This is a genomic window from Rhizobium sp. BG4 (assembly GCF_016864575.1).
Taxonomy (GTDB): Bacteria; Pseudomonadota; Alphaproteobacteria; order Rhizobiales; family Rhizobiaceae; genus Rhizobium.
On the sequence record NZ_CP044126.1, the window covers coordinates 460,347 to 688,448 of the forward strand.

Annotated in this window: 213 protein-coding genes, 10 pseudogenes and 1 riboswitch (1 of these 224 cut by a window edge); of the genes and pseudogenes, 133 read left to right on the forward strand and 90 right to left on the reverse strand. The window is 62.7% G+C overall.

Features of this window, described 5'->3' with window-relative positions; all coding sequences use genetic code 11:
- The 3 genes in view from F2982_RS22240 to F2982_RS22250 are tightly spaced (at most 56 nt apart) and all read left to right on the forward strand, a layout consistent with a single transcriptional unit that may run on beyond the window.
- Window positions 1-770: the 3' portion of an ABC transporter permease gene (locus F2982_RS22240; protein WP_112717692.1), read on the forward strand. 58 nt of this gene lie to the left of the window's left edge; the window shows 770 of its 828 coding nt (coding positions 59-828); its start codon lies off the left edge, out of view; its stop codon occupies window positions 768-770.
- On the forward strand, window positions 763-2,394 hold the full coding sequence (locus tag F2982_RS22245) for an ABC transporter ATP-binding protein (RefSeq protein WP_203430928.1): 1,632 nt from the start codon (window positions 763-765) through the stop codon (window positions 2,392-2,394). Before F2982_RS22240 ends, F2982_RS22245 begins: the two co-directional genes overlap by 8 nt.
- Window positions 2,395-2,450: 56 nt before the next feature.
- Window positions 2,451-4,454, forward strand: a complete 2,004-nt coding sequence (locus F2982_RS22250; protein WP_203430929.1) for a CocE/NonD family hydrolase — start codon at window positions 2,451-2,453, stop codon at window positions 4,452-4,454.
- Between the two features lie 3 nt (window positions 4,455-4,457).
- On the opposite strand, the gene F2982_RS22255 is transcribed toward F2982_RS22250, so the two are convergent.
- The 4 genes from F2982_RS22255 to F2982_RS22270 form a co-directional block, all read right to left on the reverse strand.
- Window positions 4,458-5,369, reverse strand: a complete 912-nt coding sequence (locus F2982_RS22255; protein WP_203430930.1) for an alpha/beta hydrolase — start codon at window positions 5,367-5,369, stop codon at window positions 4,458-4,460.
- Between the two features lie 106 nt (window positions 5,370-5,475).
- Window positions 5,476-6,669 carry an acyltransferase gene (locus tag F2982_RS22260; protein ID WP_203430931.1) on the reverse strand — a complete coding sequence of 398 codons (1,194 nt, stop codon included), beginning with the start codon at window positions 6,667-6,669 and terminating at the stop codon, window positions 5,476-5,478.
- Window positions 6,670-6,764: 95 nt separating this feature from the next.
- Window positions 6,765-7,163, reverse strand: coding sequence for a type II toxin-antitoxin system VapC family toxin (locus F2982_RS22265; protein WP_112717684.1), 399 nt, complete (start codon window positions 7,161-7,163; stop codon window positions 6,765-6,767).
- Window positions 7,163-7,417 carry a type II toxin-antitoxin system VapB family antitoxin gene (locus F2982_RS22270; protein WP_112717682.1) on the reverse strand — a complete coding sequence of 85 codons (255 nt, stop codon included), beginning with the start codon at window positions 7,415-7,417 and terminating at the stop codon, window positions 7,163-7,165. Before F2982_RS22270 ends, F2982_RS22265 begins: the two co-directional genes overlap by 1 nt.
- 163 nt (window positions 7,418-7,580) lie before the next feature.
- Here F2982_RS22270 and F2982_RS22275 point away from each other — a divergent pair, with 163 nt between their 5' ends.
- The 16 genes from F2982_RS22275 (at window position 7,581) to F2982_RS22350 (ending at window position 27,612) form a co-directional block, all read left to right on the forward strand.
- Complete coding sequence (locus tag F2982_RS22275; protein WP_203431152.1) at window positions 7,581-8,603, forward strand: LacI family DNA-binding transcriptional regulator; 1,023 nt, start codon at window positions 7,581-7,583, stop codon at window positions 8,601-8,603.
- A gap of 40 nt (window positions 8,604-8,643) precedes the next feature.
- Window positions 8,644-9,882 (forward strand): sugar ABC transporter substrate-binding protein, encoded by a 1,239-nt coding sequence (locus F2982_RS22280; protein ID WP_112717678.1) that lies wholly within the window; start codon window positions 8,644-8,646, stop codon window positions 9,880-9,882.
- Between the two features lie 83 nt (window positions 9,883-9,965).
- Window positions 9,966-10,880: a sugar ABC transporter permease gene (locus tag F2982_RS22285; RefSeq protein WP_203430932.1), complete on the forward strand. Its 915-nt coding sequence runs from the start codon at window positions 9,966-9,968 to the stop codon at window positions 10,878-10,880.
- Window positions 10,880-11,743 (forward strand): carbohydrate ABC transporter permease, encoded by an 864-nt coding sequence (locus tag F2982_RS22290; RefSeq protein ID WP_203430933.1) that lies wholly within the window; start codon window positions 10,880-10,882, stop codon window positions 11,741-11,743. The genes F2982_RS22285 and F2982_RS22290 overlap by 1 nt, the downstream gene beginning before the upstream one ends.
- 27 nt (window positions 11,744-11,770) lie before the next feature.
- Window positions 11,771-13,699, forward strand: a complete 1,929-nt coding sequence (locus F2982_RS22295; RefSeq protein ID WP_203430934.1) for a glycoside hydrolase family 127 protein — start codon at window positions 11,771-11,773, stop codon at window positions 13,697-13,699.
- A gap of 1 nt (window position 13,700) precedes the next feature.
- On the forward strand, window positions 13,701-14,774 hold the full coding sequence (ugpC, locus tag F2982_RS22300) for a sn-glycerol-3-phosphate ABC transporter ATP-binding protein UgpC (protein WP_203430935.1): 1,074 nt from the start codon (window positions 13,701-13,703) through the stop codon (window positions 14,772-14,774).
- A 106-nt stretch (window positions 14,775-14,880) separates the two neighbouring features.
- On the forward strand, window positions 14,881-15,468 hold the full coding sequence (locus F2982_RS22305; RefSeq protein ID WP_112717670.1) for an ANTAR domain-containing response regulator: 588 nt from the start codon (window positions 14,881-14,883) through the stop codon (window positions 15,466-15,468).
- A gap of 40 nt (window positions 15,469-15,508) precedes the next feature.
- Window positions 15,509-16,792: a CmpA/NrtA family ABC transporter substrate-binding protein gene (locus tag F2982_RS22310; RefSeq protein WP_203430936.1), complete on the forward strand. Its 1,284-nt coding sequence runs from the start codon at window positions 15,509-15,511 to the stop codon at window positions 16,790-16,792.
- 362 nt (window positions 16,793-17,154) lie between these two features.
- The gene (locus F2982_RS22315) at window positions 17,155-18,453 is read left to right on the forward strand and encodes a CmpA/NrtA family ABC transporter substrate-binding protein (RefSeq protein WP_203430937.1); all 1,299 of its coding nucleotides are present in this window, start codon (window positions 17,155-17,157) and stop codon (window positions 18,451-18,453) included.
- Between the two features lie 60 nt (window positions 18,454-18,513).
- Window positions 18,514-19,407, forward strand: a complete 894-nt coding sequence (ntrB, locus tag F2982_RS22320; RefSeq protein ID WP_203430938.1) for a nitrate ABC transporter permease — start codon at window positions 18,514-18,516, stop codon at window positions 19,405-19,407.
- An 11-nt stretch (window positions 19,408-19,418) separates the two neighbouring features.
- The gene (locus F2982_RS22325; protein ID WP_203430939.1) at window positions 19,419-20,216 is read left to right on the forward strand and encodes an ABC transporter ATP-binding protein; all 798 of its coding nucleotides are present in this window, start codon (window positions 19,419-19,421) and stop codon (window positions 20,214-20,216) included.
- A 4-nt stretch (window positions 20,217-20,220) separates the two neighbouring features.
- Entirely contained in the window at window positions 20,221-22,671 is a 2,451-nt protein-coding gene (gene nirB, locus F2982_RS22330; RefSeq protein WP_203430940.1) for a nitrite reductase large subunit NirB, read from the forward strand.
- A gap of 4 nt (window positions 22,672-22,675) precedes the next feature.
- On the forward strand, window positions 22,676-23,011 hold the full coding sequence (gene nirD, locus F2982_RS22335; RefSeq protein WP_112717658.1) for a nitrite reductase small subunit NirD: 336 nt from the start codon (window positions 22,676-22,678) through the stop codon (window positions 23,009-23,011).
- A 205-nt stretch (window positions 23,012-23,216) separates the two neighbouring features.
- Complete coding sequence (locus tag F2982_RS22340) at window positions 23,217-25,883, forward strand: nitrate reductase (protein ID WP_203430941.1); 2,667 nt, start codon at window positions 23,217-23,219, stop codon at window positions 25,881-25,883.
- 121 nt (window positions 25,884-26,004) lie between these two features.
- On the forward strand, window positions 26,005-27,036 hold the full coding sequence (locus F2982_RS22345) for a CorA family divalent cation transporter (protein WP_112717652.1): 1,032 nt from the start codon (window positions 26,005-26,007) through the stop codon (window positions 27,034-27,036).
- A 69-nt stretch (window positions 27,037-27,105) separates the two neighbouring features.
- Complete coding sequence (locus F2982_RS22350; protein ID WP_203430942.1) at window positions 27,106-27,612, forward strand: hypothetical protein; 507 nt, start codon at window positions 27,106-27,108, stop codon at window positions 27,610-27,612.
- A gap of 4 nt (window positions 27,613-27,616) precedes the next feature.
- Here F2982_RS22350 and F2982_RS22355 read toward each other — a convergent pair whose 3' ends face one another.
- Window positions 27,617-27,940, reverse strand: a complete 324-nt coding sequence (locus tag F2982_RS22355) for a DUF6074 family protein (RefSeq protein WP_246777638.1) — start codon at window positions 27,938-27,940, stop codon at window positions 27,617-27,619.
- Between the two features lie 160 nt (window positions 27,941-28,100).
- Between F2982_RS22355 and F2982_RS22360 the strand changes: the two genes are divergently transcribed.
- From F2982_RS22360 to F2982_RS22385, 6 genes are all read left to right on the forward strand, one after another.
- Entirely contained in the window at window positions 28,101-28,598 is a 498-nt protein-coding gene (locus tag F2982_RS22360; RefSeq protein ID WP_112717883.1) for an Lrp/AsnC family transcriptional regulator, read from the forward strand.
- 119 nt (window positions 28,599-28,717) lie between these two features.
- Complete coding sequence (locus F2982_RS22365) at window positions 28,718-30,214, forward strand: NAD-dependent succinate-semialdehyde dehydrogenase (protein WP_203430943.1); 1,497 nt, start codon at window positions 28,718-28,720, stop codon at window positions 30,212-30,214.
- A gap of 36 nt (window positions 30,215-30,250) precedes the next feature.
- On the forward strand, window positions 30,251-31,630 hold the full coding sequence (locus tag F2982_RS22370) for an aspartate aminotransferase family protein (protein ID WP_199625270.1): 1,380 nt from the start codon (window positions 30,251-30,253) through the stop codon (window positions 31,628-31,630).
- A gap of 92 nt (window positions 31,631-31,722) precedes the next feature.
- Window positions 31,723-31,920 (forward strand): hypothetical protein, encoded by a 198-nt coding sequence (locus F2982_RS22375; protein WP_112717644.1) that lies wholly within the window; start codon window positions 31,723-31,725, stop codon window positions 31,918-31,920.
- A 40-nt stretch (window positions 31,921-31,960) separates the two neighbouring features.
- Window positions 31,961-32,599: an alpha/beta fold hydrolase gene (locus tag F2982_RS22380; protein WP_203430944.1), complete on the forward strand. Its 639-nt coding sequence runs from the start codon at window positions 31,961-31,963 to the stop codon at window positions 32,597-32,599.
- 837 nt (window positions 32,600-33,436) lie between these two features.
- Window positions 33,437-33,610, forward strand: coding sequence for a hypothetical protein (locus tag F2982_RS22385; RefSeq protein ID WP_203430945.1), 174 nt, complete (start codon window positions 33,437-33,439; stop codon window positions 33,608-33,610).
- A 92-nt stretch (window positions 33,611-33,702) separates the two neighbouring features.
- Here the strand turns inward: F2982_RS22385 and F2982_RS22390 are convergent, their stop codons facing one another.
- Window positions 33,703-35,757: a pyridoxamine 5'-phosphate oxidase family protein gene (locus F2982_RS22390; protein WP_203430946.1), complete on the reverse strand. Its 2,055-nt coding sequence runs from the start codon at window positions 35,755-35,757 to the stop codon at window positions 33,703-33,705.
- Window positions 35,758-35,808: 51 nt separating this feature from the next.
- The gene (locus F2982_RS22395; protein ID WP_112717636.1) at window positions 35,809-36,420 is read right to left on the reverse strand and encodes a glutathione S-transferase; all 612 of its coding nucleotides are present in this window, start codon (window positions 36,418-36,420) and stop codon (window positions 35,809-35,811) included.
- Window positions 36,421-36,548: 128 nt separating this feature from the next.
- Here F2982_RS22395 and F2982_RS22400 point away from each other — a divergent pair, with 128 nt between their 5' ends.
- From F2982_RS22400 to F2982_RS22440, 9 genes are all read left to right on the forward strand, one after another.
- Entirely contained in the window at window positions 36,549-37,442 is an 894-nt protein-coding gene (locus tag F2982_RS22400; protein ID WP_203430947.1) for a LysR family transcriptional regulator, read from the forward strand.
- A gap of 77 nt (window positions 37,443-37,519) precedes the next feature.
- On the forward strand, window positions 37,520-38,752 hold the full coding sequence (gene pepT / locus F2982_RS22405) for a peptidase T (RefSeq protein WP_203430948.1): 1,233 nt from the start codon (window positions 37,520-37,522) through the stop codon (window positions 38,750-38,752).
- A gap of 198 nt (window positions 38,753-38,950) precedes the next feature.
- Entirely contained in the window at window positions 38,951-40,480 is a 1,530-nt protein-coding gene (gene glpD / locus F2982_RS22410) for a glycerol-3-phosphate dehydrogenase (protein ID WP_203430949.1), read from the forward strand.
- A 42-nt stretch (window positions 40,481-40,522) separates the two neighbouring features.
- A complete protein-coding gene (locus F2982_RS22415) occupies window positions 40,523-41,602 on the forward strand; it encodes an ABC transporter ATP-binding protein (protein WP_203430950.1) in 1,080 nt (359 codons plus the stop codon).
- Between the two features lie 9 nt (window positions 41,603-41,611).
- Entirely contained in the window at window positions 41,612-42,682 is a 1,071-nt protein-coding gene (locus F2982_RS22420) for an ABC transporter ATP-binding protein (protein ID WP_203430951.1), read from the forward strand.
- Window positions 42,683-42,684: 2 nt separating this feature from the next.
- Entirely contained in the window at window positions 42,685-43,551 is an 867-nt protein-coding gene (locus F2982_RS22425; RefSeq protein WP_199625278.1) for a sugar ABC transporter permease, read from the forward strand.
- 14 nt (window positions 43,552-43,565) lie between these two features.
- Window positions 43,566-44,393 carry a carbohydrate ABC transporter permease gene (locus F2982_RS22430; RefSeq protein WP_199625279.1) on the forward strand — a complete coding sequence of 276 codons (828 nt, stop codon included), beginning with the start codon at window positions 43,566-43,568 and terminating at the stop codon, window positions 44,391-44,393.
- Between the two features lie 13 nt (window positions 44,394-44,406).
- Window positions 44,407-44,688, forward strand: a complete 282-nt coding sequence (locus tag F2982_RS22435) for a DUF2160 domain-containing protein (protein ID WP_203430952.1) — start codon at window positions 44,407-44,409, stop codon at window positions 44,686-44,688.
- 78 nt (window positions 44,689-44,766) lie between these two features.
- On the forward strand, window positions 44,767-46,491 hold the full coding sequence (locus F2982_RS22440) for an ABC transporter substrate-binding protein (protein WP_112711970.1): 1,725 nt from the start codon (window positions 44,767-44,769) through the stop codon (window positions 46,489-46,491).
- A gap of 46 nt (window positions 46,492-46,537) precedes the next feature.
- On the opposite strand, the gene F2982_RS22445 is transcribed toward F2982_RS22440, so the two are convergent.
- On the reverse strand, window positions 46,538-47,173 hold the full coding sequence (locus F2982_RS22445; protein WP_130283836.1) for a GntR family transcriptional regulator: 636 nt from the start codon (window positions 47,171-47,173) through the stop codon (window positions 46,538-46,540).
- A gap of 173 nt (window positions 47,174-47,346) precedes the next feature.
- Between F2982_RS22445 and F2982_RS22450 the strand changes: the two genes are divergently transcribed.
- The 6 genes from F2982_RS22450 (at window position 47,347) to F2982_RS22475 (ending at window position 53,852) form a co-directional block, all read left to right on the forward strand.
- Window positions 47,347-48,771: a M20 family metallopeptidase gene (locus F2982_RS22450; protein ID WP_203430953.1), complete on the forward strand. Its 1,425-nt coding sequence runs from the start codon at window positions 47,347-47,349 to the stop codon at window positions 48,769-48,771.
- Complete coding sequence (locus F2982_RS22455) at window positions 48,768-49,487, forward strand: ABC transporter permease subunit (RefSeq protein WP_203430954.1); 720 nt, start codon at window positions 48,768-48,770, stop codon at window positions 49,485-49,487. The genes F2982_RS22450 and F2982_RS22455 overlap by 4 nt, the downstream gene beginning before the upstream one ends.
- Window positions 49,487-50,227: an ABC transporter permease gene (locus F2982_RS22460; RefSeq protein ID WP_203430955.1), complete on the forward strand. Its 741-nt coding sequence runs from the start codon at window positions 49,487-49,489 to the stop codon at window positions 50,225-50,227. The genes F2982_RS22455 and F2982_RS22460 overlap by 1 nt, the downstream gene beginning before the upstream one ends.
- Window positions 50,224-50,988: an ABC transporter ATP-binding protein gene (locus tag F2982_RS22465; RefSeq protein WP_203430956.1), complete on the forward strand. Its 765-nt coding sequence runs from the start codon at window positions 50,224-50,226 to the stop codon at window positions 50,986-50,988. Before F2982_RS22460 ends, F2982_RS22465 begins: the two co-directional genes overlap by 4 nt.
- A 34-nt stretch (window positions 50,989-51,022) precedes the next feature.
- Window positions 51,023-51,880 carry a transporter substrate-binding domain-containing protein gene (locus F2982_RS22470; protein WP_203430957.1) on the forward strand — a complete coding sequence of 286 codons (858 nt, stop codon included), beginning with the start codon at window positions 51,023-51,025 and terminating at the stop codon, window positions 51,878-51,880.
- A gap of 250 nt (window positions 51,881-52,130) precedes the next feature.
- The gene (locus F2982_RS22475; protein ID WP_130283824.1) at window positions 52,131-53,852 is read left to right on the forward strand and encodes an ABC transporter ATP-binding protein; all 1,722 of its coding nucleotides are present in this window, start codon (window positions 52,131-52,133) and stop codon (window positions 53,850-53,852) included.
- Between the two features lie 18 nt (window positions 53,853-53,870).
- Here F2982_RS22475 and F2982_RS22480 read toward each other — a convergent pair whose 3' ends face one another.
- Window positions 53,871-54,785, reverse strand: a complete 915-nt coding sequence (locus F2982_RS22480) for an AraC family transcriptional regulator (RefSeq protein WP_203430958.1) — start codon at window positions 54,783-54,785, stop codon at window positions 53,871-53,873.
- Window positions 54,786-54,901: 116 nt separating this feature from the next.
- Between F2982_RS22480 and F2982_RS22485 the strand changes: the two genes are divergently transcribed.
- From F2982_RS22485 to F2982_RS22505, 5 genes are all read left to right on the forward strand, one after another.
- Window positions 54,902-55,240: a carboxymuconolactone decarboxylase family protein gene (locus F2982_RS22485; RefSeq protein WP_199625288.1), complete on the forward strand. Its 339-nt coding sequence runs from the start codon at window positions 54,902-54,904 to the stop codon at window positions 55,238-55,240.
- A gap of 57 nt (window positions 55,241-55,297) precedes the next feature.
- Window positions 55,298-56,299, forward strand: a complete 1,002-nt coding sequence (gene tehA / locus F2982_RS22490; protein WP_203430959.1) for a dicarboxylate transporter/tellurite-resistance protein TehA — start codon at window positions 55,298-55,300, stop codon at window positions 56,297-56,299.
- A gap of 125 nt (window positions 56,300-56,424) precedes the next feature.
- Complete coding sequence (locus F2982_RS22495) at window positions 56,425-57,387, forward strand: helix-turn-helix domain-containing protein (protein ID WP_112711992.1); 963 nt, start codon at window positions 56,425-56,427, stop codon at window positions 57,385-57,387.
- A 135-nt stretch (window positions 57,388-57,522) separates the two neighbouring features.
- Complete coding sequence (gene adh / locus F2982_RS22500; RefSeq protein WP_203430960.1) at window positions 57,523-59,031, forward strand: aldehyde dehydrogenase; 1,509 nt, start codon at window positions 57,523-57,525, stop codon at window positions 59,029-59,031.
- A 209-nt stretch (window positions 59,032-59,240) separates the two neighbouring features.
- Window positions 59,241-59,633 carry a DUF779 domain-containing protein gene (locus tag F2982_RS22505; protein ID WP_112711996.1) on the forward strand — a complete coding sequence of 131 codons (393 nt, stop codon included), beginning with the start codon at window positions 59,241-59,243 and terminating at the stop codon, window positions 59,631-59,633.
- On the opposite strand, the gene F2982_RS22510 is transcribed toward F2982_RS22505, so the two are convergent.
- The 7 genes and pseudogenes from F2982_RS22510 to F2982_RS22540 all read right to left on the reverse strand — a co-directional run bounded on the left by F2982_RS22510 (window position 59,626) and on the right by F2982_RS22540 (window position 67,170).
- Entirely contained in the window at window positions 59,626-60,393 is a 768-nt protein-coding gene (locus tag F2982_RS22510; protein ID WP_203430961.1) for a FadR/GntR family transcriptional regulator, read from the reverse strand. The genes F2982_RS22505 and F2982_RS22510 overlap by 8 nt on opposite strands.
- 26 nt (window positions 60,394-60,419) lie before the next feature.
- The gene (locus tag F2982_RS22515) at window positions 60,420-61,481 is read right to left on the reverse strand and encodes a four-carbon acid sugar kinase family protein (protein WP_203430962.1); all 1,062 of its coding nucleotides are present in this window, start codon (window positions 61,479-61,481) and stop codon (window positions 60,420-60,422) included.
- A complete protein-coding gene (locus tag F2982_RS22520; protein ID WP_203430963.1) occupies window positions 61,478-62,470 on the reverse strand; it encodes an oligopeptide/dipeptide ABC transporter ATP-binding protein in 993 nt (330 codons plus the stop codon). Before F2982_RS22520 ends, F2982_RS22515 begins: the two co-directional genes overlap by 4 nt.
- A pseudogene (locus tag F2982_RS22525) lies at window positions 62,470-63,473 on the reverse strand (ABC transporter ATP-binding protein). Before F2982_RS22525 ends, F2982_RS22520 begins: the two are co-directional and overlap by 1 nt.
- On the reverse strand, window positions 63,473-64,432 hold the full coding sequence (locus F2982_RS22530) for an ABC transporter permease (protein ID WP_130283804.1): 960 nt from the start codon (window positions 64,430-64,432) through the stop codon (window positions 63,473-63,475). Before F2982_RS22530 ends, F2982_RS22525 begins: the two are co-directional and overlap by 1 nt.
- Before the next feature lie 2 nt (window positions 64,433-64,434).
- Window positions 64,435-65,391 (reverse strand): ABC transporter permease, encoded by a 957-nt coding sequence (locus F2982_RS22535; RefSeq protein WP_203430964.1) that lies wholly within the window; start codon window positions 65,389-65,391, stop codon window positions 64,435-64,437.
- 138 nt (window positions 65,392-65,529) lie between these two features.
- The gene (locus tag F2982_RS22540) at window positions 65,530-67,170 is read right to left on the reverse strand and encodes an ABC transporter substrate-binding protein (RefSeq protein WP_130283800.1); all 1,641 of its coding nucleotides are present in this window, start codon (window positions 67,168-67,170) and stop codon (window positions 65,530-65,532) included.
- Window positions 67,171-67,453: 283 nt separating this feature from the next.
- Between F2982_RS22540 and F2982_RS22545 the strand changes: the two genes are divergently transcribed.
- The 6 genes from F2982_RS22545 (at window position 67,454) to F2982_RS22570 (ending at window position 74,097) form a co-directional block, all read left to right on the forward strand.
- Window positions 67,454-68,359, forward strand: a complete 906-nt coding sequence (locus F2982_RS22545; RefSeq protein WP_203430965.1) for a dihydrodipicolinate synthase family protein — start codon at window positions 67,454-67,456, stop codon at window positions 68,357-68,359.
- Between the two features lie 10 nt (window positions 68,360-68,369).
- Entirely contained in the window at window positions 68,370-69,560 is a 1,191-nt protein-coding gene (locus tag F2982_RS22550) for an exo-alpha-sialidase (protein WP_203430966.1), read from the forward strand.
- 309 nt (window positions 69,561-69,869) lie between these two features.
- Complete coding sequence (locus F2982_RS22555; RefSeq protein WP_199625298.1) at window positions 69,870-71,003, forward strand: iron-containing alcohol dehydrogenase; 1,134 nt, start codon at window positions 69,870-69,872, stop codon at window positions 71,001-71,003.
- Between the two features lie 13 nt (window positions 71,004-71,016).
- On the forward strand, window positions 71,017-72,003 hold the full coding sequence (pdxA, locus tag F2982_RS22560) for a 4-hydroxythreonine-4-phosphate dehydrogenase PdxA (RefSeq protein ID WP_203430967.1): 987 nt from the start codon (window positions 71,017-71,019) through the stop codon (window positions 72,001-72,003).
- Window positions 72,004-72,057: 54 nt separating this feature from the next.
- Window positions 72,058-73,020 (forward strand): hydroxyacid dehydrogenase, encoded by a 963-nt coding sequence (locus F2982_RS22565; protein WP_203430968.1) that lies wholly within the window; start codon window positions 72,058-72,060, stop codon window positions 73,018-73,020.
- A 24-nt stretch (window positions 73,021-73,044) separates the two neighbouring features.
- Window positions 73,045-74,097, forward strand: a complete 1,053-nt coding sequence (locus F2982_RS22570; protein ID WP_203430969.1) for an Ldh family oxidoreductase — start codon at window positions 73,045-73,047, stop codon at window positions 74,095-74,097.
- On the opposite strand, the pseudogene F2982_RS22575 reads toward F2982_RS22570, so the two are convergent.
- The 8 genes and pseudogenes from F2982_RS22575 to F2982_RS22610 all read right to left on the reverse strand — a co-directional run bounded on the left by F2982_RS22575 (window position 74,094) and on the right by F2982_RS22610 (window position 81,209).
- Window positions 74,094-75,127, reverse strand: a pseudogene (locus tag F2982_RS22575) (L-idonate 5-dehydrogenase). The gene F2982_RS22570 and the pseudogene F2982_RS22575 sit on opposite strands and share 4 nt — an antisense overlap.
- A 9-nt stretch (window positions 75,128-75,136) precedes the next feature.
- Window positions 75,137-76,543 (reverse strand): TRAP transporter large permease, encoded by a 1,407-nt coding sequence (locus tag F2982_RS22580; protein WP_112712024.1) that lies wholly within the window; start codon window positions 76,541-76,543, stop codon window positions 75,137-75,139.
- Between the two features lie 4 nt (window positions 76,544-76,547).
- Window positions 76,548-77,120, reverse strand: coding sequence for a TRAP transporter small permease (locus F2982_RS22585; protein ID WP_112712026.1), 573 nt, complete (start codon window positions 77,118-77,120; stop codon window positions 76,548-76,550).
- A gap of 63 nt (window positions 77,121-77,183) precedes the next feature.
- Window positions 77,184-78,158, reverse strand: a complete 975-nt coding sequence (locus tag F2982_RS22590) for a sialic acid TRAP transporter substrate-binding protein SiaP (RefSeq protein WP_130283782.1) — start codon at window positions 78,156-78,158, stop codon at window positions 77,184-77,186.
- A 24-nt stretch (window positions 78,159-78,182) separates the two neighbouring features.
- A pseudogene (locus F2982_RS22595) lies at window positions 78,183-78,940 on the reverse strand (FadR/GntR family transcriptional regulator).
- A 108-nt stretch (window positions 78,941-79,048) separates the two neighbouring features.
- On the reverse strand, window positions 79,049-80,122 hold the full coding sequence (locus F2982_RS22600) for an Ldh family oxidoreductase (RefSeq protein WP_203430970.1): 1,074 nt from the start codon (window positions 80,120-80,122) through the stop codon (window positions 79,049-79,051).
- A 78-nt stretch (window positions 80,123-80,200) separates the two neighbouring features.
- Complete coding sequence (locus F2982_RS22605; RefSeq protein ID WP_199625306.1) at window positions 80,201-80,521, reverse strand: hypothetical protein; 321 nt, start codon at window positions 80,519-80,521, stop codon at window positions 80,201-80,203.
- Window positions 80,522-80,681: 160 nt separating this feature from the next.
- Window positions 80,682-81,209: a hypothetical protein gene (locus F2982_RS22610; protein WP_203430971.1), complete on the reverse strand. Its 528-nt coding sequence runs from the start codon at window positions 81,207-81,209 to the stop codon at window positions 80,682-80,684.
- A 132-nt stretch (window positions 81,210-81,341) separates the two neighbouring features.
- Between F2982_RS22610 and F2982_RS22615 the strand changes: the two genes are divergently transcribed.
- The 3 genes from F2982_RS22615 (at window position 81,342) to F2982_RS22625 (ending at window position 85,695) form a co-directional block, all read left to right on the forward strand.
- The gene (locus F2982_RS22615) at window positions 81,342-81,839 is read left to right on the forward strand and encodes a cupin domain-containing protein (protein WP_203430972.1); all 498 of its coding nucleotides are present in this window, start codon (window positions 81,342-81,344) and stop codon (window positions 81,837-81,839) included.
- 134 nt (window positions 81,840-81,973) lie between these two features.
- Entirely contained in the window at window positions 81,974-82,525 is a 552-nt protein-coding gene (locus F2982_RS22620) for a PAS domain-containing protein (protein ID WP_203430973.1), read from the forward strand.
- On the forward strand, window positions 82,522-85,695 hold the full coding sequence (locus F2982_RS22625) for a PAS domain-containing protein (RefSeq protein WP_246777639.1): 3,174 nt from the start codon (window positions 82,522-82,524) through the stop codon (window positions 85,693-85,695). The genes F2982_RS22620 and F2982_RS22625 overlap by 4 nt, the downstream gene beginning before the upstream one ends.
- A gap of 21 nt (window positions 85,696-85,716) precedes the next feature.
- On the opposite strand, the gene F2982_RS22630 is transcribed toward F2982_RS22625, so the two are convergent.
- From F2982_RS22630 to F2982_RS22650, 5 genes are all read right to left on the reverse strand, one after another.
- On the reverse strand, window positions 85,717-88,743 hold the full coding sequence (locus tag F2982_RS22630) for a glycoside hydrolase family 38 C-terminal domain-containing protein (RefSeq protein WP_203430974.1): 3,027 nt from the start codon (window positions 88,741-88,743) through the stop codon (window positions 85,717-85,719).
- Between the two features lie 191 nt (window positions 88,744-88,934).
- Window positions 88,935-90,122: a LysR substrate-binding domain-containing protein gene (locus tag F2982_RS22635; RefSeq protein WP_203430975.1), complete on the reverse strand. Its 1,188-nt coding sequence runs from the start codon at window positions 90,120-90,122 to the stop codon at window positions 88,935-88,937.
- A gap of 106 nt (window positions 90,123-90,228) precedes the next feature.
- Window positions 90,229-90,501, reverse strand: a complete 273-nt coding sequence (locus tag F2982_RS22640) for a hypothetical protein (protein ID WP_203430976.1) — start codon at window positions 90,499-90,501, stop codon at window positions 90,229-90,231.
- Window positions 90,498-90,992 carry an NUDIX domain-containing protein gene (locus F2982_RS22645; protein WP_203430977.1) on the reverse strand — a complete coding sequence of 165 codons (495 nt, stop codon included), beginning with the start codon at window positions 90,990-90,992 and terminating at the stop codon, window positions 90,498-90,500. The genes F2982_RS22640 and F2982_RS22645 overlap by 4 nt, the downstream gene beginning before the upstream one ends.
- 12 nt (window positions 90,993-91,004) lie before the next feature.
- Entirely contained in the window at window positions 91,005-91,466 is a 462-nt protein-coding gene (locus tag F2982_RS22650; RefSeq protein ID WP_246777652.1) for a hypothetical protein, read from the reverse strand.
- Between the two features lie 224 nt (window positions 91,467-91,690).
- On the opposite strand from F2982_RS22650, the gene F2982_RS22655 reads away from it, so the two are divergent.
- Window positions 91,691-92,824, forward strand: coding sequence for an ROK family transcriptional regulator (locus F2982_RS22655; protein WP_203430979.1), 1,134 nt, complete (start codon window positions 91,691-91,693; stop codon window positions 92,822-92,824).
- A gap of 2 nt (window positions 92,825-92,826) precedes the next feature.
- Here the strand turns inward: F2982_RS22655 and F2982_RS22660 are convergent, their stop codons facing one another.
- A complete protein-coding gene (locus F2982_RS22660; RefSeq protein ID WP_203430980.1) occupies window positions 92,827-93,873 on the reverse strand; it encodes a Gfo/Idh/MocA family oxidoreductase in 1,047 nt (348 codons plus the stop codon).
- Between the two features lie 278 nt (window positions 93,874-94,151).
- On the opposite strand from F2982_RS22660, the gene F2982_RS22665 reads away from it, so the two are divergent.
- The 9 genes and pseudogenes from F2982_RS22665 (at window position 94,152) to thiD (ending at window position 102,977) form a co-directional block, all read left to right on the forward strand.
- The gene (locus F2982_RS22665; RefSeq protein WP_203430981.1) at window positions 94,152-95,450 is read left to right on the forward strand and encodes an extracellular solute-binding protein; all 1,299 of its coding nucleotides are present in this window, start codon (window positions 94,152-94,154) and stop codon (window positions 95,448-95,450) included.
- A gap of 69 nt (window positions 95,451-95,519) precedes the next feature.
- On the forward strand, window positions 95,520-96,449 hold the full coding sequence (locus F2982_RS22670) for a sugar ABC transporter permease (RefSeq protein WP_112712054.1): 930 nt from the start codon (window positions 95,520-95,522) through the stop codon (window positions 96,447-96,449).
- Window positions 96,446-97,291, forward strand: a complete 846-nt coding sequence (locus tag F2982_RS22675; protein WP_130283764.1) for a carbohydrate ABC transporter permease — start codon at window positions 96,446-96,448, stop codon at window positions 97,289-97,291. Before F2982_RS22670 ends, F2982_RS22675 begins: the two co-directional genes overlap by 4 nt.
- A gap of 40 nt (window positions 97,292-97,331) precedes the next feature.
- Window positions 97,332-98,570 (forward strand): ROK family transcriptional regulator, encoded by a 1,239-nt coding sequence (locus F2982_RS22680; protein WP_203430982.1) that lies wholly within the window; start codon window positions 97,332-97,334, stop codon window positions 98,568-98,570.
- A 34-nt stretch (window positions 98,571-98,604) separates the two neighbouring features.
- On the forward strand, window positions 98,605-99,459 hold the full coding sequence (locus F2982_RS22685) for a sugar phosphate isomerase/epimerase (protein WP_203430983.1): 855 nt from the start codon (window positions 98,605-98,607) through the stop codon (window positions 99,457-99,459).
- 22 nt (window positions 99,460-99,481) lie between these two features.
- Window positions 99,482-100,542 (forward strand): annotated as a pseudogene (ugpC, locus tag F2982_RS22690) (sn-glycerol-3-phosphate ABC transporter ATP-binding protein UgpC).
- 41 nt (window positions 100,543-100,583) lie between these two features.
- Window positions 100,584-100,680, forward strand: a riboswitch (TPP riboswitch).
- A 53-nt stretch (window positions 100,681-100,733) separates the two neighbouring features.
- Window positions 100,734-101,536: pseudogene (gene thiM / locus F2982_RS22695) on the forward strand (hydroxyethylthiazole kinase).
- The gene (gene thiE, locus F2982_RS22700; protein ID WP_203430984.1) at window positions 101,533-102,168 is read left to right on the forward strand and encodes a thiamine phosphate synthase; all 636 of its coding nucleotides are present in this window, start codon (window positions 101,533-101,535) and stop codon (window positions 102,166-102,168) included. Before thiM ends, thiE begins: the two are co-directional and overlap by 4 nt.
- Window positions 102,165-102,977 carry a bifunctional hydroxymethylpyrimidine kinase/phosphomethylpyrimidine kinase gene (gene thiD, locus F2982_RS22705; RefSeq protein WP_203430985.1) on the forward strand — a complete coding sequence of 271 codons (813 nt, stop codon included), beginning with the start codon at window positions 102,165-102,167 and terminating at the stop codon, window positions 102,975-102,977. The genes thiE and thiD overlap by 4 nt, the downstream gene beginning before the upstream one ends.
- A gap of 3 nt (window positions 102,978-102,980) precedes the next feature.
- Here thiD and F2982_RS22710 read toward each other — a convergent pair whose 3' ends face one another.
- The 4 genes from F2982_RS22710 to F2982_RS22725 form a co-directional block, all read right to left on the reverse strand.
- Complete coding sequence (locus F2982_RS22710; protein WP_203430986.1) at window positions 102,981-103,589, reverse strand: YdeI/OmpD-associated family protein; 609 nt, start codon at window positions 103,587-103,589, stop codon at window positions 102,981-102,983.
- Window positions 103,590-103,652: 63 nt separating this feature from the next.
- Entirely contained in the window at window positions 103,653-104,501 is an 849-nt protein-coding gene (locus F2982_RS22715) for a carbohydrate ABC transporter permease (RefSeq protein ID WP_203430987.1), read from the reverse strand.
- Entirely contained in the window at window positions 104,494-105,432 is a 939-nt protein-coding gene (locus F2982_RS22720) for a sugar ABC transporter permease (protein WP_112712072.1), read from the reverse strand. The genes F2982_RS22715 and F2982_RS22720 overlap by 8 nt, the downstream gene beginning before the upstream one ends.
- Before the next feature lie 69 nt (window positions 105,433-105,501).
- Window positions 105,502-106,809, reverse strand: coding sequence for an extracellular solute-binding protein (locus tag F2982_RS22725; RefSeq protein ID WP_130283752.1), 1,308 nt, complete (start codon window positions 106,807-106,809; stop codon window positions 105,502-105,504).
- 206 nt (window positions 106,810-107,015) lie between these two features.
- Here F2982_RS22725 and F2982_RS22730 point away from each other — a divergent pair, with 206 nt between their 5' ends.
- The 11 genes from F2982_RS22730 (at window position 107,016) to F2982_RS22780 (ending at window position 117,763) form a co-directional block, all read left to right on the forward strand.
- Window positions 107,016-108,215, forward strand: coding sequence for an ROK family transcriptional regulator (locus F2982_RS22730; protein ID WP_203430988.1), 1,200 nt, complete (start codon window positions 107,016-107,018; stop codon window positions 108,213-108,215).
- A gap of 35 nt (window positions 108,216-108,250) precedes the next feature.
- The gene (locus F2982_RS22735) at window positions 108,251-109,351 is read left to right on the forward strand and encodes a Gfo/Idh/MocA family oxidoreductase (protein WP_203430989.1); all 1,101 of its coding nucleotides are present in this window, start codon (window positions 108,251-108,253) and stop codon (window positions 109,349-109,351) included.
- Window positions 109,352-109,368: 17 nt separating this feature from the next.
- Window positions 109,369-110,010, forward strand: coding sequence for a ThuA domain-containing protein (locus F2982_RS22740; RefSeq protein WP_203430990.1), 642 nt, complete (start codon window positions 109,369-109,371; stop codon window positions 110,008-110,010).
- Between the two features lie 185 nt (window positions 110,011-110,195).
- Window positions 110,196-110,678: a GNAT family N-acetyltransferase gene (locus tag F2982_RS22745; protein ID WP_203430991.1), complete on the forward strand. Its 483-nt coding sequence runs from the start codon at window positions 110,196-110,198 to the stop codon at window positions 110,676-110,678.
- Window positions 110,679-110,702: 24 nt separating this feature from the next.
- Window positions 110,703-111,725 carry a glycoside hydrolase family 3 N-terminal domain-containing protein gene (locus F2982_RS22750; protein WP_203430992.1) on the forward strand — a complete coding sequence of 341 codons (1,023 nt, stop codon included), beginning with the start codon at window positions 110,703-110,705 and terminating at the stop codon, window positions 111,723-111,725.
- Window positions 111,726-111,764: 39 nt separating this feature from the next.
- The gene (locus tag F2982_RS22755) at window positions 111,765-113,414 is read left to right on the forward strand and encodes an ABC transporter substrate-binding protein (protein WP_203430993.1); all 1,650 of its coding nucleotides are present in this window, start codon (window positions 111,765-111,767) and stop codon (window positions 113,412-113,414) included.
- 55 nt (window positions 113,415-113,469) lie between these two features.
- A complete protein-coding gene (locus tag F2982_RS22760) occupies window positions 113,470-114,447 on the forward strand; it encodes an ABC transporter permease (protein ID WP_112712088.1) in 978 nt (325 codons plus the stop codon).
- A 1-nt stretch (window position 114,448) separates the two neighbouring features.
- Window positions 114,449-115,339: an ABC transporter permease gene (locus F2982_RS22765; protein ID WP_203430994.1), complete on the forward strand. Its 891-nt coding sequence runs from the start codon at window positions 114,449-114,451 to the stop codon at window positions 115,337-115,339.
- Window positions 115,336-116,139, forward strand: coding sequence for an ABC transporter ATP-binding protein (locus tag F2982_RS22770; RefSeq protein ID WP_203430995.1), 804 nt, complete (start codon window positions 115,336-115,338; stop codon window positions 116,137-116,139). The genes F2982_RS22765 and F2982_RS22770 overlap by 4 nt, the downstream gene beginning before the upstream one ends.
- A complete protein-coding gene (locus F2982_RS22775; RefSeq protein ID WP_203430996.1) occupies window positions 116,136-117,035 on the forward strand; it encodes an ABC transporter ATP-binding protein in 900 nt (299 codons plus the stop codon). Before F2982_RS22770 ends, F2982_RS22775 begins: the two co-directional genes overlap by 4 nt.
- Window positions 117,036-117,085: 50 nt before the next feature.
- Window positions 117,086-117,763: a hypothetical protein gene (locus F2982_RS22780; RefSeq protein ID WP_203430997.1), complete on the forward strand. Its 678-nt coding sequence runs from the start codon at window positions 117,086-117,088 to the stop codon at window positions 117,761-117,763.
- On the opposite strand, the gene F2982_RS22785 is transcribed toward F2982_RS22780, so the two are convergent.
- The 3 genes from F2982_RS22785 to F2982_RS22795 are packed head-to-tail and all read right to left on the reverse strand — an operon-like array spanning window position 117,760 to window position 120,840.
- A complete protein-coding gene (locus F2982_RS22785; protein ID WP_199625330.1) occupies window positions 117,760-118,557 on the reverse strand; it encodes an aldolase/citrate lyase family protein in 798 nt (265 codons plus the stop codon). The genes F2982_RS22780 and F2982_RS22785 overlap by 4 nt on opposite strands.
- An 18-nt stretch (window positions 118,558-118,575) precedes the next feature.
- Entirely contained in the window at window positions 118,576-119,433 is an 858-nt protein-coding gene (locus F2982_RS22790; RefSeq protein ID WP_203430998.1) for a TIM barrel protein, read from the reverse strand.
- Window positions 119,434-119,472: 39 nt separating this feature from the next.
- Window positions 119,473-120,840, reverse strand: a complete 1,368-nt coding sequence (locus tag F2982_RS22795) for an amidase (protein ID WP_203430999.1) — start codon at window positions 120,838-120,840, stop codon at window positions 119,473-119,475.
- 232 nt (window positions 120,841-121,072) lie between these two features.
- On the opposite strand from F2982_RS22795, the gene F2982_RS22800 reads away from it, so the two are divergent.
- Both F2982_RS22800 and F2982_RS22805 read left to right on the forward strand, forming a co-directional pair.
- Window positions 121,073-121,348: a hypothetical protein gene (locus F2982_RS22800; RefSeq protein WP_203431000.1), complete on the forward strand. Its 276-nt coding sequence runs from the start codon at window positions 121,073-121,075 to the stop codon at window positions 121,346-121,348.
- Between the two features lie 61 nt (window positions 121,349-121,409).
- On the forward strand, window positions 121,410-121,847 hold the full coding sequence (locus tag F2982_RS22805; protein ID WP_203431001.1) for a DUF1810 domain-containing protein: 438 nt from the start codon (window positions 121,410-121,412) through the stop codon (window positions 121,845-121,847).
- Here F2982_RS22805 and F2982_RS31645 read toward each other — a convergent pair.
- Complete coding sequence (locus tag F2982_RS31645; protein WP_112712107.1) at window positions 121,844-122,032, reverse strand: hypothetical protein; 189 nt, start codon at window positions 122,030-122,032, stop codon at window positions 121,844-121,846. The genes F2982_RS22805 and F2982_RS31645 overlap by 4 nt on opposite strands.
- Window positions 122,033-122,107: 75 nt before the next feature.
- Entirely contained in the window at window positions 122,108-122,731 is a 624-nt protein-coding gene (locus F2982_RS22815) for a TetR/AcrR family transcriptional regulator (RefSeq protein ID WP_203431003.1), read from the reverse strand.
- Window positions 122,732-122,859: 128 nt separating this feature from the next.
- Here F2982_RS22815 and F2982_RS22820 point away from each other — a divergent pair, with 128 nt between their 5' ends.
- The 3 genes from F2982_RS22820 to F2982_RS22830 all read left to right on the forward strand — a co-directional run bounded on the left by F2982_RS22820 (window position 122,860) and on the right by F2982_RS22830 (window position 123,885).
- Window positions 122,860-123,078: a hypothetical protein gene (locus F2982_RS22820; RefSeq protein ID WP_112712111.1), complete on the forward strand. Its 219-nt coding sequence runs from the start codon at window positions 122,860-122,862 to the stop codon at window positions 123,076-123,078.
- Window positions 123,079-123,216: 138 nt separating this feature from the next.
- Window positions 123,217-123,459 (forward strand): type II toxin-antitoxin system Phd/YefM family antitoxin, encoded by a 243-nt coding sequence (locus F2982_RS22825; protein ID WP_203431004.1) that lies wholly within the window; start codon window positions 123,217-123,219, stop codon window positions 123,457-123,459.
- A complete protein-coding gene (locus tag F2982_RS22830) occupies window positions 123,460-123,885 on the forward strand; it encodes a type II toxin-antitoxin system VapC family toxin (protein ID WP_112712115.1) in 426 nt (141 codons plus the stop codon).
- On the opposite strand, the gene F2982_RS22835 is transcribed toward F2982_RS22830, so the two are convergent.
- Both F2982_RS22835 and F2982_RS22840 read right to left on the reverse strand, forming a co-directional pair.
- On the reverse strand, window positions 123,882-125,717 hold the full coding sequence (locus tag F2982_RS22835) for an ABC transporter ATP-binding protein (RefSeq protein WP_203431005.1): 1,836 nt from the start codon (window positions 125,715-125,717) through the stop codon (window positions 123,882-123,884). The two genes, F2982_RS22830 and F2982_RS22835, sit on opposite strands and share 4 nt — an antisense overlap.
- A gap of 31 nt (window positions 125,718-125,748) precedes the next feature.
- Window positions 125,749-126,945, reverse strand: a complete 1,197-nt coding sequence (locus F2982_RS22840; RefSeq protein WP_203431006.1) for an aminotransferase class V-fold PLP-dependent enzyme — start codon at window positions 126,943-126,945, stop codon at window positions 125,749-125,751.
- Window positions 126,946-127,050: 105 nt separating this feature from the next.
- Between F2982_RS22840 and F2982_RS22845 the strand changes: the two genes are divergently transcribed.
- Entirely contained in the window at window positions 127,051-127,893 is an 843-nt protein-coding gene (locus F2982_RS22845; protein ID WP_130283715.1) for an IclR family transcriptional regulator, read from the forward strand.
- A 9-nt stretch (window positions 127,894-127,902) separates the two neighbouring features.
- Here the strand turns inward: F2982_RS22845 and F2982_RS22850 are convergent, their stop codons facing one another.
- The 5 genes from F2982_RS22850 to F2982_RS22870 all read right to left on the reverse strand — a co-directional run bounded on the left by F2982_RS22850 (window position 127,903) and on the right by F2982_RS22870 (window position 133,058).
- A complete protein-coding gene (locus F2982_RS22850; RefSeq protein ID WP_246777641.1) occupies window positions 127,903-128,400 on the reverse strand; it encodes a RidA family protein in 498 nt (165 codons plus the stop codon).
- Between the two features lie 35 nt (window positions 128,401-128,435).
- Complete coding sequence (locus F2982_RS22855) at window positions 128,436-129,644, reverse strand: amidohydrolase/deacetylase family metallohydrolase (protein ID WP_203431007.1); 1,209 nt, start codon at window positions 129,642-129,644, stop codon at window positions 128,436-128,438.
- Complete coding sequence (locus tag F2982_RS22860) at window positions 129,645-130,514, reverse strand: ABC transporter permease (protein ID WP_203431008.1); 870 nt, start codon at window positions 130,512-130,514, stop codon at window positions 129,645-129,647.
- Window positions 130,514-131,455, reverse strand: coding sequence for an ABC transporter permease (locus F2982_RS22865; protein ID WP_162708614.1), 942 nt, complete (start codon window positions 131,453-131,455; stop codon window positions 130,514-130,516). The genes F2982_RS22860 and F2982_RS22865 overlap by 1 nt, the downstream gene beginning before the upstream one ends.
- Window positions 131,456-131,531: 76 nt before the next feature.
- Window positions 131,532-133,058 carry an ABC transporter substrate-binding protein gene (locus tag F2982_RS22870; protein ID WP_203431009.1) on the reverse strand — a complete coding sequence of 509 codons (1,527 nt, stop codon included), beginning with the start codon at window positions 133,056-133,058 and terminating at the stop codon, window positions 131,532-131,534.
- Window positions 133,059-133,266: 208 nt separating this feature from the next.
- Here F2982_RS22870 and F2982_RS22875 point away from each other — a divergent pair, with 208 nt between their 5' ends.
- Complete coding sequence (locus F2982_RS22875) at window positions 133,267-133,758, forward strand: hypothetical protein (RefSeq protein WP_199625340.1); 492 nt, start codon at window positions 133,267-133,269, stop codon at window positions 133,756-133,758.
- A gap of 102 nt (window positions 133,759-133,860) precedes the next feature.
- On the opposite strand, the gene F2982_RS22880 is transcribed toward F2982_RS22875, so the two are convergent.
- Window positions 133,861-136,695, reverse strand: a complete 2,835-nt coding sequence (locus F2982_RS22880; protein WP_203431010.1) for an autotransporter outer membrane beta-barrel domain-containing protein — start codon at window positions 136,693-136,695, stop codon at window positions 133,861-133,863.
- Window positions 136,696-136,842: 147 nt separating this feature from the next.
- Complete coding sequence (locus tag F2982_RS22885) at window positions 136,843-137,778, reverse strand: hypothetical protein (protein WP_203431011.1); 936 nt, start codon at window positions 137,776-137,778, stop codon at window positions 136,843-136,845.
- A gap of 281 nt (window positions 137,779-138,059) precedes the next feature.
- On the opposite strand from F2982_RS22885, the gene F2982_RS22890 reads away from it, so the two are divergent.
- Window positions 138,060-139,265, forward strand: a complete 1,206-nt coding sequence (locus F2982_RS22890; RefSeq protein ID WP_203431012.1) for a winged helix-turn-helix domain-containing protein — start codon at window positions 138,060-138,062, stop codon at window positions 139,263-139,265.
- Window positions 139,180-139,710: a tetratricopeptide repeat protein gene (locus tag F2982_RS22895; protein WP_203431013.1), complete on the forward strand. Its 531-nt coding sequence runs from the start codon at window positions 139,180-139,182 to the stop codon at window positions 139,708-139,710. The genes F2982_RS22890 and F2982_RS22895 overlap by 86 nt, the downstream gene beginning before the upstream one ends.
- 209 nt (window positions 139,711-139,919) lie before the next feature.
- On the opposite strand, the gene F2982_RS22900 is transcribed toward F2982_RS22895, so the two are convergent.
- The 11 genes from F2982_RS22900 to ccoN form a co-directional block, all read right to left on the reverse strand.
- Window positions 139,920-140,609: a CBS domain-containing protein gene (locus F2982_RS22900; protein WP_130283697.1), complete on the reverse strand. Its 690-nt coding sequence runs from the start codon at window positions 140,607-140,609 to the stop codon at window positions 139,920-139,922.
- A gap of 99 nt (window positions 140,610-140,708) precedes the next feature.
- Window positions 140,709-141,428 carry a response regulator gene (locus F2982_RS22905; RefSeq protein ID WP_199625344.1) on the reverse strand — a complete coding sequence of 240 codons (720 nt, stop codon included), beginning with the start codon at window positions 141,426-141,428 and terminating at the stop codon, window positions 140,709-140,711.
- A gap of 108 nt (window positions 141,429-141,536) precedes the next feature.
- Window positions 141,537-141,692 carry a cbb3-type cytochrome oxidase assembly protein CcoS gene (gene ccoS, locus F2982_RS22910; protein WP_112712143.1) on the reverse strand — a complete coding sequence of 52 codons (156 nt, stop codon included), beginning with the start codon at window positions 141,690-141,692 and terminating at the stop codon, window positions 141,537-141,539.
- Window positions 141,689-143,977, reverse strand: a complete 2,289-nt coding sequence (locus tag F2982_RS22915; RefSeq protein ID WP_203431014.1) for a cation-translocating P-type ATPase — start codon at window positions 143,975-143,977, stop codon at window positions 141,689-141,691. The genes ccoS and F2982_RS22915 overlap by 4 nt, the downstream gene beginning before the upstream one ends.
- Window positions 143,974-144,459, reverse strand: coding sequence for a FixH family protein (locus F2982_RS22920; RefSeq protein WP_203431015.1), 486 nt, complete (start codon window positions 144,457-144,459; stop codon window positions 143,974-143,976). The genes F2982_RS22915 and F2982_RS22920 overlap by 4 nt, the downstream gene beginning before the upstream one ends.
- Complete coding sequence (gene ccoG / locus F2982_RS22925) at window positions 144,456-146,024, reverse strand: cytochrome c oxidase accessory protein CcoG (protein WP_203431016.1); 1,569 nt, start codon at window positions 146,022-146,024, stop codon at window positions 144,456-144,458. The genes F2982_RS22920 and ccoG overlap by 4 nt, the downstream gene beginning before the upstream one ends.
- 183 nt (window positions 146,025-146,207) lie before the next feature.
- Window positions 146,208-146,393, reverse strand: a complete 186-nt coding sequence (locus F2982_RS22930) for a hypothetical protein (RefSeq protein WP_203431017.1) — start codon at window positions 146,391-146,393, stop codon at window positions 146,208-146,210.
- A gap of 9 nt (window positions 146,394-146,402) precedes the next feature.
- Entirely contained in the window at window positions 146,403-147,266 is an 864-nt protein-coding gene (gene ccoP, locus F2982_RS22935; protein ID WP_203431018.1) for a cytochrome-c oxidase, cbb3-type subunit III, read from the reverse strand.
- Window position 147,267: 1 nt separating this feature from the next.
- A complete protein-coding gene (locus F2982_RS22940) occupies window positions 147,268-147,420 on the reverse strand; it encodes a cbb3-type cytochrome c oxidase subunit 3 (protein WP_203431019.1) in 153 nt (50 codons plus the stop codon).
- A gap of 9 nt (window positions 147,421-147,429) precedes the next feature.
- Entirely contained in the window at window positions 147,430-148,164 is a 735-nt protein-coding gene (gene ccoO / locus F2982_RS22945; RefSeq protein ID WP_130283685.1) for a cytochrome-c oxidase, cbb3-type subunit II, read from the reverse strand.
- Window positions 148,165-148,172: 8 nt separating this feature from the next.
- Window positions 148,173-149,795, reverse strand: coding sequence for a cytochrome-c oxidase, cbb3-type subunit I (gene ccoN, locus F2982_RS22950; RefSeq protein ID WP_203431020.1), 1,623 nt, complete (start codon window positions 149,793-149,795; stop codon window positions 148,173-148,175).
- A 240-nt stretch (window positions 149,796-150,035) separates the two neighbouring features.
- On the opposite strand from ccoN, the gene F2982_RS22955 reads away from it, so the two are divergent.
- The 7 genes from F2982_RS22955 (at window position 150,036) to F2982_RS22985 (ending at window position 156,151) form a co-directional block, all read left to right on the forward strand.
- Window positions 150,036-150,767 (forward strand): helix-turn-helix domain-containing protein, encoded by a 732-nt coding sequence (locus tag F2982_RS22955; RefSeq protein WP_203431021.1) that lies wholly within the window; start codon window positions 150,036-150,038, stop codon window positions 150,765-150,767.
- Between the two features lie 16 nt (window positions 150,768-150,783).
- Complete coding sequence (locus tag F2982_RS22960) at window positions 150,784-152,709, forward strand: PAS domain S-box protein (protein ID WP_203431022.1); 1,926 nt, start codon at window positions 150,784-150,786, stop codon at window positions 152,707-152,709.
- 104 nt (window positions 152,710-152,813) lie between these two features.
- A complete protein-coding gene (locus tag F2982_RS22965; protein WP_203431023.1) occupies window positions 152,814-153,257 on the forward strand; it encodes a pseudoazurin in 444 nt (147 codons plus the stop codon).
- 155 nt (window positions 153,258-153,412) lie between these two features.
- On the forward strand, window positions 153,413-153,850 hold the full coding sequence (gene speD / locus F2982_RS22970) for an adenosylmethionine decarboxylase (protein WP_348652526.1): 438 nt from the start codon (window positions 153,413-153,415) through the stop codon (window positions 153,848-153,850).
- Window positions 153,850-154,953, forward strand: coding sequence for a fused MFS/spermidine synthase (locus F2982_RS22975; protein WP_203431024.1), 1,104 nt, complete (start codon window positions 153,850-153,852; stop codon window positions 154,951-154,953). Before speD ends, F2982_RS22975 begins: the two co-directional genes overlap by 1 nt.
- 3 nt (window positions 154,954-154,956) lie before the next feature.
- A complete protein-coding gene (locus F2982_RS22980; RefSeq protein WP_203431025.1) occupies window positions 154,957-155,784 on the forward strand; it encodes a hypothetical protein in 828 nt (275 codons plus the stop codon).
- Window positions 155,785-155,794: 10 nt separating this feature from the next.
- Window positions 155,795-156,151: a hypothetical protein gene (locus F2982_RS22985; RefSeq protein ID WP_148194662.1), complete on the forward strand. Its 357-nt coding sequence runs from the start codon at window positions 155,795-155,797 to the stop codon at window positions 156,149-156,151.
- 354 nt (window positions 156,152-156,505) lie between these two features.
- On the opposite strand, the gene F2982_RS22990 is transcribed toward F2982_RS22985, so the two are convergent.
- Window positions 156,506-158,305 carry an IlvD/Edd family dehydratase gene (locus tag F2982_RS22990; RefSeq protein ID WP_203431026.1) on the reverse strand — a complete coding sequence of 600 codons (1,800 nt, stop codon included), beginning with the start codon at window positions 158,303-158,305 and terminating at the stop codon, window positions 156,506-156,508.
- A gap of 103 nt (window positions 158,306-158,408) precedes the next feature.
- Between F2982_RS22990 and F2982_RS22995 the strand changes: the two genes are divergently transcribed.
- Window positions 158,409-159,338: a LysR family transcriptional regulator gene (locus F2982_RS22995; protein ID WP_246777642.1), complete on the forward strand. Its 930-nt coding sequence runs from the start codon at window positions 158,409-158,411 to the stop codon at window positions 159,336-159,338.
- A gap of 26 nt (window positions 159,339-159,364) precedes the next feature.
- On the opposite strand, the gene F2982_RS23000 is transcribed toward F2982_RS22995, so the two are convergent.
- The gene (locus F2982_RS23000; RefSeq protein ID WP_203431027.1) at window positions 159,365-159,619 is read right to left on the reverse strand and encodes a BON domain-containing protein; all 255 of its coding nucleotides are present in this window, start codon (window positions 159,617-159,619) and stop codon (window positions 159,365-159,367) included.
- A gap of 142 nt (window positions 159,620-159,761) precedes the next feature.
- Here F2982_RS23000 and F2982_RS23005 point away from each other — a divergent pair, with 142 nt between their 5' ends.
- A complete protein-coding gene (locus tag F2982_RS23005; RefSeq protein WP_203431028.1) occupies window positions 159,762-160,253 on the forward strand; it encodes a cytochrome b/b6 domain-containing protein in 492 nt (163 codons plus the stop codon).
- 6 nt (window positions 160,254-160,259) lie between these two features.
- Here F2982_RS23005 and F2982_RS23010 read toward each other — a convergent pair whose 3' ends face one another.
- A complete protein-coding gene (locus F2982_RS23010) occupies window positions 160,260-160,754 on the reverse strand; it encodes a hypothetical protein (protein ID WP_112712179.1) in 495 nt (164 codons plus the stop codon).
- Window positions 160,755-160,867: 113 nt separating this feature from the next.
- On the reverse strand, window positions 160,868-161,371 hold the full coding sequence (locus F2982_RS23015) for an NUDIX hydrolase (protein WP_199625879.1): 504 nt from the start codon (window positions 161,369-161,371) through the stop codon (window positions 160,868-160,870).
- Between the two features lie 407 nt (window positions 161,372-161,778).
- On the opposite strand from F2982_RS23015, the gene F2982_RS23020 reads away from it, so the two are divergent.
- Window positions 161,779-162,018 (forward strand): hypothetical protein, encoded by a 240-nt coding sequence (locus tag F2982_RS23020; RefSeq protein WP_203431029.1) that lies wholly within the window; start codon window positions 161,779-161,781, stop codon window positions 162,016-162,018.
- Here the strand turns inward: F2982_RS23020 and hemN are convergent, their stop codons facing one another.
- Window positions 162,019-163,371 (reverse strand): oxygen-independent coproporphyrinogen III oxidase, encoded by a 1,353-nt coding sequence (hemN, locus tag F2982_RS23025; RefSeq protein WP_203431030.1) that lies wholly within the window; start codon window positions 163,369-163,371, stop codon window positions 162,019-162,021. It lies immediately after the preceding gene.
- 183 nt (window positions 163,372-163,554) lie between these two features.
- On the opposite strand from hemN, the gene F2982_RS23030 reads away from it, so the two are divergent.
- Together F2982_RS23030 and F2982_RS23035 are read left to right on the forward strand one after the other, a co-directional pair.
- A complete protein-coding gene (locus F2982_RS23030) occupies window positions 163,555-163,899 on the forward strand; it encodes a hypothetical protein (protein WP_203431031.1) in 345 nt (114 codons plus the stop codon).
- A gap of 42 nt (window positions 163,900-163,941) precedes the next feature.
- Window positions 163,942-164,502 (forward strand): threonine transporter RhtB, encoded by a 561-nt coding sequence (locus F2982_RS23035; RefSeq protein WP_203431032.1) that lies wholly within the window; start codon window positions 163,942-163,944, stop codon window positions 164,500-164,502.
- 1 nt (window position 164,503) lies between these two features.
- On the opposite strand, the gene F2982_RS23040 is transcribed toward F2982_RS23035, so the two are convergent.
- Window positions 164,504-165,520, reverse strand: coding sequence for a LacI family DNA-binding transcriptional regulator (locus F2982_RS23040; RefSeq protein WP_203431033.1), 1,017 nt, complete (start codon window positions 165,518-165,520; stop codon window positions 164,504-164,506).
- A 233-nt stretch (window positions 165,521-165,753) separates the two neighbouring features.
- Between F2982_RS23040 and F2982_RS23045 the strand changes: the two genes are divergently transcribed.
- From F2982_RS23045 to F2982_RS23060, 4 genes are all read left to right on the forward strand, one after another.
- A complete protein-coding gene (locus F2982_RS23045; protein WP_199625364.1) occupies window positions 165,754-166,737 on the forward strand; it encodes an ABC transporter substrate-binding protein in 984 nt (327 codons plus the stop codon).
- Window positions 166,738-166,818: 81 nt separating this feature from the next.
- Entirely contained in the window at window positions 166,819-168,312 is a 1,494-nt protein-coding gene (locus F2982_RS23050; RefSeq protein WP_203431034.1) for a sugar ABC transporter ATP-binding protein, read from the forward strand.
- A gap of 1 nt (window position 168,313) precedes the next feature.
- A complete protein-coding gene (locus F2982_RS23055) occupies window positions 168,314-169,315 on the forward strand; it encodes an ABC transporter permease (protein WP_203431035.1) in 1,002 nt (333 codons plus the stop codon).
- Window positions 169,316-169,325: 10 nt separating this feature from the next.
- Window positions 169,326-170,309 (forward strand): ABC transporter permease, encoded by a 984-nt coding sequence (locus F2982_RS23060; RefSeq protein ID WP_203431036.1) that lies wholly within the window; start codon window positions 169,326-169,328, stop codon window positions 170,307-170,309.
- Here F2982_RS23060 and F2982_RS23065 read toward each other — a convergent pair.
- The gene (locus tag F2982_RS23065) at window positions 170,306-171,031 is read right to left on the reverse strand and encodes an SDR family oxidoreductase (protein ID WP_246777643.1); all 726 of its coding nucleotides are present in this window, start codon (window positions 171,029-171,031) and stop codon (window positions 170,306-170,308) included. The genes F2982_RS23060 and F2982_RS23065 overlap by 4 nt on opposite strands.
- Window positions 171,032-171,267: 236 nt before the next feature.
- On the opposite strand from F2982_RS23065, the gene F2982_RS31650 reads away from it, so the two are divergent.
- The 7 genes from F2982_RS31650 (at window position 171,268) to ugpC (F2982_RS23095) (ending at window position 178,568) form a co-directional block, all read left to right on the forward strand.
- A complete protein-coding gene (locus tag F2982_RS31650) occupies window positions 171,268-171,561 on the forward strand; it encodes a LacI family DNA-binding transcriptional regulator (protein ID WP_246777644.1) in 294 nt (97 codons plus the stop codon).
- Window positions 171,522-172,325 carry a substrate-binding domain-containing protein gene (locus F2982_RS23070; protein WP_246777645.1) on the forward strand — a complete coding sequence of 268 codons (804 nt, stop codon included), beginning with the start codon at window positions 171,522-171,524 and terminating at the stop codon, window positions 172,323-172,325. The genes F2982_RS31650 and F2982_RS23070 overlap by 40 nt, the downstream gene beginning before the upstream one ends.
- Window positions 172,322-173,626, forward strand: coding sequence for an extracellular solute-binding protein (locus F2982_RS23075; protein ID WP_112712199.1), 1,305 nt, complete (start codon window positions 172,322-172,324; stop codon window positions 173,624-173,626). The genes F2982_RS23070 and F2982_RS23075 overlap by 4 nt, the downstream gene beginning before the upstream one ends.
- 93 nt (window positions 173,627-173,719) lie before the next feature.
- Window positions 173,720-174,565 carry a sugar ABC transporter permease gene (locus tag F2982_RS23080; protein WP_076845981.1) on the forward strand — a complete coding sequence of 282 codons (846 nt, stop codon included), beginning with the start codon at window positions 173,720-173,722 and terminating at the stop codon, window positions 174,563-174,565.
- Window positions 174,562-175,395: a carbohydrate ABC transporter permease gene (locus F2982_RS23085; protein ID WP_130283643.1), complete on the forward strand. Its 834-nt coding sequence runs from the start codon at window positions 174,562-174,564 to the stop codon at window positions 175,393-175,395. The genes F2982_RS23080 and F2982_RS23085 overlap by 4 nt, the downstream gene beginning before the upstream one ends.
- 13 nt (window positions 175,396-175,408) lie before the next feature.
- Window positions 175,409-177,499, forward strand: a complete 2,091-nt coding sequence (locus F2982_RS23090) for an ADP-ribosylglycohydrolase family protein (protein WP_203431038.1) — start codon at window positions 175,409-175,411, stop codon at window positions 177,497-177,499.
- A 10-nt stretch (window positions 177,500-177,509) separates the two neighbouring features.
- Window positions 177,510-178,568, forward strand: coding sequence for a sn-glycerol-3-phosphate ABC transporter ATP-binding protein UgpC (gene ugpC, locus F2982_RS23095; protein WP_203431039.1), 1,059 nt, complete (start codon window positions 177,510-177,512; stop codon window positions 178,566-178,568).
- A 5-nt stretch (window positions 178,569-178,573) separates the two neighbouring features.
- On the opposite strand, the gene F2982_RS23100 is transcribed toward ugpC (F2982_RS23095), so the two are convergent.
- The gene (locus F2982_RS23100) at window positions 178,574-179,506 is read right to left on the reverse strand and encodes a GH25 family lysozyme (protein WP_246777646.1); all 933 of its coding nucleotides are present in this window, start codon (window positions 179,504-179,506) and stop codon (window positions 178,574-178,576) included.
- Window positions 179,507-180,002: 496 nt separating this feature from the next.
- Here F2982_RS23100 and F2982_RS23105 point away from each other — a divergent pair, with 496 nt between their 5' ends.
- Window positions 180,003-180,323 carry a hypothetical protein gene (locus tag F2982_RS23105; protein WP_112712207.1) on the forward strand — a complete coding sequence of 107 codons (321 nt, stop codon included), beginning with the start codon at window positions 180,003-180,005 and terminating at the stop codon, window positions 180,321-180,323.
- A gap of 4 nt (window positions 180,324-180,327) precedes the next feature.
- On the opposite strand, the gene F2982_RS23110 is transcribed toward F2982_RS23105, so the two are convergent.
- Both F2982_RS23110 and F2982_RS23115 read right to left on the reverse strand, forming a co-directional pair.
- On the reverse strand, window positions 180,328-181,680 hold the full coding sequence (locus F2982_RS23110; protein ID WP_112712209.1) for a sigma-54 dependent transcriptional regulator: 1,353 nt from the start codon (window positions 181,678-181,680) through the stop codon (window positions 180,328-180,330).
- Window positions 181,677-183,530, reverse strand: a complete 1,854-nt coding sequence (locus F2982_RS23115) for an ATP-binding protein (protein WP_203431041.1) — start codon at window positions 183,528-183,530, stop codon at window positions 181,677-181,679. The genes F2982_RS23110 and F2982_RS23115 overlap by 4 nt, the downstream gene beginning before the upstream one ends.
- A gap of 221 nt (window positions 183,531-183,751) precedes the next feature.
- On the opposite strand from F2982_RS23115, the gene F2982_RS23120 reads away from it, so the two are divergent.
- The gene (locus F2982_RS23120; protein WP_112712213.1) at window positions 183,752-185,077 is read left to right on the forward strand and encodes a dicarboxylate/amino acid:cation symporter; all 1,326 of its coding nucleotides are present in this window, start codon (window positions 183,752-183,754) and stop codon (window positions 185,075-185,077) included.
- 70 nt (window positions 185,078-185,147) lie between these two features.
- Here F2982_RS23120 and F2982_RS23125 read toward each other — a convergent pair whose 3' ends face one another.
- The gene (locus F2982_RS23125; protein ID WP_203431042.1) at window positions 185,148-185,759 is read right to left on the reverse strand and encodes a TetR/AcrR family transcriptional regulator; all 612 of its coding nucleotides are present in this window, start codon (window positions 185,757-185,759) and stop codon (window positions 185,148-185,150) included.
- A 99-nt stretch (window positions 185,760-185,858) separates the two neighbouring features.
- Here F2982_RS23125 and F2982_RS23130 point away from each other — a divergent pair, with 99 nt between their 5' ends.
- Together F2982_RS23130 and F2982_RS23135 are read left to right on the forward strand one after the other, a co-directional pair.
- Window positions 185,859-186,689, forward strand: coding sequence for an SDR family NAD(P)-dependent oxidoreductase (locus F2982_RS23130; protein ID WP_203431043.1), 831 nt, complete (start codon window positions 185,859-185,861; stop codon window positions 186,687-186,689).
- A gap of 85 nt (window positions 186,690-186,774) precedes the next feature.
- Window positions 186,775-187,407, forward strand: coding sequence for an NAD-dependent dehydratase (locus tag F2982_RS23135; RefSeq protein WP_203431044.1), 633 nt, complete (start codon window positions 186,775-186,777; stop codon window positions 187,405-187,407).
- A 6-nt stretch (window positions 187,408-187,413) separates the two neighbouring features.
- Here F2982_RS23135 and F2982_RS23140 read toward each other — a convergent pair whose 3' ends face one another.
- From F2982_RS23140 to treZ, 3 genes are all read right to left on the reverse strand, one after another.
- Complete coding sequence (locus F2982_RS23140; protein WP_203431045.1) at window positions 187,414-188,241, reverse strand: endonuclease/exonuclease/phosphatase family protein; 828 nt, start codon at window positions 188,239-188,241, stop codon at window positions 187,414-187,416.
- Window positions 188,242-188,331: 90 nt separating this feature from the next.
- Entirely contained in the window at window positions 188,332-189,795 is a 1,464-nt protein-coding gene (locus tag F2982_RS23145; RefSeq protein WP_199625380.1) for a phosphatidylserine/phosphatidylglycerophosphate/cardiolipin synthase family protein, read from the reverse strand.
- A 77-nt stretch (window positions 189,796-189,872) separates the two neighbouring features.
- Window positions 189,873-191,648 (reverse strand): malto-oligosyltrehalose trehalohydrolase, encoded by a 1,776-nt coding sequence (gene treZ / locus F2982_RS23150; RefSeq protein ID WP_203431046.1) that lies wholly within the window; start codon window positions 191,646-191,648, stop codon window positions 189,873-189,875.
- 281 nt (window positions 191,649-191,929) lie between these two features.
- On the opposite strand from treZ, the gene F2982_RS23155 reads away from it, so the two are divergent.
- The 3 genes from F2982_RS23155 to F2982_RS23165 all read left to right on the forward strand — a co-directional run bounded on the left by F2982_RS23155 (window position 191,930) and on the right by F2982_RS23165 (window position 195,569).
- Window positions 191,930-192,190, forward strand: a complete 261-nt coding sequence (locus tag F2982_RS23155) for a DUF2934 domain-containing protein (RefSeq protein ID WP_203431047.1) — start codon at window positions 191,930-191,932, stop codon at window positions 192,188-192,190.
- 331 nt (window positions 192,191-192,521) lie between these two features.
- Complete coding sequence (locus F2982_RS23160; protein ID WP_165402756.1) at window positions 192,522-192,692, forward strand: hypothetical protein; 171 nt, start codon at window positions 192,522-192,524, stop codon at window positions 192,690-192,692.
- Between the two features lie 153 nt (window positions 192,693-192,845).
- A complete protein-coding gene (locus F2982_RS23165) occupies window positions 192,846-195,569 on the forward strand; it encodes a response regulator (RefSeq protein WP_203431048.1) in 2,724 nt (907 codons plus the stop codon).
- A 4-nt stretch (window positions 195,570-195,573) separates the two neighbouring features.
- Here the strand turns inward: F2982_RS23165 and F2982_RS23170 are convergent, their stop codons facing one another.
- Window positions 195,574-195,930: a hypothetical protein gene (locus tag F2982_RS23170; RefSeq protein ID WP_112712231.1), complete on the reverse strand. Its 357-nt coding sequence runs from the start codon at window positions 195,928-195,930 to the stop codon at window positions 195,574-195,576.
- A 168-nt stretch (window positions 195,931-196,098) separates the two neighbouring features.
- On the opposite strand from F2982_RS23170, the gene F2982_RS23175 reads away from it, so the two are divergent.
- The 5 genes from F2982_RS23175 (at window position 196,099) to F2982_RS23195 (ending at window position 200,849) form a co-directional block, all read left to right on the forward strand.
- A complete protein-coding gene (locus F2982_RS23175; RefSeq protein ID WP_203431049.1) occupies window positions 196,099-196,413 on the forward strand; it encodes a plasmid stabilization protein in 315 nt (104 codons plus the stop codon).
- Window positions 196,414-196,495: 82 nt separating this feature from the next.
- On the forward strand, window positions 196,496-197,227 hold the full coding sequence (locus F2982_RS23180; protein WP_112712235.1) for a glutathione S-transferase: 732 nt from the start codon (window positions 196,496-196,498) through the stop codon (window positions 197,225-197,227).
- A gap of 11 nt (window positions 197,228-197,238) precedes the next feature.
- The gene (locus F2982_RS23185; RefSeq protein WP_203431050.1) at window positions 197,239-198,045 is read left to right on the forward strand and encodes a Ku protein; all 807 of its coding nucleotides are present in this window, start codon (window positions 197,239-197,241) and stop codon (window positions 198,043-198,045) included.
- A gap of 129 nt (window positions 198,046-198,174) precedes the next feature.
- On the forward strand, window positions 198,175-199,365 hold the full coding sequence (gene fdhA, locus F2982_RS23190; RefSeq protein WP_130283607.1) for a formaldehyde dehydrogenase, glutathione-independent: 1,191 nt from the start codon (window positions 198,175-198,177) through the stop codon (window positions 199,363-199,365).
- Between the two features lie 257 nt (window positions 199,366-199,622).
- Window positions 199,623-200,849: an MFS transporter gene (locus tag F2982_RS23195; RefSeq protein ID WP_203431051.1), complete on the forward strand. Its 1,227-nt coding sequence runs from the start codon at window positions 199,623-199,625 to the stop codon at window positions 200,847-200,849.
- An 18-nt stretch (window positions 200,850-200,867) separates the two neighbouring features.
- Here the strand turns inward: F2982_RS23195 and ligD are convergent, their stop codons facing one another.
- The 10 genes from ligD to F2982_RS23245 form a co-directional block, all read right to left on the reverse strand.
- Complete coding sequence (gene ligD / locus F2982_RS23200; RefSeq protein WP_203431052.1) at window positions 200,868-203,378, reverse strand: DNA ligase D; 2,511 nt, start codon at window positions 203,376-203,378, stop codon at window positions 200,868-200,870.
- Between the two features lie 2 nt (window positions 203,379-203,380).
- Window positions 203,381-204,217: a Ku protein gene (locus F2982_RS23205; RefSeq protein WP_203431053.1), complete on the reverse strand. Its 837-nt coding sequence runs from the start codon at window positions 204,215-204,217 to the stop codon at window positions 203,381-203,383.
- 28 nt (window positions 204,218-204,245) lie between these two features.
- Window positions 204,246-204,476: a DUF2188 domain-containing protein gene (locus F2982_RS23210; RefSeq protein ID WP_112712249.1), complete on the reverse strand. Its 231-nt coding sequence runs from the start codon at window positions 204,474-204,476 to the stop codon at window positions 204,246-204,248.
- Between the two features lie 15 nt (window positions 204,477-204,491).
- Window positions 204,492-204,761: a hypothetical protein gene (locus F2982_RS23215; RefSeq protein WP_203431054.1), complete on the reverse strand. Its 270-nt coding sequence runs from the start codon at window positions 204,759-204,761 to the stop codon at window positions 204,492-204,494.
- Between the two features lie 264 nt (window positions 204,762-205,025).
- Window positions 205,026-206,048 carry a DNA topoisomerase IB gene (locus tag F2982_RS23220; protein WP_203431055.1) on the reverse strand — a complete coding sequence of 341 codons (1,023 nt, stop codon included), beginning with the start codon at window positions 206,046-206,048 and terminating at the stop codon, window positions 205,026-205,028.
- A gap of 18 nt (window positions 206,049-206,066) precedes the next feature.
- Window positions 206,067-208,220 carry a glycogen debranching protein GlgX gene (glgX, locus tag F2982_RS23225; protein ID WP_203431156.1) on the reverse strand — a complete coding sequence of 718 codons (2,154 nt, stop codon included), beginning with the start codon at window positions 208,218-208,220 and terminating at the stop codon, window positions 206,067-206,069.
- A gap of 271 nt (window positions 208,221-208,491) precedes the next feature.
- Entirely contained in the window at window positions 208,492-209,286 is a 795-nt protein-coding gene (locus F2982_RS23230; RefSeq protein ID WP_130283593.1) for an SDR family oxidoreductase, read from the reverse strand.
- 103 nt (window positions 209,287-209,389) lie between these two features.
- The gene (pcaF, locus tag F2982_RS23235) at window positions 209,390-210,595 is read right to left on the reverse strand and encodes a 3-oxoadipyl-CoA thiolase (protein ID WP_203431056.1); all 1,206 of its coding nucleotides are present in this window, start codon (window positions 210,593-210,595) and stop codon (window positions 209,390-209,392) included.
- A gap of 11 nt (window positions 210,596-210,606) precedes the next feature.
- Window positions 210,607-211,296: a CoA transferase subunit B gene (locus F2982_RS23240; protein ID WP_203431057.1), complete on the reverse strand. Its 690-nt coding sequence runs from the start codon at window positions 211,294-211,296 to the stop codon at window positions 210,607-210,609.
- A complete protein-coding gene (locus tag F2982_RS23245) occupies window positions 211,293-212,000 on the reverse strand; it encodes a 3-oxoacid CoA-transferase subunit A (RefSeq protein WP_203431058.1) in 708 nt (235 codons plus the stop codon). The genes F2982_RS23240 and F2982_RS23245 overlap by 4 nt, the downstream gene beginning before the upstream one ends.
- A 153-nt stretch (window positions 212,001-212,153) precedes the next feature.
- On the opposite strand from F2982_RS23245, the gene F2982_RS23250 reads away from it, so the two are divergent.
- A complete protein-coding gene (locus F2982_RS23250; RefSeq protein WP_203431059.1) occupies window positions 212,154-212,909 on the forward strand; it encodes an IclR family transcriptional regulator in 756 nt (251 codons plus the stop codon).
- On the opposite strand, the gene F2982_RS23255 is transcribed toward F2982_RS23250, so the two are convergent.
- Complete coding sequence (locus F2982_RS23255) at window positions 212,910-213,791, reverse strand: helix-turn-helix domain-containing protein (protein WP_203431060.1); 882 nt, start codon at window positions 213,789-213,791, stop codon at window positions 212,910-212,912. It lies immediately after the preceding gene.
- 108 nt (window positions 213,792-213,899) lie between these two features.
- On the opposite strand from F2982_RS23255, the gene pobA reads away from it, so the two are divergent.
- Together pobA and F2982_RS23265 are read left to right on the forward strand one after the other, a co-directional pair.
- The gene (gene pobA / locus F2982_RS23260) at window positions 213,900-215,072 is read left to right on the forward strand and encodes a 4-hydroxybenzoate 3-monooxygenase (protein ID WP_203431061.1); all 1,173 of its coding nucleotides are present in this window, start codon (window positions 213,900-213,902) and stop codon (window positions 215,070-215,072) included.
- Window positions 215,073-215,320: 248 nt separating this feature from the next.
- A pseudogene (locus tag F2982_RS23265) lies at window positions 215,321-216,843 on the forward strand (adenylate/guanylate cyclase domain-containing protein).
- Here the strand turns inward: F2982_RS23265 and F2982_RS23270 are convergent.
- Complete coding sequence (locus tag F2982_RS23270) at window positions 216,840-217,715, reverse strand: NAD(P)-dependent oxidoreductase (RefSeq protein ID WP_203431062.1); 876 nt, start codon at window positions 217,713-217,715, stop codon at window positions 216,840-216,842. The pseudogene F2982_RS23265 and the gene F2982_RS23270 overlap by 4 nt on opposite strands.
- Before the next feature lie 231 nt (window positions 217,716-217,946).
- Here F2982_RS23270 and F2982_RS23275 point away from each other — a divergent pair, with 231 nt between their 5' ends.
- Entirely contained in the window at window positions 217,947-218,393 is a 447-nt protein-coding gene (locus F2982_RS23275; protein WP_130283577.1) for a GNAT family N-acetyltransferase, read from the forward strand.
- 119 nt (window positions 218,394-218,512) lie between these two features.
- Here F2982_RS23275 and F2982_RS23280 read toward each other — a convergent pair whose 3' ends face one another.
- The 3 genes and pseudogenes from F2982_RS23280 to F2982_RS23290 form a co-directional block, all read right to left on the reverse strand.
- Window positions 218,513-218,731 (reverse strand): hypothetical protein, encoded by a 219-nt coding sequence (locus tag F2982_RS23280; protein ID WP_112712271.1) that lies wholly within the window; start codon window positions 218,729-218,731, stop codon window positions 218,513-218,515.
- 28 nt (window positions 218,732-218,759) lie between these two features.
- Window positions 218,760-220,681, reverse strand: a pseudogene (locus tag F2982_RS23285) (hypothetical protein).
- A 240-nt stretch (window positions 220,682-220,921) separates the two neighbouring features.
- The gene (locus F2982_RS23290) at window positions 220,922-221,704 is read right to left on the reverse strand and encodes an alpha/beta hydrolase (protein ID WP_203431063.1); all 783 of its coding nucleotides are present in this window, start codon (window positions 221,702-221,704) and stop codon (window positions 220,922-220,924) included.
- Between the two features lie 156 nt (window positions 221,705-221,860).
- On the opposite strand from F2982_RS23290, the gene F2982_RS23295 reads away from it, so the two are divergent.
- From F2982_RS23295 to F2982_RS32095, 5 genes and pseudogenes are all read left to right on the forward strand, one after another.
- Window positions 221,861-222,337 (forward strand): sigma factor, encoded by a 477-nt coding sequence (locus tag F2982_RS23295; protein ID WP_246777647.1) that lies wholly within the window; start codon window positions 221,861-221,863, stop codon window positions 222,335-222,337.
- Complete coding sequence (locus F2982_RS31655; protein WP_246777653.1) at window positions 222,298-222,441, forward strand: sigma factor-like helix-turn-helix DNA-binding protein; 144 nt, start codon at window positions 222,298-222,300, stop codon at window positions 222,439-222,441. The genes F2982_RS23295 and F2982_RS31655 overlap by 40 nt, the downstream gene beginning before the upstream one ends.
- A pseudogene (locus tag F2982_RS32085) lies at window positions 222,438-222,716 on the forward strand (NrsF family protein); the annotation flags it as partial. The gene F2982_RS31655 and the pseudogene F2982_RS32085, both read left to right, overlap by 4 nt.
- A gap of 104 nt (window positions 222,717-222,820) precedes the next feature.
- Window positions 222,821-222,898: pseudogene (locus tag F2982_RS32090) on the forward strand (hypothetical protein); the annotation flags it as partial.
- A 110-nt stretch (window positions 222,899-223,008) separates the two neighbouring features.
- The gene (locus F2982_RS32095) at window positions 223,009-223,083 is read left to right on the forward strand and encodes a hypothetical protein (protein WP_281438223.1); all 75 of its coding nucleotides are present in this window, start codon (window positions 223,009-223,011) and stop codon (window positions 223,081-223,083) included.
- 2 nt (window positions 223,084-223,085) lie between these two features.
- Here the strand turns inward: F2982_RS32095 and pcaQ are convergent, their stop codons facing one another.
- Window positions 223,086-224,012 (reverse strand): pca operon transcription factor PcaQ, encoded by a 927-nt coding sequence (pcaQ, locus tag F2982_RS23305; protein WP_130283567.1) that lies wholly within the window; start codon window positions 224,010-224,012, stop codon window positions 223,086-223,088.
- A gap of 93 nt (window positions 224,013-224,105) precedes the next feature.
- Here pcaQ and pcaD point away from each other — a divergent pair, with 93 nt between their 5' ends.
- The 5 genes and pseudogenes from pcaD to F2982_RS23330 all read left to right on the forward strand — a co-directional run bounded on the left by pcaD (window position 224,106) and on the right by F2982_RS23330 (window position 228,044).
- The gene (gene pcaD / locus F2982_RS23310; RefSeq protein ID WP_203431064.1) at window positions 224,106-224,915 is read left to right on the forward strand and encodes a 3-oxoadipate enol-lactonase; all 810 of its coding nucleotides are present in this window, start codon (window positions 224,106-224,108) and stop codon (window positions 224,913-224,915) included.
- Complete coding sequence (pcaC, locus tag F2982_RS23315; protein WP_112712285.1) at window positions 224,912-225,316, forward strand: 4-carboxymuconolactone decarboxylase; 405 nt, start codon at window positions 224,912-224,914, stop codon at window positions 225,314-225,316. Before pcaD ends, pcaC begins: the two co-directional genes overlap by 4 nt.
- Before the next feature lie 9 nt (window positions 225,317-225,325).
- Entirely contained in the window at window positions 225,326-226,075 is a 750-nt protein-coding gene (gene pcaH / locus F2982_RS23320; RefSeq protein ID WP_203431065.1) for a protocatechuate 3,4-dioxygenase subunit beta, read from the forward strand.
- Window positions 226,075-226,688, forward strand: a pseudogene (gene pcaG, locus F2982_RS23325) (protocatechuate 3,4-dioxygenase subunit alpha). The gene pcaH and the pseudogene pcaG overlap by 1 nt, the downstream one beginning before the upstream one ends.
- A gap of 186 nt (window positions 226,689-226,874) precedes the next feature.
- Window positions 226,875-228,044 (forward strand): acyltransferase, encoded by a 1,170-nt coding sequence (locus F2982_RS23330; protein WP_203431066.1) that lies wholly within the window; start codon window positions 226,875-226,877, stop codon window positions 228,042-228,044.
- Window positions 228,045-228,102 lie beyond the last annotated feature (58 nt).

Genomic DNA, 228,102 nt, shown 5'->3' on the forward strand with positions numbered 1-228,102 from the left:
CTTTCATCTTCGCGATCTTCGCGCCCTGGATCGCCCCCTATGGCGAGACCGAGGTCGTCGGCAATGTCTGGCAGGTCGCCGACAACCAGTATTTCTTCGGCCTCGACAATCTCGGCCGCGATATCCTTTCGCGGCTGATCTACGGCGCCCGCACCACGCTCTTCGTGGCGCTCGGCGCAACGCTGATTTCGTTCTCGCTCGGCATTATCCTAAGCTTCACGGCCGCCGTGTCGCGCGGGATCATCGATACCGTCTTCTCGCGCTTCAACGACCTGATGATGTCGATCCCGACGCTGATCTTCGCGCTCGTGGTTCTCGCCGTTCTGCCGCAGAATATCGTCATCCTGATCCTGGTCATGGCGATCCTCGATTCCACCCGCGTCTACCGCCTCGGCCGCGCTGTGGCGCTCGATGTCGCGGTCATGGAATTCGTCGAGGCCGCCAAGCTGCGTGGCGAAGGCAAGCTGTGGATCATCTTCCGCGAAATCCTGCCGAACACGCTCTCGCCGCTGCTGGCCGAATTCGGCCTGCGCTTCGCCTTCTCCATCCTCTTCCTGTCCACCCTCTCCTTCCTCGGCCTTGGCATCCAGCCCCCGGCAGCCGACTGGGGCGGCATGGTCAAGGACAACAAAGACGGCATCATCTTCGGAATCTCGGCCGCCCTCGTGCCGGGCACCGCGATTGCGGCACTCGCGGTCTGCGTCAATCTCGTCGTCGACTGGCTTTTGAAACGCACATCCAGCCTCAAGGGAGGACGCGGCGATGCCTGAGCTTCTTTCAGTTCGCAATCTGAAGATCGAGGCCACCAGCTATCCGCCCGGCGAGCCGCCGAAGCGGGTGACGATCGTCGATGGCGTCTCCTTCGACCTGCAAAAGGGCAAGGTTCTTGGCCTGATCGGCGAATCCGGCGCCGGCAAATCGACGATCGGCCTTTCGGCGCTCGCCTATGGACGTGGCGGCGCCGAGATCACAGGGGGCGAAGTTCTGCTCGACGGTAAGGACATCCTGCCGCTCGGCAAGGGCGGCATCCGCCAGATCCGCGGCGCCCGTGTCTGCTATGTCGCGCAGTCGGCGGCCGCCGCTTTCAATCCGGCCCACAAGCTTGGCGACCAGGTGATCGAAGCCTCCGTCAAGCACGGTCTGATGAGCAAGGAGGAGGCGCGCAAGCGCGCGCTTTATCTCTTCCAGGTGCTGGGTCTTCCGAGCCCCGAAACCTTCGGCGACCGCTTTCCGCATCAGGTCTCAGGCGGCCAGCTGCAGCGCGCCATGACGGCGATGGCGCTCTGCTCCAATCCATCGCTGATCGTCTTCGACGAGCCGACGACGGCGCTCGACGTGACGACTCAGATCGACGTGCTCGCGGCGATCAAGCATGCGATCGAGGAGACGCATACGGCGGCCCTCTACATCACCCACGACCTTGCCGTCGTCGCCCAGATCTCCGACGACATCATGGTTCTCCGCCACGGCAAGACGGTGGAATATGGCAGCGTGCAGCAGATCATCGAGGCGCCGGCGCAGGACTATACGCGTGCCCTGGTCAACGTCCGCCAGACGGCGCGCGATGAGGCGCCGGATCAATCCGGCGCGTTGCTGAAGGTAGAGAATATCAGCGCCGAATATTCCAACGGTTTCAAGGTGCTGCACGGGGTTTCTCTTCACGTGCCGAAAGGACAGACGCTTGCCGTCGTCGGTGAATCCGGTTCGGGGAAATCCACCCTTGCGCGGGTGATCACCGGGCTGCTTCCGCCGAACGAAGGCAAGATCATCTTCGACGGCAAGCCGCTGACGCCGAGCCTTCGCAACCGCCCGAATGACGACCTCAGGCGCATACAGCTGATCTACCAGATGGCCGATACCGCCATGAACCCGCGCCAGACGGTGCGCGATATCATCGGCCGCCCGCTGACCTTCTATTACGGCCTGCGGGGCGCGAAGAAGACGGCGCGCGTCAAGGAACTGCTCGATCAGATCGAGATGGGCAACGGCTTCATCGACCGATATCCGGCCGAGCTTTCCGGCGGCCAGAAGCAACGCGTGGCGATCGCCAGGGCACTTGCGGCAAAGCCGGAGCTCATTCTCTGCGACGAGCCGACCTCAGCACTCGACCCGTTGGTCGCCGAGGGCATCCTGAAGCTTCTGATGCGGCTTCAGGAGGAAGAGCAGCTCTCCTACATCTTCATCACCCACGATATCGCGATCGTCCGGGCGATTGCCGATAGCGTTGCGGTCATGCACCGTGGCAAGCTGGTGCGGTTCGGACCGAAATCGAAAGCGCTTTCGCCGCCCTTCGACGACTACACCGACCTGCTTCTGAAATCGGTGCCGGAGATGGAAATCGGCTGGCTGGAGCGTGTGCTGGCGACGCGTCGGATGGAAAGCGCCGGCAACTGAGATTTCGGGGCGGCGCAAGCCGCCTCGTTCCCATGAGAGTGCATGAAGGAAGAGACATGACCCCGCGCGGCTTCACGACGATCGAGAACCAATGGATCACGCTCAAGGATGGGACGCGGCTTGCCGCCCGCATCTGGATGCCGGATGGGGCGGAGAGCGATCCCGTCCCCGCGGTTTTCGAGTTCCTGCCCTATCGCAAGCGCGACGGGACCTGCCTGCGCGACGAGTCGACCTATCCGGTCTTTGCGGCGGCGGGGATAGCAGGTGTGCGTGTCGATATTCGCGGCTCCGGGGAATCCGACGGTGTCATCGACGGGGAATATACGGAGCTCGAGCTTGCCAATGCCCGCGAGCTGATCGCCTGGATTGCGGCGCAGCCCTGGTCGAACGGCTCCGTGGGGATGATGGGCATCTCCTGGGGCGGCTTCAACAGCCTGCAGGTGGCAGCACAGCGCCCGCCGGCTCTGAAGGCGGTCATCTCCATCGCCTCCACGGTCGATCGCTATAACGACGACATTCACTACAAGAACGGCTGCCATCTCTCGGCGCAGCTCTCCTGGGCCGCGACCATGCTCGGCTATCAGTCGCGATCGCCCGATCCCGCCCTTGTCGGCGAGCGCTGGAAGGAGATGTGGCTGGAGCGGCTGGAACACGAACCCTTCTTCATGGAGGAGTGGCTGAGCCACCAGCGCCGCGACGGCTTCTGGCAGCATGGCTCGATCTCCGAAGATTTCTCCAAGGTCGAGATCCCGGCGCTTGTGATCGCCGGCTGGGCCGATGGCTATCGCAACACCCCGCTGATGGCGGTCGAAGGGCTGGGGGAAAAGGCGCGGGCGCTGATCGGCCCCTGGGTGCACAAATACCCGCACTTCGCCTGGCCGAAGCCGCGCACCGACTTCCATGGCGAGGCAATTGCCTGGTGGAACAAGTGGCTGCGTAGCGAGGAGAACGGCATCGACCGGCTCCCGCAGACACGCGCCTATATTCTCGACGCCATCCGCCCTGCCCCGCGCCGCGATTTCGATCCCGGCTTCTGGGTCGCCAAGGACCTCTGGTCGAAGCCGGAGATGCAGTGCTTCTATGTCGAACAATTCGGCAAACTGACCGAGGGCATGCCGATCCCGCAGGCGCCGGAACACGCCGTCTATCTGCGCTCGCCGCTCGATACCGGCACGTCGGCGGGCGAATATTTCACGCTGAAGCCGGATGCCGAAATGGCGCTCGACCAGCGCTCCGACGATGCGGGTTCACTGACCTTCGAAACGGTCCGGCTTGCTGCCGATCACGACTATCTCGGCCGCCCGGTGCTGACGCTCGCTCTGCGCACGCAGGCAAGGACCGGCAATCTCTGCGCCCGTCTCGTCGATGTGCATCCCGATGGGACGGCAACCCGCGTCGCCTTCGGGGTGATCAATCTCACCCATCGCAACGGCAATGCGGAGCCCGAGGCGCTGACATCAGGTGAGAAGGTCTCGATCCGGCTAGAACTCGATGCCTGCGGCTATCGCTTCCGCAGGGGGCACCGGATCAGGCTGGCGATCTCGACCGCCTATTGGCCGATGATCCTGCCGCCGCCCGAAGATGCCGGCGTCGAGATCGACATCGCCTCGCTCGGCCTCGGTCTGCCGCTGCTCGGCGCGCATGAGAAGATTGCGATCCCCGAACCAGAAAATCCCGATCCGTTGCCGAAATATATCGAGCACGCGCCTGGCGTGACCAAGCGGCAGGTCCTGAAGGATCTCTCGGCCAATCGCACCGACTACCGCATCCACGAGGATACCGGGCTGTTCGAACATCCGGATACCGGCCTCTCGACCCGGCAGTTGCGCGAGGAGGCTTGGTCGATCTCACCGGGCGATCCCCTGTCGATGACCGGCACTTCGACCTGGACCTGCGACATGCGCCGCCCGGACTGGTTCGTGCGGACGGTGGCGGCGGCAAAGATCGCCTGCACTGCCAGCGACTGGATCATCAGCGCCGTGGTGACTGCCTATGAAGGTGACGCACAGGTCTTCGAGAAGGTGTTTGCTGAGATGCGCATCCCCCGCGACCTGATGTGAGCGTCAGCCCGCCGCAAACCGGCGGACGGCCTCGCAGACAGCACGAAATCCCTGCTTGGCGCCCTCGCTCATATGGCGCGCGCGCAGCCAGGCATGAACCATCTGCGGCTCCTCGCGGAACCAGACCTCGATCCCCGCCTGCGCCAGCCGCGCCGCATAGTGGCGGGCATCGTCACGCAAGGGGTCGAAGGCCGCCCCGGTGATATAGGCGGGCGGCAAGCCCCTGACATCCTTGGCGGCGAGCGCACCGGCGACGGGATCACCGGCCGGAGCCTGGAGCACTTCGCGGTAGTAGGCGACATCGGCTGTCGTCAGCCCCGGCGCATCGGCCATCTCGATATAGGAGCCCGTCGTCAGATCGCCGCCGAGCGCCGGATAGATCAGCACCTGACCTGCAATGCCCGCGATCCCCTTGTCCCGAGCCCGCAGGGCGAGCCCGGCTGCAAGATTTCCACCTGCGCTGTCGCCGATCAGGACGATGCGGTTGCCGCCTGCGGCGAGAGCTTCCATCACGGCAAAGCAATCATCGGTCTGCGCCGGCCAGCGATGCTCCGGTGCCAGCCGGTAGTCGACGGCAACGAGCTCTGCGCCTGCGAAATTGGCGATCTCGGCGCAGATCGCATGATGACTCTCCAGCGAACCGACCACGAAGCCGCCGCCGTGTAGATAGAGGAGCAGCGTCGGCGTCGTGACCTTCGCGGGGCGATAGCGCCGCGTCGGGACGTCCCCGATACGGCTATCGACGAATGTCAGACCATCGGGGAGCGGCGGGCTGAAGCGGGCGCAGAGCGCATCATATTGCGCCCGCTGCGCTTCGATCGATTGCGACACGGCGTCATCCGAATAGACGCTGCTGCAGATTTCCAGGAACTCGAGAATGCCCTTTTCTTCAGGCATCGGGCGCGTGACGGTCATGATCCAATCCGTGCGGTTCGGCGACATCATGCACGATAGGATTTGCCCCGAAGACTAGGCAAGTGCATTGACGCCATCGGCGCGCTGGAACCCGCCAGAGCGGCGATTATCCACGCCGTGCCGAGCGCTCCAAAGCCTCGCCGTCACGCGCAGGCTGCGGCTTCTCGGTCAGGCCGACCAACTGGCGCAGCGGGCTCGGCAGCTGATCGACGGCAACCGCGAAGGCAATCGAGACGACGGCGGTTGCCGCGGCGACGAGCGCAAAGCTCTGGATCGCAGGAAGATCGAGCGGCAGGACATAGTAGAGCGCTCCGACGGTCACCGTCTGGTGGACGATATAGAGCGGGAAGACCAGCCGGTTCATCGTCACCAGCCGCTCGCTCGGCTGATTGAGATGGCGCGCCGCAAAACCGATCAGGGTGAGGATCATGCTCCAAGCGAGCAGGAAGACGCTGGTCTTGAAGAGCAGGGTTTCGTTGACGTCGTAGCTGCCGATCGCCTGCTCCGGCGCAACTGTCCAGGATGCCAGGTAGAGCCAGATGGTGGTCGCAAGCGCAATCCCGCCACTGACATAGCGGCGCGCAATCAGCGTGCCGATCAGCGCCCGGTGATGGCGGGAAATCAGGAAACCGAGGCCGAACCAACTGGCCCAGACGGCAAACCACGCGCCGTCATTATAGAGCGCATTGGTCTCACGCGGATAGATCGGCGACAGCGCCAGATTGAGGCCGAGCGGCAGCAGGAAGAAGAGGTAGATGGCGCCCGTTTTGGCGACGCGCTCGAACCAGGCGAAGATCGGATTTCCCGGCCGCAGCAGATATTGGAAGATCGGATAGCAGATCACCGACATCACCAGCAGATAGGCGACGAACCACATATGCGCCCAGGTGAAATTACCGGTCGGATATTTTCCCTCGGTGAAATAGCGCGTCAGCCAGAATTCGAGGAAGGAGCCGGTATAGCCGTTCTCATACATCCGCTCGTACCAGACCTGCGGCACGACGATGACGGCCATGGCAAAGAGCAGCGGGATGAGCAGGCGCACCGTGCGCTTGTAGATGAACGTCAGCCCCTGCTCCGGCTTGAAGGTGAAGGCGATGCCCATGCCGGAGATGAAGAAGAGGAGCGCGAGACGCCAGGCACGCGGGAAATCCATGACCAGCGACAGGCCGCGGCTGGTATTCTCGCTATGCAACAGCCAGCCCATGTCAGGGAAGAAGGCAGCCGAGGAATGATAAAGGATCAGCAATCCGAAGGCGAAGACCCTCAGGCGATCGACATAGTAAAGTCTCTCTCTCATCGCAGACGACGGATCCCCACGCAGCACCATCATCCGATCTCTCTACGCCCCAGACGTTAAGGATCGCTGCCGAAACTTCGTAAACTGCTGCTTTATTAGCGGATTGCGTGGGCGGCGCGGATATCGGTCTGGGAGAAATCATTGCCCTTGTAGAGCAGCGGCTCTCCGCTGATCATCGCCAAAGCGTAGGAAAAGCAATCGCCGTAGTTGAGACCGGCTGCGTGCCGCCCCTTGCCGTAACGCCGCCAGGCGCGACGTGCCTGATCGGCATGGTCAGCATCAACCGCGACCACCTCGACGCCTGCCTTGAATATCCAGAGATCAAGCTCGCTGCCGCCTGCTTCGCCAAGCCGGGTTTCCAGCACCATAGCTGCCTCGAGCAGAGTTGCCGCCGATATGAGCCGGACCGGATCGTCGGCGATCCGCTGCTCGAAGGCGGCAGCCTCAGGCTCATTCAAGGCGATTGCGAGAATTGCCGAGGTATCGATCACCATCAGCGCGGCACGCCGGTTTCGTCATAGCCGAGAATGTCATCGGCACTGCGGTCATCATTGACGGGCATATCCCTCCACCGCCGGCGGCTCGCCGCGAGGTCTTCCAGCAGAGCGGCCTTTCGAAGATCATTGCCCGCCCGGCGCAAACGCTCTTCGAGAGCCTTGCGGGTAGCGACCGTAATCGTCTCCCCGGTCTTCTCAGCCAAGGCACGAGCCAGCCGTTCGGTCTCCGGGTCCTTGATACTCAGCGCCATGATGCCAGGTTCCTATTCGTCAATATTCTACCTAAATAGCATTTCCAGACCATGATTTCGATAGCGGAACAGCATGCGGTTCAGGAATCAGTGAGAAAACCTTTTCTCACTTGACACAACACTTGGTAAAAGGTTTTCTCACCGCAAAGCTTAGGAGGAAGAGCTGAACATCTCGGGAGGAAAACGCGGGCGGATTACCATCCATGACGTGGCTGCGGCTGCGGGCGTCAGCATATCGACGGCATCGAAGGCGTTGAACGATACGGGCCGCATGGGCGCCGAGACCCGCGAGCGGGTGAAGCGCATTGCGGCGGAGATCGGATTCCGGCCGAATGCTCTGGCGCGCGGTCTCCTGAGCAAGCGCAGTTTCACGATCGGGCTGCTGACGAACGACACTTACGGCCGCTTCACGTTGCCCGTGATGGCCGGTGTTTCGGAAGCGCTGGTGGATCACGGCGTCTCGGTCTTCCTCTGTGCCATCGAGGATGATCCGGCGCTCGGTCAGATCCATGTCGATGCGATGCTCGACAAGCAGGTGGACGGCATCATCGCAACAGGAAAGCGTCTGGACAGACGGTTACCAGTCGATCTGTCGAACCTGAACGTGCCCGTCGTCTACGCTTTCACCGAAGGTGCACCCGACAGCGTCACCTTCAGTTCCGACGATGGGCATGGTGCGCGGCTTGCGACGGAGTGGCTGCGGAAACTTGGGCGCAGGCGGATCGCCCATATTACCGGGCCGGAGGATTTCGTCTCGGTTCGCGAGCGCGCCAATGCCTATCGCGAGGTCGCTGGTGACGGCGTGCCGGTTCTCTTCGGCGTCTGGTCGGAAGGCTGGGGGCATGATGCGGTGGCGAGGCTCTGGAGTGCCGCGGGTGAGAAGCCAGACGGCATCTTCTGCGGCAACGACCAGATCGCCCGCGGTGTCATCGATGCGTTGCGCGAGCGCGGCATCAAGGTGCCGCAGGATGTGTCGGTGGTCGGCTTCGACAATTGGGAGATTGTCGCAGCACAGACCCGGCCGCCGCTGACGACGGTGGATATGGAGCTGAAGGAGCTCGGGCGGCAGGCAGGATTGACGATCCTGTCGCTTGCGGAGGGACGCCCGGTGGAGCCCGGCGTGCGGAAATTGCCGTGCCGCCTCGTCGTGCGGCAGACATGCGGGGGCGACGCCCTCGGGATTTAGAAACGGCGCGAAGGAGACGCGCCATATTGGGAGGAGTGCCATGATGAAGCGTCTGTTGGTGGCAACGAGCATTGCCACCCTTAGCCTCGTATCGACAGCCTCGGCTGCCGAGAAGATCGAAATGTGGGTCCGTTCCGGCATCGGCGACGCCTTCAAGAAGGTTGTCGAAGCCTATAATTCCAGCCACGAGAACCAGGTCGTCGCCACCGAAGTGCCATTCAGCGAACTGGTGCAGAAATATGCGACGGCGATCGCCGGTGGTCAGGCGCCCGATGCGCTGTCGATGGACCTGATCTATACGCCGGCCTTTGCTGCGGCCGGCCAGCTCGAAGACCTCTCGGACTGGGCAAAGAGCCTGCCCTACTTCAACTCGCTGTCGCCGTCGCATGTTCGCCTCGGCACTTATGACGGCAAGATCTATGGTCTGCCGCTCTCGGTCGAGACCTCGGTCTTCGCCTGGAACAAGGACCTCTACAAGAAGGCCGGGCTCGATCCCGAGAAGGCGCCCACCACTTGGGAAGAGATTTCGGCCAATGCCGAGAAGATCCGCAAGCTCGGCGACGACACCTACGGCTTCTATTTCTCCGGCGGCGGTTGCGGCGGTTGCATGATTTTCACCTTCACGCCACTCGTCTGGGGCGCGGGTGCGGATATCCTCTCCGAGGACGGCAAGACCGCGACGCTCGATACGCCGCAGATGCGCAAGGCCGTCGGCTTCTATCGCGATATGGTCAAGAAGGACCTGGTTCCGGCAGGTGCGGCCAGCGATAACGGCTCGAACTTCCTGAGCTTCACCAACGGTAAGATCGGCCAGCAGTCGCTCGGCGCCTTCGCAATCGGCACGCTGGTCACCAGCCATCCCGATATCAATTTCGGCGTGACGCTGATCCCCGGCGTCGATGGCAAGCCGTCGTCCTTTGCCGGTGGCGATAACTTCGTCATCACCAAGGGCACAAAGAAGATCGACGCGGTGAAGGAGTTCCTCGAATATATCTATTCGATGGACGGCCAGAAGGTCATGGCCAAGTATGGCAGCCTTCCGACCCGCGGCGACATTGCCGATCAGGTGCTTGCCGGGCTCGACCCGCGCATGCAGGTCGGCCTGAAGGCGATCTCGATTGCCAAGACGCCCTATACGCTGCAGTTCAACGACCTGATCAACAGCGCCAACGGCCCCTGGGCGACCTTCACCAATGCAGCGATCTTCGGTGACGACGAAGACGGAGCCTTCTCGAGCGCCCAGTCCGAGATGCAGTCGATCATAGACAGCGGCCAATAATCTCTCCCGGCCGCGGCCGGGGAGCAGTGGCAGCTCTCCGGCCGATCCATTCCATGCAGCAATGAAAGATGCGGAGCATTTCGATGACCGTTTCAGGTCCCCAGCGCCCTGCCGGCAGCCGCAAGAGGCGGCGCAGATCGCAATGGCGCGGGCTTCTCTATATCGCGCCGGCCATGGCGCTCGTCATCGTCTTCTTCGTGATGCCCGTGATCTTCACCGGCTGGATGAGCCTGCACAACTGGCCGCTGATGGGCGCCCAGCGCTGGATCGGCTTTGCCAACTATACCCGCATGTTCAACGACAGCCGCTTCATGGCGGCGCTGAACTTCACCGCCTATTACACCGTCATCGTCACCATCGCGATCTTTGCCGTTGCCTTTCCGCTTGCGATCTTCGTCGAGAAGGAACGGCGCTTCGTCAGCACCTACCGGACGATCATCTTCCTGCCCGTCGTCGTCGGGCTTGCGACCGCCTCCCTGCTCTGGGTCTGGCTTGCCAATGTCGATAGCGGCTTCTTTGGCCCGGCGCTGCGGGCGCTCGGCCTCGTCGAGCGCAGCCCGAATATCATGGCAAGCTTCGACACCGCTTTTGCGACGATCGTCGTCATGGTCGTCTGGAAGATCGCCGGCTTCACGATGATCATCCTGCTGACCGGCCTGCAGGCGATCCCATCCGAACTCACGGAAGCCGCGCGCATCGATGGCGCCGGGCGCTGGCAGCGCTTCCGGCATCTGACCTTGCCGCTGATGCGTCGCACGATCGCGCTCGCGCTCGTCGTCTCGGTCACCGGCTCGGTTCTTGCCTTCGACCAGTTTTACATCATGACCTCGGGCGGGCCGCAGAACAAAATGATCTCGGTGGTCTACTACATTTTCAACCAGTCCTTCGTGTCGTTCAATCTCGGTTACGGCGCGGCCCTGTCGATCGCGCTCTTGGCGATCCTGGTGGCGATCTCCATCGTCCAGCTTTGGCTGCTGCGTGTCGGGGAGGAGCGCTGATGACCACCTCCAGAGAACGCCGCGCCCGCAAGCGGTTCCGTTCGCAATCGGCCTATCACGTCGCCGGGATCGCTATTTCGGTGTTTTTCCTGGCGCCGTTCGTCATCGCCCTGCTCTCGTCGTTCCGGCATGGTACGGAAGCGAGCCTGCCGCCGCTGCCGCCATGGCCGACGACGGGCGTCAGCTTCGATGCCTATGCCCTGCTAGATACGTTCGGCGCCGGCATCTGGCAGCACATGATCAACTCGCTCTTCGTGTCGCTCGCCACCGTGGTGCTGACGGTCGCCGTCAGCCTGCTCGCCGGCTATGGCTTCTCGCGCTACCGCTTCCCGCTGAAGAATGTGCTTTTCGTGCTGATCATCGCCACGCTGATGATCCCGTTCCAGTCGATCCTGACGCCGCTCTTCATCATTCTCGCCAAGCTCGGCCTCAACAACTCGCTGCTTGGGCTGACGCTTGTCTATGTGACGTTGCAGCTCCCCTTCTCGGTCTTCATGATGCGCAATGCCTTCGATGCCGTGCCGAAGGAGATCGAGGAAGCCGCCCGTATCGACGGCGCGCGGGATCTTAAACTGCTGGTCAGGGTGCTTCTGCCGCTGGTCCTGCCGGGCGTGGCGACCGTTGCGATCTTTGCGTTCCTGAATGCCTGGAACGAGTTCCTTGCCGCTCTCGTGCTGCTCTCCAGCAACGAGAAATACACGCTGCCCGTCCTGATGACGGCAGTGCGCGCCGGGCGCCTCGGCGCCATCAACTGGGGTGCGGTTCAGGCCGGTGTGGTCGTCATGACGATCCCCTGCCTGATCGTCTTCCTGCTTCTGCAACGCTACTACATGCGCGGGCTGATGGCCGGCGCGGTGAAATGATGATCTTTCAACGAAATGGATGAAGCCATGAACAAGCTGAAGAGAGACCGCCAGTTCCGCCCCCTGCCCGTACCGAGCGTCGAGCTCGCCGGCCTTTTCGGCGATCGCCAGGATGCGATCTGCGATTCAACGGCCGAAACGCTGCTCGACCGCTGCGTCGAGGCCGGCATGATCCAGGCGATCGATGTCAGCCAGCCGAGCCCCGGCGTCGTCATCCCGATCGGCCCCTGGGGCGGCTCCACACAGATGTTCTGGGACAGCGACCTCGGCAAATCGATCGAGACTGTCGCCTATTCGCTCTATCGCCGCGCCAATCCGAAGCTTGAGGCGCGCGTCGACGAAATCATCGACATGTACGAGAAGCTGCAGGACAAGGACGGCTACCTGAACGCCTGGTTCCAGCGCGTGCAGCCCGGCCGCCGCTGGACGAACCTGCGCGACCACCACGAACTCTATTGCGCCGGACACTTGATCGAGGGTGCAGTCGCCTATTACCAGGCGACCGGCAAGCGCAAGCTGCTCGACATCATGTGCCGCTATGCGGATTACCTGATCACCGTTTTCGGCCATGGCCCGGGCAAGCTCGCCGGCTATTGCGGCCACGAGGAAGTAGAACTGGCGCTGGTAAAGCTGGCGCGCGTCACCGGCGAGAAGAAATATCTCGACCTCTCGAAATTCTTCGTCGACGAGCGCGGACAGGAGCCGCATTTCTTCACGGAAGAAGCGGTGCGCGACGGCCGCAGTGCGGCCGATTTCCACCAGAAGACCTATGAATATGGTCAGGCACATGTGCCGGTGCGCGATCAGAAAAAGGTCGTCGGCCATGCCGTGCGCGCCATGTATCTCTATGCCGGCATGGCCGACATCGCCACCGAGTATAATGACGATACGCTGACCTCGGCACTCGAAACGCTCTGGGACGACCTGACGACGAAGCAGATGTATGTGACGGGCGGCATCGGCCCGGCGGCGTCCAACGAAGGCTTCACCGACTATTACGACCTGCCGAACGAAAGCGCCTACGCCGAGACCTGCGCCTCCGTCGGTCTGGTCTTCTGGGCGAACCGAATGCTGGGCCGCGGCCCGAACCGGCGCTATGCCGATATCATGGAGCAGGCGCTCTATAACGGCGCAATGGCCGGCCTTTCGCTCGATGGCAAGACCTTCTTCTACGAAAACCCGCTGGAAAGCGCCGGCAAGCATCACCGCTGGATCTGGCACCATTGCCCCTGCTGCCCGCCGAATATCGCCCGCCTGCTGGCCTCCGTCGGCTCCTATATGTATGCGGTCGCCGAAGATGAGATTGCCGTTCATCTCTATGGAGAAAGCAAGGCCCGCTTCGAGCTCTCGGGCACCAAGGTCGAGCTGGCGCAGACAACCCGCTACCCCTGGGATGGAGCGATCCATTTCGACCTCAATCTCGACCACCCGGCCCGCTTCGCGCTGTTGCTGCGCATTCCGGAGTGGGCGGACGGCTCCACGCTTTCGGTCAATGGCGAGAGCATCGGCATCGAATCCATCTCAACGGACGGTTATGCGCGGATTGAGCGCGACTGGAAGAGTGGCGATGCGGTCGATCTCGTCATTCCGCTTGCAGCGCGCAAGCTCTTCGCCAACCCGCTCGTCCGCCAGGATGCCGGCCGCACCGCACTGATGCGCGGGCCGCTGGTCTATTGCGTCGAGGAGACCGACAATGGCGCCGGGCTGAACGGTATTTCGCTTTCGGCAGATCCGTCGAAGGCGAAGGTCTCTGAAATCGCGGGGCTTCGCGGCGCGGTCGCTCTCGACCTGCCCGTCAGCCGCGATGCTTCGGATTGGGGCGCCGATCTCTACCGGACCACGCCGCCCTCCGCGAAGCCGGCCACCGCCCGCTTCGTGCCCTACCCCTTCTGGGACAACCGCGAGCCGGGCGAGATGCTCGTCTGGGTCCGCGCCGGCGAGGCGCGCGGTGAATAAGATGGCGGATACAGGCGTCGTACTTGCCGGAGTTCGCAAGAGCTTCGGCAGCCTGGATGTGATCCATGGCATCGACCTGACGATATCGGAGGGATCCTTCGTGGTCTTCGTCGGCCCCTCCGGATGCGGGAAGTCGACCCTGCTGCGGATGATTGCCGGGCTGGAGGACGTCACCGATGGTGAGATCGAGATCAAGGGGCGCAACGTCACCGATCTCGATCCTTCGGACCGCGGCATCGCCATGGTCTTTCAGTCCTATGCGCTCTATCCGCATATGAGCGTGCGCGAAAACCTCGCCTTCGGGCTGAAAATGGCACGCACGCAAGCGGGTGAGATCGAGGCACGCGTCAAGGCCGCCTCGGCGATCCTGAAGATCGACCACCTTCTCGACCGCCGCCCGGGCCAGCTATCGGGCGGCCAGCGGCAGCGCGTGGCGATCGGCCGGGCCATCGTGCGCAAGCCCGAGGTCTTCCTCTTCGACGAGCCGCTATCGAACCTCGATGCCGAACTGCGCGTCTCCATGCGCATCGAGATCGCCCGTCTGCATCGCGAGCTCGGCAACACCATGATCTACGTGACGCACGACCAGACCGAGGCGATGACGCTCGCCGACCAGATCGTCGTGCTGCGCGACGGGCGCATCGAACAATCGGGCACGCCGCGCGAAATCTACGAGCGCCCGGCCAATACCTTCGTCGCGGGCTTCATCGGCTCGCCGCGGATGAACCTGCTCGACGCCGTGTGGCAGGGCGCGGGCCGGGTTTCGGCTGGCGGACAGGCGGTCCAATCAGGTCTCGCCGGGAGCGCACTGGTATCGGGCGCCAAGGTGAAATTGGGGATTCGGCCTGAGCATCTGACCGTCAGCACCACCGGCACGGACGGGCTGGAGGCAACGGTCGATTTCGCCGAATATCTCGGCGGCACGCAATATCTCTATTGCCAGCTGCCCGACGGCCAGCCGGTCACCGTCGAATATCGCTCGGCGGCGGAGATCAACACCGGAGGCCGGATTTTTCTCAGCGCTGCTCCGGCGGATATCCGATTGTTCGATGAAGGCGGCCTCGCCGTCACGTGATTAGCTTCAGTATCAACAAGAGCCTATTTCGTAGGCTTTTGTTGATACTGCCCATTTTTATAGCCATCCGCTTGCCAGCATTGCTGCACTGCGTCATAAATGCTGCATGAGCCACTTCGACCTGACGATCCTTGTCATCGATGAAAACGCGATCCGCTCCTCGATCATCGAAGAGGGATTGCGGGAGGCGGGGCATATGCGCGTCACCGTCATCCATGAGGTGCAGGGCGTGGCGCGGATCATCGAGACGCTGAAACCCGATGTCATCATCATCGACATCGAGAATCCGAACCGGGACATGATGGAACATCTCTTCCAGCTGACCCGCTCGATCAGCCGCCCGATCGCCATGTTCGTCGATCGCTCCGATACCGCCTCGATCGAGGCCGCCGTGGAAGCCGGCGTCTCCGCCTACATCGTCGACGGGCTGAAGAAGGAGCGCGTCAAGCCGATCCTCGACATGGCTGTCAGCCGCTTCAATGCCTTCAGCCGCTTGCAACGGGAACTCGCCGACGCCAAATCAGCGCTGGAGGAGCGAAAGGTGATCGAGCGGGCCAAGGGCATCATGATGCGGATGCGGGGCCTTTCGGAAGAGGAAGCCTTTGCGTTGCTTCGCCAGACGGCAATGAACGAGAAAAAGAAAATGTCCGAAATTGCGCAAAGTGTCGTGACGGCTGCGGGGCTGCTGATGTGAGCCCGGCCCGCGATGCAATAAGCGCCTGGAGGACGCTGGAGTGAATGCCTTGACCAAGATTGCCAGCGGCAGCGCCCGCATCGCCTCTCCCGCCCTGTCCAACGGCGAGGGACCGAGAGTTCTCCGCGCCGGTTTCATCCCGCTTGTCGATGCATCGGTGCTGATCGCCGCCGCCGAATTCGGCTTTGCCGCCAGGGAGGGCATCGCACTCGAACTGGTGAAGGATGTGTCCTGGGCGAATGTCCGCGACCGCCTGGCCTTCCGGCAGTTCGACATTGCCCACATGCTCTCGCCGATGCCGGTTGCCGCCATGCTCGGCCTCGGCTCCAATCCATCGCCGACCATCACGCCCTTCTCGCTCGGCCGCGGTGGCAATGCGATCACGCTTTCGACGCGGCTTTTTGAACGCATGCAGCAGGTCGCGGGTACCGGGGAAACCGCGAGCGCGATGGAGAACGCCAAGGCGCTTGCCGCCGTGCTTGCCGATATGCGGGCACGCGGCGAACCGATGCCGACGCTCGGCATGACCTATCCCTTCTCCTCGCATAATTACGAGTTCCGCTACTGGCTCGCCGCCGGCGGCATCGATCCCGATCATGACGTCAAGCTCGTCGTCGTCCCGCCGCCGCTGACATCGGATGCGCTTGCCGCCGGCGCGATCGACGGCTTTTGCGTTGGCGCGCCCTGGAACATGATTGCCTCCGAGCGCGGCGTCGGCCGCATCGTCGCCGCCAAGCAGGATATCTGGCCGTCGGCTCCAGAAAAGGTAATCGGCATGCGGCCGGATTGGGCAGAGCGCCATCCGGAGACCGTCTCGCGGCTGATCGTTGCACTCGATGCGGCCGCGCGCTGGTGCGACGACGCGGCAAACCATGACGCGCTTGCCGATGTCCTCGCCGATCTGCGCTACATCGCGGCGCCTGTCGAGATCATTCGACACGTTCTTGCTGGTGAGTTCAGCCTCGACGCCAAAGGCAACCGTCGCGTCATCGAGAACTATTTCCAGTTCCACGGCCAGTTCGCCAATTATCCGCGCCCGAGCCAGGCGCTCTGGATCTACAGCCAGATGATCCGCTGGGGCCAGGCCGAGCCCAGCCTGACGCTGGCGCGCGCCGCCGCTTCCGCCTATCGGCCGGACCTCTACCGCGCCGCACTCGGCGACGATTGCACGCCCGAGGATGCCGATGTTCGCATCGAGGGAGACCGCGATGGCGAGCGCTTCATGGACGGCCGCATCTTCGATCCGGGCGACTTCGCTGCCTACATCAACGGCTTCGAAGTGAAGAGCGCATCGATCGCCATCCGGCAGCTGGACGAGGGCTGAAGGTCTGCCGCGCTGCACAAATTGCTAGCAGCGCGGTCCGCTTCCATCCAGGCATTCGCATAAAAGATGCGCAGAATTTTAGAACGCATAAAAATTCACTTGCCATCATTTCAAGGCAGAATACCAAACGCTTTCAATCAATTGACGGCAGCGATCTGAAATTGGCACGGCCTTTGCAGGGCTAATAGCGCCCGGATCAACGGCGATCCAGGCAGATGAGCGCGCGATAGGCGCTTGCAAGAGACATCGACGTCGCAAGGTTTTTGCTGTCCGGGACCCTCCCTTCCCGCAGACGCAATCTCCGAGCGGCGTTTTTTTGTGCCCAAAATCCGGCGACCACTCGACAATAAGGGGAACTGCGCATGACCAAGATCCTCACCGGCAGCTTCAGCCGCCGCAATCTTCTGAAGACGACAGCGACGGCAGCCCTGATCGGCGCGGTCCGCTCAGCCTTCCCATCCGGCGCCTTTGCGGCGGCTGCCACGCCTGAAGTCACGGGCGCCAAGCTCGGCTTCATCGCACTGACGGATGCCGCGCCGCTGATCGTCGCCAAGGAGAAGGGCCTCTTCGAAAAGCACGGCATGCCCGATGTCGACGTCGCCAAGCAGGCATCCTGGGGCGCCACCCGTGACAATCTCGTGCTCGGAGGCGCGGCGAACGGCATCGATGGCGCCCATATCCTGTCGCCGCTGCCCTACCTGATGCAGGCCGGCAAGGTGACGCAGAACAACCAGCCGGTGGCGATGTCGATCCTGGCGCGGCTGAACTACGACAGCCAGGGCATCTCGGTCGCCAAGGAATATGCCGAGACCGGCGTGCAGCTCGATGCTTCCAAGCTGAAGGCCGCCTTCGAGAAGAAGAAGGCTGCGGGCGGCGAAGTGAAGGTGGCGATGACCTTCCCCGGCGGCACGCACGATCTCTGGGTCCGCTACTGGCTCGCCGCGGGTGGCATCGATCCCGACAAGGACGTCTCGACCATCGTCGTCCCGCCGCCGCAGATGGTGGCGAACATGAAGGTCGGCAACATGGACGTCTTCTGTGTCGGCGAGCCCTGGAACGAGCAGCTTGTCAATCAGGGCATCGGCTTCACCGCGGCGACCACCGGCGAACTCTGGAAGGACCACCCGGAAAAGGCGCTCGCCATGCGCACCGAGTGGATCGAGAAGAACCCGAACGCCGCCAAGGCCCTCTTGATGGCCGTGATGGAAGCGCAGCAATGGTGCGACAGCATGGACAACAAGGAGGAGATGGCGACGATCCTTGGCAAGCGCCAATGGTTCAACGTGCCGCCGAAGGACGTGCTCGGCCGCCTGAAGGGCGACATCAACTACGGCAATGGCCGCGTCGCCCACGGCACCGATCTCTACATGAAATTCTGGGCGGGCGGAGTTTCCTACCCGTTCAAGAGCCACGACACCTGGTTCATGGCCGAGAACATCCGCTGGGGCAAGTTCGCGCCCGACACCGACATCAAGGCGCTGGTCGACAAGGTCAACCGCGAAGATATCTGGCGCCAGGCCGCCAAGGATCTCGGCGTCGCCGCCGCCGATATTCCGGCCTCTTCCTCGCGCGGCAAGGAGACCTTCTTCGATGGCAAGGTCTTCGATCCCGAGAACCCCTCCGCCTATCTCGACAGCCTTGCCATCAAGGCCGCGTCGTAGTTCCCCGCCTCCGGCGTGTGACGGGCGCGCCGGCCTTTTCTTGCCTTAAGGAGCGATCGCATGTCAGCCCTCGCAAAGAATGAACCGATTACCCCAGCGCAGCCTGCCCCCAAGACGGCAAACGTGGTGCGCCTGACCAAGGCGCCTTCGCGCCGCGTCAATGTCCAGCAGCTTGCGACAGCCGCCGCTCGCAATGTCGTGCCGCCGCTTGTCGTGCTCGCAGTGATGCTCGGCGTCTGGCAGATTCTCTGTTCGTCGCCGACGGCCTCGCTGCCTTCGCCGCATCAGGTCTGGCAGGAAAGCTACGATCTGATCGCCTTCCCGTTCTTCAATTACGGCTCGCAGGATATCGGCCTCGGCTGGCGCGTGCTGGTTTCGCTGCAGCGGGTCGCCTATGGCTTCGGACTTGCCGCTGTCGGCGGCATCGTCATCGGCGCGATCATCGGCCAGTCGGTCTGGGCGATGCGCGGCCTCGACCCGATCTTCCAGGTGCTGCGCACCGTGCCGCCGCTCGCCTGGCTGCCGCTGTCGCTGGCCGCTTTCCAGGACAGCAACCCTTCGGCGATCTTCGTGATCTTCATCACCTCGATCTGGCCCGTCATCATCAATACCGCCGTCGGCGTGCGCAACATCCCGCAGGATTACCGCAACGTGGCGCAGGTTCTGCGGCTGAACCAGATCGAGTTCTTCTTCAAGATCATGCTGCCTTCGGCCGCCCCCTACATCTTCACCGGCCTGCGCATCGGCGTCGGTCTCTCGTGGCTGGCGATCGTCGCCGCCGAGATGCTGACCGGCGGTGTCGGTATCGGCTTCTTCATCTGGGATGCGTGGAACTCGTCGCGCCTGCCCGACATCATCGTCGCGCTCGCCTATATCGGCGTCGTCGGCTTCGCCCTCGACAAGCTCGTGGCGGCAGCCGGCCGGCTGATCACCCGCGGCGCTTCGGCAAATTGAGGAGATCAGAGATGACCGCTTATTTGAAGCTCGACCATATCGACAAGCATTTCGATCGCGGCGGCGTTCGTGCCGAAGTCCTCAAGGGCATCAACCTGACGATCGCCAAGGGCGAATTCGTCTCGATCATCGGCCATTCCGGCTGCGGCAAGTCCACGCTGCTCAACCTGATCGCCGGACTGACGCCGGTCTCCTCGGGCGCCGTCCTGCTGGAAAACCGCGAAGTGAACGCGCCGGGGCCGGAACGCGCCGTCGTCTTTCAGAACCATTCGCTGCTTCCCTGGCTCTCCGTCTACGAGAACGTCAACCTCGCCGTCTCCAAGGTCTTCGGCGGCAGCAAGACGAAGGCGGAGCGCCATGACTGGGTGATGGCCAATCTGGACCTCGTGCAGATGGCTCACGCGAAGGACAAGCGCCCCGCAGAGATTTCCGGCGGCATGAAGCAGCGCGTCGGCATCGCCCGGGCGCTTGCCATGGAACCAAAGATCCTGCTGCTCGACGAACCCTTCGGCGCGCTCGACGCGCTGACGCGTGCCCATCTACAGGATGCCGTCATGGAGATCCATGCCCGGCTCGGCAACACGATGGTGATGATCACCCACGATGTCGACGAAGCGGTGCTTCTCTCGGACCGGATCGTGATGATGACCAACGGCCCGGCGGCCAAGATCGGCGAAGTCCTCGACGTGCCGATCCCCCGCCCGCGCAACCGCATCGAGCTCGCCTCCGACCGAACCTACCTCAAATGCCGCGAGGCCGTGCTGAAGTTCCTCTACGAACGTCACCGCTTCGTCGAAGCTGCGGAGTAACACCATGACCGAGAAACTCGTCATCATCGGCAATGGCATGGCGCCGGGGCGCATGCTGGAGCATCTCTTCGAACAGGCGCCCGGCCGCTACGCCGTCACGATCTTCAACGCCGAACCGCGCGTGAATTACGACCGCATCATGCTCTCGCCGGTTCTCTCCGGCGAGAAGACCTACGAGCAGATCGTCATCCACGGCGACGGCTGGTACATCGACCACGGCATCACGCTCTACAAGGGCCACAAGATCGTCGCCATCGACCGTACTGTAAAGACCGTGACCTCGGATCATGGCGTCACCGAAAGCTATGACAAGCTCGTCATCGCCACCGGTTCCGTGCCCTTCATCATCCCGGTTCCCGGCAAGGACCTGCCGGGTGTCATCACCTATCGCGACCTCGACGACGTGCAGGCCATGCTGCTTGCCGCCCAGTCGCGTGAAAAGGCCGTGGTCATCGGCGGCGGTCTGCTCGGCCTCGAGGCGGCTGCCGGTCTTGCCCAGCGCGGCATGGACGTCACCGTTCTCCACGTCATGCCGACGCTGATGGAGCGCCAGCTCGATCCGGCTGCCGGCTACCTGCTGCAGAAGGCCGTGGAAGAACGCGGCATCAAGGTGATCTGCAAGGCCAATACCAAGGCGATCGTCGGCGACGGCAAGGTCGAGGGCATCGAGCTCGACAACGGTACGATCATTCCGGCAACGCTGGTGGTCATGGCGGTCGGCATCCGTCCGAACGTCAATCTCGCCAAGGATGCCGGCCTCGCGGTCAACCGCGGCATCGTCGTCGATGCCGGAATGCAGACCTCGGATGGCGATATCTACTCGGTCGGCGAATGCGCCGAAGTGGGCGGCATGGTCTATGGCCTGGTCGCGCCGCTCTACGAGATGGCGCGGGTCGCCGCCTCGCATCTGGCGGGCGACAGCAAGCCTGCCTTCGTCCATTCTGATACGCCGACCAAACTGAAGGTGACCGGCATCGAGCTCTTCTCGCTCGGCGACTTTGCCGATGGCGACGACCGCGAGGAAATCGTCCTGCGCGACGCGACCGCAGGGGTCTACAAGCGCCTCGTCATCAAGGAAAACCGGATCATCGGCACCGTGCTTTACGGCGAGACGGCCGACGGCGCCTGGTTCAACGACCTGAAGAAGAAGGCGACCGACATCTCGCAGATGCGCGATACGCTGATCTTCGGCCAGGCCTATCAAGGAGGGTCGCCGCTGGACCCTATGGCGGCCGTTGCAGCCTTGCCGGATGATGCGGAAATCTGCGGCTGCAACGGTGTCTGCAAGGGAAAGATCACATCGACGATCAGTGCCAAGGGACTGACCTCGCTGGATGATGTGCGCGCACACACGAAGGCGTCGGCCTCCTGCGGCTCCTGCACCGGCCTCGTCGAACAGCTGATGTCGCTGACGCTCGGCGATGCCTATAACCCAGCCGCCGTCACGCCGATGTGCACTTGCACGGAGCTCGGCCATGACGACGTGCGCCGCCTGATCAAGGCAAAGAAGCTGAAGACCATTCCTGCCGTCATGCAGGAGCTGGAATGGAAGACCTCCTGCGGCTGCGCCAAGTGCCGCCCCGCCTTGAACTACTATCTGGTCGCCGACTGGCCGGATGAATATGCCGACGACTACCAGTCGCGGTTCATCAACGAGCGTGTCCATGCCAACATCCAGAAGGACGGCACCTATTCGGTCGTGCCGCGCATGTGGGGCGGCGTGACGAATGCCAACGAGCTGCGCGCCATCGCCGATGTCATCGACAAATTCGAGATACCGATGGTCAAGGTCACCGGCGGCCAGCGCATCGATCTGCTCGGCATCGAGAAGGAAGACCTTCCGGCCGTCTGGGCCGATCTCGGCAAGGCCGGCTTCATCTCCGGCCAGGCCTATGCCAAGGGGCTGCGCACCGTGAAGACCTGCGTCGGCTCCGACTGGTGCCGCTTCGGCACGCAGGATTCGACCGGCCTCGGCATCCGCATCGAGAAATTCATGTGGGGCTCCTGGACGCCGGCAAAGCTGAAGCTGGCGGTTTCAGGGTGTCCGCGAAACTGCGCCGAGGCGACCTGCAAGGATATCGGCGTGATCTGCGTCGACAGCGGTTTCGAGATCCATTTCGCCGGTGCTGCCGGTCTCGACATCAAGGGCACCGAGGTGCTCGGCCTCGTCAAAACAGAGGACGAAGCGCTGGAGCATATCGTGGCGCTGACGCAGATGTATCGCGAGCAGGGCCGCTATCTCGAGCGCATCTACAAATGGGCCAAGCGCATCGGCCTCGACGAAATCCGCCGGCAGATCATGGAGGATACCGAGAAGCGCACCGGCTATTACGAGCGCTTCGTCTTCTCGCAGAAATTTGCCCAGGTCGATCCCTGGTCGGAGCGCGTCTCCGGCAAGGACAAGCACGAGTTCAAGCCGATGGCGACCGTCGGCTTCAGCGAAGCGGCGGAGTGAGGAGATGGACATGAACTGGATCTCGATCGGCGACATCTCCGACATTCCGCTGCGCGGCGCGCGCTGCGTGAAGACCCCGCAGGGAAAGATCGCCGTCTTCCGCACGGCCGAAAACGAGGTCTTCGCAATCGAAGACCACTGCCCGCACAAGGGCGGACCGCTCTCCCAGGGCATCGTTCACGGCAAGGCGGTCACCTGCCCGCTGCACAACTGGGTGATCTCGCTGGAAACCGGCAAGGCGCTTGGGGCCGATGACGGGGTGGTGCGGACAATCCCTGTCCGGAATGAGGATGGGGCACTGTTTATTGCGTTCGAAAGTTTGATGATGGCGGCGGAGTGATCAGACGAATGCGTTCGGAGCTACCCCCCTCTGCCTTGCCAGGCATCTCCCCCACAAGGAGGGAGATTGGCTGGGCTCACCCGCTCGCCTCAACCTTCATTGTTTGGGGAGATGCATGCCACGTGTCGATCTCCCCCTTGTGGGGGAGATGTCCGGCAGGACAGAGGGGGTAGCCACACACTCGGCGACCTGAGGGCCAACCCCCATGCCCACTGAAACCAAAACCACCTGCCCTTATTGCGGCGTCGGCTGCGGCGTCATCGCCAAGGTCGACGACACCGGATCGGTCTCCGTCAGGGGCGACCCCGATCATCCCGCCAATTTCGGCCGCCTCTGTTCCAAGGGCTCGGCGCTCGCCGAGACCATCGATCTCGACGGCCGCCTACTCCATCCTGAAGTCAACGGCGCGCGGACCAGCTGGAACACCGCGCTCGACCTCGTCGCGACGAAATTCTCCGAAGCCATCGCCGAACACGGCCCTGATGCCGTCGCCTTCTACGTCTCCGGCCAGCTGCTGACCGAAGACTATTACGTCGCCAACAAGCTGATGAAGGGCTTTATCGGCACGGCCAATATCGACACCAATTCCCGCCTCTGCATGTCGTCTTCGGTCGCCGGCCATCGCCGCGCTTTCGGATCGGATACGGTCCCCGGCACCTATGAGGATCTCGAGCTTGCCGATCTCGTCATCCTGACCGGCTCGAACCTCGCCTGGTGCCATCCCGTTCTCTACCAGCGGCTCGCCGCCGCCAAGGCGGCCCGGCCAGGGATGAAGATCGTCGTGATCGATCCGCGCCGGACGATGACATGCGATATTGCCGATCTGCATCTGGCGATCCGTCCGGATGGCGATGTGGCGCTGTTTACCGGCCTGCTCGCGCATCTGGCGACCAGCCCGGCGATCGATCAGAATTATATCGGCGCCCATACGGTGGGCTTCGCCGAGGCCTTTGCCTCCGCGGCGGCTCTCAGCTGGGATGAACTCCTGGAGCGTACCGGCCTTCCCGCCATGCAGCTGCGCGAATTCTTCCGGCTGTTCGAGACGGTGCAGAAAACCATCACCTGCTACAGCCAAGGGGTCAATCAGTCGGCATCGGGCACCGACAAGGTCAATGCCATCCTGAACTGCCATCTGGCGACCGGGCGGATCGGCCGTCCCGGCATGGGACCGTTCTCGCTGACCGGTCAGCCGAACGCCATGGGCGGGCGCGAAGTCGGCGGGTTGGCCAATATGCTGGCCGCGCATATGGCAATCGAGAATGCTGGGGATCGCGACCGCGTGCAGCGCTTCTGGTCGTCGCCCGGCATTGCCGCCAAGCCCGGCCTGAAGGCGGTCGACATGTTCAGCGCTGTCGCCGAAGGCCGCATCAAGGCGCTCTGGATCATGGCGACCAATCCCGTCGTTTCCATGCCCGACGCCGATGCCGTCGAGGCTGCGATTGCCGCCTGCCCCTTCGTCGTCGTATCCGATATCGTTGGGAACACGGAAACGACGCGTCATGCCGATGTCCTCCTCCCCTCGCTCGGATGGGGCGAGAAGGATGGCACGGTGACCAATTCCGAGCGCCGCATCTCGCGCCAACGCCCCTTCCTGCCGGCTCCCGGCGAAGCGCGTGCCGACTGGTGGCAGCTTGCCGAAGTCGCACGGCGCATGGGCCATGGGGCGGCGTTCGGTTTTGCCGATCCGGCAGCGATCTTTGCCGAGCATGCCGCCCTCTCCGCCTTCGAAAATGAGGGCAGCCGCGATTTCGATATCGGCGCCTATGCCGGCATCGACGACGCAGCCTATCGGGCGCTGCACCCTTTCCAATGGCCAGCGTCTTTGGCCGAGACTCCCACTCCCCCCGGCGGCAAACGCTTCTTCGCCGATGGCGGCTTCTTCCATCCCGACCGGCGCGCCCGCTTCATTGCCGTCAACCTTCCGGAAACGGACAGGACGAACGCGGACTATCCGCTGACGCTGAACACCGGCCGCATCCGCGACCAGTGGCACACCATGACGCGCACCGGAAAGAGCGCCCGCCTTTCCGCCCATATCGCCGAACCCTTCGCCGAAATCCATCCGCGGGACGCCATCGAGCTCGGTATCCGCGGCGCCGGTCTGGTCGAGATCGAGAGCCCTCATGGCACGGCGGTCGTCCGCGCGCTGATCAGCGAGCGCCAGGCACGCGGCAGTATCTTCGTGCCTATGCATTGGAACGGGCAGTTCTCCGCCCGTGCCCGCATCGACGCGGCCGTGGCACCCGTTGTCGATCCCGTCTCCGGCCAGCCTGCCTCGAAGAACGTCGCCGTCAGGGCACGGCCGCTCAAGGCAGAGCACTACGGCTTTGCCGTTTCCGCCGCGAGGCCCGAGAACCTTGATTGCGATTACTGGGCTCTCGCGAAGGCCGAAGGCGGATGGCGGCTGGAATTCGCATCCTGCACCGGGATTTCCGACTGGGCGAACTGGTGTCGCAAGCATCTCGGCATTCCTGCTGGTGTCGAGCCACTCGGCTATTGCGACGGGGCGACCGGCGAAACGCGGCTTGCCTTCTTTGACGGCACGCGGCTGCTCGCCGCCCTCTTCGTCGCTCCCGAACCGGTCGCCGTTGCCCGGGCCTGGGCCGTGCAGCAGCTGACCGCCTCGCACGGCGATCTGCGCAAGCGCTTTGCGATCGCGGCCGGGCGGCCGGGAGCGGATCAGCCGGATCCCGGCGCCACCGTCTGCTCGTGCTTCGGCGTCGGCGTCAACCAGATCAGCGGCGCGATCCGCAATGGCTGTCATTCGGTCGAGGCGATCGGCAAGGCGCTCAATGCCGGCACCAATTGCGGTTCCTGCCGCGCCGAAATCCGCACCATCATCGACAGCTGCCTTGCTGCGGCCGCCGAGTAGCGGGCGGGCAATCACCGATCAGAAACTGTAGTTCCGTCTGCCCTCGCGAAGTGCTAAACCATGCGCATATAGGCGTATGATTTCGCTTTCTTTTTGCATTCCACGGGAGGATGGCGAGCGGATGGAAATTGCGGCCCCGAAGATCCAGCTGAATTACGGCGCCGAGCCGGGCATTCGCTTTGCGGTGCTACTCGACGGCAAGGGCGGCTGTCGCGAGATCGGTGCCTCCGGTCTGCGCGACTGGAAGCCTGCCGATGGCATTCTCTGGGTTCACCTGGAACGCGATCACGTTGCCGCGGCCGCCTGGGTTGCCGAGCGTGGCGGCCTAGATCCGCTGGTGACGGATGCCCTGCTGGAAGACGAATCCCGCCCGCGTGTCGAGCCTGTCGACGACGGTTTGCTGATCATCCTGCGCGGCGTCTGTGCGGCACCACCCGAAGAGGCCGAAGACGCGCCCGTCGATCTCGATCTCGTGCCGCTGCATGCCTGGGTCGATGAAAACCGCGTCGTCACGCTGCGAGACAGCGGGCACTACATCACGGCGCTGCGCGACATCCGACAGGCGCTGGAGAAGGGCAAGGGGCCCAAGCGCACCGGCGAGCTTCTGGCACTCGTCAGCGACAAGCTTGTCAGAGACTTGGAGCCCGTTCTTGACCAGATGGACGAGGAGGTCGACGAGCTCGATGAATTGATCTTCCACGGCGAAGCCGCCGAAGTGCGCGAACGGCTCAAGCTGCTGCGCCGCCGCGCCGTTCAGCTGCGCCGCTACCTCGCTCCGCAGCGTGACGCGCTGAACCGTATAGAGCACGACGATGCGCCCTGGCTTGCCGAGCGCGACAAGCTCCGGATGCGCGAGGTCATCGACAAGCTGATGCGCTTCATCGAATATCTCGACGCGATCCGCGACCGCACCGGCATCCTGCATGACGACCTTTCGACCGTGATCAGCGAGCGCATCGCCCGCAACTCCAACAGGCTTGCCGCCCTTGCGGCGCTGCTCCTGCCGCCGAGCGTGGTGGCCGGCCTTTTCGGGATGAATGTCGGCGGCATTCCCGGGGTCAACGACACCTGGGCCTTCATCATCATCGTCGCCTTTGTGGCGGCGACTTCGGTCGCCACGCTTTACGTGCTGAAGCGCATCAACTGGCTTTGAGTGCCGGGCGCGGAACCGGTGGGTGATGGACAGCGTTCTGTCCCAATTCCGCTCAGGGGGATTGAGATCATGCGTCGTCAAGCACGTCTTATTGCAGTTCTTGCCGGTCTCTGTGCAGCCGCTCCGGCCGCCGCCGACGAGGCGGGGTTCCTGCAGCCGCTGAGCGGCAGCTGGACAGGCACCGGCAAGGTGCTCAGAAAGATCGGCAGCTCGCCGATCAATGTTTCCTGCAAATTCAATATAGATGCGCCGGGAGCCTCGATCTCGATGCGAGGCAATTGCCGGGGCCTTCTGGTGGTCAACCGGGCGATCTCCGCAGACCTCGCGGCGCGCGGCACGCGCTATTCCGGCAATTATACCGGCCCGTCCGGCTCGCCGTCGCAGCTCTCGGGCAGCCGCCAGGGTGATGTGATCAATCTCGCTGTGCGTTGGGCGCGGCTCGTCAACGGCGACCGCAATGCCAACATGACGATCCGCAAGCGCGGCAACAGTCAGCTGCTGATCCAGACGATCGACAAGGATCCGGCGTCGGGCAAGTCGGTGACCACAAGCGAGATCAGCCTGCGCCGGCAGTGACGGTTCAGGCCGTGCGGCGCTTCTTCTGCTGCTCGGCCCGCGTTGCCGTAAGAGCCCGTGCCTGATGGCGCTGGACGAGCGCCGTCTGCACCGTTGCCTGGAAATCGAGAACGCGATCGCGCACGGCGTCTTCCGACAGGCCACACTGGCCGAGCTCGTCGGCCAGCCGGCGGCATTCGGCCTTCCAGAATGTCACGGCTGCCTCGCCATGCAGGTTATCGAGCGTCGCGGCGCAGCGGTCGACATCGCCCGCCTTGGTCACGTCACGCACGATCAAAAGTTCGCTGTTTTTGAGAGCGGCCAGAAGCGCCGCAGGAGAGGCATCCATCGAATCATCCCGTTTTGTCAGCACAATCGTTAGACCGGCGATGGTTAACGACTGCTTGCGCACAGGAAGACAGCGATTTCGATCGCCGGATTGACGGCGGCAAAATGCGCTTCCATTGTCGCGCTTCGCTCATGAAATGATTTGCAAGCCCGGAAAGATCATGAAGTTAGACGCCATCGACCTCAGAATTCTCGATGCGATTCAGCGGGATGGCCGCATTACCAAACTTGCTTTGGCAGAAAAGGCCGGCCTTTCGCCGACGCCTTGCTGGATGCGGCTGCGCAAGCTCGAGAAGGCAGGGATCGTCACCGGCTATCACGCACGCATCGCGCTGCGCAAAATCGCCCCGGTCGCCAGCGTCATGGTCGAGGTCACGCTTGCCAACCACCGGCAGAGCGATTTCGAGCGCTTCGAGCGGGCGATCGCCGGTATCCCCGAAATCGTCGGCTGCTGGTCCGTCGGCGGCGGGGTCGATTACTTCCTGCGGATCGCCGCCCCCGATATCGATGCCTACCAGCGGCTGATCGACGGGCTGCTCGACCGCGAGCTCGGGATCGAGCGCTATTTCACTTACATCGTCACCAAGACGGTCAAGGACGAGACCGTGCTGCCAGTCGCCGCTCTGGTACAGCCGGGCGAAACCTCGAACGACGCATAGAGAGATCATGCGGCCCGGCGCTCAGCCTTAGACAATCTCTCTGTTTGAAGCGCCCTCAAAGGACAAAATCTCGCCTCCTCCCGTGAAAGACTTCGGTGTCGGTAACGAGGAGACAGGACATGACCGCGGTTTTTGCCCGCCCCGATTTTCATCAGGCGCTTTCACGCCTCAAGGACAGGCATCTGCTGCGCGACCTCGCCTATTGCGATGGCCGCTGGACGTCCGCTGCCGATAACAAGAGCTTCGAGGTCACCGACCCGGCAAGCGGCGCGACCGTCGCCTGGGTCGCAAGCCTCGGCGCCGTTGAGACCACCGCGGCCATCGATGCCGCCTCACGAGCGCTCCCCGCCTGGCGCGGACTGCTGCCGCAGGACCGCGCCCGCATTCTCAGAAAATGGTACGATCTGATGCTCGCCGCCAAGGACGATCTGGCGCTGATCATGACGCTCGAGCAGGGCAAGCCGCTCGCCGAGTCTCTCGGAGAGATCGACTATGCCGCATCCTTCATCGAATGGTATGCCGAGGAAGGCAAACGGCTGAATGCCGAGAATGTCACCAGCCATCTTCCGGGCGCCGAAATGATCGTGCGCCGCGAGGCGCTCGGCGTCACCGCGATCGTCACCCCCTGGAATTTCCCCTCTGCCATGGTCACCCGCAAGGCGGCCGCGGCACTTGCAGCAGGCTGCACCGTCGTTGCCCACCCCTCCTCCGAAACGCCGCTCTCTGCACTGGCTCTCGCCGAACTCGGTGAGCGTGCCGGCATTCCCGCCGGCGTCTTCAACGTCGTTACCGGCGATGCCGCTGTTATCGTCGGGCGCCTCTGCGAGGACGACCGGGTGCGTGCCGTCAGCTTCACCGGCTCGACCGGTATAGGGCGGCTGATTGCGGCACAATGCGCGCCGACCATGAAGCGGCTGGTGATGGAACTCGGCGGCCACGCGCCGCTGATCATCTTCGAGGACGCCGATGTCGAGCAGGCCGTGAAGATCGCCATCGATGCCAAGTTCGCGACGTCGGGGCAGGATTGCCTCGCCGCCAACCGGATTTTCGTGCATCGCTCGATCGCCCCGCGTTTCGAACAGGCTTTCGCGTCGCGCATCCGCCAGCTGAAGGTCGGCGACGGCTTCTCGGCGGATGCGGAGATCGGTCCCCTCATGCATGAGCGGGCCGTCGCCAAGGTCGAGGAACAGGTCGAGGACGCCCTGAAGCGCGGCGCCAAGCTCATCACCGGCGGCAAGCGCCACAAGGCCGGCAAACTGTTCTACGAACCGACCCTGCTTTCGAACATTCCGGCTGACGCGCTGATCATGCGCGAAGAAACCTTCGGCCCGGTCGCTGGGATCACGGTCTTCGACAGCGAAGAGGAAGTCGTCGCCAAGGCGAACGATACCGAATACGGCCTCGTCGCCTATGTCGTGACCGCCAATGGCGCGCGCCAGATGCGGCTCGGCCGGGCGCTGGAATACGGCATGGTCGCCATCAACCGGGTGAAGATCACCGGCGGCCCGATCCCCTTCGGCGGCTGGAAGCAATCCGGCATCGGCCGCGAGGGCTCGCGCCACGGCATCGAGGCCTTCACCGAGCTCAAATATCTCTGCATCGACACTGCCGCGTAAGCGGCCCTCCCAATCCAGACATCAAGGACATCAGCCATGCTCGACAGAAGCAACGAACTCAACGCCTGGGACCGCGACCACTTCTTCCACCCCTCGACGCATATGGGCATGCATGCCCGCGGCGAGACGCCGACGCGCGTCATTTCCTCGGGTGAAGGCGCCTACATCACCGATACCAACGGACGCACCAGCCTGGATGCGTTCGCCGGTCTCTACTGCGTCAATGTCGGCTACGGCCGCCAGAAGATCGCCGATGCGATCGCCAACCAGGCGAAGAACCTCGCCTATTACCACGCCTATGTCGGCCACGGGACGGAAGCCTCGATCACGCTGTCGAAGATGATCATCGACCGGGCACCTGAAGGGATGAGCCGCGTCTATTTCGGCCTATCGGGTTCGGATGCCAATGAGACCAACATCAAGCTGATCTGGTACTACAACAACATCCTCGGCCGCCCGGAGAAGAAGAAGATCATCTCGCGCTGGCGCGGCTACCACGGCTCCGGCGTCATGACCGGCTCGCTGACCGGGCTCGAGCTCTTCCACAAGGCCTTCGACCTGCCGCGCGCACCGGTTCTGCATACGGAAGCACCCTATTACTTCCGCCGCCCCGACCGCTCGATGGATGAGGAGCAGTTCTCGCAATATTGCGCCGACAAGCTGGAAGAGATGATCCTTGCCGAAGGCCCGGATACGGTTGCCGCCTTCATCGGCGAGCCTATCCTCGGCACCGGCGGCATCGTGCCGCCGCCGAAGGGCTACTGGCAGAAGATCCAGGCGGTTCTCGACAAGTATGACGTGATGCTCGTCGCCGACGAAGTCGTCACCGGCTTCGGCCGCCTCGGCACCATGTTCGGCTCCGATCACTACGGCATGAAGCCAGGTCTCATCACCATCGCCAAGGGCCTCACCTCGGCCTACGCGCCGCTTTCCGGCACCATCGTTTCCGACAAGGTCTGGCAGGTGCTGGTCCAGGGTTCCGATCAGATGGGCGCGATCGGCCACGGCTGGACCTATGCGGCGCACCCGATCTGCGCGGCGGCCGGCATCGCCAATCTCGAACTGATCGACGAGCTCGATCTCGTGAAGAATGCCGGCGAGACCGGCGCGTACTTCCGCAGCGAACTCGCCAAGGCCGTCGGCTCTCACAAGCATGTCGGCGAAGTGCGCGGCGACGGCCTGATGGCGGCGATCGAATTCGTCGAGGACAAGGACGACCGCAAATTCTTCGACGTCTCCCGCAAGGTCGGCCCGCAGATTGCCGCCGCCCTTCTCGAGCGCGGCGTCATTGGCCGCGCTATGCCGCAGGGCGACATCCTGGGCTTCGCACCGCCGCTCTGCCTGACCCGCGAGGAGGCCGATATCGTCGTCAAGGCGGCAGCCGGCGCCATCGATACGGTCTTCAAGTCTCTCTGAGCTTGGCGGAGCCCGCGACGTGCGGGCTCCCCTTCGAGAGCGCGGAACCAACTGCGCTCTCGAAAGTTGCTTATTCAGAAGGGAGCACGAAGATGCTGACACTTGAAGAAGCAATGCTGGTATCTGCAGATCGCGTCGAGCACTGCCGCGGCGAAGTGGAACTTGACGCCGTCGATCTGATCGATCGTTTCGAGGCAGCCGGCTTTTCGCGCAAGGAAGTGCTGGTGGCGCTGACCGAGATCCTCACCGAGGAATTTTCCAACCTTCCCGACCTGCCGCGTTTCCATTGAGGGACTGGCCGGACAGTTCGTCAGGCGGTAGAACGTCCTGATGGACAGCCGCTTTCTCATCACCGGCCCCGATGATGCCGGAACCACCATTCTACTCGCCCACGGCGCGGGTGCGCCGATGGATTCCAAGTCGATGAACGCTGCCGCGGCAGCACTCGCCGATGCCGGTTTCCGCGTCGTCCGTTTCGAATTCGGCTACATGGCGGCGCGCCGCACCTCGGATCAGCGCAAGCCCCCGCCGAAGGCAGAGACACTGCAGCCGGAATATCGCGATGCCGTTGCGGCGCTCGGAGCCAAGGGCAAACTGGTGATCGGCGGCAAGTCGATGGGCGGGCGGGTTGCTAGCATGGTGGCCGACGAACTTCATGTCGCCGGAAAGATCGCCGGTCTCCTCTGCCTTGGCTATCCCTTCCATCCGCCGGAAAAACCGGCGCAGCTGCGCACCGCGCATCTGGAAAACCTGCAGACCCCGGCGCTGATCGTCCAAGGCACCCGCGATCCTTTCGGCACCCGGCCGGAGGTCGAGGGTTACACGCTCTCCAAGGCGATCCGGATTCTCTGGCTGGAAGATGGCGACCACGATCTGGTGCCGCGCAAGAAGCTCTCAGGCTTCTCGGCCGCCGATCATCTGCAGACGCTGGGCCGCGAAGTCTCCGCCTGGGCGGCGAACCTGAAATGACTGCCGAAAAAGAAAAAGGCGCTCGACCCAGAGGGGAGCGCCTTTTCTTTATTGCCCGGACGGCGAAAGCTCAGCGGACCAGAGGTCAGCCGCGCAGGCCATCGATACGGGTGGTGAGCGCTAGATAGCGTCACGGTTTTGGAATTTCAAGAGGGTCTATTCGCCTTTGCGCGGATTCTTCGCAATGCATAGAGCTGTTGCCCAAAGGACACCCGCCTCCCGGTAAAGCAGGGAGGCGGGCGTACTAGGAAGCCGGTACGCAATACTTCAACCGGCTGTGTGGCCACGGCCGGAGAATGCCTTGAAATATCAAGGATTCAAGCGAATGCTGATATGGTGGTTACGGGGTAAGCTTAACGAGGCCCGGGAGATGCCTTCGCCAAGCGCCTTATGAGATTTGGCGCGATATGACATGGTCTGTTTGACTCACGCGGCGTAAGTCAAAACGGCGGCAGCAATAACGATCATTGTTACGCTTACCAGACCTATCAGACCGTAATTTGGTGCAGCGTTCATGCTGTCCCTCCTGTTTGATAGTGGGACAGATTTTCCATCAACGTGTGCCACCTGGTAAAGAACGCAAAACGAGTATCGCATTTCTTGGTATAGGCCAGGTTAATGCAAGAAAGCCCGCATGTTAGCGCGGGCCTTTATCATTGTTTCGAAGCTTTTTACTGCGCGCAATCGGGCGCCATTGTGCCGGCAGCATCGCCGCTATTGTTTTGCTGTCCGGCGCACGAGATAGACGGGGGAATGGCCCGGTTGACGCCACCCGGATTGATGGTCCGGCCACCCTTGTTGAGATCGACGGTACCGGGGTTAATGGTGCTGTTGGTGATGCCGGGATCAGTTGCGGTTCGCCCGGTCGTGCTGCCGCCGATATTGGGGCTGATCGACTGGTGCGACCCGGTCATGCCACTGCCGGATGCACCGCCCGGGGGGCTGACCGTCGTCTGGGCAAGCGCCGCGGATGCCATTGAGGCGGCGATGAGCGATGCAGTGATGCAGTGATGAGCGATTTCAACATCTTGAAAACTCCTCTGATGTCATCTGGCTAACCAGCGACCACGAGGATTGTTCGTTCACAAGGCAGTGAGCCCACCTCAGAGCTCCAGATGCAGGGCGCCGCCTTCGGCCGGAACCGCACTGCAGATCAGCGCTTCGCCCGCGTCGACGGGATAGCTCGGCTCGGTGATATAGCTGACATCTCCCTTGACGATCCGCGTTTTACAATCGCCGCAATTGCCGGCGCGGCAGCCATAGGCGGGCGTCAGCCCGCGCGCTTCGGCAAATTCCAGCAGCGATCCGTCACCCGGCTTCCAGCGGGCCTCCTTGGCCGACTGCGTGAAGATCACCAGCAACGGCTCGGTGGCCGCCGGTTTCGAGGGCACTGCTGCTGCAGCGGCCGGTTTGGCATCCCGCTTCAGCGCCGAGGGACCGAAGGCTTCCGCATGGATACGCTCTTCCGCAACGTTCAACCCACGCAAGCCATCGTGCACCGACTGCATGAAGGCGGCCGGGCCGCAGAGATAGAAATCATAATCGCCGAACGGCAGATGTGCCTTCAACAGATCCATATCGATCCGGCCTGCAGCATCATAGCTGCCCTCGTCGCCGGAGGCGGGAGTGCTCAGCACCCGGATATCATGGACGGTGCCCTGGCTGCGCTCGACCAGTTCGGCGATCTCGCGATCGAAGGCACGTTCGGCGCGCGTCCGCGACGAGCGGAACAGCCAGATAGGGCGGCGGTGGCGCGTGCGGTCGCCTTCGTGCACCACATGACGCAGCATCGACAGAAGCGGCGTGATGCCGATGCCGGCGGCCAGCAGCACGGCCGGCCGCTTGCGCTCCATCGCCTCGATCGTGAAGGCGCCGCCGGGCGCCATCGCCTCGATCTCGTCGCCCGGCTGCAGCGCGTGAAGCCGCTGCGATGCCCTGCCCTCGCGCTTGACGCTCAGCCGGTAATAACCGTCTGATGGTGCGCTTGAGATCGTATAGCTGCGGAGCAGCGCCTCATCGCCATCGGCGATCTTCACCGGCAGATGCTGACCGGCCAGATGCGGGATCAAGGCGTCGCCATCGACGGGCGCCAGATAGAGGGAACGGATCGTCTCGCTCTCGTCGACGGCCTTCTCGACGCGGAATGTCCGCCATGCCCTGGCCTTGGCCGCCGCCTTCAGACGGCGGTCGGCCTCGACCCAGCTGCCGGTCATCAGGCTGCTGGGCGAGAATCCGTTTTCGGCAAAGGTCCAGCGCAGCGGCAAGGCATCCGGCCGCAGCACGACCTTCTGCGGCTTGACGCGCCACAGCCGTTCCGCCCCCTCGAAGGCGGCGATCTCCGGCGAATCGAGAATGACCTCGACGCTGCCCGTCAGCTGCAGCACCGTGCCGGTCTCGTGATCGACGAAGATCAGACCGGCGCGCGGATTGACGATGAAATTGCCGAGCGTGCTGAAGAACAGGTTGCCGTTGAAATCAGGCACGGTAAGGCTGCCATCGGCTTCGATCCGCACGAAGCCCGGCTTGCCGCCGCGATGCGAGACGTCGACCTGCCGCCCTTCATCGTGACGATCGGCATAGGAGGCGACGAAGAATGTGTCGGCCTCTTCGATGATCGTGCGCGCTGCCGCATCCAGTCCGTCGGAGGCGATTGCCGTCGAGGAAGACGGTGCGGCCGGATCGCGGACGAACTCGAAATAACGGTTCTGGATGTAGCGCGGGCAGTTGCCGAAGCTCTGGCCGACGCCGACATCGAAGCGGTCGTCGCTGCTGCGGCTGACCGTGCCGTTCAGACGGTTGCGGCGGCGGGTGATGAGGTCGACGCCGACGAGGCCGATCGGATCGCCATCTTCCATGCCGCGCTCCGCCGGATCGCTTGCGTCGCGGTCGGCTTCGACGGTTAGCGTCAGCGGATCGGGCGAATGCATGAAACCCGGCTTTCCGGCGCGGATCGTCGCCCAGGGCCAACCATCGGGATCGACACTGCCGATCGCGATGAAGGGCAGCAGCGGATAGAACTCGCGATGCTGATCGAGCAGGAAGGTGCGCAGCACCCGGCGGCCGACAGGTTCCATCTGTTCGGCGACGCCAACGCTCCGCTGCAACTCGATTTCGCCCTCATGCCACGGCGAAGCTGGTTTTTCGACGCCATCAAGCATTGGTGCCTCCTGTGAGAAAAGCGGCCGGACAATTCCGGCCGCAGCCTGCGATCAGGCAGCAAGACCGGCTGCGGTCTTGCGGAACTCGACGAAGCCCGGCAGGGCTTCGATCCGTGCGAGCCAGTTGCGCACTTCCTGGTAGGGCGTCAGATCGACATTCCCTTCCGGTGCGTTGACGATGTAGCTGTAGAGCGCGATGTCAGCGATCGTCGGACGGTCGCCGATGATGAAGCGATGTTTTTCGAGCTCGGCATCGATCAGCGTCAGGATGCGATGCGCGCGGGCGATCACTTCTTCAGGACGGAAGTTCGCGCCGAAGACGGTGATCAGACGGGCAGCGGCCGGGCCGTAGGCAATCTCGCCTGCCGCTACGGCAAGCCACTTCTGCACCTTGGCAACCGAAGGCAGGTCATCCGGCAGCCAGTCCTTGCGGCCGAGCTTTTTGGCGACATAGACGAGGATCGCAGTGGAGTCGTTGACGATCACGCCATCGTCGTCGAGCACCGGCACCTGGCCGAACGGATTGATCTTCAGATATTCCGGCGACTTGTGCTCGCCATTGGGGATATCGACTTCGATCAGCTCCGCCTTGACCCCGAGGAGCGAGAGAAAAAGCACGGCGCGGTGCGCATGGCCGGAGAGCGGGAAGTGATAGAGTTTCATGGCGGGGTTCCTTTTGCAGCGGGTTGAAGCGGTTGGCCCTGATGACCTGCGAAGAAACCTAGTGATTTCCGATTTCCTGTAGTAGATAGTGATTTCGATAATCATCCTCTCATTTTCCGGAAGGCAAAATGGATCGTCTCGATGCGATGAGCGTGCTTCTGGCGGTGGTGGAAAACGGCAGCCTCTCCGCAGCCTCGCGCGCCCTGCATTCGCCACTGCCGACGGTCAGCCGCAAGATCTCGGAGCTTGAGGCGCATCTCGGCATACGGTTGATCAGGCGCACCAATCGCCGGATTTCGCTGACGGAAGCAGGCGAAGGCTATGTGAGCGCGGCGCGCGAGATCCTGGGCCGCGTCGAGGAAGCGGAGCGGCGCGCATCCGGCGAGTATCTCTCCCCCAAGGGCGATCTGACGATGACGGCGCCGATCGTTTTCGGGCGGCTGCATGTGCTGCCCGTGATCACCGACTTCCTGAAGGCATTCCCCGACATCAACATGCGGCTAACGATGAGCGACCGGCCGGTCAGCCTGGCAGACGAGCATATCGATGTGGCGCTGCGTATCCGCACTCTCTCGGAAAACAATCTGATCGCCACCCGGCTCGGCAGTATCCGCCGGACGATCTATGCCAGCCCCGATTACCTCCGGCGCCACGGCCGTCCGGCGCATCCGCGTGAGCTTGCCGATCACGCCTGCGTTTCCTTCGAGGGCATCTTTTCGGCGCAGTTCTGGACCCTGCGGGAAAACGATCAGGAGATTGCCGCGCCGATCCGCCCGCGGCTGTCGGTCAATACGGCAGAGGCGGCCGTCGATGCCGCGGTGGCGGGACTCGGGATTACCCGGGTCCTCTCCTACCAGGCAAAACGCGCCGTCGAAGGCGGCTTGCTGGTGCCGCTGCTGGAAGAGTTCGAGCAGCAGCCCTCGCCTGTCCATCTCGTGCATCTGTCGCAGGGCGTATTGCCGCTGAAGCTCAGGGTATTCCTGGATTTCGCCGCGCCGCGGCTGCGCGCTGTCCTCCGCTGAAAGCACAAAACGCCGTTCACCTTGGCGCCGTCACGGTCTATACCGGTCTTCCCCACAGACAATCACCGGATGACCCCATGACCAGCTCCGTTCTCGACCGCTTCCTGCGCTACGCCGTCATCGACACGCAGTCCGACCCGACATCGAAGAGCCAGCCCTCGACCGAAAAGCAGAAGAATCTCGGGCGCGTGCTGGTCGAGGAACTGCTGGAGATCGGCCTTTCGGACGCGCATCTGGATGAACATGGCTACGTCTACGCGACGATCCCGGCCAACACGGAAAAGACCGTCCCGGTCATCTGCTTCTGTTCGCATATGGACACGGCGCCCGATTTCACCGGCACCAACGTCAAACCGCAGATCCTCAGGAACTATCAGGGCGGCGACATCACGCTGACCGGCGATACGCAACAGGTGATCCGCGTCGCCGACCATCCGACGCTGAAGGATCAGATCGGCAACGATATCATCACGACCGATGGCACGACGCTGCTCGGCGCCGACGACAAGGCCGGCCTTGCCGAGATCATGACCGCGGCGAAGGTCCTGATCGACAATCCCTCGATCAGGCACGGCACGATCAAGATCCTGTTCACGCCCGACGAGGAAATCGGCCGCGGCGTCGACAAGGTCGACCTGAAGAAGCTCGGCGCCGAGTTCGCCTATACGATCGACGGCTCGACCGCTGGCGAGATCGAGGACGAGACTTTTTCGGCCGATGGCGTCGAGATCTCGATCCAGGGCGTGGCGATGCATCCGGGTTTTGCCAAGGGCAAGATGGAGAACGCCATCAAGATTGCCGGCGAGATCATCGCCAGACTGCCGAAGCATATCAGCCCCGAGACCACGTCCGGCCGCGAAGGCTTCATCCACCCGACCGGCGTCACGGGATCGATGGAGAAGGCCGAGCTCGGCTTCATTATCCGCGACTTCGTCGATGAGGGCCTGGCCGAGAAGGAAGCCCTCCTGGAAGGCATCGTCAAGGAGGTGATCGCCGCCTATCCCGGCTCCTCCTACACGTTCAAGGTCAAGCACCAGTACCGCAACATGAAGGCGGTGCTCGACCGCAACCCGGAAATCGTCGAACACGCGATCGAGGCGATCCGTCGTGCCGGAATGAACCCCGTGCGCGGCAGCATCCGCGGCGGCACCGATGGTTCGCGCCTCTCCTTCATGGGACTGCCCACCGCCAACATTTTCGACGGCGGCCATGCCTTCCACTCGCCGCTCGAATGGGTCAGCATCCAGGATATGGAGAAGGCCGTGGCAACGATCGTCGAAACCGCGAAGATCTGGGAAGAGCGGGCCTGAAGGCCCGCCAAACCGCTAACCCAATCCGAAAGCTCGATTTTCGCTCTTTGCACAGCTGAGCAAGGATATCGCCGCCGTGAATGTTGTTTGGCGGCTACAAACATTCGTTTGACATTCGGTTCATCTTCACTTCTAGTCTCTCAAGTTTCGGTTTGCCGGGGAGGGTAACCGTCACTGAGGCGCGCACGGGAGGGGAATGTGGGCCAAACACTGCACGACCTATTCGTGATCGGCGGCGGCATCAACGGCTGCGGGATTGCCCGTGATGCGGTTGGCCGCGGCTATTCGGTGGCGCTGGCGGAGATGAACGACTTCGCCTCGGGCACCTCGTCGGGCGCCACCAAGCTGATCCATGGCGGCCTGCGCTATCTCGAACATTACGAGTTCCGCCTCGTGCGTGAATCGCTGATGGAGCGCGAAGTGCTCTGGGCGATGGCGCCGCATATCATCTGGCCGATGCGTTTCGTCCTGCCCTATCACAAGGGCGGCATCCGCCCGGCCTGGCTGATCCGGCTGGGTCTGTTCCTCTACGATCACCTCGGCGGCCGCAAGCTCCTGCCGCCGACATCAGTGCTCGACATGCGCCGTGACCCAGCAGCCAAGCCCTTGAAGGCGCTGTTTACGAAAGCCTTCGAATATTCCGATGGCTGGGTCGACGATGCCCGCATGGTGGTGCTGAACGCCCGGGATGCCGCCGACAAGGGCGCGCTGATCATGCCGCGCACGAAAGTGGTGTCGGCGCGGCGTGAGAACGGGCTGTGGGTCGTCGAGACGGTGGATACGCTCTCGGGCCGCAGCGAGACGCATCAGGCCCGCATGCTGGTCAATGCCGCCGGTCCCTGGGTCGATCACGTCATCCGCGCCGCCTTCGGCCAGAACGAGGCGCGCCATGTCCGGCTCGTCCAGGGCAGCCATATCATCGTGAAGAAGAAGTTCGACGGTCCCAAGGCCTATTTCTTCCAGAACCCCGACAACCGCATCATCTTCGCCATTCCCTATGAGGAAGACTTCACCCTGATCGGCACCACCGACCGGGATTATGGTGGAGATCCGAAGGATGTCAGGATATCGGCGGAAGAGACGGATTATCTCTGCAAGGCGGCAAGCGAGTATTTCAAGGAGCCGGTCACCGCCGACGATATCGTCTGGACCTATTCGGCGGTCCGCCCGCTCTTCGACGATGGCGCCTCGAAGGCGCAGGAGGCGACGCGCGATTACGTGCTGAAGCTTGAGGGCAAAGACGGCAGCGAGGCGAATGCCGCGCCGCTGCTCAACGTCTTCGGCGGCAAGCTCACCACCTACCGGCGCCTGTCGGAACATGCACTGGAGAAGATCGGCGAGGCGATCGGTGTCAAGGGTAGCCCCTGGACGGCGAAGAGCCATCTGCCGGGCGGCGACTTTCCGGCGCAGGGCTTCGAGGCCGAGGTGGCCAGGCTGCAGGCGGCCTATCCGTTTCTGGCACCGTCGCATGCAAGGCGCCTCACCCGGCGCTACGGCACCAGGGCCACCGTCCTGCTCGGCAAGTCGGCTTCGATCGCCGATCTCGGGCGGCATTTCGGGTCGGATCTCTACGAGGCCGAAGTGCGCTATCTCATGCAGCATGAATGGGCCTTCACCGCTGAGGATGTCCTCTGGAGGCGAACGAAGGCCGGACTACACATGACGACGGAACAGATGCAGACATTGGAGGAGTACATCGCCGCCCTGCCCGCACAGCTCGCCGGGTAGGACGGCATGTGGTCCCCGTCTTGAGGAGGCACGGGAACCGGAATGCTCGAACTGCGCAATGCCGCCAAGATGGTGGGGGGTGAATATCATATTCACCCGACCGATCTGACACTCGAACGGGGGTCGCTGAACGTCCTTCTTGGACCGACGCTCTCCGGCAAGACATCGCTGATGCGGCTGATGGCCGGGCTCGACCGCCCGACCAGCGGATCGGTGCATTTCGACGGCGCCGACGTCACCGGCGTGCGGGTCCAGAAGCGCAATGTCGCGATGGTCTACCAGCAGTTCATCAATTACCCGGCATTGTCGGTCTACGAGAACATCGCCTCGCCGATGCGCATTGCCGGCCGCGATGCAAAGACCATCGACACCGAGGTGCGCAAGGCCGCCGACCTGATGAAGCTGACGCCCTATCTGGATCGCACGCCGCTCAACCTCTCCGGCGGCCAGCAGCAGCGCACGGCGCTTGCCCGCGCCCTCGTCAAGAATGCCAGCCTGGTGCTGCTCGACGAGCCGCTCGCCAATCTCGACTACAAGCTGCGCGAAGAGCTTCGTGAAGAGCTGCCGCGCATCTTCGCAGCCTCCGGGGCGATCTTCGTCTATGCGACGACCGAACCCTCGGAAGCTCTGCTTCTCGGCGGCAATACCGCGACGCTGAACGAAGGCCGGGTCACGCAATTCGGCAAGACGATCGACGTGTATCGCCGCCCCGTCGATCTCGTCACCGCCAAGACCTTCGCCGATCCGCCGCTGAATTTCATCGATGTCGTCAAGAGCGGCCCGATCCTGCGGCATGCAAGCGGAGTCGAGTTCGCCGCGCCGGCGCATCTTTCCGGCATGGCCGACGGCGCCGCGACCGTCGCTTTCCACCCGCACCATCTGGCGCTGGCCGCACAAACGCAGGCATCGCCGAAGCTGATAGCGAAGACGCAGATCTCCGAGATCACCGGCTCGGAAAGCTTCGTGCATGTGGATTTCAACGGCGTGCGCTGGGTGATGCTGGCGCATGGCATCCACGACATCGATCCGGATACCGAGATCGCTGTCTATCTCGACACCCGCCACCTCATGGCCTTCGGGCCGGACGGCCGGGCGATCGCAACCGGCAACCGCGCGGCTTAGGAGGCTCACATGGCACGCATCACGCTCGACCATATCCGCCACGCCTACGGCCCCAATCCGCAGTCCGAAAAGGACTATTCGCTGAAGGAGGTCGATCACGAATGGGCCGATGGTGGCGCCTATGCGCTGCTCGGCCCGTCCGGCTGCGGAAAGACCACGCTTCTCAACATCATATCAGGACTTCTTCAGCCGTCGCATGGCCGCATCCTGTTCGACGGAAAGGACGTCACCGATCTGTCGACACAGGCGCGCAACATCGCGCAGGTGTTCCAGTTTCCGGTGATCTACGACACGATGACCGTCTACGACAATCTGGCCTTCCCGCTGCGCAACCGCGGCGTCGCCGAGCCTGAAGTCGACCGGCGCGTCCGCGAAATCCTCGAGATGATCGATCTCGGCGGCTGGGCAAAGCGCAAGGCGCAGCGGCTGACGGCCGACCAGAAGCAGAAGATCTCGCTCGGCCGCGGCCTCGTTCGCAACGACGTCAACGCGATCCTCTTCGACGAGCCGCTGACGGTCATCGACCCGCATATGAAATGGGTGCTGCGCTCGCAGCTGAAGCGGCTGCACAAGCAGTTCGGCTTCACCATGGTCTATGTCACGCATGACCAGACGGAGGCGCTCACCTTCGCCGAAAAGGTCGTCGTCATGTATGACGGCGAGATCGTCCAGATCGGCACTCCGGCAGAACTCTTCGAGCGGCCGAGCCACACATTCGTTGGCTATTTCATCGGCTCGCCGGGCATGAACGTGATGCCTGCCAAGGTATCCGGAAACGTCGTCAATGTCGGGCAGGAAGCGATCAGCCTCGACTATGCGCCGAACACGTCAGGCGCCGCCAAGGTCGAGCTCGGCATCCGCCCTGAATTCATCCGGCTCGGGCGCGAGGGCATGCCTGTCTCGATTTCCAAGGTCGAGGATATCGGCCGCCAGAAGATCGTGCGCGCCCGCTTCGCCGATCAGCCGCTGGCGATCGTCGTCCCCGAGGATGCCGAAATTCCTGAGGACGCGCGGGTCCGTTTCGATCCCGCGGCGATCAGCATCTACGCCAATTCCTGGCGCGTCGGCAGGGAGGGCTGAACATGGAAAAGACCTGGAACAACAAGGCCTGGTTTCTGGTTCTGCCAGTGCTGGTGCTCGTCGCCTTCTCGGCCGTCATCCCGCTGATGACCGTCGTCAACTACTCGGTGCAGGATACGTTCGGCAACAACGAGTTCTTCTGGGCGGGTACCGACTGGTTCGTGCAGACCCTGGAATCGGACCGCTTCTGGGCGGCGCTGCAGCGCAACCTCGCCTTCTCGCTGATCATCCTGGCGATCGAGATCCCGCTTGGCATCTTCATCGCGCTCAACATGCCGAAGAAGGGTCTCGGCGTTCCCGTCTGCCTCGTGTTGATGTCGCTGCCGCTGCTCATTCCGTGGAACGTCGTCGGCACCATCTGGCAGGTCTTTGGCCGTGTCGATATCGGCCTGCTTGGCCATACGCTGGAGGCGATCGGCCTCGACTACAATTATGTGCGCGACCCCGTCGATGCCTGGATCACCGTCATCGTCATGGATGTCTGGCACTGGACGAGCCTCGTCGTGCTGCTCTGCTATGCCGGCCTCGTCTCGATCCCGGATGCCTATTACCAGGCCGCCAAGATCGACGGCGCCTCGCGCTGGTCCGTGTTCCGCTACATCCAGCTGCCGAAAATGAAGCGGGTGCTGCTGATCGCCGTGCTGCTGCGCTTCATGGACAGCTTCATGATCTATACCGAACCCTTTGTCGTCACAGGCGGCGGTCCCGGCAATTCGACGACCTTCCTGTCGATCGACCTCGTGAAGATGGCCGTCGGCCAGTTCGATCTCGGCCCTGCTGCGGCGATGTCGATCATCTACTTCCTGATCATCCTGCTGCTGTCGTGGATCTTCTACACGGTCATGACCAGCAGCGATGCGAACAGCTGAGAAAGGAGAGGACCATGGCTCAGACAATGAAATACAAGCCCGCCGGAAACTTCTCCTGGGTGGTTTCGACGCTCTACATCGTCTTCCTGCTGCTGCCGATCTACTGGCTCGTCAACATGAGCTTCAAGGAGAATTCGGAGATCACCGGCGCCTTTTCGCTCTGGCCGCAGAACCCGACGCTCGCGAACTACACGGTCATCTTCACCGATCCGTCCTGGTATAACGGCTATATCAACTCGATCATCTATGTCGTTATGAACACGGTGATTTCAGTTCTGGCCGCCCTGCCTGCCGCCTACGCCTTCTCGCGCTACCGGTTCCTCGGCGACAAGCACCTGTTCTTCTGGCTGCTGACCAACCGCATGGCGCCGCCGGCGGTCTTCGCGCTGCCCTTCTTCCAGCTCTATTCGGCCTTCGGGCTGATCGACACGCATATCGCCGTGGCGCTGGCGCACTGCCTGTTCAACGTGCCGCTGGCGGTCTGGATTCTCGAAGGCTTCATGTCCGGCGTGCCGAAGGAGATCGACGAAACGGCCTATATCGACGGCTATTCGTTTCCGCGCTTCTTCGTGAAGATCTTCATGCCGCTGATCGCCAGCGGCGTCGGCGTCGCCGCCTTCTTCTGCTTCATGTTCTCGTGGGTAGAGCTGCTGCTGGCCCGCACGCTGACGACGACGGCCGCCAAGCCGATCTCGGCAATCATGACGCGCACCGTTTCAGCAGCAGGCATGGATTGGGGCGTGCTGGCGGCGGCCGGTGTGCTGACCATCGTGCCCGGCGCTCTCGTCATCTATTTCGTCCGCAACTACATCGCCAAGGGCTTTGCCCTGGGCCGCGTCTGAGGAGGAGACGACCATGACCTTTTCCTGGATGGCCTGGACGCTGCCGACGGCGCTGTTCTTCCTGACGATCCTGGTGCTGCTCGTCGGCATGAGCGTCTGGGAATATTTCGTGCCCGGCGGCTCGCCGCGCACCGGCCTGCTGCGCTTCGAGACGACGCGCGGCGACCGTCTGTTCATTTCGCTGCTGGGGGCAGCGTTCATTCATCTGGCATGGCTAGGTCTTGTTGGACCCGGCCTGTGGTGGGCTCTTGGCATCTCCGTGATCTACGCCATCGGCGTGTTCCGATACGTGTGATGCCAAGGTGAGACAGATGGCCGGGGTACTGGCCGCCTGAGACGTGAAGACTGCAATCGCAAACCCTGGGAGGATATTATGCGACGGCATCTACTAGCGACGACAGCAGGCATTTTGCTGGCAATGACGGGCTCTGCCTATGCCGGCATGGACGAGGCGAAGACCTTCCTCGACAAGGAGATCGGCGATCTATCGTCGCTCCCGCGCGCCGACCAGGAAAAGGAAATGCAGTGGTTCATCGACGCTGCCAAGCCCTTCTCCGGGATGGACATCAAGGTCGTTTCCGAAACCCTGACGACCCACGAATATGAATCCAAGGTGCTGGCGCCCGCCTTCACGGCGATCACCGGCATCAAGATCACCCACGACCTGATCGGCGAGGGCGACGTCGTCGAAAAGCTTCAGACGCAGATGCAGTCGGGCGAGAACATCTACGACGCCTATGTCAACGACTCCGACCTGATCGGCACCCATTGGCGCTACCAGCAGGCCCGCTCGCTGACCGACTGGATGGCGAACGAAGGCAAGGATGTCACCAATCCCGGTCTCGACATCGACGACTTCATCGGCACCAAGTTCACGACCGCGCCGGACAAGAAGCTCTATCAGCTTCCCGACCAGCAGTTCGCGAACCTCTACTGGTTCCGCTACGACTGGTTCAACGACGAGAAGAACAAGGCCGACTTCAAGGCGAAGTACGGCTACGATCTCGGCGTCCCGGTCAACTGGTCGGCCTATGAGGACATCGCCGAATTCTTCACCGGCCGCGACATCGGCGGCAAGAAGGTCTTCGGCCATATGGACTACGGCAAGAAGGACCCGTCGCTCGGCTGGCGCTTCACAGACGCCTGGCTGTCGATGGCCGGCAATGGCGACAAGGGCCTCCCGAACGGTCTTCCGGTCGACGAGTGGGGCATCAAGGTCGACGAGAACTCCCGTCCCGTCGGCTCGTGCGTCGCTCGCGGCGGCGATACCAACGGCCCGGCCGCCGTCTACTCGATCCAGAAATATCTGGATTGGTTGAAGGCCTATGCCCCGCCGGCAGCGCAGGGCATGAACTTCTCCGAATCCGGCCCGGTTCCGGCGCAGGGCGAAGTGGCTCAGCAGATCTTCTGGTACACGGCCTTTACGGCTGATGCCGTCAAGCCCGGCCTGCCCGTCGTCAACGAGGACGGCACGCCGAAATGGCGCATGGCGCCCTCACCGCACGGCGTCTACTGGAAGGATGGCATGAAGCTCGGCTATCAGGACGTCGGTTCCTGGACGCTGATGAAGTCGACCCCCGATGACCGCGCCAAGGCCGCATGGCTCTACGCGCAGTTCGTGACGTCGAAGACCGTGGACGTGAAGAAGAGCCATGTCGGCCTGACCTTCATCCGCGAGTCGACCATTCGCGACAAGAGCTTCACGGAGCGCGCTCCCAAGCTCGGCGGTCTGATCGAGTTCTATCGCTCGCCCGCCCGCGTCCAGTGGTCGCCGACCGGCACCAACGTTCCTGACTATCCGAAGCTCGCACAGCTCTGGTGGCAGGCCGTCGGTGACGCCTCTTCCGGCGCCAAGACCGCGCAGGAAGCCATGGATTCGCTTTGCTCCGAGCAGGAAAAGGTGCTGCAGCGCCTCGAACGCGCCAAAGTTCAGGGTGACATCGGGCCGAAGCTCGCCGAGGAGCACGATCTCGAATACTGGAACAAGGATGCCGTCGCCAAGGGCAACCTCGCTCCGCAGCTGAAGATCGAAAACGAGAAGGAAAAGCCGGTCACGATCAATTACGACGAGCTCGTCAAGAGCTGGCAGTCCAACTGATCATGACCGTGCGGGCCGGGGGAGACGAGGCTCCCGGCCTGCTTCATCAACGCTGCAGGATGTGCTGGCGGACCAGCTCCTTCAGCTTCTCGACATTTCCGGCCGCGATCGCATCGATCATCTGATGATGCTCGCGGCCGGATTGTTCGACCCGGGCGCGCGTGCGCCATTGCGAGACCGGTGCTGAAGACGTTCTCTGCCGAATCTCGGTGATGAGATCGACGAGTTCGATATTGCCGCCGAGCGTCAGCAGCTGGCGATGAAAGGCCAGATTGGCTTCGTAGAGCTCCAGCATCGTTCCGTTCAGCACCATCAGGTCGAAGTGATCGGCAAGCTTCCTGAGCTTTGCGATCTCGTCGGCCGCGGCGTTCGAAACGATCGTTGCCGCGATCGCGGTTTCCAGGATGATGCGGATCTCGCTGACTTCCTGGGCGCGGCGGCCATCCGGCTCATAGACGTGGTAGCCGCGGTTCGGGACATGCTCGACAAGGCGCTTCTGCGCGAGCCGATCCAATGCACGACGCACTTCGGGGCGCGTGCACTTGTAGCGGCGCTCGAGATCGATCTGCTTCAGCCAGGTGCCGGGCAGCAGCACACCGGCCAGAATGTCCTGCAGGATGAAGTCCGTCACGTCGCGCGCGCTGGCCGATTCCGGCTCTTCTTCCATCACGACGTCAGCCATTTCCAATCCCCTTTTTCATCACCGATAACACGCCTGTTTGAAATTCTGTAGGCGTGGCAACCGTTTGAGTTCGTCCAAAATTTATTCATGCCCATGGATTGCGCGAAAATTTTTTGTAACCTAAATTGGCGCCAATTTTGGATACTATGCGAAACGAAGCCGTTTTGAAAGTCATGAAAAACACCGAAGCCGTCTGGGACATCGTCGAAGCCAAGAGCGAAGCCTTCGCCGCATTGAGCGATCGCATCTGGGATATGCCGGAGACGAATTACGAAGAGTATCGCTCCGCCGAAGAGCACGCCCGCCAGCTGGAAGCCGAGGGCTTCAGGGTCGAGCGCGGCATTGCCGGCCTGCCGACGGCTGTGATGGGTGAAGCCGGCGAAGACGGCCCGGTCATTGCCATTCTCGGCGAATTCGACGCCCTGCCCGGCCTGAGCCAGATTGCCGGCATCGCGGAAAAGCGCGAAGCCTCCGTCAACGGCAACGGCCACGGCTGCGGGCACAACATGCTCGGCGCCGGATCGATGCTGGCGGCTTCCGCCGTCAAGGATTTCCTCGCCGAGAACGGCCTGAAGGGCCGCATCCGCTATTACGGCTGCCCGGCCGAAGAAGGCGGCTCGTCGAAGGGCTTCATGGTGCGCGCCGGCGTCTTCGACGATGTCGATATCGCCATCTGCTGGCACCCGGCGGCCTTTGCCGGTGTCAACAATCCGGTCTCGCTCGCCTGCAACGAGCTGAACTTCCATTTCAGCGGCCGCGCTTCGCATGCCTCGGCTACGCCGCATCTCGGCCGCAGCGCGCTCGATGCCGTCGAGCTGATGAACGTCGGCGTCAACTACATGCGCGAGCACATGCCGTCGAGCGCGCGTATCCACTATGCCGTGACCGATACCGGCGGCTCGGCCCCGAATGTCGTGCAGGCCAAGGCAACGGTGCGCTACCTCGTGCGCGCCCGCAACCTGCCCGAACTGCTGTCGCTGGTCGCCCGCGTCAAGAAGGTTGCCGAGGGTGCTGCGCTGATGACCGAGACCACGGTGCGCAGCGAAGTGATCAGCGGCGACGCCAATCTCGTCGGCAACGTGCCGCTCGAGGACCTGATGTTTGCCAATCTCCAGCGCCTCGGCGCGCCCGTCTTCGACGATGCCGACCGCGAGACGGCCCGCAAGTTCCAGGCGACGATGAGCCCCGAGGACATCGCCTCGTCCTATGCCCGGTTCGGCCTGAAGCCGAAGAAGGACCAGCCGCTCTGCGAGGAAATCTTCCCGCTTTATGCCGGCGACAGCTCCATCGTCGGCTCCACCGATGTCGGCAGCGTCAGCTGGGTGGTTCCGACCGTCCAGATGCGCGGCGCCACCTATGCGATCGGCACGCCCGGCCATTCCTGGCAGCTCGTTGCCCAGGGCAAACTTCCGGCTGCCCACAAGGGCACGGAACACGCGGCGAAGGTCATGGCGAGCACCGCCATCGACCTGATCCGCAATCCCGATCTCATCGAGGCGGCCAAGGCGGACCTGAAGGGCCGCCTCGATGGGACGCCATTCGTCAATCCGATCCCTGACGACGTGCAGCCGCCGCTTCCCGAAAGGCAGGCGTCATGAACCAGCCGGGCATCCTCGAGCTTATCAGCTTCGGCCCCGACGGATGGGGCAAGGCGCTGCTTGCAGGCGCGTGGATGACCGTTCTGATCGCGCTCGCAGGCTATTCGACCGGCGCCGTGATCGGTTCCTTCGGCGCATGGGCGAAAATATCGGGTGGCCGCGGCCTGAAGATCGCGGCTGATACCTATACGACAGTCCTTCGCGGCATCCCGGATCTGCTCGTCATCTACCTCTTCTATTTCGGCGGCAGCGCTGCCGTCACCGCGATCGGCAAGCTGTTCGGCGCCGAGGGCTTTCTCGGCTTCCCGGGCTTTCTTGCCGGTTCGCTCGCCGTCGGCGTGACCTCCGGCGCCCAGTTCACCGAAGTCTTCCGCGGCGCCTTCAAGGCGGTCCATCCCGGTGAAATCGAAGCGGCGATCGCCTGCGGCATGGGCCGCGCCCTGCGCTTCCGGCGCATCATCGCGCCGTTGACGCTGCGCCATGCACTGCCCGGCCTCGGCAATGTCTGGCAGGTCGTCCTGAAGGAATCCGCCCTCGTCTCCATCACCGGCGTCGCCGAGTTGCTGCGCCAGACGCAGATCGCCGCCGGCTCTACCGGCCTGCCCTTCGATTTCTACGTTATCGCCGGGGCGATCTACCTCGTCATCTCCACCGGCTCCGGCCTGTTTCTGCGGCGTGCCGAAAAGCACTTTTCGCGTGGCGTGAGGAGAGGCTGATGGACTTGCAATTTCTGTTTGAGACCTTCGTCAGCCTGGTTTCAGCCATTCCGCTGACCCTTGAGCTTGCTGCCACCTCGATTGCGCTCGGCGCCGTCCTGGCGCTGGCCATCGCCCTCTGCCGCCTTTCCGGCAACAAGGCGCTCGAGTGGTTCGCCCGCAGCTATGTCTTCGTCTTCCGCGGCACGCCGCTGCTCGTCCAGATCTTCCTGCTCTATTACGGCCTCGGCCAGTTCCCGGCCGTCCGCCACAGCATCTTCTGGCCGTTCCTGCGCGAGCCCTATTGGTGTGCCGTGCTGGCGCTGACCATGAATACTGCCGCCTATGCCAGCGAAATCATCCGTGGTGGCCTGCTTTCGGTTCCCTTCGGCCAGATCGAAGCGGCCCGCGCCTGCGGCATGCCACGGCTGATGCAATTCCGCCGCATCGTGCTGCCGCTCGCGGTTCGCCAGGCCCTGCCCGGCTACAGCAACGAGATGATCTCGATGGTCAAGGCCACCTCGCTCGCCTCGATCATCACGCTGATGGAAGTCACCGGCGTCGCCGCCCGCATCATCTCGGAATCCTACCGGGCGATCGAAGTCTTCATCGTTGCCGGAGCCATCTACCTGGCGATCAACTTCCTGCTGACCCGGCTCGTCCATCTCGTCGAATACTGGCTGAGCCCGCATCTGCGCCAGCCCGTTCCCTATCATCCGGCAGTGAAAGCTGCGCCCGCACTTGAAGGAGACGCCCGATGACCGCGGCAACCGCTCTCAGCGTCAAGAACCTGCACAAGAGTTTCGGCAATGTCGAAGTGCTGAAGGGCATTTCGCTCGATGCCCACGAGGGCGACGTCGTCTCGATCCTCGGCTCGTCCGGCTCCGGCAAGTCGACCTTCCTGCGCTGCGTCAACCTGTTGGAAACGCCGAATTCCGGCGACGTGACGGTGGCCGGCGAGACGATCCGCATGCTGCCCGACGCCAAAGGCCGCAGCCGTCCGGCCGACCGCAAGCAGGTCGACCGCATCCGCTCGCAACTCGGCATGGTGTTCCAGAGCTTCAATCTCTGGTCCCACAAGACCGTGCTGGAAAACGTCATCGAGGCGCCCGTTCACGTGCAGGGGCGCAACCGCGCCGAATGCATCGAGGAAGCCGAGGCGCTGCTTGCCAAGGTCGGCATCGCCGAGAAGCGCAATTTCTATCCGGCCCACCTTTCCGGCGGCCAGCAGCAGCGCGCCGCGATTGCCCGTGCGCTCGCCATGCGCCCGAAGGTGATGCTGTTCGACGAGCCGACTTCGGCGCTCGATCCCGAGCTCGTCGGTGAAGTGCTGCGCGTCATGCGCGCGCTCGCCGAAGAAGGCCGCACGATGCTGGTCGTCACCCACGAGATGGGTTTTGCCCGCGACGTCTCGAGCCGCGTCGTCTTCCTGCATCAGGGCGTCGTCGAAGAAGACGGTCGCCCGCAGGACGTCTTTGCCAATTCGCGCTCGGAACGCTTCCGGCAGTTCATCAGCAAATAATCTCTCAGCCCAAACCAAGAAAAGGGGAGCTAAAATGACAATTCTTTCGCGGGTTCTGACCGCAGCGGCCGCAATGGCGGTTATTGCTACCGCAGGCATCGCCCATGCCGACGACAAGAAGTGGACGACGGTGACGATCGCCACCGAAGGTGCGTTCAAGCCTTACAACTTCACCAAGCCGGACGGCACGCTTGACGGCTACGAGATCGAGCTCACCAAGTATCTCTGCGCCCACATGAAGGTCGAGTGCAAGGTCGTCGTCCAGAACTTCGACGGTATGATCCCGGGTCTGAATGCCGGCAAGTTCGACGCCATCATCTCCGGCATGTCGGCGACCGCCAAGCGCGAGGAAGTGATCGCCTTCAGCGATTCCTACGGCTCCACCGGCCAGGCTTTCGCCACCTCGAAGGAAAGCGATCTGGCAGGCCTGCCTGAGAAGGGCCAGGTCTTCTCGCTCGCCAGCGACGAGGCCGGCGCCGCCGCCGAGATCGAGAAGATCAAGCCGGCGCTGCAGGGCAAGACCATCGGTGTGCAGACCGCTTCCACCGCCGCCGCCTTCGTCGACAAGTACTTGAAGGGCGTCGTCGAGGTTCGCGAGTACAAGACCACCGAAGAACATGACCTCGACCTCAAGGCCGGCCGCGTCGATCTGGTGATGGCCTCGATGGCCTATCTCACCACCGCTTCGCAGAAGCCTGGCAACGAAGACATGACGACGACGGGTCCGCGCTTCCAGGGCGGCTTCCTCGGTCGCGGCAGCTCGGTCGGTCTGCGCAAGGACGATACCGCGCTGAAGGCGCTGTTCAACGAAGCGATCGCTTCCGCCAAGGCCGACGGCACGATCAAGACGCTGTCGGAAAAGTGGTTCGGCTTCGACGTCACGCCGAAGTGAGGCACTGACGCTTTGCATTCTCAGAGCCCGGCGATGCGCAGCCTCGCCGGGCTTTCTTGTTTTCAGCACAATCTGTAGTGACAGCGCGATGCTGTCATACTATAAGTCCCTGCAGCGACTCATGAAGGAGGATCGTCACGATGCGAAATCTCGGCACAACACAACGCTGAACAGCGGTGCCGATTGGGCTCGTCTGTTCGGCCCGCTTCCCATCCTACGATCTTGACAGATACTGCCCTGGAGGGCACTCATGTTTCGTCGCTTCTTCTCCTACTATGCGCGTTACAAGCGCTTGTTTTTCCTTGATTTCGGCTGCGCCGTCATTGCCGGCCTGCTGGAACTGGGCTTTCCCCTTGCCGTCAAGCTCTTCGTCGACGAGCTGCTTCCCGGCCGTGACTGGGGGCTGATCGCCGCCGTCGCGGCTGCGCTGCTCGCGGTCTATGCCGTCAACACCGGCCTGATGGCTGTGGTCAACTATTGGGGTCATGCGCTCGGCATCTCGATCGAGTCCGACATGCGCCGCCAGGCCTTCGATCACATCCAGAAGCTGTCGTTCAGCTATTTCGACAACAACAAGACCGGCCACCTGATCACGCACGTCACCAAGGATCTCGAAGAGGTGGGCGAAGTCGCCCATCACGGTCCCGAGGACGTATTCATCGCCATCATGACCTTCATCGGCGCCTTCATCCTGATGTTCACGGTGCATTGGAAGCTGGCGCTGCTGACGACGACGATCGTGCCGTTCATGACATGGCTGGTCAGCCGCTATGGCGCGAAAATGACGGTCACCTGGCGCAACCTCTTCCGCAAGGTCGGCGACTTCAACACCCGCGTTCAGGAAAGCGTCGGCGGCATCCGCGTCGTCAAGGCCTTCGGCAACGAAGGCTATGAGAGCGAGCTTTTCGCCCTCAATAATGAAGGTTATCGCGAGACCAAGCTCAGCGCCTATCGCTATATGACGGCGAGCATTGCGCTCAGCTATCTCAGCACCCGGCTGGTGCAGCTAGTCATCATGGTTGCCGGCACGTTCTACGTCGTCAATGGCGAGCTGACCTATGGCGGCTTCGTCGGCTTCCTGCTGCTCGTCAATGTCTTCTTCCACCCGATCGACAAGATCACCTCAGTGCTCGAAATGTATCCGAAGGGGATTGCCGGCTTTAAGCGCTTCATCTCGCTGATCGACACCGAGCCGGATCTTGCCGACCGTCCGGATGCCGTCACCGTTAGGTCGCTGCACGGCGATATCGCCTACAAGGACGTCTCCTTCGGCTATTCCGATCACGGCAAGGTGCTGGACAAGCTGAACCTGACGATCTCTGCAGGCGAGACCGTCGCCTTCGTCGGCCCTTCGGGCGCCGGCAAGACGACGATCTGCTCGCTGCTGCCGCGCTTCTACGATGTCACATCGGGCGCCATCACCATCGATGGCATCGATATCCGCGACATGACGCAGGCCTCGCTGCGCAGCCAGATCGGCATCGTGCAGCAGGATGTTTTCCTGTTCGGCTCGACCATCCGCGAGAATATCGCCTATGGCCGTCTCGGCGCATCGGATGCGGACATCATGGAAGCACTCAGGCGCTCGTCGCTCGACGAGTTCGTCCGTTCGCTTCCCGCGGGTCTCGATACGCCGACCGGCGAGCGTGGCGTCAAGCTCTCGGGCGGCCAGAAGCAGCGCCTGGCAATCGCCCGTATATTCCTGAAGAACCCGCCGATCCTGATCCTCGACGAGGCGACCTCGGCGCTCGATACGGCAACGGAATATGCGATCCAGCAGGCGCTTTCGGAACTGTCGGAAGGACGCACGACGCTCGTCGTCGCCCACCGCCTGGCCACCATCCGCAACGCCGACCGGATCGTGGTGATGGGTCCCCGCGGCATCGAGGAGCAAGGCACGCATGCCGAACTTCTTGCCCGCAATGGCGCCTATTCCCGCTTGCACAACGCCCAGTTCGGCGCCGTCGCCTGACGAAAAGCCCGGCGCGCTTCAGACCATCTGCTGCCTGAAGCGCGCCGGCGGCACTCCACGCCTTGCCTTGAATGCCTTGCCGAAGGCCGCCTCCGAGTCATAGCCGACCTCGGCGGCGATATCGGCGACTGTTCGGCGGGTGCGGATCAGCAGGTCGCTGGCGAGCGTCATCCTGAGATCGGTCACGAAGCCCGCCACCGTCATCCCCGACGTTTCCTTGAACTGTCTGGCATAGGTGGCGCGTGACATGGCGCTGAGCGAGGCCAGCCGGTCGATCGTCCAATCCTCCGCCGGGTTCGCGATCACAGCCTTCAATGCCCGCGAGAAGCGGGGATTGGCGATCAGCGCCAGGAGGCCCGCGGTGCCGAGCGCGGCCGTATTCTGCGCCCTCAGCGCCATCGTCAGCAGCGCAAGACAGATCGCCGTCGCGATCGTCAGCGCCCCGGCTTCCTGATGCATCGCCTCGTCGCGGAGGACGCCGACGAGCAGCTTCAGCGTCTCCTCCGACTGCGCTCCGGCAAGCGAGGCATGAAAGACATCGGGCAAGGTATCGAGCAGCAACGACGACGACCCCGTAGCCGAATTGAAATGCCCGCAGAGCAGATCCACATCGGGCGCTCCCTCCCCGTTCTCTCGCACCGGCAGCATGCCGTCATGGGTGAGCCGCACCGGGCGCGGCCCGGCACCGCTCTCGCGGCCGACGATCAGATGCGCCTCGCCGCGCGGCAGCATGAGGAAATCCCCTGCCGTCAATTCGACCACCCGCCGGTCGGGAAGCCGCAGGCGGCAGTTGCCGGACAGGACCACATGAAACGGGATGACGCCGCGGCCGGCCGGTTCGTGGTCGATCTCGAACGCGCCTTCGAGGCGACAGCGGATGTCCAGGCTGGTGCGAAGCCCGGCAAGATCGATAAGGCGGCTGAGAATATCCATGAGACGATCGCGCTAGAAATTGAACTTATTGAGCATTCATCGGATCGCACGAAAAGTCCATATTCCATCTCAACAGACAGCGAGAGAGCTGCTGCAGATGATGGAAAGGCAAAGTCATGTTGAACTGGAAAGAATATCGTAGCCAGCTGATCGCCCGGATCGGTGAATTCGGCAAGACCGTTCCTGAGACGGTGAAGGGCTACCAGACGCTTTCGACCGCCGGGCAGAAGACGAACTACCTGGATGCGAAGCACCGCGAGCTGATCGCGCTCGCAGTCGCCGTCACAGTGCGTTGCGATGGCTGTATCGCCGTCCATACGACCGAGGCCCTGAAGCAGGGTGCGACCAAGGAAGAAATCTCCGAAGCGCTCGGTGTTGCGGTGGCTATCAATGCCGGCGCCGCCATGGTCTATTCTGCCCGCGTTCTCGACGCCGCCGAGGCGATCGCCAAGTAAGTGCATTCGACGATGCGGGAGGCGCGACGCCTTCCGCTCCCCTGATGAAGCGAGGTCATGGCAATGCAAGCTGCAGACATTCCGGCAAGGACCGGTTTTCAGATGCCGCGCGTCCCGGCATCCTTCTTCGGCATGGTGCTCGGCATTGCCGGGCTCGGCAATAGCTGGCGGGCAGCCGCCTCCGTCTGGGGACTGCCGGCCGCACCGGGCGAGATCCTCAGCCTGCTGGCAGTCGCCGTCTGGTTCGTCGTCGGCGTCCTCTATGGCTTGAAGTGGCTGAACGCCCGCGGCGAAGCGCTGGCGGAGCTGGAACATGCGGTGCAATGCTGCTTCGTCGGCCTCGCCGGTGTGGCAACCATGCTCGCAGGGCTCGCGCTGCTGCCCTATTCGCGGCCGGCCACCGAAATCCTCTTTGCCGCCGGTTTCGTCTTCACCTTCGCCTTCGCCCTGTGGCGGACCGGAGCCTTGTGGCAGGGCGGCCGCGACGTGACCACGACGACGCCGGTCCTCTACCTGCCGACGGTCGCAGGTTCCTTCGTCAGTGCTATCGTTCTCGGTGCGCTCGGCTTTCAGGAGCTCGGTCAGCTCGCCTTCGGCGCCGGTTTCTTCGCCTGGCTGGCGATCGACTCGGTCTTGCTGCATCGGCTGCTGACGGCACCCGAACTTGCAGTACAGCTGCGGCCGACGCTCGGCATCCAGCTTGCCCCTCCGGCTGTCGGCAGCGTCGCCTATCTCAGCGTCAATGGCGGAACGCCGGATATGCTGCTTCATGCGATGCTGGGTTACGCCATCCTCGAGGCTGCCATCCTGTTGCGCCTGCTGCCGTGGATCACCAAGCAGCCTTTCGCCGGCTCCTACTGGGCCTTCACCTTCGGCGCCACGGCGCTGGCGACAGCCGCCATCCGCGTCGCAAGCCACAGCAGCGATGCCGCACTCCAGGGCCTTGCGGTGGTGATCTTCATCGCCGTCACCGCCATCGTCGGCTTTATCGCGATCGGCACGCTCTGGCTCATCGCCCGCGGCAAGCTTCTGCCTGCCGCACAGCCGAAGGCCAGCTGACGCATCGAACTGTCGCAGATCTGCGACAGTTCCCACGCTGCATGGAATGGGCTGCTTAATTAAGCAGAATTGCAATGAGACGGCATTTGCCCCAGACTGCGGTCTACGTTCCGTGGGAGGAGCAGATGCACGAATTCACAGCGCATGCCGACCATGTCTATACGTGGGCGCAGCAGAACTCTGCGGCCGCCAGCTCCCCGATCGTCGCCTCCTGGCGCCGCTGCATGGACAAGCATCAGCTGACCCCTGAAGAGAAGCGCGCGCCGCTGCGCCTGACCGAGCAGGAATTCCGCCTCGCCCGCGAACAATCCGAACAGCTGATCCGCGACGCAAACGACGAGCTCGACAAGCTGTTCCTGACGGTCGGCAAGGCGGGCTGCTGCCTGCTTCTGACCTGCCGCGAGGGCGTCGCGCTTGAGCGGCGCGGAGCGAGCGCCGACGACAAGGAATTCAACGACCTCGGCCTCTGGACCGGTTCCGTGTGGACCGAGGCCAGCATCGGCACCAACGGCATCGGCACGGCGCTCGCGGACGAGCGCTCCGTCTCGATCTTTCGCGACCAGCACTTCCTGTCCTCGAATATCAAGCTCAGCTGTACCACCGCGCCGATCCGCGACCATCGCGGCCAGCTGGCTGCAGCGCTCGACATCTCGACCTGCCGCGACGACGTCAACGAGATGACCCTGTCGATCCTGGCGCAGGCCGTGCGCGACGCGGCGATGCGCATCGAGCTCAACATCTTCCGCAGCGCCTTTGCCGGTTCGCGCTTCCTGATGGTGCCCTCCGGCACCAATTCGGCAGCAGCCCTGCTTGCCGTCGACCGGCACGACCTCGTGCTCGGTGCCACCCGCGCTGCACGGCTGGCACTCAAACTCGACGACCGCCGGATCGCCGCCGGCATCCCGGCCGCCGATGCGCTACAGGAAAGCCGCCCGGCTGACGGCGAGGAAGCGTTGATGGATGCCGAGCGCGCCGCTCTCCTCAGGGCGCTGACACGCACCAACGGCAATGTCTCGCAGGCGGCTGCCAATCTCGGCATGAGCCGCGCCACGCTTCACCGCAAGATGAAGCGGTTGAACCTCCACTGATGGTTCTCGCCTGTCGCAGCGCTGCGACAGTGTGCAGTGCGGCATTGCTCCGGGCGGGTATTTCGAAGAGCAAAAGACGAGCAGATTTCCTCCACCGGTTCACTCCTGAACCAGGCATCATCAAGGGAGGATGACATGCTGCATCAGAAAATCGTCGAGTCGCCGTTCAAGCTGAAATACGGCAACTATATCGGCGGGGAGTGGCGCGAGCCGATCGGCGGCAGATATTTCGACAACATCACGCCGGTCACCGGCGGCAAGCTCTGCGAGATCCCGCGCTCCGACGAGAAGGATATCAACGCTGCCATCGATGCCGCCCACGCGGCCAAGGACAAGTGGGGCCGCACGGCACCGGGCGAACGCTCCAATATCCTGATGAAGATCGCCCAGCGCATGGAAGACAAGCTGGAGCTTCTGGCACAGGCCGAAACCTGGGACAACGGCAAACCGATCCGCGAAACCATGGCGGCCGATATTCCGCTGGCAATCGACCATTTCCGCTACTTCGCCTCCTGCATCCGCGCCCAGGAAGGCTCGATCGGCGAGATCGACAATGACACCGTCGCCTATCACTTCCACGAGCCGCTCGGCGTCGTCGGCCAGATCATTCCGTGGAACTTCCCGATCCTGATGGCTGCCTGGAAGCTTGCGCCGGCGCTTGCCGCCGGCAACTGCGTCGTGCTGAAGCCCGCCGAACAGACCCCTGCGTCTATCCTCGTCTGGGCCGAACTGGTCGGCGACCTGCTGCCGCCTGGTGTTCTCAACATCGTCAACGGTTTCGGCCTCGAAGCCGGCAAGCCGCTGGCGACAAGCCCGCGGATCGCCAAGATCGCCTTCACCGGCGAGACCTCGACTGGCCGGCTGATCATGCAATATGCCAGCCAGAACCTGATCCCCGTCACGCTGGAACTCGGCGGCAAGTCGCCCAACATCTTCTTTGCCGACGTGATGGCCGAGGATGACGACTTCCTCGACAAGGCGCTCGAAGGCTTTGCGATGTTCGCGCTGAACCAGGGCGAGGTCTGCACCTGCCCGAGCCGCGCACTCGTTCAGGAATCCATTTACGACCGCTTCATGGAGAAGGCCGTCAAGCGCGTGGAAGCCATCAAGCAGGGCAACCCGCTCGATAGCGCGACGATGATCGGTGCACAGGCATCGAGCGAGCAGCTGGAGAAGATCCTCGCCTATCTCGACATCGGCAGGCAGGAAGGCGCTCAGGTGCTGACCGGCGGCGCCCGCAACGATCTCGGCGGCGAGCTGGCGAACGGCTACTACGTCAAGCCGACGATCTTCAAGGGCCACAACAAGATGCGGGTCTTCCAGGAAGAGATCTTCGGCCCGGTCGTCTCCGTCACCACCTTCAAGGACGAGAAGGAAGCGCTCGAGATCGCCAACGACACGCTCTACGGCCTCGGCGCCGGTGTCTGGACCCGCGACGGCAACCGCGCCTACCGCTTCGGCCGTGAAATCCAGGCCGGCCGCGTCTGGACCAATTGCTACCACGCCTACCCGGCCCACGCGGCCTTCGGCGGCTACAAGCAATCCGGCATCGGCCGCGAGACCCACAAGATGATGCTCGACCACTACCAGCAGACCAAGAACATGCTGGTGAGCTACAGCCCGAAGGCGCTTGGGTTCTTTTGAGAAGGACGGGCGGGAGGCGGAAAGTCCCCTCCCCAACCCCTCCCCACAAGGGGGAGGGGCTAAGCCGTTGGGCTCTCCGCGCTTCATAGCAACCTCGCGTTCGCGAGAACGCTGATTTGCGAAGCGGGGCGGTGCCTCAAGTTAGTCCCTCCCCCTTGTGGGGAGGGGTTGGGGAGGGGTTTTCCCTCCTCATCCACGGGAGGAACAACATGGAAGACACAATCAACGGCGAACCGCGCGTGCTTGCCACCGACGCTGCAATCGACCTGATCGGCGAAATCCGCGCCGATCATCCGGATATCCTGTTTCACCAGTCCGGCGGCTGCTGCGATGGTTCATCGCCGATGTGCTATCCGGCCGATGAATTCCGCGTGGGGGAAACAGATGTCAAACTGGGCGAGATCGCCGGTGTCCCGGTCTATATCAGCGGCAGCCAGTTCGAGGTCTGGAAGCACACGCAACTGATCATCGATGTGGTGCCCGGCCGCGGCGGGATGTTCTCGCTCGACAACGGACGCGAGAAACGCTTCCTCACCCGCTCGCGCATCTTCGGAGGCGGCGAGGCCTGCGCTATTCCGGATATCGGCAGACGGGCTATTTGAACGAAAGATCGAGGACGCGGCCTTCGAACAGGCGGTCGCGCGAGCCTTCGAGGTGGGTCTGCATCAGGTTGCGCGCATCGTCGGCGCGGCCTTCGGCGACGGCCCGGTAGATCTCGTTATGCTCTTCGTAGACCTGCTCCAGTCCCTGGCGCGGACCGAGCAGCGACAGGCCGTGCAGATGCATGCCGACGGCGATATGCGGCTTCAGCGCATCGAGCGAGGCGGTGTAATAGTGATTGTTGGCGGCCTCGGCGACAGCGCGATGGAAGACGAAGTCGGCGTCGCTGCGGTGCAGCTGGTGGCTCGTTGCTTCCCGGAGATCGGAGAGCGCAGAAGCAATCTTCTGGATTGCTTGCTCGTCGCGCCGCTTGGCGGCGAAAAAGGCAGCGGCCGGCTCGATCGTCAGGCGGAATTCATAGCAGCGCTGGATATCGGCGATCGTCTTGACCGGCGAATAGGCAAGCTGCGTCGTCGGCGAGCCATGGGCGCTGACGAAGGTGCCGGCGCCCTGGCGGGCGTAGACGGTGCCCTGCTCGCGAAGCTTGGCGAGCGCATCGCGCACGATCGGCCTGGAGACGCCGAGCATCGATGCGAGTTCATGCTCGCCCGGCAGGCGCGAATCCGGCGGATAGTTGCCGGCGCGGATGCGCTCGAGGATCTGGTCGAAGACGCGGTCGACGAGTTTCACGGCCTTGCCGCGCTCGGGCTTTGCAGCCGGACCGTTACCCGCATTCAACGATGCGCCATTTGCTTCATCCACACCCATTCTCCCCGCCGGCACCATGCTCAAGCCGCCTGATTCCGTGGAACCAGTCTTAGCAGACTCTCGGTATTGCCGAAGCCCCCAGACTTGACCGCGCACCGGAAATGCCGCCCGTCGGCGGCCGTTACGTCAAACCACGGCACGCCTGCCTCGATTTCTCCCTTCGGCATCAGCGTCTTGATGCCGAGTTCGCGGAAGACCGCAAGCGCCGTGTCACCACCGCCGACCATCAGCATGTCCGGCCTGGTATCATCGATCACCGATTTTACACCGCCTGCGAAGCGGCGGGCAACCGTTGCGCCCTCACCGGCGATTTCGCCGGTGCAGCGCAGAAGCAGCGGCAACGCCAGACCCTCGCCGCATTCGACGCTGCCCATCGGCGCGTCGATGACGGCGCGCAGCGCACCTGCGGCTTCGAGGCGGTTCATCTGTGCCGCCGTGATCGGGTCGCGGGACCCGAAGGCAAAGAGTGTGCGAAGCGATGCCTGAAAGGTCAGCGGATGCCCACCGGCACGGCCGATCTTGCGGGCGAGCGCCGAGCCAAGACCACGGGCTCCGACGGCCAGCACGCTGTTCCAGTCATTGCCAAGCACGATATCATCGAGATCGAAATCGCTCTCTGCGTCGGCGACAACAACATCCATATCGCGGCCGGTAAAGAGATCGGCGACGGCGATCGGCTTTTCGACGCCGCGCCCGACGACGAACCCACGATAGGTGGTTCGATCCTGGTCGGGAATGGCGGGAGCCACGACGATCCTGGCAAGACCGAGCGCGTCTGCGAGTGCAGCACTTTCGGCCGCCACATTGCCCTTCAGCCGGGAGTCGATCTTCTTCAGAACGACCGCCGGCTGCCGCGCGCTCAAAGCGTCTGCCGCCTGGCGCACGCGGCGCGCCGCATCGTCTTCCGACAAAGCACGGGAGGCGGTGTTGATGACGACGACATCTGTCCCCGCCGCAAGCGCCTCATCTGCCGTCTCGACATCGATCGCCACCGCCACCGAAAGCCCGGCGTCCACGAAGGGCGTGCCGGTATCCAGCGCTCCCGTCAGGTCGTCGGCAATGATGGCGGCTTTCAACGTCATGCAGTCTGTCCCGTGTTGACGGCGTGGCAGGCGACCAGATGGCCGGGCTTTGCTTCCTTCCATTCCGGAATGACCTTGGAGCAGACGTCCATGGCGGCGGGGCAGCGCGTGTGGAAACGGCAGCCCGTCGGCGGATTGAGCGGGCTCGGAACGTCGCCCTGCAGGATCTGCCGCTGGCGGGTGCGCTCATGCTCCGGATCGGTTTCCGGAACGGCCGAGAGCAGCGCCTTCGTATAGGGATGCAGCGGGTTGTCGAACAGCTCTTCGCGGCTCGCGAGTTCGGCCAGACGGCCGAGATACATGACGCCGACGCGCGTGCTGATGTGGCGGACAACGGCCAGATCGTGGGCGATGAAGAGGTAGGTCAGCCCGTATTTTTCCTGCAGGTCGAGCAGCAGGTTGATGATCTGCGCCTGGATCGACACGTCGAGCGCCGAGATCGCCTCGTCGCAGACGATGAATTTCGGCTGGCAGGCGAGTGCGCGGGCGATGACGACGCGCTGGCGCTGGCCACCGGAGAGCTCATGGGGATAGCGCTGCGCAAAGCGGGTCGGCAGGCCGACATCGGTCAGCAGCGCATCGACCTTGCTCTTCAGCTCCGCCTTGGTGGCGAGCTTGTGGAACAGGATCGGCTCGCCGATCGCTTCGCCGATCGTCATGCGCGGATTGAGCGTCGAATACGGATCCTGGAAGACGATCTGCAGGTCGCGCCGGAAGGGGCGCATCTGCTTTTCATCGAGCGTCGCAATATCCTGGCCCTTGTAGACCACCCTGCCCGATGTGGCCTTGTAGAGGTTGAGGATCGTGAAGCCGGTCGTCGACTTGCCGCAGCCGGATTCGCCGACGAGCGACAGCGTCTCGCCTTCCATGATGTCGAGATTGACATTGTCGAGCGCATAGACCGTCGCCGAGCGCTCGCCGAAGGCGCCGAGCTTGACGTGGAAATGCTTGACGAGGTTTTCGACTTTCAGAAGCGGTTGGGCACCCATCACGCGGCCTCCTGCATTTTCTGGACGACGAAACATGCGGCGCGGTGATTGCCCGCACCCGCGACAGGCTCGAGCTTAGGCACGCTCTCATGACAGACGGCTTCGGCCAGCGGGCAGCGCGGTGCGAAGGGGCAGCCCTTCGGGCGGCGGCCGGGCTCTGGCGGCGTTCCGCCGATCGAGGAGAGACGGCTTGCCGGCGAATCCGAGAGCTTCGGGATCGAAGACAGCAGGCCGCGCGTATAGGGGTGGCTCGGACGGGCATAGAGCTCGTCGACCGGCGCATCCTCGACGACGGTGCCGGCGTAGAGCACGGCAACGCGATCGACGAGGCCGGCGATCAGCGCCAGATCGTGGGTGATCCAGACGACCGACATGCCGAGCTTGGCGCGCAGGTCCTTCACCAGATCGACGATCTGGGCCTGGATCGTCACGTCGAGCGCCGTGGTCGGCTCGTCGGCGATCAGGAGCTTCGGATTGCAGGCAAGGCCGATCGCGATCATCACGCGCTGGCGCATGCCGCCCGAAAGCTCGTGCGGATAGGCCATCAGGCGCTCTTCGGGACCGGGAATGCCGACGAGGCGCAACAGTTCGACAGCGCGGGTCCGCGCTTCCGCCTTGCTCATCTTGCGATGATAGATCAGCGGCTCGCAGATCTGGTCGCCGACGCGCATGACCGGGTTCAGCGAGGTCATCGGATCCTGGAAGACGAAGCCGATATCGCCGCCGCGCACCTTGCGCAGATCGCCATTCGACATCTTCTGCAGGTCGCGGCCGTCGAAATGCGCCGTCCCTTGGTGACCTTGATCTTGTTCGGCAGCAGCCGCATCAGCGACAGCATGGTCAGGCTCTTGCCGCAGCCGGATTCGCCGACGACGCCGAGCGTTTCGCCCTTGTTGACGTAGAGGTCGATGCCATCGACGACGACGGCCGGACCGCGGCGGGTGTCGATCTCGACCGTCAGGTCGCGAACATCGAGAAGGCGTTCTGATGTCTTCGTGTTCATCACTTGCTGCCCCGCGGGTTGAGCGCGTCGTTGAGACCGTCGCCGAGGAAACTGAAGGCTACCGAAGCGAGGCCGAGCACGGCCGCCGGAGCGGCGAGAAGATGCGGATAGTGCTGCCAGACGCGCAGACCATCCGAGATCATGTTGCCCCAGCTGGGGGTCGGCGGGTTGACGCCGACGCCGAGGAAGCTGAAGGCGCTTTCGAGCACCATCGCGGTACCGAGACCGGCGCTGACCGAAACGATGAGCGGGCCAAGCGCATTCGGAATGACATAGCGCTTGATGATCACCCAGTTGGAGAGACCGAGCGCCTGAGCGGCCGTGATATAGGGGCGGCTTCGGATCGACAGCACCTGGGCGCGGACGAGACGCGCATAGGGCGGCCAGGAGATCAGCGCCATCGAACCGAAGACCAGGAGGAAGTCGACCCAGATCGTCTGGCGATAGAAGGGATTGAGGGTCGCCTGATACTGGGCCTCCATCCAGTTGGTGATCGGCGACTTCAGCGAAGCGTTGATGACGACGACGAGCAGCAGGTTCGGCACCGACATGGTGACATCCGTCAGCCACATGATGACGCGGTCGAACGGGTTGCCGAAGAAGCCGGCGATGGCGCCGAGCGTCAGGCCGATCATCACCGCAATGAAAGTGACGATGACGGCAACCAGGAAGGCGGTGCGCGTGCCGAAGACGACGCGGCTGAAGACATCGCGACCGAGATCGTCGGTACCGAAGAGATGCGCCAGCGACGGCGCGGCATTGCGGGCCTGCAGATCCTGCGTCAGGTAATCATAGGGCGTGAGATACGGCCCGAAGATTGCCGCGAAGGCGAGGATCAGCACCACGATCAGGCCGAAGACGGCAAGCTTGTTCCGCTTCAGGCGGTACCAGGCATCGCGCCACAGGTTGACCGGCAGTTCGTCGGCGGTTTCGATTGTCGAGAGAGGGATGGCGGACATGGTCAGCGGCTCCTTCTTGCGTCGTTGGCACGCGGGTCAAGCATCGGGTAGAGCACATCGACGAGCAGGTTCGAGATCATCACCAGGAAGGATCCGATGAGCGTGATGGCGAGGATGACCGGATAGTCGGAATTCGTCAGCGCCTGTACCGTGAGACGGCCGAGGCCGGGCAGGCCGAAGACCAGCTCCACGAAGATCGCGCCATTGACGATGGTGATCATAATGAGGCCGAGCTGGGTGACGACGGGCGTCAGCACCGGGCGCAGGATATGCTTGATGGCAACGACCATCTCAGGCACGCCCTTGGCACGGGCCGTGCGGACGAAATCCTCCGACAGCACTTCGATGACGGCGGCACGCGTCTGGCGCACGATCAGCGCGATCGGCTGGAAGGAAAGCACGACGAGCGGCAGGATGATGCGCACATCGAAGACGCCGCCCCAGCCATAAGGCACCTTGATCATCGGCAGGAGCACGATGAGGCCGACCATCAGCAGCGGACCGGCGACATAGGCCGGGATCGCCCAGAGGAACAGGGCCGTACCGGTGATCGTGTAGTCGACGCGGGAATTCTGGTTCAGCGCTGCCAGCATGCCGAGCGGGATCGCCACGACAGCCGTCAGGATGATGGAACAGAGCGCCAGCTTGAAGGAAACCGGGGCAGCAGCCGAAACCATCGCCCAGACCGAACGGCCAGAGGTCAGCGAATTGCCGAACTGGCCATGCAGCAGGTTCCAGATGTAATAGCCGAACTGCTCGATGAAGGGTTTGTTGAGGCCCGCGCTTTCGCGGATGGCTTCGATGCGCTCCGGATTATAGGCGACGTCGCCCGGCGCACGAAGAAAGATCAGCTTGATCGGATCGCCGGCGCCGTAGAAGGCCATCGCATAGACGGCGAGCATCACGACCAGAACCGACGGAATCCAGATGGCAAATCGCGTTAGTACATAGCGAAGCAAGGCCACCTCCCACCTGTTATCAGGCGCGTTTACCGCAAACTGCGCGGAGCGCGCCTACACTTCTTGAAACTTGCGCGAAGACCTTACGGCCTTCGCGCGGTTGCTTGAGGGCTGGAGAGACCGGCTTTACCGTCTCAATCAGCCTACCGATACGTCCCAGGGAGCGACGACCTGCCAGTCGAGGTTCTTCTCCATGCCCTTGACGTCCTTGGTTGCCCAGCGGGACATGGCCTGAGAATACCACGGAATGAACGCCCAATCGTCGCGGAATGCCTTCTGGGCATCCTGAGCGAGCTTGACGCGATCCGGATCGTCGGCAGCCTTGGTTGCTGCCTCTGCCAGAGCCGCATCCACCTTGTCGTTCTTGTAACCGCCGAGCTTGTTCTGGGCGTTGGACGAGGTGGAGGCGATGCAGCCTGCGAGATAGGACACGGCATCCGGAACGCGGGTACCGACGTCGTCGCGGAAGATCTGGACCGAGTTCTGGTCCGGACCGGCATAGGAGTCCTGCTGCGGCTTCATGTCGACGGCGGTGATGCCGAGGTTCTGGCGCCACTGCTCGGCGATGAACTGGGCAGCTGCCTGAATGGCCGGAGCCGAGATGCCGACGAACATGATCTTCGGCAGGCGATCGGGACCGCCGTAGCTCGATTCAGCAAGCAGCTTCTTGGCGCCTTCGGGATCGTACGGATAGGGCTCGAAGCCGGAATTGTCGGCGCCCGGAACCGAGTTCAGGATCTGGTCTGCCTTCTTGTGCGGACCATCCGGATAGGATGCCTTGAAGAGACCGTCGCGGTCGATCGCCATAATCAGCGCCTGGCGAACCTTCGGATCATCCATCGGCGCGCGCTTGACGTTGAACCAGAAGTGCTGGCTGGTCGGGATGATCGGGCCGGCGGAGAATTCCGGGCCGAGATCCTGGATGATCGTCGAGGTGACGAGCTCGGTATGAGCGTTGTATTCGCCCGACTTGATGAGCTGCGTTGCCGTGACGTTGTCTTCGATCGAGGCGATCTCGATACGGGCGAGCTTCGGCTTGGTGCCGAAGAAGTTCTCGTTCGGCTCGAAGGTCAGCGTTCCCGCGTCGATATCGATCGCGGTCAGCTTGAACGGGCCGGAATAGACGGCGCTGTTATCCGGCTTGTACCAGTCAGCCACTTCCTCGCCATCGCTGCCCTTCGACTGCGAAGCCTTGGTGATCGGGATGATGTGGTTGGCAAGGCGCATGAAGAAGATCGGATCGGCTTCCGTCAGCGTGACGACGACGGTGCCTTCGTCAGGCGTTGCGACACCGGAAATCTCTGTGGCCGATCCGCCGGCGACATCCTTGTAGCCTTCGACCTTGCCCATGACCTGATCGGCGCGCTGGCTCTTGGTGTTGGGGCGGGAAGCGACTTCCCACGAACCCTTGACGTCAGCCGCGGTGATCTTGCTGCCGTCGGAGAAGACGGCCTTCGGGTCGATCTTGAAGGTCCAGACCTTCTTGTCCGGCGATTCCCAGCTGGTGAAGACGTAGGGGTTGAGCTTGCCTTCGGCGTCGAAATACATCGGCGAGGCCCACCAGAAGGAGTTCCAGCGGAACGTACGGCCACCGCCGCGAAGCGGCGACCAATCCTGGTCGAAGGCCGGGTTGATGGCCTTCAGCACCTGGCCTTCCTGGGCCATGACGATGCGGGCGCTCATGCCGAACAGCGTGAAGCCGACGCCGGCGGCGAGGCCGAGCTTCAGCGCATCGCGGCGCGACACCGTGGAAGCATTCTTGTCATTGCGGTCTGTCATACATTCCTCCCATGGGCAAAACAGCGCGTACTCGAAAACCCTCCCCGAGCCGGGCGCTTTACAATGCCCCAGAGATTTGCGCGATAATGTAAATCTGTCAATCCAAATTTACAGATTTCAACTTCCAAACTTTGGACAAAAATTTTTATTATTTACTTTCAATAGGATAAAATACGCATGTCATTCTGACGCAGCTTGTAAGATTGACAACAACTTATCATTTCGAGGAAAAGTCACGCACTGATATAGCCAGGAGCAGCCTTGCGCTGCAGAGGAGGATGCGTTGAGCAATCACAAGATCACGGGCGTTTTCAGCGCCGCTACGACACCCCTGAACGCCGACGGCAGCCCGGATGTCGGCCTGTTTACCGAGCACTGCAAGCGCCTGATCGAGGAAGGTTGCCATGGCGTCGCCCTGCTCGGCACGACGGGCGAAGCCAACTCCTTCTCGATGGGCGAGCGCCGCATGCTTCTCGAAGCCGCGCTGAAGGCCGGCATCTCGCCGGACAACCTGCTGCCGGGCACCGGCGTTGCCGCCATTCCTGAAACGATCGAGCTCACCAAGCATGCGCTGTCGCTCGGCGTCACCAAGGTCGTGATGCTGCCGCCCTTCTACTACAAGGGCGTATCCGACGACGGGCTGTTCAACGCCTATTCGGCGATCCTCGAAGGCGTCAATGACACCCGCCTGCAGGTGATCCTCTACCACATCCCGCAGGTTTCGGGCATTCCGCTCTCCGTGCCGCTGATCGGCCGCCTTGTCGAAGCCTTCCCTGACACCGTCGTCGGCATCAAGGAATCTGCAGGCGATTTCAACAACATGCAGGCGATCATCGCGGCATATCCGGGCTTCTCCGTACTATGCGGCGCCGATCCGCTGCTGCTGCCGCTGCTGAAGGCCGGCGGTGCAGGCTGCATCACCGCAACATCCAACCTCGTCGCCGACTCGCTGCGCACCGTTTACGACCACGTCCATGACGAAGCGCAGACGGCAAAGGTCGATGCGGCGCAGGCCCGTATCAACGGCTACCGCACGCTTTCCAATTCCTATGTGCAGATCCCGACCATCAAGGCAATGGTCGGCCTGAAGACCGGCAATGCCGCCTGGAAGCGCACGCGCCCGCCACTCGTCGCCCTCACCGACGCGGAATATGCCGCACTTGCCGAAGGTTACGCAAAGCTGCCGTAAGGAGGATGCCATGAGCTTCACCGCGCTCCCGCCGGAAGCCGTACCGGCGCTGATGACCGGCAAGATCGCCCCGAACCCGGCCCAGCCGGGCCGGGCCGACGCCTTTCTGCCCTCCCCCTGCATCCAGAACCACGCCGCCAATCTGGCCTTCCTGCCGGATGGCACGCTGACCTGCGTCTGGTTCGGCGGCACGATGGAAGGAATGGGCGACATTTCCGTTTACATGTCCCGGCTGACGCCCGGCGCGGATCAATGGTCCGAAGCGGAAAAACTCTCTGACGATCCGGCGAAATCCGAACAGAACCCGTTGATTTTCAATGCGCCGGACGGAAATGTCTGGCTGCTTTACACCTCGCAGACATCTGGCGATCAGGACGGCTCAGTTGTAAAATTCCGGATCTCCGAAGATGGCGGCAAGACGTTCGGCGCCGTCCGCCTTCTCTGCGATCTGCCGGGCACTTTTGTTCGCCAGCCTGTCATCGTTAATTCCGCAGGCACCTGGCTTCTTCCCGCCTTCCGCTGTGTCAGTTTGCCCGGTCAGCGCTGGAGCGGCGATGCCGATACTGCAGGCGTTCTGGTCTCGCGGGATCAGGGCCGGAGCTGGACGATGGTCGATGTGCCGGAGAGCCTCGGCGCCGTGCATATGAACATCATCCCGCTGAACGGAAGCAAAATGGTCGCTTTCTTCCGCAACCGTTTTTCCGAACATGTCCTGTCATCGGAATCCGGGGATAATGGCGAGAGCTGGTCGGCACCGAAGCCGGTCAACCTGCCGAACAACAACTCCTCGATCCAGGCGACAAAGCTTGGAGACGGCCGCATTGCCATGGTTTACAACCACAGCAACGCCGAGACATCGGACGCCCGCCGCGAGTCGCTCTATGACGAGATCGAAAGCGACAAGGGCGAAGCAAAGGCTGCGGAAACACCGGTTGCGACGCGCCGCAAGGCCGTCTGGGGCGTTCCGCGTGCGCCCCTGAGCCTGGCGATCTCGACGAATGGCGGCCAGAGCTTCGATTCCCACATCGATCTCGACACCGGCGACGGCTACTGCCTCAGCAACAACTCCAAGGACTCGCTCAACCGCGAATTCTCCTATCCCTCGATCACCGAGGGACCGGATGGAACGCTGCACATCGCCTACACCTACTATCGCCGGGCGATCAAATATGTTCGCCTGCCAAGTGACGTGGCGATCTGAGGCCCTGAACGACAGGATTTCGCGCCATCTGGCGCGAAATCCTTGATTGTATTTACAAGTGAATGCAGCGCGTCTCTCGCCTCGGCAGAGATCGACACATCAGGGAACAGAACGCTCTCATGACGCATAAAATAGCAGAAAATCAATGCATTACTGATGCATACTCCGATGACTGGCCGATAGCTACCACATAGGTTTTCTGCGAATTTGCTCAAAAACCATCGCCCGCCTTATTGCCAGAAACATACAGTTGATATAACAACTTTACATCAATAGCGGCTTTGGCTGCATTCATGGAGGAGCCGTGTCATGGTCAGTCTGGATTCGCCTATCACGGTTGTCAGGCCTGAAATCATCGAGTTTGGCGTCGGCACGGCTGGCAAGCTCGGCAAATGGGCCGCCGCCAAGGGCTATGCCCGTACGCTTGTCATCTCGGATGCGTTCAACGCCTCGCGCGTCGATGTGCTCGAACTTCCGGGCCATGTCTCGGTCTTCGCCGATGTCACGCCCGAGCCCGATATTCCCAATCTCGACAAGGTGCTGGAGGCCGCAAACGCCGCGCAGGCCGAGCTGATCGTCGGCTTCGGCGGCGGCAGCGCCATGGATCTTGCCAAGCTCGCCGCGGTTCTCGCCGGCTCGTCGCAGACCCTCCACGAGGTCGTCGGCCCGCACAAGGTCACCGGTCCGCGCAAGGTGGCGCTGGCGCAGGTGCCGACAACATCAGGCACCGGTAGCGAAGCCGGGACCCGCGCCCTCGTCACTGATCCGAAGACGATGGCGAAGCTCGCGGTCGAAAGCCTTTACATGTTGGCCGATATCGCGGTCATCGATCCGGCGCTAACCTTCACCGTCCCGGCCCGCACGACGGCCGCAACCGGCGTCGATGCCATGGCCCATTGCGTCGAGGCGTTCACCAACCGCAAGGCCCACCCGATGATCGATATCTACGCGATCGAGGGCGCCCGTCTTGTCGGCAAATATCTCGCCCGAGCCGTCAAGGACGGCTCGGATGCTGAGGCGCGCGCCGGTCTTTCGCTTGCATCGCTCTATGGCGGCTTCTGCCTTGGTCCGGTCAACACGGCCGGCGGCCATGCACTGGCCTATCCGCTCGGCACCCGCTGGCATGTTGCCCATGGCGCCGCCAATGCGCTGATCTTCCCGCATGTCCTGGCCTTCAACACGCCATCGGTGCCGGAAAAGACCCGCGCCGTCATGGCCGCGCTCGGCTATCAGACTTCGGATGATGTCCGCTCGGTCTTCGATGCGGCCTATGCCTTCTGCGCCGATCTCGGCATCGAGATGAAGCTCTCGGGCCTCGGCGTCCCCGCCGACGATCTCGATGCCATGGCGGACGATGCCTTTGCCATTCGCCGCCTGCTCGACAACAATCCGCGCGATCTCGCCCGCGATGATATCCGCGCCATTTATCAAGCTGCTTTTTAAGGGAATTTGACCGATGACGAAGAATGCAAAAGTGGCAGTGACGCTCGGCGATCCCGCAGGCGTCGGCCCCGAAGTGATCGTCAAGGCGCTGGCGGCCATGCCCGCTGGCGAGCGCAAGGATTTCGTCATCGTCGGCAACACGGAAGCGCTTGTTCGCGCCGACCGCGCCACCGGAAGCGGCCTGCGCTTCGGCTCCGCCGCTTCGGAAGACGGTTCGACCATCGCAGTCGATGAAGTCGAACTCGGCGCGCCCCTGCCCGAGATCGGCAAGGTCAGCCCGGTCGCCGGCGACGCCTCGGTGAAGTACATCAGCCGCGCCGTCGATCTCGCCATGTCCGGCGAAGCCGATGTCATCGTCACCGCACCGATCAACAAGGAAGCGATGAACCTCGCCGGCCATCATTTCGACGGCCACACCGGTCTGCTCGCGCATCTGACGGGTTCGAAGAGCTCCTTCATGCTGCTCGCCTCCGAGCGGCTGAACACCATCCACGTTTCCACCCACGTTTCGCTGCGCGGCGCCATCGAACGCGCCAAGACCGAGCGCGTGCTGGCGACGATCGAGGCCGGTCATAACCACTTCATGCGTCTCGGGATGAAGCCGCGCATCGCGGTCGCCGGCATCAATCCGCATTGCGGCGAAAACGGCCTGTTCGGCACCGAGGATGCCGAGTTCCTGGCGCCTGCCGTCGAGCTGGCACAGGCAAAGGGCATCGATGTCGTCGGCCCGATTTCGGCCGACACGGTATTTGCCCGCGCCTATAACGGCGCCTTCGATCTGGTCATCGCCCAGTATCACGATCAGGGCCATATCCCGATCAAGCTCGTCGCCTTCGAGACCGCCGTCAACGTTTCGCTCGGCCTGCCGATCGACCGCGTCTCGGTCGACCATGGCACGGCCTTCGATATTGCCGGAACCGGCAAGGCCAATCACGTCAACATGCTCTCGGCCATCGCTTACGCCCGGCTGATGGCGCGCTCGCCGCGCAAGGCCGCATAGCGGACCGGGCGGCGCCTGCGCGCCGCTCTGCCGGGGGGAAATGAGGAGGCAGGCATGCAGAGAACCGTACTCGTTCTCGGAGGAGAACTCGCGCCCGAAGGCCGGGATGTGCTGGAGAAGGAAGGGGTCAAGGTCGTCCAGACCAAGCCCTATATCGATCGCCAGACGGTGATCGGCCTGATGCGCGAGCACCAACCCGACGGCGCCATCATCCGCCTGCTTGCCGATGTTCTTGGCCCCGAGGAAATGCAGGCCGGCGGGCATCTGCGCCATATCGCCAAGCATGGCGTCGGCACCAACGATATCGACGTCAAGGCGGCGACCGAGCTCGGCATTCCCGTCTCGATGACGACGGGGAGCAACGGCATCTCCGTTGCCGAACACGCGCTGGCGCTGATCATGGCGCTGGTCAAGGATTTCTCCCGCCAGGACGCGCTGATCCGCTCCGGCACCTGGGACAAGGGCCAGTATCACGGCCGCGAGCTGCGCGGCCAGCGCCTCGGCCTCGTCGGCTTCGGCTTCATCGGCCAAACGCTGGGTAAGATGGCGAAAGCGCTCGGCATGGAGGTCTCCGCCTTCGATCCGCATACGCCCACCGAGGCCTTCGAGGGTTTTACCCGCGAGACCGATCTCGACAAGCTTCTGTCGACCGCTGATATCGTCAGCCTGCACTGCCCGCTGACGCCAGAAACGCGCGACCTGATCGATGCGCGCCGCATCGGCCTGATGAAGCGCGGCGCCTTCCTCGTTAATACCGCGCGCGGCGAAGTCGTCGACGAGACGGCGCTGGTCGAAGCGCTCCAGAGCGGCCATCTCGCCGGAGCCGGTCTCGACAGCTTTGCCGTCGAACCGCCGGAAAAGGACAACCCGCTCTTCTCGCTGCCGAACACCATCGTCACGCCGCATGTCGCCGGCGTTACCCTCGATGCCAAGCGCGCCATGTCGGTGATCTCGGCCGAACATGTGCTGGCGACGCTGCGCGGCGAGACGCTGCATCCGCGTTTCCTCGCCCGCTGACCTTTCAACGATCCGGAGGCTCCCATGGCCGATACGACTGAAACCCTCTATCAGGCAGACAAGCTGCGCGCTTTCGCGACATCGCTGTTTGCGGCGGCCGGCCTCGAAGACGACAAGGCCGAAGCCGTCTCCCGCTTTCTGGTCGAAGCCGATCTTCTCGGCCACACGACGCACGGCCTCGCTCTTGCCGGCTGGTATCTGCAAAGCATTGCCGATGGCGTGATGAAAGTATCCGGTGCGCCCGATGTCATCTCCGACCGCGGCCCGGCGATCGCCTGGAACGGCAGGCGCCTGCCCGGCGCATGGCTGACGTCGGAAGCCGTCAAGCTCGCCAGCGATCGCGCCGCGCAATATGGTACCGCCACCGTTGCGATCGCCGACAGCCACCATATCGGCTGCCTCGCCGCCTATCTCACGCTCGCCACAGATCGCGGCTACATGGTCAGCATCGCGAGCTCCAGCCCATCAGGCGCCCAGGTTGCTCCCTTCGGCGGCACAAGGGGCGTCTATACGCCGAACCCGGTCGCCCACGGCATCCCGACGCCTGGCGATCCGATCCTCATCGATATCAGCGCCTCGATCACCACCGTCAACATGGCGCAGCGGCTCATCCGCGAAGGCAGGCAGTACGAGCACGACTGGCTGCTCGACGAAAACGGCAACCCGAGCCGCGATCCTCGCGTCATCGAGCGCGGCGGTACGCTGCTGCCGACCGGCGGCCTCGATCACGGCCAGAAGGGTTACGGCATGGCCCTGCATGTCGAAGCCTTCACGCAGGGTCTTGCCGGCTATGGCCGCGTCGATTCTCCGAAGGGTACCAATGCCGCCGTCACCGTGCAGGTCTTCGATCCCGAAGCCTTCGGCGGCCGCGAGGCCTTCCTGCGCCAGACCGGCTGGCTCACCGAGGCCTGCCACAGCAACCCGCCCCGCCCCGGCGTCGCCCGCGTGCGCTTGCCCGGCGAAAATGGCCTCGCCCGCAAGCGCAAGGCGCTGACGGATGGCGTCGCCCTCTTCCCGGGGATCATGGCTTCGCTGAAGCCGCATGCCGAGCGGCTGGGTGTCGCGCTACCCGATTAAAACGTCAGCTGCACCTTGCAGGCGGCGGTTCGGTCGCCCGCCAGCACGAAGGCAGCATCGGCCTGCTCCAGAGGCATGCTGTGGCTGATGATCGGGCGGACGTCGATGGCGCGGCTGGAGATCAGCGCGACCGCGGTCGCGAATTCCTCGTGGAAGCGTTGCGTGCCGTGGATATGCAGCTCCTTGGCGACGATGGCGTTCAGGGCACGGGTACCTCGCCCGACACGCCGACCTGGACGATCGTGCCGCGCGGCTTGACGGTGGCGATTGCGCTGCGGATGGCCGGGGGCGCGGCCGAGCATTCGAAGACCAGGTCGAAATAGCCCTTATTTGCCTCGAATTCCGTCAGTGCCGAAGCCCCGGCGGAGACATTGATTGCCCGCGTCGCGCCCATCGCGGTCGCCCGCTGCAGCGCCGCATCGGCAAGGTCGGTGACGACGATTTCTTCGGCGCCGTGGTGCCTGACGGCAGCGACCATCAGCGAGCCGATCGGGCCTGCGCCAGTGACAAGAACGCGCTTGCCCCGGATTTCGCCTGCCCGTGACGCGGCATGCAGGCAGACGGAGAGCGGCTCGCTGCAGGCAGCTTCCGCCGCACTCGTTCCCGCCGCAACCTCGAAGCACTGCTTTTCCGACACGACGAACCATTCGCGGAACATACCCTGTTCGTGCGGCAGGCGCATGGCGCTCCCCATGAAGCGCATTTCCAGGCAGTGGATCGGCATCGCCTTCCTGCAGTATTCGCAATGGCCACAGGGCTGGCTCGGATTGACGGCAACAAGCGTGCCGGGCTTCAGCTTTACATCTGCGCCCACCTGCTCGACGACACCCGCCGCCTCATGGCCGGGGATGATTGGCTCACGGACCCTCACCGGCCCGAAGCCGCCATCCTGGTAATAGTGCAGATCGGAGCCGCAGATGCCTGCGGCCGCCATTTTCAGCAGCACTTCCCCCGGTCCGGGCGACGGAACGGCCCCACTTTCGATCCTGAGATCACCCTTGCCGTAAAGGCGCGCGAGACGTGTCTGCATCTGTTCCTCCTACCGTAGCAAACCGAGCTGCTGCGGCAGCCAGAGAGATATGGAAGGGACAAAGGTGATCAAGATCAATGCGACGAAGAGCGGCACCAGCCAGGGCAGAATGGCGATTGTCGTGCGCTCGACCGACAGTTTGGCGACCCGCGACAGCACGAAAAGCACCATGCCCAGCGGCGGATGCAGCAGCCCGATCATCAGATTGAGCGTCATGATCAGGCCGAACTGAACCGGATCGATGCCGAACTTGGCGACGATCGGCAGCAGGATCGGCACGAGAATGGTGATCGCCGCGATCGTATCAAGGAAGCAGCCGACGAACAGCATCAGCAGATTTACCAGGATCAGAAAGACCCATTTATTGTCGGTGATCGACAGGATCGCATCCGAGAGTAGCTGGGCCGCCTGGCTGACCGTCAGCAACCACGCGAAGACCGAGGCCGCCGTGACGATGAAGAGAACCGAAGCGGTCGTCTCGATCGTATCGAAGCTTGCCTTGGCTAGCGTCGAGAAGGTCATCGTCCGGTAGCGCACCAGACCGAGGAACAGCGACCAGAGAACGGCGGCGACGGCTGCCTCAGTCGGTGTGAACCAGCCCATCGTCATGCCGCCGATCAGGATGACCGGCGTCATCAGCGCCATGACGGCGGAGAAGCCGAAATACCAGTCGAGGCCGAGAAGTACCAACAGGGCAATACCGGCTGCGGCATTCATCGAAAGGCCGGCAAGCATCATCAGATATATCGACAGCGGCACCAGCAGTACGACGACGATTTCCATGCCCGCCGAAACCAGCTGCTTGACGTCGAAGGGCGCATCCGCGCCCCAGCGCTTGCGGTAGGCGAAAGCGGCGACCGTCACCATCATCAACAGTGTCATGACGATGCCGGGCAGGATGCCGGCCATGAACAGCGCGCCGATCGAGACATTGGCCATCATGCCGTAGATGACGAAGGGCAGAGACGGCGGGAAGATCGGGCCGAGCGTCGCTGACGCCGCGGTAACGCCGACGGCGGCTTCAACCGGATAGCCGTGATCCTTCATCGCCTTGATCTCGATGGTGCCGATGCCGGCGGCATCGGCGAGCGCCGTGCCGGACATGCCGGAGAAGATCACCGAGCCGATGATATTGACCTGCGCCAGACCGCCCTTCATCCAGCCGACGAGCGCGACCGCGAAAGAATAGATGCGGCCGGTGACACCTGCCGAGTTCATCAGGTTGCCGGCAAGGATGAAAAAGGGAACCGCAAGCAGCGGAAAACTCTCGACGCCGGCGATCATGCGCTGGGCGACGATGATATCGGGGGCGACGCCGTAGAGAACGATGTAGAGAACCGATGCGACGGCCATCGAGATGGCGACGGGAACGCCGATCACCATCAGCAGCAGAAACGAGCCAAGAAGCAGCAGCATTGGATCAACCCTCGACAGTCTGGAATTCTTCGGGGCGCTCGAGAACCGAGTAACCGCGGCGCATATTGGCGATGAAGACGATGACGGCGCGGATCAGCATCAGCACGAAGGCGATCAGCACGCTGTAGAAGACGATGTTGCGGGGCAGATCGATGGTGACCATCTGCTCGTCGGCGACGATGCCGACATAGCGCCACATCAGGTAGCAGCCATAGGCCAGGAAGCCGATGCGAACGATATCGACGAAGGTGGCGAGCACGCGCGCTAGGCCGGCCGGCATATAGTGATAGAAGACATCGACCTGGATGTGCCGCGACGTGCGCACGCACATGACGGCCCCGAGAAAGACGACGCCGATCAGGCAGTTGATGGCGATTTCTTCGGTCCAGGCGTAGCTGTCGTTCAGCACATAGCGGGTGAAGAACTGCAGGAAGACGCAGCCCGCCATCAGCCAGAAGATGATCAGCGTGATCCAGTCCTCGATCGCATAATCGGAGATATTGGCGGTCGGCGCATGGCCTTCGAATTCGTGACCGATCTCTTCGGCGGTCACCGGCGTATGGATTTCTTGCGTCATGGGCGGCGTTGGTCCCCTGCGGAAAGGATGAGCGCGGCGCCCGAAGGCGCCGCACCGCGGGCTTTACTGAATCGCGCGGATCGCTTCCCAATCGGCCTTTTCGTAGCCGAAGTCCTCGAACTTCACCTTCTCCATGACGGTCTTCTCGAAGTCGGCCTTGTCGATCTCGGCGACATTCAGGCCCTTTTCCTTGAATGTGGCGATAAGGCTGTTTTCCTTGCCTTCGATCGTCTTGGTGGTGCGCTCGGCAGCTTCCTGCATGACGTCACCGAAGATCTTCTTGTCCTCGTCGGAGAGGCTCGCCCACAGCGTCTTCGAGATCACCGTGTTGAGATGGTCGACGATGTGGCCGGTCAGGATGATGTTCTTCTGCACCTCGTAGAACTTCTTCGCCTCGATCGTCGTCAGCGGGTTTTCCTGCGCTTCGACCGTGCCATTCTGCAGGGCAAGATAGACTTCCGCGAAGGCGATCGGCGTCGTATTGGCGCCGCAGGCGCGCGGCATGGCGAGATAGGCCGGCACGTCAGGCACGCGGATCTTCAACCCGGCCATATCGGCGCATTTGGCGATCGGCTTGTTGGAGGTCGTGTGGCGGGTGCCGTAGTAGCTGACGGCGGCGATGTGATTGCCGGTCTTGTCTTCATAACCCTTGGCAAGGCGCTTGAAGACGTCGCTCTTGGTGTAGGCGATCAGGTGTTCCGGGCTGCGGAAGATATAGGGGAAATAGGTGACGCCGATCGGCTTGTAGTCGCGGGCGGCAAAGCTCGAGCCGGAGATGATGATATCGACGGTGCCGAGCTTCAGGCCCTGGTTGATATCGGCTTCCTTGCCGAGCTGCGAGGCCGGGAAGACATCGATCTTGTAGCGGCCGTTGGTGCGCTTGTTGATCTCGCCTGCGGCCCAGACCGATTCCGTATGGAAGGGTTCCGAAGTCTCGTAAACATGGGCCCATTTCAGGACCGTCTGCGCATGCGCAATTGCCGTCGACGCCATGATCGCCGCCGCGGTGCAAAGGATTGTTGCCAATTTCATCTTCATCGCTCTCTCCTCCCGAGCTCTGGTTTAAGTGACTGCATTTCCTTTCTTCGGACCGGCCGGATGGCCGCGCCCCTCCTCTCCCGGAAACTCCTCCCGAAGCTTTCGGAAAATCTCTTCTGCGACATGGCAAGATGCGCCCGCATCGCCGCCTTCGCGGCATCAGGATCGCCGGCGGCGATCGCGTCGCGAATGGCCTGATGCTCCTCAAGGGCGCTGAGCCAGGTGGCCGGCCCCTCGAAATGGCTCGCGAGCTTTTCGAAATAAGGCGTCATGCGCATGTCGAACATTTCGCCGGTGACGCGGATCAGCGCCGCATTGCGGACGATCGCGGCAATGCCGGTATGGAAGGCGCGGTCGGCGGCGATCACGGCACTGGGGTCGCCGACCAGGCCACGCATGCTGTTCAAGGCATCGTCGAGCGCTGCGATATCGGCTGGGGTCGCGGCCTTCGCCGCCTCTTCGGCAATGGCGCATTCGATGACGGCGCGGGCCTGCAGCAGCTCGAACGGGCCTTCGACCGGCTCCGGCTCGGCGGGCGTTGCCGCGACGCTGTGCTGGCGCACGACATAGATGCCGGAGCCCATGCGGATGTTGACGAGGCCTTCGACCTCAAGAACGATCAGGGCCTCGCGCACCGTCGGGCGCGAGACGGACAGCTGCTCGGCGAGGTCGCGCTCGGCCGGCAAGCGTTGCCCGACGGCGAGCTCGCCGCTGGTTATCATCAAACGAATCTGGTCCGCCACCTGCCTGTAGAGGCGGCGTGATTCAACAGCCGAAAACATGTGGCCTCCCCGGCGCGCTTCTCCTCAAGCGCACAACTGGTCAACTGGCCTGACCAATTGACTCATGCGTAACATCGGGGCGGTTGTGCGTCAATGCGCCGCATGAAATCAGGCCGGGAAGTCCACACCGTATTGTGTGGAAAGCGTGCGGAAACTGTCAGCGGTTGCCGGATCGAGCTCGACACCGCGTTCGGCCCGTTCCCTGGCAACGGCCCATTCCCGGTCACCCGGCGCCATGACCTTGAATCCGTCGCGCGCGGGCGAATTCCTGAGCGTCTCGACGTAGCACTTCATTCCCGCGTCGAAGGTCTCGAGATCGAGAAAGGCCTCAGGGTTGAGCGCGATGACGAAGGCGCCGAGGCCGCGCGGCGTCGAAAAATCCGGACCGGGCATCGGCGCGATGTCGAAGCTGAGCTTCATGCCCGTCAGCACGGCGCTGAGGATTTCGGAGATGCCGGCGAGACCGGCACCCTTGAAGCCGAATTCACCGCCGAGCGGCGCCAGCATGTCGGCAATATCAGGGTCGCGGGTGTCATAGCCGCGCTCGTCGGAGGCGACGCCGGCCGGCAGTTCGCGGCCGAGGCTGCGGTAGAGCTGCACCCGATTATAGGGCACGGCGCTGGTCGCCATGTCGAACAGCCAGGGATCGCTGCCCCTGACGGGTACGGCGCAGGCGATCGGGTTGGTTCCGTGGAAGCGCATCGCCCCGTCATGCAGGCGAACGAAGCTGTCGGAATTGCAGAAGGCGAAGCCGATAAGGCCATGACCGGCCGCCGTCATCGCATAGGCTCCGGCCGGTCCGAAATGCGAAGAATTGCGCACCGCGACGGCGCCGATGCCGAAATCGACGGCCAGACGCGAGGCATGCGCCATCGCCGTATAGGTCGCGAGCGCCCCATGGGCATTATCGGCATCGAGCGAAGCGATGGCGCCGAGGTTGCTGGCGACGGCGATCTGCGGACGCGGATTGAGGCGGCCCTCGGTCAGCCCCTTCACGTAATGGCCGAGGAGACGGACGCCGTGGCTATCGATGCCATGGCGGGTGCCGTGCATCATCGCCCGCGTCGCGGCATCGGCGGTCGGCTCGTCGGTCCCGGCTGCGAGGAAAACCTTGCGGCAGAAAGCGTCGATCGAAGCGAGCGGCGTCAGGCCGCCGCGGGAGGAAGTCGTGTCATGGGGCATGCCGCTCTATCCGTTGCTGTCACGCGTCACGACAGAACTAGGCGAGCTCCCGCTCGCCGTAAAGCGGCTGAGATGGGATCAGACGCCGATCACCACCGGCCTTGCGCTAAGCCTTGCGATGATCGCCCGGAACTCCGCCACCATCGCCAGCGCAGCGGCGGCAACGGCTGGAGAGAGATGTTCGGAGCGGCTGGCCGCCCGGCCGATTTTCAGCAGGCCGCGAAGCTCGGCACGCTCATCGCACAATTGCGGAAAGCGCTCGACGAGAAGGCACGGAAGAACATCGAGATCGTCTCGGAGGGATGGCGGCGCATCCTGCTCGAGTTGCAGCAACGCTCGAAGCTCGGCCTCAAGCTCTGCCGCCGCGCGGGCGATCTGTGCGATCACATCTGACATCATGCTCACTCCCCTTTGGGAGCGGCGTTGGATACCGAATCGCCGCTCAACCAGGGCGGGTTATCTTACCATTCAAGAGCCGGCGATATCCCGCTTTTTGGGGATGCCGGTCGGATTTGCACAGAAATGATAACGAGCGCTTCTCAACCTGACGTAACGGCAGTCAGCTGTGCTCGGCAAAAGCCTCGAGCTCCGGATCGAAATCGACGTCGACAACATTGTTGAAGACAGCGGTTGCCAGCATGATCCCGGCGAAGGCAACGAGATCGACCAGAACCTTGGCCGGATAGCGCGCCTTCAGCGCCTCCCAGATCTCGGCGGGGATGGCATTTGAATCGGCGACGATCGCGGTTCCGAAGCGGGCGAGCAGCTGCTCGTTATCAGACAGCGTCAGCGCATCGGGGTCGAACCCGGCATTGATCAGCGCCCGGCGGAAGAAGGTGATGGCGATCTTCGATTTGCTGGCTTTCGAGATCGCATGCGAGAAGATCCAGATCTCCCGGTCGTTGACGGCGGGGTTGAGCTCGGCGCGCAGCGTGAACCATTCGGCATAGATGCGGTGGGCGGCAGGAGAATGCAGCAGCGTGCGCTTCATGTTGGTCATTCGGCCGCGAACCTTGACCTCCTCGTCATGCGCCTCGCGGATCTCCGCCGAGGCCGTTTCGTAGTCGATCTGGGGAATGTGGCTCATTGCATCGCACTCGTGGTTTTCATCATTGCTGCCGATGGGATAGCAGCCCAGGCCGTCAAACTCCATGGCGCATTTCCGCTCTTGCCTGGACGGCTGAACGGCGGGCACAATCGGCGCAACGGAGGACCACCAATGAGCCATGACCACCACGACCACCCCCATCACCATGATGACGGCCCTGTCGACTGGCGCGAGCACGGCGTCAAAGTCATTCCCGGCAATTCACTCGATCCGAACACGGCGCAAACCCCGGGCATGAACCGCGCCACCGCGATCAACAATGCCCGCGCCGGCGCCGAGAAGATCTGGGCAGGCACGGTCGTGATCCACGCCAATGCCAAGACCGGCGCCCATCATCACGGCGATCTCGAAAGCATCATCTACGTGGTCAAGGGCAAGGCGCGCATGCGCTGGGGCGAGCACCTGGAATTCGTCGCCGAAGCAGGACCCGGCGATTTCATCTATGTGCCGCCCTTCGTGCCGCACCAAGAAATCAATGCCAGCCGCGACGAGACGCTGGAATGCGTGCTGGTGCGCTCCGGCCAGGAGCCCGTCGTCGTCAATCTCGATATCGAGCCGGTCGAAAAGCCCGAACAGGTCGCCTGGATCGACCCGATCCACAAGGCTTAAGAACGGACGTTAACCGGTTTTACCGCCTATCTTTTTCAGCCCCTTGCCGGTTTGCATTCGCCCTATACTTATTGGCGTGTTCATGGACAGTTTCCGAGAGGAAACCCGGGTCGGTCGAGATGCATCAAAACAGCATGAGCGGGCATTCCTTTCTGAAAAAGGGAAGCGAGGCCGCTGACATCATTGCCAATTTCGATTGGTCCAAGACCTCGCTCGGCCCGATCGGCGAGTGGTCGCCGACCCTGAAAAGCGTTTGCAGCCTCATCCTCCATTCCCCGGTGCCGATCGTCACCCTCTGGAACGAGGATGGCGTGATGATCTACAACGACGCCTATTCGGCTTTTGCCGGACGCCGTCACCCGGAGCTTTTCGGCTCGAAGGTGCGCGAGGGCTGGCCGGAGGTCGCCGATTTCAACGATCATGTGATGAAGGTCGGCCTGGCCGGCGGCACGCTCGCCTACGAGGATCAGGAACTGATCCTCTATCGCGGCGGCAGCGGCGAGCCCGAGCGGCTCTGGACGAAGCTCGATTATTCGCCGATCTGCGACGAGAGCGGCACGCCGGTTGCCGTCATGGCGATCGTCGTCGAGACCACCGCAAAGGTGAAGGCAGAGCAGCAGCTGCGCGCCGAGAAGACCCGTCTGCAGAAGATGTTCGAACAGGCCCCGGTTTCGTCGCGACGATGAGCGGCCCGGAGCATCGCTTCGAAATCGCCAATGCCGCCTACCAGCAGCTCGTCGGCCATCGCGATGTCGTCGGCAAGACGATCCTCGAGGCACTGCCCGAAGTCGAGGAGCAGGGTTTCGTCGCGCTGCTCGATCAGGTCCGTAGGACGGGTATCCCCTATATCGGCTCCGAACAGCTGGTGAAGCTGCAGCAGAAGCCGGATGCGGAGCTCATCGAGCGTTATCTCGATTTCATCTATCAGCCGCTCCTTGGCGAAGACGCCCGCGTCTCCGGCATCTTCGTACAGGGCTATGACGTGACCGAGCGAAAAGAGGCGGAGGATGCCGCGCGCGAGAGCGAGTCCCGCTTCCGGCTGGTCGCCGAGAATGCGCCGGTCATGCTCTGGATGAGCGACGAACAGATGCGCTGCCTCTATCTGAACGCCGCGATGCGCCAGTTCTGGGGCGTAGGCGAAGCCGACGTTTCGGCCTTCGACTGGAACGCCACGATCCACCCTGATGACGTCGCTCCGTTGATGGCCTTCGTCAGCAGGGCCGTCGCCAAGCGCGAGGCCTTCGGCGTCGAGGCCCGATATCGCAATTCGGACGGTGAATACCGGCTGCTGCATACCGACGCGCGGCCGCGCTTCGATGTGCGCGGCGAATTCCTGGGCATGATCGGCGTCAACAGCGATATTACGGACGCGCGCAGCGAGGAGACGCGGCGCATGGCGCTGATCGACCTCGCAGACTGCATTCGCCAGACCACCGAACCCGCTGAAATTGCTTATGCCGCCGCCGAGATCCTCGGCAAGGCGCTGCATGTCACCCGCGCTGGCTATGGCACGATCGATCCGATTGCCGAAACGGTGACGATCGAGCGCGACTGGAATGTGCCAGGCAATCCGAGCATCGCGGGCACGCTGCATTTTCGCGAATATGGCACCTATATCGACGACCTCAAGCGCAACGAAACCGTCGTCTTCGCCGATGTCGACAAGGACCCGCGTACGGCCGCGACCTCCTATGCGCTGAAGGGCATCGGCGTCCATTCCGCCGTCACCGTGCCACTGACCGAAGAGGGCCAGATCGCCGCCGTCCTCTTCCTCAACAATGCCGTGCCCCGCGAGTGGCCGGAGGTCGAGCTCGATTTCATCCGCGACTTTGCCGAGCGCACCCGCACCGCTGTCGAGCGCCGCCGGGCGGAGCAGGCACTGCAGGAACTCGCCTCGTCGCTGGAGAAGAAGGTCGCCGAACGCAGCGCCGAACTTGATCGCGTCTGGCGCAATTCCGGCGACATCCTCGTCGTCATGCGTCCCGATGGCGAAGTCCGCGCCATCAATCCGGCCTGGTCCGATCTGCTCGGCCACCGGCGCAAGGAAGTTGCCGGTCACCGTCTCTGCGAGTTCCTCGTCGACGGCGATCCGCCGCTTTTCGATGCAGCGCTGAAGCAGGCTGTATCGGGCGAGGAGATGCAGGGGCTGGAGCTTAGCCTCAACCACAAGAACGGCGGCCAACGCACTGTTTCCTGGCGCTTTTCCTTCGAAAGCAATATGGTCTTCGCCTATGGCCGCGATGTCACCGCCGAGAAGGAACAGGCAGCCGCGCTGCGCGACGCCGAGGAGCTGATCCGCCAGACGCAGAAGATGGAGGCGATCGGCCAGCTGACCGGCGGCGTCGCCCACGATTTCAACAACTTGCTGCAGGTCGTTGCCGGCAACCTTTACCTCTTGAGCAAGGATGTCGGCGGCAACGAACGCGCCCAGAAACGCATCGAGCATGCGCTCGCCGGCGTCAACCGCGGCTCGAAACTCGCCAGCCAGCTGCTCGCCTTCGGCCGGCGCCAGCCGCTGGAACCCAAGGTGGTCAATGTCGGCCGCTTCGTTGCCAATATGGGCGAGATGCTGCGCCGGACGATCGGCGAGGCCATCGAGATCGAGACGATCCGCGCCGGTGGCCTGTGGAACACCTTCGTCGATCCGGTGCAGATCGAAAACGCCATCCTCAATCTGGCGATCAATGCGCGCGACGCGATGGACGGCAGCGGCAAGCTGACGATCGAGGTCGGCAATGCCTCGATCGACGACGACTATGCCCGCAAGCATGTCGACGTGGCGCCCGGCCAGTATGTCATGCTGGCGGTCAGCGACACCGGCTCCGGCATGCCGGCGGATATCATCACCAAGGTGTTCGAACCGTTCTTCTCCACCAAGCCGGTAGGCAAGGGAACAGGCCTCGGCCTGTCGATGGTCTATGGCTTCGTCAAGCAATCCGGCGGTCACGTGAAGATCTATTCCGAGATCGGCCAGGGCACGACCGTGCGCCTGTATCTGCCGCGCACACTTGAGGAAGAGGACCTGCTCGCCGAGGGCGATCATGGCCCGGCGACCGGCGGCAAGGAGACAATCCTGGTCGCCGAGGACGACGAGGAGGTGCGGGCCACCGTCGTCGAGATGCTGGCCGATCTCGGCTACCGTATTCTCAAGGCAAAGGATGCCGCGAGCGCACTGACCGTCATCGAAAGCGGCATCGCGATCGACCTCCTGTTTACCGATGTCGTCATGCCCGGCCCGCTCAAAAGCTCGGAACTGGCGCGCAAGGCGAAGGAGCGGCTGCCTGAGATCGCCGTGCTCTTCACATCCGGCTATACCGAAAACTCGATCGTCCATGGCGGACGGCTGGATGCCGGCGTCGATCTGCTGTCGAAGCCCTATAGCCGCGATGCGCTGGCCCGCAAGATCCGCCATGTGCTGAACAACCAGCGCCAGCGCAATATGGCCAAGGCGTCCCACCATGAACGCCGCACTGCGCCGCAGGAAGCACCGGCCGAGGCGACAGCCCTGCGCATTCTCTATGTCGAGGACGATGCCTTCATCCGCATGGATACGTCGGAAATGCTGCAGCAATCCGGCCATGCCGTCAGCGAAGCGGGCAGCGCCGAGGAGGCCCTGCCGAAGCTCGGCCCCGGCAGCTTCGATATCCTGCTGACCGATGTCGGCCTACCTGGTATCTCGGGCGCTGAGCTCGCGAAGCAGGCCCGGGCGATCGACCCTGAGCTCGCGGTGATCTTCGCCACCGGCAATTCATCGGTTGCCGGCTTCGAGGCGGATGCCGGCGCCATCGTGCTGGTCAAACCCTATAGCCAGGCCGATCTCACCGCCGCCGTCCTGAAGCAGACGCGCTCGCGGTAGCGAGCGCGCCGCGATTCTTTCTCAGGCCTTTTGCAGCTTCCAGGTCCTGATCTCGAAGGGCATGATATCGGCCGCGCCTTTGCGCTCCATCGGTTCTTCGAGAATGTTCAGCGGTCCGGATGCCTTCCAGCCCGACGGCAGCGACAGAGAAAGCTTGCCGCGGCGCCCTGCCGGTTCGTAGAGGCGAAGCACAAGCCCCTCGCCTTCTTCCGCAGACTTCAGCCCCGAGAAGGCAACCGGAGTCCCCTCAACCGCGACGGGAGACACCGTGCCTACGGCCAATCCGCTGGCCTCCGCCGTCATCAGCGGCTGGTTGAGGTCGAGCGCCTCGTCGAGCACCCCGCCCTCATGCCAAGCCCCGTCATGCGGCATCAGCGCATAGGTGAACTTCTGCGATCCCTCGTCGGCGAGCGGATCGGGATAGACCGGAGCACGCACGATGCTCATACCGATGACATTGCCGCGGGCGCTGTGGCCATATTTGGCATTGTTGAGCAGCGCGACGCCGAAGCCCGGCTCGCTGATATCGACGAAGCGGTGAGCCGCCGCCTCGAACATCGCCTGCTCCCAAGAGGTGTTCGTATGCGTCGCGCGCTCGACAACGCCATAGGCGCATTCGAACGTCGCCGTACGGGCGCTGACGGCAACGGGGTTCAACGTGCGCAGCAGCGTGCGGCGGTCGTGCCAGTCGATCTCGGTCTCGATATCGAGCCGCTTTCCATTGGCCGTCAGCACATAAGTATTGGTGACGCGCGAGTTCCGGTAACGGTGGACGACGCGGATCGACGCTCGCGATGGACCGCTCTCGACCAGCTCGATGCTCTCAGGCGTCTCCAGGCGGATGGCCTTCGCCGTATAGTCGACGTCGACATCCCAGGCGTCCCAGTTGCGCGGCTTGTCGGCCGGATAGACCCAGAGCTGGTTCGCCGAACCATCGATGGCCTCGCGGCCGCTTGCCCTGTGAACCAGGCTGGTGACCGAACCATCCTTGCCGATGACGACAGCGAGATGGTCGTTCTCCAGCCCCTGCTTGGTCGCCTTCAGGGCGCCGGCCGGCTTCAGGCCATTGCGATCGAACACCGCGACGGAAAGCGGCGCGACGATATCGGCAGACGAGATGACCGTGCCATCGGGAAGCGTCGCATTCAGCGGCCGCGGCGACAGTGACGGATTGACGGCAACGAGAGCGGAGGACACGCCACCCTTCGGCAACACGCCGGCAAGCGCATTGAGACGCGCAGCCTGTTCCTGGCGCGCATTGCCGATCACACCGTCGAGCTCGTGCTCGGCATCGGCGTAGACCTCGCGAATGCTCGACCCCGGCAGGATATCGTGGAACTCGTTCTTGAGCACCACGCGCCAGTCGCTTTCGAGGCTGCGCGGCTTCTCCGCACCCAGCATATGGGCGAGCGAGGCAATGGTTTCGGCGGTGATCAGGGCACGCTCGGCCTGGCGATGCTTGCGCTTGACGCCGCTCTGCGTCGTCAGCGTCGCGCGGTGCAGTTCGAGATAGATTTCCCCGTCCCAGACCGGAAGCTGCTTTTCGGACGCGGCCCGATGCGCCCGCTTGTAAAAGTCTTCGACCCGTCCCCATCGCGCCTGCGGGATCGCCGGGAAGTCGCGCAGCTGCACCTCGCGCTCGACCATTTCGGGCGTCACGCCGCCGCCGCCATCGCCGTAGCCGACGGCAAGCAGCGACGTGTCGTGCTGCGTCTTGCCGCGGAAATTCTTCCAGGTCGGCACGAAGCAATCGGGCTGCACGAAGCCGTTATAGCCATGCATCGGATTGTCGAAGGTGTGGGTCAGAACTTGGCTGCCATCCAGCCCCTTCCACCAGAAGAGGTCGGATGGGATATGATTGGTCTCGCTCCAATTGACCTTGATCGTGAAGAAGCTGTCGATGCCGCCGAGCCTCAGGATCTGCGGTAAGGCGCCTGAAAAGCCGAAGCAATCCGGCAGCCAGCAGACGGTGTGGCGGGTACCGAACATCTTCTCGAAATAGCGCTGGCCATAAAGCACCTGGCGCGCCAGGCTTTCGCCTGTCGGCATATTGGTGTCGGGCTCGACCCACATGCCACCGACCGTCTCCCATTTGCCTTCCGCGACCTTCGCCTTGATGCGCTCGAGCAGTTCCGGATCGTCCTCTTCCATCTGCGCGTAATAATGCGCGGTCGACTGGTTGAAGCGGAAATCGGCGGAACGCTCCATCAGCGACAGTGCTGTATTGAAGGTCCGGCGCATCTTGCGGCGCGTCTCGCGATATGGCCAGAGCCAGGCAAGATCGATATGGGCATGGCCGGTCAGAAGCAGCTCACCGTTCGGCGGGAAGCGCTTCTGCAGCTTTTTCAGCCGGGCCAACAGCGCATCATGGGCCGATTGCGCCAGACCGCTCTGCTCGTCATCGAGACCGGCGGGGTCGGCCTGCAGCTCCGGCAGCTCCCAGATCTTCTGCTGCATGACGGCGCCCGACGTGCGCGACACATAGGCCGCGGTATCCGAGGGCCAATCGAGCGAAGCGAGCGCCTGCTCGGCCGCTTCGAGTAAATAGGGAACCGCCTCATGCTCGCCGAGGACACCAGCGGCCTCGGCGATCTGCCGCAACAGCAGATGCAAGCGGTGCACCGGCTCGTCGAGCCAGATCAGCCGCGCCCTGTTCAGCCGCGGCGCCCGGTTCGGTTCGCCGAAAGGGAAGCGCGCGACACTCTCCGTCGTGATCGAAAACACCCGGTCCTTGACCGGAAATTCCTGGTGATAGGGATCGAGACCGAAGGTCTCGGCTTTCCCGCCCGCATAGTTCAGCGTGATCAGGCTCTCGCCGCCGAGATCGAGCTGCAGGCGGATCTTGTCGAGCGGCCAGTCGGCCGGGGCCTTTGCCGAAGCCTGGAAATGCACCGTGCCATTGCGATGCGGCCAGTCCTGACGGTGGGCGATCGGCTCGCCATCGAAGGTCCAGCCATCGATCGAAACGCTGCGCCTGTCGCGCCATTGCGCAAGCTCGGCGGTGCGGGCCTTCAGGCTGTCTAGGCGTTGGGCAATGGTCAGAGACATGGCGTGTCCTATCGGAAATGTCAGCAACGGATCAGCGGGGAGAACGGGGGATCACGCGCAAAAAAAGCGCGCCGCGCATCCGTCTCCTCCATCGGATCGCGCCACGCTTCTTAGATTAAGTAACTTTGTTTTCACGTCAAGGACGGATGAGATAAGTTGTGATTACGAGTGCCACTCTAGCCACTCGGCTATCAGGCTCCCGGCTCAGCTCCTTCGTCGCGAACTTGATCCAGAACCCAATCCCTGAAGGCGGCAATTTTAGGTAAATGCTCGCGCGCCTCCGGATAGACGAGCCAGAAGCGCCCCCGATGTCCCGCTAACTCGAACAGCCGCACAAGGCGACCGGATCCAATCTCGTTCTCGAAAAGCATTGGCGTTAGAAGAGCCACCCCCTGATCGGACATTGCGGCACGGGCGATCGCGAGCTGCGTGTCACAGTAGAGATTCGGGCTAAAAACGGGTTTCGGATCGAATATGCCCGCAGCCGCAAACCAGTCCCGCCACCAGTCGTCCTTCCAGTCAATAAGAGGGAGCCGCAAAAGGTCCTTGGGTTCATTTATGGCGCCAACAGCCTCAAGGAAGCCTGGGCTGCAAAATGGCACGAATTCTCGAGCCATTAGCGGAAATGCCTTTAGCCCTGCCCAATTCCCGTTACCTTCGCGGATTCCTACATCAAATGGCTCGCGGTTGAAGTCTACGACACGGCTCATAGCCCGGAGTTCGACGTCCAGCTCGGGATGAGCCGAACGGAACGAACGAAGTCTGGGCACCAACCAGTTGGCGGAAAAGGAACTGGTTGCCGTGATCAAAAGGCTTGTCGCCGCGTCCGAACGGAGGGAGACGCGATAGGCGCGCACCGGCCTCGCAATGTTCTTGAGCACCTGCGGCCCTATATCCTCGTATTGCAGAGGCAATCTCGGCCCAACTTGTTCGTAAATATTGCCGGAGAGGCAGAGCCCTCCGGGTTCGGCTAGGCCCTCGAGTCTTACGGCGATGTTGACGCCATCGCCAAATAGATTACCACCATCGACGATTACATCACCGAGGTTGATCCCCAGACGAAACATCAGTCCTAGCTCGTCGGGAAGGTCGAAGGTAGTTTCGGCGACCTGGAGCTGGAATTCTACACCCGCTCTCGTGGCCTCCACCGGGCTCGCGAACTCTGCAAGGAAGCTATCCCCAGCAACGGCGAAAATGCGCCCCTGGTGCTTGCTGACTACGGCCTGCATCAGTGAATAGCAAGTTTGAAGCGCAGCATGGGTGCGCTCCTCATCGATTTCCATGAGGTGACTGAACCCGACTAGGTCGGCGGCAAGGATAACGGTCAGACGACGCTCCATGGCCAGACCACGATAGCCGAGAAGCCAAGTGAGTTCCATTCTGTAAAGTCTGCATACAGCCGCTTGACCAATCTCTTGGGGCAAAGCGACGCCAACAGCGATAGACGACAGGATTGACGACACAGCATCAGATCCTCCCCCGTCATCATTGGTCGAGACAGCTACACACCCGGCGGCACAGTCCCCGGCTCGCGACCTCATATCCCAATCCGCGGAGCGCGCGGACGAGCGCCTGCGGTCCCTTGGTTTCCTCCACCCTTGTCTCGCCGACGCCTTCCCAGTAGCGGCGCTGCCAGTTGGCGAAGACCGCCTCGAATGCCCGGTAGTCGGCATCGGACATCGGGAAGGGTTCAGGAAAGTGGGCAACGTAGAGTGCGCCTGAATTCATCGATTCCCACTCGATGACGATCGTTCTCAATGCGGCGTCCTCCGGGACTGTGGTTTTGGTGACAATGCCAGCTGTTTCTGGAAGTCGTCCAGCATTGGCCTTTGTCCCTTGAGCATCTTTTCCGCCGCCTGTTCAAGCGAAAACCATCCGGCGCGGTCGACCTCGGGAAAGCGCTTCCTTTTGCCGGATTTCGGTGGCCACTCGATTTCGAATTCTATGCTCTCGATATGATCGGCATCGAGATCGGTTTCGACCGACCAGGCGACGACGATCTTGCCGCCCGGCTGCCTGTATTCGCCGAGCAGGCGAAAGTCGCCTTCGATGACGACACCAAGTTCTTCGCGCGTTTCACGGATCGCCGCCTCGAGGTCCCCCTCTCCTGCTTCGAGGATACCTTTCGGGATCGACCAGGCGCCCTCGTCCTTGCGCGCCCAGAAGGGGCCGCCGGGATGGGCGAGCAGCACTTCGGGGCCGCCGGCGGCGGCGCGATGGATGAGCAGGCCTGCGCTACGCACCGCCATAGGATACGCCCTTCACTTCTGGCAGAGCTTGGACATGTTGCGTTCGAGGCCACGGCGCAGCGCGCCGGAGATCTCGTCCTTGAGGCTTTTGACCACGTCGCCGAGATTGCCGCCGGTATCGGTGATCTCGATCGAGCTTTCGGTGGTCTTGCAGGTCGCGAGATCGACATGGACGCTGACATCGGCGGTCGCCGAGAAGCCGCCCTGAACCATGGCATTGTCGGAGGTCTTGCAGGCGAGCGTGCCGCGAACCTTGGCGTCGGCAAGATTGCCGTTCACCGATAGCTGCAGCTGGTCGATCTTCACATAGTCGAGCTTGTCGACCCCGATCTCGACGCTGACCCCGAAGCTCGATGCCTTGGCCTTCAGCGATCGGCAGGGCTGGGCTTCGCCGATGGCGCGCTCAAGCGCATTTGCGGCACTTGCCGGAACGGGGATGGCCATCGGTGCGATCAAGGCCGCGGCGGCAAGCATGTTCATCGATCTGCGCATTGCATTCTCCTCGCAGCAGCGGCCGTTTTTGAGGCCGCCGTCCTCATCTAGGATTCGCAGGCGCTTGTGCCATAAGCAAGGCACCAATTGCCCGCATGCAAAGACTTGGAATTCTTCGGCAGGAAATCAGATACTTACGATAGGGTGGGCGTTACTTTCATCACTTTCTCGGCTAAAGAGCAGTGAAGCGCTCAAGGAAGTCGGTCATGCGGTATCTTCGATCAGGGCCGCGGCGTCAGGCCCAGGAGACGGGCGTTGCGCGAGGCAAAACGGTGGGGTTGCGATCCGGAGAGATCGCCGACCGGAATATCCGCGTCATCCTGGAGGCGATCCGGCGTCACGGACCGCTGACGCGCATGGAGCTTGGCCAGCATTCCGGCCTGACCGGCCCCGGCATCACCAATATCCTGCGCCGCCTTGGCGAAGAAGGACTGGTCATCTCGAACCGGCGCAATGGCGCGGGCGGCGGGCCTACCGCGACGGAATTCGCGCTGCGGCCGGAGGGCGCCTACTCGATCGGCATCCGGGTGCGCGCCCGCCGCAGCGAGGCGGTGCTGATCGATCTCAGCGGCCAGGTCCACGACCGCATCTATTTCTCTCTCGATCCGGCGGCCCCCACGGCATCGGTCAGCGAGGCCATCGGATCGGTGATCGAGCGTCATGCCGATCTGCCGATCGTCGGCGTCGGCATTGCCTCAAACATCTGGAGCGAGGCTCAGAGCGAAGAGCTCGCCGCTCTATCCGGCCTGCCAAGGCCGGAGACGGAAAACGAATGCACCGCCGGCCTGCTCGCCGAGCGCACGATCGGCACGCCGGCGCCTGCGGGCGGCCTGGCGATGATCGTACTCGATGACGACGTGCAGGCGGGATTTCTGGTTCGCGGCGTTCCCTATTCCGGCGTTCACGGCCGCGCCGGCGGGATCGGCGAGATGCGGACCGGGCCGGATAACGTTTCGCTGAACAAGGTTGCCGGCTTCGGCTCGCTTTGCGCTGCCGTCGGCAAGGGAGACTGTGCCCGGCTGTTGTCAGGCGAGGACATTTCCTCGCCCGAGCTGGCGCAATGGATCCGCGATGTCGCGAGCCACCTGCTCGATCCGATCATCGGCATTGCCGGTTTCGTCGCGCCTAGCGTCATCATGATCGGCAGCGATCTGCCGCGCGGCGTCATCGAGGCGCTGATCCATCAGCTGTCGGTGGAGCGCCGCGATACCTCGAAGCGCCCCTTCCTGACACCCTGGATCTCGCCGATGAAACCGGCAAGCTTCAGCGGCGGCGGCGTTGCGCTGGGGGCAGCACTCCTGCCCTTCCTCAACACGCTGCTGCCGCCGGTCTCGGCCTGATCTCAGGCCAGTGCCTCGTCCGTATGGCTGAGGTCGGAAGCGAGCGCCTTGTCCAGAACCTTCTGGATATTGGCAGCCCGCCGGAAGGACGGCTCCTGCGTCTTGCCGGCGCGAACCGCCTGCACGAAACGCTGGTAGTTGGTCTCGACAGGATCGAAGGGAACATCGCGCCAGGTCGCGGTGTGGACGTCCTCGCCGAGGCAGGCGCGCAGCGTCGACTTGCCGGTGTCGTAGATCATCTCGATCGATCCGGTCTCGCCATAGACGCGAAGGCGCAGCTGGTCCATCTGGCCGGCGGCGGTGCGGGTTGCCTGGATGGTGCCGATTGCACCGGTGGTGAAATCGACATTCATCGTGAAGCTGTCATTGGCGTCGAGGTCGTACTCGCCGATCTTGTGGTCCGGCGCCTTGTTGAAGGTCTTCAGCCGGGCAAAGACATGCGCCACGTCGAGACCGGAGCCATAAGAGGCGAAGTCGACGATATGGATGCCGATATCGCCGAGCGCCCCGTTCGAGCCGTGCTTCTTGCTAAGGCGCCACAGCCATTTGCTCTCGCTTTTCCAGTCGCCCCAGTGGCGGCCGACAAGCCAGCTCTGCAGATGCGAGGCCTCGACATGCCTGACTTCGCCGATCTCGCCGGCGAGCACCATCTGCCGGCCCTTCTGCAGTGCCGGTGAGTTGCGGTAGGTGAAATTCACCATGCCGACCTTGCCGGATTTCTCGATCGCCTCGGTCATCTCCATTGCCTTGGTGGCGTCGGTCGCCAGCGGCTTCTCGCAGAAGACGTGCTTTCCGGCGGCAATCGCCTGCAGCGTCGTCGGGTGGTGAATGCGGTCGGGGGTGACATTCGCCACCGCATCGAATTCGCCCCAGGCAAGCGCGTCCTCGAGCGAGCTGAACTGATGGGCGATACCGTGTTCGCTGCAGAAAGCCGCCAGTCGCTCGGGCACGACATCGACACCGCCGACGACGCTGACGCCTTCGATCTCCTTGAACCGCATGGCGTGCTGATTGGCCATTCCGCCAGTGCCGAGAATGAGTAATCGCATTCTATCCTCCATAGATATCGGGTGCGGCTGCCGCCACGGCAGCCGGGCAAAACACATCCTTTGCGTGTTGCGGATCTCCGCAAAACGCCTTGTTGATCTCGTTGGAAAATGCGGTTCAGCCCGCCTAGCTTGTATTGAATGTCGCCAGCATCTCATTCCTCCCAAGTCTGGCTTGACATCAAATCAAAGTAACTTAATCTAATTAATGCAGCATGGAATTGAGGAGAGGTCAACTGACCACCAGGCTGTATCCGTTGAAAATGGGGAGGAGACCCATCATGAAGAGAGCGTTCGTCAGCGCATTAGCGCTGAGCACAATGTTATTTTCAGTGCCTGCCGCATTTGCCCAAGAACTGGCGACCAAGGACCGTATCGGCGCTGCCGATGCCCCGAAGACGCTCATCGTGCGGTTGACTAACGATAGTCCCAACAATGCCGACCCGGCGATTGCCGAAGGCTACCAGAAGCTGTTCGTCGAGTTCATCAAGAAGCATCCCGACTGGAAGCTGCAGATGCAGTTCATGTCGGCCGATATCGGCACCGAGCAGGCTAAGATGCTGGAGCAGGCGAAGGCCGGCAACGCGCCCGATTGCGCCGCCGTCGACTCCTTCGTGCTGTCGCAGTTCATGGTCAACAAGGTCCTCGCCGACTTCACGCCCTATTTCTCGAAGGAAGAAATCGACGACCTCTTCCCCTTCATCCGCAGCGGCATCACCGACAAGGATCAGACGATCCGGGCCTGGTGGTGGGACACCGATCTGCGCGTCCTCTATCGCAACAAGTCGATCGTGGCTGATGCACCCCAGACCTGGGACGACCTGAAGAAGGCCGGCATCGCGTCCGTTGGCGAAGGCATGGAAGGTATCCTCTTCAATGCCGGCCGTTACGAAGGCTCGACCTTCGACTGGCTCGCGAACTACTGGGCGCTCGGCGGCAAGCTCGTCGACGACTCCGGCAAACCCGTCTTCGGCGAAGGCGACAACAAGGAGAAATTCCTCAAGGCCCTCAACTATTACAAGGACCTCGTCGATTCAGGCGCTGCGCCGAAGCGTGTCACCACGATCGGCAATTACGACGACCTGAACGCGGCAGCGGCGGCGGGCACCACGGCGCTCTTCATCGGCGGCAACTGGCAATACGCGCAGCTGAAGGCGACGCTCGACGACGACGAGTTCAAGAACTGGACCTTCTCGCCGATCCCCGGCCCGACCGCCGATCAGCGCTCGACCGGAACAGGCGGCTGGACGATCGCGTCCTTTGCCAAGGACAAGGACAAGGTCGAGATGTGCGCCAACCTCGCCCGCGAGGTCTATATGGGCCCGGCCAACGCGCTGCAGCAGCAGCTGCCGACGCGCAAGTCGCTGTTCACGAAGTACGATGTCTTCGCGACCGAGGCCAACAAGACCTTCGCCGATGCCCTGGTGAATGGCCAGGCACGTCCCGGTGCGCCGATCTATCCTGAGATCTCCAACCAGATCCAGATCATGATGGGCGACGTGCTTTCCGGCACCAAGAAGCCCGAAGATGCTCTGAACGCCGCGTTCAACGCGACGCTGGAGGCCTACAAGCGTCTCTAACGATTTGAGATCGCGGCGGCGCCCATGACGGGCGCCGCCGGTCCCGTCAAACCCGGATAGAGAAGCCCAATGAGCCCCATCGCCATCGAGGCTGCCAGCCCGCCTCACAGCAGATCGTTCATGCGCCGTTTCGCCGGGGCGCCCTTGCCCTGGATCATGCCCGTCATCATCGTCATCGGCATCTTCTATCTTTACCCGGTGATCGACGTCTTCCGGCTGTCCTTCACCAACGCGACGCTGATCGGCGATAACCAGGAATATACGTTCGGCTCGATCACCAACGCGCTGAGTTCGCCGCAGCTGCCCGATATCATGTGGGCGACCCTCGTCTTCGTCGGCGGCAGCGTCGTCGGCCAGCAGATCCTCGGGATTGCCGTCGCCGTCGTCGTCGTTCGCGGCGAAAAGCGCGGCTTGTTCGGCACCACTATTCTCAGAACCACCGCCCTCGTCGCCTGGGTCGTGCCCGGCATTGCCGGTGGCATCATCTGGCAGATGCTGTTTTCCGAAGCGCCCTACGGCGCGCTGAACAGTATCCTGCGGATGATGCATCTGCCGGTTGTCGCCTGGCTTTCCGATCCGTCGATCGCGCCCTGGTCGGCGCTGATTTCCAACATCTGGCGCGGCACGGCCTTCTCGATGGTCGTCATGTATGCGGCGCTGAAGGCGATCGATCCGTCGCTCTACGAAGCGGCCGAAGTCGATGGCGCGACGGGCACGCAGCAGTTCTTCTTCGTCACCATTCCGCAGCTGCGCGCCGCGATCCTCGTCAACATGATCCTGATCACGATCATGACGCTCAACACCTTCGACGCGATCATCACGCTGACTGGCGGCGGCCCGGGCCGCGCGACCGAGGTGATCTCGCTTTATGTCTTCAACATCGTCTTCAGAAATTACGATCTGTCGGGAGGCAGCGTGCTGTCGGTGCTGATGCTGATCATCAGCCTCGGGCTTGCCTTCGTCTATGCGTCGTTCCTGCCGAAGGAGGAAGAGCAATGAGCAGCAGGCGCACCGGCACCCGCCTCGGCGACTTTCTGAGCTATCTGTTCATGCTGGCGATGTTCGTCTTCTTCGCCGGGCCCCTCAGCTATCTCCTGTCGATGGCGCTTCGCGACCGGCGGGAGATCTATCGCGGCGTCGCCCGCTATATTCCGCACAACCCGACGATGGAGAACTTCGTCACGGTTCTCAACAACAGCTACTTCCCGATCTACCTCTGGAACGGCCTTAAACTCGCCGCCCTCAGCGGCCTCGGGGTGCTGATCGTCGCGCTGCCCGCGGCCTATGCCTTCTCGCGCTTCCAGTTCCGCGGCAAGGGCCTGTCGATGATGGGTCTGCTGCTGTTCCAGATGATCTCGCCGCTGGTCATCATGGTTCCGCTCTACCGCTACATGAACAAGCTCGGCCTGCTCGACACGCATTTCGCCGTGGTCATGGTCTATATCGCGCTCGGCGTGCCGCTCGCGACCTGGCTCCTGAAGAGCACCGTCGACGGCATCCCGCGCAGCCTCGATGAAGCCGCGATGATCGATGGCTGCAACCGCTTCTCGGTCTTCTGGCGGATCGTCCTGCCGCTCTCGGCGCCGGGCATCGCCTCCGTCTTCATCATCACCGTCATCGCCGGCTGGTCGCAGTTCCTGGTGCCATTTCTGCTGCTGACGCAAAACAACTTGATGCCGATCGGCGTCGGGATCTTTAACTTCCGTGGCATGCAGACCGACTCGTCCATTCAGTTGCTCGCCGCCGCCTGCCTGATCTCCGTCGTACCGGCGATCGTGGCTTTCCTCTCGCTCCAGCGATTGATCCTGGGCGCGATGACAAGCGGCGCGGTGAAGGGATGAGAGCGGCTCTGATGTCGATGGAAGACGAAGGATCGCGATCATGAACCAGACCCCTGATGTCAAGCTCTCCCCCGATCTCAGCGGGGCCAATGTCGAGGATGCGGGCGAGCATAACCGCGCGGTCGTGCTGCGCTGCATCCACCGGCAGGCGCCGATTTCTCGCGCGGAGATCGCCAGGCAGACGGGCTTCACCAAGCCGGCGATCGCCCGCATCGTCGACCGCCTACTCGACGAAGGGCTGATCATCGAGGCTCGCCGCCGCCATGGTTTGCGCGGCCAGCCGGCAATCGAGCTCGAGATCAATCCGGACGCATTCTTCGCGATCGGCATCAATATCGATCGCGATCACCTGACCATCCTTGCGGTCGATGCCGTCGGCAATGTCCGCGCCCGCGTCCATCACGAGAAGCGCTACATCCTGCCGGCCGAATTCATGCAGCTGTCGGCCGACGCGATATCGCATTTCCAGCGCAGCCGCCTGATCGATGACGCACATCTGGCCGGCATCGGCCTGGCGATGCCCGACTGGCTCGGCGAAATCGCCTTCCCCGGCAGGCCTGCCAACTACTGGGAATGGATGGAATTCGATGTGCGCGCTGCCCTCGAGGATCTGACGCAGCATCCTGTTTTCATCGAAAACGAAACCAACGCTGCCGCATTGGCCGAGCTCGATTACGGGCTCGGCGCCGAGAGCCGCAGCTTCCTCTATATCGCCGTCAACGCCTGCCCCGGCGGCGGTCTCGTTCTCGACGGTAACGGCCATCGCGGTGCGATGGGCCTCAGCGGTGAAATCGGCTGGGTGCCGATCGCCGACGGCAAGGATGAAAGCACACAGAAGGTGCGCCTGCTCGGCGAGATCTTCTCGCTCTTCTGCCTTTATCAGTTCCTCGCGGAGCATGGCATCAAGGTCAGCGTGCCCCAGGATCTCCTGACGCTCGATGCCCGCGGCAAGCGGCTGGTCTCGCAGTGGCTGAAGGAGATGAGCGCGCATCTTGCGGTCGCCGTCCGCCATGTCGGCATGATCGTCGATCCCGACGCCATCCTGGTCGGCGGCCGGCTGCCGATCCGCATGATCGACGAGCTGCTGCGCTATGTGCATGAGCATCTGGACGCCAGCGACGGCGCCCTGCCCTCGATCCACCGCGCCTCGCTCGGCGAGGATGCCTCGGCGATCGGGGCGGCCGCCATGCCGATGGCCGCGGCGCTGATGCTGGCGTCATCGGATGAGGTTCAACGTACCCGTTCACCGCTGAAATACATGGATCGCCTGAACAATTAGCACGGCCGCTGCGGCGGCGCATGGGAGGATTTTGATGAGGATCGGTTTCTATACGTCGACGTTCAACGACCGGCCGCTTGAAGAAGTGGTGGATTTCGCAGCTTCCGCTGGTTTCGATGCCATCGAGATCGATGTCGGCGGGCACATCAAGACCCCTGACAGGGTAAAGGCCGCCGTCTCGCTTGCCCGCGAGCGCAATCTCTTCGTCTCCTCGATCACCTATTTCGGCAACCAGCTCGACGCCGATAATGCCAAGCGCAAGGATCTGCGCTCGCGCACCGCCGAATTCGCCCAGGCGATCGGCGAAACCGGCGTGCCGGTTTTCGTCATCTTTCCCGGGCGCAACGACGATGCCAGCGACGACGTCAACTATGACGATTTTGCAACCTATGTGAACGGTTTGATCGCCGAGACCGCGTCCAGCGGCCTTACCTTTGCAATCGAGAACTGGCCGGGACCGAAGGACAATTTCGTCGGTACGACGCCAAAGGGTTACGAGGAGCTGTTCAAGCGCATTCCCGACCGGCGTTTCGCGCTCGAATTCGACCCCTCGCATTTTCTGCGGACGGGTATCGATCCCTATCTGGCGCTGGATGCCGTCAAGGATCGCATCGCCATCCTGCATGCCAAGGACACGGCGGTCGATGCGACCGCGCTGCAGGCCGTCGGTTATCACGGCAAGGGTTGGTGGCAGTACAAGCTGCCGGGCCTCGGCTTGCTCGACTGGTCGAGGTTCCTGAAGCAGGCGCGCAGCTACGGCTTCGACGGCACGATTTCCATCGAGCACGAGGACGCCGCCTATGGCTGGCCGGGCAAGGACCTGGAAACTCGCAAGGAGGGCGAACGCGTCGGCCTCGGCTATCTCAGAACCGTCTTGGACAAGCTTTGATCGCAGCCTGGGGAGGACGATAATGGCTCATGTTTCAGTCAATAATGCTCGCAAGGACTACGGCGCGTTCAAGGCCATCAAGGGTGTCTCGGTCGATATCCGCGACGGCGAATTCGTCGTCCTCGTCGGACCGTCCGGCTGCGGAAAGTCGACGCTGCTCAGAATGATCGCCGGGCTTGAAGGCATCACGTCGGGCGAGATCCAGATCGGCAAGCATGTCGTCAACGAGCTAGCGCCGAAGGACCGGGACATCGCCATGGTGTTCCAGAACTACGCGCTCTATCCGCATATGACGGTCGCCAAGAACATGGGATTTTCGCTGCGGCTGAAGCGTATGCCGCGGGCGGAGATCGACAAGCGGGTCGGCAATGCCGCAAAGATCCTCGGCCTCGAAAGCCTGCTCGAACGCTATCCGAAGCAGCTCTCCGGCGGCCAGCGCCAGCGCGTTGCCATGGGCCGGGCGATCGTGCGCGATCCCGCCGTCTTCCTGTTCGACGAGCCGCTCTCAAATCTCGACGCCAAGCTTCGCGTGCAGATGCGCTCCGAGATCAAGGAACTGCACCAGCGGCTGCAGACGACAACGATCTACGTCACCCACGACCAGATCGAAGCGATGACCATGGCCGACAAGATCGTCGTCATGAGGGATGGCCGCATCGAGCAGTCAGGCTCGCCGCTCGACCTCTATGACCGGCCGAACAATCTCTTCGTCGCCGGCTTCATCGGCTCGCCCGCGATGAACTTCATCAAGGGCAGCATGACGGATACGGGCTTCCGCACCGAGGATGGCATTACCCTGCCGAGCGACCGTCGGCCTGCTGACGCGGTGACCTACGGGATCCGCCCGGAGCATTTGCAACTCGACCCAATGGCATCGAGATCACCACCGTCGTCGTCGAGCCCACCGGATCGGAAACACTGGTGATTGCGCGGCTCGGCGCGCAGACGATCAGCTGCGTCTTCCGCGAGCGGATCAGGGCTGCACCCGGCGATGTCCTGAAGGTGGCGCCCATTCACGATGCCGTACATCTCTTCGGCGCCGATGAGCAGCGCATCGCCAGTGGGGAAGCCCGGCTTAACTGATAGGGCGTGACAAGCCGCCGATAATTTGCGATGACCGTGGTGTTGAGAGACAGGGGCGTTCGCCGAAAGGCGGGCTGAGAAGTACCCTTCGAACCTGAACCAGATAATGCTGGCGGAGGGAGTCGCTCGAGGCCCTTCGCTTCCATGTGCCTGGCCTCCCGCGTCTTGCCCCGCCCCAAAAGGGACGCAAGATGACGACTTCGAGATCACCCGGGCAATTGCTGACCGCGCTGCGCGCCGCGCCGCCACTCGTTCAATGCATTACCAACTATGTCGCGATGAATATCGCCGCCAATGTCGTGCTGGCCGCGGGCGCCTCGCCCGCCATGGTCCATGCCGAAGAGGAAGCCGGTGAATTCGCCGCATTCTCCGGTGCACTGACCATCAATATCGGCACGCTCTCGCCCGCCTGGGTCAGCGGCATGAAACAGGCGGCGAAGGCTGCCGCGCGCAACGGCAAGCCATGGGTTCTCGACCCCGTGGCGCATTACGCCACCGGCTTCCGCCGCGAAAGCGTCGCGGCACTTCTCCACCTCAACCGGCGATCATCCGCGGCAATGCATCCGAAATCATCGCGCTGGCCGGCAGCGAAAGCCGTGGCCAGGGCGTCGACAGCCGCGATCCCGTCGAGCAGGCGGAAGGTGCTGCCCGCAGCATCGCGGCGCAATATGGCGCCGTTGTCGCGGTCACCGGCCCGGTCGACTTCGTCACCGACGGCACCCGCGCCGTTCGCATTTCCGGCGGTTCGCCGCTGATGCCGCAGATCACCGCGCTCGGCTGCTCGCTGACCTGCCTGACCGGCGCGTTTGCCGCGGTCGCCTCTGACGAGACCTTCGATGCGACGGTTGCCGCTCTCGCAATGTTTGCCGTCGCCGGCGAACAGGCGGCACAGGAAGCCAAGGGGCCCGGATCCTTCTCCTGGCGTTTCCTCGATGCGCTTGCCGCGCTCGATGGTCCGGCACTCGACGCCGCAGCAAGGATCAGCCAGGCGTGAAGAGCTTCGACCTCTCCCTTTATCTCGTCCTCGACCCGGAGCTCTGCTCCGGGTACGGGCTTGCCGAAACAACCCGCGCAGCCGTTGCAGGTGGAGCGACCATCGTGCAGCTGCGCGACAAGACGGCGACTACCCGGCAGATGATCGAGACGGGCCGGGCACTGCAGCGGGTCCTGTCAGGAAGCGGAGCACTGCTTGTCGTCAACGACGATGTGGAAGCGGCAATCGCGCTCAACGCCGATGGGCTGCATATCGGCCAGGAGGACCTCGGCGCCGCCGAGGCGCGCCGCCGCATCGGCCCTGATATGATCCTCGGCCTCTCGGTCGAGACGCATGCGCTTGCCGCAGCCGTCGATCCCGCCATCGTCGACTATGCGGGGATCGGCCCCGTTTTCGCGACGGCGACCAAGCCGGATCACAAGCAACCGATCGGCATCGCAGGTCTGGCGGAGCTGGTTCGTGTCTGCCCGGTTCGCTCGGTGGCAATCGGCGGCCTGAAGGCGGAACATGTGGAGCCAGTGCTCGCAACGGGCACGGAAGGGCTTGCGGTCGTCTCGGCGATCTGTGGCCAGCCGGATCCGCAAGCGGCGACGGCTGCAATCGCCGAACGCATCAGAAAGGCAGGACAATGATCCGCAACGTTCTCTCGATCGCCGGCTCCGACCCATCGGGCGGCGCCGGCATCCAGGCCGACCTCAAGGCATTCTCGGCCCGCGGCACATACGGCATGGCCGTGCTGACGGCCCTGACTGCGCAGAACACCACCGGCGTTTCCGCAGTGCAGACCGTCTCTCCGGATTTCGTCGCCGAGCAGATCCGCATGGTCTTCGCCGACGTGCGTGTCGATGCCGTCAAGATCGGTATGATCGCCAATGCCGGGATTGCCGAGGCGATTGCCGATGCGCTGCATCCGCATCGCGGCATCCCGCTGGTGCTCGACCCGGTGATGATCGCCAAGGGCGGCGCCGCCCTCCTCGATATCGCCGCGATCGGCGCGCTCACCGACCGCCTTCTGCCGCTGGCAACGATGCTGACGCCGAACCTGCCCGAAGCGGCGGCGCTGCTCGGCGAGGATCATGCCCAAGACCGCGATGCCATGCAGCAGCAGGCGCGCAAACTGCTGGATCGCGGACCGCGCATGGTACTGTTGAAAGGCGGCCATCTCGGCGGCACTGACAGCCCCGATGTGCTGGCAAGCGCCGGCCATATTACCTGGTTCGAGGCTCCAAGGGTTCCGACGAAGAACACACACGGCACCGGCTGTACGCTGTCGAGCGCCTTGGCGGCCGAGCTTGCAAAGGGCAAGACGCCGGAGGCAGCGGTCGCGATCGCCAAGCGCTATCTCGCCGATGCCGTTGCGGCTGCAGAAACGCTCACCGTCGGTTCCGGCCATGGCCCGGTCCAGCATTTCCACGCGCTCTGGGACAAGGCCGATCTCTGAGGTTCAGACCTTCGGCTTCTTGTTCTGCGGATAGATCGTCTCGCCCTTCGCCAGCATCTCGACGAAGGCCGCGATCTTCCGCTCGCGGCCCGCGGGCGTCTTCATATTGTGCACGCGGAAGGCGAGCGCGAAGCGGTTTTGCGCGCTGAGCGCCGCAAGCATCGCCTTGGCCTTGGGATCGGCGTCGATCGCCGTCTGCAGATCGTCGGGGATTTTCAGGTCCTTGCCGCTGCCATAGGCCCGGTCCCACCGGCCATCCGCTTTCGCGGCATCGACCTCGCGAAGGCCGTGCTCGGTCATCCTGCCCTCGTCGACGAGGCGGGCGACATTGTTGACGTTGATCTGGCTCCAGATGCTCTTCCTGCCGCGCGGCGTATAGCGCTGGAGGTAGCTCTTTTCGTCCAGGCTTTTCTTCACCGCATCGATCCAGCCCCAGCAGAGCACAGCGTCGATCGCCTCGACCGGCGTGATCGACGGCAAGCCGGATGCGACCTTGAAGATGCGTATCCAGACCTCGCCTTCACGGTCGTGATGCGCGGCCAGCCAGTCGCAGAAATCCTGCTTCGTCTTGAATTCGCGAACCTTCTGCGGATCGACCTTTATCGGTGCCAACCGTCTGCTCTCCCATGATGCCCTGCAGCGGCCATGGTAACGGCCGCGGCACAAACGGCAACATCAGGATTTGACCGCACCCGCCGTCAGCCCGGCGATAATGTGTCTCTGGGCCAGGAAAAAGACGATGACGGTCGGCATGATCGTCAGGGTGATGAAGGCGAGCACCAGTTGCCATTCGGTGCCGAATTCGCCGCGATAGACCATGATGCCGAGCGGCCAGGGATATTTCGATTCCGAATTCAGCATGATCAGCGGCAGGATATAGCTGTTCCAGCTACCGACGAAGGAGATGATGCTGACGGTGGCGATGATCGGCCGCGACAACGGCAGCGAGATGTACCAGAAGAAGCGCATGTAGCCGCAGCCATCGACGAAAGCCGCCTGGAACAATTCTTCCGGAAGGTTGCGAAAATAGTTTCTAAAAAGCAGGATGCTCATGCCGAGGCCGAAGGCCACCTGCGGCAGCACCACGCCCCAATAGGTATCCAGCAGTCCTAGATCGCGGATGCGGATGAAGAGCGGCAGGATGGCGGTCGCCGCGGGAAACATCAGCCCGAGCAGAAAATAGTTCAACAGGAAGGACGAGCCGAAGAAGCGCACATGCGCAAAGGTGAAGGCCGCCATCGACGAGACGATCAGCGTCAGCGACACCGTGAGCACGGCGATGACCAGCGAATTGAAGATCTGCAGCCAGTAGCGCTCGCCGAACAGGATATCGGTATAGTTCGACCATTGCCACGTGGCGGGCAGTCCGAAGGGATTGACGCGCAGGTCGCCGAGCGTCTTGAAGCCGCCGAGCGCCGTCGTCAGCAGCGGGATCAGCACGAGGGCGGCGATGAGGGTCAGCGAGACGTAGAGATAGACCTTCGTCGTCGCGGGCATGCGAATGGTGTCGGTCGTATCAGTCATTGCGCATGAATATCCTTTTGTAGCCGAAGGCGAGCGTGACGCAGATGATGAACAGCACGACGCCGACGGCGCTGCCGAGGCCGACCTGCATGCGCATGACGCCGTAGGTGTAGAGGAAGGTCACCATCGTCTGCGTCGAGTTCGACGGACCGCCGCCGGTGAGCGGCATGATCATGTCGAAGAGCTGCAGGGAGCCGATGACGGCAAAGAAGATCGAAAGCCTGAGCGTCGAGCCGAGCAGCGGCAGGGTGATATAGCGGAACTTCTGCCAGCCGGAGGCGCCGTCGATATCGGCAGCCTCAAGGACGTTCTTGTCCACCGACTGGAGCCCGGCGATGAACAGCATCATGTGGAAGCCGAAATATTTCCAGACGACGACGCCGAGCACCGCATAGATCGCCACGTCCTTGTCGGCGAGCACATAGGGATTGGCCATGCCGAAAAAGCCAGCGATCGCGGCAAACAGCCCGTAGTCGCCGTCATAGACGAAGCGCCAGATCAGGCCGGCGGCGACATCGGCGAGAACATAGGGCAGGAAGAAGATCAGACGGTAGGTGACGACGCCGGGAATGCGATGCGCCAGCATCGTCGACAGCCAGATCGCCAGCGGCACCTGAATGGCGATGGAAACGACGATGATCAGGCCGTTGTTGATCAGCGCCTGGCTGAAGGCGGCATTGCGGAACAGGACCTGGAAATTCTTGAGCGCGATATATTCGGTCGGCGTGCCGTAGCCGTTCCACTTGTAGAGGCTGTACCAGGCGGCCTCGCCCATCGGCATGATGACGAAGAGCGTGAAGAGGATCAGCGCCGGCGGCAGGAAAAGCAGGAGCACGGCCCAGCGGTCGTGGGCGATCGAACTGCGGTTCTTTCGGGCGGCCTTGCTAGGCGGCGCGGTCCGAACGCCTGATGAAACGGAAATCTCAGCCATATGTCCTGCCTTCGCATGCGCGTGTCATATCCCGGCGCCACGCGGCGCCGGGAGTGCTTGCTGGGAGGCTTATTGCTCGAGTTCGAACGCGTCCTGAATCTGCTGGGCACCATCCTTGGAGCTCATCTGGCCCGAGACGATTTCGACCGAGACATCATTGACGACGCGGCCGACGGCAGCGCCAAGATCCTGGTCGAAGAAGTTCTGGTGCCAGGTGGAGCCGGCCAGCTGCTTGGCGGATTCAGCGAGTAGCGGGTTGACGACCCCGTCATCGGCGCCGACGGCGACCGGCAGCAACATGGCGTTCTTTGCCATCTCGCGTTCGTTGTCGGCGTTGGTCAGGTAAGCGAGGAAATCGAGCGCTTCCTTGGATGCCTTCTTGGTGACCGCCCAGCCGTTCAGGCCGCCGAGCGTATCGGTTGCCTTGCCGGCACCGCCTTCGACGGTCGGGAATGCGAAGCGGCCGATATTGTCGGGGGCCAGACCCTTGCCGTCACCGGCATTCTTGCGCTGGTTGGCTTCGGTGTTTTCAAAGCCAAGGATCATCGCCGCCTTGCCGTCGCCGAAGACGCCGAGCGCCTGCGGCCAGGTCACGCCGAGATAGCCGGGCTGGAAAGGCTCCAGCTTGCCAAGCTCGGCCAGATCGTCGCCGGCCTTGATGATAGCGGGATCGAGGAAGCCTTCGCCCTCGCCTTTCTTTGCGGCATCGAAGACCTTCTGGCCGCCTTCGCGCATGACGAGGTAGCTCCAGTAGAAGTGAATCGGCCATTTCTCACCGCCGCCACCGGCGATCGGCACGACGCCGGCATCCTTCAGCTTCTTCACGGCATCGAGGAAGTTCGCCCAGCTCTTGATATCCTCGGCCTTCACGCCTGCCTTGGCGAAAAGCTCCTTGTTATAGAAGAAGCTGACCAGACCGACCTTGTAGGGAACCGCCCAGACCTTGCCGTCAAAGGTCATGCCGTTGACGGAGGCCGGGGTGAACTGGTTGCGCAGCTTGCCACCGTCAGCGTCAAGCGCTGGGGTAACCTCCTGCAGCGCGCCGGTCTCCGACTGCTGCTTCAGGACGCCGCCGCCCCAGGTGTAGAAGAAATCGGGCACGTCGTCCGACTGCAGAAGCGTCGGCAGCTTGGCCTTGAAGGCCTCGTTTTCCAGGAACTGCATCTGGATATCGACATCGGGATGCAGTTCTTCGTATTTCTTGACGATCTCTTCCCACTTCGCCACGAATTTCGGATCGAGCTCCAGATGCAGCCACTTGACGACCGTTTTGGCCGAGGCGGCACCGGCGCCGAGCATCAGCGAGACCCCTGCGGCGGCGGCCAGAAATGCAATGCGCTTGCCGCGAAGGGCCAGGCCCTTGTGCATATACGTCATGATTTTCCTCCCAGGGGAACTGTCCTCACCAATTTTTCCCCAATGCGGAATAATTCAATGGAGCTTGGCCCGATTGTCAACCCGACCGCCTGATTTTTTGCCGATCGCGCTTGACAGTGGGCGGGATGTGCCTGTTATTTAATTCGTACCCCGACGAAATTATGTGGCTGTTTCGGCCAGAGATGCGATTGCCCGGCTAGTTTTTCATGAAGACCGCAGATCCCGAATTGATGCGTGCAATCAATCGCTTGAACGTGCTGGACACGATCCGGCGCCACGGGCCGATTTCGCGCGTGGAGATCAGCGAGCGCACGGAACTGTCGACGACAACCGTCTCGGCGATCACCGCGTCGCTGCTCGACGACGGCCTGATCCTGCCGCGCCACGAAGGCGATATCCGCAACGAGGCGGCGCGAGGCAGACCGCGCGTGATGCTGGAACTGAACCCGGACGCCGCCCGCGTCGTCGGTGCCAAGATCGCCGCCAACCGGATGATCTTCGTCGTCACCGATTTTCGCGGCGACGTGCTCTCGAAGCTGACGCTGCCAATCCGCATCGACCGCCAGCCGATCGCCGTGATCGCCGATCTGGTCGAGGATGGCGTGCGCCGCTGCGTCGTCGATGCCGGGCTCTCCCTTGAGGATGTCGATACCGTCTGCCTCGGCCTGCCCGGTGTCATCGAGCATCGCACCGGCCACGTGCGCAGCAGTCCGATCTTCCGCGATGTGAACGTGGATTTCGCAGCCGAGATGACGGCGCGGCTTGGCACGTCGACGATCGTCGAGAGCGACGCCCATGCGATCACGCTTGCCCATCACTGGTTCGGCAAGGCCCGCGATCTCGAAGACATGGTGTTGATTTCGCTCGAACAAACGCTCGGGCTCGGGGTGTTGCACGGCAACCAGCTGTTCCGTGGCGCCGGCGGCCTCAGCCACAATCTCGGCGACCTCGTGCTCGGCATGGGACCGCAAGGAACGGTCCGGCTTTCGACGCAGGCGGGCGAGAGCGCCATCCTCGGCGACCAGCAGGCGGACGGCCGGTTTGCCGAAGCGATCCGTCTCGGCCGTGGCATGACGCATGCCCAGGCGCTGATCAAGGCCGAGGACAATGCGCTGATCGCCTCGGCGATCCGTGCCGGTGAGGCCGTGGGTCTGACGATCGCCAATATCGTCACCCTGTTCGCCCCACCGCGCGTCATTCTCGTCGGCTCCAGTCTGGCGCTCGGCGAGCCGTTCCTGAACAGCCTGCGCGATGCCTATGCAGTGGCGATCCCGCCGTCGCTGAAGGGTGTCACCGAGCTCGTCTTCGACGATTCCAGCGACGACTTCTGGGCGCAGGGTGCTGCCGCCGTCGCGCTCTACGAACTCTATGAATCGCCCTGGAGCACCACGGGGCCGGCGCTCTAGGGCGCTGACGACAGAATATCCATCGGGAGGAAAGCATGGACACGGTCGGTATCGGCATCATCGGATGCGGCAATATTTCGGGCGCCTATCTGAAGGCGATGGCGTCCTTCCCGATCCTTGAGATCAGGGGCGTGGCCGACCTCAACCGCGAACTCGCCGACGCCAAGGCCGCCGATTTCAATGTTCCCGCCAGGAATATCGATGAGCTCTTTGCCGATCCCAAGATCGAGATCATCGTCAATCTGACGGTGCCGAAGGCCCATGTCGCCGTTGCCCTGCAGGCGCTTGGGGCAGGCAAGCATACCTATTCCGAAAAGCCGCTCGGCATTAATTTCGCGGAAGGGAAAAAATTGGCAGAGGCCGCCAAGGCCAAGGGGCTTCGCATCGGCGCCGCACCCGATACCTTCCTCGGCGGCGGTCACCAGACGGCGCGTGCGCTGATCGACAAGGGCGTGATTGGCCAGCCGGTCGGCGGCACCGCCACCTTCATGTGCCCCGGCCACGAGCGCTGGCATCCAAACCCGGCCTTCTACTATGAGGTCGGCGGCGGTCCGATGCTCGATATGGGCCCCTATTACATCACCGACCTCGTCAATCTCTTCGGCCCGGTGGCGCAGGTCGCGGGCTTTGCCGTCTCGCCGCGCAAGGAGCGCGTCATCACCAGCGAGCCGCACAACGGCGAGAAAATCCCGGTTCATGTGCCGACCCATGTCGCAGGCGTCATGGCGTTTGCGAACGGCGCGGTGGTCCAGATCGGCATGAGCTTCGATGTCGCCGGGCACAAGCATGTGCCGCTGGAAGTCTACGGCACCGAGGGGACGCTGATCGTCCCGGATCCCAACCATTTCGGCGGCGAAGTGCAGTTCCTCAAGAAGGGCGGCAGCTTCGAGCCGCAGGAACTGACCTCGCCTTACGCCGACGGCAATTACCGCTCGATCGGCGTCGCCGATCTTGCCCATGCCATCCGCTCGAACCGGCCGCACCGCGCCAATGGCAGCCTGGCGCTGCATGTGCTCGAGGTCATGGAAGCCTTCCATACGGCATCCGAAAGTGGCCGCACGGTCACCATCACCACGGCAACCGAGCGGCCGGCGCCGCTCTCGGAATCGCTCGTCGACGGGCGGCTCGCCAAGTAATTTCAGGAGGAATGGAAATGCGTGAAGCACTGATCGTCTGGGGCGGATGGAGCGGCCACGAGCCGCAGGAATGCGCCGCTATCATCAAGGACATGCTGGAGGAGGACGGCTTCAAGGTCTATGTCGAGCACAGCACCGAGGCCTTCGCCGACCCGTCCGTGCATGACCTCAGCCTCGTCGTGCCGATCGTGACGATGTCGAAGATCGAGAAGGAAGAGATCAAGAACCTCGCGGCCGCCGTCGAGAACGGCGTCGGCATCGCCGGCTATCATGGCGGCGCCGGCGACAGCTTTCGCGAATGCGTCGAGTACCAGTTCATGATCGGCGGTCAGTGGGTCGCGCACCCCGGCAATATCATCGACTACAAGGTCAATATCACCCGCCCGGATGATCCGGTCATGGAGGGGATCAATGATTTCCCCTACACGTCGGAGCAATATTACATGCATGTCGACCCCTCGAACGAGGTGCTGGCGACGACGACTTTTACCGGCGACCACGCCTACTGGATCGATGGAGTCGTCATGCCCGTCGTCTGGAAGCGCAAATATGGCAAGGGCCGGGTCTTCTATTCCTCGCTCGGCCACCAGGCCAAGGAATTCAGCGTGCCGCAGATGAAGACGATCTTCCGCCGCGGTGCCAACTGGGCAGCCAGGTAAATATCTGATCTTTCGCGTTTCTTTGATGGCCCGGCCCTGCGCCGGGCCATTTTCATTGGGCGCGGCACGGCGCGGCCTTCTGTCATCCGCCAGATTCCCTGTTGACAAGACTGATCGAAATCGCGAAGTCTATGTCATTAAAAGGGGATACATTCCGTAATAACGGAATATGTGGAGGATCACAGGTGCCCGACCTGCTGGTGAGCTTATATTCCAAAAAGCTCGACGAACTCAAATCAAAGGCGGTTGAAACCGGTGTCAAAATCCGGCCTGCCTTGCCGCCGGAAATGCATGTCGTCACCTCCTGGGTCCGCGAACATTTCAGCGAGAACTGGGCAAGCGAAGTTACCGTCGCCTTCTCCCGCCAGCCGAATGCCTGCCTGATTGCCTTCGAGGACGGAAAGCTGCTCGGCTTCGCGTGCTACGACACGACTGCCCGCGGCTTCTTCGGCCCGACGGGCGTTGCCAGGGAAGCCCGCGGCAAGGGCATCGGCCTGGCGCTGTTTTCCGCCTCCCTGCAGACCATGAAGACCCTCGGTCACGCCTACGCCTTCATCGGCGATGCGGGTCCCGTCGATTTCTACGCCAAGACCGCCGGCGCCGTGCCGATCCCCGCGCCCGACAAGGGCGTTTACGAAGGCATGCTCAGAAGCGCGCCGAAGACCTGACATTTCAAGACCGGAGCATAAAGAGTGTCCAAGACCCCCCTCGCCCTTTTCGTCGGCATGCCGAACCCCACCCTGTCGGACGACGAATTTGCGATGTTTCGCGAAACCAATCCGCTCGGCCTCTTCGTCGGCCGCCGCAACCAGAAGAACCCGGAACAGGTCCGTATCCTGATCGAGCGCTTCCGCGAGGCCGTCGGCCGCGATGACGCCCCTGTTTTCACCGACCAGGAAGGCGGCCGCGTTCAGCATCTCGACGCCGGCCCCTGGCCGCTGTTCCGCAGCTTCGGCGCCTTTGCCGAGCTCGCCGGACGTGATTTCGAACTCGGCAAGCGTGCCCTTCGTCTTTCCTCCCAGGCCATGGGGGCGATGATGACGGAACTTGGCCTTTCAAGCGGCTGCTCGCCGGTGCTCGATCTCGTCTTTTCGACGACGAGCGCCGTCATCGGCGCCCGCTCCTTCGGCCCGGATCCAGATTTCATCGCCGCCCTCGGCCGCGAGGTCGTCGATGGCCTGCTCGAAACCGGCAACATGCCCGTCATGAAGCATATCCCTGGCCACGGCCGCGCGACGCTCGATTCCCACAAGGAACGCCCCGTTGTCGACGCTTCCCGCGAAACGCTCGAAGCGACCGATTTCAAGCCCTTCGTGGCGCTGAAGGATACGCCCTGGGCCATGGTCGCCCATGTCGTCTATTCGGCCTATGACAAGGAGCTGCCCGCTTCCATTTCGCCTGTCATGCATGACGTGATCCGCAAGGACATGGGCTATGAGGGCGTGCTGATCTCCGATTGCATCTTCATGGAATCGCTGCAGGGCACCATGCCGGAGCGCGTCGCTCAGGTTCTGGACGCCGGTTTCGACATCGCGCTCCATAGCCACGGCGACATCCCGGAAAGCGAAGCGGCCGCCAAGGCTGCCCGCCCGCTGACCACAGCGGCGATCGCCCGCATCGAGGCCGGCAAGGCCCGTCTCGGCAATCTCAAGATCGACGTCCGCGCCGCGCATGCGGAAGTCGAGGACATGTTCAAGACCGTGCTGGCCGCCTGACCAGCACGTATCGCGAAGTAACCAAGCAAGGGGAATAAAGTGAAAAAATACATATTCGCCGCCGCGACAGCTCTGTCACTGCTGTCCGGCACCGCCATGGCGCAAACCGTTTTGACCGCGAACATCGAACCGGCAACGACCTGGGTGCGCAACTTCAACCCGTTCAACCAGACGTCCTCGCGCCAGTCGACGCTCGACTTCATCTACGAGCCGCTGGTCATCTTCAACCGCTTCGACAGCAACAAGCCGGTCTACCGCCTCGCCGAAAGCTTCAAGCAGTCGGATGACCTGAAGACGATCGAATTCAAGCTGCGCGACGGCCTCAAGTGGTCGGACGGCAAGCCGCTGACCTCCGCAGACGTCAAGTTCACCTACGAATACCTGAAGAAGTTCCCGGCGCTCGATTTCGTCAGCATCTGGAGCTTCATCACCGGCGTCGAGGCCGTCGACGGCCAGACCGTCCGCTTCACGCTGAAGGACCCGAGCTCGCTCGCTGCCGAGCAGCTGTCGCAGCTGCCGATCGTTCCCGAGCATGTCTGGAAGGACGTTGCCGATCCGGTCACCTTCGCCAACGAAAACCCCGTCGGCAGTGGCCCGCTCACCGAAGTTCCGCGCTTTACCGGCCAGACCTACGACCAGTGCCGCAACCCCAACTACTGGGATGCCGAGCACCTGAAGGTCGACTGCATGCGCTTCCCGCAGCTCGCCGACAACAACCAGATCCTGACGGCGACCGCCGACGGCACGCTGGACTGGGGCGTCTCCTTCATCCCTGACATCGACAACGTCTATGTCTCGAAGGACCCTGATCACTATCACTACTGGTATTCGCCGAGCAGCATGGTTGCCTTCCTGTTCAACCAGGAAACGGCGAACGAAGCCAACAAGAAGGCCTTCAACGACGTGAAGTTCCGCCGAGCGGTCTCCATGGCGCTCGACCGCAAGACGATGATCGACGTTGCCGGCTATGGCTACCCGACGCTGAACGAAGATCCGGGCCTGATGGGCGAGCTCTATAAGAGCTGGGCTGATCCGTCCGTGAAGGCCGACTTCGGCAAGTTCGCCGCCTATGACGCCGACGCCGCAAAGGCGCTGCTCGACGAGGCCGGCTACAAGGACAAGGACGGCGACGGCTTCCGCGACAACCCGGATGGTTCGAAGATCTCGTTCACGATCATCGTTCCGAACTCCTGGACCGACTGGATCGACACCGTCAACATCGCCATCGAAGGCATGCAGGCCGTCGGCATCGACGCCAAGATCGAGACCCCGGAAGAAGCCGTCTGGACCTCCGACTTGATCGAAGGCAAGTTCGACGCGGCAATCAACAGCCTGCCGGCGTCCTCTTCGCCTTACTATCCCTACAAGCGCGCCTTCAGCGCTTCGGACAAGGGCAAGACGCGCTTCACGGCGCAGCGCTGGTTCAGCCCTGAAGTCGAAGACCTCGTCACCCAGTTCACGCACACCGCCGATCTCGACAAGCAGAAGGAAGCGATGAACAAGGCGCAGCGCATCGTCGCCGAAAACCTGCCGATGATCCCGGTCTTCAACAATCCGAACTGGTACCAGTACAACACCAAGCGCTTCACCGGCTGGTCGACCAAGGAGAACCCCTTCGTCAATCCGTCCATCTCGCGCACCAACCCCGCTCGCCTTCTGAACCTGCTCGCCCTCGAGCCGGTCAAGTAAGCAACGGAGCTTCGGGAGCGGCCCCCTCTGCCGCTCCCGATTTCACGGAGTTTCCATGGCTTTCCTGTTACGCCGCCTGGCCTTCTATCTGGCAGCCTTCATCGCGGCGGCGACGATCAATTTCTTCCTGCCGCGCCTGATGCCGGGTGATCCGGTGCAGATCATGTTCTCCAGCGCCGGCGCCGAATTGCCGCCCGAGAGCCTGAACGCGCTGAAGCTCACCTTCGGCTTCGTCGATGGCCCGCTCTGGCAGCAATACCTGACCTATCTCGGCAGCATCTTCACCGGCGATCTCGGCCGGTCGATCAAGTATTTCCCGCTGCCGGTCACCTCGGTACTTGGTCACGCCCTCGTCTGGACCGTCGGCCTGATGGGCAGCGCCACGATCATCAGCTTCACCATCGGCAGCTTCCTCGGCATTCTCGCCGCATGGCGCCGTGGCAGCGCGTTCGACGTCATCGTCTCGGTCGTGGCGATCTTCGCCACTTCGGTTCCAGCCGTCGTCACCTCGCTGATCGTCGTCTTCATCTTCGGCTTCACGCTCGGCTGGTTCCCGAATGGCTATGCCGCTGATCCGTCGCTCGATCCGGCCTTCACGCTGCAATATATCGGCAGCGTCCTCTATCACGCCTTCCTGCCGATGATGACGCTCTGCGCCGTCATGACCGGCGGCTTTGCCGTGACCATGCGCAACAACATGATCAACCTGCTCGGCGAAGATTATATCGTGATGGCCCGCGCCAAGGGCCTCTCCGACCGGCATGTGATGATCTGGTATGCGGCCCGCAACGCACTGCTGCCGACCGTCTCGTCGCTGGCGATCGCCATCGGCACCATCCTTGGTGGCTCGCTGGTCACCGAGGTGGTCTACAACTACCCGGGCATGGGCAACATCCTCTATCAGGCGATCCTGGCGCGCGATTATCCCGTCATCCAGGGACAGCTGCTGATCATGACCACGACCATGCTGGTTGCCAATTTCATCGTCGATGTCAGCTATGTGCTGCTCGATCCGCGGCTGAAGGGAGCGTGACATGAAGACCCTCATTTCCGGGCTCCTGCGCAATCGCAAGGCGCTCGTCGGCGTCGCCATCATCCTGTTCATCATCATCGTCGCCATCGCCGCGCCGCTGATCACGCAATATGACCCGACCGCCCGCACCGGCCGGCCGCACCAGGCGCCGTCGCTCGATCATCTGCTGGGAACGACGCGCATCGGTCAGGACGTGTTCTCGCGGCTGATCTACGGCGCGCGCACCTCGCTTGCCGTCGGCTTCGGCGCCGGCCTGCTGATCACCATCGTCGGCACCGCGCTCGGCATCATCGCCGGCTATCGCGGCGGCAAGACCGACGAAGTCATCAGCTTCTTCACCAACATGGTGCTCGTCGTTCCGAACCTGCCGCTGCTCCTCGTGCTCGCCGCCTTCATCGGCCAGGCCAGCCCGCTCGTCATCGCGCTGATCCTCGGCGGAACCTCCTGGGCCTGGGGGGCGCGCGTCACCCGCGCCGAGACGCTCTCGGTGAAGCAGAAGGATTACGTCAAATCGGCCGAAACGATGGGTGAGCCGCAATGGCGCATCATGCTGTTCGAAATCTTCCCGAACGTCATCTCGATCGTCGGCATCAATTTCATCGGCAGCGTCATCTTCGCGATCATCACCGAAGCGACGCTGGAATTCCTCGGCCTCGGTGATCCCAAGGTCGTTTCCTGGGGAACCATGCTCTACAACGCACAGAAGGCATCCGCCCTATCGGTCGGCGCCTGGTGGGATATCCTGACGCCCTGCTTTGCCCTGGCACTGCTCGGCATCGGTATGTCGCTCCTGAATTTCGCGGTCGACGAAGTCGCCAATCCGCGGCTTCGCACCGGTGGCCAGCTTGGCCGCTGGAAATCGCTGATCCGTGCTGGGGAGGGCCGCCTGTGAGCCAGCCGCTTCTCTCGGTCAAGAACCTGACCATCGACTATATCGGCGAGGAAAAGGATTTTCGCGCCGTCGACAATGTGAGCTTCGACGTCGCCCCCGGCGAGGTCTTTGGGCTCGCCGGCGAATCCGGCTGCGGCAAGAGCACCATCGCCTTCGCCATCAGCCGCCTGCACAAGCCGCCGGCGCTGATCCGCAAGGGCAGCGAAATCCTTCTCGCCGGCCGCGATGTGCTCGATCTCGACAAACAGGCGCTGGCCGATTTCCGCTGGCGCGAAGTCGCCATGGTATTCCAGAGCGCCATGAACTCGCTGAACCCGGTGCTGCGCATCGAGGATCAGTTCTACGACGTGCTGAAAACCCACAAGGGCATGACCAAGGCGCAGGCGCGCGAGCGTGCGGCCGAGATGCTCAAGCTCGTCGATATCGCCCCGGACCGGATGCGCAACTATCCGCATCAGTTTTCCGGCGGCATGCGCCAGCGTATCGTCATCGCCATCTGCATGGCGCTCGACCCCAAGCTTGTTGTCATGGACGAGCCGACAACGGCACTCGACGTCGTCGTTCAGCGCGAAATCCTGCAGCGCATCAACGAGCTTCGCCGCCAGTTCGGTTTCTCGGTGCTGTTCATCACCCATGATCTCGGGCTGATGGTGCAGTTCTGCGACCGCATCGGCATCATGCTCGCCGGCAAGCTGGTGGAGCAGAACACGGCCGAGGCGATCTACAAGACGCCGCAGCACGACTATACCAAGAAGCTCTGGGCCTCTTTCCCCTCATTGCATGGAGGCGTGCTCGCATGAGCGAAGCGATCCTCTCTCTCGACAAGGTCAACAAGACCTTCGGCCATGGCAGCTCGACGGTGCATGCCGCCCGCTCGATTTCCTTCTCGCTGCATCCCGGCCGCGCACTGGCGCTTGTCGGCGAATCCGGCAGCGGCAAGACCACCTGCGCCCGCATGGCGATGCGCGAATATGCGCCGACGACAGGCCAGATCCTCTACAAGGGAAAGCCGGTGGAAGCCGCCGGCCGCGCCGAACTCGCCGACTACCGGCGGTCGGTGCAGATGATCTTCCAGGATCCGTTCGCCTCGCTGAACCCTGCGCACACGATCGCCTACCATCTGACACGGCCGCTGAAGCTGCATCGTCCCGACATCAAGGCATCGGCGATCGATGCGACCGTGCGCGAGCTTCTCCAGCGCGTGCGCCTCGACCCCGATCTCGTCGCCGCCAAATATCCGCACGAGCTTTCTGGCGGCCAGCGCCAGCGCGTCAACATCGCCCGTGCGCTTGCCGCTAAGCCGGAGATCATCGTCGCCGACGAGCCGACCTCGATGCTCGACGTTTCCGTGCGTCTCGGCGTTCTCAACCTGCTGAACGAGATGAAGCAGCAGATGAATCTCGGCCTTCTCTACATCACCCACGATATCGCCACGGCACGCTATGTCGCCGAGGATATCGCCGTGATGTATTCCGGCCAGATCGTCGAATGGGGGCCGACGGCTGATGTCATCGACAATCCGATCCATCCCTATACGCGGCTGCTGCTCTCGGCCGTGCCGGATCCGGATGTCCGTTTCGACGATCCGAAGACGCGGCTGAAACCCGAAGAGGTGGACGGCATCCGCAAAGCTGCCGCCGCGACGCAGGACACCATCGTCGAGGCATCGCCCGGACATTTTGCCCGCAGCCTGTGACTTGCGCGCTGGCCTGTGCTAGGGGAGCGGCCGAATAGAAGGCAAACGGCATGCTCCCCTGGATCGAACTCGACAAGGCAACCATTCCCGGCGACGGCGGCGAACTGCGGCTGAAGCAGCGCGGCTCGGAATTCTCCATCATGCTCGGTGCCAACGAGCTGATGAACAGCCGTCTCAGCGGTTCAGAAGAAGCACTTGCCACCCTCTCCTACGAGCGCATCAAGAGCCGCAAGCGGCCGAAAGTGCTGATCGGCGGTCTCGGCATGGGCTTTACGCTCAGGGCAGCGCTCGCCGTCCTTCCCGATGATGCCGAAGTGGTGGTGGCCGAGCTTGTCCCGGCGGTTGTCGCCTGGGCGCGCGGCCCAATGGCCGAAGTCTTCAAGGGATGCCTCGACGATCCGCGCGTGACGATCTTCGAAGGGGATGTCGGCGAAGTAATCCGCGCCGCGAAAGCCGGTTTCGATGCGATCCTGCTCGATGTGGATAACGGCCCGGATGGCCTGACGCGCAAATCCAACGACCGGCTCTACGATTACGGCGGCATCAACGCCGCCAAGGCCGCGCTGCGCGGCGGCGGCGTGCTCGCCGTCTGGTCGTCAGGACCGGATACGAGCTTTACCAGACGCCTTAAAGATGGCGGCTTTGCCACCGAAGCGGTCAGCACGCGCGCCGGAAAGGGACGCGGCGCGCGCCATGTCATCTGGCTGGCGGTGAAGCCCGGCCGTTAGCGCTTGAAGCCGTTGCGGGCTGCCGCGATCTCGCGGGCGGCTCCGTTTCGGATCTGCGTGGAATCGCCTGCCGCAATCACCAGATCGCAGCCGAGCGTCAACATTTCGCCGGCGCGAGCGCCGTCGCTGCCGAAAGCGCAGACGAACTTCTTGTGCGCCCGGCAGCGGGCGATCACATGCGACAGCTCCTTGTCGACCTCAGGCGTATCCGGCGCCACCTTGGCTCCATTCGAGAGCGCGATCGACAGGTCCGAAGGACCGACGAAAATGCCGTCGATGCCCTCAACGCCGAGAATGTCGTCGACAGCCTCGAGCGCCGCGCGGGTCTCGACCATGGCGATCGTCACCGTCAGGTCGTTGGCCGTCTTCAGGTATTCGGAAGCCGGAATGCCAACATGGTTGAGCGCCAGGCTCGGGCCCCAGCTGCGCTCGCCGAGCGGCGGATATTTGGTGAAGCTGACGAGTGCTTCGGCATCCGCCTTGGAATTGACCATCGGCGCGATGATGCCTGAGAAACCGGCATCGAGAAGCCGCGAGGCGGCCGAGAAGTCGCCGACCGGAATGCGCGCCAGCGCCGGTTTTCCGGCAACCCGCACCTGGGCGACGGTGGCCGCAGCAGTGCCGAGGTCCCACATGCCGTGCTGCATGTCGAGGACGAGGGAGTCGAAGTCCTCCTGCGCCAGATGATTGACCATCAGCGGCGAGGGAATGCCGATCCAGGCCGAGACCAGGCCGCCATGGCCGCCCTTCCTGATCTTTGCTGCGAAGCCGTCGATTGGCGATGGGGCGCTCATGTCATGTCTCCTTGCATTTCAAGCGATTGCGCGTTGGCGCGTTTCCAAGAAGTCCTCGATAAAGGCCTTCTGCAAAAGGATGCCGTCCCACTCGTCGGCGAAGAAGGGCGAGTCGTAGATCAGCGTGAAGGGGCCGGCATAACCGGCGGCACGGCAGGCTTCCAGGCACTTGCCGTAGTCATCGGCATCGAGGCCCGATGCGCTGTAATCGGCCTTGGCGTGGCAAAGCTCGGCGCGGCCCATGATATCGGCGAGACCGGCATATTTCGCAGGCGCCGACCAGTTGCCGAGATCGCCGTTGAGGCCGATCTTGCCTTCGAGGCCATCGAGCAGCCAGTTCATCTGCTCGGGTGCCGGCAGCAGGTCGAACCAGTTCTCGACGACGACGCGGATACCGCTGCCTTCGGCCTGCGTGGCCAGCCATGTCAGGTTCGTCAGCGCGCGCTGCAGGCTCTCTTGCGACGGCTTCTGCTTGCCGGCGATGACGCGCATGTTCTCCGCTCCGAGCGCCTTGGCGATCTCGATCCAGCCGGCGATCCAGCGGATATCGCGCTCGCCGGTTTCGGGATGGCTCGGGTCGCCGTCTTCGACGAGCAGCGTCTGGAACAAGACGCCCGATGCCTTCATCGCGGCGCGGAACTCGGCGAGATAGGTCGGATCGAGGCTCGGCAGGTGGAAGGAGCAGAGCTCCAGACGGTAGATACCGCGCTCGGCAAGCTGCTTCGGCAGCTCGATCAGCGAGGCGCCGCCAGCGCCGTATTGTTCTTGGCGGAAGGCACTCTTTGCCGGATCCGGACTGTAGGGATAGGTCGGCCCGAGCAGGCGGTGTAGCGACCAGGTGGAGACCGCGAAGCGGCCGTTCGGCAATGACGTCATTATCTTACTCCTCCGATTTCAGATAACTTTCGGGCCGTCTCAGAACCCCTCCTGCACCACCGGCTCGATCGCCAGCGCCGCCGAAAGCAGCGCTTCGTCGCGGTTTGCAGGCGCCGAGAGCAGGAAGCCGACGGGCATATCGGCATCGCCGCGGCCACAGGGCATAGAGACGCCGCACCAGTCCAGGAAATTGCCGAGTAACGTGTTGCGAAGCGTCTTGCCGTTGGTCGCGATGAACAGATCGTCGTCCTGTTCCAGCGGCGCGATCGGCGGGGCAACGTGGGCGACGGCGGGAAAGGCCAGAAGACGATTGCCGATCAGGGATTCCGAGGCTGCGATCATCTTGGCTCGCGCTTCCAGGATCGCCACGTAGTCGGCCATGCTGGTGCGCTCGCCAAGCCGGGTGCGCAACACGACGCGATGGTCCATGCCATCGGCCTCGGGGCCGGAAAGGCGCTCGCGATGAAGCGCAAAGGCTTCCGCCGAAGCCAGCGGACCATGTTTCGCCATCAGCGCGATGATCTCGTCGAAGACCGGCATTGCGATCCTGGCGAATTTCACGCCGGCGCGCGAAAGCCGTTCGACGCTCGCCTCGAAGGCCGCAACCACGCCCTGTTCAGCACCGTCGAAGACGATGTTTTCGGGAATGACGATCTCCAGGCTGTCAATGCCACGGCGGCGGACTTCGGAGGCCGTTCGCCCGCGCATTGCCGCGTCGATCCAGACGGCATCCTGAACGGTGCGGCAGAGAGGCCCCAGCGAATCCAGGCTCTTGGCCAGCGGAAACACGCCATCCATATCGTAGCGTCCGCGCGTCGCCTTGTAGCCGGTAATGCCGTTCAGCGCGGCGGGGATGCGGACGGAGCCGCCGGTATCCGTACCCATCGCCACCGGCACCAGACCGGCGGCAACGGCCGCGCCTGCGCCGGACGACGAACCGCCCGGTATGCGCGGCTGGTCCTTGCCGTGGGGATTGTGCGGCGTGCCGTAATGCGGATTGATGCCGAGGCCGGAGAAGGCGAACTCGCTCATGTTCGTGCGGCCGAGTGCAATCATCCCGGCCTGCTTCAGCGCAGTGACGATTGCCGCGTCGTTCTTTGCCGGCGGCGCATAGGCGAGAACCGTCGAGCCTGCCGTCGTCGCCATGCCCTCGATGTCGAACAGATCCTTCCAGGCGATCGGAATGCCATCGAGCACGCCGAGCGAACGGCCCTGCTTAAGCCTCGCGGCCGACGCCTTGGCTTCGGCAAGCGCCCGATCCTCGGTCAGCGAGATGAAGATCGCCTGATCCGGATAGGATTTGATGCCTGAAAGGATCGATTCCGTCACTTCGACGGGATCCGCTTCACCGCTTTGAATAAGGATAGAAAGCTGCGCAATGGACATTGCGCCATATGATTTGGTCATGGAGAAAATCCGCAATCTCTGCTGGCTCAAAGACCTACCGCGGATCGCCCGTCATCGCCAGTACCGGATCGGGCAATAACGTCTATTGATGTCATTTTCTGAACACTGCGTTTGCCAAGCGACGGCTTAAATTTGATGAGGCGGCTACATAAATGTGTGGCGCACGCGGGCTCCCACCTGCTGTGAGCGGTGGCTCATATCAGGTCTCGCGGCAATATTCGGAGTTCATGCCATGACCAATTTTGACAGTTTTAGCGCCGGCGACGGCGAGCAGGATTATGCCGAACATGTGAAGGCCCAGCGGCTTTCCGGCATAGAACGGCTCGTTGTCGTCGCAGCGATCGCGCTCCTTGCGATCGTCGGCCTAACCGGCCACTTCACCACACCGGCCGCAACCGATCCGGTGACGACCTCGGCAATCGCCGCACCCGTCACTTCCGTTCCACATCCTCATCACCATCTCGATTCCTGCCGCGAATACAGCCCCTACGCGGAAAAAGGCTGCTGACGGCAGCGACATGGAAATCCACGCGGCCTCCCATATCTTCCCCGCATAAGGGAGGCGCCCCATGTCCAGTGATCTCAATTTCGATCTCGACCGCTTCATCGACGCGCAGAACGGCATCTACGGCCAGGCGCTGTCGGAGCTGAAGGCCGGCCGCAAGCGATCGCACTGGATGTGGTTCATCTTCCCGCAAATCGCGGGCCTCGGAACATCGTCGATGGCGGAGAGATACGCCATCCGTTCCGCCGAGGAAGCCGCCGCATATCTCGCCGATCCGATTCTCGGAACGCGGCTGCTTCGCTGTGTCGATGCGATGCTCTCGGTCAATGATCGCAGCGCGCACGATATCCTGGGCTCGCCCGACGACCTGAAGTTCCGGTCGTCGATCACGCTCTTTGCCGCAATCAGCGACCACGGGTCTCCCTTTCACAGGGCGATCGACAAATATTATGCGGGGGAATTCGACAAACGCACCGTCGAGCTTCTGGACGCCGCCAACTAGCGGCCAGGGGAATGTTCCAGATTGTCGATTTCCTGGGTGACTTCGCTGAGGCGCTGCCGCAGATCCGCTTCGGTTCCGTCTTCGACCTCTTCGTCGCCGAAACAGTCGCGCGCTTCATGAAGCTCGAGCTTGGCTTCCAGCTCGGCGCGCTTGGCATACAGGCGATGGAGGTAAGTGTAGTTCATCTCACTGCCACGGGTTCTTCCTGACCAGGAAGGTAACGCGTCGCCGCCGCGGAGGTTCCACGGCGGCGCTGCGCTTTAGCAGTAGGACGCGATTGCGGCACCGGCCGCCTTGGCAAAATGGCTGCAGCAACCGCCGCTGCCCATTGCCTGGCGCGTCACGCGCGCACCTTCGAGAAGAAGCGTGAGCGTATCGGCCAGGAGCTGCGGCTCGCTGGCGCCGGCTGCAGCACAGAGTGCCACGAGGCGCTGACGCTGATCGGCCTTGTGGCGTTCTATGACGCCATAGGCCGGATGGCCCTCGCCCTTGAGCTCGATCGCCGCATTGGCAAGATCGCAGCCGGCCGGCTCGCCGTTCAGACAGTGCGCGCGGCCTTCGACCCAGGCATCAAGCTGAGCGCGCGGATTGCCGGGATGAGCGGTCTCCAGATCACGCCAGATCTGCTCGGCCTTTTCCGATGCCCGCCGCAGGGTTTCACAGATCAGCTCGTCCTTGGAGCCGAAGTGCCTGTAGAGGGTCATCTTGTTGGTAAGCGCCGCATCGGCAATGGCATCGACACCGATGCCACGGATACCGTGCTCGCGGAAAAGCTCCGAAGCGGTCGAAACGATACGCTCCCGCGGGGGGATCTTTTCGTCTGTCATGCCCAGGGAGATTTCATTCGAAGTTTCTGATTTTTTTGAGGACGAAGTCCTTGACATCGATGTGACCGATCGGTAACAAATGCATTGTTACTTACCGGTAACACCGCTGATCGCCAAAGTCAATGCCGAGAGGGCAGGCTGCGACAGCGGAACACGGGCAGCTGCCCACGAAAGGAGGACTTACCATGACACAGAACAGAGACCTGACCATTTCCGAAGCTCTTCGCGACCCGATGATCGCCATGGTGATGCGCGCCGATGGCGTCAAGCTTGAAGACTTCAAGCAACTCCTGGAGACGGCAGCCCGCAAACGCGAGGCCAGCACCTCGAAGGTAGGCAATTTCATCAACGCCATCGCCAACCGGGCAAAAAGCAACCCGCCCTCCGCTTGCTGCTTCGGTTGACCTCCGGGGATGTTCCCTGCCCCGTGCGAAAGCCGCCGCAATCCCCCATGCGGCGGCTTTTGCTGTTTTTGGCGGTTGCTTGCTGCTCCGATGCGACTGATATAATATGACCAACTAGATGGTCATGAGGGTGCAGCGATGGCTCAAGTCAATTTGGCAGACGTGAAGACGCATCTCAGCGAACTCGTCGAGCGCGTCGAGGCGGGCGAGACGGTGCAGATCTTGAAGCGCGGAAAGCCGGTCGCCGAGATCGTCCCTATCAAGAAGCCGCGCAAGCCAATCGATCTGCAGGCTCTTCGCGCGTTGCGTCACTCGCAGCCGAAACAACCCGTGGACTCCGGTACGTTCGTCCGCGACATGCGCGATAGCGAACGATACTGAATGTTTTATCTCGATACGTCAGTCATCGTTGCCGCACTGGTCAATGAAGAGGCAAGCGAACGGGCCAGCGCCTTTCTATGGGAGGCGGTCAATACGACCCGCGTGGTCGTCAGCGATTGGACACTGACTGAATTTTCGTCGGCCATAGCGCTGAAAATTCGCACGGGACAGCTGAACAGCGACTATCAAGCCGAGATTCAAAACGTCTTCGACGGTTTGGTCACGGAAACGTTCGAGCTCATCCCGGTCGAGCGGCGCCATTTTCTGCTCGCCGCGAAGCTTGCCGCTCAGCGAAACGTCAATCTCAGAGCCAGCGATGCCCTTCATCTGGCGATTTCCGAAGAGACGCGCACGGAACTTGTAACGCTTGACCGCCGCATGGCAGAAGCAGGCGCCGCGCTGGAGATCGCCGCGCGTCTGATCTAGACCGCCACCAGATGCCCCGGTGACACCTCCCTGTATTCAAGCGGCTTGATCGCATAATCGACCGGCCGGATCGGGCTCTTGAGTTCGTCGTTAGCCGCCGCCCGCTTCTCGCGCCTGCGATCCGGGTCGGGAACCGGAACTGCCGACATCAACTTCTTCGTATAGTCGTGCTGCGGATTGCCGAAGACGGCGGCGCGGGGGCCGATCTCGACGATCTCGCCGAGATACATGACGGCGACGCGGTGGCTGACGCGCTCGACGACGGCCATGTCGTGGGAGATGAACAGGAAGGCGAGGTTCAGGCTCTGCTGCAGGTCGAGCATCAGGTTGATCACCTGCGCCTTGATCGAGACGTCGAGCGCAGAAACGCTCTCATCGGCAACGATGACTTTCGGCTCCAGGGCAAGCGCGCGGGCGATGCAGATACGCTGCCGCTGGCCGCCGGAGAACTCGTGCGGGAAGCGGGAGGCCATGTCCGGCGTCAGGCCGACCTTGGTCAGAAGATCGGCGACGCGTTCCTTCGCCTGCTTCGCCGTTCCCATCCGGTGTTCGAGATAGGGCTCGGCAATGGCGTCACCGACGCGGATGCGCGGGTTGAGGCTCGCAAAGGGATCCTGGAAGATCATCTGCACCGTCTTGCGCATCTCGCGCATGCCCGCCTTGTCGAGCGCCAGCACATCCTTGCCGTCGGCGATAACAGAACCGCTCTGCGCCTCGATCAGCCGCATGATGGCGCGGCCGGTCGTCGACTTGCCGCAGCCGGATTCGCCGACCAGCGACAGCGTCTCGCCGGCGTGGAGATCGAAGGAGACATTCTCGACGGCATGGACGCGGCCGGTCAGCTTGCCGAACAGGCCGGAATGGATGTCGAAGCGCTTGGTGAGGTTCCTGACCTCCAGAACCGGACGGGCGGTCGAAGCAACGGTATCGGCCGTTTCGACCGGCTTGTCGGATTCGCCGGTCGCGGTGTTGACGACGGGAAAGCGCAGCGGCCGCTCGTAGCCGGTCATCGATCCCAGAACCGGGACGGCCGAAAGCAGTGCACGCGTATAAGGGTGTTTGCCGCGATGGAAGATATCGGCGGTCTCGCCGGTCTCCACCTGCTCGCCGCGATACATGACGACAGTGCGGTCGGCGATTTCGGCGACCACGCCCATGTCGTGGGTGATGAAGAGAACCGAGGTGCCCTCCTCTTCCTGCAGCATCTTGATGAGGTCGAGGATCTGCCCCTGGATGGTCACGTCGAGCGCCGTCGTCGGCTCGTCGGCGATCAGCAGCTTCGGGCGCGAGGCCAGCGCCATGGCGATCATCACACGCTGGCGCATGCCGCCGGAAAAGCGATGCGGGTATTCATCGAAACGCGAAGCGGCCGAGGGAATGCGGACCTTCTCCAGCAGGCGGATGGTCTCGGCGCGTGCCTCGGCTTTCGACATCGGCCTATGGCAGAGCAGCGCCTCGGAGATCTGGTCGCCGATCGTGAACAGCGGATTGAGCGAGGTCATCGGCTCCTGGAAGATCATCGCGACATCATTGCCGCGGACCTTGCGCATCTGCTCTTCGGGAAGAGCAAGCAGATCGCGGCCGCCGAGCATGATCTTGCCCTCGATGTGGCTGGAATCGGCCTGCAGCAGGCGCATGATCGACAGCGAGGTGACGCTCTTGCCCGAGCCACTCTCGCCGACGATCGCCACCGTCTCGCCCGGAGCGACATCGAAGGAGACATCGCGCACGACAGGCTTCCAGGTGCCATCGACGAGAAACGATGTCGTCAGATTCCGGACGGAGAGAACCGGTTCTGCCGCCGCGGTGGTTTGTGCCTGAATGCCTGCCATGATCGCCTCCTTCAGAATTGCAGCTCTCGGATCAATCCGGCCAGCGCAGGGCGCCGTCGAAGCGGTGCTTGCTGCGGTTTTCGATCGGTGTCGCGATGATCTCGTTGGAGGCGCGCGCCTTGTCGAGTTCCTCGCCAATACGGCTGGCGACGATCTTTTCCTGGCCCGGATGCAGGTTGCAGGGGTCGAGGTAGAAATAGTGATGCTCGACTTCGTGATCGCGCACGATGATCGGCGGCGTGCCGCGCGCCAGCGCATCGGCGAGATCCCAGGCGGTGATGTGGGCCTCATCGGCCTTGACGATGACACGCATGCGGTCGAGCGGGTTGTTGGTCGGGTCAGGCTCGATCAGGGCGGTGACGCCGGGGCGGCCGTCGAGCGTCTGCTTCCAGAGATTGAGATAGCCCGTTTCCCGCTCGCGAATACCGGCGTGATCGCGCTTCTCCCAGGCTTCGAGCGCCGCCATGACGCCGAAGATGCTTTCCTTGCCGACCTTCATGCCGCGGCCGATGCCCATGTTCTGCAGGAAGGCGTTGCGCACCAGTTCCTTCTTGCCGGCGACGATGCCCGAGGTCGGGCCGCCCAGGAACTTGTGGCCGGAATAGAGCGCGATATCGGCCCCCTGCTCCAGGAAGATCTTCAGATCATATTCCGAAGCCGCATCGACGATGACGGGCACGCCCTTGGCATGGGCGATCTCGACGAATTCCTTGAGGTTCAGCAGGCCGTAATCGACGACGTGATGCGAGACGACATAGACGGCTGCGGCGGTCTTTTCGGTGATCGCATTTTCCATGTGGAAGCGATGCGTCGAAGTTGCCTGCCCGACGAGCACGACCTTGCCACCGGCCAGACGGATCGCCTGATCGACAGGCGCGCCGTAGCTGACGACATGACCCATCTGCACGAGAACTTCGTTCTTGTCGGTGATGACTTCAGGCAGCTTTTCGATCGCCAGCAGATTGTTGCCGGTGATGGTGCCGGCGACCGCCAGCGAAATGCCAGCCGAGCAGGACGCGGTGACGAAACCGGCCTCGCCGCCCGTCAGCCGGGCAATGACGGCGCTCGCCTTGCGCTGCAGATCGTTGACCTCGACGAATTGCGGCAGGATCGACGACATGGCGGCGATCGCCTCGGGAACGACGATCGATGCGCCGAGGCTGGTCATGGTGCCGGAAACGTTGATGACCGGGCGAAGGCCGATCGACGGGCGGATGTCATCAGACATTGTTGTCTCCAATTTCGAGTGCTTGGTCACATGGGGTGTTGCGATTTGCCTCAGTGACAGCTATGCCATAGTAATGTAATAAACTCGCATCTGCATACGAGGGACGTGGAATTGGACGGCAAGACATCATCTCCGGTTTACTCCGAAGACAACACCTCCGCCGAAGAGACCGGCAGCGAAAAGACCGCACGCCGCTCGCGCGTGAGCGGCATCGACCGTGCTCTGCAGGTGATTGATTACCTTTACGAAACCGGATCGCCCGCGGGTGTCTACGCGATCGCCAAGGCGGTCAAGGCGCCGCTTTCGACGGTCTATGTGATCGTCGACGACCTGGTCGAGAAGAACATGCTGACGCGCAATACGGATGGCTCCGTATGGCTTGGACCGCGGCTCTACCACTACGGCCTGGCCTATGCCCGCTCGCTGGATTTCATGAGCGTTGCCACCCATGAAATGCACGATCTCTGCCGCGAAGCCGGCGAGACCGTGCAGGTCTGCGGCCGCGACGGCGATTACATGCTGGTGCTCGCCATGGCCGACGGCCCGAGCCATTTCCAGGTGGCATCGCGCGTCGGAACGCGCGTGCCGCTGAACTGGACGGCGTCCGGCCGCCTGCTTGCCGGCCATCTGCCGGAGGCCGAGCGTGTCGAGCTCTTCAAGCGCTGCGCCAAGACCTCGCCGACGGGACGCGCCGAGATGGATGCCGAAGTGCTGTCGAGCTCGGCGGGCGCCGCTTTCGACGCGCGCCTGTCGATCCAGGCCGGTGAATCGGACTATGCGGTTGCCTGCATCGCCTCGCCGATCTGCGACCGTGACGGCGAATGCGTTGCCACCATCTCCATCGTCCTTCCGGAACAGAAGGCCTTTTCGGACGAGAACCGCTACACGGCGCATGTGCGCGCGTCGGCGGAACGCATCGAAAAGATCATGGGCTGGCGCAACCACTGACGTCTCCCTTCAGTCCCTGAGCGCGACGATCGCTTCGATCTCGACGGTGATATTGCCGGGAAGCGAGCCGAAGCCGACAGCCGAACGGGCATGCTGGCCGGCTTCCTCGCCGAAAACGTCGTTGAAGAGGTCGGAGCAGCCGTTGATGACGCTCGGATGATCGAGGAAGTCAGGCACGGCATTGACCATGCCGAGCAGCTTGACGACGCGCTTGACGCGCGAGAGATCGCCCAGCGCATCCTGCATGACGGCGAGCAGGTTGATGCCCGTCAGCCGCGCATGCTTGTAGGCGTCCTCGACGCCGACAGTGCCGCCGACCTTGCCGGTGTGCAGAAAGCCATCGGCTTCCCGCGGCCCCTGGCCGGAGAGATAGAGAATATTGCCCTCGATGACATGCGTCACGAAGTTGGCGATCGGCGGCGGCGCCGGCGGCAGGGCGATGCCGAGCGCGGCCAGCCTTTCGGCAGGCGTGCCCGAGATCTTGGCGGTAGCTGGAGACGTGTTCACGTAGGCTCCTGTCATGCGATTTCTGTTTTCTTCTCTTAGCGGTAGGAATAGCCGTGGCTGTGACGAACCAGCCTGCGGGCGCGGGGGATGTAACGGCTGGCGGTGATTGCCTCGCTGCCGATGACGGCGTAGCGCGGCTCGAACAGCTTGTTGAGCACCGAGACGTCACCGTTGGAATCGGTCGCCTCGATATCGGAGTCGATCAGATCGAAGATGGTGAAATCGGCACGCTGACCGACGGCCAGGCGGTTTTCCATCGACAGCTTGATGACCGATGCCGGGTGATGGGTGACGGCTTCGACGACCTTGTCGAAGGGCATGCCGACCGAGAGCAGCTTCGACATCGTCGTCGCCAGATCCCAGACAGGGAAGTTCATCGAGTGGCCGTGCAGGTCGGTCGAGATCGAGAACGGTAACAGGCCGCGATTGATCGCCGCTTCCGCCACCTTGAAGGAGAAGGACGCGCCGCCATGGCCGATATCGAGGCGGATGCCTTCACCGGCGCAGCGCTCGGCGAGATTGAAGAGATCCTCGTCTTCCATGATGCTCGAACCCGCCTTGCCGTTGAAGCAATGGGTGACGACGTCGCCGGGACCGAGAATTTCCAAGACCTCGTCATAGAGCGCCGGCGGCTCGCCGACATGCACCATCATCGGGATCTTCAGGATCTTCGAGATCTTCTTGCCGAGCTTGACCGGGGTGACGCCCCAGGAGCCGGTGATGACGTGGCTGGCGCGCACCTTCAGGCCGACGATATGCTCGCTGTTTTCGGCATAGCATTCGAGGATGCGATCGAGATCGATATCCTTGATGTCACGCAGTTCGGTCACGCGGTTGCAGGCGACGAGGCCGATGGACCCGAGGTTCAGGAATGCCTTGATGCGCTCCCTGGATGGCTCGATGATGTATTCGCGGAAGCCGTGAAAATTGGCTTCGCCGGCCGATCCCGCATCGACGAGGGTGGTGACGCCGCGCTCGGCGCCGCATTCCGACGGGCGGATCGAGATATCGGTGCCGCCATGCCAGATATGGACGTGCAGATCGACCCAGCCGGGCGAAATCCAGGCGCCCTTGCCATCGACGCGCGTCACGTCATCGCCAACGGCGAGCTGCTGGCCGATCTTGGCGATCTTGCCCTCGCCATCGACAAGGATATCGACGGCGCCAGCGGGCGTATCGGCGCCGAATGCCATCGGCTTCACATTGGTGAGGAGGAGCGGCTTGGCCGCTTTATCACCGGTCATTTACAAGTCCTTTCGAAGTTTGGGATCGAGCATGTCGCGCAGACCGTCACCGACCATCTGGAGCGAGAGCACGGAGAGAATGATGGCGACACCCGGAAACAGCGTCATCCAGTCGGCCTGGCCGATATATTGGCGGCCGGCCGCAATCATGGTTCCCCAGGTCGGGATTTCCGGGCTGACGCCGAGGCCGAGGAAGGAGAGCCCGGCCTCGGCGAGCATGGCGCTGGCAAACAGGAAGGTCGCCTGCACCAGGATCGGCGACAGGAGGTTCCTCAGCACATGGCGCGTCATGATGTGGAAGGTGGAAATGCCCAGCGCCTGGGCCGCCTCGACATAGGGCAGCTCGCGGATGACAAGCGTCGAGGCGCGGACGATGCGGGCGAGACGCGGCGCATAGACGATCGACAGCGCGACGATGACGGTCGTCAGCGATGGGCCGAGTGCCGCAACCAGCGCGATCGCGAGCAGAATGTCGGGGAAGGCCATCATCGCATCGATCAGGCGGGCGATCGGCGTATCGAGCTTCTTGAAAAAGCCGGCGAGCAGACCGAGCGTCACGCCGATCACCGCCGACAGGGCGACAACGGCCGCACCGACCAGCAGCGACAACCGTCCGGCAAAGATGGTGCGCGACAGCACATCACGACCGAACTCGTCGGTGCCGAAGAAATAGGTTCCGCTCGGCGGCTTCAGCCGGTTGACGATCGAGAGCTTCGACGGCGAATAGGGCGCAACCCATGGCGCGAAGATCGCCAGCAGCACGAAGACGACGAGGATCAGGACGCCGAAGGCGACCGTCTTGCGCTTCAGGAAGCGGCGGATGAACTTGCGGCCTTCGCTTTCGGCCGGCTTGATCGCGATATCGCTCATCAGTAGCGCACCCTCGGATCGACCAGCAAATAGAGCATGTCGATTGCAAAATTGATCAGGACGTAGAGGGCGGCGATGACCAGCAGCGCGCCCTGGATGACCGGATAGTCGCGGCGAAGAACGGCCGAGACGACGAGATTGCCGACGCCTGGAAGACCGAAGACGGTCTCGGTCACCACTGCGCCGGAGATCAGGACGGCAGCCGTCAGGCCAAGCACGGTCAGGATCGGGATCAGGGCGTTCTTCAACGCGTGCTTGAGGATCACCTTGCGCTCGATCAGGCCCTTGGCACGGGCCGTGCGGATATAATCGTCGCCGAGCACGTCGAGCATCGAGGCGCGGGTAAAGCGCAGGATCAGCGCCGAGGAAACGATGCCGAGTGCGAAGGCAGGCAGCGTCAGGTGATACATCCGGTCGAGGAAGGTCGAGCCGGGACCGCCATAGCCCGAGACCGGAAACATGCCGAAACGGACGGCGAAAATCTGCATCAGGATCAGGCCGAGCCAGAAGCTCGGGATGCTCGCCGCAAACATCGCAAGCGTCGTCGCCGCCTGATCGACGAAGGAGCCGCGCCGGTAGGCGGCGTAGATGCCGATCGGCAGGGCGATGATACTGGCAATGGCAAGCGAGAAGATCGTCAGGAAGAAGGTCGGTTCGGCACGATCGAGAAGTGCCGAAGTCACCGGCATGTTCAGGAAGATCGACTGGCCGAGATCGCCCCTCAGGAGCTGACCGACATAATAGATGTATTGGACGCCGAGAGACCGGTCGAGGCCGAGGCTGGCGCGCAGATCGGCAATATCCTGCGACGTCGCATCAGGGCCGAGCATGACGGCAGCCGGATCGCCGGGCGTGACGCGCACGATGACGAAGACGATCGTGACGACGAGGAACATCACGACGATCATGCCTGCAAGGCGCTGGAGGATGTAGCGTATCATGGATCCGTCTCTGTGCCGCCAGGCACGATGGAAGAAGGATACCGGCGCGAACGCACCGGTATCCTGCGATGGGTCGTTACTTCTTGATGGACGCGTTCCAGAAGTACGGCCACGGAGCCGGATCGACGCCTTCGAGCTTGTTCGACTTCGCCGAAACAGCGTTGAAATCACCGATCTTCATGTAGGGCAGCTCGTCATACATCGCCTTCTGAACATCGGCCCAGAGCGCGATGCGCTTCTGCGGATCGACTTCCGAGGTGAAGGCATCGACGGTCGCCTTGCGTGCCGGCGTATCCCACCAGCCGGGCGAGCTCGGCGAGAGCGAGCCGATCAGCGCCGGCTCGGGCAGGAACGGGCTGTGGGTGATGTAGATGTCCCAGAGCTTCGGATCGGTGCGGCGCTGTGTCAGCGTTGCCCAGTCGACGACCTGCAGGTCGACGGTGAAGCCCGCCATCTTCAGGTATTCGGCGGCAACCTGCGCCATCTTGTAATGGAACTCGTACTGGCGGCTCGTCAGGATGCGGATCGGCTCGCCGTTGTAGCCTGCCGCCTTGGCGGCCGTGGCAGCGCCTTCCGGATCGGCGACATTGTAATTGCCTTCAATGCCTGCATCGGTGTTCCAGGCGAAGGGCTTCGGATAGATATCGCCGTCGAGCGCGTAGAAATCCGTGCTGCCGAAGGCCGCTGCCAGCATGTCTTCCATGCTGAGCGCCTGGCGGATCGCCTTGCGGACCTCGACATTCTTGGCAATGCCTTCCTTGGTATTGAAGACGAAGACCGGATAGCCGAAGGGCTTCAGGATGACCGGCTGCGAGGCGCTCGATCCCTTCAGCTTGTCGAAGGATTCGACCGGGATGGAGTCGACATAATCATACTGGCCGGAGACCGCCGCCTCGACGCGGGTATTGGCATCCGGAACCGGCACGAAGCGGATTTCGTCGAGATACTGGTGACGGGCGCCGCCGTAACCAGTGCTCTCGCCATCACGCGACTTGTAGCCGTCGAAGCGCACCAGCTGGATATACTGGTCCGCCTTGCGTTCCTTGAGCATGTAGGGGCCGGTGCCGATGAATTCCTTCATCGGCTCGTCCTGCTTTTCGGACGGAATGATGATGGCGGCGGAATTGTTGAAGGCGAGCAGCGAGGTCAGCGGCGCATAGGGCTGCTTCAGCGTGATCTTGACGGTCGCCGGATCGACGGCGGCGATGGAATCGATGAAGCCCGCGACCTGCTTGCCGCGCGAAGCGATCTTCGTCCAGCGATTGAGCGAGGCGACGACGTCATCGGAGGTCATGTCCGTATTGTCGTGGAACTTGATGCCGGTGCGCAGCTTGATCGTATAGGTCTTACCGTCGGCGCTAATTTCCGGCAGGCTCTCGGCCAGCAGCGGCGTGACGTTCCAGCTCTTGTCGAACGTATAGAGCGTTTCGAAAATGTGCTGCGTGACGATGCCGACCAGATCGGCGGTCGAGGACATCGGGTCGAGCGTCGGCGGCTCGCCGATCGTCGCGACGTTGATGACGCCACCCTTTTCCTGAGCCATCATCGTTGTTGGCAGAGCGACCAGCGCAGTGCCAAGAAGGAAAGCGACAAGAGTCTTCATTTCATGCTCCCGGTTTGTTGTTCCGCAATTATGTTATATCAGGTTTTATAATAGAATATCTGCGGAAGTGGTCCTGTCAACCGGGAAAGTGGCTCTATGAGCAGAAATGAAAAGAGTCCGCTTATGGACGGAGATGCCGGGCATCGCCCCTCTTGCGCCGAGGGGAGCGCCATGCGATTGCGCGGCAGCATTTGGAGGCGGACGAGCTATGACACCATCCCGATATTCCGATTTTGCCGAGGACATGAAGGCCCGTTTGGCCGATCTTCACGAGCGCGGAGACCGCTACCAGACCTTCGATCTGCATGTGGAACTCGCCATGGGCTCAAATCTGCTCGTCTATGAAATGCGCAAGCAGAAGGGGCAGATCGATACGATGGCCTATGCCCGCACGGCCGATGGCGACCGACCGGTTTCTCCCGCGGCCGCCTATGAGCGCGTCCTGTCGTTTCTGGCGATGCAGCACCATATCGCGCTGTCGGGCGAGCCGATGATCAAGCTGCACGAGGACTATCCGCATGCGGTGATCAATGTCGAACTGCGAGCGAAGGGCGCGCCGTCGAAGAGCTCTACCAGGATGATCCTCGTCGGCGTCGACGATGCCGAAGATGCCGGGCGCTATGTGGCGGCGAGCGGAGAGCCTCGCGGGGTCGTCAGCAGCAGGCCCTATGCCTCGAAGCGGCTCTGGGAATGGAAATGAGACGCCCGCGCGCGATGGCTCGGCCACGCAGCGCATAGAAAAACCGAAGAGCGGATCTTGCCGATCGGCTCTTCGAGAACATGCAGATGCTTCAGGCCGATCTCAGAATTCGACCTTCACGCCCGCATTCGCCGACCAGGAGTTGACCTCGCTGGTATAGGTCCCGAGCGTTACGCCGCTGTAGAGCGTCGTCTGCGGGTTGACCTGCAATTCGCCCGACAGCCCGAAGCGGCCGCCGACAAGATTGCGGTCGGTGATCGCAGAGACCGTGAAATCCGTGCCGCTCAGGCTGGCGTTGAGGCCCGAGGCCCCGAGGTTCAGCGTATCGACGAGGGCAGCGCTCAGCGAGACATTCGCCACCATGCCGTTCGTCAGCTTCGTCTGGTTGGTCAGCTTGCCTTCCAGAATGCCTTCGAGCGTGTGTGAAGTACGGTCGTCGTAGGAGATGTTCTGCGTCGAGCCGGTTTCGGAATAACCCTGATAGAAGCCTGCCGTGTAGCGCAGCCGTGCCGCCGGGGTGAAGGTCCAGCCCGGAGCGACCTCATGCTTCTGCGAGATGGCGATCTCCGGCGAGACGTACCAGCCGGCGAACGAGCCGCGGGCCGGATCGGAACCGAAGATCTCGCGGCGGCTGTCATTCTCGATGCCACCAGCCACCAGCGAGCTATCGAGCGTCACGCCGCTGAAATCGTTGCGCATGTAGACGCCGCCGAAGCCGGTATTGCCGGCCGTCTGGCCGGAGCCGTCGTCGGCGCGGTTGATGATGCGGCCGTAACCGGCGAGCACGCCGAAGCGGCCGTCGTCGAACTGGCGGTCGACACCAGCGGCAACGCCGTAGTTGCTGGAGCGCGTGTCGTTATCGTTGTCGAAGGTCTGGCCGCCGAAGGCGCGCATCCAGAACAGGTTGCCGAAGCGGTCGACAGCCGTGCCCTCGCCAAGCTTCTGAACGGCGGCTGCCGAACCCGTCGGCTTCCTTTCCTCGGCATAGCCGAGAGCGCTGGTGCCCGACGATTCGCTACCCCCGCCTGCAGAAGAACCGACATCGATATTGAGGATCGAGCCAATGACATTGCCGACGGAATTCGTATAGCCGCGAACTGCCGCATCCATCGATGAAGCGCCGGGATCGACGACCTCGAGCCTGCCGTTATTGCTATTCGAATCCACGGAGACGATCAGCGATTGGCGAGAGTTGTTCAGGCTGATCTGGTTGAGCGCCGTCTCGTAATTGTCAACGGCGAGAGAATAGCTGCCGGAACCGAAGTTCGTAGCGTTGTTCTCGGTGGAGTCATAATCCACCGCGCCCTTGATGACCGAGCCCGGCAGAAGGTTAAGCGTGTTTCCGTCAGAGAGAAACCGGATGGAGTTCACGCCGCCGGAGATCGTGCCGCTATTGGTGATGGTTGCGGAACTGGAGGCGAGAATACCGTACGTGCCGCCGGAAATCGTGCCGCTATTGTCAATGGTCATAGCGCCACCGTTAGCGGAAATGATCGCGTTCAGGTCTGCCGAAATTGTGCCGCTGTTGCTGATCGAGGCGGAAGTATTGGATGTTGAGATCACCCCCGTCTGTCCAGTGATCGTGCCGCTGTTCACCAGCGAAAACTCCCCGGTAGAGGCCGCATATACGCCTTGGAAGTCGCCCGCGATCCGACCGCTATTGTTTACGCTGATTTCATCGGAGTAACCTATAGCCAGGGCCTGCACGCCGGCAATCGAACCGCTATTGGCAATCCTTAGAGTTTCTCCGTCATAAGCCTGAACACCACCATTGATCACACCGGAGTTTACGAGATCAAGGCTGGTGTTGCTGGACCAGATGCCATAGCTGTAGCCGGAAATCGTCCCGGTATTGGTCACCCTCGCAACAGACTCGTCGCCATTCAGGAAGAGACCGTAATAGTCGCCGGAAATCTTGCCGCTGTTGACGATCGTGGCGTTGTCGACACGTTGAAGGCTTACGCCGTAAAGATAGCTGATGCCGCCGGCTGCGTAGATATTGCCGCTGTTCTCGAGCGAAAATTCTGCTTGTACGTCTTCGGCATAGATCCCGGCCTGGGCACCGGAGATCGTTCCGCTGTTCTGAATGGAAATGCTTTGCCCGTTGATGTCCGCAAGATTGATTCCGGAATTCGTCTCGCCCGAAATCGTGCCGCTATTGGTGATGGCGATCGTTGAATCATCCCATCCGCCCGAGTCGATATTCAGGCCGTTGTAAGCGCCCGAGATCGTACCGCTGTTGGAAATGACCCCGCCTTCGATGCGATAGAGATCGATGCCTGTGCCGGCGACGCTCGAAATCGTGCCGCTATTGTCGATGGCGATATCGAAGGCGCTATAGGCATAGATACCTGCGCTGCTGCCGGCGAAATGGCTGGCGAAATTGTCAGCCCCCGTACTGGCAATCGTGCCGCTATTGCTGATCGAGAAATCGAAGACATATCCAAAACCGACACCGAAATCATGGCCGCTGATCGTACCGGCATTGTTGATCACCGTCCCATCAGGCTCCGAACCGTCGCCCGGAATGCTCGTGACGGAGATGCCTGCCGAGCCGGATACGCCATCAGTGCCGGAAATCGTGGCACCGGCAGCATTGGTGATAGTGTTGTTGCTAGACCGGTCGATCATCACGCCAGACCAGTTACCGGAGATCTCGCCGCCAGCCAGGTTGCTAATCGAGATACCGTCGGAAGAGGGAGCGACGTGGACCGCAGCCTCAGGCGAAGAGATCGTACCCGAATTCTCGACGGTACAGTCAGTCTGGTCGGCAATGACATTGCCGGATACAACGCAATCCGCCGCCATCGCTTTATTCACCGGCATCGTCGCGAAAAGCGCGACCGACGAAACGCCTGCGAGGAAGACCGCCGTCAAAGCGTGATTTCGTCCGCCGCGAATTACCTGGCCGCCTTCGGTCAGAGTAGAGTTGCTCATTTTCAAAATCCCCTGTTGCGAGCGAAATTCAAGGCCCGCAGTCCTGTCCAATCGAGTCGGCGCTCCGGTGAACGCCTTGTGTGAAATCGGAAATCTCATGACGGCCCGATTTCGACAACGGATGCGTCAAAAATGGACGGTGGCGCCTCATGACGCCTCCGTCCGGGCCGCCAAAGCCCTGGAAAAGGCGTCGTCCAGAATGGATAGTTTGGTCGCCTGCGCTTGCGCATACTGCCTGCGGAAATCGTGCGAGATCCAGAGCGGCGAGCGCCCGCGCAAACCGCTCCAGCCGGCGCCGCCCGCAGCCTCGGCCGCCGAAAGCTTGCGGCTGACATGCGCGCGCGACAGGCCGGCGAAGCTCGCGAGAGAGGAGATGGAGGTGATATCCGTCTCGTATCGATCGAATGTCGCAGGGATCGTCAGGTCGATGCCGCCGAAGAGCCGGTCCATGATCAGGCCACCGGCATCGACACGCGAAAACGTGGCATAGAGCAGGCCCGAGTTGCGTATCCCGGGAGCCGCCAGCAGGCCGTCGGCCACATCCGGCTGCATCTGCAAGAGCAGATTGTCGGCATCGGCGCGGAACAGGCTGGCGCGACTGCCCCCGTCGATGACATCGAGCGCTTCGAAATGCAGGCCATACCAATGGGCGAGCATGCCGATGACTTTCGGCGACGGTACGAACCGGTGATGGCCGCCGGGCCGGCGCAGCGTCACCAGCCGGACGAAATCGTATTTCAGCGCCTCATCGATGAAGGCATGCACGGTGTTGCGGCTGGCGATCGCGTAGCGGTCCGACATCTCCACCAGAACGGGCCGCGTCAGACCGCGGCCGATGCCACCCGTCCTGAAATGCGCCCCGAGCGCCGCGTGGCAGAGCAGCCAGCGCTGTTCGGTCGCAAACAGCGCGGCAATGCGCGGCTCCGCCTGATGTGTCGCGACGAAAGCCTGCGCCAGGCGCTGCAGCGCCTCGGAAAAGACCGGATCGAAGGGATCGAGGGCCGCCATTGCTAGGCGATCATGCCGGACGACGTCCGGCTCAAGCGCCCGCGCTGCAGAAGAATTGTAATGCAGGCCCATCATCCCTTCGCGTCTTCGTTTGAGACCGCCAGGCGATTTGCGCGAGCGGCGACCCGCCGCTCCGTTCAAGGCGTTCGCTGCCGGCGAGGTCGATGCAGTTGATAGGCGAGCCGCTGCGGGACGTCCTGAATAGGACTGGCGGTGTTCTGAAAAACTTCTGAATTTTTCTGAATGCACCGCAGGAGCGGAACTCTCCCGATGATGGCCGCCGGTACGAGTTGACGGCTGAGCTCCACCTTTCCTATGTAGGGGCTCATGTCGCGGCCGCTTCACGGTAGGATCGGGTGTTTCGTTTTACTGAATTTGCTTTCGATCCGCATCGCGCCGAGCTCCTGCGCCCCGACGGACAGACGATACGCCTACGGCCGCAGGCGAGCGCGCTGCTGCAGTTTTTCATCGACAACAACAAGCGCATCCTCAGCAAACATGACCTGATGGAAGCGGGCTGGCCCGGCATTCACGTCGCCGAAGACAGCTTGTTTCAATGCATCCGGGAAATCCGCAAGGCACTCGGAGACGAGGCGCGGCAGACGCTGAGGGTCGTCTCGCGCCGCGGCTATATTCTCTCGGCGACCGCGATCTCCGATGGGCCGGAAGCAGCACCCGATGGCGGCGATGCGGATCGGCTCCCCTCCCCGCGTAGAGCAGCCTCCAGGCCTTTCGTCTCGCGGGCAAAGCTTCTATCGGGCGCCTTCATCGTCATCGCCGCGCTGGCAGGACTGACCTATCGCTTCATCGCAAGCGACCAGACGCAGCCGTCGTCCCCGCCCGTGATCGACATCTTGCCGATCGCCGATCTGACCGACGATCCGCAGAGCGGAGCGATGATCCGCGGCATCACCAACCAACTGCTGGACGGGCTCGCCCGCACCGGCGGCGTGCAGGTGAGACCGCCGGAACCCGCGTCCTCCGGCGGTGACAATCCTCACCCCGGCTTCCAGCTACAGCAAGAGCTTGAACGCAGCGCTCAGGCATGGACCCTCAGAACCCGGATCATCGATGCCTCGACCCGCGAAATTCGCTTCTCCAGCGAAGCTGCGCTTGACGCTGATGTTACCGATGAGGCACTCGGCCAGACCCGGCTTGCGGCGAGCGCCGGTTACGCCATCGCCACCTGGCTCGATCAGCAGAGGGAAGTTCCTTTCAGAAGGAACCCTGACGCCGCCAACGCGGCGATCGAGCAGGCGATCAGCTCGATCAATCAGACGACCAAGGAGCGGTTCGCGACTGCGCGATCGATCCTCGAAACCTATCTCGCCCAGCAGCCCGACAATGTAGATCTGCAGGTCGCGCTTGCCGCCCTGCATCTGCGCGGCATCCAGCTCTCATGGTACGGCGAGGCAGAGAAGACAAAAAAAAGAGGATGCCCGCGCGCTGATCGAGAACGCGCTGAAGAGCCGCCCGATGTCGGCCAATGTGCTCGGCACCTATTGCCGGTTTCTCGCGGCGACGAACGCGTTTTCCGAGGCATTGGTCGCTTGCGCGCGTGACCTGGACCTCAATCCGTGGGACGGCGGAGCGCTCTTCAATCTGGGGCTGACGCAGATCCAGCTCGGCCGCTTCGAGGATGCGCTCTCGACATTCCAGCGGGCCGACCGATTCAATACGCCCGATGTCTCCCGCTGGACCTGGCTGCTTGGCGCCGGCTGGGCAAACGTGATGCTTGGGCGCGACGAGGAAGCCCTGACCTGGCTGCAGCGCGCCATCGCCATTACCCCGGGCACCGGGCGGGCGCATATGCTGCTAGCCGTCGCCTATCAAAGGCTCGGCCGGACGGCGGATGCGAAGAATGCGCTTGCCCAGGCTCTCAAGCTCCGCCCGGGCTCAACCGCCAGCAACATCTCGCTTCCCGCGGAAAATGTCAGCCAGATCTATCTCGACAAGCGCCAGGAGATCAGCAACATCCTCATAGAACTCGGGCTGCCGCCTGGCTGAAATTGCGGGATTTTGATCTCGATCAAGGAAGCCGGTGCCTGAGCAGCTAGGTTTGTCTCGCGGGCCGGGAGCGCCCGCGTCAAGTAGGGCAACTTGACAGAGGCTTGGCCGGTCCAGGGGCATGGCGCCGGGCAAGCCTCCGCGTCCCCGCTCTCCTTCCCTGCACAACGCGGAAACGATGAAGCGGCGCAATCGCCTGCTTCATCGCCCTACATGACCGCAAGCTCGGCTTCCGCCTTCGGCATTTCCACGCGCAGCTGATCCCGGTAGCCGCCAAGCCCGAGGGCTTCGACGAGGGTGCGGACGGCTTTGCGTTTCAGGTCGGATTCCACCTGTCCCTCCAGCGTCACCTGGCCGTTACGCACGGAGACCTGCACCTTCTGAGGCGTCAGGCCGAGATCGGAACGCAGCCGCGTGCGCACCGCGAGACGGATCGCCTCGTCCTCGCGCGGCAGCGCCGTTGTCGAGGCGTCGAGGATCATGCCGAGGATATCGCTGCGGCTGACGATGCCGACCAACCTGCCGTCTTCGACGATCGGCAGCCGCTTGATACGATGCGCCTGCAGGCTTTCGGCGATATCGGCCACCTCGCTGTCGGGACGGGCAACGATGACATCCTCAGACATCACATCCCTGACCGACCAGCCGTGGCTGGCGATATAGCGTTCTAGATCGGTCTCGGACATCACTTCGGCAGTCCGCGCCATGCGCGGCGAAACGCGGATCTCCCGGCGCAGCAGCAGATCGCCCTCGGTCAGCATACCGCAAACCCGGCCCTCGTCATCGACGACAGGAAGACCGCTGACCCGCTTCTGCATCATGACGGCCACGGCATGGCGGATGCCGACTGCCGGGCTGATCGACACCACGTCTGTGGTCATAATGTCCTTCGCCTGCATGCCGGTGCCTCACTCGCCCTGAATATCGATGGCGTCGAGGTTAGCGGGCGTCGGAAGGCACCGCTTTGATCTCTGTCAAATGCGCGCATTGGCCGCGCGCTATTGCGGCCTGCCGGTGAAGACATAGCCGACGCCGCGCACCGATTGGATCAGCGCCGGTTCCTTGGGGTCGGTTTCGATCTTCTTGCGCAGCCGGACGATCTGGGCGTCGATTGCCCGGTCGAAGGCTTCGAGATTGCGGTTTCTGGTCTGATCCATCAGCGTTTCGCGCGACAGAACCCGGCCGCGATTGCGCACAAAGACGAGCAGCATGTCGAATTCGCCCGTCGTCAGCGCCACGTCGTCCCCACCGGGAGAGGTCAGCCGCCGCCGGGCGACATCGAGCCGCCAGCCATCGAACTGCAGCACTTCCTCTTCGCCACCCGCCGGCCGAACGGTCTGATCGGCAGGCACGCGGCGCCGGAGCACGGTGCGCAGCCGCGCCAGCAGTTCGCGCAGGTGGAAGGGCTTGGCGATATAATCGTCGGCACCGATCTCAAGGCCGACCACCTTGTCGGTGACGTCGTCCTGACCGGTCAGCATCAGCACGGGCACATCGGATGTGGCGCGCAGCTCCTTCAGCAGCTCCAGCCCGTTCTCGCCATTGGGCAGGACGAGATCAAGGAAGATCGCGGCATAGCTGCCCTTGGCAAGCTCGGAGCGCATCGCGGCACCGTTGCCGACGGCGCTGACCCTGTATCCGTTATCCTCGAAATACCGAACGAGCATCTGCCTGATCCGGGCGTCGTCATCGACTACCAGAATGCGATCTGCTTCCATGTCACCCGTTCGTCCCGCTTCCATGCTTTCCATCAGAGATAACGCAGGTTTAGCGGCGGCGCTACCATGCGCGCGACAGCGATTGCGACCATGGACAGAAAAGGTTGCTTAGGCCGGCGGATTGGCATCGTCATCGGCAATCGCCCGCCAGGCGGCCCCTTCGAGATCCTCATACTGGCCGCTTTTCAGCGACCAGAGAAAAGCGGCAAGTCCGATGCCGCCCATGAAGAGCGCGATCGGGATCAGATAGATCAGCATGTTCATGCGGCTCGGGCCTCCGCCTGGGTAGCGGTAGGCGCGGGTCGCTCGTTTGCGGCAGCGCCCTTTCCGAAAGCGTTGAGCCGCAGCGCGTTGGAGACCACGATGATCGACGAGGTCGACATCGCCACCGCGGCGATCAGCGGTGTCGCCAGACCCGCAAGCGCGATCGGCACGGCCAGCACGTTATAGCCGATCGCCAGAGCGAAATTCTGGCGGATCAGCGCCGCCGACCGGCGGGCGACGGCGATCGCCACCGGCACGGCATCCAGCCGGTCGTTGAAGAACACCAGATCCGCCGCCTGCCGGCCGATATCGGAGGCGGTGGCCGGGGCCATCGAGACATGCGCAGCAGCAAGCGCCGGCGCGTCATTGATGCCATCACCGACCATGAAGACGCGGTGGCTGTTGCCATTCAGCGCCTGGCATTCCCCGACCTTTTCTCCCGGCGTCAGCCCTCCAAGCGCGCGTCCGATACCGAGCGCACGCGCCGTATTGTCGACGACGCTCTGCCGGTCGCCGGAGAGGATTGCCGTCGCGAACCCCGCCTCGCGGAGCTCAGCGACGGCTTCGGCTGCGCCCGGCCGCAGCGTGTCGTCGAAGAAGAAGCGGGCAATGGCCTGGCCATCCCTGGAGAAGACCACCTCGGAATAGGGACCTTCGTTTGAGAGCGATGCCTCGGCGCCGCCGCAGGCGAAGGCCTCGCTGCCAAGCCGGTAGAGCACACCCGCCTGGCGCGCTTCGAGGCCCCCGCCCGGGATTTCCATGATCTGCTCGAAGGCCGCGGCATCTGAAGTGCCGGTGCGTGCCAGGGCCTGCGACAGCGGGTGGCGTGAATGGCTCGCCAAGGCCGCCGCCCTAGCGATATCGGCCGGATCAGCGGCGTTGGCGGCAACGAGCCGCGGCCTGCCGATCGTCAGCGTACCCGTCTTGTCGAAAGCGATGGTGTCGATCTCGGCCAGACGCTCAAGCGCCGATCCATCCTTGACCATGATGCCGCGGCGGAAGAGTTCGCCGGCAGCCACGACCTGGACGACGGGAACGGCGAGACCGAGCGCGCAGGGGCAGGTGATGATCAGCACCGCGACGGCAACCAGCATCGCCTGTTTCCAGTCGCCGCCGATGAGGCCCCAACCAAGGAAGGACGCGAGCGCCAGGAGGTGGACGACCGGCGAATAGAGCGCGGCCGCGCGGTCGGCGATCCGCCGGTAGCGGGCGCGGCCGCCTTCGGCCGCTTCCATCAAGCCGATGATTTCGGCGAGCAGTGAATCCCGCGCAAGGCGCGTGGCGCGGACCGCCAGCGAGCCGGTGAGGTTCATCGAGCCGGAACTGACCGGCTGGCCGGTCCGAACCGCGACCGGGCTGCTCTCGCCCGTCACGATCGACAGGTCGAGATCGCTTTGACCGGACACGACAACACCGTCGACAGGGATACGGTCGCCTGCCGCAACGGCGATTTCGTCACCAACAGAAATTTCCTCGACCGCCACATAGCGGTGCGATCCATCCGGCTGGATCAGCAATGCGCCGCGCGGCGCGATCCGCGCCAGACCGTTGATCGCAGCCCGCGCCTTCTCGCGCATGACGTGATCCAGCGTCCGGCCGATCAGCAGGAAGAACAGCAGCGAAACCGTGGCGTCGAACCAGGCATGTTCGCCATGATGCATGGTCTCCCAGAGCGAGACGAAATAGGAGAGCGTGACCGCCAACGAGATCGGCACATCCATATTGGTGCGGCCATGCTTCAAAGCATTCCAGGCCGACTGGAAGAAGAAGCGGCCCGAATAGATCAGCGCCGGGGCGGCGATCATCGCCGAAATCCAGTGGAACATGTCGCGTGTTGCCGCGTCGGCGCCCGACCAGACGGATACCGAGAGCAGCATGATATTGGTTGCCGCAAAGCCCGCGACGCCGACGGCAAGCAGCAGCTGGTTGCGGGTCTTGTCACTCTCGGCCGCAAGCGGCGCGTAGAGATGCGCGCGGTATCCCGCGCCTGCGACCGCCGCGATGATCTGCGTGGGGTCGACAGCCCTGCCCCCGGCCTTTTCGGCATAGACGCAGGTGACGCGGCGCGCCGTCAGGTTGACGCGCGCCTTGCTGACGAAGGGCAGCGCCGTCAGCGCTTTCTCGATCGTCGAAATGCAGGCGCCGCAATGGACATCGGGCACGCTGAGATCGAGCTGGTGCAGCCCGCCGCCGAGCGGATGGCTGGCGAGCGCGATCTCCTCGGCACTGAAGGCCGTGGTGCTCATCGCCATCACCCCGTCGGCATCGATCGCGCAGCAGGTCATCGCACGAACTCCGCTGTGTCGAAGCGGATCGCCTCATGCATGACGAGGCTGCCGCCCTTCTTCGAAATGAACTCGACGATCCAATCCCCCGCCGGGACATGGCGATCGGTCTCGAAGGCGCCCTCGCCGCGATTGTCCAGCGCAACTGAAAAGTCCTCGTGGTCGCCGACCGGCCGCTTGAAATTGGCCGTGACGGTATCGACGGCGGCCGGCGATCCATCCGGATTGGCGATCCGGTAGATGAAGCGGTCATCCCTGAGCGAGATATGCCCTGCAATGCCCGAGGCGGTCATCGCCTTCATCTCTGCGGCGCGCTGATTGAACTCCTGGCTGGCAACATAGGTGTTCTCGACCACGAGCCCGCTCCAGCTCGACGACGCGAACCAGGCCATGGTGACATTGACACTGATGACCACTGCGAAGAACGAGGTGATGACGAGCAGCATGTGGCGGCCGGTGAAGCCTTGGACACGGGTGGTCATTGCGGATCTCCAGGGGCGTTGAATGCGGCGCGATAGGTTGCCCGGTCGGTGCCGCCGGGCTCCTCGATGGTGAAGAGGAACTCATCGACGGCAGCCGCCGTCGGCCTGCGGGTGATGAAGACCTTGACCGTCGTCGCCGCGTCCGGTGCCGCGTCGAGCGTGAAGCTGCGGGCGTCGTCCCTGCTGATTTCGGGGATGCGCATCGTGGCGCCGTCGAGACCCGACAGCGTCAGCGCGATCCGCCGCGGCTGCGGCACCATGTTGAGGATGCGGATCGTGTAGCCGTTGCGGATCGAGCCGTCGCTTTCCATGACGAATTGCGGATTGCGGTCGTGAACGACGTTGAGCTCCAGACGCCCGCGCATCGACAGGTGGACCAGCATGCCGATGCCGATCGCCGCCCAGACGGCGGCGTAGAAGACGACGCGGGGGCGGAAGATGATGCGCCAGTCGAAATGCCGGATGCCATCGATGAAGGAGCCGTCGGCATTGCGCACCTTGGCCGGCTGCACCGCGGTGCGGCCACTATCGGTGGCGATCGCCATATTGGCGGAATATTCGCTGAGCGTCGCATAGGCGATCAGGCCGCGCGGCTTTCCGATCTTGTCCATCACGCCATCGCAGGCGTCGATGCAGAGGGCGCAGGTGATGCACTCCATCTGCTGGCCATCGCGGATGTCGATGCCCATGGGACAGACAGCGACGCAGGCATTGCAATCGACGCAATCTCCGACCGCCAGACCATCCGCCTGCGCCTTCTTGCTGTGGCGCGAGCGCTGCTCGCCGCGCCAGTCGTTATAGGTCACGACCAGCGAATTCTCGTCCAGCATGGCGCCCTGGATGCGCGGCCAGGGGCACATGTAGGTACAGACCTGCTCGCGCAGCAGACCGCCAAAGACATAGGTGGTTGAGGCAAGGATGGCGACTGTCGCATAGGCGACAGCGGGCGCGGCACCGGTTGCCAGCGCGACAGCAAGAGACGGCGCATCGGCGAAATAGAAGATCCAGGCGCCGCCGGTAGCGACGCCGATCACCAGCCAGATCGAGTGTTTCAAGACACGCTTGCGGAGCTTGCCTAGGCTCCAGGGAGCGGCATCGAGCCTGATCCGGGCGTTGCGGTCGCCTTCGATGGCTCGCTCGACGACAAGGAAGAGATCGACCCAGACCGTCTGCGGACAGGCATAACCGCACCAGGCGCGGCCAACCGCCGACGTCACCAGGAACAGCCCGAACCCTGCCATGACGAGAAGGCCGGCGACGTAATAGAATTCCTGCGGCCAGATCTCGATGAAGAAGAAATAGAAGCGGCGCGAAGCGAGATCGACAAGGATTGCCTGATCGGGGGCATAAGGTCCGCGATCCCAGCGGATCCAGGGTGCCAGATAATAGATGCCGAGGGTGATCAGCATCACGATCCATTTGAAACGGCGGAACAGCCCCTCGGCGCGCTTCGGGAAAATCTTCTTGCGCGCCGCATAGAGCGGCTGACGGTTGCGCCGCGCATTCACGGGCTCGACATCGAGCCGCTCCACGCTCTTGGGATCGGGTGCGGTGAAAAGGTTCATAAGTAATGTCTTTCGCGTTCGATACGCCTGTTCTCCTCCTCGAACCACCAAGCGTCCTTGATAAAGATCAACAAGCTCGAGCGGTCGGCAGCCGCAAAAGGACGGGCCGCGCTTCGAGGCGAAGGCGCGGCCCGGAGGAACTGCGGGGGAGAAAACGCCGCTTGGGGTGTCCTCTCCTTTTTTCTAGCGGCTCGACGGCTCGTCATCCTTGAGGGAGGTCAAACTGACGATCGCGCTGCCGATCTTTTCCGGCTCGTCGCCCTTGCAGCCGGGCGGCAGGGATTTGGCGCGCACGGAAACACGGGAATGCACGACCGAGCGCGGCATGCCGTAAAGCCCGAGAAGCGGATTGTGCCCGTGCGCCGTCATGTCGCTCTCCTACTGACCGCCGCCGAGTGCGTGGACGAAGACCGTCAGTTCCTTGACCGTGGTATCGCCGAGACGCGCCGACCATGCCGGCATGACGCCGTGTTTCGGTGCGGTGACCTGCCGGATGATCGCCTCCTCGCCGCGGCCCTTCAGCCAGATCGCATCGGCGAGATCGGGTGCTCCCATCTCGGCCTTGCCCTTGGCATCTTCGCCATGGCAAGCGGCGCAATTGTCGAGGAAGATCTGCTTGCCGGCCTGAGCCAGCGACGGATCCGAAGGCGTATTCGTCAGACCCCAGACATAGGCCGCAACCTCCTTCGTCTGGTCCTTGTTGAGGATATCGCCGAAGGCCGGCATTTCCGAAACATGCGTGTCGGGATCTTCCTCGAAGCGGATCCCGTGGGCGATCGTCGTCTGGATCGATTGCAGATCACCGCCCCAGAGCCAGTCGTCGTCGTTCAGGTTCGGAAAGCCCGGACCGCCGCTGGCGCCCGATCCGTGACAGGGGGCGCAATTGACCTTGAAGGCCGAGGCGCCGCCGGCGATCGCGAATTCGCGCAGCGCCGGATCGGCATCGATCTCCTCGACGCTCTTTGCCGCGATCATCTCGTGGAACTTCGCCTGGCCGGCCTTGGCCTGATCGAGATCCTGCTGCAGTTCGGCGCGGCTGGAATAACCAAAGTAACCCTTCGTCGCCGAGGTGATCATCGGGATCGCCGGATAGACGACGACGTAACCGATCGCCCAGAGGATCGTCACGTAGAAGGTCAAGACCCACCATCGCGGCATCGGATTGTTCAGTTCGCGGATGCCGTCCCATTCGTGTCCTGTGGTTTCGACGCCGCTGATTTCATCAATATGTTTTTCCGACATCTCAATCATCCTTCAGGGGAATGTCAGCGGCCTCCCTGGCCGTCTTTTTGCTGCCGGGGCGGAGCGTGTAGACGACGGCGCCAATGAAGAACGCCGCCATCGCCAGAAGCCCCCAACTGTCGGCGAAGTGCCGCATTGCCGTGTATGTTTCCATGGGATCACCTCACCGGTAGCCGGTCGCATCGTCGTAGGTCGAGAAATCGACCAGCGTACCGAGCATCTGCAGATAGGCGACGAGAGCGTCCATTTCGGAGAGCTTCTGCGGGTCGCCGTCGAAATCGCCGACCTTGGCCTTCGGATAGCGCTGCAGCAGCGCCGAGGTGTCAGCGTTCGGATCGGCCTGCGCCTTCATGTCGGCTTCGGCATTGGCGATCATGTCGTCGCTATAGGGAACGCCGACATCCTCGTTGGCCTTGAGGTCCATGCCGATATCCTTGACCGTCACCGGCTCCTCTTTGAGGAAGGCGTATTTCGGCATGATCGATTCCGGCACCACGGCTCTCGGATCGGAGAGGTGCTGGACGTGCCACTCGTTCGAATAGCGGCCGCCGACGCGCGCCAGGTCCGGCCCGGTGCGCTTCGAGCCCCACTGGAACGGATGGTCGTACATGGATTCCGCCGCCAGCGAGTAGTGGCCGTAGCGCTCCACCTCGTCGCGGAACGGCCGGATCATCTGGCTGTGACAGAGATAGCAGCCCTCGCGGATATAGATGTTGCGTCCCGCAAGCTCGAGCGGCGTGTAGGGGCGCATGCCCTCCACCTTCTCGATGGTGTTCTGAAGGTAGAAGAGCGGCGCGATCTCCACGATGCCGCCGATCGAGACGACGAGCAGCGAGCCGACGAGAAGCAGGGTCGCGTTCTTTTCGAGGATCTTATGTTTGTCCAGTATCGATGCCATGTCTCACCTCACTCGGCAGGCTGTGCCTGGGGCACGTAAGCGGTCGGAATTGCGGCTTCGTCGCGCAGGCGTCCGCGGATGGTCATGAAGACGTTCCAGGCCATCACCAGGCCACCGGCCAGGTAGAGCACGCCACCCAGCGTGCGCAGCACGTAGTAGGGGAACATCGCCGAGACGGTTTCTGCGAAGGAGTAAACGAGGAAGCCCTGCGAATTGTATTCGCGCCACATCAGACCCTGCTGGATGCCGGCGACCCACAGAACGGCGGCGTAGACGACGATGCCGAGCGTGGCGAGCCAGAAGTGCCAGTTGACCATTCTGAGGCTGTAGAGACGTTCGCGGCCCCAGAGCTTCGGCGTCAGGTAATAGATGGCACCGAAGGTGATCATGCCGACCCAGCCGAGCGCACCCGAATGCACGTGGCCGATGGTCCATTCCGTATAGTGGCTGAGCGAATTGACCGTCTTGACCGACATCATCGGTCCCTCGAAGGTCGACATGCCGTAAAAGGCGATGGCGACGATCATCATGCGGATGATCGGATCAGTGCGGATCTTGTCCCAGGCGCCCGAAAGCGTCATCAGGCCGTTGATCATGCCACCCCAGGACGGCATCCAGAGCATGATCGAGAAGACCATGCCGAGCGTCTGCGCCCAGTCGGGCAGCGCCGTATAATGAAGGTGATGCGGACCGGCCCAGATATACATGAAGATCAGGGCCCAGAAGTGAATGATCGACAGGCGGTAGGAATAGACCGGGCGGTTGGCCTGCTTCGGAACGAAGTAATACATCATGCCCAGGAAGCCGGCCGTCAGGAAGAAACCGACGGCATTATGCCCGTACCACCACTGCGTCAGCGCGTCCTGAACGCCCGAGAAGACCGAATAGCTCTTCGAACCCAGAAACGAGACCGGCATCGCCAGATTGTTGACGACATGCAGCATGGCGATGGTTACGATGAAGCCGAGATAGAACCAGTTCGCCACATAGATGTGCGGCTCCTTGCGCCTGAGGATCGTGCCCAGGAAGACGGCGAGATAGGCGACCCAGACGATCGTCAGCCAGACATCGACATACCATTCCGGCTCCGCATATTCGCGCGCCTGGGTAATGCCGAGAACGTAGCCTGTCGCCGCCATGACGATGAAGAGCTGGTAACCCCAGAACACGAACCAGGCGAGACTGCCGCCGAAGAGACGGGCATGGCAGGTGCGCTGCACGACATAGAAGGAGGTCATGATCAGCGCATTGCCGCCGAAGGCGAAGACGACGGCCGAGGTGTGAACCGGGCGCAGCCGGCCGAAATTCAGGTAGGGTGCCAGATTGAGATCGGGACAGGCGAGCTGCGCGGCGATGATGACGCCGACGAGAAAGCCGACGACACCCCAGAAGACGGTGGCGATCAGGCCGTAGCGGATGACCTCGTCGAAATAGCCTGAAGGCTCGACCTTGGGCACCCGGCCCGCCGGCGAGAAATCGACGCGCCGCAGCAGGATGACGGTCCCGGCAAAGAGGCAGAGACACAGGATGCCCATATGGACGGCGAAGAGGTGGTCGTGGGCGAAGGCGGCTCCCAGCAAGGCCAGGAAGGCTGCCACCGCGACCAGCACGGTCTCGGTTGAATAGTTCATGATGTCGTCCCCAGTGCGCAGCCGGCCGCATCAGGGCCGACTCTCTCGTACTTTCAGGGAAGGACTGTCACGGCGACGTGAGCGGCTCCTTGATCTACGTCAATGAGCCCAGGCAGCGGCGATCCGGCGGATCGGCTGTTACCAACTGTTACACAGTCTCACCATTTGAAACGCTGCGCTCATCGCTGTGTGACTGAGCGCCTTTCTATTGTCCCCATTGCAGAACGAGGGGACTTCGCAATGCTGATGCAGAACCAACAGGCCTTTGAGCATGCCGAGACGGCAACCAACGCGGCGAAGCTCGGACATTCGCTCGCTTCGCTCTTCGATCTCTCGCCGATCGAGACCGTGCCGGCCGGCAAGGCTCTCTGCTGGGAAGGCGATGCGGCAAAGCATCTCTTTCAGGTGGTCGAAGGTGTGGTCCGCCTGCAGCGCATCATCGGCGAAGGCCGCCGCGTCATCACCGCCTTCCACTTTGCCGCCGACCTGATCGGTGCCTTCCTGCAGGGCGATTTCCTGTTCACGGCGGAAGCCGTCACCGATTGCCGGATCCGCCGCGTCGCCCGCAAGACCTTCCAGGAGAATGTTGCGAAATGTGATGCGCTGCGCCCGGAATATATCGCGCTTCTCTGTCATGAGACGGCGGCCGCCCACGAGCAGATGGTGCTCCTGTCGAAGAAGAATGCCGAGGAGCGGCTCTGCAGCTTCATCGTCGAGCTGGCGCGCCGGCCCGGCGGCCAGCCGCGCCAGGGACTGCTGCGCGTGCCGATGAACCGCCAGGATATCGCCGACTATCTCGGCCTGACGATCGAGACCGTATCGCGCACCATCACCAAGCTTTCCTCGCGCGGTGTCATCGCCCCGGAGGGGCGCCACGACCTGCGGATCGTCAGCATGGGCAAGCTTGTTCAGCTTTCGGGTAATGCTGATGATTTTACGGAGAAAAGCTGCCATAGGGTCAGTGTTCACTGATCGCGCAGGAGCGCCCATGCCTCACCGGCTCATTTCGCCCAGAACCGCATCGCCACAGGAGCTGGACGCGCTTGTGCATGTGCTCGATGGAGCCGATATCATCGTTCACCGGCTCGAGGGCACGATCACCCATTGGTCGATCGGCTGCGAGAACATGTATGGCTGGGCGCGCGAGGAAGCCGTCGGCGAGATGGTCGATGCGCTGCTCGCGACGCAATATCCCGAACCGGTCGAGACCATCCGCGCCCATCTCAAATCCCGCGGTTTCTGGCAGGGCGAGATCATCCACCGCCACAAGAGCGGCCACGATATTCACGTCGCGACGCGCTGCGTTCTCGTCAACCTCTCGGACGGCGACCCGGCCGTCATTCAGGCCAATAGCGACATCAGCGCGCTGAAGAAGGCCGAGGAGGCCGTGCGTTCGCGCGAGGCACATCTGAGCTCGATCCTCGACACCGTGCCCGATGCTATGGTCGTCATCGACCAGAAGGGCAGCGTGCTCTCCTTCAGCAAGGCAGCCGAGCAGCTGTTCGGCATGACCTCCGACAAGATCTGCGGCAGAAATGTCAGCGATCTCATGCCCTCGCCCTATCGCAGCGCCCATGACGGCTATATCGGCCGCTATCTGGAAACCGGCGAGAAGCGCATCATCGGCTACGGCCGCGTCGTCACCGGCCAGCGCGCCGACGGCTCGCAATTTCCGATGGAGCTGCATGTCGGCGAAGCCACAGCCAATGGCGAGCGCATCTTCACCGGTTTCGTGCGTGATCTGACGAGCCGCTTCCGCATCGAAGAAGACCTTCGCCAGGCCCAGAAGATGGAAGCCGTGGGCCAGCTCACCGGCGGCCTCGCCCATGATTTCAACAATCTCCTGACCGTTATCAGCGGCAATCTCGAAATGATCGAGGACAAGCTGCAGCCGGGTCCGCTGCGCGACATGCTGCGCGAGGCCCAGGATGCGGCGACTGATGGCGCCAAGCTCACCGGCCAGCTGCTCGCCTTCGGACGGCGCCAGCCGCTGAACCCGAAACATGCCGATCTCGGCCAGCTGCTCTCAGGCTTTTCGGATCTGCTGCGCCGTACGCTCGGCGAGGACATCAAGCTCTCGACCGTGCTCTCGGGCTCGGACTTCAATGTGCTGGTCGATAGTTCACAGCTGCAGAATGCGGTCCTCAACATCGCGCTCAATGCCCGCGACGCCATGCCGAAGGGCGGCAGCCTGACGACCGAGATCTCGCGCGTGCATCTCGATGCCGATTACGCCAAGATGTTTCCCGAGGTCCGAAGCGGCAATTTCGTGCTGATCACGATGACCGATACCGGGTCGGGCATGACCGACGAGGTGAAGAAGCGAGCGATCGAACCGTTCTTCACCACCAAGGAAGTTGGCTCCGGGACCGGCCTCGGCCTCAGCATGGTTTATGGCTTCGTCAAGCAATCGGGCGGCCACCTGCAGATCTACAGCGAGGCAGACCGCGGCACGACGATCCGCATCTATCTCCCGGCGCTCACCGGCCCGAAGCCGAGCGCTCTGGAGCAGGAAGGCGCGGCCAGCGAAAGCCCGCTTCCCGGCGGCGACGAGCAGATCCTCGTCGTCGAGGACGATATCCGCGTCCGCCGCGTCGCCGTCGCGCGACTGGCCACCATGGGATACCGCGTGCTTGAAGCCGACAACGGCAGGCAGGCTCTGGAAATCCTGAGGGAAAGCCCGGAAGTCGCCCTGCTCTTCACCGACATCGTCATGCCGGGCGGCATGACCGGCGACGAAGTGGCGCGTGAGGCGCGGGAACTGCGCCCCGATATCGCGGTACTATTCACGTCGGGCTATTCCGAACCGGCGCTTGCCGCCAACGACACGATTTCCGGTGCCCGGTGGCTGCGCAAGCCCTACACGGCGCGCGAACTCGCGGCCCAGATTCGTGAGCTGCTCGACGCCGATTAAACGGCGAGCGATCCCTCCAGTTTGACCGGCATCAAAGAGCATCGCCCTCCCTCGTCCTAGAACTGTTTCCGCGGCCGGATGGCCGCGCAAACAGGAGACGTCAGATGAATTTGAAATACGGTCTGATCGCGGCAACATGCGCCATGCTCGCATCGGCTGCGCCGCTGATGGCGGCCGATCACCAGGTCCAGATGCTCAACAAGGGCACCGACGGCGCAATGGTCTTCGAGCCCGATTTCATCAAGATCGCGCCCGGCGACACCGTGACCTTCGTTCCGACCGACAAGAGCCACAACGTCGAGACCTTCAAGGGCCTGATCCCGGATGGCGCGGCGGAATTCAAGTCGAAGCCGAGCGAGCAGTTCCAGGTAAAGTTCGACATCCCCGGCGCCTATGTCGTCAAATGCACGCCACACTTTGCGATGGGCATGGTGGCGCTGATTCAGGTCGGCGACAACCCGGCCAATCTCGACACCATCAAGGCCGCCAAGGTTCCGAACCTCGCGCGCAAGCGTCTCGATGGCGAGCTGGCCAGATTGGCTCAATAACACTGACGATTTGAGGTATGCGGGCTGCAATCTTTGGATGCAGCTCGCCGCCGGCTCCCGGCGATATATGTTGCCTAGCTAATATTTTGTGACATGCTCGATGGAAGTCCCGTTCGATGTTGGGTTCCATGGGTGGAAGAGCGGCCGAGGACACCATGACGGTGTCCGTTCATCGCAAGTCTGCAGCCTGTTACACGCCACCCATGCCTGTCGGCAGCGGTCTTGGCGCGGCAAAAACCAATGGCGAACTTCCTGGCAGGCATCTGATCGCCGACTTCAGCGGCGCCAGACGGCTCGGCGACGTCGCGCATATCGAAGCGGCTTTCCGGGCGGCCGTAAAGGCCGCGGGTGCGACCCTGCTCGGCATGAACTTTCACGTCTTCGATTCTGGCGGCGGCGTGACAGGAACCGTCTCGCTCGCCGAAAGCCACATGTCCATCCACACCTGGCCCGAACATGCCTATGCGGCACTCGATATCTTCATGTGCGGTGCCTGTGATCCGCTGAATGCCTTGCCGACGCTGGTCGAGGCGCTCTCCCCCGCCCTGGTGGAATTGCGCCAGATCATTCGCGCGGAGGCGGCGGATCTCTGATGGCGATGGTCATAGCCGACGATCCGGAAAAGAGCGCGATTGAGGCACTGCCGTCGGTATCGCGTCCCTATCCCCTGCCGGAATTGCCGCCGGACCGTGTCTTCGTGGAAGGGCTGGATACGAGCGTGCCGCCGAGGAGCGGCAGTGTCTTCGTTCTTGAGGACGCCGATATCTTCGACGAGTACCATTACCGCGCCCAATCCATCGTCTGCTCCTTTAGAACGCCGTTTCAGAACGTGACGATCGCCGATACCTACAGTTTCGGCCGCGCCCTGTTCCTCGACGGCGCCATCCAGAGTGCCGAGGACGATGAGGCGCTCTATCATGAAATGCTCGTGCATCCGGCCATGCTGATGCATGACAATCCGAGCCACGTCCTGATCATCGGCGGCGGTGAGGGCGCGACATTGCGCGAGGTGCTTGCCTATCGCGATGTCACGCGCGCCGTGATGGTCGATATCGACCGCGACGTCGTCGATTGCTGTCGCGAACATCTCGGCACCTGGAACTACGGCGCCTTCACCGATCCACGCGCCGAGCTGCACTACCGCGACGGCCGTGAATACGTGGAAACCACCGACGAGCTCTTCGACGTCATCATCATCGACGTCGTGGACATGCTGGACAATGGCCCGGCCCAGCACCTCTATACCAAGGAATTCTACCGGTCCCTGCGCGGCTGTCTGCGCGATGGCGGTATCCTGGTGGTGCAGGCGCTCGAATTCTCGTCCTGCAATTACAAGGGCCATACGGCGCTGCGCCGAACCCTTGAAACGGCCTTTACGAAGGTCAGCAGCTATCAGGTGCCGATTCCTTCCTTCCTGGCCATGTGGGGCTTCCTTCTCGCCTCCGACTGGCTTGATGCCGAAGAGGAGAGTGCTACCCGCCTCGATCAGCTGATCGACACGAGGCTCGGCGATGATTGGCTCGATCACGCGACGGGCGCCTTCATCATGTCCCGCTTCTGCTTCGACAAGGAGACCGATTTTCTGCTCGGCATCGGTGGACCCGTGCTTGAGGACGGCATCGCTTTCATACCGCCTCCCGACGTCCACATGGTCGATGACGGGATGCGCCAGCTTCCCGCGCTGACGGACGAATAGCCGATGACGGCAAACGGCGCCCAGCATTGCCGGCTTTTCCTGCTTCCAGCCGGCGAAGCCGGCCGCGCCGGCGCGGCCCTCCTCTGCAGCCTCTCCTATCCGCGTGCGGTATCGCTGCATGCGCTGATCGCGCCGCTGGAAGGCGAAGCCGTCCCCGTCTTTCAGCCCGCCGATGCCGAACAGCTTGATGTCGTCTTGCTGCCGAGCGGCTCGCAAACGTCCTTCGCTTTGCAGGAGTCGGCAGCGGACTGGCTTCGGAACGCCGTTGTGCAGGGGCGCTTCGAAAACCTGTCCGCCGACCTGAAGCTCCGCCAGGGGCAGATCAGCATCCGCGGCCAGCAGGTCGTCATCCAGTCTGCACCGGAGCTCTTCAGGGATATGCTTGCAGGCGTCGGCGCATTCGGCTGGCTGTGGCTGAACATCGAAGATACCGAGCGTGCGGTCGAGACGGCCTGGGATCAGCAACACGATGATGCCGAACTCCTCGAGCGCTCCTCGTACAGCCGCAGGATCAGCCGCAGCCTGGCCGCCAAGGTGGCCGAAACGGCACGCCTGCGGCAGTGGTTCCTGAAGAGCACGCTGCTTCTGGAGCGCGGCGATCGCGGCCTGCCGCCAGCCTCGCGCCGCAGCTTCTTCGAGCTTTGCCAGCAGATGGATTTCGGGCGGCGGCTCCAGCTGATCGGCGAGGTGATCGAGGCGCGAGAGACACTCTACGGGACTGCGGCCGAGCGCAGTTTCGAATACCGGCTGTTCTTCGTATCATGCATCATCGAGGCGGCCATCCTGGCCGGCATCCTGATCGAAATCGCAATCATGCTCTACGATCTCTGAGGAGGGAAAGATGAGGTTTGGATTGTTCCTGGCCGCGATGGCGGCCACAGCAGCATCGGCACTGGCCCAGGACGCATTTCTCACCGGGGCGCAGATCAAGGCCGCCTTCGCCGGCAAGACGGTATCGGGAACGGAAGATGGCTCGGCCTATCAGGAAAAGCTCCTTGCCAACGGCTCCATTCAGGGGCGATCCAATCTCGACGGAAGCTATACCGGCGAATGGGAAGTCGATGGCAATGAGATCTGCTTCTATTACGACGATGATGATGACGACGAAGACGATGATTGCTCTCGGGTCGTGCTGAAGGGCGCCAGCGTCATATTCGTCGACGATGACGGCTCCCGTTCAAGGGCGACCCTGCGCTAGAGGCCCGCAATTATCCACTGCCGGGTCCATGTCACGCCGATGTCACGCGACGGCTGCGGGGCGTTGTGGTTAGCTTCTTTTCGAGGGGCTGGGGGCCGCTCATTTCAAGGGCTTCGCCGGTGTTCCAGTAGCGAAGTCCCTGTTCAAGAGACCCGCCGGATACGGCGGGTCTTTCAGCATATGGAGGGGCCAGACGTGACCAAGCTGCACATTTCGTTCGGCATAGCTTTCCTCGTGGCGCTGACATCGATGATCATCTCGCTGACAAGCTCGCCTTTGCCGTTCTAAGCACCACCGAAAACGAAAATGGCACGGATCTCTCCGTGCCATCCAGATCTGCGAAACGGTTGCCGCTCAGTGGTTGTCGCGCGGCACGCCCTTGGTCTGGGCGATGCGCTGATACTTGACCGCGGGTTCGAGAACGGCACCGGTTTCCAGCTGGCCGACGACGGCGCGCTGGATTTCCTGCCACGGCGTCTGGTGGTCCGGATAGCGGTAGCCGCCATCCGCCTTCAGCGCGGCGTGGCGCTCGGCCAGTTCGCTCTCGGAAATCAGGATATCGGCGCGTCCGCGGCCGACGTCGATGCGCACCTTGTCGCCGGTCTTCAGAACTGCGAGACCGCCGCCGGCGGCCGCTTCCGGCGAAGCGTTGAGGATCGACGGGCTGCCCGATGTGCCGGACTGGCGACCATCACCGATGCAGGGCAGCGACGACACGCCCTGCTTCAGAAGATAATCCGGCGCACGCATGTTGACGACCTCAGCCGCGCCCGGATAGCCGATAGGACCGGCGCCACGCATGAAGAGGATCGTGTGCGCATCGATCGAAAGCGACGGATCGTCGATGCGCTTGTGATAATCCTCCGGACCATCGAAGACCACGGCGCGGCCTTCGAAGGCTTCCGGATCGCTCGGGTTCGAGAGGTAGCGGTCGCGGAACTCCGGCGAGATGACGCTGGTCTTCATGATCGCCGAGGAGAACAGGTTGCCGCGCAGCACGCGGAAACCGGCGCGCGGCTTCAGCGGTGCGTCGAAGCGGCGGATGACCTTCTCGTCCTGAATCGACTGCCCGCGACAGTTCTCGCCGATCGACTTGCCGTTGACCGTCAGCGCCTCTTCCTGGATGAGGCCCTGCCCCATCAGCTCGTTGACCACGGCAGGCACGCCACCCGCATGATAATAGTCTTCGCCGAGATATTCGCCGGCCGGCTGCAGGTTGACAAGCAGCGGCACCTCTTCGCCATAGGTCTGCCAGTCATCGACGGTCAGCTCGACGCCGATGTGGCGGGCCAGGGCGTTGAGATGGATCGGCGCATTGGTCGAGCCGCCGATTGCCGAGTTGACGCGGATGGCGTTGATAAAGGCATCCTTGGTGAGAATATCCGACGGCTTCAGGTCTTCGCGGACCATGTCGACGATGCGCAGGCCGGTGCGATAGGAAATTTCCTGGCGGTCGCGATAGGGCGCCGGAATGGCGGCCGAGCCCGGCAGCTGCATGCCGAGCGCCTCGGCAAGCGAGTTCATCGTCGTCGCCGTGCCCATCGTGTTGCAATAACCGGTGGACGGCGCCGAGGACGCGACGAGTTTCACGAAGCCCTGGTAGTCGATCTCGCCCTTGGCGAGCAGCTCGCGGGCCTTCCAGACGATGGTGCCCGAGCCGGTGCGCTCGCCGCGGAACCAGCCATTCAACATCGGGCCGACCGAAAGCGCGATCGCCGGAATGTTGACGGTGGCCGCCGCCATCAGACAGGCCGGCGTGGTCTTGTCGCAGCCGATCGTCAGCACCACGCCATCGAGCGGATAGCCGTAGAGCACTTCGACGAGGCCGAGATAGGCAAGGTTGCGGTCGAGACCGGCGGTCGGGCGCTTCCCAGTTTCCTGGATCGGATGAACCGGGAATTCGATGGCGATGCCGCCGGCTTCGCGGATGCCCTCGCGCAGGCGGTTGGCGAGCTCCAGATGGTGGCGGTTGCAGGGCGAGAGATCCGATCCCGTCTGGGCAATGCCGATGATCGGCTTGTCGGACTGCAGCTCTTCCTGGCTGAGGCCGAAATTCATGTAGCGCTCGAGATAGAGCGCCGTCATGTCGGCATTGTCAGGATTGTCGAACCAGGCGCGGGAACGAAGGCGGGGCTTGCTGTCGTGTTGGGTCATCGCACTATCCACGTTGTTTATTGACATGCAAATATCCTAAGGCAGAGAGATTGTATAATACCGTTCTCCTATTCTGACTTAGGAAAAGCGAATATCAGAGGCCATGATGACACGTCTCGATGCCTTCAAGTTAAAGCATTTGCGCATGCTCGTCGCGCTGGAAGAGCATGGGAAGGTGGGCAGGGTCGCGGCGATGTTCGGCCTGTCGCAGCCATCGCTGTCGCGCACACTGTTCGAGCTCGAATCGCTTGCCGGATACCGGCTGTTCGACCGGCATAATCGCGGCACGACGCTGACCGCCGAGGGCAAGGTGCTGGCGCGCTATGCCCGGACGCTGCTGTCGGAAGCGGCGCGCGCCGAATATGACATGAAGGTCATCGCGTCGGGCAAGCGCGGCAGCGTCAGCATCGGCACGGTTATGACCCCGGCCTCGGATGTCATCGTCCCGGCGCTGAACGATGCGCAAGCGGAGTATCAGGATCTCGACATCAACATCTCGCATGGCAGCAGCGATGCGCTGCTGGCGCAGCTCAATGCCGGAAGCCTCGACTTCGCGATCTGCCGCCTGCCCGAAAACGCCAACCGGGCGATGTTCGATTATGAGCCGATCGGCGAGGAAACCTTTCGCATCGTCGTGGCGGCGAACCATCCGCTGGCGAAGAAATCGGCGGTCGAGGAAACAGATCTCGAAGGCCTCGACTGGGTGCTGCAGCCTGAGGGTTCCTACCTCCGGGATGTGATCGACGATTACCACCGCACGCATGTCATCGTGCCCCGCAGCGTGATTTCCACCTCATCGGTGCTGATGACCATCCTGCTCGTCAGAAGCGGCGGCCGCGTCGGCATGTTCGCGACGACGGTGGCGGAAATGCTCGATCAGCATCACCTGCTGAAGGCTCTGCCGCTGAATGCCCGGATCGACATACCGGGCTTCGGTCTGGTGCAGCTGAAGGGCAAGGAGTTGTCGCCTCAGGCCAAAGGTGTGCTGGAGGCGTTGCGGCAGAAGGCGAGTGAGCGGAAGACGTGGGTTTGAGAGGGAGTGTCTTCGCCCGGAGCCTCCTAGAAAAACCGCCCCAAAGTACGCGCCGTCGAGATATCGTTGACCACCCGGCGAACGCCGCGGACGCTGGCCACAGTCGCACCCGCCGCCTCCCGCGTGCCGGAACTGCCCAACCGGCCCTTGAGCGTGACGACGCCGCTCGCGACGGTCGCCCTCACTGCCTCGTGGCTCAGGCCGAGTTCCAGCTGCAGTCGGTTGCGGACGGCGACTGAGAGGGCGTCGTCACCGATCGGGATGATATCATTGACGAACATCGCAGCAGCCTCCGGTTCTCACTGACGGCATCCTCTGCCCGGCTGCCGTCACTTGCCTTGACCTAGATCAACCGATGCGCGGCATTCACGTTCGTGTCAGTTTCGTCAGGCACGGAGAGGAGCCAACAGCCGGGAGCCGTTCATGCCGAAGACAAGCTATTCCCTCACCCAGCGCATCCTTCATTGGAGCATGGCGCTGCTGATCTTCTTCAATCTGCTGTTCCCTGACGGCATGAACCGCTGGCACCACCTGCATAGGAGCGGCCAGCCGATATCACCCGACGATATCGCCGGCGCCAATATCCACGCCTATATCGGCATCCTGATCCTGGTGCTCGCGGCACTTCGCCTGATCGTGCGGGCGCTCTCCGGCGCCCCGGCCGAAGCCGAGGGATCACCGGCCGTGCTGCATCTCGTGGCGCGGGCAACCCACGCCGCGCTCTATCTGCTGCTCTTCGCCATGCCGCTGTCCGGCATTGCCGCCTATTACTTCGGGATCGACAGCCTCGGCTCGCTGCATGGCGGCCCGGTCAAGATGCTGCTCTGGGTGCTGATCTCGCTGCATGTGCTCGGCGCCTTCGCCCAGCACTTTTATTGGCGGACGAACGCGCTGCGCCGCATGACGATCGGCTGAAACAGGTCAGACGCCGTCGGCCTCGAGTTCCCGGTGCCGGACCGGCCGTTGCTCCGCCTTCGCCGCAGCCATACGGATATCGCAGAGCATCTGCCGTTCCAGCTTGATCTGCCGGCGCATCGGGCCGGAAAACAGCCGCAGTGCCTGACCGACGGCACCGGGCGAAAGCTGGCTGCGTCCCGCCGCAAGTCCCGTCAACGCCGCGATTGCCTGCTGTGCCGCATCGAGCTCGGCCGCGCGGCAGGCGGCGCGCAATTCCCGGAGGTTTGCGATTTCGGCTGCCTTGGCGATCAAGGGCAGCGCGGAGCAGATCAGCCGCTCTTCCAGCCGATGGGTTTCTGCCAGCAGCGGCCCGAGTTCGCGGGCCATCGTCGCGCAGAGCGCATTGTCGACATGGCACGGCAGGAAGTCGGCGATCGCCTCCAGAAAATCGCACCAGGAGAGGAGTTTCGTATGACACGCCTCCAGTTCCTCAAGCCCGCCCGGCATCACATCAGTCATCGCTACCCCCGATCAGAACGGCCGGGCAATGCCACGGCCTCCCGTCGGCGATAGACGCAGATGCGAGACCTTTCCTTGAGAGAGATCAACAAGCAAGGATTTGTTGGGCGGGATTACTTCGCCTTGAAGTCGACGAGCAGCGACTTGAGCTCGATTTCGCGCACGCGGCGCGCGGCCTCTTCGGGCTCGACCCAGGCAAGCACGCGCTGGCCACGCTCCTTGAAATCATCGACCTGTTCGAGAACCTCGACCGGATAGATATCGACGATGCAGGGGGCGACGTCGCCGTTGTCGAGCCATTTCAAATAGGTGTAGCGGCCGATCGGTTTCTTGCCGACAGTGCCGCGAACGCCCGCCTCTTCCCACGCTTCCGTGGCGGCGGCCTCGTAGGGCTTCTTTTTCTTCATCGGCCAGCCCTTGGGGATAACCCAGCGGCCGCTCGCGCGCGAAGTCAGGATCAGCACTTCGATGCCGTTAGGCCCGCGACGGAAACAGAGCGCGCCATATTGCTGCTTGAAGGCGCCGGTAAACAGCTTGTCGGGCTTGGCGGCCAACTGCTGCAGCAGCGTCTTCGGCCTTTCCGGTGGCGGCTTGCGCTCTTTCTTCTTGGGCACCATCAGCAGCGGCTGGTTCAGCCATTCGCCGCGATGCGCATATGAAGAGATAAAGTTCATGCCTGCTCCGCCGGAACGACTCAGCCGCCCGCTTCTCCGCCGCCTATGCGGCACCGGGACAAATTGCAGCCCAAGAGCAAAAGGGCAAGTGCGACCTGCAGACACTATGAGATTTTGATACCGGAGCCTCCCACCACGAATGGAATGCTTAGGCGCTTGGGTCCATCTCTGGCGCAGCATGTCCGGCGGCGCCAATCGGCACGCCTGCACCCGATCACAAGACTGAAAATGGAAATGACGATGCGCCTGCAACAGCGGCCGTTCACGGTCGAGATCAAGAAGAAACGCCCGCTTGCAAAGCCGGCACCCGCCCTGCCCGTATCGAACATCAAGCAGGGGAAGCCAGCGTAATGGTCAGCCGCAGCCTACCGCACGAATATTTCGTTCTAACGCCTGCGCAGAAGACGGGGCCTGTTATCGGCCATCTCGACGGTCGGCCGATCGCTGCGGCGGTCATCGACAGGGATGGCGGGCGCTACCGTTTCGTCGGCATTGCCGCTCGCGATCGCCGTGGCCGACTCGACGTGACGGCGCTAAAGCCGGGCGAATGGATCGTCACTCCCGATCTCGTCTATGCCGAAGCGGCCTAGCTACGCCGCCTTGCTATACGTGCGGCCGGGCGCGCCGAAATAGGCATCGAAGGCGGATGCCACGGCGCGGACCATGAAGCGGGCGTCCCCGGAAACGGAGAGGCGCCCGTCCGACAAGCTCGCGACGCCATCTCGGAGCAATTGCTCCAGCCGCTCGTTGCGCTCGGTCAGGAAAGCGTGGTCATAGCCGGCCGTTTCGCAGAGACCGGCGATATCGACCTGGAAATCGCACATCAGCCGCTCGATCACCTTTGCGCGCAGCTTGTCTTCGTCGCTCAGCCGATAACCTTTGGCGGTCGGCAGGATGCCGGAAGCGATGCGCTCGCCATAGCGGCCAAGCGGCACCTCGTTTTGCACATAGCCGCCGGGAAGCCGCCCGATCGATGAGGCGCCGAGACCGATCAAGGTCTCGCAGTCGTCGGTCGTATAACCCTGAAAATTGCGGCGCAACGTTCCCGATGCAGCAGCGACGGCCAATTGGTCGTGCGGCAGGGCGAAGTGATCGAGGCCGATCTGGACATAGCCGGCCTCAACCAGCGCCTCGGCGATCGCTTCCGCCTGGGCGTTGCGCTGCGGCGCATCCGGCAGCACCGCCTCGTCGATCAGCCGCTGATGCTTCTTGAACGACGGCACGTGCGCATAGCCGAATACCGCGAGGCGCTCGGGGCGGAGTTCGACAGCCATCTTCACCGTCTCAAGACAGGAGGCGACCGTCTGATGCGGCAGCCCGTAGATCAGGTCGAAATTGATGCTCTCGGTCCCGTTTGCGCGCAGGCCCTCGACTGCCGCCCTGGTCTGCTCGACGGTCTGGATGCGGTTGATCGCGTGCTGCACCGCCGGATCGAAACTTTGGACGCCGAGGCTGGCGCGATCGACGCCGTTTTCGCCGAGCGCGGCGACCATTTCCGCGGTGAGCGTCCGCGGATCGATCTCGATGGCGACGCTGCTTCCCGCCTCGAAGCGGAAGGCGCTGCGCAGCTTCTTCATCAACGCCGCGAAGGCATCCGGACGGATGATCGTCGGTGTGCCGCCACCGAAATGAACGTTCTTGACCCCAAGCCCGTTACCGGCCGCCTCCGACACCAGTTCGATCTCCTCGGCGAGGAGGTCGAGATAGTCAGCCACCGGGCCGTCCTGGCGGGTCACCGACGTATGGCAGCCGCAATACCAGCACATTGCCCGGCAGAACGGGATGTGCAGGTAAAGCGACACGGGATCCGATGGGCTGAGCGCCGCCAGTCCGGCCGCATAATCCTCTGGCCCGACAGCGGCTGAAAAGGCGGGCGCGGTCGGGTAGCTGGTGTAGCGCGGCAGGCGGGCTTCGCCATATTTGGCGACAAGGGCGTTGGACATCGTGGCTTCCTTCACAAGCAATCCCGCCCTTATGGCGCCCCGGCGAAGGCATCTCCTTGTTCTAGATCAATGAACCGGCCGCCATACAGCGAGCCCGCGACTTTGATGCAGATCAAAGCGCGTGGCCGCCCGCGCGATAGCATTGCCGCGTTGCGGACCGGTGCGCGAAGGAGAGACCGTTCAATGCGATACGCCATCATCGCCGCCCGGTTCGACGAGCGGGCAAAGTCCGGACGCATCGAGCTTCACGACGGCGCGCAGGCGAGAACGGTTGTAGTCACCCGCCGCGCGCTCCTCAGCATCGCCTCGCCGCCGCGGGCGAACGAGGCCCGATTGCTCCAGAACCTCGACGCCTTCTGCGAGATCGCCTTGAGCCCGGAAATAGCGCCCGACAAGAATGGCGAGACCACCATCACCGCCAAGCACGTCAGGACCTGGCGGGGCACACCGGTTGACGAGCCGGTCTGGAGCTGGCGCAAAAGCCAACCACCCTCAGCGGATCGAAGCGCGTTCCCGCAATCTCTATAAAGACGCTGGCGCAGGCTGCGGGCCTGAAGGATACTGCCGAAGATGACCTTACTGACCTTCTCTCTCGGCGTTCTCGCGCTGCTGATCATGCCCGGCCCGACCAACGCGGTCCTCGCCATGGCGTCGGCAGGCATCACGGCTGCCCGGCTGCTGTCGCTGCTTGGCGCGGTGCTCGCGGCCTATCTGATCGTCATCATTCCGGTCTCGGGGATTGCCGGACCCTACCTGCAGGCGCATCCCGTCGTCGCCCAGAGCGTTCGCATCGTCTCGGCGATCTGGGTGCTGTCACTGGCGCTGAAACTTTGGAAAGCCGATCCCGACGCCGGCGCCACCAAGATCGGGCCGCGGCATCTCTTCGTCACGACGCTCCTGAACCCCAAGGCGATCATCATCGGCCTGACGATGGTGCCCGCCGTTGAGGCGCCGCTTGCGCTCGCGATCCTGAGCTTTGCCGCCTGTGTCACACTCACATCGGCAATCTGGATCGGGCTCGGGCGGCTAATTGCCGGAAACGGCGGCGGCATGCCCCTCTTGGCGCAGCGTTGCGGCTCGGCCGTTCTGATGGCCTTTTCGATCACGCTTGCGGTCAGCGCCGTCGCCTGACCTACGATTTCTTCTTGGCCGTCGAAGTCCGAACGACCAGCGGACCGTCGACCTTGATCGTCATCGGCCGCAGCGACTTGCCGTGCACGGCCATGTCGATCAGCGTCTCCGCGGCTTTCTGACCCATTTCATAGTTCGGCAGAACCAGCGTCGAGAGCGGCGGGTGCGTGTAACGCGCCAGTTCCTGGTCGTCGTAGCCCATGACCGACAGATCCTCGGGCACCCGAAAACCCTTCTCGGCTGCCGCCTCCATAACACCGATGGCCATCAGGTCATTGCCGCAGAAGATCGCCGTCGGCGGGCTCTGCATGGAGAGCAGATCAAGGCCGGCCTCGTAGCCGCGCAGCGGCAGCCAGTCGCCATCGCGCACCAGCGTCTCGTCGAAAGCGACATCGACTGTGGCGAGCGCCTGCTTGTAACCCTTCAGGCGATCTGCCGCCGCGTCCATCCACGGTTCGCCATTGATGAAGCCGATGCGCCGGTGGCCGAGCGAGGTCAGATGCGCGGTCGCGGCAAAGCCACCCGCCACTTCGCCTGGAACGATCGCCATATGCTGGCGCGGCTCGGCATAGCAGTTCAGCAACACGGTCGGGATATCCTTGAGCAGCTTCGGTACCTTGACCTTGCGGGTGAAGATCGTTGCGTAGATCACCCCGATGATCGAGGGATCGCGCAGCACGGAGCGCAGCACCGCATCTTCGAGATCCGGGTTCGACCGCGTCGCGTGCGCCGATGTCAGGAAGCCCTGCTCGAAGGCAAAGTCGCGCACGCCGTCGAGGCTGACGACAGGATGCGGGCTGGTGGAGATTTCGTCGACGATGAAGGCGATCGTGTCTTTTTCGATTCGTGTCTCGGGCGGCGCTTCATGACGGACACTTGGTAATTTATAACCAATTTTATGAGCAGCCTCCAAAACCTTGGCCTGGGTCTCCGGAGAGATGCGCGATCCCGACATTTCATTGAGCACGAGCGACACGCTGGACTGCGAAACACCCGCAATACGGGCAACATCTGTCATTGTAGGCCGTCCAGCCTCACCGCGGCGCCCTGTTTCCCCGCCGCGGCCATTCTTCTTCGCCATCCAAATATCCTCCCGATGATTTGCTGCAGCGCAAACCAAAATTTGTGCAATAGCTCATAAAATGACGCTTGACTTGCTAATATTATTAGCTGCAAGATTAGCTCATGTGAAGCAGTTATTGCTCACTGCCGGTTGGGAAGATACCGGAAAATTCGGGAGGAGAAACTGAGATGTCCGCATTCTCACGTCGCACATTCATGCTCGCTGCAACCGCACTCGGCGCCGTCGCCGTTGCCGGCAGCGTTGCCATGGCAGAAGTCCCTGCGCTGAAGCACAAGGACAAGTACAAGGTCGGCTTCGCGCAGACCGAATCCAACAATCCGTGGCGTATCGCGCAGACCGAAAGCATGAAAGCAGAAGCTGCAAAGCTCGGCTATCAGCTGGTCTATACCGATGCTGCCGGTTCTGCCGCCAAGCAGGTCGCGGACGTCAACTCGATGATCGCCCAGGGCGTCGACCTGATCTTCCTGTCGCCGCGCGAAGAAAAGCCGCTCATCCCGGCCGTCAAGGCCGCTGAAAAGGCCGGCATTCCCGTTATCCTGCTCGACCGCAGCGTCGATCCGAAGCTCGCAAAGCCCGGCAAGGACTACCTGACCTTCATCGGCTCCGACTTCATCAAGGAAGGCCAGCGCGTTGCCGAATGGCTGGCGAAGAACGCCAACGGCAAGAAGAAGATCATCGAACTCGAAGGCACGACCGGTTCCTCGCCGGCCAACGACCGCAAGAAGGGCTTCGATGACGCGATCAAGGCCGCCGGCGGCTTCGAGATCGTCGCTTCGCAGTCCGGCGACTTCGCCCGCGACAAGGGCCGCCAGGTTGCGGAAGCCCTGCTTCAGGCCCATCCGGATGCCGATATCATCTACGCTCACAATGACGAAATGGCGATCGGCGCCATCTCGGCCATCGAAGCAGCTGGCAAAGTGCCCGGCAAGGACATCCTCGTCCTGTCGATCGACGGCGGCAAGGAAGCCGTCGGCCTCGTGGCAGATGGCAAGATCGGCGCTGTCGTAGAATGCAACCCGCGTTTCGGGCCGAAGGCTTTCGAAACGATGGCGCGCTACGCCAAGGGCGAAAAGATCGAGCCATGGGTCATCAACGAAGACAAGTTCTATGATGCATCCAACGCCAAGGCCGAGCTCTCCAGCGCATACTAAGCTCCCAAAGTGACCGCTCCGGCCGGTTCGGCAAATGCCGTTCCGGCCGGCTTTTCTTCTATAGATAATGGAGTGGTCGACATGCTTCTGTCGATGCAGGGTATCTCCAAGTCCTTTGCGGGGATTGCTGCGCTCCGCTCGGCTTCCCTCGATATTGCCGAGGGCGAGATCATGGCACTCGTCGGCCAGAACGGCGCGGGAAAATCAACGCTGATCAAGATTCTCACCGGCGCCTATCAGCGCGACGAGGGATCGATCCGCTTCAATGGTGAAGATGTCGCCTTCTCGACGCCGGCCGAAAGCCAGGCCGCGGGGATCGCCACGATCTACCAGGAAATCAATCTGGCGCCGCAGCGCTCGGTCGCCGAGAACATCTATCTGTCGCGCGAGCCGAAGAAATTCGGCTTCCTCGATCGCCGCGCCATGCGCGAAGGCGCCCGCAGGGTGCTCGCCACCTTCAATCTCGACATCGACGTCGATCTTCCGGTTTCGCGCTTCAGCGCCGCGACGCGCCAGATGGTCTCGATCGCCCGCGCCGTCACCCAGAACGCGCGGCTACTGATCATGGACGAGCCGACCTCTTCGCTCGACGAGCGCGAAGTCGCGGTGCTTTTCGAGACGATCCGCACGCTTCAGAAAAGCGGCGTCGCGGTGATCTTCATCGGCCACCGCCTCGACGAGCTCTATGCCATCTGTGACCGCGTCACCATCATGCGCGACGGGCAGACGGTTGCCGTCAGCGCCATGAAGGACATCCCCAAGATGGAGCTCGTGCGCCACATGCTCGGCCGCGAGCTTGCCGCATTCGAGGCGCTGAGCCGCGATGCCGACAATGCGATCGAACGCCCAGTGCGTCTCGAGCTCGAAGGCGCCGGCTCCGGTCTGCGCGTGCGTGACGTCGATCTGCTGATCCGCGAAGGCGAGATTTCAGGGCTCGCCGGTCTGCTCGGCTCCGGCCGCACGGAAACGGCGCGCATCATCTTCGGCGTCGACAAGCTGGAGCGCGGCAACCTGCGTTTCGGCGGCACCGAGCGCAACTATGCCGAACCGGCCGCGGCGATTGCCGATGGCATCGGTCTCGTCTCCGAGGACCGCAAGGTGGACGGCATCGTGCCCGACATGAGCATCCGCGAGAACATGACGCTGGCGTTGCTGCCGAAGCTCAAGAAAGCCGGCATCGTCGATCGCGTCCGCCAGGACGAGATCGTCGCGCGCTTCATCAAGTCGCTCGGCGTCAAATGCGCCTCGCCGGATCAGCCGATCAAGGAACTGTCGGGCGGCAACCAGCAGAAGGTGTTGCTGGCGCGCTGGCTCTGCACCGACCCGCGCGTGCTGATCGTCGACGAGCCGACCCGCGGCATCGATATCGGCGCCAAGTCCGAAATCCTGCGCCTGCTGCGCAACCTCGCGGACGAAGGCCTCAGCGTATTGATGATCTCGTCGGAGCTGGAGGAGCTGCTTGCCGCGGCCGACCGCGTGACCGTGTTGAGCGATGGAGCATCGGTGGCGGTCCTTCCGCGCCGGGAGCTTTCCGAACAGAGCCTTCTCGCCGCGATGGCGCATCAGGTAGATTGATATGACGATGACGGACACTTCCCTCAAAGCCGCCGCCCCGCCGCGGCCTTCCGCCCTGCAGATCGCCAGCCGCTACGGCACGTTCGCGGCCTTCCTGCTGCTGATCGCCGTCAACATCGTGATCACCCCGAACTTCCTCTCGTGGCAGACGCTGAACGTCAACCTGACCCAGGTCGCCACCATCGTCATCGTCGCGACCGGCATGACGCTGGTGATCGCGACCGGCGGCATCGATCTCTCGGTCGGTTCGCTGATGGCAATATCGGGCGCCGTCGCGCCGATGATCTTTCTCGGCACGCTCGTGCCGATCGACAATGCGGCGCTCGCTGTCGGCCTCGCCTTCGTGCTGCCGGTGATCGTCGCCATGCTCTTCGGCTGGTTCAACGGCTTTCTCGTCACGCATTTCTCGATCCAGCCGATCGTCGCGACGCTGGTGCTCTTCATTGCCGGGCGCGGCATCGCGCAGGTAATGACCAACGGCAATCTGCAGGTCTTCAAGAACCCGGCCTTCCAGTGGATCGCCATGGGCAATGTCGCGGGGATCCCGGCCCAGGTGCTGCTGATGATCGTCATCGCCGCGCTCGCCTATTGCCTGATCCGTTTCACCGTCATCGGCCGCCAGATCATCGCCGTTGGCGGTAACGAGAAGGCGGCGCGCCTGACCGGCATTCCGGTGAAGCGGGTGAAGACACTGGTCTATGTGATCAGCGGCGCGCTGGCCGGCATTGCCGGGCTGGTGGTTGTCGCCCGAAACTCCGCGAGCGACGCCAATCTCGTCGGCATGGGGATGGAGCTCGATGCGATCGCCGCGGTCGCGGTCGGCGGCTCGCTGCTGACGGGCGGGCGCGCCAATATCTTCGGCACGCTTCTCGGCGCCTTCGTCATTCAGCTTGTGCGCTATACGCTGCTTGCCAATGGCGTGCCCGATGCCGCCGCCCTCGTCGTCAAGGCCGGCCTGATCGTCGTCGCCGTCTTCATCCAGCAGCGCGCCGACAAGACCTGAGGACAACAAGATGCTTTCCGCTCTCATCCGACCCTTCACTCCGAAATCCTCAGGCGATCTTGCGCGTCTCGGCGTGCTGATCGCGCTCGCGGCACTGATCCTCTTCGGCGCGCTTCGCTATGACAATTTCCTGTCGCCGTTCAACATCCTGAGCTTCCTGCGCTACAACTCGATGTTCGCGCTGATCGCGCTCGGCATGGCCTTCGTGATCATGACCGGCGGCATCGATCTTTCGGTCGGCGGCGTTGCCGCACTTGCAAGCGTCGTCTCGGCGCTGGCATCGCCCTATGGCTGGGCGGCCGGGCTTGTCGCCGGCATTGGCGCAGGCCTCGTCGTCGGCATGCTCAACGGCTTCGTCATCGCGAAGATGCGGATCCAGCCGTTTATCGCGACGCTCGCCGCGATGCTGGCTGCCTATGGCACGGCACTGCTCCTCGCCGACAATCAATCGGTTTCCGTCGATTACGACACCGCCTTCGTCTCGATCGGCCAGGACGATTTCCTGGGCTTCCCGATCCCCGGCTGGATCGCGCTTGCGGCCTATGTCGCCGGCTGGATCTTCCTAGAGCGACGCCCCTCCGGCCGCCATATCCTGGCGATCGGCGATGGTGAACAGACCGCGGCGCTGATGGGCCTGAAGGTCAACCGCACGCTCTTTGCGATCTACGCGCTTTCAGGCGCGCTCGCGGGCCTCGCCGGCGTCATCCTCGCCGCGCAGTTCGGCGCGGGGCAGCCGACGGAAGGTGTCGGCTGGGAACTCTTTGCGATCGCGTCTGTCGTCGTCGGCGGCACGCTACTGACGGGCGGTTCCGGATCGGTCGGCGCCACGCTGGCAGGCGCGCTGCTGCTCGGCATGGTCTTCAACGTGCTGAACTTCGAAAACGGCCTCGGCTGGATTTCGCTGTCGGCCTATTGGCAATCGGTGATCCGCGGCGCCTTCCTGCTCGTCGTCGTCATCCTGCAGGCAAGGCTGACAGCGAAGTCGGCCACCTAGGAGACCGAAAGACCGCCATCGACAGGCAGCGAAACGCCGTTGACCATCGCGGCACCGTCGCTCAGCAGGAAGAGGATCGCTTCGGCCACCTCGTCCGGATCAAGGAAGCGGCCGAGCGGGATCCGCGCCTTGACCGGATCGGCCTTCGCCGGGTCGCTCCAGGCAAGTTCGCCCATCGGCGTCAGCGTCACCGTCGGATTGACGCTGTTGACGCGGATGCCCGACGGGCCGAGCTCTGCTGCCATCACCCTGGTCATCGCATCGAGCGCCGCCTTCGAGGCGCAATAGGCCGTGTGATTGACGACGCCGCGCCGGGCCGCGTCGCTCGACACATTGACGATCGCGCCCTTGATACCGCGCGCCAGCCAGTCCTTCACGACGATCTGCGACAGAACCATCGGCGCCACGGTATTGACACCCAGCACCCGGTTGAACTCCGAGAGATCGCTGTCGACGAAACTCTGCAATGTCGTTGTTCCCGCGCAATTGACCAGCAGGTCGATGGGGAGAGCAGGCTTCACCGCTGCCTCGATCTGATCGATGGCGCCGAGATCGGCGCAAACTGTCTCGCAGCCGGTTTCCGACTTGAGGGAAGCGAGGTCATCGGCACTGCGGCTGAGCGCCACGACCCCTGCCCCGCGCGATGCCAGCATCACGGCGGTTGCCCGCCCGATCCCCTTGCCTGCTCCCGTCACCAGAACGCGCCGTCCACTCCAGTTCATGCTCTTCCTCCGGATCATTTTCGATGCGGATCATGAAGGCTTGGGAAAGCGAAATCCACCTCATTCGCGCTTTCGCCGGAGAGAATTGCACTGCCCGATCAACCGTTTCCGGCAGGACGCGCAGCCGCGGATTTAGCGGCCCGAAACCGCCTCGCTGGGGATCATCCAAATATTGCTATTGACTAATTGATACGTAGCAATAATTTGTTGCTACGTATCAATTAGGGTTTTCTTGCGTGAGCGGGCGACGAATTACGCAGAAGGAAGTTGCAGAAAGAGCCGGCGTTGCGCAGGCCACGGTGTCGCTCGTCCTGAATGGCGGACGCGACAAGGTGACCCCGAAACGGCCGAACGCATCGAGGCGGCAATTTCCGAGCTCGGCTACCAGCCGAACCGCTTCGCACAGGCGCTGCGCACCAAGCGGACCTATGTCATCGCCTGCGTCGTTCCAGATCTCGCCAACCCCTTCTACCCCTCTCTGGTCGTTGCCGTGCAGAAGGTGGCGCGCGCCGCCGGCTACGAAGTCGTGACGATCGATACCGAGGGCGAGCTTGCCAACGAGCGCCAGGTCATCCTCGCTGCGCAGCAGGGCCGCTTCGACGGCGTCGTCGGCGTTTTCTTCAAGACCAGCGCGCGCGATCTGGCGCCGCTCGGCAAGAGCGGCGTTCCCGTCGTGCGCATCGAGGTCAGCCGCAAGACGGGCGGGCCGCTGCCGATCGACAATCTCTTCATCGACAATGTCGCCGCCGCCCGGGCGCTGACGCTTCACCTTCTGGAACTCGACCACCGCTCGATCGCCATGATCGCAGCACCCGGCGGGCCGCAGCAGGTGCGTCTGCAGGGCTATCTCGAGGCGATGGCGACCATGGGCGCGGAGCCGATCGTGCTCGAAGCCGCGCATTTCACCCTGGAGGCCGGGCGCGAGGTCGCCGACCGGCTGATCGAAAGCGGCCGCTCCGTCAGCGCCGTCATTGCCGCAAACGACCTGATGGCAATCGGCGTCATGCAGGGCCTCTCGGCGAAGGGACTGTCGGTGCCCGGTGACGTCTCGGTTGCCGGCTTCGACGACATCCTGGCGGCAGCGCTCGTGACCCCGCCGCTGACGACCGTCGCCCAATTTCAGGACCGGATCGGCGCCCGCGCCGCCGAAAAGCTCGTCGAGCGCCTGGGAGGCGATGCCTCCGCACCGGGCGAGGCGGAGGAAATGGCATACGAAATCATCATCCGCGCTTCGGTCGCCCCGTTTTCGGCGCGGCCGGACCAAACGCATCCAGTAAGGGAGGAAATATCATGACCAGGCTGAAGCTCTTAGCCGCCACCGCATTGATCGCCAGCACCGCACAGATGGCCGCCGCACAGGAGAAAGTTTCCTGGTGGTACGAGCAGGCGACGCCCGACCAGCAGAAGCTGATCCAGCAGAACATCGTCGAGCCCTTCGCCAAGGCGAACCCGGATTACAGCCTCGTCATCGATTACCGCGGCAACGAGCTCGACAAGCAGCTGCGCGTCGCGATGCTCTCCGGCAACGGCCCCGACGTCGTCTATACCGCCGGTCCGAGCTATGTCGCGCCGATGGCCCAGTCCGGCCAGCTGATGCCGCTCGACGACTATGCCGCCAAGTACAAGTGGGAAGACCGCATCCTGCCGGTGTTCCTGAAGATGGGCGAGTATAACGGCAAGATCTACGCGCTGCCCAAGACCTACGAAACCGTCGGCCTGTTCTACAACAAGACGCTGTTTGCCCAGAAGAACTGGCAGCCGCCGAAGACGCTGGACGAGCTGGAAACCGTGGCCGACGCCATGCTGAAGGACGGCATCACGCCGTTTGCGGCCGGCAACGCCGACTGGCGCGGCGCAAACGAGTGGTTCGTGACGCTGGCGCTCAATTCCGTCGCCGGCCCCGAGAACCTCAACAAGGCGCTCCGCGGCGAGATGCCCTGGACGGCTGAACCCTTCGTCAAGTCGATCGACCGGCTGAACTCCTGGTGGCAGAAGGGCTATTTCGGCAAGAACTACTTCTCGATCGCCAGCGGCGAGCAAGCCGCCGATGCCATGGCATCCGGCAAGGCCGGCATGATGCCGACGGGCACCTGGCAGTTCCAGAACGTCGACACCTACGGCAAGAAGGCCGGCAGTGAAGCAGGCTTCGTCGGCTTCCCGAGCGCTTCGGGCGACCCCGTCTTCCCGCTCGGCATCGGCTCGACTTTCTCGATCGCCACCAAGGCCAAGAACCCGGATGGCGCAGCAGCAGCGATCAACTACGTCTTCTCGCCCGAAGTCTACGGCACGATGAATTCGGCCTGGCAAGGTGAGTGGAACATCCCGCTGAAGGACATCTCCAACGTCAAGATGGCTAGCGAGGTCACGCCGCTCTTCACCGAGACGATGAAGACCCTCTCCTCCGAGGTCAACGACGGCAAGTACGGCTACACGACCTGGACCTTCCTGCCGCCGGCGACCGACAGCTATGTCATCAACGGCATCGAGGAAGTGTGGTTGAAGAAGACGACCACCGCCGACTTCCTCGCCAAGATGGACGCATCCTTCCAGAAAGAAATGAAGGCCGGAAAGGCGCCTGCCGTCCCGGCCCGCTGATCGCAACGACAGTGAGGGTGCGGTTCGTGCGCCCTCACCTCCCCGCTCGCGCCGTCTGGCGCCAGGCGGCCCGATTGCCTCGAAAGGTAGATAATGCACCGACTTTACGTCTTGCCGACATTGATCATCAATGTCGTCATCATCGCCATTCCGGCGCTGCTGACGGTGGCTCTCGCCTTCTTTGAGTGGGACGGGATCAGTACGCCAGTTTTCGTCGGGCTCGACAATTTCCGCGCCCTCTGGGACGACAGCGTCTTCTGGACGGCACTGACCAACAACATCGTCTGGACGCTGATCTTCCTGACGGTGCCGATCGCCATGGGCCTGCTTGCGGCAACCATGATGCTCGTCGTGCGCCGCGGCTCGAACTTCTTCCAGGTCATCTATTTCCTGCCCGTCATCATCGCGACGGCGATCACCGGCCGCGTCTGGCAGGGTATGATCTACTCGCCGGTCACCGGCGTCACCGGCCTTCTGCAGCGCCTCGGCCTCGATATCGCCAACCCGCTCACGGAGACGTCGAGCGCGCTTTATGGCATCGCCGTCGTCGACCTCTGGCACTGGTGGGGCTTCCTCTGCGTGATCTTCTTTGCCGCGCTGCGCCAGGTCCCGGCCGAGCAGATCGAGGCATCACGCATCGAGGGCGCCACCTTCTTCCAGACGATCCGTTACGTGCTGTTGCCGGGCATCATGCCGACGATCACGCTGATGATGATCATGACTGTCATATGGTCATTCCTGGTCTTCGACTTCGTCTACATCCTGACGCAGGGCGGCCCGGCCTATTCCTCCGAGGTGCTCTCCACCTTCGCCTATCGCTCGGCCTTCTACGACCTCGCCGTCGGCAAGGCGGCAGCGATCTCCGTGGTCATCAGCCTTTTCGGCCTCGCCGCCACGATCTTCTATATCCGCGCCCAAGCGACGGAGTTCGAACAATGAACATTTCCGAAAGCCGCCTCACCTTCGCGATCGTCTACATCACGCTCTCGGTGCTGCTGATCATCACGCTGTTTCCGATTGCGCTGACGGTTCTCAACGCGCTGAAGCCGTCCGCCGAAATCGTCCAGAACCCGCTGGCGATGCCTTCGGTGATCCGCTGGGACAATTTCACCCGCGCCTGGACGGATGCCAATTTCGGCACGACGCTCGTCAACTCCGCCGTCCTGACCGGGCTGACGATCATTCTCGTCTGCTCGACGGGCTCGCTGACGGCCTATGTTCTGGCGCGCCAGAAGATCAAGCGCTGGAAGGTCCTGACGTTCTATCTGCTGGCCAGCACCACCGCGCCGATCCAGCTCTTCCTCTTTCCGCTCTATTTCGGCTTTGCCCGTTTCGGGCTGATCAACAACCCGATTGCCGTCGCCTTCATCTATACGGCCGTTTATTCGCCCTTCGCGATCATGCTGCTGCGCACCTATTTCCTCGCTGTTCCCAAGGAGCTCGAGGAAGCCGCGCTGATCGATGGCGCGACCCATTGGCAGGTCTTCCGCCGCGTCTTCCTGCCGATCGTTTCGCCCGGAATCCTGACAGTGGCGCTGATCATCGGCCTGTATTCCTGGAACGAGTTCCTGATCGCAACGACCTTCCTGCAGGAACAGGACAGGCTCACCGCCGTCGTCTCCTTCTTCCTGCTTTCTGGCCAATACTCGTCCGATTGGGGTGAGATCATGGCCGCCGCCCTCATCATCATTCTTCCCATCGTAATCCTCTTCGTCCTGCTGCAGCGCCACTTCATCGAAGGAATGGCCGGCGGCTCGGTGAAGGGCTGACAAGGAGTTTCGCATGCCAATCCCCGCAGATTACACCAACCGCGTCTATGCCGGCGTTCTCGGCAAGCTGATCGGCGTCTATCTCGGCCGCCCCTTCGAGAACTGGCGCTACAAGGACATCCTCGAGAAGCTCGGCCCGATCACCTATTACGTCCACGACCGCCTGGGCGATCCGCTCGTCGTCACCGACGACGACGTCGCCGGCACCTTCACCTTCCCGCGCGCCCTGGACGATTACGGCATTTCGCCGGATCTCTCGGCCGAAGACATCGGCAAGGCCTGGCTGAACTACATCATCGAGGAACGCTCAATCCTCTGGTGGGGTGGCGCCGGCAATTCGACCGAACACACCGCGTGGCTCAACCTACAGCGCGGCATCCCGGCTCCGGCATCCGGCTCGATCGAGGTCAATGGCGCGACCGTCGCCGAGCAGATCGGCGCACAAATCTTCATCGACGGCTGGGCTCTGGTTTCGCCGGGCAACCCGGCACAGGCCGCAAAGCTGGCGCGCGCTGCCGGTTCCGTCAGCCATGACGGCGAAGCCGTCAACGCCGCCGTGCTCTGGGCGGCGATGGAGGCGGAAGCCTTCGTCAGCAAGGATGTGAACCACCTGCTCGACACCGGCCTTGCCCATATCCCCAAGGACAGCCTGATCGCCAAGCTGGTCGGCGATATCCGCAACTGGGCCTCCGGCAACGAAGACTGGGAAGCGACGCGCCAGAAGATCGAGGACAATTACGGCTACGACAAATATCCCGGCAACTGCCATGTCGTGCCGAACCACGCGCTGATGATCATGGCGCTGCTGCATGCCCCGCACGATTTTCAACGCGGCCAGATGATCGTCAACACCTCCGGCTGGGATACCGATTGCAACGCCGGCAACCTCGGATGCCTGCATGGCATCATGCTCGGCCTTGACGGCCTGGATGCCGGTCCCGACTGGCGCGGTCCGGTTGCCGACCGTCTCTACATGTCGACCGCCGATGGCGGCCGCTCGATCTCCGATGCTGCCGATATCTCTCTGTGGCTCGCCAATCTCGGTCGCAAGCTCGCAGACGAGACGGCAAAGCCGGCGCCGAAGAACGGTGCGAAATTCCACTTCGCGCTGCCGGGCTCCGTCCAGGGCTTCCGCCCGCAGGCCGGCCAGACTGCCCTCGACGGCCTCAAGGTCATCGGCACCGGTTCGGCTCTGGCGATCGACTATCTGGCGCTGGCGCCAGGCCGCGAGGCTGCGGCAACCACGCCGGTCTTCACGCCGCACGAAGTCACCAAGATGCGCACCTACGATCTGGTCGCCAGCCCGCGCATTCACGCCGGTCAGACGCTGCGCGCAACGCTTTCGGCAGAAGCCGGAAACAGCGGCACGGTGGAGGCCAAGCTCCGCATCCGCCACTATGACGGCAGCGACAACCTCGTCGATGTCGACATGCCCGCCGGCAAGCTTCTCGGCCCCGGCGGTTCGGCGACGCTCGAATGGACGGTTCCCTCGACCGGCCACCAGCCGATCGCCGAAATCGGCGTCGTGCTGAGTGCCCCGCAGGGCCGTGCCAACGGCCGCGTGCTCGTCGATACCGTCACCTGGGACGGTTGCCCGGATGTCACCTTCCGTCGTCCCGAAGACGGTGGCGATTTCTGGCGCCGCGCCTGGGTCAGCAACGTGCATTTCTTCTCGAAGAACTTCCCGCAGGATTTCCGCATCAGCCAGAACCGCGGCGAAGGCATGATCCTGCAGGGCACGCGCGACTGGACGGACTATGCGATCGAAGCCGACATGATGCTGCATCTCGGCGACCACGGCGGCCTGGTGATCCGCGCCGAAGGCCAGCGCCGCTACTATGCGGCCCAGGTGACGCGTCAGGGGCAGTTGCAGATCGTCTGCCGCAAGGACGAAAAGCAGACCGTGCTCGCCTCCGCGCCGCTTCGCGTCGAGTTCGAGACACGCTTCACGATGAAGTTCTCGGCCAAGGGCGGCAAGCTCTCGGTGAAGATCGGCGATACCGTGGTCGAGGCCAATGACCAGACTTTTGCCGGCGGTTCCGCCGGCCTGATCATCCACGAGGGCGCCCTGTCGGCCACGCGCATCCATATCGGCGCGGCATAAGGAGGACTTCATGGCAAGCGTCACGATCGACAAGGTCGCCAAGCGTTTCGGCAGCGCCGAGGTCATCCACGGCATCGACGCGGCGATCGGCGACGGCGAATTCGTCGTCCTGGTCGGGCCGTCGGGTTGCGGCAAGTCTACCCTGCTGCGGATGATCGCCGGGCTTGAGGATATTTCCGGCGGTACGATCTCGATCGGCGGAAAGGTGGTCAACACCCTGCCGCCGAAGAGCCGCGACATCTCGATGGTCTTCCAGAACTATGCGCTCTACCCGCATATGACCGTCGAGGAAAACATGGCCTTCTCGCTGACGCTCGCCGGCGCCAGCAAGGCCGAGAAGCAGAAGAAGGTCCGCGAGGCCGCTGAGATACTCGGCCTGGAGAGCCTGCTGCAGCGCAAGCCGAAGGCGCTTTCCGGCGGCCAGCGCCAGCGCGTCGCCATGGGCCGCTCGATCGTCCGCAATCCGCAGGTCTTCCTGTTCGACGAGCCGCTCTCCAATCTCGACGCCAAGCTGCGCGTCCAGATGCGCGGCGAGATCAAGAGCCTGCACCGGCGTTTGGGAACGACGATGGTCTATGTGACGCATGACCAGGTCGAGGCGATGACCATGGCCGACCGTATCGTCGTCATGCAGGCCGGGCGCATCGAGCAGATCGGTACGCCGCTGGAGCTTTACGACCGGCCGGCAAACGCCTTCGTCGCGCAGTTCATCGGCTCGCCCGCGATGAACCTGTTCCCGGCAACCGTATCCGCCGGACAGCTGGTGCTGCAGGGCGGACAGGCTTCCGGTCTCACCGCGCCGGCCGGCGTGAAAGACGGCCAGAAGCTGCTCATCGGCAAGCGCCCGGAAGAAATCGCCCTCGGCCCGGAAGGGTCGCTCGAGGCCACCGTCGAGAATATCGAGCCGACCGGTTCCGAAACCTTCCTCGAGCTGAAGCTCGGCAGCCAGTTGGTCTCGGCGGTTCTGCGCGAGCGGCCTTGGTTCCAGGTCGGCAGCAGCCAGAAACTGTCGCTATCGAAGGGTGCGATCCATGTCTTCGATGCCGATAGCGGCCAGCGGATCGGCTGACGGCGTCAGCGGCGCCCGTCGCCGGGGATCGCCGAGGTGATCAGCAGATCAGCGTCATATTGTTTGATATAGACGCCCGGAAGCTCGATCTTGGCAAGGATCAGCGGCGGATCCGGATCCTGCGGCGGCAACAGGCCGCCCTGGGCCCAGATCGCCTTCAGCTGGTCGCGCGGGACCGGAGCGAGATTGACGTCGATATCGGTGAGCGTTCCCGGCACTCGATAGGGACAGCGCCGCTTCGAGCAGTTCGCCGCCGAGGAGAACTGCCAGAGGAAATATTGCTGCCAGTTTCCCATCGGGAAGACGCCATCGACGCCGGGCTTGTAACGCGCATACCAGATCGGCAGCCGTGACAGGATGCGGTAGGTCTGCCGGTAGGCGGCAATATAGCGGGCGGTCACATGATTGGTGTAGAGGATCGGATAGCGGCCGGTCCGGGCGCGGATATGCCCCGCGAAGATCTGCGCATCGGCGAGCGACATATACTGCTCGCCATCGAGCCCTTCGAGGTCGAGCACCATCAGATCGTCGGGGCCGGGCTCCGCATAGTCGAGAAAATGGTTTGCCTGGTCGATCGGATTGCCGGGCCGCGCCAGATGGTAGGCGCCCCATAGCAGCCCGCTCTGCTTGGCGATGAATTTGCGCGTCTGGTAGAGCTCGCGGCTCACCGCATATTTGCGCCACATCGTCTTGCAATGGGCGGTCGTATCGCCGCGATGCTCGCCGCTGCAATCGAACACTTCAGGCAGGCCGTCCGATGCCTTGGAGATCACGCCGGCAATCCGCTTGTCGGTGAGCAGAGCCTGCCAGTCGATCGGGTTCATCTCATAGGCGTCGACGACAAGTGCCGCGTCGGGGCTGTTCCAGGGAGCCGGATCGCGGGCGCAGGCTCCGGAAGCGGCGAGCCAGAAGCAGGCCGCGATCAGATATGCAAACATCGATATATGCGACAGCCGCATCGATCGCCCTCTGCCTCGCATCATGTTTATATTAGCTGATTCTTGCGCGAAGCTGCGCAAGGCGTGGCGCATCGAGGCTGGCGGGTAGAACGCCTACCACTTTCGGCCAGATTGCCGATCGAGCCCCGCGCGAGCATATCCAACTGGCTATGGTGGGCAGGACAGATGACCGCCACCAAAGGCGGGGCCCGTTGAACCGGAATTCGGCGGGCCTCACTTCCTCAGCGCCCGAGCGCAACACGCGAATTTCGCACCGTCCATCCACCCGATCGCCCCCACATCCCGGCCCGCCACGAAAGTTGCGTCACGGCAGTGTCACGCGACAGGCCAAATGCTTTGTGGTTATGTCCCGGCGCCGAGGGGCTGTGGGGGCCTCTCTCAATCCGAAAATCCGATGACGGGCTCGCCTTCGTATCGCGTGGCGGGCTCAAGACTTTTTTGTCGTGGCAGGGCAGTGCAGCGTGAGGAGGCACATATGTCCAGTACCAACGCCTTCATTACGGAACTGATCCGGGCCGCAAACCAGATCGACAGATTGAGCCATACCGACGCCCGGGGACTGATCCTCAGGGCCGTCACGATGATCCGCGACATGCGCACGCGGGTCGGCATGCCCAACAACAGCAGCTATGACACCGTGTTCGATCTCCTGAAGATCGCGTCATCGCCGGAGCGGCACCAGCTTTCGGAACTCGCCCGGGCACTGCTGATGGCGGCAGACATGCTGCGTACCCTCTATCTCGTGGTGGATAGCAGCCCCGAGATCACCGTGGCCGGGATCACGCAATCCCGGTGATGCCTCAGCGTTTATCTGCATAGTCGCTGCGGACGATGCCGTGGCGCTGCAGCTTGTCGTAGAAGGTCTTGCGGGGAATGCCGAGCGCCGCAATCGTCTGCTGCACATTGCCGCCGAAGGAGGTCAGCGTCTCCCGGATGATGCCGGCTTCGTAGCGGTCCAGCCGCTCCGGGAGCGGTGTGCCCTCGCCGGTAACCGGTTCGATCTCCGTAACCGGTTCCGGCGGCTGCATGCCGAGCACCGCGCGTTCGGCGAAATGGGAGAGCTCGCGGACATTGCCCGGCCAGTCATGTTCCCTGAGATGCCGGGCAATGGCGGGTGTCAGCGATGGAATATCGCGCTCGAAGCGGCGGGCGGCGCGTTCGGCGAAATAGGTGAAGAGCAGCGGGATATCGTCGCGCCGTTCGCGGAGCGGCGGGATGGCCAGCGTCACGACATTCAGCCGGTAATAGAGATCCTCGCGAAAGCTCTGGCGCTGCGAGGGATCGCCGAGATCGACCTTGGCGGCGGCGACGACGCGCAGGTCGACCGGGCGGACCTCATTGGTGCCGAGCGGCGTGACCTGCCGCATCTCCAGGACGCGCAGCATCTGCACCTGTGTCGAAAGCGGCATGCTCTCGATCTCGTCGAGAAACAGCGTGCCGCCGCTCGAATGCTCGATGCGCCCGACGCGCTTCTTCTGCGCGCCGGTAAAGGCGCCCGGCTCATGGCCGAAGAGCTCGCTTTCGATGATCTGCTCCGGCAGCGCGCCGCAGTTCAGCGCCACGAAATTGCCCTTGGCGCGGCGGCTCCAGCCATGCAGCAGGCTCGCGACCACTTCCTTGCCGCTGCCGGTCTCGCCGGTGACGAGCACGTCGACATCGGTATCGGCGATCTGCCGCAGCATGTGGCGCAACCGTTCCATGACGGGCGTCTGGCCAATCAGCGGCATGCCCTGCTCCGCCTGCTGCGCCGCCTCCCTAAGGCTGCGATTTTCGATAACGAGCGCCCGCTTCTCAGCCGCCCGGCGCACGCATTGAACGAGACGCTCGGTCGCGAAGGGCTTTGCGATGAAATCATAGACGCCGTCCTGGATCGCCTTGACGGCCATCGGGATATCGCCGTGGCCGGTCATCAGGATGACCGGCAGTTCGTGATCCATCTGCCGGATGCGCTGGAACAGCTGCAAGCCGTCAAGGCCGGGCATCCTGATATCGGAGACGACCACGCCAGCGAAATTCTGCTCGATCCTGCCGAGCGCCTCGGCGGCCGACGAAAAACGGCTGACCTCGAAGCCCGCGAGCTCCAGCGTCTGGCCGGTCGCGCGCAGCAGATCCTTGTCGTCGTCGATCAGGAAGACCGGGGTTGGGCTGCTCATGTCGAAGCCTTCTTGAGATGGACGATAAAGCGTGTAACGGCCGGGCCGCTCTCGACCTCGATACTGCCGCCATAGTCCGAAACGATATCCTTGGAGATGACGAGACCGAGGCCGAGGCCCTTTTCCTTGGAGGAGTTGAAGGGTTCGAACAGCGCCTCGAGAATATCGGAAGCAATGCCCGGTCCGTTATCGGCAACCGCTATGGCGATATCCTCGCCGGCGGCGGTCACGGCCACATCCACGCGCCCGCCATCCTGTGCCTCCACGGCTTCCAGCGCATTCTGGAAGAGGTTGATGAAGACCTGTTCCAGCCGCAGCCGGTTGCCCATCACACTCAGCCCTTCGGCGACGGGGGCGACGGCGAGCATATCCAGCCTGCCGGTGAAGCGGCTGCGGAGCAGCATCAAGGCACCCTCGATCACCTCACCGACAGCGACCGGCTCGGCCACCGCCCTGCCCCGCCGCGCGAGCGCCTTCAGATCCTCGGTGATGGTGCCGATCCGCTCGGTCAGGCCGGCGATCAGCTCGAGATTTTCAATCACCGGCGCCACCTGCTGGCGCTCCAGATAGACCTTCGAATTGTCGGCATAGGCGCGGATCGTTGCGACGGGCTGGTTGATCTCGTGAGCAACCCCGGCGGCGACCTGGCCGAGAATGGCAAGCCGGTTGGCCTGGACGAGATCCTGCTGCACGGACTGCAGACGCGCATCGGTCTCGCGATGCCTTACGATTTCGGCCTGAAGATTGTCGCGGGTCTCGCTGAGATCGCGCGTCCGCTCAGCAACCCGCCGCTCCAACTCCTCGCGTGCCGCCTCCTGGCGCACGATGGTCATCAATGCCGCCTCGCGGCGGCGCAGCCAGATGGCCGCGATTGCGATAGCCGTCAGCAGCAGCAGCGCCGCGACCAGCAGAGCCTCGCGGATGGCCGCGGCCACCGGAATTTCGACCGGTAACAGGTACTCGAAAGTCCAGTTTGTCGAGGGCACCGGCGTCATGATCTTGAGATAGGTGGCGGCGCGGCCGCCTGGGAGAATGGCGCGGATCAACCCGGCATCGGCGCCGAATGCCTTCTCCTCCTGAAACGGCAGCGGCAGGAGCGGCGCATCGCCGAACTGCAGGCTTTCGCGGATCGCCGCGAGGCCATCGGGCGACAGCGCCTCTGTCGTCATGAAACGCCAGGAGGGAATGCTGGTGATCAGCACGACATTGTGATTGTCGACGACGAAGGCCGGGCGTTGCGTATCGCTCCAGTCGCTCTCCAACTGGTCGAATTCCATCTTGACGACGACGACGCCTAGCGGCGCAGAGGCCGGCCCGATGCGGTGCGAAATGTAGAGGCCCGGGCGCTTGCTGACCGAGCCGAGTGCAAAATGCTCGGCCATGCCCTCGCGCATACCGCGGGTGAAATAGTTGCGGAACGTGTAGTCGTTGCCGACGAAACTGGTCGCCTCGTGCCAGTTGCTCGCCGACACCGCGATGCCGTCGGCGCCGACGACATAGATCACCGCGGCGTTGGTGCCGTTGACCAGATCCTCGAGCTTGCGGCTCAGCGCATCCTTCTTCTCCGGCCCCGGCGTTGTCAGCGCATCCTCGACATCGCGGTCGCGCGACAGGAGCAACGGCAGCGCTCGGGGCCGCTCCAACACGGCCTGCAGCAGCGCCACTTTCAGGTTGGCATCGGTGCGCCCCTGCTGCTCCAGCGCGGCGAGCGCGGCCGAACGGCCGTAGATCGCGGCGGCTGTCAGCGCGGCTGCCGCGATCAAGGCCGAGATCAGAGCGAAGACAATCCACGTCCGGCGAATGCCGAGCCGCAGGCGCGCTTCTTCAGTCCGTGGAAGAGCAAGAGACATCGCAGATACTGAGCATAAATCCGCACTTTCTTCAAATCAAATCGTGCGGAATTACGCACAATATCTAACCGCGCGTTATATGGCCAGACAGACAACGCAACAAAAACATGACGTTACCTGTCAGTGTCGAGTTTGGCACGCCGATTGCTGTTCCCTTAGCGATGAAACGCAATTCGCCCGGGAGAGCCAGGATCCCTTGGTTGGGCGACATGGAGGATAACATGGACATTGCACACCAGGACACGCAGCCGCGTGCACCACTGCCGTTCTACCGGCATCTCTACGTACAGGTCATCGCCGCCATCGTGGCCGGCATCCTGCTCGGCCACTTCTATCCCGATACCGGCACCGCGCTGAAGCCGCTCGGCGATGCCTTTATCAAGCTCGTGAAGATGATCATCGCACCTGTCATCTTCCTGACCGTCGCCACCGGCATCGCTGGCATGTCGGATCTGAAGAAGGTCGGCCGCGTCGCCGGCAAGGCGATGATCTACTTCCTCGTGTTCTCGACGCTGGCGCTTGCCGTCGGCATGTTGATCGCCAACGTTCTGCAGCCGGGCGCCGGCATGCATATCTCGGCCGCTTCGCTGGATGCCAATGCCGTCTCCAGCTACGCCAGCAAGGCGCATGACGCGACGATCACCGGCTTCCTGATGAACATCATCCCGGATACGATCGTCGGCGCCTTCGCGCAGGGCGATATCCTGCAGGTTCTGTTCTTCTCGGTGCTCTTCGGTATCGCGCTCGGCATGGTCGGCGACCGCGGCAAGCCGGTGCTCGATTTCCTCAACGCCCTGACCGCCCCGATCTTCCGCCTCGTCGCCATCCTGATGAAGGCCGCCCCAATCGGCGCATTCGGCGCCATGGCCTTCACCATCGGTAAATACGGTATCGGCTCGATTGCCAATCTCGCCTTCCTGATCGGCACCTTCTACGTGACGTCGCTGCTCTTCGTCATCGTCGTGCTCGGCGCCGTTGCCAAGTATAATGGTTTCTCGATCTTCGCGCTGATCCGCTACATCAAGGAAGAGCTGCTGCTGGTTCTCGGCACCTCCTCGTCGGAAGCTGCCCTTCCCGGCCTGATGCAGAAGATGGAACGCGCCGGCTGCAAGCGCTCAGTCGTCGGTCTGGTCATCCCGACCGGCTACTCGTTCAATCTCGACGGCACCAACATCTACATGACGCTGGCCGCCCTCTTCATCGCCCAGGCAACGGATACGCCGCTAAGCTTCGGTGACCAGATCCTGCTGCTGCTCGTGGCGATGCTGAGCTCCAAGGGTGCTGCAGGCATCACCGGCGCCGGCTTCATCACGCTCGCCGCCACGCTCTCCGTCGTTCCCTCGGTTCCGGTTGCCGGCATGGCACTGATCCTCGGCATCGACCGCTTCATGTCCGAATGCCGAGCGCTCACCAACTTCGTCGGCAACGCCGTTGCGACGATCGTCGTCGCCCGCTGGGAAAACGAACTGGACACGAAGATGCTCGCCAGCGCCCTTTCCGGCCAGATCCCCGAAGAGCAGGTTCCTGCCCTGCAGGCGGCCGAATAGTTCCTCCCAAGGAAAGAGACCGCGGTCTCCGGAAGGCCCGCCGCTTGCGGCGGGTCTTTTTCGTTCCGGCCTATGCCGTCGTCAGGCCTGGCTGATGCTGAAGGAGATCAAAGCCCTCATCGATGTAATGCGTAAGCGGATGTGCTGCGTCTGCCTGCCGCCAGTTCTCCTTGGCGAAGCGCAGGGTTCCCATGGCGATGATCGCCGCAAGCCGCAAGCCCGGCCGGCTCGCCGCGTCCGGCCATAGTTCGCACATCGCGTCTGCCAGCACATCTTCCATCTGAATGTGCAGCGCATCCTTGCGGAGCCGCAGTGTTTCCGTCGATCGCAGAATCCGGTCGGCGAGAATGGATTCCTTGCTCTCATATCTCGAAGCCAGAATGAGAAATGTCTTGCGAGCGGCCTCCAGCGGCGGCTGTTCCGGCGACTGCGCCAGAAATGTGGGCCGCAGCATGTCAGGGATGTCACCGCTTTCGTGGGCGAGAAGAACGTCCTCTTTCGACTTCAAGTACGAGAAGAACGTCCGGCGCGATATTCCCGACGCCGCCGCGATGGCATCCAGCGTCGTGGCCTCATAGCCGTTTTCCATGAACAATTTCAGGCCGGTCTTGGCGATGCGGTCGAGTGTCGACCTGCGTTTGCGCTCGCGCAAGCCGATGGGGGCGGTGTCAGCGGTTTCCATGACGACCACTCTTACCGCAAAAAAGGCGCTTGCCAAACTTGCACTCAGTGCGATATTTATTTTGCACTGAGTGCAATTACCTTAGCGGAGAACAGCAGGATGACATCGCCCAAAGTTTGGTTCATCACCGGCGCGGCCCGGGGATTCGGACTTGTCTGGACCGAGGCCGCTCTGCGGCGCGGTGACAAGGTCGCCGCCACCGCACGCGACACCACATCGCTCAACGATCTGGCGGCCACCTATGGCGACGCGGTTCTCATCCTGCCGCTCGATGTCACAGATCGCAGCGCCGTCTTCGACGCGGTCGGCAAGGCGCATAGCCACTTCGGACGCCTCGACGTCGTGGTCAGCAATGCAGGCTACGGCTATTTCGGCGCCATTGAGGAGATCGAGCCTGAACAGGCCAGGGTCAATTTCGACACCAACCTGTTCGGCACGCTCTGGCTGATGCAAGCCGTCTTGCCGATCCTGCGCGCGCAGGCCAGCGGTCACATCATAACGGTATCGAGCATCGGCGGCGTGATCGGCTTCCCGACGGGCGGGACCTATACGGCAACCAAATTTGCGATCGAGGCCATGTCGGAAGGTCTGGCTGCGGAGGTCGCAGCATTCGGCATCAACGTCACGATCCTCGAGCCCGGCCACTTCACCACGGGTTTCGGCTCATCGGCCCGCTCTGCGCCGGCCATCGAGGTCTATAATCCGATACGCCAAGCCATTCGCGCCTCGTTCAAGCCTGAGGATTTTGGCGACCCAGAAGCAACCAGCGCAGCACTCTTCCAAGCGGTCGACGCCGATAAACCGCCACTACGCCTGGCGCTCGGCACGGGAACTATCACGAAGTTCAGGTCGGTCTACGAGGCGCGACTGAGTAACTGGGCTCAGTGGGAAACCGTCACCAATGCTGCTCAGGGCCGCCCTGGCGCCTAGATCGCACACGCCCCGGCGATCGCTTGACGGTTTCCGGGGCGTGGCGTTCTCTACGGGTCGTTATCTCAAGTTGTGAGAGTGGAAAATGAAGCTGCTATTGCTTGGCGCGACGGGACTTGTCGGCAACAAGGCATTGGAGTTGGCGCTTGCCAACGCCGCGATCTCGGAGGTCATTGCGCCGACAAGAACGCCGCTCCCCGCCCGCGACCGATTGCTGAACCCCGTCGCAGAGCGTCTGGAGGAGCTTGTTCAAAGCTCCATCTCCCACCAGCCGGACGCGGTCTTGTGCGCTCTCGGCACGACGCAAGCCAAAGCCGGCTCGAAGGAGGCGTTTCGCTACGTCGACCACGAACTGCCGATTGCGTTCGGCAAGGCTGCGTTTGACGCCGGTATCAAAACCTATGCCCTCGTGTCCGCCATGGGCGCTTCTGCGACATCCGTCAACTTCTACACGCGGACGAAAGGCGAGGTCGAACGGGACATCCAGAAGATCGGGTTTCAATCCCTGACGATCTGCAGGCCAAGCCTGATCGGCGGCGAAAGGAAGGAGACGCGGCGGGCGGAAAGAGCGGCGCTGGCATTGGTCCGGCTTCTGGCGCCGGTTCTGCCGAAGAAATTCCATCTCAATCCGGCAGAGGCGATTGCTGCCGCCGCGCTCGATGCGGTTATCGCCGCAAAGCCCGGCAACCACTTCATCTATGCCGAGCAAATGCGCTGAAAAAGCCTATGCCGTCGTCAGTTTTTCGATCTGCTGCAGATTGACGATCGCCTTGATCGGCAGGTGGTCCGAAGCGACGCGGGAGAGCGGTGTGTCATGGGCCTCGACCGTCGTTAGCACGCCCTTTCGGTTTGCCATGATCCGGTCGAGCGCCAGGACAGGCAGGCGCGCCGGGAAACTGGGAACGGCGGGCGGTTGCGGGCCGAAGGCCGACTGGAAGGTGTTGAGCGAGGAGCGATCGCCGAGCCGCCACTCGTTGAGATCGCCGAGCAGGATGGTCGGCATCTCGTGGCGGTCGTTCATCAATTCGACCAGCATCTGCGCCTGGCGGGCGCGTGAATGGCGCAGCAGCCCGAAATGGGCGGCGATGATGCGCAAGGCGCCGCCGCGTTCGAGCTCGATCTCGGCAACGAGGGCGCCACGCGGCTCCAGTCCCGGCAGAACGATCTGGTGAACGTCTCGGACAAGCCCCTTCTTGAACAGCACAACATTGCCGTGCCAGCCATGCGCCTTCGCCATGCCGGAGACCGGCACCGGGATCAGCCCGGTCTCGCGCTCCAGGCGGGAGAGATCGAGAATGCCTGTCCGCTCCCCGAAACGGGTATCGGCCTCCTGCAGCGCGATGACATCGGCATCGATCTCGTGGATGACGCGGCTCGTACGCTCAGGATCGAAGCGGCGGTCGACGCCGACGCATTTATGGACATTGTAGGAGGCGATCAGCGTGCCCTCGGCGCGGGGACGGGCCTCGGCAAGCGCAGCTTCCAGCCGCTTCTTCCTATTGCGGATTGAAGCGAGGATGTTAGCGGGGAGGCTGTCTTTTCTGGCATGCATCGGAGTGGGCATGGCTCCGTTGATCGAAAGTGGCTCTGGAAAGGATTATAGGCAGCACGCCGCGGGCGGCCATAGCTTGGATCAAGAAAATCAGAGATAGGGCGAACCGAGCCACAGCACCTTTTCGACCAGCCGCACATAGAAAGGTCTCGACCGCAGTCCCTCAAGCGTGACGGGCGTTGCCGTGCGCAGGAGTTCCTCGAGATGTTCGTCGATCTCGGCGGCAAATCCCTCGTTGAAGACTTCGAGGTCGATCTCGAAATTCAGCCTCAGCGATCTGGGATCGATATTCGACGAGCCGACATAGGCCCAGGCGCCATCGACCGTCAGCAGCTTCGAATGGCTGAAGCTGCCGGTCGCGCGCCAGATGCGGCAATAGTTCTTGAGGATCTGGTCGAACTGCGCCGTCATCGCCCTGTCGACCAGCATCAGATTATTGACGGCGGGTACGACGATATCGACCTCGACGCCGCGACGCGCCGCCGTGACCAACGCGCTGATCAGCTCCCGATCGGGCAGGAAATAGGGCGACATGATGCGGATCGACTTGCGCGCCACGGAGAAGGCACCCATCAGCATCTTGTGATTGGTCTCGACGCTGCGATCAGGACCGGAGGCGACGACGCGCATGAAGACGGGATCGCCGGGTTCGCGCTCCGGCGTCTCGATCCGCCAGGGCTCTCCGTTCAGGAGTTCGCCGGTCGCAAAGCGCCAGTCTTCGGCGGCCACGTCGAAGAGATCGGCGACGGCGGGGCCGGTCACCGAGAAATGCGTGTCGCGGGCATAGCCCTCACCTGATATCTCCTCGCTGAACCCCTCGCGGATGTTCATGCCCCCGGTCAGCGCCATCCGGCCGTCGACGATGACGATCTTGCGGTGGGTGCGCAGATTGGCATAGGGCAGCCGGAGGCCCATGATGACATTGCCGTTGAAGACCGAGACGGTGACGCCGCCCTCCGAGAGATAGCCGAGAATGCTCGGCACCGAATAGCGGGCGCCGACCGCGTCGATCAGCACGCGAACCTCGACGCCGCGCTTGACGGCCGCGATCAGCGCATCGGCGATCCTGAGGCCGATCTTGTCGCGATCGAAGATGTAGGTTTCCAGAAGCACGCTGCGCGCGGCGCCATCGATCGCCGTCTTCATGGCGCGATAGGCATCGTCGCCATTCTCCAACATGTCGATCGTGTTGCCCGTCGTCAGCGGATTGCGCGCGACGCGATCACCGAGCGTCTGCAGCGCGGCGAAGCGATAGCCGAACCCGCCGATGACCGTCTCGGCGTCGGCATCGAAAGTCTCGAGTTCATCAAGTTCATCCTCGGGCAGCAGCGCGTCGCGCCGCAGGCTGAGCGACTTGCGGCGAATGCGGTTGACACCGGCGATCGCGTAAAGCACGGCGCCGACGATCGGCGACAGGATGATGACGCCGACCCAGCCGATCGCCGCGCGCACCTCTTCCTTGGTCATGGCAGCATGAATCGCCGCCGCTGCTCCCATGGCGATCGATATGACGAAGAGAATATGCGGCCAGTAAGTCGATATGAGATAGAACATCGGCTCGAAATATAGACGTAAAGTGGCGGCGTTCAATTCGCCGCCCTTCGCGTTCTGCGCGAATTTCTCATCAGGGATCAGGCGATGGCGAAAACAACCGTGTTCTGCGCATAGAGGCCGCTATCCGGCGGCGCGCCATAAATCGGCCGGTCGCTGGTGGCGGGTAGCGTCAATGGCTCCCGCGAAAGGTTGGCGCGCAGCTGCAGCACCGCACCCTCCATCTGCCAATCGATCGCAAGGCCGCCGTCCGTGGTCTCCAACGCCTTCGCATGCATCCGGCCAGTCTCCTTGATCAGCGGAACGATATGCCGCTGGCGAAGACGGGCAAGCTCGCGCAGGAGATCTCTCCGGCGCCGGCCTTCCAGGCTTTCGGCGCGCTGCCATTGCAGCTTCGAGCCGTCGAAGGTCGATTGGGCATTCGGGTCCGGCAGCTCATCCTTCGAGCGGCCGTCCTTCAACCCGCCAAAACCTTCCGCCTCGGCCATGCGCCCCTTGCGGACGATCTCGCCGAGTTCTCCGGTATAGTCGCAGAAGAAATAGAAGGGTTGGCTCTCGCCATAGTCCTCGCCCATGAACAGGAAGGGGATCTGCGGCGACAGCATCATGATGGCGGTCAGCGCCTCGACCGTCTCTTGCGGAGCGAGGCTGACGAGACGCTCGCCGAAGGCGCGGTTGCCGATCTGGTCGTGGTTCTGCAGGAAGTTGATGAAGGCTTCCGGCGGCAGGTAGACGCGCTCGCCATCCGGCAGCACAGGCGGATCGGCACGGTTCGGATAGACAAAGCCGTGTTGCAGGGCGAGCCGGGTCTTCTGCCAGAGCTCTCCAGCAAAGGCGGTGTAGTGACCATCAGCCTCGCCGGTCGCGATGATATGGGCGACGTGGTGGAAATCGTCGTTCCACTCGGCCGTGAAGGCCTTAACGCCGCCGCGGGTGTCGCGTTCGAGAAGGCTCACCAGGTTTCGCTGGTCCTCGATGACCAGATGCACCTTGCGATCGGCAAAGGCAGCCCGTACTTCCTGTGCCAGCTCGTCCAACACATGGCGGGCCGACGTGTCATGGATCTGCTCGACGGCATCGAGCCTCAGGCCATCCAGCCGGAAATCGCCGATCCAGTAGAGCGCATTGTCGATGAAATAGCGGCGCACCGCCGGTTGGCTGAAATCGATGGCATCGCCCCAGGGCGTCGCCCGGTCGGTGCGGAAGAACTCCGGCGCGTAGCCGTGGAGATAATTTCCCTCCGGCCCGAAGTGATTATAGACGACATCGAGCAGCACCATGATGCCCTCGGCATGCGCGGCATCGATGAAGGCGCGGAACTCATCCGGCGTGCCATAGGCGGGATGCGGCGCATAATGCAGCACGCCGTCATAGCCCCAGCCGCGTCGGCCCGCAAATTGTGCCACCGGCATGATCTCGATTGCGGTAATCCCTGCCGCCGCGAGATCGGCGAGCTGTTCGGCAGCGCCAGCGAAAGTGCCTGCTTGCGTGAAGGTGCCGATATGGATTTCGCTGATGATGGCCTCTTCCCAGTCGCGGCCCGTCCAGCTGTCGAAGCGCCAGCGGTAGTCGGAGGAAGCGACAAGCGATGGGCCGTGGACGTCGCCCTTTTGGCGGCGGGCGGCTGGGTCGGGTACTGCGCGGCCATCCCCGGTGACGAAGGCATAGGCGTCGCCCGCTCTCACGTCGGCGATCGCCGCCTCGAACCAGCCATCCTCGAAACGCACCATCGGCATATCGCGTCCATTGAGGCGCAGCGAGACCTCGGCCTCTCCCGGCGCCCACAGACGAAAGCGCATGCCGCCGTCGATAGCTTGCGGCCCCCAGGCCATCCTGCGCTTTCCCGTCTTCTGCATGCCTACCCCGCTTGATCCGATGCGACGGGTCTTGAACTGCCGGGAGCGGCCGCTTGTTCCCTGCGGCGTTGGCGTTTTCGCGCGGGATGCGCGAACGCCGTTTTATTGGGCAGAAAAGTACAAGACACTGAATATTAAAGAGGCTTCACTGCCCATTTATGTTGCAGCGCAAACAATGTTTTGCAGTGTGTCAAAATTCTTCTTGAAACTGCATGATTCCTCTGGAACCATCCCACCTAGTCTAGCGTTTGACTGCGGCATGTTGTGACGGGAGATCAGCGATGGCAGAAACTCGCGAAGAGTGGATCAAGAAGCGTGCATATGCTCTCTGGGAAGAAGAGGGCCATCCGACGGGGCGCGATTCAATTCATTGGGAGCAGGCAAGGAAAGAGCGTGAGACGCTCGAAACCTCTGCGGCCTCCAGGGACGGGACCGAAGTAAAGACCAGGGCAAAGCGGACCGCAGCGACCGGCGCCAAGACCAATGGCGCCGTCAAAGCTGCAGCCGCTCCCAAGAAAACGGCAAGCCGCAAGTCTGCCTGAAGGCAGACGAAGCAGCATGCCAGTCGGCGACGTGCAGACGCGATGAAAACCGCGTCCGCTGTTTCATGTCATATATCTGAATTACTTGCGTTTTATGGTGTGATTCACGGGCGGTTCGCGCCCCGGGGATAATTCCAGGAAAATGGCGTCAACAGCGGGGCAACTTCAAAAAATTGCCGTGAAATGGCCACGAATGGCGGAACCAAAGATCGCCTCGAATGTTTATGGCGAGAATGGGAGAACCGCTATGAACAAAGGCTATTTCGACGTCATCCTCGTGTCCCTGATTGTAGCCAGCTGCTACATGTTCGTCGTTCCGGTGTGAGGGGAAATGCTGGTCCTGACGATCGCCGCTCTCGCCTATCTGATCCTGGCCCTCGGGCTGGTGCTTGCGATCGACAACATGGTCGGTTTCGTCTTTCCTGAACGCCGCACCACATCGGGCCGCTTCTTCGATATCGCCAAGGCGATCGCTGCGGCGCAGCGCTTCAATCGCAAGTAAAATTCTTCCACCCGGCAGTTATTCGCCTCAGCGAATACACGCGTGTTAAGCTTATTTTCCGCAAGCCCTTTCCCTATACGTGCGACCCTCTATTTTAGCTGCAATTGGCAGCATCGCGCCGCGTCTTCGCGGCTTGGCACGGAAGTGAAATGAATGACGGGGCAGACTGAAGGCGATTGGCCGAAAGGTGGCGGCGAAATCGGCAAGATGCTCCGGGATCCAGCATTCCACGCCTCGGGCATAGGGCCTGTCGATCAATGGCCTGCCTCGCTGCGCTATTACGCCGACGCGATGCTGAATTCCCGCCATGCGAAGTTCGTCGCCTGGGGACCCGACCTCGCCTTCATCTATAACGATGCCTATGTGCCTGTTTTCGAGGAGCGCCATCCGCAGGCGCTGGGCCGTCCGTTCCGTGAGGTGTGGAGCGATATCTGGCAGCAGTTCGAGCCGATCGTGAAGGCGACGCTGAGCGGCCAGGCACAGCTTTTCGAGGAACTTTTGGTCCCGATGCGGCGCGCCGGCAAGGTCGCCGATACCTGGTTCACCTTCTCCTACACGCCACTGCGCGACGAAACCGGCTCGATAGCCGGTATTCTCTGCGCCACCATGGAAGTCTCGGCGCAGGTGATGGCCAAGCGGCGCGAGCGGCGCGCGCTGGATGAGTTGCGGATCAAGTCCGACGCGCTGTCGATCGTCAACGCCGCCGGTGCGGCGATCACCGCCGAGCTCAATGTCGAGCGGCTGACGCAGACCGCCGTCGATGCCGGCGTGGCGCTGACCGGCGCGGAATTCGGCGCTTTCTTCTACAATGTCGATGACGGCGAAGGGGGCAGCTACATGCTCTACGCGCTGTCGGGCGTCGACCGGAAGAATTTCGAGCGCTTTCCGATGCCGCGCAACACCAAGGTCTTCGCGCCGACTTTCAGCGGCGAGGGCGTGGTGCGCTCCGACGATATTCTGCAAGATCCGCGCTACGGCAAGAACGCGCCGCATCAGGGAATGCCGAAGGGGCATCTGCCAGTGCGCAGCTATCTCGCCGTGCCGGTCAAATCGCGCGATGGGAGCGTGATCGGCGGCCTGTTTTTCGGTCACGCCCAGCCCGGGCGGTTCAACGATGCGGCCGAGGCAAGTCTTGTCAGCCTCGCCGGTCAGGCCGCTGTCGCCATCGACAATGCGCGGCTCGTTCGCGCCCAGGAGATGGAAATCAACCAGCGCCGCAATGTCGAGGAGCAGCTGCGCCGCCTCAACGAGACGCTCGAGGTGCGCGTCGCTGCCGAGATCGCCGAACGCCAGCAGGCCGAGGCCGCCCTGCAGCAGGCCCAGAAGATGGAATCGATCGGCAAGCTCACCGGCGGCGTGGCGCACGACTTCAACAATCTGCTGCAGGTCATCTCAGGAAATCTGCAGCTGCTCGGCAAGGATGTCTCCAGCAATACCCGCGCCAAGGAGCGTATCTCCAATGCGCTGACCGCTGTCGATCGCGGATCGCGGCTGGCGAGCCAGCTTCTCGCCTTCGGCCGCCGCCAGCCGCTGGAGCCGAAAGTCATCAATGTCGGCCGCTTCGTCGCAGGCATGGACGACATGCTGCGCCGCGCGCTCGGCGAAGAAATCGAGGTCGAGACCGTCGTTTCCGGCGGGCTCTGGAACACCTTTGCCGATCCGATCCAGATCGAGAATGCGCTGCTGAACCTTGCGATCAACGCCCGAGATGCGATGGACGGCTCCGGCAAGCTGACGATCGAAGTCGGCAATGCCTTTCTCGACGATTCCTACAGCCGCACTCATCCCGAGGTCGTGCCCGGGCAATATGTCGTGCTCGCGGTCACCGATACCGGTTCGGGAATGACGCCTGATGTCATCGAGCAGGCCTTCGAGCCGTTCTTCTCCACCAAGCCGGAGGGCAAGGGTACCGGCCTCGGGCTCTCGATGGTCTATGGCTTCGTCAAGCAATCGGGCGGCCACGTGAAGATCTACAGCGAGGTCGGAGAGGGCACGACGATCAAGCTCTATTTGCCGCGCTCCTTCCAGAGCGAAGACAGGATTGCGAGCATCGAGACGGTTCCGGCCGTCGGTGGTACCGAAACCATTCTGGTCGCCGAGGACGACGAGGGCGTGCGCGCCACCGTCGTCGAGATGCTGACCGATCTCGGCTATTACGTTCTGAAGTCGCGCGATGCGCAGAGCGCGCTCACCGTCATCGAAAGCGGTGTCCACATCGATCTGCTGTTCACAGACGTCGTCATGCCCGGAACGCTGAAGAGCCCGGAGCTTGCCCGCATGGCGCGCGAGCGGCTGCCGCATATCGGAGTGCTCTATACGTCAGGATATACCGAAAACTCGATCGTCCACGGCGGACGGCTGGATCCGGGCCTCGAACTGCTCTCCAAACCCTATACGCGCGAAGCGCTCGCCCGGAAGATCCGCCATGTGCTTGCCAATCAGGCGCAGCGCCGGCAGGGGCATGCAGCGGCCTCCGCCGCTCCCGGCGCACCGCCGCGCGAAATCATTCAGGAAAAGCTGAAGCTGCTTCTCGTCGAGGACGACGCCTTCATCCGCATGGATACCGCCGAGATCCTCCAGGATCTCGGTTATGAGGTGATCGAGGCGGAAAGCGGCGAGCGCGGCGTGGAAATCCTTGCGGCCGCGGCGATTGATATCATCGTCGCCGATGTCGGCCTGCCCGGCATGTCCGGCCCGGCCTTTGCGGCCAAGGCGCGGGCGGCCTTCCCCTCGGTCGGCATCGTCTTTGCGACCGGCAACAGCAGCCTGCCGGAAGCGGCCCGCTTTACCGGCTCGGTGCTTTTGACCAAGCCGTTCAGCAGCACCGCTCTCGACAAGGCCGTCAAGACCGCCGCGTTGCAGCGCCCGATTACCTGAGGCTTCAGAAACCATCGAGCTTATGGCTGCCGCTGTTGAACTCCGGATATTTGCGGACGATATCGTCCGTGCTGGTGCAGCTGTCGTCGCGGGCGACGAGCTCCACGGATAGCGCATCGCCGCTGCCCAGCTCTCCGCCCGGGTGATAGACGGGAATGCGCGCACCGCTGGCGCTGATCAGGACGGCATCGCTGCCGAAGCCACGCTGCAGCAACCAGTCGCGTGGCGCGAGCAGCCGTACGCTGATCTCAAAGGACCGGCCTGTGCCCTTCCTTACCTTGAGGCTGTAGGCAACAGGCGACAGCTGGCCATTCAGATCGATCTTGCCGTTTCCATCGGCTTCGCTGATGTGGTTATCCATCTCTCTGCTCCTTCCTGTTTGGTCATCAGGTTTGCAGGACTTGCCCCCAAAAACAGGGTTAACGCGGCTTTTGTTCCGTTTACGTAAGAATCGTTCTGCGGCGCAAAAAGAGCGGAACCTTTCAGGTTCCGAACGGTTGGAACCTCTTTGCAGCAAGAGGAGGCAACCATGCCCAGAGGCGATAAGTCGGCCTATACCGACAGGCAGAAGCGCAAGGCAGAACACATCGAAGAAGGCTACGAAGACCGCGGCGTCTCCCACAAGGAAGCCGAGCGCCGTGCCTGGGCCACCGTCAACAAGGAAGAAGGCGGCGGTAACAAATCAGGCTCCGGACGCGGCAAGAAGGATACCCACGTTTCCTCCGAGAAGGGCGGCCGGATCGGCGGCAAGGCATCGGCATCACGCCCGGCGGCAGAACGTTCGGCTTCTGCCAAGAAGGCGGCAGCGACCCGCAAGCGCAATGAGCAACACGCTCATCATTGACGCACGAGCCGCGCCCGTTGACGGATAGGCAAGCCGCCACATTTCAAGGGGTGGAACAGGATGACGCTAGCCGAGGAATTGCATGGCATACGAGCTCTACTACTGGGACGGAATACAGGGGCGCGGCGAGTTCGTGCGCCTGGCGCTCGAGGAAGCTGGCGCCAGCTACATCGACGTGACGCGCGAATCCGGCAGTGATCGCGGCACCGGTGCGATGATGAAGATCATGGAAGATAGCGCAAGCGCTGACATCCCCTTCGCGCCGCCCTTTCTGAAGGATGGCGATCTGATCGTCTCGCATGTCGCCAATATCCTCTTCTATCTCGGAGCGAAGCTCGATCTGGCTCCGAAACACGATACGGCACGCTATGTGCTCAACGGCCTGCAGCTGACGATCACCGATTTCGTCGCCGAGGTGCACGACACGCACCACCCCATCGCGACCTCGCTCTACTATGAGGACCAGAAGGAAGAGGCGAAGGCCCGCTCGGCCGAATTCATCAAGGAACGCATCCCGAAGTTTCTCGGATATTTCGAACGCGTCATCGCCAACAATCCGAAGGGAACGGCGCATATCTCGGGCGACAAACTGACCTATGTGGACCTGTCTCTGTTTCAGGTGCTCGAGGGGCTGCGCTACGCCTTCCCGAAGGCGATGAAGGGTTCCGAGAAGCAATATCCATTGCTGCAGGCGCTGCATGACATGGTCGAACAGCGGCCGAATATTGCGGCCTACCTGAAATCGGATCGCCGCCTCGCCTTCAACATAAACGGCATTTTCCGCCATTATCCCGAACTCGATCAGGCTGCGTGAGGAGACGAGCCATGCCCCGGCAGACATTCTGGAAAGGCTACCTGAAGCTCTCGCTGGTGACGGCACAGGTATCGCTGACGCCGGCGACGACGGACAGCAACAAGGTGCGGTTCAACGTTTTGAACCGCAACACCAAGAACCGCGTCGAAAGCCGCTATGTTGATAGCGTCACCCACCGGGCGGTTGCGGCCAAGGAGCAGGTGAAGGGCTATCCGCGCGGCGAGGACGATTATGTGCTGCTCGAAGATGCCGAGCTCGACGAGGTCGGCCTGGAAAGCACGCGGACGATCGATATCGACACGTTCGTGCCGCGCGGCTCGATCGACTGGATCTGGTACGACAAGCCGCATTTCCTGGCGCCCGAGGACAAGGTCGGGACCGAGGCTTTCTGCGTCATCCGCGAGGCGATGGCTGCCAATGACGTGGTCGGCATCGCGCGGCTGGTACTCTATCGCCGCGAACGCGCTGTGCTTCTGGAGCCGCAGGGCAAGGGCATCGTGCTCTGGACGCTGCATTACGGCGACGAGCTGCGCGAGCCTGCCGGCACCGTCGATATCGACGCCAAGCCGGACGCCAAGGTGCTGGCGATGATGAAGAAACTGGTGAAGGACCAGACGCAGGACTGGAGCCCGGCGATGATGCAGGATCCGGTGCAGAAGCGGCTGCAGAGCATCATCCGCGCCAAGCTGAAGACCATGAAGAAGATGACGCCGGCCAAGAAGGCGCCGCCGGTGAAATCGACCGGCAATGTCGTCAACATCATGGACGCGCTGAAGAAGAGCCTGGCGAAGGAAAGCGGCCAGCCGAAGCGTCATTGAGCGGCCAATTCCGGACCCAAACCGTCGCATTCGGAACGGTGCCTGTTTCCATATCCTCTAATCTGTGAGCACAGCCCGCAGCGGGAGGAGCCGCGCGGGATGGCGACATTTTCAACGGAGGAGACGAAAATGAGCAAGAACAGAGGCGTGGTCTATCTGCGGCCCGGCAAGGTGGAAGTCCGCGACATCGACGATCCGAAGCTGGAAGCGCCGGATGGCCGCCGCATCGAGCATGGCGTCATCCTGAAGGTTATCTCGACCAATATCTGCGGCTCCGACCAGCACATGGTCCGCGGCCGCACGACCGCTATGCCGGGCCTGGTTCTCGGCCATGAAATCACCGGCGAAGTCATCGAAAAGGGCGTCGATGTCGAGATGCTCGAGATCGGCGATATCGTATCCGTTCCGTTCAACGTCGCCTGCGGCCGCTGCCGCTGCTGCAAATCGCAGGACACCGGCGTCTGCCTGACGGTCAACCCGTCGCGCGCCGGCGGCGCCTACGGCTATGTCGACATGGGCGGCTGGATCGGCGGACAGGCACGCTACGTCACCATCCCCTACGCCGACTTCAACCTCCTGAAGATCCCGGATCGCGACAAGGCGATGGCCAAGATCCGCGATCTGACGATGCTGTCCGACATTCTGCCGACAGGCTTCCATGGCGCGGTCCGCGCCGGTGTCGGCGTCGGCTCGACGGTCTATGTCGCCGGTGCCGGCCCGGTCGGTCTTGCCGCCGCAGCTTCGGCCCGTATCCTCGGCGCTGCCGTCGTCATGATCGGCGACTTCAACAAGGATCGCCTCGCCCATGCCGCCAAGGTCGGCTTCGAGCCGATCGATCTGTCGAAGAGCGACCGTCTCGGCGACATGATCGCCCAGGTCGTCGGCACCAATGAAGTCGACAGCGCGATCGACGCCGTCGGTTTCGAAGCCCGCGGTCACTCGGGCGGCGAACAGCCGGCGATCGTCCTGAACCAGATGATGGAGATCACCCGCGCAGCAGGCTCGATCGGCATTCCCGGCCTCTACGTGACTGAAGACCCGGGTGCAGTGGACGCCGCCGCCAAGCAGGGCAGCCTGTCGCTGCGCTTCGGCCTCGGCTGGGCCAAGGCGCAGTCCTTCCATACAGGCCAGACGCCGGTCCTGAAGTACAACCGCCAGCTCATGCAGGCGATCTTGCATGACCGCCTGCCGATCGCCGATATCGTCAACGCCAAGGTCATCTCGCTCGAAGACGCCGCTCAGGGCTACGAGAGCTTCGACCAGGGTGCGGCGACGAAATTCGTCCTCGACCCGCATGGCGTCGTCTCCAAGGCAGCCTGATTTCGGAAGGGCGGCGCAAGCCGCCCTTTTCATTTCCGCACGCGATTGACCGGCCCAAAGTTTGCCGGTAGCTCTAGAGCATTATGATCGCGACGGTTCTCGTAGTGGTGATAGGGCGCATGGGCAGGATGGCGTAGCCATCCGGCGAAAGCACCCATGCGCGGTAAGCAGGCTCCCGGCGGGGCCTTTTTTATTGCCCGGATTGCGGGCAGCGGCCTGCCGGACATCCCTCTTCCCATCACCCGAGAGACCGACCGATGACCGGAAATTCCGCATCCGAACTCGCATGCGCACGCCAACCCAAACCGCCGCGGCTGTTTACGCTTATCCTGCTGACCGCCCTCTCCGTCCTGCCCGTCAACCTGATCCTGCCGTCTCTTCCCGAGATCGCTGCCGACCTGCACACCGATCCGGCTCTGGTGGCACTCAGCGTCGCGGCCTACGCCGCGCTCACCGCCTTTGCCGAAATCATCGGCGGCGCCCTGTCCGACCGCTTCGGACGCAGGCCGGTCGTGCTTGTCTCGCTGGCGATCTTCATCCTGGCGTCGGCGGGCTGCGCGCTGGCGGGCAACATTCATGTCTTCCTGTTCTTCCGCACCTTGCAGGCAGCGATCGCCGCCTGCTTTTCCATCGCGCTCGTCATCGTCAAGGAAAGCTGGGGCGGGCAGAAGGCTGCGAGCAAGTTCGGCTATCTCGCCATGGGCTGGGCAGTCGCGCCGATGGTGGGCCCGACGATCGGCGGAGCGGTCAGCGAACTCTTCGGCTGGCGGGCAAATTTCGTGATGTTCGCCGCGCTCGGCGCAATCATGCTGGCGCTTGCCGCGCATGAAATCCGTGACGAGGCTGGCGTGCAGCGATCTCACGCGCACGGTTATCTCGCATCGTACCGGCTACTGCTCGGCTCGCCGCGCTTCCTCATCTATGCCGCCTGCATGGCCTGCTCGATGGGGACGCTTTACGTCTTCCTTGCCGGGGCTCCGCTGGTCATGAACGAGGCGCTCGGAGGATCAAGCGCCAAACTCGGCCTCTACATGGGCATGGTGCCCGCCGGCTTCATTCTCGGCAGCTATCTCGCCGGACGTTATGCGAGCCACATGCCAATCGCCGGCGTGCTGATCGCGGGACGGACGCTGACATGTACCGGCCTGCTTGGCGGACTGGCCCTTGCGGTCGCCGGGATCACCGCCCCTCCGGCCTTCTTCGCGGCCTGCATCTTCATCGGCATCGGCAACGGGCTGACCATGCCCGCCGCCAATTCCGGCATATTGGCCGTCCAGCCCGATCTGGCTGGAACCGCCGCAGGGCTGGCAGCCGCCGTCAGCGTCGGCGGCGGTGCGGTGATCGCTTCGATTGCCGGACTTCTCCTCGATGAGGCCTCGACCGGGCGGGAATTGCTCTGCGTGATCCTGATCCCGGCGACATCGGCACTGCTTACGGCAGGTCTCGCGGGATTGCTGGACCGCCGGAAGACGGTTGCGGCATGATCCGTGGAAGAGCGGTCCCTAGGACCGCTTCTTCTTTTCGAGCGGCTTTGCCGCCTCAAAGAAATCGCCCCAGGGATCGCGCGACAGCGCGTTGATCCTGGCAGGCGTATTACCGACAGTGAAATAGGCGGGGCCGATTTCGTTTGTCAGCTCGCTCCAGTCGATAGGCATCGAAACCGGTGCGCCTTTGCGGGCGCGGGCCGAATAGGGGGCGACGGCGGTATTGCCGCGGCCGTTGCGCAGGTAGTCGATGAAGATCTTGCCATTGCGCTCCGCTTTCGTCGCCTTGGCGATGTAGCGGGAGGGGTCAGAGCTCTCCATCGTATCGGCGATCCATTTGGCGAAGGCTTTCACCTCGGTCCAGCCGGCTTTCGGGGCCAGCGGCGCCACGACATGCAGACCCTTGCCGCCCGAGGTCTTGACGAAGGCCGCAAGCCCCTCGCCTTCCATGATCGCCTTGATCTCATGCGCGGCGGAAATGACCGCCGTCCAGGGCACATCATCGGCCGGATCGAGATCCATGATCACCATGTCGGGCTTTTCCCACTTGGCGGTCGTCGCGCCCCAGGGATGGATTTCCAGCACGGCCGATTGCACCAGAGCAACGAGACCGTCGAAATCTTTGATCCGTAACAGCTTCTCACCGCCGCGATCCTTGGGATCGGCAATCTCCTCGATGTGGGCGTTCATGCCCTTCCAGGCATGTTTCTGGAAGAAGCGCTGCTTGCCCGAAATGCCATCCGGCAGACGCAGCAGCGACAGCGGCCGGTTGACGACGAAAGGCTTTATCAGTTCCCAGACATTGGCGTAGTAATCCGCCAGTCCGGCCTTGGTGATGCCTTCGTCCGGCCAGTAGATGCGATCGGGATGTGTCAGCGTCACATCCGATACCGGCAGCTCTTTTGCAGCAGTTGCACCCATTTCGCGCCCCACTTCCTTTGCCGCCTTGTCCTCGCGCAAGCCGCGGAAGGCGGCGTGGCGCAGATTACCATCCGCCGACCAGGCGCTGAATTCAACCTCGGCCACCAGCTCCGGCTTGACGAAAACCAGCCCACGGCGCTCGTCCGCCGTCAGCTTGCCTTCGAAGGCGCTTGCGGTTTGCTCAAGCTTGGAAAGCTGCCGGTAGAGATCGTGCGACAGCTTGACGGTGTAGCCTGTGCCGACCCGGCCGACATGTTTCAGCTTGCCCTTGTCATAGTAGCCCATGGCAAGCGAACCGATCGCGCTTTTCATCGATGTCGAGGGAACGTATCCGCCGATGACGAACTCATTGCGTTGAACGCATTTCGACTTCACCCAATCACCGGTTCGGCCCGAGACGTAATGGCTGTCGCGCTCCTTGGAGATCACGCCCTCAAGACCAAGCCGGGAGGCATGATCGAGAACGAGACCGCCATTCTCGTTGAAATGCTCGCTGTAGCGCAGTTTTGCGCTGCCCGCGGGCAGCAGCTTTTCCAGCAATGCCTTGCGGTCGATAAGCGCGACATTCTGCAGATCGTGGCCGTCGAGATAGATGAGGTCGAAGGCGTAGTAGGAGAAGCGGTCGCTGCGGCCTTCGCTCAGATCGTGCTGAAGCGCCGAGAAGTCGGAGGCGCCGTTCTCCCGCTCGACGACGAGCTCGCCATCGATCAATGCGCTATCGACAGGCAGCGCGCCGAAGGCGGCGGCGATCTCCTCGCCGAACTTCTCTGTCCAGTCGAGCCCGGTCCGCGTCAGCATCGTCACTTTGCCGTCGCGGATGCGGATCTGCAGGCGATAGCCGTCAAACTTGATCTCGTGGATCCAGCCGTCTCCTGCCGGCGGGCGCGGCTTCAGCTTGGCAAGCACCGGCTCGACGAAATCCGGCATCGCGGTCTTGCGCGCGCCCTTCGGCCACTGATGCACCTGCGGCTGCGCCTTGGCCTTGGCAGCGGGTTTCGTAGCCGTCTTGCGGCCATTCGGCTTGGAATTCCAGGTATCGTCGGGGTTCTTGGCGACCTGCTCGATCGTCCGTCCGCTCTTGGCGGATTCCGGACGTTTCTTCAGGATATCCTCGCGGCGGCCGTGGCGGGCCTCCTCGTCTTCACCCTTGATCAGCAGCCAGTTCTCGCGCTTCTCGCCGGGCTTGCCGTGCATCCGCACCAGATGCCAGCGGCCCTTCAGCTTGTCGCCATCAAGCTCGAATTCGATATGGCCCTTGCGATAGGCTTTCTTTGCGTCGCCGAGCGGCGCCCAGGTGCCCCGGTCCCAGACGATGACGGTGCCGCCGCCATACTGACCCTTCGGGATCACGCCCTCGAAATCACCGTAGGAGAGCGGATGATCCTCTACATGGACGGCGAGCCGCTTGTCGTCAGGATTGAGGCTCGGGCCGCGCGTCACCGCCCAGCTCTTCAACACCCCATCCATCTCCAGGCGGAAATCGTAGTGCAGGCGCGTCGCATCATGTTTCTGGATGACGAAGCTGTTGCCCTTGCTCTTGCCTTTCGCGCCGCGCGGTTCCGGGGTGACCTTGAAGTCGCGCTTTTGCTGATAGGTTTCGAGCGCCATTGTCAGCTCGCCTTCTTGCGGCGGCCGGATGTGCTAGCGGCTGGTTTACCGGATCCCGATTTGCCGCCGATCTTGGCGCTCTGGCGCAGCGCCTCCATGAGATCGACGACCTTGCCCTCCGGCTTTGGCTTGCGCTTCGGCGGCTCGCGACCCTCGATCTTGGCTTTGACGAGTTCGGTCAGCGCCGCCTCGTAGCGGTCCTCGTATTCGGCCGGATTGAAGCTGCCCTTCTTGGTGCCGATGATATGGCCGGCGAGCTCCAGCATTTCCTTGTCGAACTTGATGTCCGGGATGTCCTTGAAGACGGTCTCGGCGGAGCGGACCTCGTAGTCGAAATTCAGCATGGTGGCGATGACGTGATCGTCCTGCGCGCGGATCAGCAATGTCCGGTTACGGCGAAACAGCACCGCCTGGGCAAGTGCCGCGACCTTGTTGTCGCGCATGCTGCGCATGATCAGGCCAAGGGCTTCGGCATCGTGATCTTCAATGGGGGCGAGATAGTAGGGACGGTCGAAATAGAGCTTGTCGATCTCCGCCAGGGGAATGAAGCTCTGGACACCCATCACCTTGTCGCTGTCGGGCATGACGCTGGCGATCTCGTCGCCTTCGATGACGATGTAATCGCCATTGTCCATCCGATAGCCCTTCACCTGATCCTCGCGATCGACGGGCTTTCCGGTTTCGCTATCGACGAACTGCCGCTCAACGCGGTGGCCGGTCTTGCGGTTGATGATGTTGAAGGACAGGCGGTCGGAGGACGAGATGGCGGTGTAGAGACCGACGCCGCAGACAAGGTCGCCAATCTTCAGATGGCCTTTCCAGCTTGCCCGCGCCGCCATGTCACTCTCCTACGCTACAGTTATCCTATCAGAGTCTGCTACCGCTTCTGTCAGTTTCAAGGGGCTGGAACTGCCAACCGCCATCAGGAGCCGGATAAGCGAGCAAAGCATCACCATCGCCGATCTTCTGCCGCGATGCGGCGCTCCTGGCGCGATCGGCGGCTTCCTCCGCCGTCGCATAGGTTTCGGATATCGTATCGCCGAGCTTGTAGGCCCAGCCTTCATCATGCGGCACGATCTGATAGGTAATGTCGACCATCTTTTTCTCCTCTCTTCAGTCGTAGTCGCGTGGAGCGCCTTTACGGCGCTCGTCCAAAGCTATGATCTTCTCGACGGAAGCGATCTCGTCGCTGGTCACCGGCCGGACGGGGTCGGAGGCGATCGCCTCAAGCATCGCGTCGGACAGCCCGCCGTTGCGGATGACCCATTCGAGCGTTTCCCGCGTCTCGCGTTCGGCCTTCAATTGCGCATAGAGCGCGATGATCAGCCGGTCACGCGGATCGAACTTCTGGTTCTTTTCCGAGACCTTACGAACATTCGGCATAGGAAAGCCCTTTCAGAATTGCTCCCGATCAAGCTTTGAAACGTGATGTAAGAGAAATTGTTCCGTCCAGAAATTGCGGAACGATCGGCGGCTTCAACTGTTCTTCCCCTGCAACCTGCGCTTTGCAGAGCGCCAGCCACGTGCGGCTCGCAAAGCGGAGAAATCGAGGAAGGCCGGCGACAGAACCGGGCCGCCCTTGGTGGACCTCCTGTCACCTGAGAAGCCCGCGTCCACCCGGCGCGGGCTTTTTTCGCCAGCCATGCCTCAGGCGGTCATTCCCGCTTCGCGCATGAGGAAATCCAGCAGCCGGTTTTCTTCGGCGCGCAGACCGCGCAGCGGCGACGCCGCTTCGGGCATATCCTCCGGAATTTCGCGGTCGCGATCGGCGAGCGCGATGACGCGCGGATGGATATAGCTGGAGCGCGAGATCGCCGGCGTGTTGTGCAGCACCTCGGCCGAAGCCTCCGCCATCTCCTTCACCGTCGGGCGCCGCCCTTCGAGGATCGCGCTTCGCGCCACGCCGAAACCGGCAAGCGATCCGGCCCAGGTCCGGAACGTCTTGGCAGAGATGGCGATGCCGGAGATCTCGGCGAGATAGCTGTTCAAGCGCCCGGACTCGACGGGTTTCAGCGATCCCGTCTCATCTTTCCAGACGAAAAGCTGCCGGCCCGGCAGGTCGGCGATCTCTTCCAGTATCTTCTGCAGGCGAGGATGCTTGAGGCTTCGCTGCACCCGCTTGCCGCCCTTGGCGCGGAATTTCAGTTCGATCTTGCCGTCGTTGAGCTTGATATGGCGCTTGAGCAGCGTGGTGGCGCCATAGGTGCCGTTCTCCTTGACATAGGCCTGATTGCCGACGCGCAGATGCGCCTCGTCGAGCAGGGTCGTCAGCGCCGCCAGGATACCCCTGATATCGTCGACGCCGGTGTCGAGATCCCTCAGCGCCTGCCGGCGGATTCTCGGCAATGCCTGGCCGAACTCGATCAGCTGATGGAACTTCTCGACGCTGCGAAAGGCGTTCCAATCCTTGTGGTAGCGGTACTGTTTCCGCCCGCGGGCATCGTAGCCGGTCGCCTGCAGGTGACCGTTTTCCTGCAGGCAGATCCACACATCGTCATAGGCGGGCGGCAGGCCGAGCGCGGCGATCCGGTCCTTGAGCTCCGGGTCGGCAACCAGTTTGCCGTCAGGCAGCCGATAGCAGAAGCCCTTGCCCTTCCGGCTGCGGCGAATGCCGGGCTCGGTATCGCTCACATAGATCAGGCCGAGATCGGCAATCGCGTCCGCATTCATCGCGCTATCAGTGGCCCGTCATTTCGGCTTGCGGCCGAAGTTGAACCAGCGGCGGCGCTCGGCCGTGTCTGCCTCTTTCGGCGGCTCCGTCGCGCCCTTTGGCGCGAAGACGGCGACGCTTTCGCGGTAGAGCGTAATCGGGCTATCGACATCGATGATCTCGAAGGCATCGTCCGCGCCGGTTTCGACCAGCCGTTGCCAGTGATCGATGCCGTTCACCTCAGGCAGGCTGATCTCGCAATCGCCACCGGCATTGAACAGCATGAAGAGCCCGTCCATCTTCTCGCTGTCCGGCGTGTGGACGCTGCGGGAAATATAGACGCCAAGGACACGAAGCTCGCCATCGTTCCAGGCGCCGTCATCCATGAAGGTGCCGTCGTGCTTGTACCAGGCGATCTCGATACGGCCGTCCTCGCTGGTCTCGCCCGTCAGGAAACGCTCCTGACGCAGTTCGGGATGCGCCTTCCGGAGCGCGATCATCTTCTGGCAGAAGGTCAGGAATGGATCGTCGAGCCCGCTCCAGTCGATCCAGCCGATCTCGTTGTCCTGGCAATAGGCATTGTTGTTGCCATGCTGGCTGTTGCCGATCTCGTCACCGGCGACGATCATCGGCACGCCCTGCGACAGCATCAGCGTCGCCATCATATTGCGGCGGCGGCGCGCACGGTTGTCGTTGATGCCCTGATCATCCGTCGCACCTTCGGCGCCCATATTATCCGAATGATTGTCGGAATGGCCGTCGTTGTTGTCCTCGCCATTCGCCTCGTTGTGCTTGTCGTTGAAGGACACGGTGTCCATCAGCGTGAAGCCGTCATGGGCGGAGAGCAGGTTGACGGAGGAGGTGGCGCCGCGGTCGGAATGGTTGAACTGGACGGCAGAGCCGGTGATGCGCTGCGACAGGCTCGAGACCAGACCGCCATCGCCCTTCCAGAAGCGGCGCACATCGTCGCGGAACTTGTCGTTCCATTCACGGAACGGATGCGGGAAGCCGCCGACCTGATAGCCGCCCTCGCCGACATCCCAAGGCTCGGCGATCAGCTTGACGCCGGCGAGGATCGGATCCTGGCGGATGGCGCTGAAGAAGATGCCCTGGCGGTCGAACTCCAGATCCTGCCGGCCGAGCGTGCTCGCCAGATCGAAGCGGAAGCCGTCGATATGCATGACGCCCACCCAATAACGCAGGCTGTCGAGCACCATGCGCATGACCATCGGATTGGCGATGTTCAGCGTGTTTCCGGTGCCCGTCGTGTCGAAGGTGTGGCGCGCGTCGTCGGGCGAGAGAATGTAATAGCTCGCATTATCGAGGCCGCGGAAGGAGAGCGTCGGGCCACGCTCGCTGCCTTCGGCGGTATGGTTGTAGACGACGTCCATGATCACTTCGATCCCGGCCGCATGGAACTTGCGCACCATGGTCTTGATCTCGGTGATCTTGTCGCTGGAGAGGTAACGCGACTGCGGGGCGAAGAAGCCGAGCGTTTGATAGCCCCAGTAATTCGTCAGGTTCTTCTCTTCGAGATAGCGATCGTTCGGGAAGAACTGGATCGGCAGCAGCTCGATCGCGGAGACCCCGAGCTTCGTCAGATGCTCGATGATCGGCTCGCTCGCCATGCCGAGGAACGTACCGCGCAAGTGATCCGGCACCTTCGGATGGGTCATCGTCATGCCGCGCACATGCGCTTCATAGACGATCGTCTCCGTCCACGGGCGGCGGATCGCCTGATCGCCGTCCCAATCGAAATCCGGATCCTGCACAACGCCCTTGACCATGAAGGGGGCGCTGTCGCGCTCGTCGAAGGAAAGATCGTCCTTGCCGATCGTGTAGCCGTAGAGCGCGTCGTCCCACTTGAGATCGCCGACCACCTGCTTGGCGTAGGGATCGAGCAGCAGCTTGTTGGGATTGAAGCGATGGCCGTTCCGGGGATCATAGGGGCCGTGGGCGCGGTAGCCGTAAACAGTGCCCGGCCCGACGCCGGCAATATAGCCCGACCAGATATCGCCCTCCCGCTTCGGCAGCGGCAGGCGCGCCTCCTCCCTCTTGCCGTCGGCGGAGAAGAGGCAGAGCTCCATCTGCTCGGCATGGGCGGAATAGACGGCAAAATGCGTCCCGGAGCCTGTATATTCCGCGCCAAGTTCAGGCTTGAGGAAATCGAGTTCCGAGAACGAGTAGCTCATTGTTGTGTCGCCCATCCTTTATATCGCTTCATTAAATGGTTTCGCTGCCATGACAGCAGGCGAGGCGTGCAGGCAGTTCAACCAGCAGGCACAACAAAACACTGCGTCCGGCAACAATGCCCGGCACAGCGATGAGAGTGGCTTGGCTTGAACATGATCGTCCGTCTCGAAGGTACAGGAACGGCGATCGCCTTCCCCCAATCCTCGAAACGTGAAGGGAACCCGAAGGTTCCCTTGTGCAGTGCAAAATATCGGCGAGAGGAAGCGCCGATTAAGGCATCAGCTGGCCGCCATTGACCTCGATGATCTGGCCGGTGATGTAGCCCGACAGCGTCGGCGAGGCCAGGAAGAGATAGGCGCCGACGCAATCTTCCGAGGTGCCGACAAAGCCCATCGGGATCGACTTGCGCTGCAGCTCCATCTGCTCGTCATTCGTATAGCGCTCATGGAAGGGCGTGGCGATGACGCCGGGTGCGACCGCGTTGACGCGGATGCGATCGGGTACGAATTCCTTGGCGTGGCCGCGGGTGATCGTCGAGACGAAGCCCTTGGATGCCGCGTAAAGGATCGCGCCGTTGCCGCCGCCGTTGCGGGCGGCGATCGAGGTGGTGTTGATGATGAAGCCGCCCTGCTTCTTCAGCCAGGGATGGGCGGCGCGCACTGCTGCCAGCACCGAGCGGGCGTTGAGGTTCATCACCTTGTCGTAGTGCTCGTCGGTATATTCCGACGTCGGCTTGCGGCCGAGCATGCCGCCGGCATTGTTGATCAGGCCGTCGAGATGGCCGAAGGTCTTGGCCGTCTCCTCGACAACGCGCTCCGTCTCGCCTTCCCTGGAAACGTCGCCATGTACCAGATGGACCGTAGCACCTGTCGCGCGGATTTCTTCGGCGAGCTTTTCGGCCGGCTCGCGGCTGGCATTGTAGTGGATGCCGACTTTCATGCCCTGTGCGGCGAAAGCGCGGGCAAGGGCGGCGCCGATGCCTGTCGATGCGCCGGTGATGAGCACGGCCTTGCCGGCCAGATCCGGCAGCTTGATGGACGCGAGTGATTGAGCAAGATCAGCCATGGCTGCAAAGCCTCCCTAAAACAATTGCATGGTAATGATATGCGGGAGTCTTAGCAGGCCGTGTCCGCCAACTGCAATGCCGGACACGGGAATTTGTATCGGGTCAGACGCGCTCGAGCGCCACGGCGATCCCCTGGCCTACGCCGATGCACATGGTCGAGAGCGAATAGCGGCCGCCGGTTTCGGCAAGTTCGAGTGCCGCCGTGCCGGTGATACGGGCGCCCGACATGCCGAGCGGATGGCCGAGCGCGATGGCGCCGCCATTGCGGTTCACACGGCCGTCGTCATCGGCAATCCCGAGCTCGCGCAATACCGCCAGCCCCTGCGAGGCGAAGGCCTCGTTGAGCTCGATGACGTCGAACTGCTCCTGCTTCATGCCGAGGCGCGCCATCAGCCTGCGCGATGCCGGGACCGGACCGATACCCATGATACGCGGCGGAACACCGCCAGCCGCACCGCCGAGAATGCGGGCGATCGGCCTGAGACCATGTTTCTTCGCCGCCGCTTCCGAGGCGATGATCAGCGCCGCAGCGCCGTCGTTCACGCCCGATGCGTTGCCGGCGGTGACAGTCCCGCCCTCCTTCTTGAAGGGCGTTCCGAGCTTGGCAAGCGCCTCCATCGAGGTCGCGCGCGGATGCTCGTCCCTGTCGACGACGATGGGATCGCCCTTGCGCTGCGGGATGGTAACGGCAGTGATCTCCTTGCCGAGCCGGCCGCTTGCCTGGGAGGCTGCGGCCTTCGCCTGCGAACGAACGGCGAAGGCGTCCTGATCCTCACGGCTCACCTTGTAATCCTCGGCGACATTCTCGCCGGTCTCCGGCATGGAATCGACGCCATATTGCTTCTTCATCACCGGATTGACGAAGCGCCAGCCGATCGTCGTATCGTAGATTTCGGCATTGCGCGAAAAGGCCGTATCGGCCTTCGGCATGACGAAAGGCGCGCGCGACATGCTTTCGACGCCGCCGGCAATCATCAGCTCCGCCTCGCCCGCGCGGATCGCCCGCGCCGCGGTGATGACGGCGTCCATGCCGGAGCCGCAGAGACGGTTGATCGTGGTGCCGGAGACGCCAAGCGGCAGACCGGCGAGCAGCAGGGACATGCGGGCGACGTTGCGATTGTCCTCGCCTGCCTGGTTGGCGCAGCCGAAGACGACGTCATCGACCGCATCCCAATCGACGGAAGCGTTCCGCTCCATCAGTGCCTTCAGCGGCACGGCGCCGAGATCGTCGGCGCGGACGGACGAAAGCGAGCCGCCGAAGCGGCCGATCGGCGTGCGGATGTAATCGCAGATGAAAGCTTCAGCCATCGGTGAACTCCTTACAGCTCGGGCACGGCGAGATCGGCAACCGGGCCTTCGATATGCAGTTTTGCGCCGGTCATTGCCTGCAATTCCTCGGCCGTCATGGCGGCAAGCTTCTCGCGCAGCACGAAGCGGCCCTTGACGATGTCGATCACGGCGTGGCTCGTATAGACGCGAGTGATGCAGCCGACGCCGGTCAGCGGAAAGGTGCATTTCTCGACCAGCTTCGGCTCGCCGTTCTTGGTCACATGCTCGGTGATGACGCAGACCTGCTTGGCGCCGTGGACAAGGTCCATCGCCCCGCCGACGGCCGGCACTCCCTTCGAGCCGACCCGCCAGTTGGCAAGATCGCCGTTCTCGGACACTTGATAGGCGCCGAGGATGGCGATATCCAGATGACCGCCGCGCACCATGGCGAAGCTGTCGTCATGGTGGAAGAAGGCGGCGCCCGGCTTCAGCGTCACTGCCCGCTTGCCGGCGTTGATCAGATCCCAATCCTCTTCACCGGCGGGCGGCGCCTCGCCGAAATTCAGGATGCCGTTTTCGGTATGAAAGATCGCCTCGCGCCCCTCGGGTTGGTAGCGAGCGACCATTTCGGGGAAGCCGATGCCGAGGTTCACATAGGCACCGTCAGTAATGTCCTGGGCGGCGCGCCAGGCAATCTGGGCGTTGGAAAGCTTGATGTCTTCGCGCGTATCGAATGTCATACGTAGGCCACCCCGGCTCGAATGAGCTCTTCTTCCTGTTGCGGATTGGCGATCTCGACGACGCCATCGACGAAGATCCCTGGCGTCACCACCTGTTCCGGATCGATGCCGCCGGCGGGCACCAGCTTCGAGACCTGGGCCACCGTCCTTGCCGCCGCCATGCACATCAGCGGGTTAAAGTTGCGGCCAGCCTTGTTGTAGGTGAGGTTGCCATGAGTATCGCCGAGCTGCGCCTTGACGATCGCGAAATCGGCCTTCAGCCAGCGCTCCTGCACATATTGCCTGCCATCGAACTCGGCGACCGGCTTGCCCTCGGCAAGCTCGGTTCCGTAGGTCGTCGGCGTATAGAAGGCCGGGATCCCGGCGCCGCCAGCGCGGATGCGCTCGGCAAGCGTGCCCTGCGGCACCAGCTCGAGCTCGATCTCGCCCGCCAGATACTTGTCGGTGAAAGCCCGCGGATCGGACGAGCGCGGGAAGGAGCAGATCATCTTCCTGACCATCCCGGCATCGATCATCGCCGCAATACCGATCCGGCCGTTGCCGGCATTGTTGTTGATGACGGTAAGGTTCTTCGGCCCCTTGTCGATCAGCGCATGAATGAGCTCGATCGGAGCACCCGATCCGCCGAACCCGCCAATCATCACGACGGCGCCATCACCAATATCGGATACGGCGTCGGCCGCGCTCCGGATCGTCTTGTCCATGCCGGATATCTCCTCGCCTGGTATCGCGGGGATCTCCCGCCTCAGGCGGAATGGATAAGTCCGCAACGGCGGGGCAGGCAAGCAAATTGTGCGTTATTTGACATTTGTTCGCATATCGCACATCGTATTCTTTGAGAACAAACGAGGTATGGCATGCGCGAAACGGACTTCGTCAGCGGGTTTGCGAGGGGGCTGAAGGTCATTGAGGCCTTTGGCGAGATGCATCAGCGTCTCTCGATTACCGATGCTGCCAAGCTGACCGGGCTCGACCGTGCAACGGTGCGGCGGTCGCTGCTGACGCTTTCGGAGCTTGGCTATGCCGATTACGACGGCAAGTTCTTTACGCTGACGCCGAAGGTGCTGCGGCTGGGGCATGCGTATCTCTCGGCCACGCCGCTGCCCGCCATCCTGCAGCCGCATCTCGATCTGCTGTCGGAAAAGGCAGGGCAGAGCGCCTCCGCCTCCGTGCTCGACGGCACTGAAATCCTCTATATCGCCCGGGCCTCGCAGAGGCGGGTGATGTCGATCAACCTGACACCGGGAAGCCGCCTTCCCGCCTATTGCGCTTCGATGGGCCGGGTTCTGCTGGCTGCACTCCCCGAAGCCGAGGCGCGCGCCATTCTTGCCCGCAGCGATCTCAAGGCCAACACGCCGCGCACGCTCACCGACCCGGGGAAACTGATCGCCGAATTCCAGCGCGTCCGCGCCCAGGGCTATGCGGTCATCGATCAGGAACTCGAACTCGGCCTCTGCTCCATCGCGATCCCCGTCAAGAACGACCGCGGCCAGTTGATCTGCGCGCTGAATATCGGCGCCCCGGCGGCGCATGCTTCGGCTGACGAAATGGTGACGCGCTATCTGCCGCTGATGAAGGAAACGCAGGCCGCGCTCCGCCTCGTTCTGCGCTGATCACATCCCGAGCTTCGCCCGCTCCGCCAGCCGCCAGGCGCGCGGTGTCTGGCCCGTCTGCTTCACGAAAAAGCGGGAGAAATAAGCGGGATCGGCGAAGCCGAGGCGATAGCTGATTTCCTGGGCGCTGCCGAGGGTGAAGACCAGTTCGCGCTTGGCTTCGTCGGCAAGCCGCTGGGCGATCATCTCGTGCGTGCCGAGGCCGGTCGCCGCCTTGACGATGCGGTTGAGATGGGTCGCGGAGATGCCGAGTTCGGCGGCGTAGAAGGCGGCCGGTTTGTGGGTGCGCAGATGCTGCTGGATCAGTCCGTTCAGCCGCTCCATGCGCCGGCCGTTCTCGTCGGAGCTCTCACCCGCAGCGCTTCCGGAAAGCCGCGTCGTCAGCTGCAGGGCAATCGTCACATAGGCTTCGAGCAGATCGGTGCGACCGCTGCTGCGAGCGGCGAACTCCGCGCCGAGGCGCAACAGGGTCTGCCCGGCATAGGCGGCGTCGGGATTATTCCTGTCGAGCACGGTCAGACGCGGGTGGGCGAGCCATTCGCCAAGTGGGCTGCGGCCGCCCGGCAGCGCCTTCAGATGCGAGGCAAGCACGGTGATGACGAAGCCATCGATATCCCTGGAAAACCGGAAACCGTGGTTGAGACCGGGCGGCACGGTGATCACGGTATTGGGCACGATCTGGTGGCGCTCAGCGCCGAAGATCGCATCGCCCGATCCGGCGCTGATGTACAAGATCTGGAAAAAGCTCTCGTGGCGGTGCAGCTTGATTTCCCAGTGATGCAGGCTGCTGCGCGATGGAATTGTTTCGCAATGCAGCCAGAAATCCAGCTTCTCTCCGGCATTCTCGCCATAGAGCTCATAAGTCGGGACGAATTTCGCCATTCCGGACGCCTCCTCGCATGTTCGATTAGTGCAATTTCTGGCGTGAAATGTCCATTGCTGCAGACCTCCCCTCCGCAGAATTGCGCCAAGAGGACGCCAGGAGGAACCATGCGCACCAAAGTCGCCATCATCGGCTCAGGCCCGTCGGGCCTGTTGCTCGGCCAGTTGCTGACGGAAGCCGGGATCGACAACGTCATCCTCGATCGCGTCGGCAAGGATTACATTCTCGGCCGCGTGCGCGCCGGTGTGCTGGAAGAAGGCACGGTCGGCCTGATGGATCAGGCGAAGTCAGGCGCGCGCATGCATGCCGAGGGGCTGCCGCATGACGGCTTTTCGCTCGCGTTCGACGGCCGCGATCACCGCATCGATCTACACGGCCTCACCGGCGGCAAGCGGGTCATGGTCTATGGCCAGACCGAGCTGACACGCGACCTGATGGAGCATCGCGAAGCAAGTGGTGCAGCGACGATCTATGACGCGGCCAATGTCACTCCGCATGATTTCGATGGTGAAACGCCCTACCTGACATACGAGAAGGATGGCATCACCCATCGCATCGATTGCGATTTCATCGCTGGCTGCGACGGCTTTCATGGCGCCAGCCGCAAGGCGGTGCCTGCATCGGCGATCCGCACCTTCGAGAAGGTCTATCCCTTCGGTTGGCTCGGCATTCTCGCCGATGTCGCCCCCGTCAGCCACGAGCTGATCTATGCCAATCATCCGCGCGGCTTCGCGCTCTGTTCGATGCGCTCGGAAAGCCGCAGCCGCTATTACATCCAGTGTCCGCTCGACGAAAAGATCGAGGACTGGAGCGACGAGCGCTTCTGGGACGAGCTGCGCCGCCGCCTGCCCGCCCATCACGCCGAGGCGCTGCAGACCGCGCCGTCCTTCGAAAAATCGATCGCGCCGCTGCGCTCTTTCGTCGCCGAGCCGATGCGGTTCGGACGCCTGTTCCTGGTCGGCGATGCCGCCCATATCGTGCCGCCGACGGGCGCGAAGGGGCTGAACCTTGCGGCGAGCGATGTGCATTACCTGTTCGGCGGCCTCGCGGAATATTATGACGAACGCTCCGGCGCCGGGATCGATGCCTATTCCGGCCGGGCTCTATCGCGGGTCTGGAAGGCCGTCCGCTTTTCCTGGTGGATGACGACTATGCTGCACCGCTTCCCGGATACCGGCGATTTCGGCCAGAAGATCCAGGAGGCCGAGCTCGATTATCTCACCCATTCGACCGCTGCCGCTACGGCGCTCGCCGAAAACTATGTGGGCCTCCCCTACTAGCCTGATGCCTTCCGCAATCCACGGAAGGCCGCTTGGAAGCGGCGGCGTCTCATGCGTTCCCGCCGCCGCTTCACCGCAACAGGCAACGCGCCGATGAATATGCTCGACAACTGAAATACGATGTCCGATCCTGTAGCCGTTGGGCTTTGGACACCGGTCAGCGAGCGGGGCAGATCGTGGAGACGCGGGAACAGGAAATTTCGACGGCGCGCAAGAACGCCTATCTGGTCGGTCTGGTGACGCTGATCATGCTGGCCGGCCTGCCGCTTGCGGCCTGGCTCGATGTCAGCACCCTGTCGCGCGATGCCGTCCATCGTCAGGCGCAGGACATGAGCTCGCTGATCACCAGCATCCGGTCCTACTATGCCACCAATGTCGTCGGCCGGATTCTGGCAGCCCACACGGCCGGACAGGAAGAGCGAACCGCCGTATCGCACAACTATGCGAATATTCCGGGCGCCGTGCCGATCCCGGCGACGCTGTCGCTGGAGCTCGGCGATGTCATCAAGGAACAGCAGGCGAATATCACCTATCGCTTCGTCTCCGACCTTCCCTTCAAGAACCGGGCGTCGCACGATCTCGACAAGTTCGAGAGCGATGCGCTGACCGCCCTCAGGAGCAATCCGAAACAGACGCTGACGGAAAACAAGCGCTCCGGCTTCACCAATGTCTTCCGGCTGGTGACGCCGGTGCTGATGGGGCCGCCTTGTGTGGCCTGCCACAACACGCACCCTGAAAGCCCGAAGACCGACTGGAAGGTCGGCGATGTCCGCGGCATTCAGGAGGTGATCATCCGCCAGCCCTTTGCGGCCAACATCTTCGCCTTCAAGTATCTGCTTGCCTATTTCATCTGCGTCGCGGTGCTCGGCGCCTCCTTCATCGTCATGCAGCGCCGCCAGGCTTCGCTGCTCCATGCTTTCAACCACGACCTCGAATCCACCAATGAGTTCCTCGCCAGCATCTCGTTGAAGATCTCGCGCTATCTCTCGCCGCAGATCTACAAGAGCATTTTCAGCGGCCAGCGCGACGTCGTCATCCAGACCGAGCGCAAACGGCTGACGATCTTCTTCTCCGATATCAAGGACTTTACCGCCACGACCGAGCGGCTGCAGCCGGAAGCGCTGACGGAGATGCTGAACGAGTATCTGACGGAAATGTCGAAGATCGCGCTGAAACATGGCGGCACGGTCGACAAGTTCATCGGCGACGCGATCCTCGTCTTCTTCGGCGATCCCGAGACCAAGGGCGCGGTGGAGGATGCCAAGGCCTGCCTGCGCATGGCGGTCGACATGCAGCAGCGCCTCGGCGAACTGAAGGCGAAATGGCGCCGTGATGGCACGGCCGAGCCCTTTATCGTGCGCATGGGCATCAATAGCGGCTACTGCAATGTCGGCAATTTCGGCAGCACCGACCGTATGGACTATACGATCATCGGCGCCGAGGCCAATCTAGCGGCGCGGCTGCAATCGATCGCCGAAGGCGGCAAGATCGTCATGAGCTATGAAACCTATGCACTGGTCGAGGACATCGTCGAGGCGGTGCCGCTGACGCCGATCACCATGAAGGGTATTCAGCGCGATATCGTGCCCTACGAGGTGCAGGCCTGCTTGTCGGCGGCGACGGCCATACGCGGGTGATGAGCGAGCATTTTGCTGGTCTCGACCTGCATCTCAACATGTCGCAGCTGGAACCGGCCGAAAGGAACAAGGTCAAGGCGGCGCTGATGGAGGCATTGGCCGCGGTGGAAACGCCTGCCGAGAAACCAGCCTAGGATTTCGGCGCACGGGCAGCGATCGCCTGGATGACAGCGGCCATATCGAGGGTGCCGAGGCCCATCTCCACGGCTTCCGCATAGAGATCGCCGCAGACGTCGAGCAGCGGCACCGGCGTGCGGCTCGCGCGGGCGGCATCGACGACCAGCCGGTTGTTTTTCAGCACGTCGGCGATCGCCGCCTGCGGCGCGAAATCCTGATCGGCGAGCTTGCCGGTCTTGATCCTCGATATGCCGCTCGCCATCTGGCCGCCATCGGCGATCCGCTTGAAGAGCTGCATGTCGAGCCCCTGGCTGGCGGCGAAATTGGCGGCTTCCGCCAGTCCCGTCACCGTCGAGATCAGGAAGATGTTGACGGCGAGCTTCATCAGCAGCGCATTCGGCACCGGACCGCAGGCGATCACATCGCGGCACATCGGCGAGAGCAGCGGCCGGATGCGCTCGACGGCATCATTCTCCCCGGCAAGCATCGCAACGAGTTCGCCGGCCTCGGCTGGCATGCGCGATCCGGAGACTGGCGCCTCGACGTAGAATCCGCCCGCGGCGAGGATATCGCTTTCCAGAGCCTTGGAAAATTCAGGCGCGGTCGTGCCCATATGGATCAGCGTGCGGCCACGCACACGTTTGGCAAAGAGAGCGGAGCCGCGGCCGAGCACGTCGTCGATCGCCGCCTGCGTCGCCAGCATCAGGATGATCGCATCGGCCTGGGTGAAGACCTCGCCGGCGCTCGCGGCAACCTCAGCCCCCGCCGCACGTAGCGGCTCGGCCTTGTCCGCCGAGCGGTTCCAGACGGTGAGCGGCTGGCCCGAACGCAGCAGATTGAGTGCCATCGGCGTTCCCATGATCCCGAGCCCGATGAACCCTATCCGCATGGCTTGTCCTCCCATTCGAGAGGACTATGCGCGGGTGCGGGCCTGGCTGTCTTGAACGTTAGTGCCGGGTCGACGAAGGCTGGCGAAAATAAAGACGTGTAGCGTCATTGAAATCACAACTTTAGACCACAATTCAGCGGTAAAAAATACAGCAACCAGTTGTTTAGGACCGGTGCGCATAATACTCATCATCATTACATAGCCCTTGCGGTGCTTCGTTAGACAGTGGCCATGACAGTCGTTTTCAAGCGGATCAATAAAGATCAGGCGCTTCTCGGCGCCGCCATCATCGTCGAAGCCTATAGCGCCGAACCCTGGCACGAACATTGGTCGATCGAGCGGGCGACTGCCCGCATGGTCGAGCTGTCGACGACGCCGGGCTGGATGGGCGTCGGCGCGCTGGATGGCGACGATCTGCACGGCTTCGCCATCGGCTATCCGCACACGGCGGCCACCGGCTGCATGCTCTACATTCCCGAAATCGCCGTCATGCCCGCTCACCAGGGCAAGGGCATCGGCACCACGCTGTTGAAGCTTCTCGAACAGGAAGCCTTGGCCAGCGGCTTCTCCAGCACCTGGCTCTTGTCACAGAACGAGGGCGTCGCCGCGGACTATTACCGGTCCGCGAGCTACAAGCAGTCTCCCAATCACCGCATCTACTCGAAGCCGCTGAAGTAGGCGCGTTTCCGCGCAGCAGACCTGATCTGGCGTCAGCGGCCGCTATCTGGGCGCACGAAAGCCGCGGGCAACCCGATCATCGCCCGCGCTTCAAGATCCCAGAATTCAATCAGTCGATATCAGCCGTCGTAATGGCCGGCAGCAACGGAATCGGCGGATTTCACGGCGACTGCCAGATTGACGCCCTTGGTAATGACGCTGCCCCGCGCCGCAAGTGCCGCCGCCTCCGCCAGCGCGCCCGCCTTCGGTACGCTGAGCGGCGTCACCGTCCCGCGGCCGAGATCCGCCACCCAAAGCCCTTTTTCACCTTCAACACTGATCACAACAACCTTAGTCATGCTGCAATTCCCTCTTCCAGAGTTGATGTTAAAAGCCTGCCTTCTTCAGTCCTTCGCGATAAAGGTCTTTATGCCACTGTTCCTTGCTCGGAACGGCGGACAACCATTTATCGACATCGAAGTTCGGATTGGCCTCGCGGACACGGCGAACGAGGACACGCGCCTTGTCCTTGTTGCCGAGCATCGCCCAGCTGGCGGCCGCAAGCCTGTCTGCCAGGCTCGGATCGCTCATCTGGCTGATATAGTCCAGTGAAGCCGAGAATTCGCCCAGCGCATAGTTGGCGCCGGCCGCAGTCCAGAGATAGGGATCCGGGCTCAGCGGATTGAGCTCGATCGCCCGCTCGATCTTCTGCAGCGCCATGCCCGGACGAGAGCAATGAACCAGCGTATCGGCATGGTCGGCGATGACGTCGGCATAGTGCGGCGAGAGCGTCTCGGCCACTTCCATCGCCTCGGCGCTTTCGTCGAAAGCGCCCTGCAGCAGCTTGGCGACGCCGAATTCGCGGTAGCCGTCGGCCAGATCGTTGCGGGCCTCGATCGATTTCGTGGCGAATTCCTCGGCCGATTTCAGCAGTTCCATGTCGCCGCGAGCGGTCAGCAGCCATTCCTTCGAATAGGTGCGCGCCGTCGAGCTCAGCGCCGGAGCAAAATCCGGCGTCGCCTTCAGCGCAGCGCGCATCTCCTTGCGGGCACGGCGCAGGTTCGGCAGCGTCAGCCGACCGAGATATTGCTTGCCGACCAGATATTGGTGATAGGCGGCCGGATTGAGCTCCAGGTAGGAGCGCGTCGCCTCGTGTCGCTCGATCTCGCTCGAGACCGACAGCGCGACGCGGCGCGAGATCACCCGGCGGTCGCGCAGCAGATCAGCCTGGCTGAGGCTGAACCGCTCGGCCCAGACGATCTGGTTATCGTCGAAGAAGATCAGCTGGGCGAACAGCTTGACCTCGTCGAAACCGGTGATCTGCGTATCCAGCACGTAATTGACCGAGTGACGCTCGAAGAAGGCCGACTGGTCCTCGTTCTGATGGCCGATCTGCACGGCCGAATGCGGGGCGATCACCTGCAGGCTGTTAAAGGCGCAGAAGCCGATGGTGATGTCCTCGATCAGCGAGGCGGCGATCAGGATCGATTGCGGATTGCTGGAAAGATTGCGAGGCGGCAGCAGCACGAGACGCGGAATGGCCGGCCGGCCGATCTTGTTGAGCGGCAGCGCATCGATGCCGTCATTGGCCGCCACCGGGCGCGCTTCGACCTTGTGCTGGCCGTTCGTACCGTTCGGCGCCACGGCTTCGAGGCCGCGCGAGATCGAGCTTTTGCGCCGCTCGATATAATCCCGGATATAATCAACCTCCTCCTGCGCATCGAAGATTTCGAGCAGCAGGCGAAGAATGTCGGAATCCTTCGGTTCATCGCGAAAGACGAGGAGACCGGCCTTGCGCAGGATTTCCCAATCCTCGGTCGACTCGACCGGCAGCGAAACCGCTTTCAGCGCATCCTGGAGCAGGCCGGAATGGCGGTAGATCTGATCCTTCTGCCAGGTCTCGAACACGCCGCTCTGGCAATTCACCTGACCGAGAAAGGGATGGCTCATCGCCTTGGTCAGTTTCGCAAGCCGTGGCATCGCATCGCCGGGAAGCGGCAGATCGGTGAAGTCGGCCGTCAGCGAAGCCGGGTCGAGCGAGACGGCGGTATCGGTGAAGATCAGGAACTGGGCGCCGAGCTGGTCCTGGCGCGCCTTGATGCGCGAGATCGTCTTGCGCAGGTTGGAAAGCGAGACGGCCTTGTCCTCGTTGCCCACAGGAAATCGGCGGCCATGGTGCGGTGTGCGGCGTTCTTATCGAGCGTCAGCAGGTAGGCGATCAGGAGCAGGCCTTTTTCCGGGAAAGCGATATCGTTGCCTTCCGCGTCGGCAAGCCGCAAGCGTCCGAACGTTTCGACGATAAAAGCCATTTTAACCTATGAGTTGCGCGCCGCCCCGAGTCGCATCTCTCATGCGAGACAATTATGCAACCAAAATACGAATAACGCTCAGCAAAGCAAGCGCTTGCCAAGCGGTCAGGAGATATGAGTTTGGCTTAATATGCGCGCGAATTCAACTGTTGTGCAGCGCACACATGACGATTACTCAGCCGCGAGTTGGTGAAATGGCCGGGCGCGACCCGCATGAGGCGCATGCCCGGCCTAAACGGGCTACTTCTTAACCGGGTAACCGGCGGCTGCGAGGATCAGGTTGGCAACCTCGCGCGGGTGCGAAACCAGCGACACATGGCTCGAATTCAGCTCCACCGTGGTGGCGTTCATGCGCTTGGCAAGGAAGCGCTCGAGGTCCGGATTGGTGGTGCGGTCATTCTTGGAAACGGCATACCAGCTCGGCTTGGTCTTCCAGGCAGCCTGCGTCGTCTTCGCGGTAAAGAGCGTATCGGAGATCGGGCCCTGTACGGCATAGAGCGCCAGCGCGTCCTTGTGGCTCAGGTCACCGGCGAAGTCATGCACGAAGGCATCTTCGCTGAGCTGGGCGAACCCGCCGTTATGAACCAGCCCCTTGCTTGCCGGGGGAGCCGGGAACTTGGCAGCAAGTGCCGGATAGTCCTCGCCGGCATCCGGCGCGCGGGCGGCCAGATAGACCAGTGCCGAAACCTTCGGGTCGACGCCGGTCTCGCTGACCACCATGCCGGCATAGGAATGGCCGACGAGCACGGTCGGGCCGTCTTGCAGGGCGAGAGCCCGCTTGGTCGCGGCGACGTCGTCGGCGAAAGAGGTAAGCGGGTTCTGGACCGAGGTGACATGCAGCCCGGCCTTCTGCAGCAGCGGGATGACCTTCGACCAGCTGGAGCCGTCGGCATAGGCTCCGTGGACGAGGACGACGTTGCGCGCCTTGACCGGCGCCTGATTGGCAGCAGAGGAGGCACCGGCAAAAGAGACTGCGGCGATGAATGTTGCCGCGGCAAAGGCGGCCTTCTGGAAGATGTTCATGATCTGACGTCCGTATCGTTTTCGTGATGAAGCACGTCGCTTCAAAACCCTATTCGACCGGCATCCGCGCGGCGCAACATGATCACGCTTTTGTGACGGCCTCAATTTTTTCATCAGCCCGTGTAACGAAACGCTGGCAACAGCGAAAAGACGATCATGAACCCTCGCGAAGACACCTGGGCGAACGCTATGCGCGCCGCCCGCGGCGGCAATACCGGAGCCTACGAAGCGCTGCTCGAAGATATCGGGCGCACGCTGCGCGTGCTCGTCGGGCGCAAGCTGTCGCGGCTCGGCATGGGCACCGACCAGACGGAGGATATAGTTCAGGAAGCGTTGCTCGGCCTGCACATGATGCGCGACCGCTGGGACGACAGCCGGCCGTTCCTGCCCTGGCTGCACGCGATCGTCCGCTACAAGATCGGCGACGCGGTGCGCAAGCGCAGCCGCGAGGCGCGCCACCGCTGCGATGTGACGCTGGACGAGCTCTCAGACGTCATCGCCGCGCCCGATCAGAGCGACCGCCATATGCCAGACATGGACAGAGCGCTTGCCAGCCTCTCCTCCGGCAGCGCGACGTCGTCTCGTCCCTGGCGATCGAGGGGCAGTCCGTTCGCGAGACGGCGGAACGGTTGAAGACCAGCGAGGGTGCGGTCCGCGTCACCCTGCATCGCGCCCTGCAGCGCCTGACGGCCTTTGCCGATCCGGCGTCCGGCTATGCAAGAAAAGGCAAATCATGAAATCCGCCCAAGACACATCCGCGCTCATCCGCAGCCTGGCGCGCGAAGCGACCGAGAAGGAGCCGCCGCAGGGCCTGCGCTTCCATCGCTTGCTGCTGCTTGCGGCCGGCTTCTCGCTGATGCTCTCGATCGCGCTGGCGCTCGGCGTCTTCGGCATCCGCCCCAATCTGCCTGCCGTGCTCGCCGGCACGCCGTTCCTGTTCAAATTCGCAACGATGCTGCTGCTTGCCGCGGGCGGCCTGGCGCTGGTTCGCCGCGCCGGTGAGCCGGGCATCGGCAGTTCGGCCTGGATGATGCTCATTCCGGGCTTCCTGGTGCTCGCCATGGGCCTAGCGCTCGACAGTTCCGGTTTCCCGCTTCTCGGCGTCATGGCGGCGCAGTGCCGAGCTGCGTCGGCGCGATCGTTCTCCTGTCATTGCCGGCGCTCGCGGCCGGCCTGGGCGTTCTGAAGCGCGGCGTGCCGGTGCAGCCGCTGCGCGCCGGGCTTGCGGCAGGCTTCCTTGCCGGGACGATCGCGGGGCCGCCTATGCCTTCGTCTGCAAGAATGATGGCGCGCTGTTCGTCGCCATCTGGTACGGGCTGGCGATCGTCATCGTCGCGACGCTCGGCGCCCTGATCGGCCGCAAGGCGCTTGCCTGGTAGGATCAGGCCTTGGCCGACACCTCGTCGGCCGCTTCGCGGATCGTCTGCATCAGGATCGACAGCGGTAGCGACGGTATCGCGTCGGTCCGCATCGTCAGGCCGACTGGTCCCTTGGTCTCGCTGGTATCGATCGGCAGCACCGCCAAAACGCCATCCTCGACATCCTTGGCAACGACGCCGGTCGAGATGATCCAGACCGCATCGCTTGAGCGCACGAAGGCGCGGCCGAAGCTGTCGGAGACCGTCTCGATCTGGTTCGGCAGGCTGGGCACGCCATTGGCGATCAGGAAGCTCTCGACGAAGGGGCGGATGATCGAGGCGCGCGTCGGCATCAGGATCGTGTAATCGCCGAGCGCATTGAAATGCGACTGCCTCGTCTTCAGCAGCGGATGACCGGCGCGAACGGCAAACACCACCTGCTCCGAGTAGAGATGCTCGAAGGAGAACCCGGCCATCTTTTCAGCGCCGGCGAGACGCCCGACCACGAGGTCGAGATCCCCGACCCTCAACTGCTCAAGTAGAACAGCATTTTCGCCCGTGACGATCTTCAGGCGGCTCCAGGTATTCTCCTTGAGAAACAGCTCCATCGCTCGCGGCATGATCCGCGTCGAAACCGTCGGCAGCGCACCGACACGGATCGGCGGCGCATCGCCGACACGCTCCTGCGTCACCGAATCCAGCCCCTGGCGCAGTGCCGTCAGCGCCGCTCCGGCGTGTTTCAGAAAGACTTCGCCGTAGCGGGTGATCTTGATGCCGCGACCGTCGCGCTCGAAGACTTCGACGCCCAGAACCTCCTCCAGTTCGCGGATCGTCTTGGTCACGGCGGGCTGGCTGACATGCAGCAGTTCGGCCGCCTTCATCACGCTTTTCTGGCGCGCGACCTCGACAAAGGTCTGCAGATGGCGGAACTTTATGCGGCTGTCGATCATCGATCACATAACTCCGGAGTTATCGGAAAGCCACGAAATATCATTTTACCTAACCAGATTAAACATTCAATTTCCTGTCCGGAGGAGTTTCCAGTGCAGTTTGCCCGCGTCAACGACATCGCCATTCACTATCAGGTTATCGGCGGCCCCGCCGACAAGCCGGTGCTTGTCTTCGCCAATTCGCTCGGGACCGACTTCCGCATCTGGCGCGATGTCGTCGTCCGACTGGCAGGCGATTTCGCCATCCTGCTCTATGACAAGCGCGGCCACGGCCTCTCCGATGTCGGCCAGACGCCCTATTCGATAGAGGATCATGCCTCCGATCTGATCGGCCTCCTCGAAACGCTCGAAATCAAGAAGGCGATCATCTGCGGACTGTCGGTCGGCGGGCTGATTGCCCAGTCGCTCTATCAGCAGCGCCCCGATCTCGTCAGCGCACTGATCCTCTGCGACACGGCCCACAAGATCGGCACGGCCGAGACTTGGAACAGCCGCATCTCCGCCATCGAGAAGGATGGCATCGGTAGCATGTGTGACGCCATCATGGAGCGCTGGTTCACACCGGCTTTCCGCCGTCCGGAGAACACCGCCTATAACGGCTATTGCAATATGCTGGAGCGCCAGCCGGTCGCCGGCTATATCGCGACCTGCGCGGCCGTGCGTGACGCCGATTTCACCGAGGTGGCGAAGACCATTGCCGTACCGGCGATCTGCATCGTCGGCAATCAGGATGGCTCGACGCCGCCCGATCTCGTCAAGTCGCTGGCGCAGCTGATCCCCAACGCCCGCTACGAGATCATCCGCGATGCCGGGCATATCCCCTGCGTCGAGCAGCCCGAGGCGCTGACAGCGGTCATTCGCGCATTCATCGATTTCGCATTGCATGGAGAAAAGAGCCCATGAGTGACAGTTCGCGCCCGTCCGAGCGCCACAAGCAGGGCATGGCGACGCGCCGCGCCGTTCTCGGCGACAGCCATGTCGACCGCGCCGAGGCCGGATCGACGGATTTCGACAAGCCGTTCCAGGACCTGATCACCGAAGCCGCCTGGGGACATGTCTGGTCACGGCCAGGGCTGACGAAGCGCGAGCGCTCGATCGTGACGATCGCGCTGCTGGCCGCTCTCGGGCAGGACGATGAAGTCGCCATGCACGTGCGTGCCACCGTCAATACCGGCGCCAGCCGCGACGATGTCTGCGAGGCGCTGCTGCATGTGGCGATCTATGCCGGCGTGCCGGCGGCCAATCATGCGATCAAGATCGCCAAGCAGGTCTTCGAACAGATGGACGCCGGGAAGGCGGCATAAGAGGAAGCCATGTCCGACATACCGAACCGCAAGCCCGAAACCGGCGCCTTTTTCGCCCGCGACCATGCCTGGCATCCGCCAGCATTCGCGCCTGGATACAAGACTTCGATCCTACGCTCGCCGCAGCGCGCGCTGCTGTCGCTCGACGGCACGATTTCCGAGATCACCGGCCCGGTCTTCGGCCACGGCATGATCGGCGAACTCGATAACGACCTGATCCATAACTACGCCAAATCAGGCGAGAGCGCGATCGGCGAGCGCATCATCGTCCACGGACAGGTACTCGACGAGCGCGGCCGTCCGCAGACCGGCGTCCTCGTCGAATTCTGGCAGGCTAATGCCGGCGGGCGCTACCGCCACAAGAAGGAAAGCTATCTCGCGGCGATCGACCCGAATTTCGGCGGCTGCGGCCGCGCGATCACCGACGAGGAAGGCCGCTACTATTTCCGCACCGTGCGGCCCGGCGCCTATCCCTGGCCGAACGGCGTCAACGACTGGCGCCCCGCCCATATCCACTTCTCGGTCTTCGGCCAGGGCTTTTCCCAGCGGCTGATCACCCAGATGTATTTCGAAGGCGATCCGATGATCTGGAAGTGTCCGATCGTCGGTACCATTGCCGACAAGGCGGCGATCGAGCAGCTGATCGCGCCGATGGACTGGGGCAATACCATCCCTATGGACAGCCGTGCCTACAAGTTCGACATCGTGCTGCGCGGCCGTCGCTCGACGATGTTCGAAAACAAGCTGGAGGGCAATTGATGGCCCAGGATCTGCGCTATCTCAAGGAAACCCCGTCGCAGACGGCAGGGCCCTATGTCCATATCGGCCTAACGCCGAATTTCTGCGACATCACGGGCGTCTACGAAGGCGACCTCGGCACCGCGATGGTCAACGACAAGACGACAGGCGAGCGGATCACAGTGACCGGCCGCATCTTCGACGGTGCGGGGGCTCTGGTGCGCGACGCCGTCATCGAAATCTGGCAGGCCGATGGTGCTGGACTTTATAACAGCCCTCGGAAATGCGCGGCACCGCCGACCCGAATTTCACCGGCTGGGGCCGCTGCCCGACGCGCGCCGAAGACGGCGTCTACAGCTTCGAGACCATCAAGCCAGGCAAGGTGCCCTTCAAGGACGGGCGGAGACAAGCGCCGCACATAACCTTCTGGATCGTAGCGCGCGGTATCAATCTCGGCCTGCACACGCGCATGTATTTCCCGGAAGAATCAGAGGCCAACAATGCCGATCCGCTGCTGCTGCGCATCGAGCACCGCGACCGCGTGGCGACACTTATTGCCGCACGCGACGGCTCAACCTATACGTTCGATATCCGGCTGCAGGGAGAAAACGAGACAGTCTTCCTGGATATTTGACAGGCATTACTGCTGGCGGATTTTGGACCGATACCGGAAATCCGCCGGCAAACGTTTTTCGTTAAGCACGCACAGCTCTAAACACAACCTCTAATATATTTCACATGCTGCACCTGCGTAAAGCGGGTTGGCATTCATGTTGCGCCGCGATATGAAAAGGAGGGGCTGAACGTTGATGGTGGAAACATGCAGAAGACTTTCGGACACGTCCTGGCGGCGCATAAGGGCCTCGGTCCAGGCTTCGACTTTTTGAGAATCGCTCTCGCCTTTACGATCGTTTTTTCACACAGCTTCCTTCTGACCGGAAACGACGAATTCTTCCGCTCCAGCCCGCTCTGGTTTGCGGAATATGCGCTCGTTCCGATGTTCTTTGCGCTGAGCGGCTTCCTGATCGCGGGCAGTGCCCAGCGCCTCAGTCTCAAGAACTTCCTGCTCAATCGTGGTCTGCGCATCGTGCCGGCCCTTGCCGTCGATATCGTCGTCTGCGCGCTGATCATCGGTCCGCTGGTGACGCCGGTGGCCCTGAGCTACTATTTCGGCAGCGCCGATTTCTTCAAATATTTCCTGAACATCGTCGGCTGGATCCACTACAGCCTACCGGGTGTCTTCGAGAACAACCCGACGCATCGCGTCAACGGCGCGCTGTGGACAGTGCCCTGGGAAATCTTCTGCTACATCATCATGTCCGGCCTGATGATCACCTCGATCGTCAAATCCTGGCAGAAGACCGCGGCGCTCACGGCAGCCTTCATCGTCATGGGCATTGTCGTGCAGCTCTACGGGCATCACCTGCCCTACCGCGTCAATCTCGTGCTCAGCACCTTCTTCGTCAGCCGCGGCGCCCAGCTGGTCTTCGCCTTCCTGCTCGGCATCCTGGCCTATCAACTGCGTGAAGTGATCCCGCACAGCCGCGTCCTTCTCGCCATCAGCGTGGTGATCGCCATTGCCGCGATATTCGTCCTCAGCAGCCCGTCGATCGAGACCGTTCCCAACCGGATCATCGTCATCCCGGCGCTCGTCTACATCACCGTCTTCATCGGCCTGACGCCGGTGCCGCTGCCTTCGGTGTTTCACAAGGGCGACTATTCCTACGGCGTCTATCTCTACCACGACCCCTTCCTGCAGATCCTGATCGGCCTGGCCCCCGGCATCTTCCTGGCGCCGAAGGTCGGCGCGCTGGCGCTCTATGCGATCGGCATCTGCGCGGCGATGACGGTTGCGGTGATTTCCTGGCACATGATCGAGAAACCCATTCTCGGCATGCGCAAGAAGTTCTCCTTCGTCGCCAAGGCGCGCGGCGTCGACGAGAACGCCGATACGACAATCTTGCCGGTCGAGAAGCCAGCCAAGGCATAGGCATCGCGCCTTCCCGCACTTGACGTCTCGACAGGCACAAGGCTTTCTGCCGCTTCAA

Bases quoted from the DNA above. Each gene is read 5' to 3' on its own strand.
- F2982_RS22260 (WP_203430931.1), bottom strand. From the start codon at position 6,669: ATGAGAGAGAGACTTTACTATGTCGATCGCCTGAGGGTCTTCGCCTTC.
- F2982_RS23210 (WP_112712249.1), bottom strand. From the start codon at position 204,476: ATGGTCGACATTACCTATCAGATCGTGCCGCATGATGAAGGCTGGGCC.
- F2982_RS22265 (WP_112717684.1), bottom strand. From the start codon at position 7,163: ATGGTGATCGATACCTCGGCAATTCTCGCAATCGCCTTGAATGAGCCT.
- F2982_RS22715 (WP_203430987.1), bottom strand. From the start codon at position 104,501: ATGACTGATACGACCGACACCATTCGCATGCCCGCGACGACGAAGGTC.
- F2982_RS22975 (WP_203431024.1), top strand. From the start codon at position 153,850: ATGGCGATGGTCATAGCCGACGATCCGGAAAAGAGCGCGATTGAGGCA.
- F2982_RS22435 (WP_203430952.1), top strand. From the start codon at position 44,407: ATGACCTTTTCCTGGATGGCCTGGACGCTGCCGACGGCGCTGTTCTTC.
- F2982_RS22460 (WP_203430955.1), top strand. From the start codon at position 49,487: ATGGACTTGCAATTTCTGTTTGAGACCTTCGTCAGCCTGGTTTCAGCC.
- F2982_RS22520 (WP_203430963.1), bottom strand. From the start codon at position 62,470: ATGGGTGCCCAACCGCTTCTGAAAGTCGAAAACCTCGTCAAGCATTTC.
- F2982_RS22645 (WP_203430977.1), bottom strand. From the start codon at position 90,992: ATGGCGGTGCGTAGCGCAGGCCTGCTCATCCATCGCGCCGCCGCCGGC.
- pepT (WP_203430948.1), top strand. From the start codon at position 37,520: ATGACCAGCTCCGTTCTCGACCGCTTCCTGCGCTACGCCGTCATCGAC.
- nirD (WP_112717658.1), top strand. From the start codon at position 22,676: ATGGACATGAACTGGATCTCGATCGGCGACATCTCCGACATTCCGCTG.
- F2982_RS22570 (WP_203430969.1), top strand. From the start codon at position 73,045: ATGGCCGATACGACTGAAACCCTCTATCAGGCAGACAAGCTGCGCGCT.
- F2982_RS22795 (WP_203430999.1), bottom strand. From the start codon at position 120,840: ATGACCAAATCATATGGCGCAATGTCCATTGCGCAGCTTTCTATCCTT.
- F2982_RS22550 (WP_203430966.1), top strand. From the start codon at position 68,370: ATGAGCTTCACCGCGCTCCCGCCGGAAGCCGTACCGGCGCTGATGACC.
- F2982_RS22515 (WP_203430962.1), bottom strand. From the start codon at position 61,481: ATGACGTTGAAAGCCGCCATCATTGCCGACGACCTGACGGGAGCGCTG.
- F2982_RS22650 (WP_246777652.1), bottom strand. From the start codon at position 91,466: ATGCTTGCCGCCGCGGCCTTGATCGCACCGATGGCCATCCCCGTTCCG.
- F2982_RS23140 (WP_203431045.1), bottom strand. From the start codon at position 188,241: ATGCATGCCAGAAAAGACAGCCTCCCCGCTAACATCCTCGCTTCAATC.
- F2982_RS22660 (WP_203430980.1), bottom strand. From the start codon at position 93,873: ATGCGATTACTCATTCTCGGCACTGGCGGAATGGCCAATCAGCACGCC.
- F2982_RS23000 (WP_203431027.1), bottom strand. From the start codon at position 159,619: ATGTTCGTCAATGATATCATCCCGATCGGTGACGACGCCCTCTCAGTC.
- F2982_RS22785 (WP_199625330.1), bottom strand. From the start codon at position 118,557: ATGAGCGCCCCATCGCCAATCGACGGCTTCGCAGCAAAGATCAGGAAG.
- F2982_RS22930 (WP_203431017.1), bottom strand. From the start codon at position 146,393: ATGACGGCGCACGGGCACAATCCGCTTCTCGGGCTTTACGGCATGCCG.
- F2982_RS22995 (WP_246777642.1), top strand. From the start codon at position 158,409: ATGATGACACGTCTCGATGCCTTCAAGTTAAAGCATTTGCGCATGCTC.
- F2982_RS22790 (WP_203430998.1), bottom strand. From the start codon at position 119,433: ATGACGTCATTGCCGAACGGCCGCTTCGCGGTCTCCACCTGGTCGCTA.
- F2982_RS22680 (WP_203430982.1), top strand. From the start codon at position 97,332: ATGAACCAGACCCCTGATGTCAAGCTCTCCCCCGATCTCAGCGGGGCC.
- pcaH (WP_203431065.1), top strand. From the start codon at position 225,326: ATGTCCGACATACCGAACCGCAAGCCCGAAACCGGCGCCTTTTTCGCC.
- F2982_RS22985 (WP_148194662.1), top strand. From the start codon at position 155,795: ATGAGGTTTGGATTGTTCCTGGCCGCGATGGCGGCCACAGCAGCATCG.
- F2982_RS22450 (WP_203430953.1), top strand. From the start codon at position 47,347: ATGAAAAACACCGAAGCCGTCTGGGACATCGTCGAAGCCAAGAGCGAA.
- F2982_RS22475 (WP_130283824.1), top strand. From the start codon at position 52,131: ATGTTTCGTCGCTTCTTCTCCTACTATGCGCGTTACAAGCGCTTGTTT.
- F2982_RS23130 (WP_203431043.1), top strand. From the start codon at position 185,859: ATGACATCGCCCAAAGTTTGGTTCATCACCGGCGCGGCCCGGGGATTC.
- hemN (WP_203431030.1), bottom strand. From the start codon at position 163,371: ATGTCCAACGCCCTTGTCGCCAAATATGGCGAAGCCCGCCTGCCGCGC.
- F2982_RS23215 (WP_203431054.1), bottom strand. From the start codon at position 204,761: ATGCCGAATGTTCGTAAGGTCTCGGAAAAGAACCAGAAGTTCGATCCG.
- F2982_RS23145 (WP_199625380.1), bottom strand. From the start codon at position 189,795: ATGTTCTATCTCATATCGACTTACTGGCCGCATATTCTCTTCGTCATA.
- F2982_RS22285 (WP_203430932.1), top strand. From the start codon at position 9,966: ATGACCGTTTCAGGTCCCCAGCGCCCTGCCGGCAGCCGCAAGAGGCGG.
- F2982_RS22370 (WP_199625270.1), top strand. From the start codon at position 30,251: ATGCTCGACAGAAGCAACGAACTCAACGCCTGGGACCGCGACCACTTC.
- F2982_RS23250 (WP_203431059.1), top strand. From the start codon at position 212,154: ATGCGCGAAACGGACTTCGTCAGCGGGTTTGCGAGGGGGCTGAAGGTC.
- F2982_RS22780 (WP_203430997.1), top strand. From the start codon at position 117,086: ATGCTCCCCTGGATCGAACTCGACAAGGCAACCATTCCCGGCGACGGC.
- F2982_RS23170 (WP_112712231.1), bottom strand. From the start codon at position 195,930: ATGGATAACCACATCAGCGAAGCCGATGGAAACGGCAAGATCGATCTG.
- F2982_RS22530 (WP_130283804.1), bottom strand. From the start codon at position 64,432: ATGTCCGCCATCCCTCTCTCGACAATCGAAACCGCCGACGAACTGCCG.
- F2982_RS22940 (WP_203431019.1), bottom strand. From the start codon at position 147,420: ATGGAAACATACACGGCAATGCGGCACTTCGCCGACAGTTGGGGGCTT.
- F2982_RS22445 (WP_130283836.1), bottom strand. From the start codon at position 47,173: ATGGCTGACGTCGTGATGGAAGAAGAGCCGGAATCGGCCAGCGCGCGC.
- pobA (WP_203431061.1), top strand. From the start codon at position 213,900: ATGCGCACCAAAGTCGCCATCATCGGCTCAGGCCCGTCGGGCCTGTTG.
- F2982_RS22885 (WP_203431011.1), bottom strand. From the start codon at position 137,778: ATGATGGGCCTGCATTACAATTCTTCTGCAGCGCGGGCGCTTGAGCCG.
- F2982_RS23110 (WP_112712209.1), bottom strand. From the start codon at position 181,680: ATGAGCAGCCCAACCCCGGTCTTCCTGATCGACGACGACAAGGATCTG.
- F2982_RS22920 (WP_203431015.1), bottom strand. From the start codon at position 144,459: ATGACCACCCGTGTCCAAGGCTTCACCGGCCGCCACATGCTGCTCGTC.
- ccoG (WP_203431016.1), bottom strand. From the start codon at position 146,024: ATGAACCTTTTCACCGCACCCGATCCCAAGAGCGTGGAGCGGCTCGAT.
- F2982_RS23290 (WP_203431063.1), bottom strand. From the start codon at position 221,704: ATGAACATCTTCCAGAAGGCCGCCTTTGCCGCGGCAACATTCATCGCC.
- F2982_RS22720 (WP_112712072.1), bottom strand. From the start codon at position 105,432: ATGGCTGAGATTTCCGTTTCATCAGGCGTTCGGACCGCGCCGCCTAGC.
- F2982_RS22375 (WP_112717644.1), top strand. From the start codon at position 31,723: ATGCTGACACTTGAAGAAGCAATGCTGGTATCTGCAGATCGCGTCGAG.
- F2982_RS22355 (WP_246777638.1), bottom strand. From the start codon at position 27,940: ATGGATGCCTCTCCTGCGGCGCTTCTGGCCGCTCTCAAAAACAGCGAA.
- F2982_RS22735 (WP_203430989.1), top strand. From the start codon at position 108,251: ATGGACACGGTCGGTATCGGCATCATCGGATGCGGCAATATTTCGGGC.
- F2982_RS22250 (WP_203430929.1), top strand. From the start codon at position 2,451: ATGACCCCGCGCGGCTTCACGACGATCGAGAACCAATGGATCACGCTC.
- F2982_RS22820 (WP_112712111.1), top strand. From the start codon at position 122,860: ATGACACAGAACAGAGACCTGACCATTTCCGAAGCTCTTCGCGACCCG.
- F2982_RS23330 (WP_203431066.1), top strand. From the start codon at position 226,875: ATGCAGAAGACTTTCGGACACGTCCTGGCGGCGCATAAGGGCCTCGGT.
- F2982_RS22830 (WP_112712115.1), top strand. From the start codon at position 123,460: ATGTTTTATCTCGATACGTCAGTCATCGTTGCCGCACTGGTCAATGAA.
- F2982_RS22740 (WP_203430990.1), top strand. From the start codon at position 109,369: ATGCGTGAAGCACTGATCGTCTGGGGCGGATGGAGCGGCCACGAGCCG.
- F2982_RS22965 (WP_203431023.1), top strand. From the start codon at position 152,814: ATGAATTTGAAATACGGTCTGATCGCGGCAACATGCGCCATGCTCGCA.
- F2982_RS23245 (WP_203431058.1), bottom strand. From the start codon at position 212,000: ATGGACAAGACGATCCGGAGCGCGGCCGACGCCGTATCCGATATTGGT.
- F2982_RS22395 (WP_112717636.1), bottom strand. From the start codon at position 36,420: ATGAAACTCTATCACTTCCCGCTCTCCGGCCATGCGCACCGCGCCGTG.
- F2982_RS22255 (WP_203430930.1), bottom strand. From the start codon at position 5,369: ATGACCGTCACGCGCCCGATGCCTGAAGAAAAGGGCATTCTCGAGTTC.
- F2982_RS23275 (WP_130283577.1), top strand. From the start codon at position 217,947: ATGACAGTCGTTTTCAAGCGGATCAATAAAGATCAGGCGCTTCTCGGC.
- F2982_RS22805 (WP_203431001.1), top strand. From the start codon at position 121,410: ATGTCCAGTGATCTCAATTTCGATCTCGACCGCTTCATCGACGCGCAG.
- F2982_RS22990 (WP_203431026.1), bottom strand. From the start codon at position 158,305: ATGACCCAACACGACAGCAAGCCCCGCCTTCGTTCCCGCGCCTGGTTC.
- F2982_RS22625 (WP_246777639.1), top strand. From the start codon at position 82,522: ATGAGCGGCCCGGAGCATCGCTTCGAAATCGCCAATGCCGCCTACCAG.
- F2982_RS23080 (WP_076845981.1), top strand. From the start codon at position 173,720: ATGCACCGACTTTACGTCTTGCCGACATTGATCATCAATGTCGTCATC.
- F2982_RS23100 (WP_246777646.1), bottom strand. From the start codon at position 179,506: ATGTTTGCATATCTGATCGCGGCCTGCTTCTGGCTCGCCGCTTCCGGA.
- F2982_RS22815 (WP_203431003.1), bottom strand. From the start codon at position 122,731: ATGTCAAGGACTTCGTCCTCAAAAAAATCAGAAACTTCGAATGAAATC.
- pcaC (WP_112712285.1), top strand. From the start codon at position 224,912: ATGAGTGACAGTTCGCGCCCGTCCGAGCGCCACAAGCAGGGCATGGCG.
- F2982_RS22915 (WP_203431014.1), bottom strand. From the start codon at position 143,977: ATGACCTGCTGCGCGATCGATGCCGACGGGGTGATGGCGATGAGCACC.
- F2982_RS22610 (WP_203430971.1), bottom strand. From the start codon at position 81,209: ATGAGCCACATTCCCCAGATCGACTACGAAACGGCCTCGGCGGAGATC.
- F2982_RS22980 (WP_203431025.1), top strand. From the start codon at position 154,957: ATGACGGCAAACGGCGCCCAGCATTGCCGGCTTTTCCTGCTTCCAGCC.
- F2982_RS23270 (WP_203431062.1), bottom strand. From the start codon at position 217,715: ATGCGGATAGGGTTCATCGGGCTCGGGATCATGGGAACGCCGATGGCA.
- F2982_RS22840 (WP_203431006.1), bottom strand. From the start codon at position 126,945: ATGTCTGATGACATCCGCCCGTCGATCGGCCTTCGCCCGGTCATCAAC.
- F2982_RS22860 (WP_203431008.1), bottom strand. From the start codon at position 130,514: ATGAGCGATATCGCGATCAAGCCGGCCGAAAGCGAAGGCCGCAAGTTC.
- F2982_RS22800 (WP_203431000.1), top strand. From the start codon at position 121,073: ATGACCAATTTTGACAGTTTTAGCGCCGGCGACGGCGAGCAGGATTAT.
- F2982_RS22605 (WP_199625306.1), bottom strand. From the start codon at position 80,521: ATGATGTCAGATGTGATCGCACAGATCGCCCGCGCGGCGGCAGAGCTT.
- F2982_RS22415 (WP_203430950.1), top strand. From the start codon at position 40,523: ATGCTCGAACTGCGCAATGCCGCCAAGATGGTGGGGGGTGAATATCAT.
- F2982_RS22775 (WP_203430996.1), top strand. From the start codon at position 116,136: ATGAGCGAAGCGATCCTCTCTCTCGACAAGGTCAACAAGACCTTCGGC.
- F2982_RS22380 (WP_203430944.1), top strand. From the start codon at position 31,961: ATGGACAGCCGCTTTCTCATCACCGGCCCCGATGATGCCGGAACCACC.
- F2982_RS22835 (WP_203431005.1), bottom strand. From the start codon at position 125,717: ATGGCAGGCATTCAGGCACAAACCACCGCGGCGGCAGAACCGGTTCTC.
- F2982_RS22615 (WP_203430972.1), top strand. From the start codon at position 81,342: ATGAGCCATGACCACCACGACCACCCCCATCACCATGATGACGGCCCT.
- treZ (WP_203431046.1), bottom strand. From the start codon at position 191,648: ATGCAGAAGACGGGAAAGCGCAGGATGGCCTGGGGGCCGCAAGCTATC.
- F2982_RS22440 (WP_112711970.1), top strand. From the start codon at position 44,767: ATGCGACGGCATCTACTAGCGACGACAGCAGGCATTTTGCTGGCAATG.
- F2982_RS22385 (WP_203430945.1), top strand. From the start codon at position 33,437: ATGCCGGGATCAGTTGCGGTTCGCCCGGTCGTGCTGCCGCCGATATTG.
- F2982_RS22430 (WP_199625279.1), top strand. From the start codon at position 43,566: ATGGCTCAGACAATGAAATACAAGCCCGCCGGAAACTTCTCCTGGGTG.
- F2982_RS22420 (WP_203430951.1), top strand. From the start codon at position 41,612: ATGGCACGCATCACGCTCGACCATATCCGCCACGCCTACGGCCCCAAT.
- pcaF (WP_203431056.1), bottom strand. From the start codon at position 210,595: ATGGCTGAAGCTTTCATCTGCGATTACATCCGCACGCCGATCGGCCGC.
- F2982_RS22495 (WP_112711992.1), top strand. From the start codon at position 56,425: ATGCACGAATTCACAGCGCATGCCGACCATGTCTATACGTGGGCGCAG.
- F2982_RS22865 (WP_162708614.1), bottom strand. From the start codon at position 131,455: ATGATACGCTACATCCTCCAGCGCCTTGCAGGCATGATCGTCGTGATG.
- F2982_RS22365 (WP_203430943.1), top strand. From the start codon at position 28,718: ATGACCGCGGTTTTTGCCCGCCCCGATTTTCATCAGGCGCTTTCACGC.
- F2982_RS23020 (WP_203431029.1), top strand. From the start codon at position 161,779: ATGGTCAGCCGCAGCCTACCGCACGAATATTTCGTTCTAACGCCTGCG.
- F2982_RS22455 (WP_203430954.1), top strand. From the start codon at position 48,768: ATGAACCAGCCGGGCATCCTCGAGCTTATCAGCTTCGGCCCCGACGGA.
- F2982_RS23085 (WP_130283643.1), top strand. From the start codon at position 174,562: ATGAACATTTCCGAAAGCCGCCTCACCTTCGCGATCGTCTACATCACG.
- F2982_RS22630 (WP_203430974.1), bottom strand. From the start codon at position 88,743: ATGTCTCTGACCATTGCCCAACGCCTAGACAGCCTGAAGGCCCGCACC.
- pdxA (WP_203430967.1), top strand. From the start codon at position 71,017: ATGACGAAGAATGCAAAAGTGGCAGTGACGCTCGGCGATCCCGCAGGC.
- ligD (WP_203431052.1), bottom strand. From the start codon at position 203,378: ATGGCGCTCGAAACCTATCAGCAAAAGCGCGACTTCAAGGTCACCCCG.
- F2982_RS22825 (WP_203431004.1), top strand. From the start codon at position 123,217: ATGGCTCAAGTCAATTTGGCAGACGTGAAGACGCATCTCAGCGAACTC.
- ccoO (WP_130283685.1), bottom strand. From the start codon at position 148,164: ATGGCATCGATACTGGACAAACATAAGATCCTCGAAAAGAACGCGACC.
- F2982_RS23065 (WP_246777643.1), bottom strand. From the start codon at position 171,031: ATGAACTGGAGTGGACGGCGCGTTCTGGTGACGGGAGCAGGCAAGGGG.
- F2982_RS22960 (WP_203431022.1), top strand. From the start codon at position 150,784: ATGCCTCACCGGCTCATTTCGCCCAGAACCGCATCGCCACAGGAGCTG.
- F2982_RS22305 (WP_112717670.1), top strand. From the start codon at position 14,881: ATGAGCCACTTCGACCTGACGATCCTTGTCATCGATGAAAACGCGATC.
- F2982_RS23075 (WP_112712199.1), top strand. From the start codon at position 172,322: ATGACCAGGCTGAAGCTCTTAGCCGCCACCGCATTGATCGCCAGCACC.
- F2982_RS23015 (WP_199625879.1), bottom strand. From the start codon at position 161,371: ATGGTGCCCAAGAAGAAAGAGCGCAAGCCGCCACCGGAAAGGCCGAAG.
- F2982_RS22350 (WP_203430942.1), top strand. From the start codon at position 27,106: ATGCGTCGTCAAGCACGTCTTATTGCAGTTCTTGCCGGTCTCTGTGCA.
- speD (WP_348652526.1), top strand. From the start codon at position 153,413: ATGACGGTGTCCGTTCATCGCAAGTCTGCAGCCTGTTACACGCCACCC.
- F2982_RS22245 (WP_203430928.1), top strand. From the start codon at position 763: ATGCCTGAGCTTCTTTCAGTTCGCAATCTGAAGATCGAGGCCACCAGC.
- F2982_RS22895 (WP_203431013.1), top strand. From the start codon at position 139,180: ATGTCGGCCAATGTGCTCGGCACCTATTGCCGGTTTCTCGCGGCGACG.
- F2982_RS22760 (WP_112712088.1), top strand. From the start codon at position 113,470: ATGGCTTTCCTGTTACGCCGCCTGGCCTTCTATCTGGCAGCCTTCATC.
- ccoN (WP_203431020.1), bottom strand. From the start codon at position 149,795: ATGAACTATTCAACCGAGACCGTGCTGGTCGCGGTGGCAGCCTTCCTG.
- F2982_RS22600 (WP_203430970.1), bottom strand. From the start codon at position 80,122: ATGCCCCATGACACGACTTCCTCCCGCGGCGGCCTGACGCCGCTCGCT.
- ntrB (WP_203430938.1), top strand. From the start codon at position 18,514: ATGTCAGCCCTCGCAAAGAATGAACCGATTACCCCAGCGCAGCCTGCC.
- adh (WP_203430960.1), top strand. From the start codon at position 57,523: ATGCTGCATCAGAAAATCGTCGAGTCGCCGTTCAAGCTGAAATACGGC.
- glgX (WP_203431156.1), bottom strand. From the start codon at position 208,220: ATGAGCTACTCGTTCTCGGAACTCGATTTCCTCAAGCCTGAACTTGGC.
- F2982_RS23185 (WP_203431050.1), top strand. From the start codon at position 197,239: ATGCCCCGGCAGACATTCTGGAAAGGCTACCTGAAGCTCTCGCTGGTG.
- F2982_RS22360 (WP_112717883.1), top strand. From the start codon at position 28,101: ATGAAGTTAGACGCCATCGACCTCAGAATTCTCGATGCGATTCAGCGG.
- F2982_RS22875 (WP_199625340.1), top strand. From the start codon at position 133,267: ATGACACCATCCCGATATTCCGATTTTGCCGAGGACATGAAGGCCCGT.
- F2982_RS23135 (WP_203431044.1), top strand. From the start codon at position 186,775: ATGAAGCTGCTATTGCTTGGCGCGACGGGACTTGTCGGCAACAAGGCA.
- ccoP (WP_203431018.1), bottom strand. From the start codon at position 147,266: ATGTCGGAAAAACATATTGATGAAATCAGCGGCGTCGAAACCACAGGA.
- F2982_RS23030 (WP_203431031.1), top strand. From the start codon at position 163,555: ATGCGATACGCCATCATCGCCGCCCGGTTCGACGAGCGGGCAAAGTCC.
- F2982_RS23120 (WP_112712213.1), top strand. From the start codon at position 183,752: ATGGACATTGCACACCAGGACACGCAGCCGCGTGCACCACTGCCGTTC.
- F2982_RS22880 (WP_203431010.1), bottom strand. From the start codon at position 136,695: ATGAGCAACTCTACTCTGACCGAAGGCGGCCAGGTAATTCGCGGCGGA.
- F2982_RS22855 (WP_203431007.1), bottom strand. From the start codon at position 129,644: ATGACCGGTGATAAAGCGGCCAAGCCGCTCCTCCTCACCAATGTGAAG.
- nirB (WP_203430940.1), top strand. From the start codon at position 20,221: ATGACCGAGAAACTCGTCATCATCGGCAATGGCATGGCGCCGGGGCGC.
- F2982_RS22295 (WP_203430934.1), top strand. From the start codon at position 11,771: ATGAACAAGCTGAAGAGAGACCGCCAGTTCCGCCCCCTGCCCGTACCG.
- F2982_RS23050 (WP_203431034.1), top strand. From the start codon at position 166,819: ATGCTTCTGTCGATGCAGGGTATCTCCAAGTCCTTTGCGGGGATTGCT.
- F2982_RS22425 (WP_199625278.1), top strand. From the start codon at position 42,685: ATGGAAAAGACCTGGAACAACAAGGCCTGGTTTCTGGTTCTGCCAGTG.
- fdhA (WP_130283607.1), top strand. From the start codon at position 198,175: ATGAGCAAGAACAGAGGCGTGGTCTATCTGCGGCCCGGCAAGGTGGAA.
- F2982_RS23010 (WP_112712179.1), bottom strand. From the start codon at position 160,754: ATGACTGATGTGATGCCGGGCGGGCTTGAGGAACTGGAGGCGTGTCAT.
- F2982_RS23005 (WP_203431028.1), top strand. From the start codon at position 159,762: ATGCCGAAGACAAGCTATTCCCTCACCCAGCGCATCCTTCATTGGAGC.
- F2982_RS23055 (WP_203431035.1), top strand. From the start codon at position 168,314: ATGACGATGACGGACACTTCCCTCAAAGCCGCCGCCCCGCCGCGGCCT.
- F2982_RS22345 (WP_112717652.1), top strand. From the start codon at position 26,005: ATGGAAATTGCGGCCCCGAAGATCCAGCTGAATTACGGCGCCGAGCCG.
- F2982_RS23090 (WP_203431038.1), top strand. From the start codon at position 175,409: ATGCCAATCCCCGCAGATTACACCAACCGCGTCTATGCCGGCGTTCTC.
- F2982_RS22315 (WP_203430937.1), top strand. From the start codon at position 17,155: ATGACCAAGATCCTCACCGGCAGCTTCAGCCGCCGCAATCTTCTGAAG.
- F2982_RS22655 (WP_203430979.1), top strand. From the start codon at position 91,691: ATGCGGTATCTTCGATCAGGGCCGCGGCGTCAGGCCCAGGAGACGGGC.
- F2982_RS23035 (WP_203431032.1), top strand. From the start codon at position 163,942: ATGACCTTACTGACCTTCTCTCTCGGCGTTCTCGCGCTGCTGATCATG.
- F2982_RS22565 (WP_203430968.1), top strand. From the start codon at position 72,058: ATGCAGAGAACCGTACTCGTTCTCGGAGGAGAACTCGCGCCCGAAGGC.
- F2982_RS23115 (WP_203431041.1), bottom strand. From the start codon at position 183,530: ATGTCTCTTGCTCTTCCACGGACTGAAGAAGCGCGCCTGCGGCTCGGC.
- F2982_RS23220 (WP_203431055.1), bottom strand. From the start codon at position 206,048: ATGAATGCGGACGCGATTGCCGATCTCGGCCTGATCTATGTGAGCGAT.
- F2982_RS23255 (WP_203431060.1), bottom strand. From the start codon at position 213,791: ATGGCGAAATTCGTCCCGACTTATGAGCTCTATGGCGAGAATGCCGGA.
- F2982_RS22685 (WP_203430983.1), top strand. From the start codon at position 98,605: ATGAGGATCGGTTTCTATACGTCGACGTTCAACGACCGGCCGCTTGAA.
- F2982_RS22585 (WP_112712026.1), bottom strand. From the start codon at position 77,120: ATGACGCAAGAAATCCATACGCCGGTGACCGCCGAAGAGATCGGTCAC.
- F2982_RS22670 (WP_112712054.1), top strand. From the start codon at position 95,520: ATGAGCCCCATCGCCATCGAGGCTGCCAGCCCGCCTCACAGCAGATCG.
- F2982_RS22730 (WP_203430988.1), top strand. From the start codon at position 107,016: ATGAAGACCGCAGATCCCGAATTGATGCGTGCAATCAATCGCTTGAAC.
- ugpC (WP_203431039.1), top strand. From the start codon at position 177,510: ATGGCAAGCGTCACGATCGACAAGGTCGCCAAGCGTTTCGGCAGCGCC.
- F2982_RS22505 (WP_112711996.1), top strand. From the start codon at position 59,241: ATGGAAGACACAATCAACGGCGAACCGCGCGTGCTTGCCACCGACGCT.
- ugpC (WP_203430935.1), top strand. From the start codon at position 13,701: ATGGCGGATACAGGCGTCGTACTTGCCGGAGTTCGCAAGAGCTTCGGC.
- F2982_RS22905 (WP_199625344.1), bottom strand. From the start codon at position 141,428: ATGGAAGCAGATCGCATTCTGGTAGTCGATGACGACGCCCGGATCAGG.
- F2982_RS22290 (WP_203430933.1), top strand. From the start codon at position 10,880: ATGACCACCTCCAGAGAACGCCGCGCCCGCAAGCGGTTCCGTTCGCAA.
- F2982_RS22325 (WP_203430939.1), top strand. From the start codon at position 19,419: ATGACCGCTTATTTGAAGCTCGACCATATCGACAAGCATTTCGATCGC.
- F2982_RS22900 (WP_130283697.1), bottom strand. From the start codon at position 140,609: ATGCAGGCGAAGGACATTATGACCACAGACGTGGTGTCGATCAGCCCG.
- F2982_RS22555 (WP_199625298.1), top strand. From the start codon at position 69,870: ATGGTCAGTCTGGATTCGCCTATCACGGTTGTCAGGCCTGAAATCATC.
- pcaQ (WP_130283567.1), bottom strand. From the start codon at position 224,012: ATGATCGACAGCCGCATAAAGTTCCGCCATCTGCAGACCTTTGTCGAG.
- F2982_RS23040 (WP_203431033.1), bottom strand. From the start codon at position 165,520: ATGACAGATGTTGCCCGTATTGCGGGTGTTTCGCAGTCCAGCGTGTCG.
- F2982_RS23165 (WP_203431048.1), top strand. From the start codon at position 192,846: ATGACGGGGCAGACTGAAGGCGATTGGCCGAAAGGTGGCGGCGAAATC.
- F2982_RS23155 (WP_203431047.1), top strand. From the start codon at position 191,930: ATGGCAGAAACTCGCGAAGAGTGGATCAAGAAGCGTGCATATGCTCTC.
- F2982_RS22870 (WP_203431009.1), bottom strand. From the start codon at position 133,058: ATGAAGACTCTTGTCGCTTTCCTTCTTGGCACTGCGCTGGTCGCTCTG.
- F2982_RS23195 (WP_203431051.1), top strand. From the start codon at position 199,623: ATGACCGGAAATTCCGCATCCGAACTCGCATGCGCACGCCAACCCAAA.
- F2982_RS31645 (WP_112712107.1), bottom strand. From the start codon at position 122,032: ATGAACTACACTTACCTCCATCGCCTGTATGCCAAGCGCGCCGAGCTG.
- F2982_RS22620 (WP_203430973.1), top strand. From the start codon at position 81,974: ATGAGCGGGCATTCCTTTCTGAAAAAGGGAAGCGAGGCCGCTGACATC.
- F2982_RS22665 (WP_203430981.1), top strand. From the start codon at position 94,152: ATGAAGAGAGCGTTCGTCAGCGCATTAGCGCTGAGCACAATGTTATTT.
- F2982_RS22480 (WP_203430958.1), bottom strand. From the start codon at position 54,785: ATGGATATTCTCAGCCGCCTTATCGATCTTGCCGGGCTTCGCACCAGC.
- F2982_RS23180 (WP_112712235.1), top strand. From the start codon at position 196,496: ATGGCATACGAGCTCTACTACTGGGACGGAATACAGGGGCGCGGCGAG.
- thiD (WP_203430985.1), top strand. From the start codon at position 102,165: ATGATCCGCAACGTTCTCTCGATCGCCGGCTCCGACCCATCGGGCGGC.
- F2982_RS22280 (WP_112717678.1), top strand. From the start codon at position 8,644: ATGATGAAGCGTCTGTTGGTGGCAACGAGCATTGCCACCCTTAGCCTC.
- F2982_RS22340 (WP_203430941.1), top strand. From the start codon at position 23,217: ATGCCCACTGAAACCAAAACCACCTGCCCTTATTGCGGCGTCGGCTGC.
- F2982_RS22635 (WP_203430975.1), bottom strand. From the start codon at position 90,122: ATGGAACTCACTTGGCTTCTCGGCTATCGTGGTCTGGCCATGGAGCGT.
- F2982_RS22270 (WP_112717682.1), bottom strand. From the start codon at position 7,417: ATGGCGCTGAGTATCAAGGACCCGGAGACCGAACGGCTGGCTCGTGCC.
- F2982_RS23175 (WP_203431049.1), top strand. From the start codon at position 196,099: ATGCCCAGAGGCGATAAGTCGGCCTATACCGACAGGCAGAAGCGCAAG.
- F2982_RS22955 (WP_203431021.1), top strand. From the start codon at position 150,036: ATGCTGATGCAGAACCAACAGGCCTTTGAGCATGCCGAGACGGCAACC.
- F2982_RS23230 (WP_130283593.1), bottom strand. From the start codon at position 209,286: ATGGCTGATCTTGCTCAATCACTCGCGTCCATCAAGCTGCCGGATCTG.
- F2982_RS23105 (WP_112712207.1), top strand. From the start codon at position 180,003: ATGTCCAGTACCAACGCCTTCATTACGGAACTGATCCGGGCCGCAAAC.
- F2982_RS23240 (WP_203431057.1), bottom strand. From the start codon at position 211,296: ATGACATTCGATACGCGCGAAGACATCAAGCTTTCCAACGCCCAGATT.
- ccoS (WP_112712143.1), bottom strand. From the start codon at position 141,692: ATGAACATGCTGATCTATCTGATCCCGATCGCGCTCTTCATGGGCGGC.
- tehA (WP_203430959.1), top strand. From the start codon at position 55,298: ATGGCAATGCAAGCTGCAGACATTCCGGCAAGGACCGGTTTTCAGATG.
- F2982_RS22765 (WP_203430994.1), top strand. From the start codon at position 114,449: ATGAAGACCCTCATTTCCGGGCTCCTGCGCAATCGCAAGGCGCTCGTC.
- F2982_RS23205 (WP_203431053.1), bottom strand. From the start codon at position 204,217: ATGGCGGCGCGGGCAAGCTGGAAAGGCCATCTGAAGATTGGCGACCTT.
- F2982_RS22580 (WP_112712024.1), bottom strand. From the start codon at position 76,543: ATGCTGCTGCTTCTTGGCTCGTTTCTGCTGCTGATGGTGATCGGCGTT.
- F2982_RS22590 (WP_130283782.1), bottom strand. From the start codon at position 78,158: ATGAAGATGAAATTGGCAACAATCCTTTGCACCGCGGCGGCGATCATG.
- F2982_RS22470 (WP_203430957.1), top strand. From the start codon at position 51,023: ATGACAATTCTTTCGCGGGTTCTGACCGCAGCGGCCGCAATGGCGGTT.
- F2982_RS22675 (WP_130283764.1), top strand. From the start codon at position 96,446: ATGAGCAGCAGGCGCACCGGCACCCGCCTCGGCGACTTTCTGAGCTAT.
- F2982_RS22400 (WP_203430947.1), top strand. From the start codon at position 36,549: ATGGATCGTCTCGATGCGATGAGCGTGCTTCTGGCGGTGGTGGAAAAC.
- F2982_RS23160 (WP_165402756.1), top strand. From the start codon at position 192,522: ATGCTGGTCCTGACGATCGCCGCTCTCGCCTATCTGATCCTGGCCCTC.
- F2982_RS23125 (WP_203431042.1), bottom strand. From the start codon at position 185,759: ATGGAAACCGCTGACACCGCCCCCATCGGCTTGCGCGAGCGCAAACGC.
- F2982_RS22390 (WP_203430946.1), bottom strand. From the start codon at position 35,757: ATGCTTGATGGCGTCGAAAAACCAGCTTCGCCGTGGCATGAGGGCGAA.
- F2982_RS22465 (WP_203430956.1), top strand. From the start codon at position 50,224: ATGACCGCGGCAACCGCTCTCAGCGTCAAGAACCTGCACAAGAGTTTC.
- F2982_RS23280 (WP_112712271.1), bottom strand. From the start codon at position 218,731: ATGACTAAGGTTGTTGTGATCAGTGTTGAAGGTGAAAAAGGGCTTTGG.
- F2982_RS22725 (WP_130283752.1), bottom strand. From the start codon at position 106,809: ATGACGTATATGCACAAGGGCCTGGCCCTTCGCGGCAAGCGCATTGCA.
- F2982_RS22540 (WP_130283800.1), bottom strand. From the start codon at position 67,170: ATGACAGACCGCAATGACAAGAATGCTTCCACGGTGTCGCGCCGCGAT.
- F2982_RS23045 (WP_199625364.1), top strand. From the start codon at position 165,754: ATGTCCGCATTCTCACGTCGCACATTCATGCTCGCTGCAACCGCACTC.
- F2982_RS23060 (WP_203431036.1), top strand. From the start codon at position 169,326: ATGCTTTCCGCTCTCATCCGACCCTTCACTCCGAAATCCTCAGGCGAT.
- F2982_RS22485 (WP_199625288.1), top strand. From the start codon at position 54,902: ATGTTGAACTGGAAAGAATATCGTAGCCAGCTGATCGCCCGGATCGGT.
- F2982_RS23295 (WP_246777647.1), top strand. From the start codon at position 221,861: ATGAACCCTCGCGAAGACACCTGGGCGAACGCTATGCGCGCCGCCCGC.